The sequence below is a fragment of the Halocatena marina genome, from assembly GCF_023276375.1.
Lineage (GTDB): Archaea > Halobacteriota > Halobacteria > Halobacteriales > Haloarculaceae > Halocatena > Halocatena marina.
Map to the genome: position 1 here is coordinate 3,500,516 of NZ_JALLPK010000001.1, position 226,568 is coordinate 3,727,083.

Annotated in this window: 236 protein-coding genes, 1 tRNA gene and 2 pseudogenes (2 of these 239 running past the window's edge); 125 read left to right on the forward strand and 114 right to left on the reverse strand. The window is 55.5% G+C overall.

Features of this window, described 5'->3' with window-relative positions; all coding sequences use genetic code 11:
* A protein-coding gene (locus MW898_RS16555) for a hypothetical protein (RefSeq protein ID WP_248908863.1) crosses the window boundary here: on the forward strand, positions 1 to 39 show its final stretch. 141 nt of this gene lie to the left of the window's left edge; 39 of the gene's 180 nt are visible here — the last part of the coding sequence; its start codon lies beyond the left edge, outside the window; the stop codon is at positions 37 to 39.
* A gap of 149 nt (positions 40 to 188) precedes the next feature.
* Positions 189 to 1,244 carry a pyridoxal-phosphate-dependent aminotransferase family protein gene (locus MW898_RS16560; RefSeq protein ID WP_368409109.1) on the forward strand — a complete coding sequence of 352 codons (1,056 nt, stop codon included), beginning with the start codon at positions 189 to 191 and terminating at the stop codon, positions 1,242 to 1,244.
* Positions 1,245 to 1,302: 58 nt separating this feature from the next.
* Here MW898_RS16560 and MW898_RS16565 read toward each other — a convergent pair whose 3' ends face one another.
* From MW898_RS16565 to MW898_RS16580, 4 genes are all read right to left on the reverse strand, one after another.
* Positions 1,303 to 2,109, reverse strand: a complete 807-nt coding sequence (locus MW898_RS16565) for a class I SAM-dependent methyltransferase (RefSeq protein WP_248908868.1) — start codon at positions 2,107 to 2,109, stop codon at positions 1,303 to 1,305.
* Positions 2,110 to 2,266: 157 nt separating this feature from the next.
* Entirely contained in the window at positions 2,267 to 2,452 is a 186-nt protein-coding gene (locus MW898_RS16570; protein ID WP_248908870.1) for a DUF7333 family protein, read from the reverse strand.
* 56 nt (positions 2,453 to 2,508) lie between these two features.
* Positions 2,509 to 3,342 (reverse strand): aldo/keto reductase, encoded by an 834-nt coding sequence (locus tag MW898_RS16575; RefSeq protein WP_368409110.1) that lies wholly within the window; start codon positions 3,340 to 3,342, stop codon positions 2,509 to 2,511.
* Positions 3,343 to 3,530: 188 nt separating this feature from the next.
* Positions 3,531 to 4,904: a geranylgeranyl reductase family protein gene (locus MW898_RS16580; RefSeq protein WP_248908872.1), complete on the reverse strand. Its 1,374-nt coding sequence runs from the start codon at positions 4,902 to 4,904 to the stop codon at positions 3,531 to 3,533.
* A gap of 405 nt (positions 4,905 to 5,309) precedes the next feature.
* Here MW898_RS16580 and MW898_RS16585 point away from each other — a divergent pair, with 405 nt between their 5' ends.
* Entirely contained in the window at positions 5,310 to 5,597 is a 288-nt protein-coding gene (locus tag MW898_RS16585) for a hypothetical protein (protein WP_248908875.1), read from the forward strand.
* Between the two features lie 31 nt (positions 5,598 to 5,628).
* Here MW898_RS16585 and MW898_RS26215 read toward each other — a convergent pair.
* Together MW898_RS26215 and MW898_RS16590 are read right to left on the reverse strand one after the other, a co-directional pair.
* Positions 5,629 to 5,889 (reverse strand): annotated as a pseudogene (locus MW898_RS26215) (ketopantoate reductase family protein); the annotation flags it as partial.
* Between the two features lie 12 nt (positions 5,890 to 5,901).
* The gene (locus MW898_RS16590; RefSeq protein WP_248908877.1) at positions 5,902 to 6,057 is read right to left on the reverse strand and encodes a hypothetical protein; all 156 of its coding nucleotides are present in this window, start codon (positions 6,055 to 6,057) and stop codon (positions 5,902 to 5,904) included.
* A gap of 127 nt (positions 6,058 to 6,184) precedes the next feature.
* Between MW898_RS16590 and MW898_RS16595 the strand changes: the two genes are divergently transcribed.
* From MW898_RS16595 to MW898_RS16610, 4 genes are all read left to right on the forward strand, one after another.
* Positions 6,185 to 7,291: an NAD(P)-dependent alcohol dehydrogenase gene (locus MW898_RS16595; protein WP_248908879.1), complete on the forward strand. Its 1,107-nt coding sequence runs from the start codon at positions 6,185 to 6,187 to the stop codon at positions 7,289 to 7,291.
* 139 nt (positions 7,292 to 7,430) lie between these two features.
* Complete coding sequence (locus MW898_RS16600) at positions 7,431 to 8,030, forward strand: DJ-1/PfpI family protein (protein WP_248908882.1); 600 nt, start codon at positions 7,431 to 7,433, stop codon at positions 8,028 to 8,030.
* 15 nt (positions 8,031 to 8,045) lie between these two features.
* Positions 8,046 to 8,954 (forward strand): winged helix-turn-helix domain-containing protein, encoded by a 909-nt coding sequence (locus tag MW898_RS16605; protein WP_248908884.1) that lies wholly within the window; start codon positions 8,046 to 8,048, stop codon positions 8,952 to 8,954.
* Between the two features lie 64 nt (positions 8,955 to 9,018).
* A complete protein-coding gene (locus tag MW898_RS16610) occupies positions 9,019 to 9,717 on the forward strand; it encodes a class I SAM-dependent methyltransferase (protein WP_248908886.1) in 699 nt (232 codons plus the stop codon).
* A gap of 136 nt (positions 9,718 to 9,853) precedes the next feature.
* Here MW898_RS16610 and MW898_RS16615 read toward each other — a convergent pair whose 3' ends face one another.
* Positions 9,854 to 10,552: an archaeal proteasome endopeptidase complex subunit alpha gene (locus tag MW898_RS16615; protein WP_248908888.1), complete on the reverse strand. Its 699-nt coding sequence runs from the start codon at positions 10,550 to 10,552 to the stop codon at positions 9,854 to 9,856.
* A complete protein-coding gene (locus MW898_RS16620; RefSeq protein WP_248908890.1) occupies positions 10,552 to 11,166 on the reverse strand; it encodes an Ntn hydrolase family protein in 615 nt (204 codons plus the stop codon). Before MW898_RS16620 ends, MW898_RS16615 begins: the two co-directional genes overlap by 1 nt.
* Positions 11,167 to 11,266: 100 nt before the next feature.
* On the opposite strand from MW898_RS16620, the gene MW898_RS16625 reads away from it, so the two are divergent.
* The 5 genes from MW898_RS16625 (at position 11,267) to MW898_RS16645 (ending at position 16,539) form a co-directional block, all read left to right on the forward strand.
* On the forward strand, positions 11,267 to 12,079 hold the full coding sequence (locus tag MW898_RS16625) for a lipoate--protein ligase family protein (protein ID WP_373689865.1): 813 nt from the start codon (positions 11,267 to 11,269) through the stop codon (positions 12,077 to 12,079).
* 162 nt (positions 12,080 to 12,241) lie between these two features.
* Positions 12,242 to 13,072, forward strand: coding sequence for a deoxyribonuclease IV (locus MW898_RS16630; protein WP_248908893.1), 831 nt, complete (start codon positions 12,242 to 12,244; stop codon positions 13,070 to 13,072).
* A gap of 4 nt (positions 13,073 to 13,076) precedes the next feature.
* Positions 13,077 to 13,868 carry a class I SAM-dependent methyltransferase gene (locus MW898_RS16635; RefSeq protein WP_248908896.1) on the forward strand — a complete coding sequence of 264 codons (792 nt, stop codon included), beginning with the start codon at positions 13,077 to 13,079 and terminating at the stop codon, positions 13,866 to 13,868.
* A gap of 270 nt (positions 13,869 to 14,138) precedes the next feature.
* Positions 14,139 to 15,341 carry an ATP-binding protein gene (locus tag MW898_RS16640; protein ID WP_248908898.1) on the forward strand — a complete coding sequence of 401 codons (1,203 nt, stop codon included), beginning with the start codon at positions 14,139 to 14,141 and terminating at the stop codon, positions 15,339 to 15,341.
* Between the two features lie 106 nt (positions 15,342 to 15,447).
* A complete protein-coding gene (locus tag MW898_RS16645; protein ID WP_248908900.1) occupies positions 15,448 to 16,539 on the forward strand; it encodes an aminopeptidase in 1,092 nt (363 codons plus the stop codon).
* A 5-nt stretch (positions 16,540 to 16,544) separates the two neighbouring features.
* On the opposite strand, the gene MW898_RS16650 is transcribed toward MW898_RS16645, so the two are convergent.
* Positions 16,545 to 17,195, reverse strand: a complete 651-nt coding sequence (locus tag MW898_RS16650; protein WP_248909795.1) for a DUF7095 family protein — start codon at positions 17,193 to 17,195, stop codon at positions 16,545 to 16,547.
* Between the two features lie 134 nt (positions 17,196 to 17,329).
* On the opposite strand from MW898_RS16650, the gene msrA reads away from it, so the two are divergent.
* Positions 17,330 to 17,881: a peptide-methionine (S)-S-oxide reductase MsrA gene (gene msrA, locus MW898_RS16655; RefSeq protein WP_248908901.1), complete on the forward strand. Its 552-nt coding sequence runs from the start codon at positions 17,330 to 17,332 to the stop codon at positions 17,879 to 17,881.
* A 5-nt stretch (positions 17,882 to 17,886) separates the two neighbouring features.
* Here msrA and MW898_RS16660 read toward each other — a convergent pair whose 3' ends face one another.
* Positions 17,887 to 18,735 carry an aldo/keto reductase gene (locus tag MW898_RS16660; RefSeq protein WP_248908903.1) on the reverse strand — a complete coding sequence of 283 codons (849 nt, stop codon included), beginning with the start codon at positions 18,733 to 18,735 and terminating at the stop codon, positions 17,887 to 17,889.
* Between the two features lie 99 nt (positions 18,736 to 18,834).
* The gene (locus MW898_RS16665) at positions 18,835 to 19,632 is read right to left on the reverse strand and encodes a hypothetical protein (protein ID WP_248908906.1); all 798 of its coding nucleotides are present in this window, start codon (positions 19,630 to 19,632) and stop codon (positions 18,835 to 18,837) included.
* Positions 19,633 to 19,879: 247 nt separating this feature from the next.
* Here MW898_RS16665 and MW898_RS16670 point away from each other — a divergent pair, with 247 nt between their 5' ends.
* Both MW898_RS16670 and MW898_RS16675 read left to right on the forward strand, forming a co-directional pair.
* A complete protein-coding gene (locus MW898_RS16670; protein WP_248908908.1) occupies positions 19,880 to 20,059 on the forward strand; it encodes a hypothetical protein in 180 nt (59 codons plus the stop codon).
* A gap of 99 nt (positions 20,060 to 20,158) precedes the next feature.
* Positions 20,159 to 20,320, forward strand: a complete 162-nt coding sequence (locus MW898_RS16675) for a 60S ribosomal export protein NMD3 (RefSeq protein ID WP_248908910.1) — start codon at positions 20,159 to 20,161, stop codon at positions 20,318 to 20,320.
* Between the two features lie 258 nt (positions 20,321 to 20,578).
* Here MW898_RS16675 and MW898_RS16680 read toward each other — a convergent pair whose 3' ends face one another.
* The 4 genes from MW898_RS16680 to MW898_RS16695 form a co-directional block, all read right to left on the reverse strand.
* Positions 20,579 to 21,322, reverse strand: coding sequence for a DNA polymerase sliding clamp (locus MW898_RS16680; RefSeq protein ID WP_248908912.1), 744 nt, complete (start codon positions 21,320 to 21,322; stop codon positions 20,579 to 20,581).
* A 171-nt stretch (positions 21,323 to 21,493) separates the two neighbouring features.
* A complete protein-coding gene (locus MW898_RS16685) occupies positions 21,494 to 22,474 on the reverse strand; it encodes an NAD-dependent epimerase/dehydratase family protein (RefSeq protein ID WP_248908914.1) in 981 nt (326 codons plus the stop codon).
* A gap of 131 nt (positions 22,475 to 22,605) precedes the next feature.
* Positions 22,606 to 22,971 (reverse strand): HalOD1 output domain-containing protein, encoded by a 366-nt coding sequence (locus MW898_RS16690; protein WP_248908916.1) that lies wholly within the window; start codon positions 22,969 to 22,971, stop codon positions 22,606 to 22,608.
* A 403-nt stretch (positions 22,972 to 23,374) separates the two neighbouring features.
* The gene (locus MW898_RS16695) at positions 23,375 to 24,133 is read right to left on the reverse strand and encodes a TrmB family transcriptional regulator (RefSeq protein WP_248908917.1); all 759 of its coding nucleotides are present in this window, start codon (positions 24,131 to 24,133) and stop codon (positions 23,375 to 23,377) included.
* A 591-nt stretch (positions 24,134 to 24,724) separates the two neighbouring features.
* On the opposite strand from MW898_RS16695, the gene MW898_RS16700 reads away from it, so the two are divergent.
* From MW898_RS16700 to MW898_RS16710, 3 genes are all read left to right on the forward strand, one after another.
* Positions 24,725 to 24,994 (forward strand): hypothetical protein, encoded by a 270-nt coding sequence (locus MW898_RS16700; RefSeq protein ID WP_248908918.1) that lies wholly within the window; start codon positions 24,725 to 24,727, stop codon positions 24,992 to 24,994.
* A gap of 106 nt (positions 24,995 to 25,100) precedes the next feature.
* Positions 25,101 to 25,673, forward strand: a complete 573-nt coding sequence (locus tag MW898_RS16705) for a hypothetical protein (protein WP_248908919.1) — start codon at positions 25,101 to 25,103, stop codon at positions 25,671 to 25,673.
* A 376-nt stretch (positions 25,674 to 26,049) separates the two neighbouring features.
* Positions 26,050 to 27,582 carry a cobyric acid synthase gene (locus MW898_RS16710; RefSeq protein ID WP_248909796.1) on the forward strand — a complete coding sequence of 511 codons (1,533 nt, stop codon included), beginning with the start codon at positions 26,050 to 26,052 and terminating at the stop codon, positions 27,580 to 27,582.
* 71 nt (positions 27,583 to 27,653) lie between these two features.
* On the opposite strand, the gene MW898_RS16715 is transcribed toward MW898_RS16710, so the two are convergent.
* The 3 genes from MW898_RS16715 to MW898_RS16725 form a co-directional block, all read right to left on the reverse strand.
* The gene (locus MW898_RS16715; protein WP_248908921.1) at positions 27,654 to 28,394 is read right to left on the reverse strand and encodes a GNAT family N-acetyltransferase; all 741 of its coding nucleotides are present in this window, start codon (positions 28,392 to 28,394) and stop codon (positions 27,654 to 27,656) included.
* A 51-nt stretch (positions 28,395 to 28,445) separates the two neighbouring features.
* On the reverse strand, positions 28,446 to 29,273 hold the full coding sequence (locus tag MW898_RS16720; protein WP_248908923.1) for a phosphosulfolactate synthase: 828 nt from the start codon (positions 29,271 to 29,273) through the stop codon (positions 28,446 to 28,448).
* 493 nt (positions 29,274 to 29,766) lie between these two features.
* On the reverse strand, positions 29,767 to 31,116 hold the full coding sequence (locus MW898_RS16725) for an MmgE/PrpD family protein (protein ID WP_248908925.1): 1,350 nt from the start codon (positions 31,114 to 31,116) through the stop codon (positions 29,767 to 29,769).
* Between the two features lie 139 nt (positions 31,117 to 31,255).
* Between MW898_RS16725 and MW898_RS16730 the strand changes: the two genes are divergently transcribed.
* Positions 31,256 to 32,023: a nucleotide-binding protein gene (locus MW898_RS16730; RefSeq protein WP_248908927.1), complete on the forward strand. Its 768-nt coding sequence runs from the start codon at positions 31,256 to 31,258 to the stop codon at positions 32,021 to 32,023.
* On the forward strand, positions 32,020 to 32,571 hold the full coding sequence (locus MW898_RS16735; protein ID WP_248908929.1) for a DUF8054 family protein: 552 nt from the start codon (positions 32,020 to 32,022) through the stop codon (positions 32,569 to 32,571). Before MW898_RS16730 ends, MW898_RS16735 begins: the two co-directional genes overlap by 4 nt.
* A gap of 45 nt (positions 32,572 to 32,616) precedes the next feature.
* Here MW898_RS16735 and MW898_RS16740 read toward each other — a convergent pair whose 3' ends face one another.
* Positions 32,617 to 33,294 (reverse strand): helix-turn-helix domain-containing protein, encoded by a 678-nt coding sequence (locus MW898_RS16740; RefSeq protein WP_248908932.1) that lies wholly within the window; start codon positions 33,292 to 33,294, stop codon positions 32,617 to 32,619.
* Positions 33,295 to 33,549: 255 nt separating this feature from the next.
* On the opposite strand from MW898_RS16740, the gene MW898_RS16745 reads away from it, so the two are divergent.
* The 5 genes from MW898_RS16745 (at position 33,550) to MW898_RS16765 (ending at position 39,360) form a co-directional block, all read left to right on the forward strand.
* A complete protein-coding gene (locus tag MW898_RS16745) occupies positions 33,550 to 34,980 on the forward strand; it encodes an aldehyde dehydrogenase family protein (protein ID WP_264383071.1) in 1,431 nt (476 codons plus the stop codon).
* Between the two features lie 5 nt (positions 34,981 to 34,985).
* Positions 34,986 to 36,764, forward strand: a complete 1,779-nt coding sequence (gene pyk, locus MW898_RS16750; RefSeq protein WP_248908935.1) for a pyruvate kinase — start codon at positions 34,986 to 34,988, stop codon at positions 36,762 to 36,764.
* Between the two features lie 161 nt (positions 36,765 to 36,925).
* Positions 36,926 to 37,384 carry a PH domain-containing protein gene (locus MW898_RS16755; protein WP_248908938.1) on the forward strand — a complete coding sequence of 153 codons (459 nt, stop codon included), beginning with the start codon at positions 36,926 to 36,928 and terminating at the stop codon, positions 37,382 to 37,384.
* The gene (locus tag MW898_RS16760) at positions 37,381 to 38,904 is read left to right on the forward strand and encodes a PH domain-containing protein (protein WP_248908940.1); all 1,524 of its coding nucleotides are present in this window, start codon (positions 37,381 to 37,383) and stop codon (positions 38,902 to 38,904) included. Before MW898_RS16755 ends, MW898_RS16760 begins: the two co-directional genes overlap by 4 nt.
* A 204-nt stretch (positions 38,905 to 39,108) precedes the next feature.
* Positions 39,109 to 39,360: a BolA family protein gene (locus MW898_RS16765; RefSeq protein WP_248909797.1), complete on the forward strand. Its 252-nt coding sequence runs from the start codon at positions 39,109 to 39,111 to the stop codon at positions 39,358 to 39,360.
* Between the two features lie 55 nt (positions 39,361 to 39,415).
* Here the strand turns inward: MW898_RS16765 and MW898_RS16770 are convergent, their stop codons facing one another.
* The 4 genes from MW898_RS16770 to MW898_RS16785 form a co-directional block, all read right to left on the reverse strand.
* A complete protein-coding gene (locus MW898_RS16770; protein ID WP_248908942.1) occupies positions 39,416 to 40,570 on the reverse strand; it encodes an ABC transporter ATP-binding protein in 1,155 nt (384 codons plus the stop codon).
* Positions 40,571 to 40,667: 97 nt separating this feature from the next.
* A complete protein-coding gene (locus tag MW898_RS16775; RefSeq protein ID WP_373689866.1) occupies positions 40,668 to 41,651 on the reverse strand; it encodes a carbohydrate ABC transporter permease in 984 nt (327 codons plus the stop codon).
* Complete coding sequence (locus tag MW898_RS16780) at positions 41,648 to 42,688, reverse strand: carbohydrate ABC transporter permease (protein ID WP_248908945.1); 1,041 nt, start codon at positions 42,686 to 42,688, stop codon at positions 41,648 to 41,650. The genes MW898_RS16775 and MW898_RS16780 overlap by 4 nt, the downstream gene beginning before the upstream one ends.
* A gap of 21 nt (positions 42,689 to 42,709) precedes the next feature.
* Positions 42,710 to 44,014: an ABC transporter substrate-binding protein gene (locus MW898_RS16785; protein ID WP_248908947.1), complete on the reverse strand. Its 1,305-nt coding sequence runs from the start codon at positions 44,012 to 44,014 to the stop codon at positions 42,710 to 42,712.
* A 226-nt stretch (positions 44,015 to 44,240) separates the two neighbouring features.
* On the opposite strand from MW898_RS16785, the gene MW898_RS16790 reads away from it, so the two are divergent.
* Complete coding sequence (locus tag MW898_RS16790) at positions 44,241 to 45,311, forward strand: ROK family protein (RefSeq protein ID WP_248908949.1); 1,071 nt, start codon at positions 44,241 to 44,243, stop codon at positions 45,309 to 45,311.
* 8 nt (positions 45,312 to 45,319) lie between these two features.
* Here the strand turns inward: MW898_RS16790 and MW898_RS16795 are convergent, their stop codons facing one another.
* The gene (locus MW898_RS16795) at positions 45,320 to 46,351 is read right to left on the reverse strand and encodes an enolase-like domain-containing protein (protein WP_248908952.1); all 1,032 of its coding nucleotides are present in this window, start codon (positions 46,349 to 46,351) and stop codon (positions 45,320 to 45,322) included.
* Positions 46,352 to 46,467: 116 nt separating this feature from the next.
* Here MW898_RS16795 and MW898_RS16800 point away from each other — a divergent pair, with 116 nt between their 5' ends.
* The 4 genes from MW898_RS16800 (at position 46,468) to MW898_RS16815 (ending at position 50,567) form a co-directional block, all read left to right on the forward strand.
* Positions 46,468 to 46,662 carry a hypothetical protein gene (locus tag MW898_RS16800; RefSeq protein WP_248908954.1) on the forward strand — a complete coding sequence of 65 codons (195 nt, stop codon included), beginning with the start codon at positions 46,468 to 46,470 and terminating at the stop codon, positions 46,660 to 46,662.
* A gap of 162 nt (positions 46,663 to 46,824) precedes the next feature.
* Entirely contained in the window at positions 46,825 to 47,745 is a 921-nt protein-coding gene (locus MW898_RS16805) for a dihydrodipicolinate synthase family protein (RefSeq protein WP_248908957.1), read from the forward strand.
* A 32-nt stretch (positions 47,746 to 47,777) separates the two neighbouring features.
* The gene (locus MW898_RS16810) at positions 47,778 to 49,013 is read left to right on the forward strand and encodes a mandelate racemase/muconate lactonizing enzyme family protein (RefSeq protein ID WP_248908959.1); all 1,236 of its coding nucleotides are present in this window, start codon (positions 47,778 to 47,780) and stop codon (positions 49,011 to 49,013) included.
* A gap of 204 nt (positions 49,014 to 49,217) precedes the next feature.
* Complete coding sequence (locus tag MW898_RS16815) at positions 49,218 to 50,567, forward strand: AI-2E family transporter (RefSeq protein ID WP_248908962.1); 1,350 nt, start codon at positions 49,218 to 49,220, stop codon at positions 50,565 to 50,567.
* Between the two features lie 82 nt (positions 50,568 to 50,649).
* Here the strand turns inward: MW898_RS16815 and hisA are convergent, their stop codons facing one another.
* A complete protein-coding gene (gene hisA, locus MW898_RS16820) occupies positions 50,650 to 51,375 on the reverse strand; it encodes a 1-(5-phosphoribosyl)-5-[(5-phosphoribosylamino)methylideneamino]imidazole-4-carboxamide isomerase (RefSeq protein WP_248908965.1) in 726 nt (241 codons plus the stop codon).
* A 210-nt stretch (positions 51,376 to 51,585) separates the two neighbouring features.
* Here hisA and fer point away from each other — a divergent pair, with 210 nt between their 5' ends.
* Both fer and MW898_RS16830 read left to right on the forward strand, forming a co-directional pair.
* Positions 51,586 to 51,975, forward strand: coding sequence for a ferredoxin Fer (gene fer / locus MW898_RS16825; protein ID WP_248908967.1), 390 nt, complete (start codon positions 51,586 to 51,588; stop codon positions 51,973 to 51,975).
* A gap of 165 nt (positions 51,976 to 52,140) precedes the next feature.
* Positions 52,141 to 52,812, forward strand: a complete 672-nt coding sequence (locus MW898_RS16830; protein WP_248908969.1) for an HD domain-containing protein — start codon at positions 52,141 to 52,143, stop codon at positions 52,810 to 52,812.
* 125 nt (positions 52,813 to 52,937) lie between these two features.
* On the opposite strand, the gene prf1 is transcribed toward MW898_RS16830, so the two are convergent.
* A complete protein-coding gene (gene prf1, locus MW898_RS16835; RefSeq protein ID WP_248908971.1) occupies positions 52,938 to 54,182 on the reverse strand; it encodes a peptide chain release factor aRF-1 in 1,245 nt (414 codons plus the stop codon).
* 83 nt (positions 54,183 to 54,265) lie between these two features.
* Between prf1 and MW898_RS16840 the strand changes: the two genes are divergently transcribed.
* The 3 genes from MW898_RS16840 (at position 54,266) to MW898_RS16850 (ending at position 56,248) form a co-directional block, all read left to right on the forward strand.
* A complete protein-coding gene (locus MW898_RS16840; protein ID WP_248908972.1) occupies positions 54,266 to 55,210 on the forward strand; it encodes a MinD/ParA family ATP-binding protein in 945 nt (314 codons plus the stop codon).
* Positions 55,211 to 55,415: 205 nt separating this feature from the next.
* Positions 55,416 to 55,985, forward strand: coding sequence for a DUF8130 domain-containing protein (locus MW898_RS16845; RefSeq protein ID WP_248908973.1), 570 nt, complete (start codon positions 55,416 to 55,418; stop codon positions 55,983 to 55,985).
* Between the two features lie 101 nt (positions 55,986 to 56,086).
* A complete protein-coding gene (locus tag MW898_RS16850; protein ID WP_248908975.1) occupies positions 56,087 to 56,248 on the forward strand; it encodes a hypothetical protein in 162 nt (53 codons plus the stop codon).
* 60 nt (positions 56,249 to 56,308) lie between these two features.
* Here the strand turns inward: MW898_RS16850 and argS are convergent, their stop codons facing one another.
* Complete coding sequence (gene argS, locus MW898_RS16855) at positions 56,309 to 58,072, reverse strand: arginine--tRNA ligase (RefSeq protein WP_248908978.1); 1,764 nt, start codon at positions 58,070 to 58,072, stop codon at positions 56,309 to 56,311.
* Positions 58,073 to 58,321: 249 nt separating this feature from the next.
* Here argS and MW898_RS16860 point away from each other — a divergent pair, with 249 nt between their 5' ends.
* Positions 58,322 to 59,020, forward strand: coding sequence for a DUF120 domain-containing protein (locus tag MW898_RS16860; protein WP_248908980.1), 699 nt, complete (start codon positions 58,322 to 58,324; stop codon positions 59,018 to 59,020).
* Positions 59,007 to 59,675, forward strand: a complete 669-nt coding sequence (gene ribB, locus MW898_RS16865; protein ID WP_248908982.1) for a 3,4-dihydroxy-2-butanone-4-phosphate synthase — start codon at positions 59,007 to 59,009, stop codon at positions 59,673 to 59,675. Before MW898_RS16860 ends, ribB begins: the two co-directional genes overlap by 14 nt.
* A gap of 93 nt (positions 59,676 to 59,768) precedes the next feature.
* Here ribB and aroA read toward each other — a convergent pair whose 3' ends face one another.
* The gene (gene aroA / locus MW898_RS16870) at positions 59,769 to 61,052 is read right to left on the reverse strand and encodes a 3-phosphoshikimate 1-carboxyvinyltransferase (RefSeq protein ID WP_248908984.1); all 1,284 of its coding nucleotides are present in this window, start codon (positions 61,050 to 61,052) and stop codon (positions 59,769 to 59,771) included.
* Positions 61,053 to 61,244: 192 nt separating this feature from the next.
* Here aroA and MW898_RS16875 point away from each other — a divergent pair, with 192 nt between their 5' ends.
* The 5 genes from MW898_RS16875 (at position 61,245) to dinB (ending at position 64,244) form a co-directional block, all read left to right on the forward strand.
* On the forward strand, positions 61,245 to 61,451 hold the full coding sequence (locus MW898_RS16875; RefSeq protein WP_248908987.1) for a hypothetical protein: 207 nt from the start codon (positions 61,245 to 61,247) through the stop codon (positions 61,449 to 61,451).
* 3 nt (positions 61,452 to 61,454) lie between these two features.
* Positions 61,455 to 62,408, forward strand: a complete 954-nt coding sequence (locus MW898_RS16880) for a DUF5794 domain-containing protein (protein WP_248908989.1) — start codon at positions 61,455 to 61,457, stop codon at positions 62,406 to 62,408.
* Between the two features lie 37 nt (positions 62,409 to 62,445).
* Positions 62,446 to 62,679, forward strand: coding sequence for a DUF5795 family protein (locus tag MW898_RS16885; protein WP_248908991.1), 234 nt, complete (start codon positions 62,446 to 62,448; stop codon positions 62,677 to 62,679).
* A 58-nt stretch (positions 62,680 to 62,737) separates the two neighbouring features.
* Positions 62,738 to 62,920: transfer RNA gene (locus MW898_RS16890), tRNA-Trp, on the forward strand.
* Between the two features lie 88 nt (positions 62,921 to 63,008).
* On the forward strand, positions 63,009 to 64,244 hold the full coding sequence (gene dinB / locus MW898_RS16895; RefSeq protein WP_248908993.1) for a DNA polymerase IV: 1,236 nt from the start codon (positions 63,009 to 63,011) through the stop codon (positions 64,242 to 64,244).
* A gap of 82 nt (positions 64,245 to 64,326) precedes the next feature.
* Here dinB and MW898_RS16900 read toward each other — a convergent pair whose 3' ends face one another.
* Both MW898_RS16900 and MW898_RS16905 read right to left on the reverse strand, forming a co-directional pair.
* Positions 64,327 to 64,641 (reverse strand): hypothetical protein, encoded by a 315-nt coding sequence (locus MW898_RS16900; RefSeq protein WP_248908995.1) that lies wholly within the window; start codon positions 64,639 to 64,641, stop codon positions 64,327 to 64,329.
* A 236-nt stretch (positions 64,642 to 64,877) separates the two neighbouring features.
* Complete coding sequence (locus MW898_RS16905; protein ID WP_248909799.1) at positions 64,878 to 66,524, reverse strand: acetate--CoA ligase; 1,647 nt, start codon at positions 66,522 to 66,524, stop codon at positions 64,878 to 64,880.
* A gap of 132 nt (positions 66,525 to 66,656) precedes the next feature.
* On the opposite strand from MW898_RS16905, the gene MW898_RS16910 reads away from it, so the two are divergent.
* Entirely contained in the window at positions 66,657 to 68,438 is a 1,782-nt protein-coding gene (locus tag MW898_RS16910; RefSeq protein WP_248908996.1) for an ATP-binding protein, read from the forward strand.
* Between the two features lie 98 nt (positions 68,439 to 68,536).
* The gene (locus MW898_RS16915; RefSeq protein ID WP_248908998.1) at positions 68,537 to 69,385 is read left to right on the forward strand and encodes a formate/nitrite transporter family protein; all 849 of its coding nucleotides are present in this window, start codon (positions 68,537 to 68,539) and stop codon (positions 69,383 to 69,385) included.
* A gap of 72 nt (positions 69,386 to 69,457) precedes the next feature.
* Here MW898_RS16915 and MW898_RS16920 read toward each other — a convergent pair.
* The 3 genes and pseudogenes from MW898_RS16920 to ilvA form a co-directional block, all read right to left on the reverse strand.
* Positions 69,458 to 70,728 (reverse strand): annotated as a pseudogene (locus MW898_RS16920) (RNA-guided endonuclease InsQ/TnpB family protein).
* 3 nt (positions 70,729 to 70,731) lie between these two features.
* Positions 70,732 to 70,890, reverse strand: coding sequence for a DUF2080 family transposase-associated protein (locus MW898_RS16925; RefSeq protein ID WP_248909000.1), 159 nt, complete (start codon positions 70,888 to 70,890; stop codon positions 70,732 to 70,734).
* 389 nt (positions 70,891 to 71,279) lie between these two features.
* Positions 71,280 to 72,494, reverse strand: coding sequence for a threonine ammonia-lyase (gene ilvA, locus MW898_RS16930; protein WP_248909002.1), 1,215 nt, complete (start codon positions 72,492 to 72,494; stop codon positions 71,280 to 71,282).
* A 241-nt stretch (positions 72,495 to 72,735) separates the two neighbouring features.
* Here ilvA and MW898_RS16935 point away from each other — a divergent pair, with 241 nt between their 5' ends.
* The 8 genes from MW898_RS16935 to MW898_RS16970 all read left to right on the forward strand — a co-directional run bounded on the left by MW898_RS16935 (position 72,736) and on the right by MW898_RS16970 (position 80,415).
* Entirely contained in the window at positions 72,736 to 73,413 is a 678-nt protein-coding gene (locus tag MW898_RS16935) for a GNAT family N-acetyltransferase (protein WP_248909004.1), read from the forward strand.
* Between the two features lie 148 nt (positions 73,414 to 73,561).
* Positions 73,562 to 74,368, forward strand: coding sequence for a hypothetical protein (locus MW898_RS16940; protein ID WP_248909006.1), 807 nt, complete (start codon positions 73,562 to 73,564; stop codon positions 74,366 to 74,368).
* A gap of 239 nt (positions 74,369 to 74,607) precedes the next feature.
* On the forward strand, positions 74,608 to 75,303 hold the full coding sequence (locus tag MW898_RS16945; RefSeq protein WP_248909008.1) for a CDP-alcohol phosphatidyltransferase family protein: 696 nt from the start codon (positions 74,608 to 74,610) through the stop codon (positions 75,301 to 75,303).
* An 804-nt stretch (positions 75,304 to 76,107) separates the two neighbouring features.
* Positions 76,108 to 76,491, forward strand: coding sequence for a DUF2267 domain-containing protein (locus MW898_RS16950; RefSeq protein WP_248909011.1), 384 nt, complete (start codon positions 76,108 to 76,110; stop codon positions 76,489 to 76,491).
* Between the two features lie 161 nt (positions 76,492 to 76,652).
* Positions 76,653 to 77,981 (forward strand): inorganic phosphate transporter, encoded by a 1,329-nt coding sequence (locus MW898_RS16955; RefSeq protein ID WP_248909013.1) that lies wholly within the window; start codon positions 76,653 to 76,655, stop codon positions 77,979 to 77,981.
* A 57-nt stretch (positions 77,982 to 78,038) separates the two neighbouring features.
* Positions 78,039 to 78,506: a universal stress protein gene (locus MW898_RS16960; protein ID WP_248909015.1), complete on the forward strand. Its 468-nt coding sequence runs from the start codon at positions 78,039 to 78,041 to the stop codon at positions 78,504 to 78,506.
* A 91-nt stretch (positions 78,507 to 78,597) separates the two neighbouring features.
* On the forward strand, positions 78,598 to 79,386 hold the full coding sequence (locus tag MW898_RS16965) for a ZIP family metal transporter (RefSeq protein WP_248909017.1): 789 nt from the start codon (positions 78,598 to 78,600) through the stop codon (positions 79,384 to 79,386).
* A 135-nt stretch (positions 79,387 to 79,521) separates the two neighbouring features.
* On the forward strand, positions 79,522 to 80,415 hold the full coding sequence (locus MW898_RS16970) for a universal stress protein (RefSeq protein WP_248909020.1): 894 nt from the start codon (positions 79,522 to 79,524) through the stop codon (positions 80,413 to 80,415).
* Positions 80,416 to 80,448: 33 nt separating this feature from the next.
* On the opposite strand, the gene MW898_RS16975 is transcribed toward MW898_RS16970, so the two are convergent.
* Complete coding sequence (locus tag MW898_RS16975) at positions 80,449 to 81,384, reverse strand: universal stress protein (protein ID WP_248909022.1); 936 nt, start codon at positions 81,382 to 81,384, stop codon at positions 80,449 to 80,451.
* Positions 81,385 to 81,526: 142 nt separating this feature from the next.
* Here MW898_RS16975 and MW898_RS16980 point away from each other — a divergent pair, with 142 nt between their 5' ends.
* The gene (locus MW898_RS16980) at positions 81,527 to 82,432 is read left to right on the forward strand and encodes a universal stress protein (protein WP_248909023.1); all 906 of its coding nucleotides are present in this window, start codon (positions 81,527 to 81,529) and stop codon (positions 82,430 to 82,432) included.
* Positions 82,433 to 83,155: 723 nt separating this feature from the next.
* Here the strand turns inward: MW898_RS16980 and MW898_RS16985 are convergent.
* Positions 83,156 to 83,362 (reverse strand): dodecin family protein, encoded by a 207-nt coding sequence (locus MW898_RS16985; protein ID WP_248909024.1) that lies wholly within the window; start codon positions 83,360 to 83,362, stop codon positions 83,156 to 83,158.
* Positions 83,363 to 83,480: 118 nt separating this feature from the next.
* On the opposite strand from MW898_RS16985, the gene MW898_RS16990 reads away from it, so the two are divergent.
* The 6 genes from MW898_RS16990 (at position 83,481) to MW898_RS17015 (ending at position 89,420) form a co-directional block, all read left to right on the forward strand.
* On the forward strand, positions 83,481 to 83,648 hold the full coding sequence (locus tag MW898_RS16990; protein ID WP_248909026.1) for a hypothetical protein: 168 nt from the start codon (positions 83,481 to 83,483) through the stop codon (positions 83,646 to 83,648).
* Between the two features lie 705 nt (positions 83,649 to 84,353).
* A complete protein-coding gene (locus tag MW898_RS16995) occupies positions 84,354 to 85,643 on the forward strand; it encodes an ABC transporter substrate-binding protein (RefSeq protein ID WP_248909028.1) in 1,290 nt (429 codons plus the stop codon).
* Positions 85,644 to 85,688: 45 nt separating this feature from the next.
* Positions 85,689 to 86,702 carry a branched-chain amino acid ABC transporter permease gene (locus MW898_RS17000; RefSeq protein ID WP_248909030.1) on the forward strand — a complete coding sequence of 338 codons (1,014 nt, stop codon included), beginning with the start codon at positions 85,689 to 85,691 and terminating at the stop codon, positions 86,700 to 86,702.
* Entirely contained in the window at positions 86,699 to 87,847 is a 1,149-nt protein-coding gene (locus MW898_RS17005) for a branched-chain amino acid ABC transporter permease (protein WP_248909033.1), read from the forward strand. The genes MW898_RS17000 and MW898_RS17005 overlap by 4 nt, the downstream gene beginning before the upstream one ends.
* Positions 87,844 to 88,668: an ABC transporter ATP-binding protein gene (locus tag MW898_RS26025; RefSeq protein WP_248909035.1), complete on the forward strand. Its 825-nt coding sequence runs from the start codon at positions 87,844 to 87,846 to the stop codon at positions 88,666 to 88,668. Before MW898_RS17005 ends, MW898_RS26025 begins: the two co-directional genes overlap by 4 nt.
* Positions 88,665 to 89,420, forward strand: coding sequence for an ABC transporter ATP-binding protein (locus MW898_RS17015; RefSeq protein WP_248909037.1), 756 nt, complete (start codon positions 88,665 to 88,667; stop codon positions 89,418 to 89,420). The genes MW898_RS26025 and MW898_RS17015 overlap by 4 nt, the downstream gene beginning before the upstream one ends.
* A 100-nt stretch (positions 89,421 to 89,520) precedes the next feature.
* On the opposite strand, the gene MW898_RS17020 is transcribed toward MW898_RS17015, so the two are convergent.
* From MW898_RS17020 to MW898_RS17030, 3 genes are all read right to left on the reverse strand, one after another.
* Positions 89,521 to 90,813, reverse strand: coding sequence for an aminoacyl--tRNA ligase-related protein (locus MW898_RS17020; protein WP_248909039.1), 1,293 nt, complete (start codon positions 90,811 to 90,813; stop codon positions 89,521 to 89,523).
* A 447-nt stretch (positions 90,814 to 91,260) separates the two neighbouring features.
* Positions 91,261 to 91,683 (reverse strand): methylated-DNA--[protein]-cysteine S-methyltransferase, encoded by a 423-nt coding sequence (locus MW898_RS17025; RefSeq protein ID WP_248909043.1) that lies wholly within the window; start codon positions 91,681 to 91,683, stop codon positions 91,261 to 91,263.
* A 764-nt stretch (positions 91,684 to 92,447) separates the two neighbouring features.
* A complete protein-coding gene (locus tag MW898_RS17030; protein ID WP_248909800.1) occupies positions 92,448 to 92,723 on the reverse strand; it encodes a winged helix-turn-helix domain-containing protein in 276 nt (91 codons plus the stop codon).
* Positions 92,724 to 92,993: 270 nt separating this feature from the next.
* Here MW898_RS17030 and MW898_RS17035 point away from each other — a divergent pair, with 270 nt between their 5' ends.
* Complete coding sequence (locus MW898_RS17035) at positions 92,994 to 93,278, forward strand: hypothetical protein (RefSeq protein ID WP_248909045.1); 285 nt, start codon at positions 92,994 to 92,996, stop codon at positions 93,276 to 93,278.
* Between the two features lie 205 nt (positions 93,279 to 93,483).
* On the opposite strand, the gene MW898_RS17040 is transcribed toward MW898_RS17035, so the two are convergent.
* Complete coding sequence (locus MW898_RS17040) at positions 93,484 to 93,786, reverse strand: DUF7513 family protein (RefSeq protein WP_248909047.1); 303 nt, start codon at positions 93,784 to 93,786, stop codon at positions 93,484 to 93,486.
* Positions 93,783 to 95,345, reverse strand: coding sequence for a Na+/H+ antiporter NhaC family protein (locus tag MW898_RS17045; RefSeq protein ID WP_248909049.1), 1,563 nt, complete (start codon positions 95,343 to 95,345; stop codon positions 93,783 to 93,785). The genes MW898_RS17040 and MW898_RS17045 overlap by 4 nt, the downstream gene beginning before the upstream one ends.
* A gap of 279 nt (positions 95,346 to 95,624) precedes the next feature.
* Between MW898_RS17045 and MW898_RS17050 the strand changes: the two genes are divergently transcribed.
* Positions 95,625 to 96,155: a 50S ribosomal protein L16 gene (locus tag MW898_RS17050; protein WP_248909051.1), complete on the forward strand. Its 531-nt coding sequence runs from the start codon at positions 95,625 to 95,627 to the stop codon at positions 96,153 to 96,155.
* 255 nt (positions 96,156 to 96,410) lie between these two features.
* Here MW898_RS17050 and MW898_RS17055 read toward each other — a convergent pair whose 3' ends face one another.
* Positions 96,411 to 96,680: a WNWW family protein gene (locus MW898_RS17055; RefSeq protein ID WP_248909052.1), complete on the reverse strand. Its 270-nt coding sequence runs from the start codon at positions 96,678 to 96,680 to the stop codon at positions 96,411 to 96,413.
* Between the two features lie 594 nt (positions 96,681 to 97,274).
* Complete coding sequence (locus tag MW898_RS17060; RefSeq protein WP_248909054.1) at positions 97,275 to 98,288, reverse strand: type II glyceraldehyde-3-phosphate dehydrogenase; 1,014 nt, start codon at positions 98,286 to 98,288, stop codon at positions 97,275 to 97,277.
* A 167-nt stretch (positions 98,289 to 98,455) separates the two neighbouring features.
* Here MW898_RS17060 and MW898_RS17065 point away from each other — a divergent pair, with 167 nt between their 5' ends.
* The 5 genes from MW898_RS17065 (at position 98,456) to MW898_RS17085 (ending at position 104,698) form a co-directional block, all read left to right on the forward strand.
* Positions 98,456 to 99,427 carry an aminopeptidase gene (locus MW898_RS17065; protein ID WP_248909056.1) on the forward strand — a complete coding sequence of 324 codons (972 nt, stop codon included), beginning with the start codon at positions 98,456 to 98,458 and terminating at the stop codon, positions 99,425 to 99,427.
* Between the two features lie 87 nt (positions 99,428 to 99,514).
* Entirely contained in the window at positions 99,515 to 100,162 is a 648-nt protein-coding gene (locus tag MW898_RS17070; RefSeq protein WP_248909058.1) for an HVO_0476 family zinc finger protein, read from the forward strand.
* Positions 100,163 to 100,164: 2 nt separating this feature from the next.
* A complete protein-coding gene (locus tag MW898_RS17075; RefSeq protein ID WP_248909060.1) occupies positions 100,165 to 100,794 on the forward strand; it encodes a protein-L-isoaspartate(D-aspartate) O-methyltransferase in 630 nt (209 codons plus the stop codon).
* Between the two features lie 427 nt (positions 100,795 to 101,221).
* Positions 101,222 to 102,751: an aldehyde dehydrogenase family protein gene (locus tag MW898_RS17080; protein ID WP_248909063.1), complete on the forward strand. Its 1,530-nt coding sequence runs from the start codon at positions 101,222 to 101,224 to the stop codon at positions 102,749 to 102,751.
* A 426-nt stretch (positions 102,752 to 103,177) separates the two neighbouring features.
* Complete coding sequence (locus MW898_RS17085; protein WP_277999796.1) at positions 103,178 to 104,698, forward strand: MATE family efflux transporter; 1,521 nt, start codon at positions 103,178 to 103,180, stop codon at positions 104,696 to 104,698.
* Positions 104,699 to 104,720: 22 nt separating this feature from the next.
* Here the strand turns inward: MW898_RS17085 and MW898_RS17090 are convergent, their stop codons facing one another.
* On the reverse strand, positions 104,721 to 105,005 hold the full coding sequence (locus tag MW898_RS17090) for a winged helix-turn-helix transcriptional regulator (protein WP_248909065.1): 285 nt from the start codon (positions 105,003 to 105,005) through the stop codon (positions 104,721 to 104,723).
* A 150-nt stretch (positions 105,006 to 105,155) separates the two neighbouring features.
* Between MW898_RS17090 and merB the strand changes: the two genes are divergently transcribed.
* Positions 105,156 to 105,854, forward strand: a complete 699-nt coding sequence (gene merB, locus MW898_RS17095; RefSeq protein WP_248909066.1) for an organomercurial lyase — start codon at positions 105,156 to 105,158, stop codon at positions 105,852 to 105,854.
* A gap of 63 nt (positions 105,855 to 105,917) precedes the next feature.
* Here merB and MW898_RS17100 read toward each other — a convergent pair whose 3' ends face one another.
* The 4 genes from MW898_RS17100 to MW898_RS17115 are packed head-to-tail and all read right to left on the reverse strand — an operon-like array spanning position 105,918 to position 107,691.
* Complete coding sequence (locus tag MW898_RS17100; protein ID WP_248909069.1) at positions 105,918 to 106,715, reverse strand: carbon-nitrogen family hydrolase; 798 nt, start codon at positions 106,713 to 106,715, stop codon at positions 105,918 to 105,920.
* A gap of 55 nt (positions 106,716 to 106,770) precedes the next feature.
* The gene (locus MW898_RS17105; protein ID WP_248909071.1) at positions 106,771 to 107,199 is read right to left on the reverse strand and encodes an SRPBCC family protein; all 429 of its coding nucleotides are present in this window, start codon (positions 107,197 to 107,199) and stop codon (positions 106,771 to 106,773) included.
* Between the two features lie 33 nt (positions 107,200 to 107,232).
* On the reverse strand, positions 107,233 to 107,457 hold the full coding sequence (locus MW898_RS17110) for a DUF7123 family protein (RefSeq protein WP_248909074.1): 225 nt from the start codon (positions 107,455 to 107,457) through the stop codon (positions 107,233 to 107,235).
* 39 nt (positions 107,458 to 107,496) lie between these two features.
* The gene (locus tag MW898_RS17115) at positions 107,497 to 107,691 is read right to left on the reverse strand and encodes a DUF7525 family protein (protein ID WP_248909076.1); all 195 of its coding nucleotides are present in this window, start codon (positions 107,689 to 107,691) and stop codon (positions 107,497 to 107,499) included.
* A 166-nt stretch (positions 107,692 to 107,857) separates the two neighbouring features.
* Here MW898_RS17115 and MW898_RS17120 point away from each other — a divergent pair, with 166 nt between their 5' ends.
* Positions 107,858 to 108,325, forward strand: coding sequence for a hypothetical protein (locus MW898_RS17120; RefSeq protein WP_248909078.1), 468 nt, complete (start codon positions 107,858 to 107,860; stop codon positions 108,323 to 108,325).
* 59 nt (positions 108,326 to 108,384) lie between these two features.
* Here the strand turns inward: MW898_RS17120 and MW898_RS17125 are convergent, their stop codons facing one another.
* The gene (locus MW898_RS17125) at positions 108,385 to 109,125 is read right to left on the reverse strand and encodes a DUF2797 domain-containing protein (protein WP_248909081.1); all 741 of its coding nucleotides are present in this window, start codon (positions 109,123 to 109,125) and stop codon (positions 108,385 to 108,387) included.
* Positions 109,126 to 109,347: 222 nt separating this feature from the next.
* Here MW898_RS17125 and MW898_RS17130 point away from each other — a divergent pair, with 222 nt between their 5' ends.
* The 4 genes from MW898_RS17130 to MW898_RS17145 all read left to right on the forward strand — a co-directional run bounded on the left by MW898_RS17130 (position 109,348) and on the right by MW898_RS17145 (position 115,055).
* Positions 109,348 to 109,806 carry a hypothetical protein gene (locus MW898_RS17130; RefSeq protein ID WP_248909083.1) on the forward strand — a complete coding sequence of 153 codons (459 nt, stop codon included), beginning with the start codon at positions 109,348 to 109,350 and terminating at the stop codon, positions 109,804 to 109,806.
* Between the two features lie 1,124 nt (positions 109,807 to 110,930).
* The gene (locus tag MW898_RS17135; RefSeq protein ID WP_248909085.1) at positions 110,931 to 112,484 is read left to right on the forward strand and encodes an alpha,alpha-trehalose-phosphate synthase (UDP-forming); all 1,554 of its coding nucleotides are present in this window, start codon (positions 110,931 to 110,933) and stop codon (positions 112,482 to 112,484) included.
* The gene (gene otsB / locus MW898_RS17140) at positions 112,484 to 113,419 is read left to right on the forward strand and encodes a trehalose-phosphatase (RefSeq protein ID WP_248909086.1); all 936 of its coding nucleotides are present in this window, start codon (positions 112,484 to 112,486) and stop codon (positions 113,417 to 113,419) included. Before MW898_RS17135 ends, otsB begins: the two co-directional genes overlap by 1 nt.
* A 175-nt stretch (positions 113,420 to 113,594) precedes the next feature.
* A complete protein-coding gene (locus MW898_RS17145; RefSeq protein ID WP_248909088.1) occupies positions 113,595 to 115,055 on the forward strand; it encodes an RtcB family protein in 1,461 nt (486 codons plus the stop codon).
* Positions 115,056 to 115,094: 39 nt separating this feature from the next.
* Here MW898_RS17145 and MW898_RS17150 read toward each other — a convergent pair whose 3' ends face one another.
* Both MW898_RS17150 and MW898_RS17155 read right to left on the reverse strand, forming a co-directional pair.
* The gene (locus MW898_RS17150) at positions 115,095 to 116,777 is read right to left on the reverse strand and encodes an NADH-quinone oxidoreductase subunit D (protein ID WP_248909090.1); all 1,683 of its coding nucleotides are present in this window, start codon (positions 116,775 to 116,777) and stop codon (positions 115,095 to 115,097) included.
* A gap of 13 nt (positions 116,778 to 116,790) precedes the next feature.
* The gene (locus MW898_RS17155; RefSeq protein ID WP_248909092.1) at positions 116,791 to 117,180 is read right to left on the reverse strand and encodes a DUF6684 family protein; all 390 of its coding nucleotides are present in this window, start codon (positions 117,178 to 117,180) and stop codon (positions 116,791 to 116,793) included.
* A 78-nt stretch (positions 117,181 to 117,258) separates the two neighbouring features.
* Between MW898_RS17155 and MW898_RS17160 the strand changes: the two genes are divergently transcribed.
* On the forward strand, positions 117,259 to 117,399 hold the full coding sequence (locus MW898_RS17160) for a YHS domain-containing protein (protein WP_248909094.1): 141 nt from the start codon (positions 117,259 to 117,261) through the stop codon (positions 117,397 to 117,399).
* Between the two features lie 41 nt (positions 117,400 to 117,440).
* On the opposite strand, the gene MW898_RS17165 is transcribed toward MW898_RS17160, so the two are convergent.
* Together MW898_RS17165 and MW898_RS17170 are read right to left on the reverse strand one after the other, a co-directional pair.
* Entirely contained in the window at positions 117,441 to 118,070 is a 630-nt protein-coding gene (locus MW898_RS17165) for a phosphoribosyltransferase (protein WP_248909096.1), read from the reverse strand.
* Between the two features lie 144 nt (positions 118,071 to 118,214).
* Complete coding sequence (locus MW898_RS17170; RefSeq protein WP_248909097.1) at positions 118,215 to 119,378, reverse strand: WD40/YVTN/BNR-like repeat-containing protein; 1,164 nt, start codon at positions 119,376 to 119,378, stop codon at positions 118,215 to 118,217.
* 173 nt (positions 119,379 to 119,551) lie between these two features.
* On the opposite strand from MW898_RS17170, the gene MW898_RS17175 reads away from it, so the two are divergent.
* The gene (locus MW898_RS17175) at positions 119,552 to 120,271 is read left to right on the forward strand and encodes a CPBP family intramembrane glutamic endopeptidase (RefSeq protein ID WP_248909098.1); all 720 of its coding nucleotides are present in this window, start codon (positions 119,552 to 119,554) and stop codon (positions 120,269 to 120,271) included.
* Positions 120,272 to 120,361: 90 nt separating this feature from the next.
* On the opposite strand, the gene MW898_RS17180 is transcribed toward MW898_RS17175, so the two are convergent.
* Positions 120,362 to 121,261 (reverse strand): ABC transporter permease, encoded by a 900-nt coding sequence (locus tag MW898_RS17180; RefSeq protein WP_248909100.1) that lies wholly within the window; start codon positions 121,259 to 121,261, stop codon positions 120,362 to 120,364.
* Complete coding sequence (locus MW898_RS17185; RefSeq protein ID WP_248909102.1) at positions 121,258 to 122,310, reverse strand: ABC transporter ATP-binding protein; 1,053 nt, start codon at positions 122,308 to 122,310, stop codon at positions 121,258 to 121,260. Before MW898_RS17185 ends, MW898_RS17180 begins: the two co-directional genes overlap by 4 nt.
* Positions 122,311 to 122,364: 54 nt before the next feature.
* Between MW898_RS17185 and MW898_RS17190 the strand changes: the two genes are divergently transcribed.
* The 6 genes from MW898_RS17190 (at position 122,365) to MW898_RS17215 (ending at position 126,197) form a co-directional block, all read left to right on the forward strand.
* Entirely contained in the window at positions 122,365 to 122,976 is a 612-nt protein-coding gene (locus MW898_RS17190; protein ID WP_248909104.1) for a TetR/AcrR family transcriptional regulator, read from the forward strand.
* A 158-nt stretch (positions 122,977 to 123,134) separates the two neighbouring features.
* Positions 123,135 to 123,320, forward strand: a complete 186-nt coding sequence (locus tag MW898_RS17195) for a hypothetical protein (RefSeq protein WP_248909106.1) — start codon at positions 123,135 to 123,137, stop codon at positions 123,318 to 123,320.
* A 135-nt stretch (positions 123,321 to 123,455) separates the two neighbouring features.
* Positions 123,456 to 124,274, forward strand: coding sequence for an SDR family oxidoreductase (locus MW898_RS17200; protein WP_248909108.1), 819 nt, complete (start codon positions 123,456 to 123,458; stop codon positions 124,272 to 124,274).
* A 74-nt stretch (positions 124,275 to 124,348) separates the two neighbouring features.
* A complete protein-coding gene (locus MW898_RS17205) occupies positions 124,349 to 125,191 on the forward strand; it encodes a DUF5694 domain-containing protein (protein ID WP_248909109.1) in 843 nt (280 codons plus the stop codon).
* 59 nt (positions 125,192 to 125,250) lie between these two features.
* The gene (locus MW898_RS17210) at positions 125,251 to 125,886 is read left to right on the forward strand and encodes an energy-coupling factor ABC transporter permease (protein ID WP_248909111.1); all 636 of its coding nucleotides are present in this window, start codon (positions 125,251 to 125,253) and stop codon (positions 125,884 to 125,886) included.
* Positions 125,883 to 126,197, forward strand: a complete 315-nt coding sequence (locus tag MW898_RS17215) for a PDGLE domain-containing protein (protein WP_248909113.1) — start codon at positions 125,883 to 125,885, stop codon at positions 126,195 to 126,197. The genes MW898_RS17210 and MW898_RS17215 overlap by 4 nt, the downstream gene beginning before the upstream one ends.
* Positions 126,198 to 126,315: 118 nt before the next feature.
* Here the strand turns inward: MW898_RS17215 and MW898_RS17220 are convergent, their stop codons facing one another.
* The 3 genes from MW898_RS17220 to MW898_RS17230 all read right to left on the reverse strand — a co-directional run bounded on the left by MW898_RS17220 (position 126,316) and on the right by MW898_RS17230 (position 129,137).
* Positions 126,316 to 127,089: a PHP domain-containing protein gene (locus MW898_RS17220; RefSeq protein ID WP_248909115.1), complete on the reverse strand. Its 774-nt coding sequence runs from the start codon at positions 127,087 to 127,089 to the stop codon at positions 126,316 to 126,318.
* A gap of 74 nt (positions 127,090 to 127,163) precedes the next feature.
* A complete protein-coding gene (locus MW898_RS17225) occupies positions 127,164 to 127,763 on the reverse strand; it encodes a cupin domain-containing protein (protein ID WP_248909116.1) in 600 nt (199 codons plus the stop codon).
* Positions 127,764 to 127,910: 147 nt separating this feature from the next.
* Positions 127,911 to 129,137: a trans-sulfuration enzyme family protein gene (locus MW898_RS17230; RefSeq protein WP_248909117.1), complete on the reverse strand. Its 1,227-nt coding sequence runs from the start codon at positions 129,135 to 129,137 to the stop codon at positions 127,911 to 127,913.
* Between the two features lie 249 nt (positions 129,138 to 129,386).
* On the opposite strand from MW898_RS17230, the gene MW898_RS17235 reads away from it, so the two are divergent.
* A complete protein-coding gene (locus MW898_RS17235; RefSeq protein ID WP_248909118.1) occupies positions 129,387 to 130,049 on the forward strand; it encodes an O-methyltransferase in 663 nt (220 codons plus the stop codon).
* Positions 130,050 to 130,128: 79 nt separating this feature from the next.
* On the opposite strand, the gene MW898_RS26030 is transcribed toward MW898_RS17235, so the two are convergent.
* The 3 genes from MW898_RS26030 to MW898_RS17245 form a co-directional block, all read right to left on the reverse strand.
* Positions 130,129 to 130,434: a helix-turn-helix domain-containing protein gene (locus MW898_RS26030; protein WP_248909120.1), complete on the reverse strand. Its 306-nt coding sequence runs from the start codon at positions 130,432 to 130,434 to the stop codon at positions 130,129 to 130,131.
* Between the two features lie 3 nt (positions 130,435 to 130,437).
* Positions 130,438 to 130,560 (reverse strand): hypothetical protein, encoded by a 123-nt coding sequence (locus tag MW898_RS25690; protein ID WP_264383074.1) that lies wholly within the window; start codon positions 130,558 to 130,560, stop codon positions 130,438 to 130,440.
* 1,076 nt (positions 130,561 to 131,636) lie between these two features.
* Entirely contained in the window at positions 131,637 to 131,870 is a 234-nt protein-coding gene (locus tag MW898_RS17245) for a hypothetical protein (RefSeq protein ID WP_248909121.1), read from the reverse strand.
* Positions 131,871 to 132,087: 217 nt separating this feature from the next.
* Here MW898_RS17245 and MW898_RS17250 point away from each other — a divergent pair, with 217 nt between their 5' ends.
* Positions 132,088 to 132,888 carry an IclR family transcriptional regulator gene (locus MW898_RS17250; protein ID WP_248909123.1) on the forward strand — a complete coding sequence of 267 codons (801 nt, stop codon included), beginning with the start codon at positions 132,088 to 132,090 and terminating at the stop codon, positions 132,886 to 132,888.
* Between the two features lie 345 nt (positions 132,889 to 133,233).
* Here the strand turns inward: MW898_RS17250 and MW898_RS17255 are convergent, their stop codons facing one another.
* Positions 133,234 to 133,410, reverse strand: coding sequence for a hypothetical protein (locus MW898_RS17255; protein WP_248909125.1), 177 nt, complete (start codon positions 133,408 to 133,410; stop codon positions 133,234 to 133,236).
* Between the two features lie 434 nt (positions 133,411 to 133,844).
* On the opposite strand from MW898_RS17255, the gene MW898_RS17260 reads away from it, so the two are divergent.
* Positions 133,845 to 135,272 carry an amidohydrolase gene (locus MW898_RS17260; protein WP_248909127.1) on the forward strand — a complete coding sequence of 476 codons (1,428 nt, stop codon included), beginning with the start codon at positions 133,845 to 133,847 and terminating at the stop codon, positions 135,270 to 135,272.
* 507 nt (positions 135,273 to 135,779) lie between these two features.
* Here MW898_RS17260 and MW898_RS17265 read toward each other — a convergent pair.
* Positions 135,780 to 136,811, reverse strand: a complete 1,032-nt coding sequence (locus MW898_RS17265) for a zinc-dependent alcohol dehydrogenase (RefSeq protein ID WP_248909128.1) — start codon at positions 136,809 to 136,811, stop codon at positions 135,780 to 135,782.
* Between the two features lie 788 nt (positions 136,812 to 137,599).
* Complete coding sequence (locus tag MW898_RS17270) at positions 137,600 to 138,625, reverse strand: NAD(P)-dependent oxidoreductase (protein ID WP_309242236.1); 1,026 nt, start codon at positions 138,623 to 138,625, stop codon at positions 137,600 to 137,602.
* Positions 138,626 to 139,481: 856 nt separating this feature from the next.
* On the opposite strand from MW898_RS17270, the gene MW898_RS17275 reads away from it, so the two are divergent.
* A complete protein-coding gene (locus MW898_RS17275) occupies positions 139,482 to 140,426 on the forward strand; it encodes a beta-keto acid cleavage family enzyme (RefSeq protein ID WP_248909132.1) in 945 nt (314 codons plus the stop codon).
* On the opposite strand, the gene MW898_RS17280 is transcribed toward MW898_RS17275, so the two are convergent.
* Positions 140,427 to 141,209: an SDR family NAD(P)-dependent oxidoreductase gene (locus tag MW898_RS17280; protein WP_248909134.1), complete on the reverse strand. Its 783-nt coding sequence runs from the start codon at positions 141,207 to 141,209 to the stop codon at positions 140,427 to 140,429. It lies immediately after the preceding gene.
* Positions 141,210 to 141,565: 356 nt separating this feature from the next.
* On the opposite strand from MW898_RS17280, the gene MW898_RS17285 reads away from it, so the two are divergent.
* Entirely contained in the window at positions 141,566 to 141,979 is a 414-nt protein-coding gene (locus MW898_RS17285; RefSeq protein ID WP_248909136.1) for a VOC family protein, read from the forward strand.
* 214 nt (positions 141,980 to 142,193) lie between these two features.
* Positions 142,194 to 143,402 carry an FAD-dependent monooxygenase gene (locus tag MW898_RS17290; RefSeq protein ID WP_248909139.1) on the forward strand — a complete coding sequence of 403 codons (1,209 nt, stop codon included), beginning with the start codon at positions 142,194 to 142,196 and terminating at the stop codon, positions 143,400 to 143,402.
* A 21-nt stretch (positions 143,403 to 143,423) separates the two neighbouring features.
* Here MW898_RS17290 and MW898_RS17295 read toward each other — a convergent pair whose 3' ends face one another.
* The 3 genes from MW898_RS17295 to MW898_RS17305 all read right to left on the reverse strand — a co-directional run bounded on the left by MW898_RS17295 (position 143,424) and on the right by MW898_RS17305 (position 146,150).
* Positions 143,424 to 143,825 (reverse strand): hypothetical protein, encoded by a 402-nt coding sequence (locus MW898_RS17295; RefSeq protein WP_248909141.1) that lies wholly within the window; start codon positions 143,823 to 143,825, stop codon positions 143,424 to 143,426.
* Positions 143,818 to 144,999 (reverse strand): outer membrane protein assembly factor BamB family protein, encoded by a 1,182-nt coding sequence (locus MW898_RS17300; RefSeq protein ID WP_248909142.1) that lies wholly within the window; start codon positions 144,997 to 144,999, stop codon positions 143,818 to 143,820. The genes MW898_RS17295 and MW898_RS17300 overlap by 8 nt, the downstream gene beginning before the upstream one ends.
* Positions 145,000 to 145,133: 134 nt before the next feature.
* Complete coding sequence (locus MW898_RS17305) at positions 145,134 to 146,150, reverse strand: M48 family metallopeptidase (RefSeq protein WP_248909143.1); 1,017 nt, start codon at positions 146,148 to 146,150, stop codon at positions 145,134 to 145,136.
* Between the two features lie 584 nt (positions 146,151 to 146,734).
* Here MW898_RS17305 and MW898_RS17310 point away from each other — a divergent pair.
* The 4 genes from MW898_RS17310 (at position 146,735) to MW898_RS17325 (ending at position 153,690) form a co-directional block, all read left to right on the forward strand.
* Positions 146,735 to 148,024 carry an MFS transporter gene (locus tag MW898_RS17310; RefSeq protein ID WP_248909145.1) on the forward strand — a complete coding sequence of 430 codons (1,290 nt, stop codon included), beginning with the start codon at positions 146,735 to 146,737 and terminating at the stop codon, positions 148,022 to 148,024.
* Between the two features lie 413 nt (positions 148,025 to 148,437).
* Entirely contained in the window at positions 148,438 to 149,739 is a 1,302-nt protein-coding gene (locus tag MW898_RS17315) for a metallophosphoesterase family protein (protein ID WP_248909148.1), read from the forward strand.
* Entirely contained in the window at positions 149,736 to 153,209 is a 3,474-nt protein-coding gene (locus tag MW898_RS17320) for an ATP-binding protein (protein WP_248909150.1), read from the forward strand. The genes MW898_RS17315 and MW898_RS17320 overlap by 4 nt, the downstream gene beginning before the upstream one ends.
* Positions 153,210 to 153,360: 151 nt before the next feature.
* On the forward strand, positions 153,361 to 153,690 hold the full coding sequence (locus MW898_RS17325) for a BsuPI-related putative proteinase inhibitor (RefSeq protein WP_248909152.1): 330 nt from the start codon (positions 153,361 to 153,363) through the stop codon (positions 153,688 to 153,690).
* Between the two features lie 79 nt (positions 153,691 to 153,769).
* Here MW898_RS17325 and MW898_RS17330 read toward each other — a convergent pair whose 3' ends face one another.
* Complete coding sequence (locus MW898_RS17330; RefSeq protein ID WP_248909153.1) at positions 153,770 to 154,702, reverse strand: NAD-dependent epimerase/dehydratase family protein; 933 nt, start codon at positions 154,700 to 154,702, stop codon at positions 153,770 to 153,772.
* Between the two features lie 106 nt (positions 154,703 to 154,808).
* On the opposite strand from MW898_RS17330, the gene MW898_RS17335 reads away from it, so the two are divergent.
* Positions 154,809 to 155,357, forward strand: a complete 549-nt coding sequence (locus MW898_RS17335) for a tRNA (cytidine(56)-2'-O)-methyltransferase (protein WP_248909154.1) — start codon at positions 154,809 to 154,811, stop codon at positions 155,355 to 155,357.
* Positions 155,358 to 155,620: 263 nt separating this feature from the next.
* Here MW898_RS17335 and MW898_RS17340 read toward each other — a convergent pair whose 3' ends face one another.
* A complete protein-coding gene (locus MW898_RS17340) occupies positions 155,621 to 155,989 on the reverse strand; it encodes a VOC family protein (protein ID WP_248909157.1) in 369 nt (122 codons plus the stop codon).
* 74 nt (positions 155,990 to 156,063) lie between these two features.
* On the opposite strand from MW898_RS17340, the gene MW898_RS17345 reads away from it, so the two are divergent.
* The 4 genes from MW898_RS17345 to MW898_RS17360 all read left to right on the forward strand — a co-directional run bounded on the left by MW898_RS17345 (position 156,064) and on the right by MW898_RS17360 (position 159,201).
* The gene (locus MW898_RS17345; RefSeq protein ID WP_248909160.1) at positions 156,064 to 156,666 is read left to right on the forward strand and encodes an NUDIX hydrolase N-terminal domain-containing protein; all 603 of its coding nucleotides are present in this window, start codon (positions 156,064 to 156,066) and stop codon (positions 156,664 to 156,666) included.
* Positions 156,667 to 156,897: 231 nt separating this feature from the next.
* Positions 156,898 to 157,911, forward strand: a complete 1,014-nt coding sequence (locus MW898_RS17350; RefSeq protein WP_368409153.1) for a thiamine pyrophosphate-dependent dehydrogenase E1 component subunit alpha — start codon at positions 156,898 to 156,900, stop codon at positions 157,909 to 157,911.
* Complete coding sequence (locus MW898_RS17355; protein WP_248909164.1) at positions 157,911 to 158,930, forward strand: alpha-ketoacid dehydrogenase subunit beta; 1,020 nt, start codon at positions 157,911 to 157,913, stop codon at positions 158,928 to 158,930. The genes MW898_RS17350 and MW898_RS17355 overlap by 1 nt, the downstream gene beginning before the upstream one ends.
* Positions 158,931 to 158,940: 10 nt before the next feature.
* The gene (locus tag MW898_RS17360; RefSeq protein ID WP_248909167.1) at positions 158,941 to 159,201 is read left to right on the forward strand and encodes a lipoyl domain-containing protein; all 261 of its coding nucleotides are present in this window, start codon (positions 158,941 to 158,943) and stop codon (positions 159,199 to 159,201) included.
* 10 nt (positions 159,202 to 159,211) lie between these two features.
* Here MW898_RS17360 and MW898_RS17365 read toward each other — a convergent pair whose 3' ends face one another.
* Entirely contained in the window at positions 159,212 to 159,634 is a 423-nt protein-coding gene (locus tag MW898_RS17365) for a DUF371 domain-containing protein (protein WP_248909169.1), read from the reverse strand.
* A 385-nt stretch (positions 159,635 to 160,019) separates the two neighbouring features.
* On the opposite strand from MW898_RS17365, the gene MW898_RS17370 reads away from it, so the two are divergent.
* Entirely contained in the window at positions 160,020 to 160,910 is an 891-nt protein-coding gene (locus MW898_RS17370; RefSeq protein ID WP_248909171.1) for a coiled-coil protein, read from the forward strand.
* Positions 160,911 to 160,971: 61 nt separating this feature from the next.
* Here MW898_RS17370 and ygfZ read toward each other — a convergent pair whose 3' ends face one another.
* Positions 160,972 to 162,057 (reverse strand): CAF17-like 4Fe-4S cluster assembly/insertion protein YgfZ, encoded by a 1,086-nt coding sequence (gene ygfZ, locus MW898_RS17375; protein ID WP_248909174.1) that lies wholly within the window; start codon positions 162,055 to 162,057, stop codon positions 160,972 to 160,974.
* Positions 162,058 to 162,111: 54 nt separating this feature from the next.
* On the reverse strand, positions 162,112 to 162,408 hold the full coding sequence (locus MW898_RS17380; protein ID WP_248909176.1) for a DUF6432 family protein: 297 nt from the start codon (positions 162,406 to 162,408) through the stop codon (positions 162,112 to 162,114).
* Positions 162,409 to 162,489: 81 nt separating this feature from the next.
* Between MW898_RS17380 and MW898_RS17385 the strand changes: the two genes are divergently transcribed.
* A complete protein-coding gene (locus tag MW898_RS17385) occupies positions 162,490 to 163,263 on the forward strand; it encodes a DUF7093 family protein (protein WP_248909178.1) in 774 nt (257 codons plus the stop codon).
* A gap of 61 nt (positions 163,264 to 163,324) precedes the next feature.
* Positions 163,325 to 163,714, forward strand: coding sequence for a DUF5611 family protein (locus MW898_RS17390; RefSeq protein WP_248909180.1), 390 nt, complete (start codon positions 163,325 to 163,327; stop codon positions 163,712 to 163,714).
* Between the two features lie 114 nt (positions 163,715 to 163,828).
* Here MW898_RS17390 and MW898_RS17395 read toward each other — a convergent pair whose 3' ends face one another.
* The 3 genes from MW898_RS17395 to MW898_RS17405 all read right to left on the reverse strand — a co-directional run bounded on the left by MW898_RS17395 (position 163,829) and on the right by MW898_RS17405 (position 165,305).
* Positions 163,829 to 164,194 carry a cell division protein SepF gene (locus MW898_RS17395; RefSeq protein ID WP_248909182.1) on the reverse strand — a complete coding sequence of 122 codons (366 nt, stop codon included), beginning with the start codon at positions 164,192 to 164,194 and terminating at the stop codon, positions 163,829 to 163,831.
* 126 nt (positions 164,195 to 164,320) lie between these two features.
* Entirely contained in the window at positions 164,321 to 164,896 is a 576-nt protein-coding gene (locus MW898_RS17400) for a DUF6663 family protein (protein WP_248909184.1), read from the reverse strand.
* 64 nt (positions 164,897 to 164,960) lie between these two features.
* The gene (locus tag MW898_RS17405) at positions 164,961 to 165,305 is read right to left on the reverse strand and encodes a YkvA family protein (RefSeq protein ID WP_248909186.1); all 345 of its coding nucleotides are present in this window, start codon (positions 165,303 to 165,305) and stop codon (positions 164,961 to 164,963) included.
* A 159-nt stretch (positions 165,306 to 165,464) separates the two neighbouring features.
* On the opposite strand from MW898_RS17405, the gene MW898_RS17410 reads away from it, so the two are divergent.
* Positions 165,465 to 166,370, forward strand: a complete 906-nt coding sequence (locus tag MW898_RS17410) for a cobalamin-binding protein (RefSeq protein WP_248909188.1) — start codon at positions 165,465 to 165,467, stop codon at positions 166,368 to 166,370.
* 57 nt (positions 166,371 to 166,427) lie between these two features.
* On the opposite strand, the gene MW898_RS17415 is transcribed toward MW898_RS17410, so the two are convergent.
* The 5 genes from MW898_RS17415 to MW898_RS17435 all read right to left on the reverse strand — a co-directional run bounded on the left by MW898_RS17415 (position 166,428) and on the right by MW898_RS17435 (position 169,148).
* Complete coding sequence (locus MW898_RS17415; RefSeq protein ID WP_248909191.1) at positions 166,428 to 166,820, reverse strand: HEPN domain-containing protein; 393 nt, start codon at positions 166,818 to 166,820, stop codon at positions 166,428 to 166,430.
* Positions 166,810 to 167,349: a nucleotidyltransferase domain-containing protein gene (locus tag MW898_RS17420; protein WP_248909194.1), complete on the reverse strand. Its 540-nt coding sequence runs from the start codon at positions 167,347 to 167,349 to the stop codon at positions 166,810 to 166,812. The genes MW898_RS17415 and MW898_RS17420 overlap by 11 nt, the downstream gene beginning before the upstream one ends.
* Before the next feature lie 194 nt (positions 167,350 to 167,543).
* Positions 167,544 to 168,365: an SAMP-activating enzyme E1 gene (gene ubaA, locus MW898_RS17425; protein ID WP_248909196.1), complete on the reverse strand. Its 822-nt coding sequence runs from the start codon at positions 168,363 to 168,365 to the stop codon at positions 167,544 to 167,546.
* 103 nt (positions 168,366 to 168,468) lie between these two features.
* On the reverse strand, positions 168,469 to 168,801 hold the full coding sequence (locus MW898_RS17430) for a DUF7521 family protein (RefSeq protein WP_248909199.1): 333 nt from the start codon (positions 168,799 to 168,801) through the stop codon (positions 168,469 to 168,471).
* Entirely contained in the window at positions 168,801 to 169,148 is a 348-nt protein-coding gene (locus tag MW898_RS17435; protein WP_248909201.1) for a winged helix-turn-helix domain-containing protein, read from the reverse strand. Before MW898_RS17435 ends, MW898_RS17430 begins: the two co-directional genes overlap by 1 nt.
* Positions 169,149 to 169,559: 411 nt before the next feature.
* Between MW898_RS17435 and MW898_RS17440 the strand changes: the two genes are divergently transcribed.
* On the forward strand, positions 169,560 to 170,366 hold the full coding sequence (locus MW898_RS17440) for a winged helix-turn-helix transcriptional regulator (RefSeq protein ID WP_248909203.1): 807 nt from the start codon (positions 169,560 to 169,562) through the stop codon (positions 170,364 to 170,366).
* Positions 170,367 to 170,454: 88 nt separating this feature from the next.
* On the opposite strand, the gene MW898_RS17445 is transcribed toward MW898_RS17440, so the two are convergent.
* Positions 170,455 to 170,784: a DUF7573 domain-containing protein gene (locus MW898_RS17445; protein WP_248909205.1), complete on the reverse strand. Its 330-nt coding sequence runs from the start codon at positions 170,782 to 170,784 to the stop codon at positions 170,455 to 170,457.
* Between the two features lie 31 nt (positions 170,785 to 170,815).
* Between MW898_RS17445 and MW898_RS17450 the strand changes: the two genes are divergently transcribed.
* Entirely contained in the window at positions 170,816 to 171,097 is a 282-nt protein-coding gene (locus MW898_RS17450; protein ID WP_248909207.1) for a DUF8024 family protein, read from the forward strand.
* A gap of 9 nt (positions 171,098 to 171,106) precedes the next feature.
* On the opposite strand, the gene MW898_RS17455 is transcribed toward MW898_RS17450, so the two are convergent.
* From MW898_RS17455 to MW898_RS17465, 3 genes are all read right to left on the reverse strand, one after another.
* Positions 171,107 to 172,087, reverse strand: a complete 981-nt coding sequence (locus MW898_RS17455; protein WP_248909210.1) for a 5,10-methylenetetrahydromethanopterin reductase — start codon at positions 172,085 to 172,087, stop codon at positions 171,107 to 171,109.
* Positions 172,084 to 172,836, reverse strand: coding sequence for a coenzyme F420-0:L-glutamate ligase (locus MW898_RS17460; RefSeq protein ID WP_248909212.1), 753 nt, complete (start codon positions 172,834 to 172,836; stop codon positions 172,084 to 172,086). The genes MW898_RS17455 and MW898_RS17460 overlap by 4 nt, the downstream gene beginning before the upstream one ends.
* Positions 172,837 to 172,969: 133 nt before the next feature.
* A complete protein-coding gene (locus tag MW898_RS17465) occupies positions 172,970 to 173,461 on the reverse strand; it encodes a metallophosphoesterase family protein (protein WP_248909215.1) in 492 nt (163 codons plus the stop codon).
* A gap of 106 nt (positions 173,462 to 173,567) precedes the next feature.
* Here MW898_RS17465 and MW898_RS17470 point away from each other — a divergent pair, with 106 nt between their 5' ends.
* The 4 genes from MW898_RS17470 to MW898_RS17485 all read left to right on the forward strand — a co-directional run bounded on the left by MW898_RS17470 (position 173,568) and on the right by MW898_RS17485 (position 178,170).
* Positions 173,568 to 174,830, forward strand: coding sequence for an eIF2B alpha/beta/delta subunit family protein (locus tag MW898_RS17470; protein ID WP_248909216.1), 1,263 nt, complete (start codon positions 173,568 to 173,570; stop codon positions 174,828 to 174,830).
* Positions 174,831 to 175,249: 419 nt separating this feature from the next.
* Positions 175,250 to 176,176: a phosphotransferase family protein gene (locus tag MW898_RS17475; protein WP_248909218.1), complete on the forward strand. Its 927-nt coding sequence runs from the start codon at positions 175,250 to 175,252 to the stop codon at positions 176,174 to 176,176.
* A 158-nt stretch (positions 176,177 to 176,334) separates the two neighbouring features.
* Positions 176,335 to 177,252: a D-2-hydroxyacid dehydrogenase gene (ddh, locus tag MW898_RS17480; protein ID WP_248909220.1), complete on the forward strand. Its 918-nt coding sequence runs from the start codon at positions 176,335 to 176,337 to the stop codon at positions 177,250 to 177,252.
* 117 nt (positions 177,253 to 177,369) lie between these two features.
* Positions 177,370 to 178,170: an endonuclease III domain-containing protein gene (locus MW898_RS17485; protein ID WP_248909222.1), complete on the forward strand. Its 801-nt coding sequence runs from the start codon at positions 177,370 to 177,372 to the stop codon at positions 178,168 to 178,170.
* A 68-nt stretch (positions 178,171 to 178,238) separates the two neighbouring features.
* On the opposite strand, the gene MW898_RS17490 is transcribed toward MW898_RS17485, so the two are convergent.
* Complete coding sequence (locus MW898_RS17490; protein ID WP_248909223.1) at positions 178,239 to 179,417, reverse strand: 3-dehydroquinate synthase II; 1,179 nt, start codon at positions 179,415 to 179,417, stop codon at positions 178,239 to 178,241.
* A gap of 111 nt (positions 179,418 to 179,528) precedes the next feature.
* Between MW898_RS17490 and MW898_RS17495 the strand changes: the two genes are divergently transcribed.
* Positions 179,529 to 180,206 carry an HAD family hydrolase gene (locus MW898_RS17495; protein WP_248909225.1) on the forward strand — a complete coding sequence of 226 codons (678 nt, stop codon included), beginning with the start codon at positions 179,529 to 179,531 and terminating at the stop codon, positions 180,204 to 180,206.
* A 345-nt stretch (positions 180,207 to 180,551) separates the two neighbouring features.
* Here MW898_RS17495 and MW898_RS17500 read toward each other — a convergent pair whose 3' ends face one another.
* The 4 genes from MW898_RS17500 to trpC are packed head-to-tail and all read right to left on the reverse strand — an operon-like array spanning position 180,552 to position 184,234.
* Positions 180,552 to 181,346 carry a 2-amino-3,7-dideoxy-D-threo-hept-6-ulosonate synthase gene (locus MW898_RS17500; RefSeq protein ID WP_248909802.1) on the reverse strand — a complete coding sequence of 265 codons (795 nt, stop codon included), beginning with the start codon at positions 181,344 to 181,346 and terminating at the stop codon, positions 180,552 to 180,554.
* Between the two features lie 28 nt (positions 181,347 to 181,374).
* Positions 181,375 to 182,220, reverse strand: coding sequence for a tryptophan synthase subunit alpha (trpA, locus tag MW898_RS17505; protein ID WP_248909227.1), 846 nt, complete (start codon positions 182,218 to 182,220; stop codon positions 181,375 to 181,377).
* Positions 182,217 to 183,464 (reverse strand): tryptophan synthase subunit beta, encoded by a 1,248-nt coding sequence (trpB, locus tag MW898_RS17510; protein WP_248909230.1) that lies wholly within the window; start codon positions 183,462 to 183,464, stop codon positions 182,217 to 182,219. Before trpB ends, trpA begins: the two co-directional genes overlap by 4 nt.
* Positions 183,461 to 184,234: an indole-3-glycerol phosphate synthase gene (trpC, locus tag MW898_RS17515; protein WP_248909231.1), complete on the reverse strand. Its 774-nt coding sequence runs from the start codon at positions 184,232 to 184,234 to the stop codon at positions 183,461 to 183,463. The genes trpB and trpC overlap by 4 nt, the downstream gene beginning before the upstream one ends.
* Positions 184,235 to 184,353: 119 nt before the next feature.
* Here trpC and MW898_RS17520 point away from each other — a divergent pair, with 119 nt between their 5' ends.
* The 6 genes from MW898_RS17520 to MW898_RS17545 all read left to right on the forward strand — a co-directional run bounded on the left by MW898_RS17520 (position 184,354) and on the right by MW898_RS17545 (position 191,524).
* A complete protein-coding gene (locus MW898_RS17520; protein ID WP_248909233.1) occupies positions 184,354 to 184,824 on the forward strand; it encodes an MGMT family protein in 471 nt (156 codons plus the stop codon).
* A 323-nt stretch (positions 184,825 to 185,147) separates the two neighbouring features.
* Positions 185,148 to 187,580, forward strand: coding sequence for an MEDS domain-containing protein (locus MW898_RS17525; RefSeq protein WP_248909235.1), 2,433 nt, complete (start codon positions 185,148 to 185,150; stop codon positions 187,578 to 187,580).
* Between the two features lie 138 nt (positions 187,581 to 187,718).
* Positions 187,719 to 188,612 carry a rhomboid family intramembrane serine protease gene (locus MW898_RS17530; RefSeq protein ID WP_248909238.1) on the forward strand — a complete coding sequence of 298 codons (894 nt, stop codon included), beginning with the start codon at positions 187,719 to 187,721 and terminating at the stop codon, positions 188,610 to 188,612.
* A 64-nt stretch (positions 188,613 to 188,676) separates the two neighbouring features.
* A complete protein-coding gene (locus MW898_RS17535) occupies positions 188,677 to 189,390 on the forward strand; it encodes an endonuclease V (protein WP_248909803.1) in 714 nt (237 codons plus the stop codon).
* Positions 189,391 to 189,413: 23 nt separating this feature from the next.
* A complete protein-coding gene (locus MW898_RS17540; RefSeq protein WP_248909240.1) occupies positions 189,414 to 190,235 on the forward strand; it encodes an SDR family oxidoreductase in 822 nt (273 codons plus the stop codon).
* Positions 190,232 to 191,524, forward strand: coding sequence for a glycerate kinase type-2 family protein (locus MW898_RS17545; protein WP_248909242.1), 1,293 nt, complete (start codon positions 190,232 to 190,234; stop codon positions 191,522 to 191,524). The genes MW898_RS17540 and MW898_RS17545 overlap by 4 nt, the downstream gene beginning before the upstream one ends.
* On the opposite strand, the gene MW898_RS17550 is transcribed toward MW898_RS17545, so the two are convergent.
* From MW898_RS17550 to MW898_RS17560, 3 genes are all read right to left on the reverse strand, one after another.
* Entirely contained in the window at positions 191,521 to 192,657 is a 1,137-nt protein-coding gene (locus tag MW898_RS17550; protein ID WP_248909245.1) for an ArsA family ATPase, read from the reverse strand. The genes MW898_RS17545 and MW898_RS17550 overlap by 4 nt on opposite strands.
* 165 nt (positions 192,658 to 192,822) lie before the next feature.
* Positions 192,823 to 193,128: an aldo/keto reductase gene (locus MW898_RS17555; RefSeq protein WP_248909247.1), complete on the reverse strand. Its 306-nt coding sequence runs from the start codon at positions 193,126 to 193,128 to the stop codon at positions 192,823 to 192,825.
* Positions 193,088 to 194,185 (reverse strand): pyridoxal phosphate-dependent aminotransferase, encoded by a 1,098-nt coding sequence (locus MW898_RS17560; RefSeq protein ID WP_248909249.1) that lies wholly within the window; start codon positions 194,183 to 194,185, stop codon positions 193,088 to 193,090. The genes MW898_RS17555 and MW898_RS17560 overlap by 41 nt, the downstream gene beginning before the upstream one ends.
* Before the next feature lie 81 nt (positions 194,186 to 194,266).
* Between MW898_RS17560 and MW898_RS17565 the strand changes: the two genes are divergently transcribed.
* Both MW898_RS17565 and MW898_RS17570 read left to right on the forward strand, forming a co-directional pair.
* A complete protein-coding gene (locus tag MW898_RS17565; protein WP_248909251.1) occupies positions 194,267 to 194,806 on the forward strand; it encodes a CinA family protein in 540 nt (179 codons plus the stop codon).
* A gap of 43 nt (positions 194,807 to 194,849) precedes the next feature.
* Complete coding sequence (locus MW898_RS17570; protein ID WP_248909253.1) at positions 194,850 to 195,320, forward strand: metal-dependent hydrolase; 471 nt, start codon at positions 194,850 to 194,852, stop codon at positions 195,318 to 195,320.
* Between the two features lie 95 nt (positions 195,321 to 195,415).
* Here the strand turns inward: MW898_RS17570 and MW898_RS17575 are convergent, their stop codons facing one another.
* The 5 genes from MW898_RS17575 to MW898_RS17595 all read right to left on the reverse strand — a co-directional run bounded on the left by MW898_RS17575 (position 195,416) and on the right by MW898_RS17595 (position 199,681).
* Positions 195,416 to 196,144 carry a PHP-associated domain-containing protein gene (locus MW898_RS17575; protein ID WP_248909255.1) on the reverse strand — a complete coding sequence of 243 codons (729 nt, stop codon included), beginning with the start codon at positions 196,142 to 196,144 and terminating at the stop codon, positions 195,416 to 195,418.
* Between the two features lie 203 nt (positions 196,145 to 196,347).
* On the reverse strand, positions 196,348 to 196,785 hold the full coding sequence (locus MW898_RS17580) for a transcription elongation factor Spt5 (protein WP_248909257.1): 438 nt from the start codon (positions 196,783 to 196,785) through the stop codon (positions 196,348 to 196,350).
* On the reverse strand, positions 196,785 to 196,958 hold the full coding sequence (locus MW898_RS17585) for a protein translocase SEC61 complex subunit gamma (RefSeq protein ID WP_248909260.1): 174 nt from the start codon (positions 196,956 to 196,958) through the stop codon (positions 196,785 to 196,787). Before MW898_RS17585 ends, MW898_RS17580 begins: the two co-directional genes overlap by 1 nt.
* Before the next feature lie 142 nt (positions 196,959 to 197,100).
* The gene (ftsZ, locus tag MW898_RS17590) at positions 197,101 to 198,258 is read right to left on the reverse strand and encodes a cell division protein FtsZ (protein WP_248909262.1); all 1,158 of its coding nucleotides are present in this window, start codon (positions 198,256 to 198,258) and stop codon (positions 197,101 to 197,103) included.
* A 67-nt stretch (positions 198,259 to 198,325) separates the two neighbouring features.
* Positions 198,326 to 199,681: a D-aminoacyl-tRNA deacylase gene (locus MW898_RS17595; protein ID WP_248909264.1), complete on the reverse strand. Its 1,356-nt coding sequence runs from the start codon at positions 199,679 to 199,681 to the stop codon at positions 198,326 to 198,328.
* 102 nt (positions 199,682 to 199,783) lie between these two features.
* Here MW898_RS17595 and MW898_RS17600 point away from each other — a divergent pair, with 102 nt between their 5' ends.
* The 4 genes from MW898_RS17600 (at position 199,784) to MW898_RS17615 (ending at position 203,339) form a co-directional block, all read left to right on the forward strand.
* Positions 199,784 to 200,353, forward strand: a complete 570-nt coding sequence (locus tag MW898_RS17600; RefSeq protein WP_248909266.1) for a hypothetical protein — start codon at positions 199,784 to 199,786, stop codon at positions 200,351 to 200,353.
* A 21-nt stretch (positions 200,354 to 200,374) separates the two neighbouring features.
* A complete protein-coding gene (locus MW898_RS17605; RefSeq protein WP_248909269.1) occupies positions 200,375 to 201,166 on the forward strand; it encodes a shikimate dehydrogenase in 792 nt (263 codons plus the stop codon).
* Between the two features lie 109 nt (positions 201,167 to 201,275).
* Positions 201,276 to 202,163 carry a helix-hairpin-helix domain-containing protein gene (locus tag MW898_RS17610; protein WP_248909271.1) on the forward strand — a complete coding sequence of 296 codons (888 nt, stop codon included), beginning with the start codon at positions 201,276 to 201,278 and terminating at the stop codon, positions 202,161 to 202,163.
* A gap of 303 nt (positions 202,164 to 202,466) precedes the next feature.
* Positions 202,467 to 203,339, forward strand: coding sequence for an aminotransferase class IV (locus MW898_RS17615; protein ID WP_248909273.1), 873 nt, complete (start codon positions 202,467 to 202,469; stop codon positions 203,337 to 203,339).
* On the opposite strand, the gene MW898_RS17620 is transcribed toward MW898_RS17615, so the two are convergent.
* Positions 203,327 to 204,394: a saccharopine dehydrogenase family protein gene (locus tag MW898_RS17620; RefSeq protein ID WP_248909275.1), complete on the reverse strand. Its 1,068-nt coding sequence runs from the start codon at positions 204,392 to 204,394 to the stop codon at positions 203,327 to 203,329. The genes MW898_RS17615 and MW898_RS17620 overlap by 13 nt on opposite strands.
* Before the next feature lie 203 nt (positions 204,395 to 204,597).
* Here MW898_RS17620 and MW898_RS17625 point away from each other — a divergent pair, with 203 nt between their 5' ends.
* Together MW898_RS17625 and MW898_RS17630 are read left to right on the forward strand one after the other, a co-directional pair.
* Positions 204,598 to 204,753 (forward strand): DUF7559 family protein, encoded by a 156-nt coding sequence (locus MW898_RS17625; RefSeq protein WP_248909277.1) that lies wholly within the window; start codon positions 204,598 to 204,600, stop codon positions 204,751 to 204,753.
* A 59-nt stretch (positions 204,754 to 204,812) separates the two neighbouring features.
* Positions 204,813 to 205,340, forward strand: a complete 528-nt coding sequence (locus tag MW898_RS17630; RefSeq protein WP_248909279.1) for an Hsp20/alpha crystallin family protein — start codon at positions 204,813 to 204,815, stop codon at positions 205,338 to 205,340.
* Between the two features lies 1 nt (position 205,341).
* Here the strand turns inward: MW898_RS17630 and MW898_RS17635 are convergent, their stop codons facing one another.
* On the reverse strand, positions 205,342 to 206,202 hold the full coding sequence (locus MW898_RS17635; RefSeq protein ID WP_248909281.1) for a DUF7388 family protein: 861 nt from the start codon (positions 206,200 to 206,202) through the stop codon (positions 205,342 to 205,344).
* A 358-nt stretch (positions 206,203 to 206,560) separates the two neighbouring features.
* Between MW898_RS17635 and MW898_RS17640 the strand changes: the two genes are divergently transcribed.
* Entirely contained in the window at positions 206,561 to 206,752 is a 192-nt protein-coding gene (locus MW898_RS17640) for a hypothetical protein (RefSeq protein WP_248909282.1), read from the forward strand.
* Between the two features lie 78 nt (positions 206,753 to 206,830).
* Here MW898_RS17640 and MW898_RS17645 read toward each other — a convergent pair whose 3' ends face one another.
* The 9 genes from MW898_RS17645 to MW898_RS17685 all read right to left on the reverse strand — a co-directional run bounded on the left by MW898_RS17645 (position 206,831) and on the right by MW898_RS17685 (position 215,457).
* Positions 206,831 to 207,469, reverse strand: a complete 639-nt coding sequence (locus MW898_RS17645; RefSeq protein WP_248909284.1) for an NUDIX hydrolase — start codon at positions 207,467 to 207,469, stop codon at positions 206,831 to 206,833.
* Between the two features lie 875 nt (positions 207,470 to 208,344).
* Positions 208,345 to 208,779 (reverse strand): DUF7109 family protein, encoded by a 435-nt coding sequence (locus MW898_RS17650; protein ID WP_248909804.1) that lies wholly within the window; start codon positions 208,777 to 208,779, stop codon positions 208,345 to 208,347.
* A gap of 2 nt (positions 208,780 to 208,781) precedes the next feature.
* Positions 208,782 to 209,873 (reverse strand): glycosyltransferase family protein, encoded by a 1,092-nt coding sequence (locus tag MW898_RS17655; protein WP_248909286.1) that lies wholly within the window; start codon positions 209,871 to 209,873, stop codon positions 208,782 to 208,784.
* Positions 209,874 to 209,926: 53 nt separating this feature from the next.
* Positions 209,927 to 211,066: an MFS transporter gene (locus MW898_RS17660; RefSeq protein WP_309242241.1), complete on the reverse strand. Its 1,140-nt coding sequence runs from the start codon at positions 211,064 to 211,066 to the stop codon at positions 209,927 to 209,929.
* A gap of 169 nt (positions 211,067 to 211,235) precedes the next feature.
* Complete coding sequence (locus MW898_RS17665; RefSeq protein WP_248909291.1) at positions 211,236 to 212,321, reverse strand: aldo/keto reductase; 1,086 nt, start codon at positions 212,319 to 212,321, stop codon at positions 211,236 to 211,238.
* Positions 212,322 to 212,344: 23 nt separating this feature from the next.
* The gene (locus MW898_RS17670; protein ID WP_248909293.1) at positions 212,345 to 213,250 is read right to left on the reverse strand and encodes an SDR family oxidoreductase; all 906 of its coding nucleotides are present in this window, start codon (positions 213,248 to 213,250) and stop codon (positions 212,345 to 212,347) included.
* A gap of 1 nt (position 213,251) precedes the next feature.
* Entirely contained in the window at positions 213,252 to 213,689 is a 438-nt protein-coding gene (locus MW898_RS17675; RefSeq protein ID WP_248909296.1) for a DUF5791 family protein, read from the reverse strand.
* Between the two features lie 155 nt (positions 213,690 to 213,844).
* Entirely contained in the window at positions 213,845 to 214,252 is a 408-nt protein-coding gene (locus tag MW898_RS17680) for a luciferase domain-containing protein (RefSeq protein ID WP_248909298.1), read from the reverse strand.
* A 119-nt stretch (positions 214,253 to 214,371) separates the two neighbouring features.
* Entirely contained in the window at positions 214,372 to 215,457 is a 1,086-nt protein-coding gene (locus MW898_RS17685; protein WP_248909300.1) for an NAD-dependent epimerase/dehydratase family protein, read from the reverse strand.
* A gap of 62 nt (positions 215,458 to 215,519) precedes the next feature.
* Between MW898_RS17685 and MW898_RS17690 the strand changes: the two genes are divergently transcribed.
* From MW898_RS17690 to MW898_RS17700, 3 genes are read left to right on the forward strand one after another with little or no spacing between them, the layout of a single operon-like run.
* The gene (locus MW898_RS17690) at positions 215,520 to 216,437 is read left to right on the forward strand and encodes a UbiA prenyltransferase family protein (RefSeq protein WP_248909302.1); all 918 of its coding nucleotides are present in this window, start codon (positions 215,520 to 215,522) and stop codon (positions 216,435 to 216,437) included.
* 54 nt (positions 216,438 to 216,491) lie between these two features.
* Positions 216,492 to 217,187: a PHP domain-containing protein gene (locus MW898_RS17695; RefSeq protein WP_248909805.1), complete on the forward strand. Its 696-nt coding sequence runs from the start codon at positions 216,492 to 216,494 to the stop codon at positions 217,185 to 217,187.
* Positions 217,184 to 218,188 carry a lysylphosphatidylglycerol synthase transmembrane domain-containing protein gene (locus tag MW898_RS17700; RefSeq protein ID WP_248909304.1) on the forward strand — a complete coding sequence of 335 codons (1,005 nt, stop codon included), beginning with the start codon at positions 217,184 to 217,186 and terminating at the stop codon, positions 218,186 to 218,188. The genes MW898_RS17695 and MW898_RS17700 overlap by 4 nt, the downstream gene beginning before the upstream one ends.
* A 67-nt stretch (positions 218,189 to 218,255) precedes the next feature.
* On the opposite strand, the gene MW898_RS17705 is transcribed toward MW898_RS17700, so the two are convergent.
* From MW898_RS17705 to MW898_RS17725, 5 genes are all read right to left on the reverse strand, one after another.
* A complete protein-coding gene (locus MW898_RS17705; protein ID WP_248909306.1) occupies positions 218,256 to 220,145 on the reverse strand; it encodes a hypothetical protein in 1,890 nt (629 codons plus the stop codon).
* Between the two features lie 252 nt (positions 220,146 to 220,397).
* Positions 220,398 to 221,741 (reverse strand): alkaline phosphatase family protein, encoded by a 1,344-nt coding sequence (locus MW898_RS17710; RefSeq protein ID WP_248909308.1) that lies wholly within the window; start codon positions 221,739 to 221,741, stop codon positions 220,398 to 220,400.
* Between the two features lie 327 nt (positions 221,742 to 222,068).
* Complete coding sequence (locus MW898_RS17715; RefSeq protein ID WP_248909309.1) at positions 222,069 to 223,277, reverse strand: glycosyltransferase family 4 protein; 1,209 nt, start codon at positions 223,275 to 223,277, stop codon at positions 222,069 to 222,071.
* Between the two features lie 4 nt (positions 223,278 to 223,281).
* Positions 223,282 to 224,478 carry a glycosyltransferase family 4 protein gene (locus MW898_RS17720; protein WP_248909312.1) on the reverse strand — a complete coding sequence of 399 codons (1,197 nt, stop codon included), beginning with the start codon at positions 224,476 to 224,478 and terminating at the stop codon, positions 223,282 to 223,284.
* Positions 224,479 to 225,057: 579 nt separating this feature from the next.
* Positions 225,058 to 225,591, reverse strand: a complete 534-nt coding sequence (locus MW898_RS17725) for an inorganic diphosphatase (RefSeq protein WP_248909315.1) — start codon at positions 225,589 to 225,591, stop codon at positions 225,058 to 225,060.
* A 224-nt stretch (positions 225,592 to 225,815) separates the two neighbouring features.
* Between MW898_RS17725 and MW898_RS17730 the strand changes: the two genes are divergently transcribed.
* A complete protein-coding gene (locus MW898_RS17730; RefSeq protein ID WP_248909317.1) occupies positions 225,816 to 226,178 on the forward strand; it encodes a PadR family transcriptional regulator in 363 nt (120 codons plus the stop codon).
* Positions 226,179 to 226,199: 21 nt separating this feature from the next.
* On the opposite strand, the gene MW898_RS17735 is transcribed toward MW898_RS17730, so the two are convergent.
* Positions 226,200 to 226,568, reverse strand: the 3' portion of a protein-coding gene (locus MW898_RS17735) for a DUF7108 family protein (RefSeq protein ID WP_248909319.1). 156 nt of this gene lie beyond the right edge of the window; 369 of the gene's 525 nt are visible here — the last part of the coding sequence; its start codon lies off the right edge, out of view; its stop codon occupies positions 226,200 to 226,202.

Genomic DNA, 226,568 nt, shown 5'->3' on the forward strand with positions numbered 1-226,568 from the left:
GCGCTCATCGTCGGTCTGTACGACGGGACAGGCGTTTAAGCGAGGTAAAACGGTCTTTGCGACTCGGATACCTATTTTTATCACTGTTGCTACAATGGAGTGCGCATGCACGCTCACAGAGAACAACCGACTGACTCTAGAATTGCGAGCCGTGCGACGATGAGCATCGATCACGCTCGGGTGATGCTATGTTGATGACGCCCGGACCGACAGCGGTTCCAGAGCGGGTTCGTGCGGCGATGAGCCAGCCAATTCACAATCCGGACGTTCAGTCGGAGTTTGCCACGTTCTACCGTTCACTGACGGAGGAGCTCGGCGAAGTGTTCGGAACCGATGATGACATCGTGATTCTCGGTGGCGAGGGAATTCTCGGACTTGAGGCGAGTCTGGCGTCGATTCTCGATGGGGGCGAAGACGTGTTGTGTCTCGCTAACGGGCTGTTCGGGGAGTGGTTCGAGGAGTTCGTCGAGTTGCATGGCGGTGTGCCGATATCCTGTTCGACCACTGGGACAGAACCACTCGACGTCGAGACTGCCAAATCGCTGCTCGCCTCCCACGACATCGAGGTTGCCACGATGGTCCACTGCGAGACGCCCACCGGAACGCTCAACGACCTTTCTACTATTTTATCACTCTGTGCCGAGGAGGGCGTCACCACGATCGTCGATGCCGTCTCATCGCTTGGCGGGACGCCAGTTCCGACCGAAGACATCGACATCTGTATCGGTGCTTCCCAGAAGTGTCTGAGCAGCCCCCCGGGACTCACGATGCTATCGGTGAGCGACAATGCGTGGGATGCGATCGGTGAGACCGAACAGACCTCGTTCTACACGAGTCTCGCGCCGTGGAACGATTTCGGAGAGCAGTTCCCGTACACTCACCTCGTCTCGAATCTCTATGCGCTCGATGAGAGCGTCGCACTGGTGCGCGAGGAGGGGCTCGAACACGTATACGAGCGCCACGACAACGCTGGCGAACTCTGTCGAGAGCTGGGCAGGGAGCTAGGACTGTCTACGTACGCACCAACTGAACGGTGCTCACCGACTGTGACGGCATTCGAGATTGAGGATGGAAACGCCCGCACAGTGCAGCGCAAACTCCAAAACGAGCACGACATTATTCTTGCAACGAGTCTCGGCGATCTTGAAGACAACATTCTCCGCGTCGGTCACATGGGCACGAACGCAGATCAGGACAACGTCGAACGAACGATGTCGGCACTCGATGACGTACTCTCTCAATAGTGAGTGCCCCACGACCGGTGAACTGTGTGGCAACCGCCACATCACGCACGGACAATGATCACACGGTCGTCTTTCGGGCGGTGATCATCTCTACCGTCACGTCTTGCGTGAATGTCTCTTCTTCCCGTTCATTCAGGTGGGTGCGCAGGTCAGCCTCGAATGCGTCTTTATCGTCTCCGAATATGTCTGGAGAGCAGTATGACAATGAAAAGACGTAGCCAACGATGCTGCCGATCTCCCACTCGCGCTCGCTTTCGATGGACGTGACTTCGATGTCGGTGAATTCGAATTCATCGACCATCTCATCCCACGGATCGTCGTACTCTCCGTCAGTCGGACCAGTTCGCTCTGGCAGCGCTTCGAGATACTCATCCGCGAGTGTGTACACAGCTTCGTGCCATGGCTGTCCGCCCCGAACCAACCATTCTTCGTCTGTGATGATTGCAATACCGCCGCCCGGTTCGATCATAGAGCACAGTTGATCGAGTGTTCTCCGCTGATCCATCCAGTGAAACGACCGTCCCATCGTTACCAACTGAAACGTTCCCAACTCGTTGCTCAAATCCGAATCTGACCCGATCACCCATTCGGTATTTTCTGCCTCGTGCTCGCTCGCATCTGCCTTGCGGCGAGCCTCACGAAGCATCCGTTCATTCGGGTCCATCCCGATGACTTCGTTCACATGCTCTGCGAGCGGAATGGCGATTTGCCCAGCTCCACATCCCAGATCGAGAACACGGGCAGACCCATCCAACGCGAACTGCTCTCGAAGAGACGTTATGGCCGCATCGGGATAGCTAGGTCGGTAGTGAGCATACCATTCCTCTGTACTTTCGAATAGCTCCGAATCGTCTGCTGTGGACATCGATCTGATGATTTATTACAGGTTGGCGATCGAAGTTCTATCGAACGTTCAAGACACCCTTCTGAGACAATCGGGTTCTCACTCGACGCCTTCAGACGTTCGTAAAAATGTCGTCTCTTTGCGAGAAGTGACCAGCTCTGATATCCATCACCAATGCTCAGTGTGTTGCGCGGAATTCGCCGTGCTTGATACCAATGTAGAACGTGACGATTCCAAACACGAGCAATCCGCCGCTGACCATTGACTTGGTCGTGGCCGACATTGGGCTACTCAGTGTGCCGCCGAGAATAATGACGAGCAATACGACGAACAGGCCGATCGATGTTGTTTGATCGAAGTCCATATCGACGGTTCGAATGACGACGGAATAAGGCTTCAGGTCACCGATGTGAACAGTGGTTACCAGCTGTCCGGTGCGAATGACGGATTGATCTGTCGGTCTTCTCGGTCGATGTTGTCGATGGTCGAGATGTCTCCATCGTCGAGCGAGAGAGTGACTGACTCCGCGTTATCGCGGAGGTGATCTTCGCCGGTTGCTTTCGGAATCGCGGTGATTCCCTTTTCTCGCAGCCACGCGAGGCTCACCTGTGCCTCGCTGACTCCATGCTCCTCGGCGATTTCCTGTAGTTCTGGAACATCGAACACCGCCCCTCGTGCCAGCGGCGAGTACGCGACGAGCCGGATGTCGTTGCTGGCGCAGTAGTCACGCAGCCTTTTCTGCTGGAGCAGTGGGTGACACTCGACCTGATTGGCAAAGATTGGTGCCTCAGAGACTGACTGTGCCGTCTCGAGAAGCTCTGGTGTGAAGTTACTCATACCGACGTGCTCGATGAGACCAGCATCGGCCAGCTCATCAAACGCACTGAGTGTCTCTTCAGCATCGTACGGATCGGCTGGCCAGTGGGCGTACAACAGATCAACGGAATCGACACCGAGCCTGTCGAGACTCTCGCGGGTAGTCTCGATGACATCGTCGTAGCCGAGTTGCTCGTACCACACTTTCGTCGCAAGAAAGACCTGCTCGCGGTCGACATTGGCCGTTCGAATTCCCTCCCCGACACTCGCTTCGTTGCCGTACACTTGCGCTGTGTCGATGTGACGATACCCCATCGAAAGCGCCGTACGGACGCTCTCTGCACACTGCTCGGGATCGGAGTTCTGCCACGTTCCCAATCCGAGCATCGGCATCCCACGTGCAGTCGGCACACGCTCTGCGAGTTGTTTCTGGTCCATACACAGCGTTCGTTCGAGAGCGCAAAAGGGGTTGTGAACGAATATGTTGTGCCATACCCCATCGTATCAGATCGGACCAACACCAGAGGATGCTGCAGCTACCGAATGGTGAAATGGTAGTAAGAATGTACAGTAGGGCTGTACCGTGTCGTGTCGTACAGTGCTGTATTGTATTGTATTTGGTTCTCTCAGTACTTGGAATCGGCGTCGGCGATCTCGTATACGTCATCGAGGACGTCGTCGCGCATTTCTTTCCAGTGTTCGAATCCGTCACTGCTCGTGGGGTACTCATCGTAAATACGTTTGAGCTCACTTCCTTTCCTGTTGATCCGCCAGAGATCATACAGCATATCCCAGTGACCGATCGTCTTCGCAGCGGTTTTCACTTTTGTGAGCATTCCCATCGAGGTCGACCCGCTTTTCGCGACGGTTTCAGCGATGTGCTGAGCGGGGAGTTTCGTGATGACATCGAGAATTTCATCGAGACCGGTTGCACTACCCCAGATGTTGTAGAGGTCCATCGTGGCGAACGTCTTGCCAAAGTCGGTCATCACTTGATGATTGTACCTCCATAGCGCGTCTTCATCGTCCGTCCGACCGTCCTCGATCGCATCGACGGCGACCTGAGCGGCCCAATGACCGGCTTTCGCTGCGCCCGGAATGCCGCCCCCTGTGATTGGATTGACGTGACCGGCGGCGTCACCGACAGCGAGGAAACCGGGTGCGACCGCCGAATCGTACGGTCGTCGGGTGGGTAATGCCGCCCCGAGTTTGTCTTTGACCCGTGCACCAGCGAACTCAGCCCGATCTCGAAGATCCTCTTTGAGTACCTCGACGAGCTTCATCGGTGGTTTGTTCATCTGGAAGCCGAGACCGACGTTGATCTCGGTCGCCGTCCGTGGGAAATACCACAGATATCCCAGCTCTTCAGTCGGTTTGAACACAAGTGCGTCGTCCCAATCGACGGGGTTGTCGACTTCAAGGACTTCACGGTAGGCCGAACAGAACTGCGAGTAATTGACGTTCGTATCGAACGTTGCATCCGAGAGATCGGCTTTATCTTGTAACAGTGAGAGTGCTCCCGCGGCATCGATGACGATCTCAGCCTCGTAGTTGGTCACCGATCCCTTTTGTGTCGCCTTTACACCCTCAACGGCTCCATTCTGTATAACGTCGTGGACGACCGTATTGTAGTGAATCTCTGTACCGATGCGCTCTGCTTCTTCGAGAAGGACCTCACCGTAGCGCTTGCGATCGACGACAGCCCCAGTCACACCACCGAACGGAATGTCCATCGATTCGCCACTCTGAGGATTCTCAAAGCGTGCGTGCGTAATGTTATTGTTAGTGAATGATTCTTGTCGGAGGTAGTCGAGATCAATCGTATCGGGGAACGTACTCTTTCCTTTGATGGCGTCGCCACAGGCGATGTGCCCCGCTTCGTCGGCACTCTTTCGTTCCAGAAGAGCAACGTCAAGCCCCTCGCTGGCAACCGACGCAGCAGCAAACGCCCCGGATGTCCCGCCACCGACGACGAGTACATCATAGGTTTCCGCAGGCATATGTCCGCGTTACGTGTCTCATCATAAAAATCGGTCGTATACCCTTCTTCCTGCCGGAATGTCGTATCCGATCACGACACATGATCACCACTTTGACGGTAAATCCACCGGACGCCATCCGCTTTCCGCCGAATAATTCTAATCTTTCCAACGCAAATTCACCACAATCTGTTCTATGATACCATTTACCGTAACATTTTATTACATCAAATTTCTAAGTACATTCTATATGGTGTCAAAGTACACAATAGAGGTGTCAATGGATGCTACACGGATCGAACGGCTACAATTAGATCGAGCGATTTCCTCCGGTTCAATTCTTCCGGAACCAACACTGAATCGAAGTACTATTTCGGCACTGAGTAAATTATTTCACCTAGGAGCACTGAGGTGGTACACATGTGTGTGAGGGTCAAGCTAACTGGTGTATTGACGCTGCGAGCGGGCGTCGAAGAATCGAGCGTCTTCGTTCCCGAACAGGCAACCATCACTGACGTGGTTGATGAACTCTCTCGGGAGTGTGGATCACAGGTACGCCCGGCCTTGCTGAAGGGCAATCGGCTCCGCTCGGACACTATCGCTGTTCGTGAATCGTCCGGATCGTCCCAGCGACTGTCGAGCACTAGCTCGGTTGATCCCGGTGACACCGTCCGATTCCAGTTTGAAGATCCCGACCAGCGACTCTACGCGTAATCACATCACACACCACGACAGCCCTCCGCTGTTACGATCCACTCACCCACGTTTGTTTTCTGGATCCAGATAGCTCTGTTCTAGCCCTCGAACGAGTTCGGTCACCGCACGGTTCATTGAAACGTCGACAATCAACCTCGGCAGCGAGATCGACGATTGCCCCATTGAGTTCGTCGATCTCGGTGTTCCGTTCGACATTGTGGTGCATACTGATCTTGTGCGACGGATACGTGCCAATCATCTCCCGAAACGATGCCAATACGTCATCGGTCAGCAGATAGATATTGTGGGCCGCAGCGACGGCTCACGCTTCGTCGATGAGTCGTTTCATGAGCCATTTGAGTCCAGCATCAGTCATCAGTTTGTCAACGGTCAACCGGGTGAGTGCGGCCTCCGGGAGTGTCGCAAGCCCGCGCAACTGCTTATCCCAGATATGTGGTGTTGGATCGTCAACGACCATTGTCTCGAAACTAGCGATGCTATTCGTGCGATTCGAGTGGTGTTACCCCCGGTCGCACAGGGTAGAACTGACGAAAGAACGGCGAAGATGTCGCTTATGACTGCTGGCAAGAAATCCATACGCCATCATGGATATCGAGGCAGCTGTCGTAGCGAAAGCGTCCGGGGATTTTCACATCGAAGAACTCACGCTCGATGAGCCCCGGGCGGACGAAGTGCTCGTTCGAATCGTTGCAACCGGCGTCTGCCCTGCTGATACTGCCGCACGTGATCAGCACTTTCCGATACCGCTTCCTGCGGTGCTCGGACATGAGGGGGCGGGCGTCGTCGAAGCGGTCGGCGACACCGTGACGAACGTCGAACCAGGTGATCACGTCGTACTGAGCTTCGACCACGATCAGACTTGTCGAAACTGCAGGGAGGGAAACGCCGCGTACTGTTCGAACATCGGTGCGTACAATTTCAGTGGTGTTCGGGGAACCGACATGTCTTCTCCGCTGCACAGAGACGGTGAACAAGTCAGTCTCTTCTTCGGCCAGTCATCGTTTGCCACACATTCAATTGCGAGCGAGCGTCAGGTTATCCCGGTTCCAGCGGACGTCCCCTTGGAGATTCTCGGTCCGTTGGGCTGTTCGATTCAGACAGGAAGTGGGACGGTTATCAACACGTTCGATGCCAATGCTGGGTCGTCGATCGCCGTTTTCGGCGTTGGGGCCGTCGGATTGAGCGCCGTGCTGGGGGCAGTCATAGCGGGGTGTACGACCATTATTGCCGTCGATCTGCTCGAAGATCGATTGGACGTGGCTGCGGATTTCGGTGCAACTCACGCTCTTGACTCGCGTGAGGAGGACGATATCACCGAGACGATTCGGGATATCACCAACGGTGGCGTCGATTATTCCGTAGAGACAACCGCTGTTCCACGCGTGGCTCGTCAGGCAGTTGCTTCGACACGAATTCCGGGAATCTGTGGACTTCTCGGAGGCGCATCATCAGAGCCAGATCCGACTCTCGATATGAACGACATCCTCAACGGTCGCATAGTTCGTGGCGTTTCACAGGGTGATTCGGTTCCTGAGATTTTCATCCCACAGCTCATCGATCTCTATCGGCAGGACCGCTTTCCCTTCGATGAACTCATCACGTTCTACGAGTTGGACGAAATCAACCAAGCATTCGCAGACTCAGAAAACGGTCGTGCCATCAAACCTGTGCTGTGCGTTGATGAAGTGTAGACAGAGACGGCTCGTTGATCGGGCGGTCCATCGTCCGATAGCTGCGTTGTGCCGTTTCTCGGGTGAGGGATTGTCGCGGGTGTGACACAGCACCTCTTCCGACCGGAATGTAGTAGTTCACTCTCTGAGAACTGTGGCTATGACAGTGACTGACGTACAAATAGCCCTCTACGAGGGATTCGACGAACTCGACGCCATCGGTCCATACGAGGTACTCGATAACGCGGCCACGTTCGGTGCTGACATCGACGTTCGGCTCGTCACGCTCGATTCGACGTCTGTTGTGACCGCGAGCCACGGGCTGCGGGTCGAACCAGACGGTACGCTCTCGGAACCGGACGTGCTGATCGTCCCCGGTGGAGGGTGGAACGATTCCTCTGAAAAGGGCGCGCGCACTGAAGCTGAGCGCGGCGATCTCCCGGACGCAGTTGCCAATCTGTACAGTGAGGGAGGGATGATTGCCTCCGTTTGCACCGGTGGTATGATCCTCGCACACGCAGGGGTGCTCGATGATCGGCCCGCGACCACACACGCCAGTGCGATCGATGATCTTCGTGAGTTTACAACCGACGTTCGAAACGAACGCGTCGTCGACAGCGGGCGGGTGCTCACAGCAGGCGGTGTGACCTCGGGACTCGATCTCTCGCTCCACCTCGTCGAACAGATCGCCGATAAGACAACAGCAGACCGGGTTGCAGCAGAGATGGAGTACGAGCGCCGGGCGGCTTATCGGCCATGACGGCGTATCGGTGGTATGACCGATGCCGACACGGCCGCACCGAGTGAGGCGTTCCAACCGCTCGGCAACGAAATCCGGACGCGGATTCTCACGGCGCTCCTCGATGACGAACGCGGTCCGCGCAGTCGAACGTTCTCTGAACTCGCCGAAACGAGCGGAGCGGACACCACGGCGGGATTCGCTTATCACCTCCGACAGCTCACCGATCACTACCTTCGCGAGACGAACGACGGCTACACTCTCACTGATGCAGGTGTACGGATCGCACGGGCCATCGTGTCCGGTGCGTACACCGACAGCGTCGACCGCGATCCAGTCTCGATCGACGATCCCTGTCCGTTCTGCGATGAGGATGCGCTCGTCGCCGCCGCGACGGACAACACCGTCACGATCGACTGCCAGCTGTGCGAACGGACGCTCCTCCGATTACCGTTTCCACCGGGAGGCCACCGAACGCACACTGATGAGATGTTTCCTGCTGCGCTCGACCGTCTCTACCGCCACCGTGTCGCGCTCATGACCGACGGGAGCTGTCCTGAGTGCGGTGGCGCATCGACCGCGACTGTCGGATACGCACGCGCAGATTCGAGCTCTGACTCCGGTGACGCTGTTTCTCACTCCGACTCTCGTTCTGACTCCACGGACAAGCCAGCGCAGTTACAGCTCGACTGTCTCGGGTGTGGGTATACGCTTAACTGTCCAGTAACGCTTGCTGTGCTCGATCATCCGGCTGTTATCTCCTTTTACCACGAGCAAGACGTTGACATCCGCGAACGCCCGATCTGGAACGTGGGTCGAGAATGGCGCGAGACGATCCTCTCGGACGATCCGTGGTGTGTTCGCGTCTCGACGGAAATGGTAGATGAGGGATTGGAACTGCTTGTCGGACAGGACGCAACGGTGGTTTCTGTCTCTCGGTTCTGAAATGGCAATCGGTACCGACGCTCATTACTGATTTATTACAATTGATCTTGTATAGCACACCACAATGACCACCGATCCGTTTGGTCGTGCCATACGCGATCACTACCTCGGTAACCGGGATGAACCACTCATCGACCGAGACGGTGACGAGACGCGTGAACACTCCATCGAACAGTGGTATTTCGGAGAACACGACGAAGACGCGTGGCGCGACTCGTGGATGGAAGGGCCGTTACTCGATATGGGTGCTGGTGCAGGGAGAGACGCCCTCTACTATCAAGAACAGTTCGAGACGGTCGCCATCGAAGTGAGCGAACAACTCATCGAGATACTGCGCGATCGGGGCGTCCGCGACGCTCGACTGGCGAATATGTTCGAACTCCGCGGTCAGTTCAACCGTGACCGGTTCCGGTCGGCTCACGCGGTTGGGACGCAGGTTGGGCTGGCCGGATCGATGGCTGGCGTTCGCCAGTTTCTCGCGGATCTCGCATTCGTGACGACGCCCGATGCGGCCGTCGTTTTGGATAACTATGCCCCGGAGAAGGACGCCACGAAGGACGTGTTCGCCTTCCGTGAGGATCCCGCGCCCGGACTCGCGTACCGCGTCTACCACGAGGCGTACAAAGGAGGTGTCGGGAAAACGCTGTTGTTCCGCTTGTTTAGCGTCGATCGGCTTCGAGAAGCGACAATCGGGTCACCGTGGGAAGTCACAGCAGTCACGTACGGGGATGTCCAGTGGAGGGCAATACTGGAAAAAGTATAATGTTCCACTGAACCGTTCTATTACGTCAGGAGGCTACCGAGACATTCACGGGCAGTACGACTGCCGTTTCCAATAACGGGAGTTGATGAAGACAGTTCACGAACGCTTCGTGCTCGTGCTGGTAGCTTCTCGATTTTTATAGTACGCTCTCGATTTCGTCCTGTTCGAGCGTTCGGTAGCCGTCTTCGTCGATGATGGCGACAGCGACGTTTTCGGGGTCTGGGTCTTCCTCATCGGTGAGGACCGAAACAGCGAGCGAGTAGGCTGCATCGATGCCCATCTCCGGATCGTATTCGGCCTCAAGCGTCGTTTCCATCTCGTCACTGCTGCCGCCGATGGCGGTCGCCTGCCACTCGTATGGTGTTCCGGACGGATCTGTCTCGAACAGCTGTGGTTTGCCGTCGACGTAGCCGCCCACGAGGAGCGCCGCTCCGAACGGGCGCGTGTGACCTGCCTGCGTGTACTCTTGGATGTGTTCGCTCACTTCGACCGTGAGCTGCTCGGGTGTGATCGGCTCTTCGTAGCGTAGTTGCTCAACTTGGGCCGTTTGGCGGGCTTCCTCGACGAGCTGGCGCGCGTCGGCGACGTGTCCCGCGCTTGCAACACCGTTGTGATCGTCGATCTTGTGGAGCTTCTCGATACTCCGTGGTTCGAGCAGCGACGAGCGAATTCGTCGTTCGGCCGCGAGCACGACGCCATCGACCGCTCTGACCCCAACGCTCGCTCCGCCGCGCTTGACTGCTTCTCGTGCGTATTCGACTTGATACAGACGCCCATCGGGCGAGAAGAGGCTCGTTCCCCGGTCGTACGCCTGTCGATCGTCTTGTCCTCGCATCAGTGTACCTCCGTAAGACTATCGTATGATTCCATGGTCACGTCCTCGGCAGTAATGCGCGCGACGGTGATACCATTACCGCTTGCGGTGTCGCGCTCCATCGCGCTGTCGACTGCACTCGCCGCAACCGAAACACCCTCCGAAAGCGTGAGATCCTCGTGATAGAGCCGTTCGAGCGCACCGGTCGCCAACGAAGTACCGCTCCCACTTGCCGCGTACGTGTCTTCGAGGACGCCTCCTGCGCCGTCAATTTCGAACACGCGCGGGCCTTCTTCGTCGACTCCCCCGAGCAGTGGCATGGACGCTGTCCCTCGGATGAGATGTCCAGCAGTCCGAGCGAGCGCTTCCATGCTCATCGGTTCGCCACGCCGAACTTCGTACAGATCCGCCTCTGAACGAAGCCGCCGGATGAACGCCTGCCCGCCACCGACGGAGCCAGACATCGTCACTGCTGCCGATGGGTGAACGTGTTCGATTTTCTGAGACTGTTTGTTCGAGACGAAGCGTCCACCCAAGCTCGCCCTGCGGTCGGCGGCGAGCACAACACCTCCTGTCGTGACGAGACCGACCGTCGTCGTTCCCGTCTTATGAACGGTCATATCTTCCGTTTCCATATCTATGCTTCCGCTCCGGTATCGAATAAATTCTCGCTAAAATATCTTTTAGTCACGCCCGTACACAATCGCTTTTACCCGGTAGCGACCACACACAGGCGTGACTGCTCTCAGCGAGAACGATTGGCGATTGGTGCGCGAGGAATCGCTGACAGGGCCGATGTGCATGGCACTTGATGCGGTGGCGGCAGAAACCGCTGTCGCGGGCGGCCCTCGTACTGTTCGCGTCTACCAGTGGGAGCCCGCAACGCTTTCACTTGGTTACCATCAGAACCCTGAAGATATTGATTGGGACTTTTGCGAACGTGAGGGTATCACCGTTACCCGGCGTCCGACCGGCGGTGGAGCCATCTACCACGATACGTATGGTGATATCTCGTATTCGATCATCGCGCCTGCGGATGAACTTCCCTCCGACCTGATGGAAACCTACGAGCTACTCTGTCAACCGCTCCTTGATGCTTGTTCGGTCATGGGCGTTCCCGCCGACTTCGCCAGCGAGACGGCTCCTGCGCTCCACGAACCTGCGTGCTATCTCCGAGATATCCACCCGGCGCACGACGTGATCTGTAATGGGGATAAACTGAGCGGCAACGCCCAGTACCGACGACGAGACAGCATCATCCAGCACGGCTCGCTCACCTACCACGCTACCCCCGAACGGACTCTCAACTGTTTCGTCGATCCGGGCGTCTCCACCGAACGGGTTCACGAGCGCATTACTGGAATCGACGAACACAGCGACGTTTCGCGCACTGATGCAGTCCAAACGCTCGAAAGCACCCTGAAAACGTGGGCCAACGCCACTGAGGACGGATGGACAGACGAGGAACGAGCGCGTGCACGAGAGATTGCCGATGAAAAATTCGAGCGCAGCGCGTGGAATCGAGACGGTGACGATCCGATGACGTAAACGACAGTCGTTCGTTCCAGACGCTGTGAGAGCGTGTCGGAGCATCGAGACAACCTTCACTCTCGTCTTTCATTATTCATTAACTAGTGGTGATATGTCTAGAAAGGTTACAGACGCACTGTACTCCGAAGCCACTATCCTTTCCGGTCCAGTAGCGCGGGTATGTTACGAGTTGGAGCGCACGTCTCCGTTGCTGGCGGCGTCGAAAACGCGATAGGGAATCAACTCGATGTCGGTGGCAACTGCGGACAGATCTTCACCCATTCTCCACAAGTGTGGCAGGAGCCGAACATCGATAACGGACAGGCCGAGGCATTTCGTGAGGGTACCGCTGCGAATCTCGACGGTCCGTGGGTCATTCATTCCTCGTATCTGGTCAATCTTTGTACGCCGAAGGACGATCTCCGTGCGAAATCTATCGAGAGCATGCAATCGGAGGTTGATGCGGCCCACGCGCTCGATATCGGGTACGTGAACGTCCATCTCGGCGCGCATACTGGGGCTGGCGTCGAACAAGGACTCGACAATGCAGCGAGCGCCCTCGATGAGATCGATATTCCATCGGACGTGACCGTCCTCGTCGAGAGCGACGCGGGGAGCGGGACGAAACTCGGTGGCGAGTTCGAGCACCTTGCAACCGTTCTCGAAGACTCAGCCCACGACCTCGGCGTCTGTCTCGATACGGCCCACATGTTCGCTGCGGGCTACGATCTCTCTACGGAGGATGCTGTTCACGAGACGATAGAGGAGTTCGATGCCGTCGTCGGAGTAGACACGCTGCAGTGTATCCATCTCAACGATTCGAAACACGAGTGTGGGACGAACAAGGACGAACACGCTCACATCGGGAAGGGATACATCGGTGATGAGGGTATGGACGCGATCATCAACCACCCGGCTCTCGAAGACGTCCCTCTCGTTCTCGAAACGCCGACGGAGAACGGCAAGAGTTTCGAGTGGAACATCGACCGCGTCAGAGAACTCAGAGAGTAACATCGTGCGGCGTTTTTCCACCTCCTATCTCGACGAGACGAGACGCGGGATGTGGGAGTCACGAGCGGCGCTGTCTCCACTTTCGCTCGCGGATCGGGATCTCGTTCTGGATGTCGGCTGTGGGACGGGTGAGCTATCGTCGGTGCTGTGCGAGGAATCTTCTGGAAGCGTCGTCGGTCTCGACCGTGATCGGTCTCTGCTCCGAGAGGTGTCCGTTCCGACGATCCAAGCCGACGCGGTCGAACTCCCTGTTCGAGACGATGCGGCCGACTTGGTGGTGTGTCAGGCGCTGCTCGTCAATCTTTCCGACGCCGACATCGACCGTGCGCTCGCGGAGTTCGTTCGCTGCTCGTCCGATCTCGTGGCCGTCATCGAACCGGACAACAGCGCTGTCAACGTCGAGTCAACCGTTTCCGAGGAGAGTGACCTCGCAGCTCGTGCACGGGAACACTACATCAGTGGCGTCGGAACAGACGTTACCCTCGGAGCGATTCCCGATCGACTGCGCGAGCACGGACTCACTGATGTGAAAACGCGACGATACGACCACGTGCGGACGATCGAATCGCCCTACGGCGAACGGGCAGTCGAGGCAGCCAAACGGAAAGTGACCGGATCACGGATCGCACAGCAACGAGATACGCTCCTCGCTGGCGGCATGAGCGACAAAGCGTACGAGTCGTTCCGCAGCGAGTGGCGAGAAATGGGTCGAGCAATCGTCGAGGCGATGCACGCGGGCACGTACCACCGGAAGGAAGTGATTCCCTTTTTCGTGACCGTTGGTCGAATCGTATAGCATCGAACGACAGCGTTCTGAATCGAGGCCGTATTTCGACAGAAGAATCAATGTGTTTTGTTGGTGTAAAAAGTATCAAAAGATGGGAAACGGCTAAGCCATTATCGTAATAATAATTATCGAGATAATTTCAGCCTGATTATTATTTATGGCCGAAGGCGGGTCGGAAAGACGGAACTCATCAAGGAGTTCTGTAAAAGAACCTCTCACATGTATCACCTCGTCTCGCAGGAGTCAGCCATGACTCAGTAAGAGAAGTTTATCGAGGAGTTGGCAGCTCACAGCGGGGATCGCGTTCCCCGCATTGAGGATTGGCACGACGCAATCGATTATCTCGGTGAGGTACTATCCGATGGGAAAGAGTTCGTCGCTATCGACGAGTTTCCGTATCTCGTTGAGTCAAGCGATACCATCCTCTCCGCACTCCAACACTTCATCGACACGATGAGCGACGATGTGACTTCAACACTCGTTCTTTGTGGATCGAGCATCAGTGTCATGGAATCGGAGGTACTCGGGCACGAGAGTCCTCTCTACGGACGACGTACAGCACAGATTGATCTACAACCGTTCAGCTTCGCTGATACACTCGATGTTATTGACTATCCATTCGAGGAGAGCGTTCGTTCGTTCGCAGTTACCGGTGGAATGCCGATGTATCTCATGTTGTTCGACTACGATCAGCCCCTCGAAACGAACGTATTGAACAACCATCTCTCGAAGACCTCCATTCTTTATAACGAGCCTGAGTTTCTTCTCAGAACTGAACTTCGTTCACCATCTCGGTACATGAGCATACTCGAAGCAATCGCGAACGGCTACACGACTCCGAATGAGATCTCCGGTCAGACAGCGATCGATTCTGGCCCGCTTTCTGGCTATCTAACACGTCTCCGTCGGCTCCGTCTGATCGAGCGCGAGGTCCCAGTAACAGCACGAGAGAAGAAATCGAAACGTTCTGTCTATCGTATTGCTGATGATTTCCTCCGATTCTGGTTTCGGTTTGTCGAACCGAATCGGTCCGGAATCGAACAGGCACCCCAGTTCGTTCTCGAAGAACGGATCGTTCCAGAGCTCAATCGATTCGTTTCGAAGACGTTCGAGGATATCTGTCAGGAACTGCTCTGGCGTCTTGTGACTACAGACCAATTGAAGTGCTCGTGCGACGCGATCGGGCGGTGGTGGCACGGTGAACACGAGATCGACATCGTTGGACTCGACGACCGAACGCCAGCAGCCGTCTTCGGTGAGTGCAAATGGACGAACACACCCGTCGGAATGAGCCTCGTCGAGAAACTCCGAGAGAAATCTGACGAAGTCCGGTGGAAGCGCAATGACCGCGATGAGGAGTACATCCTCTTCTCGAAATCGGGATTCGACAAAACGCTCGACGAAACGCTCGACGACCGATGGCACCTCTACGATCTTGAGCGGATAGCGCGTGTCTTTGATAGCAGTAAACCGACTGTATAGGAATTACCTGCGCGTCGATTCGAACTATCATTCGTATTCTGATCTCCATTTTCGTTCTTCGTTTTTCTCCTGAAAAGCTTATGAGACCGCGTCTGCACCGACGGATATGGATCCTCGCATCCGAGAACACGCAGAGGTCGTCATCGAGCACTCCACAAAGATCGAGTCGGGAGATAACGTCATCATTTCTGGCTCTCAACTCGCGGATGATCTTGTCGTTGCACTGTATGAGTTGTGTGGCGAGCGCGGCGCGAATCCGATGCGGATGGGTGCCGGTGATCGTGCCATGCGGGCATATCTCAACGCTGCTGATCCCGAATCGTTCGATCTTCCGGATCACGCGATGGCAGCGACGGAAGCGACAGACGTCTTCATCGGTATCATCGGTACGGCGAACGCGAGCGAACGAAGTGACGTCGATCCACAGACGACGAGCGCGTACAAGCAAGCAACAAAACCGATTGCAGACGAGCGGATAGGAAAACGCTGGGTTGCAACCCAATTCCCAACTCCGGGGAACGCCCAGAAGGCCGAGATGAGCACCGAAGCCTACGAGGATTTCGTGTGGGACGCGATCAACAAGGACTGGGACGCCCAACGCGAACATCAAGCGCAGTTGGTCGAGATTCTCGATCCAGCAAGTGAGGTTCACATCAAAAGCGGCGACACGACCGATCTCACGATGTCCATCGACGGAATGAAAACGGTGAACGACTACGCTGAGAAGAACCTCCCGGGTGGCGAAGTGTTCACCGCTCCGATTCCCGATTCCGTCGAAGGAGAGGTTCTATTCGATATGCCACTCAACGTGCAAGGCCGCGAGATTCGAAACGCCCGCCTCGTCTTCGAGGACGGTGACGTGAGCGAACACAGCGCCGAAACGAACGAAGACGTGTTGACATCCCTGCTCGACACCGACGATGGTGCTCGACGGCTCGGGGAGTTGGGCATCGGAATGAACCGCGATATCGATCAGTTCACCCACAACATGCTCTTTGACGAGAAGATGGGCGACACTGTCCACATGGCGATCGGACGGGCAATAGAGGAATGCGTTCCCGATGGACAACCACTCAACGAAAGCGCAGTCCACACGGACATGATCGTCGATATGAGTGAGGAATCGTTCATCGCGGTCGATGGTGAGGTCGTTCAGCGCGACGGAACGTTCGTCTTCGAGGACGAATTCGAGAACTAGAGATACTACACGACATCGCCGCGGACTGTCGCACCGGTTTGACGCTCGCGGTAGTGTTTGATTGCGTTGGCGGCTTCGGTTGTTTCGTCTGCGTCCATCCCGAGCATCTCCAGCGCGTCGGGGAGCGTCGGAAAGACGAGCTCTCCCGAACGAAGCTTCTCGAACGCATCCTCACTTTGGGTGCCGTCAACCCAGAGACAGACGCCGCGTGGATCAAGGATCTGTTCGTAGTCCTGTCGAGCCATCGCTCCTTTCAGGCGCTGTGTAACGTTGTTCTCGAACCCAGTGTTACACACTTCGAGGTGGATCGGCTCATCGTCGATGAGGTGGGCAGCGAGGCACTTCTCAGGGGCCGCATGGCCGTTCGTGTTCGCACAGAGCGCCTCTGGGTGTGCGTCGGCCCATTCAGCGCTGACGGTCTTGCCGACTCCTTCGATTCCGTGTGACTCAATGAATGCTTCTTCCTTCGATGCGTCTCCGTGGAATAACAGATCTTTGGTGAGGTAGACATCGAGGCGGTCGATGGGGTCGATTCCGAGCGCGAGATCGCCGTAGACCCACACCTCCCGCACGGGAACGGGCATCGAGTCCTGTTCGACTGTCTCGATGAGACGCGCGAGGCGGTCGACAGCGTCCGCCCGAGAGAACTGGGACATTATCAGCCCGTACTCTTCGGAGGTGGAAAACACACTCGCTCCACTGGCGATAATGTCCGTATCAGCGCCTACGCTCCTGTCGAGTCCCCTATCGACAGTCGCAAGAGCGTGTGCACGTATCTCTACGTAGAACCATGTCCGACAGTGAAGACAGCGAACGGAGCGCGTACGCAACGCTTGCGGGCGGTTGTTTTTGGTGTATCGAAGCCCCATTGGAAGAACTCGGTGGTGTGCGTTCTGTGACGTCTGGGTACGCGGGTGGAACGACCGAAAATCCCACGTACGAAGAAGTATGTTCTGGTACAACGGGTCACGCGGAAGTTGTTCACGTCGAATACAATCCAGATACAATCGTGTTTGGAGAGCTTCTCGCTGTATTTTTCACCATTCACGACCCCACGACTCTCAATCGACAAGGACCTGACGTTGGGACCCAGTACCGATCTGCTATCTTCTATCACGACGAGGACCAACGAGAGACGACAGAGGCGTTCATCGAGGAGCTCGAATCGTCAGGCGAGTACGACGAAATCGTTACCGAGGTGGCACCACTCGAAACGTTCTACGAAGCCGAAGCGCACCATCAAGATTACTACGAAAAGAATCCGAACAACCCCTACTGTACTGTCAACATCGACCCCAAGCTTGAGAAGATGCGCAAACAGTTCGGAGAAAAGCTCGAATAGAGCGTTCAATCCCGTAGCTGTCGGTATTCGTCTTCGGACAGTTCGATATCCGCGGCGGCAGCGTTCTCTTCCAGATGCTCGATGCTCGACGTTCCCGGAATCGGGAGCATCACTGGCGAGTGCTGGAGCAACCACGCGAGCGCAATCTGGTGGTGTGTCGCCTCGTGTGCCTCGGCAACCGATTCGAGTGCTGGCACTCGCTTTTCGATGGAGCCTGCGCCGATCGGTGACCACGGCATGAATCCGATGTTTGCGTTCTCACAGGCTTCGAGGACACTTTCAGAATCCCGCACGGCAACGTTGTACTCGTTTTGGACTGTTGCGATCTCGACGATCTCTCGCGCTTGATCGAGTTGTGTCACGTCGACGTTGCTCAATCCGATATGATTGATCACGCCGTCGTCTTTGAGCTCGGCAAGCGCCGTAATCGAGTCCGCAAACGGGACGTCTGGGTCTGGACGATGGTACTGATAGAGATCGATCTTATCGACACCAAGACGATCGAGGCTGCACAAGAGCGCGTTACGGAGGTAGTCGGGATCTCCTCGCGGTATCCAGTCGCCGCTTCGATTGCGGAGGAGCCCGCCTTTCGTGGCAATCACCAGTTCATCTGGGTACGGATGCAAACTCTCGCGGAGCAACCGCTCACTCACTCCCGGCCCGTACGAGTCAGCAGTATCGAAAAAGTTGATACCGAGATCGACTGCACGACTGAGCACGTCTGTCGCAGCGTCCGGATCATCTGGACGTCCGATGATGTTTTCACCGGTAAGCCGCATCGCGCCGAACCCGAGTCGGTGGACGGTTACCTCGCCGCCGATGTCGAACGTATCGCTCCGGGGTTCTGTGGCCATCCCCGAAAAACACCCGAATCGCAGTAATCTCTTTTGGCGCTGAATCCCAAAACAGTCGGATAATATATTAATTTCGTGTGTATCAACTGTGGAAGATGGTCACGTGCGCCACTGACTGATACGCGAACGGATCTCGTATCCCGTGACCGAGCCGTCAGTACCGTTTGCGATCCGACGCAATCGATCCCTTCGTCTATCAGATATATTGATGTCGTTCGGTGTGAGCCGCCGTCCACGATGCTGATTGTAGCTGCCGACCCACGCGGGTTCATCGGGGACACTCTCGTCAGTGACATGCTCGTAATCGAGTGCAACGACGTTCCCTGTCCGTGAGACGCCAATTTGTCCTTCTCCGTCGAGACCCAATCCCAGGCCCGCATCAGCGAGTCGGTTTTCGAACGACGCCACGCGCCGTTCGTACTCTTGTTGTTGTTGGGCTGTCTCCTCGTTCTGTGGCGTCGCTATTCTGTTCGGGTAGTCGTATCCGATGGTTTCGACTTCTTCCATTACGAGCCACCGATAATTCGAGGCGTGGTCGATGACTGGTGCGAAGAGGTCCGTAACGCCCCGTTCGGCTGCTTGTTTCCAAATCACCGTCTCAATCCAGTTACTGAGTTCTGTGTGACTGGCTTCGTCTGATACGTCGAACTCGATCTTGAGAACGTAGTTGTGGGATCCTTGAACGATTGGCTCACCGTCCATTCGGTGTGGAAGCCTTCCGGCAACTCGATTGCCAGAGCCAACGCTCCAGCCAAAGTCATGGATCGCTGTGAGCTGCTTCCATCCGCTGTATGGGTCGGTATCGTACTCTTCATACAGTTCTTCCGTGAGTTGGTCACAGAGCGCTCGTCCGCGATCTGTGAGTGTCACGCTTGATTCAGTCGATGGCGCTTTCATCGCTGGTTGGTCGGTCCTCGTACGTGACTTGTATCGTATCTATCGTATCAATCAATCGGTTTTCATAGCAAACATATGTATGAGTAAATGTATGGATCCTCACGAAGAGAGGTAGTTAACGGATATATGACCTAACTGATATCCCTACAGAAAGCTTATACCGCTTCCTTACCTACTTCATAGTAAGATCATTGAGATAGCATTATCATTTGATATACTATTGGATGATCAAATTGGGCGAGATACAATGAGTGTAATCGAGAAGCTCAGCGATGCTTTCTTCCAGGAGGAGCAACAGTCTGAACCATATGCGTGCCAGCACTGTGGCTGTCGGTTTTCACTCCAACACCAGGTCTGTCCCAAGTGTGGTGGCTACGCAATTGAACGCGTCGATTGGTCAGAAATCATCGGCTCTGAGTCTGAATGATTGCTTGAACGGCTCAGTGCTTGTTCTATACACTTTCCCTTTCTCCTCGTCGTGTGTCCCGTGGAAACGATTATGACGTTTGCTCTGGTACATATACCCATGGCAGATAAGATCACAGTAACAGGTTTGCCCCGATGTCTGAACTGTGGGTTCGAAGCACCGCTCGACGGAGGCGAATGGAACTCTGCCGAAGTCCCGCCGCTTGGTGATCTTACGCGGTGTCCTGAGTGTGGGAGTACGAATATCCGGGGTCAGTGGTAGGATGAGCCGATATTTCACTGCCGGCTCTGAGTTCTCTTGACGCTCGTCTTGTGAGTAGACTGTGGCTGTTTCAGTGTGGCTCGTGGCCGACTCTCTGTGAGTTCATGAGTGAGAGGTGGAAATACTCGCGTAGAGCCGTGTATCCGGCACAATCTCTGAACTACGGCACGAGTACCTCCGGCAACCAACCATCGGAAACTATTCGGGAGGTCACAAACGCGCTCTGCTATGCAGTTTGGATCGAGCAGACTGTGTAGCCTACTCGCCCTGGATGCGTGGGGCGAGCACGAACGTCACTGTCCCCTGTCCTTCTGCGATGTCGAATTGGATATTGACGGGGAATTCCTCACCAAGTTCGACGCTCACCTCAGCATCATTTGGAATGGCCTTGTTCATTTCCTTGAGGTAGTCGAGGCTAAACAGCGAGTGAGCATCACCGGCGGTGAGAGTAATGAGCTCGTCGCGGTCGAGTTCGAAATGGACATCGTCAGTGTCGCCCTCTGCATCGACGTAAAAGTACTCCGAACTGGCATCGACGCCGAGAGCGATGTGATCGGATACCATGTCTGCGGCCTTCACAGCACGGTCGATATCTCTCCCTTCGATGACGGCTGTCGCGGGGAGATCGATGTCGGGTAGGTCCGGTTCCTGCCTGATGGAATCTGGATCGATGAGCGCGAGCGTGTATTCGAGACCATCAATCTGGATGTTGAGCTTCCGTGTCTCTTCATCGAGTTCGAGATGAATCAGGTCATCTGCGTTGGCCATTCCGGCAATATCTTCGAGGCGAGCGAGGTTGACACCGATCGTCTCATCGTCGGTCTCGTAGGACTCGAACGCGCCTGCATCGAGTCGAAGGTCAACCATCCCTGCGTTGGCCGGATCAACAGCGCGGATCGTAAAGCCTTCATCATCGAGCCGGATTTTGCACTCGTCTACTAACACGCTGACCGAGTCGAGCGCCGACAAAAGCGTCCCCGAACTCACGATAGCCTTGAACATGGATGGCGGTTCTCTTCGACGGGTTAAAAAACGATTCATTACGTGCGTGGTGGCAATTCTCACGACAAATGACTTCCTTGAAATATTGCTAATCGTGAAATAGATGTTTGCTGTTTTGCATGTGTTATTCTAGGTACTTCGATGTGCGAGACGAATGTCCCGTTCGGGTGACTAGATCGTTTCGAGCACGTCGAGTACACGTTCTTCGGAGTCACGATCGGGCCCGCGTTTTTCAGAACTGTCGGCGCTGTTGATGTGCTCGACTGTTTCTGAGACTGCCTCTGAGAGTGGCGTCGAGCTCCATCCCATCGACTCGAGCTTGTGTGTATCGAGGACGTGCGGATAGTCACGGTACAACGGGAAATCGGACGATTCGAGATCGGCAATAGCGAGTTCGCGCTCACTCACTTCGATGAGGTCTACGCTCGTTCCGACGCTGTCAGCGAGAAGATTGATCCATTCCGAGAGCACCGGCAACGAGTGATCACCAACGTTGTACGCTTCACCGGGATCACCCTGTTCGGCAATCGTCCGAAGGCCCCGTGCCACATCATCCACGTACACAAGGTGTCGGAGTGCTGTGTGTGGAACGAGCAGACGATCGTAGGTGCTCACTCGATCGACCCAGTACTCGAAGCGTCCTGTGTAATCGTATGGACCGTAGACGACGGGTGGACGGATACTCATCGCGCGAACGCCGCGTTCTCCAGCCTCGAAGACAGCCCGATCCCCAGCAGCCTTTCGGGGTCCGTAGGTATCCCACGAATCATCGACTGCCTGCTCGGACGTACACTCACACAGTGGCGTCTCATCCTCGCGCTTGGGAACGACCTCAGTGCCGTAAGCTGCACCGCTTGAGACGTACACGTACGCATCAGCATCGGCAAAAATCTCCGTCGCTGTGCGTACGTCGCGGGGGTAATACGCCACGCAGTCGATGATGAAGTCCGGGTCGATGCGATCGCGCGCGCGTACGAGCGCATCATCATCCGTTCGGTCGCCCTTGTGATGGACGATATCTTCGTCGTCGGTGAACGGGTTCTCGTGTTTTCCTCGATTGAAGATGGCAACCTCATACCCGTGTGCGCGAAATTCTTCGACAGCGTGACGACCGACGAACCGTGTTCCTCCGATAACGAGTACGGTTTCCATGCACAACCGACGAACGGTGTCGGGAAAAATGTGAGTGCTCGGTCGGTGTGTTCATTTTGAGAGGCTATGTGTCCGACCCGTGGATCTGTAGCGTATCTCTTCGATCGTCCAAAATTCCCTCTCTTTCCTCTTCACTTGAGAGTATCAGCAAAAACAGGTTCGGAAACGATAACTTGACCATCGCTCGTTACTGTTACACAAAATCCTCGATACCGAAAGTGTACTTTTCCGCTACAGTGGCGTTGCTGACCCAGAAGTGTTTGTTCGAAGAATACGGCTTCGATAGCCGTGACGTTGACTGCTTCGAATAGTGATGATCCGAGAGTTGTGATTTCGGTGTTTTCTGCGTCTGCAACAGCTGAAACGATCTCCTTTACGAGATCAATGTCGCCATCACACTTAAACGAGCGGCGCACGATCGGACGCCACTCCAAATCATCGTCACTGTTGGGTAATAGGTGATCTCTGTCGGCTTCATCAGTGGAATCTGTCGGCATTATCTGACTTTGAAAATCTCCTCCGGTCGATGGTTTGAATGGTGTCTAGTACACCGACCGTCAATACTGGGGCCGGCCGTCGCTGTGTGCTCGTTCGTTTCCATGTTCCGGCTGTCTACTGTCTTGTCCATTACCATCTACTTGCTTTCTATACTATAACATTTCAGCACCCGATTCATGTGCTATACAACTGACTGTGCCGTTGAAAATGTGTTGTGAGTATCTGAGTTACGAACTGATTATGCATCGTGAATCTCGATGAATGACGCCATCATTCGATACCTAAGACTTCTCATATGGTATGAAATTTGTCCTTTGATCTGTGTTTCACATACCATCTGGATCTAGAAAATTCCTGGTTATGAGGAAATGAGCTCTTGTTCTGCAGCATTTCTCTGATCGTCTAACCCAGCCACCACTCGACAATAGTTGTAAGGACGGCAACAAGACTGTTCTGCGTACCAGTTCCCCAAATCGCTGTTTCCGTCGATCCATCGTTCTCCGCCAGTGTGCTCATGAGTACGGTTTTGTGATCAGTGACGAGTAAGCGGCCGGTCGGTGGGCCGTCCCACGCCCACGGTGGCTCGATCAGTTCGGCCGCTGGAACTGCAGTTTGGAGCCGTTTGTGTCCTGTCTCCGTGCTGTTGGCGAGCCGAACAGCCACTCCACGCTCGCTTGCGGCGCGCAACTCGGTTAAGATCTCCTCACTCAACACTCGGTCAATCGTTAGATAGACGATCTCGTCAGTTGCAGACGACAGATAGTTGCTGACACGATCATCGACTGCAGCGCTCCCAGTAGTGGTCCAGACGCCGCGCTGTTCCTGCTGGCGTTCTGCAGGTTCGAGGTCGGCTAGCTGGCTAGCAAGCTCTGTAACGGTGTCGTCGTACTTGTGTCGGAAGTGACGCAACGTTGTCTCGCGCCCAACGGGTTGGAACTGCTTCGGTGAGTTATTTTGGACATCAACCAGTCCTCTGTCCTGAAGGCGCTCGACCGCATCGTAAATTCGCGTCCGGGGAACACTGGTCGTCTCACTCACTTCGCGGGCGGTTCCACCCCTGAGCCGCAGGAGTGCGACGTAGATAGAGGCTTCATATTGACTCATCCCGAGATCTTGTAGGAGCTCGACAGCCATGGGCTGGACAGGTGGCGACTCGGTCACGAGGATTCCTCCGGTACCACGCCAGCAGTATCTCCACTATCGCCCGCGAACTGACCGTCTACACGACGCTTGCATTTCGGGTGAGCCGGTGGATGACAGCAATATTGCATACGAAAGCGTAAGTGGTCGATCTATTTGATCTCTTTGTGATTATCTGAGTAAATCACATTCTGCAGCACGGCTCAGAGACGAGACAATGTGCACTCTCCTCTGACACTCGGTTGACAGCTGGCGATCGATCGTGATCAGCTCACCGCTGACGTCGTGAATTTTCAGAATTTCTTCTCTGCAACAACTGATCTGGTGACGAAATAATACAATTGGTATTAATCGATGAATTCGAACCGACACTGCTTCTTGTTGAATATAGAGAAAATGATATAATCTGTCGGTGGTCGTCTGACGAAGTTCTACGGACGATGTGGAAATAAGTATATGATTGGGTCGCAGGCGTGGTTCGGGTTACTTTGAGATGATCTGTGTTTTAGGCGACAACGGATACGGTGAGATTTGTTCGTTGATTCGCATCAACGGGGAGATCTATCAGTAGAAAACACAACTACTATCCCATATCCTAGTCCTCGCCCAGCCATGGAGCCGATCACTGTCCTTCTTTTCGTTTGCAGTGGTTGTATTGTGATCTTGGTCGGTCTATACAGCACCATTGCACTCTCTCATTACGTTCGGGGCGACTCACACTCAGAACGCCAACGCACGCCGTGGGCAGCCAACCGGAACGGAACTGACAGCAATACTAACGAGACTAAACAACGACAGCGTCCGGGTCAGCGTTCCATCGACGCGAACGAGACTGAGGATGAGACTAACCTATCAGAATGGCAATGGCAGTCTCAACGCTGATTGACCTAGTATTGACAAACTGTCTTCTCTAATCATGATGATCTATTGTAGGAATAGTCCAAACACAGTAAAAAATAATACAAAAGGCTGCATGAATATTTATGATATGAAATCTGATGATGATATGGACCCTATCAAACAAGCATTAATCGAGGTGGATCAGCGACAACGTGGCCATTTGTCTCAGACAAAGTACGAGAATCTCCGCGATGATCACCATCCCTCTGTTTCTGATATTCTATACAAGTGTGGGTGGAACGACATCAAAGAGGAAGCAGGACTTCATATCGATCCGCGCTCGACACGTGACAAAGTCACGAAACGTAACGCGATTACAGCCGTCAAAACTGTCTCTCAGCGTATGGATTGTGAAATGACGCTTGCGAAATACGACGAACACCGCGATGACAATCACCCGTGCGGTGGGAGGATCGCCAAAAAATTCGGGTGGAGTAGGACAAAAGAAGAAGCAGATCTCGAGCGTCGTGAGTATCAATCTGAGATTTCACGGGAAACAGCGATCAGGGCAATTCAGACAGTGAGTCAACGCGTTGAGGGAAATCTTACGATCGCATCGTACAACGAACATCGAGACGAACACCATCCCAGCGGGCACGGAATATCGAGTAAACTCGGGTGGAATTCGATGAAGGAGGCTGCTGGGTTGACCCCTCGCTAGCAAAGCGTTTCGGGAATCTTTTTTGTCTGATCGGATTGTTGGTGGGAAGCAGGCCGTGTTGCTGAGGCTAAACTTACATTTGAACACTAACATCGCTATACTTTGGTCTCAACTCTTCTATGCGACCGATCTTACGGAGTCTATTGGAAGGAAACCAGTAGACTGACGAATGACGTAGCGGCAAAAAGCCAAATATTGATAAATAAATACCAGAAATAGCTGGAATTTAATATGTAGGTTGAACTAACTCCGCAAGAAAACGAAACATTCATTATGGCAGCGTTAGGGAATTGCGGTGGAGGACGCAGGGCGGCGCACGCTCCCCTTGTTCCTCTCGCGCCCGGCCGATGACTCGGAGCGACACACGCTCAACCCCATGACTCACACGCTCCTCGTCGCGGGCACGGCGAGCCACGTCGGCAAATCAACCGTCGTTGCTGGGCTTTGTCGCCTGCTTGCCACCCGTGACTCCCCTGTCGCTCCGTATAAGGCGCAGAATATGTCGAATAACGCTCGTGCAGTTGCAACGCCGGATGGAGAGGCTGGCGAGGTCGGTATTTCGCAGTACACGCAAGCCCGCGCGGCCCGTATTCGTCCAACTACAGACGTGAATCCCGTTCTTTTGAAACCGCGCGGGAACGGCGAATCGCAGCTCATCATTCACGGGTGTGCTGTCGGCCACTACGGTGCAGGCGAGTATTACGCCGAGCACTGGAACCGTGCTCATCTTGCTGCCCGCGAGTCGTGGAAACGCCTCGCTGACGAGTACGACCACATTATTGCCGAAGGCGCGGGCTCAATCGCGGAGATCAACCTCCACCACCGCGATCTTGCGAACGTCGAAACGGCCCGCTTTACTGACGCTGATATTCTCCTCGTTGGGGATATCGAACGCGGTGGTGTTTTTGCAAGCCTCGTTGGGACGCTGTCGCTCATGCCGTCGGATCTCCGCAAACGGGTCATCGGTTGTCTCATCACGAAGTTCCGCGGCGATCGTTCATTACTTACCCCCGGTATCGAGGCGTTCGAAGAGCGGACTGACGTTCCCATTCTCGGCGTGCTTCCGTACAACGATCCAGGTCTTCCCGAGGAAGACAGCGTCTCGCTTCCTCCACGTGGAGAACGAGCTACGTTCGGTGCGAACGATGGGGTTTCAGACGAACGAGCGGTCACAATCGCCGTCCCGCGTCTCCCGCGCATTTCGAACTTTACTGACCTCGAACCGCTGGCGCGCGAACCGGGCGTTCGCATCGCGTACCTCCCGCTTACCAACCAGATTCAAAATGCCGACGCGGTTGTCATTCCCGGTACGAAAAATACGGTCGATGACTGTCTTGCGCTCTGCTCGGCAGATTTCGATGACCGTCTTCGGGCGTTCGATGGTCCGATCGTCGGTCTCTGTGGCGGCTATCAGTTGCTCGGAAGGCGGATCACGAACGCCGCGGTTGAGGGGACGCGTTCTGTCGAGGAAATCGAGGGGATCGGTCTCCTTCCCGTCGAGACACGATTTACCGAGGAGAAGCACGTCGAACCGGTTTCCCGACCAATTCACGGCTGTGGTCCCCTCACGGGAGCGTCCGGAGTCGTTGACGGCTACGAGATTCATATGGGCGAAACCGTGGCGCTCACGGCGGTCGATCGACCGTTTGATGGAATGGGTGCGGCGACTGACCGCGTGCTTGGAACGTACGTCCATGGTCTATTCGAGAATGAGACTGTACGTGATGCATTTCTCGACAGCGTCTTCGAACACGCGGGTATCGAACGCTCCCCGACACTGACTAAGAGACAAACGATAGAGGCAGAGCGTGAGTCCGAGACTGAGACGGAAATAGAATCACCACACGACCGCGCAGCTGCTCTCGTTCGCAAGCACGTCGATCTCTCTGCGCTTGGACTCGCTGAGTGAGAGACAGTAGTGATGTGATATATTGAGAAAACACTGGACGGGAGGATCAGACGACTCGAATGGGCCTGTCGCTATAAATACGCCCCATCCCACTCGTCGGGTCTGTGAACGTTTCCACACGTCGTGCATTTGATTCGGTCTAATTCATCGACCGTTTCGACTGCCGACCCGCAGCTCGAACAGTAGTATCCGTACTGCTCTTCGTAGTCGGCGTCTGTGTACAGTCGGTGGAGCGGAGCTTCGTCACCAGGTATCTCCTCGCTGCCGACGAACCGTTCTTGACCCTCTACTTCGATCGTCGATGGAACGTCTTGAGATTCGGTGTTGTCATCAGCCGTGTTCTCAGACGATCCGTAGATGTGTTCATCCCACGTCTCGCCACCGAACTCGGTGTCGCGTTGGTCGATTCGTTCGTATCCGAATTGTTCGATGAATGCCGAACCCTCCGAGTTGCTGGCGAGGATTCGGGCGCGGATATCGGTCGTGCCTCGATCGGAGAGTCTCTCTCTCGTCCATTTGAACAGCTCCGTTCCCGCGCTCTGGCCTCGTTCTTCCGGATGAACGTGGAGCCAGAGCAATTGCCCCTCGCTGTCTGTGATCTTTGCCTCCGAAAACCCAACAACAGTATCGTCGATTTCAGCGACACCGATAACGCTATCAGCGAGCCGATCCGCCATCGTCCGCGCGTCGAACCACTCCTCCACAATAACATCAATACCGGTGGGGCTGATTGCATACGACGCCTGTATCGATTGTCGTGCGATGTCGTGGATCGCCGTGACATCCGCCTCGGTTGCTTTGCGGACGTTCATACGTGTAGTTTTGTCCGTCGAGCGGATGAAACTGGTGATGACGGAGACACTTCACTCACCATACGATGTGATCCGTCCCCACGTCGATTTTTTGCCCCACAGTCCCGAACGCATGCACTCACATTCGACGATCTGGGAGTTGTCGATGAACAAATTCACGTTTGGTCCGAAGTTCTTGATGTACCACTCGAACATCTCTGGACCGGGGGCCTCGAAGACGCAGTTTTCGATGCCCAACTCTGTGGCGATCTGATAGGCAACGTCGGTTCGCCAGTCGGTCACGCTCTCGGTGATGCCCTCTGCCTCGACCATGAGTTTGTACGCGCCCGCATCGAGGTGCCGACGGCCTTCGTCGATTGCCAGCGCCGGGTCCTGCTGAGTCTCCTCTAACAGCTCCTCCTCACTCGATGCTCCACCAGCACCGAACTGAACGTTAATTTCGGGTTTGGCTTTCAAACCGTGATCGACGACGAGTTCGGTGAGTGAAACGATGTCATCCACGTCAATCGCGAGAAATCCCGACGAGATTTCGACGATGTCGAAGCCTAACTCACCTGCCTCGACAACGTAGTCCTCAACGTGCTCATTGTCCGCGACGAGAACGTGCTCGATGAATCCACCAGTCGAAACAGCGACGTCGAACTCGTGACACGTGTCGATCAGCTCACGAACCGCGTCCTCGGGCATCAGCGCGAACGACCCACCGGAGAACTTGTAGATATCCACGTAGTGACCCATCGTCTCCAAGAGATCGCGCAGCTCTCGCGGTCCCATCGGATCGTAGTACGGGCCCCGTATCTCGGTGATGCCCTTCTCCCGTGGCTTGTCCGGACGATCGTTCACCCGAAGAAAGTCAAAGGCACGGTTGTCTACTGGCATGATTCTAGCCTAAGAGCGTCAGTCACTTATCGATTGACGGGGATTGTGCAAGCACCGACACAGTTCGAGATATCGACCTCCTCTAACGATTAGTGATGTGGTAAGAATTGATTGAGCGGTACATATTCATCACTTCGATACATATACGATTGAAGATGGTCCTACAATCATTTCCCTCCAGCATCGTTTCGATATCTGTCTTCTTTGGAGTTTCATGGGCATTAATTACATATTTGTCATCGAGAATAGTGGATGAAATAGTAACAAATAATTGGATCAATATCATTGTCACTGCGGGGATGTCAGGTACCGCAGTGTATCTTTTGCGACTCGCAGGTATGTCTGGTATCTCGCCGTTGCTCTGGTGCGTCGTTACTATAATCGTACTTGGCGTCCTCAAGTGGCTGTTCTCACAGAGCACACCCCGGTTCACTGTCGTGTGATCGACGACGGTCCCTCCAAAAAAATTATTTAACGTTCGAAACTGCAAGCGTTACTCCAACAGTTCGACGAGATCAACCACGTCGCACGTGTCCAGTGATTTCACCGTTTCGATGATTTCGTTCTGACGCTCCCGAGCGTAGCGATCGTCAGTCATCGTCGTGAATTTCTCCTCGATCTGTGCCCACGACATTGGGTTGTTCGGGTGGCCACTGAAGTCGTCTTTTTCGATCTGGTACGTGCTATCGTCGAGTTCGATCTCGATATTCGCCGGCATCTCGCCGTTTTCGAAGCGTTCGGTGAGCACTTCGTCTTCTTCGACCGTCACCTTCCGGAGAAGTGTCTGCACGTCATCGCGCTGGATCCGCTCAGGATCGTAGGCGTCGTTCGTCATCTGGCGGTCGATGAGCGCAGCGGCGAGCATGTACGGCAGCGAGTGGTCGGCTTGGGCTTTCGTTTCGACCTCATAGCGCGATCCCTCGCCACCGCCGATGATGAGCTTTGCACCCTCGAACGTGTCGAGGTGGATGGATTCAACCCTCGAAGCGTCGATATCGTGCTCTTCGGCGAGTTCAATAATCCCCTCGACTGCGGATTGGGCGTACGTCTCCGCGACGTATCGCTTCGTCATGGTGTCAAACACCCGTTCGCATCCAGTGTCGAGGTCGATCTCGAACTCGCCGCTGACGATCTGTTTCCACCCTTTTTGCCCCTCGAACAAGTTCGTTGGGCCTTCCATACCGTGATCCGCCAGCGCGACCGAGTAGACGGCGTTACGGGCTGCGTTCGCGCTTGCGATGCCCTTCCACTCGTTGATGCCACCAGTCCGCGTTACCCGGAGCGCGTTGTGTGCTGTCCCAGCGATACCGATCGCATTCCGAAGTTCCTCGCGGTCGAGTTCACTGACCAGACCGGCTCCTGTTGCGGCCGAGAGGACGGTGTGAGTGACGTGATCCCAGCCCCGGTCACGGACAGGTGCGTTCCACGCCAACTCACCCTGCACCTCGTACGCGACCCCGATCCCTGCGAGCAGGTCGGCACCAGTGAGTCCTTGTTGCTCTGCGCACGCGATCACACTCGCAATGTTGTCGCTCGGGTGTGGCGTCTCTCCCGGCGCGAGAAACGAGTCCATATAATCGAGATACCGTGTGAGAGTGGTGTTATACAGTGCGGCGGTCGGTGGTGCCGCCGTATCGTCGCTTCCCCACAATCGACACGGACCCGCTGTGTCCATCTCGACGCTCGTTTCGTGGACGATTTCCACTGCGTCGGCTCCGAGCGCGCCGACAGCAATACCGATTGAATCGAGTACACGCTTTTTGAGCTCTTCTTGAACGTCGTCTGATAGCTCGTCGTATGCGACCGACAACGCGAAGTCGGCGAGTTCGGCTGTCGTCGTCATAGATGGTGCATCTCCGGGAACTCCGATAAGCCTGTGGCCGGCACAGCAAACCTCCGTGTGATGGCTCCCACTCGGACGAGGAGCGGGCAGAGTGTCCCATGACGAGCGCTTATATACGATGGCGAATCGATTCACGACAATGGTTGAGGCGTTCGCAGTTGCGAGCGGAAAGGGTGGGACTGGAAAGACGACGAGCACGCTCGCACTCGGAATGGCGCTCACCGAGGAGTACGACGTGACCGTTGTCGACGCAGACACTGGGATGGCGAACCTTCTCTTTCATACGGGACTCGCGGACGCGGATACGACACTGCACGATGTGCTCCGGAACGACGCTCCGGTTTCTGAGGCAACCTACGACCGGTTTGGGATGCGTGTCGTTCCCTGTGGGACGAGTCTCGCGGGATTTCGGGACGCTGATCCGACACGGTTGCGCAACGCTGTCGCCACTCTTGCGAGTGAAACTGACGTCCTCTTGCTCGATTCCGCCGCCGCACTCGGGAGCAAAAGCGCTGTTTTGCCAATCGTGCTTGCAGACCGGGTCGTCATCATTCTCCAGCCGACGATCCCGTCGCTCTCGGATGCGCTGAAAGTACAGGAGTACGCCACATCGTACGGAACGGGCGTTGCGGGCATCTTATTCAACCGGGTGCAAGACGACGATGCTATCGACACCATAGAATCGAAGGCCAAACGGTACTTCGATGGACCGACGATCGGCACTGTTCCCGAGAGCGATTCGGCACGGGCTGCCCGACGAGCGAGCGAACCACTACTAGCTCACGCGCCCGACTCGGTTCCAGCAAGCGCGTATCGTGACGCTGCACAGACGCTCGACGTACAGGCTGGTGACTCCGATGCCGTCGCTGACCGCTTCCGGAGTGCAGTCATTCCGGAAACACCATGACTGATCTCGTTATTCCGCAAGGTCAGCTTCTCCGCTCGCGTATCGTTCCCGACATTCGGACCGTTCTCACCGAGGCGCTCGATCGCAGTCTGACCGGGTACGCGGTCCTCGAACCGCAGGACGCATCCCGATTCAACAGCAATGAGAAAGGAATTCTTACGTTCGAAGTGGGCATCCCGGTTCTTGCCTATCATACTGGCACCGATACGGGTGGAACGAACGCACTTTCAGAGTTCGTCACTGGTGGATCATTCCGATTTGATCTCTATGGGCTCTCGTCAGATCAGTTAGAAACCATCCACGATACACCGGAACTGCGTGTGCCACCGGAAATGCCCGCAAACCATCTCGCTGGTGATCCGGTGCTCGCAGCCCGAACACGACGCGTGGCTGCCCAGCCGAAACAGCGTTCATCACGGTCCGAGGAGCTGAACGCTGTGGAGTCGTTCCTCGAAGACACCGAGCGAATCGAGGCACTCCGCGAACAAGCGCGCGCCGAGGCAAAACGCCATGCGCACGACTGGGGGCTACATGATCAACTCGAATGACGAAGCCGTCGACTCTCGACCAATGCTCCCGATCGAAATGAAAAACTACGGTTCTAATCGGATTCTGAACTGCGAGCGTGAACCAATGAGGAGCGTCTCCTTGATCAGAACTTCGTGACCACGCCGAAGGCGTTCTGAGAGTGCTTGGTGAGAAATGCCAATCTCGTTGGCAAGATCTCCGAGGTCTGCTTTTCGTGGGACGTCGAAGTAGCCCTCTTCGCATGCGACCGTCAACGCATCGAACTGTTCGTCAGTGAGACCGTATCGTCCTGCTGTCTCACTCGATAGTTCGCGGACACGCTCGACTTCGAAGGAGAGTTCGTACTGATCACAGAACTCACTCGTCTCAGAGAGCTCATCACGGTACGGATACATGATCCGAAGCGTCCAGTACTCATTATCACCAGAGACGTCCAGCACGGTTGCACTCGTGTTCGTGAGAATCTGGAGCACAAGTCGAACCTGATCAATCCACTCCATCCGATAGAGAAATTCGTGATCGAATGCAGCGAGGCATTCGAATCGATCGACGCTCTGATCTCGTTCGAGTCCGCTTTCTAGCGTTTCACGCTCGGTCCCGCGTGCCCAAATGAGTGGCATGACGGTCTGTCCGCCGTTCTCGACGATTCGCTCGCATTCGAAGACAGCTCCGGGCGCTGCACTCAGCGTCTCGCTGAGTGCGAATTCCGCTACAGGGATGGTTGCCCGTACGATAGTCGCCATTGATGACAGTTAAACGGAAGGTGTACTAAACCTTTCTCAATGAATTTTGAGGATTCATCTAATAAATAGTATCAAGATATTAATTTCCCTGCTAGCATCAGGTGCTCTTTTACTCGTACTGTTATTTTTGCTATATCGGAGGTATAGGCGATCTGTCGGCCGATTCGTCGATAAAATCAGTGTTGGTAATGGAAAATAGAGCTATTTAGTACAATGTGAGTAAATCTTTTGTAGATGGGAATGAGAGTATACAACATGGACCCACAGTCAGTACTGTACGACCAGCACCTCTACGTCGATGGGACGTGGCAGGCCACGGAGGAGCACATCGATGTTCCAGACCGCGCAGACGGCGGGACGTTTGCACGGATCGCCGCTGCGGACGGTGATAACGCTCGGACGGCCTTGAGTGCAGCCGACCGGGCAAAGCGGCCGATGCGCGAGACGACAGTTCCCGAGCGTGCCACGTGGTGTGAGGAGATTGCCGATGGGTTACGAGAACGCCACGACGAACTCGCTCGCGTTATCGTCCGCGAAGCCGGAAAACCGATCGCAAGCGCTCGGGGTGAGGTCGAGAGTGCCGCCGAGCGTTTCGACCGGGCAGCCGAAGAAATACGGCATCTGAAAGGGGAGTTCCGCGAGGGAACGACCGACGGCCACGAAGGATGGCGGGCAATCGTCCGTCACGAGCCAGTCGGGACGGTGCTGTGTATCACGCCGTACAACTATCCACTCGGTACGACTGCTTTGCAGGTGGCACCGGCGCTTGCGGCCGGAAACAGCGTCGTGCTCACTCCATCGAGCAAAACACCAATCAGTGCTGCAATTCTCGCAGAGGTCATCTGCGACGTGGACCTTCCAACCGGTGCGTTCAATTTCCTCCCCGGACACGGGAGTGAGATCGGCGATATCTTGGCTGGCGATAAACGCATCAACACGGTTGCAATGACCGGTTCCTCCCCGGCAGGCGAACACGTTGCCAGCGTGAGTGGTATGGTCACGCTCCATATGGAACTCGGTGGAAACGCTCCTGCCATCGTTTTCCCGGATGCCGATCTCAATAGCGCTGCAACAGCGTGCGCGAAAGGGTCGTTGAAGTACGCTGGTCAGCGCTGCTCGGCGGTCAGTCGTGTCCTCGCTCACGAGACCGTTCACGATGAGTTGGTCGAACGAATCGACACCAAAATGGACACGTGGGTCGACGGGGATCTCTTCGACGAAGAGACGGATTTCGGACCGCTCATCACTGAAGCACAAGCGAAGTGGGTCGACGAACTCGTCACTGACGCGATCGACCGTGGTGCACAACTCGTCCGTGGCGGCGAGCGAGACGGCCGATACTACGAACCGACGCTCCTCGCGGATGTTCCCCACGACGCTCGTATTATCCACGAAGAGCAGTTTGGGCCGGTTGCCGCAGTCACAACTATTACAGATGAAGAGGATGCGCTCGCGCTCGCCAACGAGAGCGATCTCGGATTGGATGCATGCGTCTTCACCAGTGATTACGATCGCGCGCTGTCGGTCGCCGATCGGATAGAGGCGGGTGCAGTCCGTATCAACGGTGCGCCGAGCCACGGACTCGGTGACATCCCCTTTGGCGGCATTAAGGAGTCGGGGATCGGTCGAGAGGGCATTGATGCATCGATTCATTCAATGCTCCGCGAAAAGAGTGTTATTCTGTGAAACGGATGCGCGCCACTACGCTCGTCTGCACGCTTGGACCCGCCTCGAACACGCAGGCGGATATTCGGAACCTCGCTGACGCTGGAATGGCGATTGCGCGCGTTAACACGAGCCACGGCACGCCCGAGGAGCAGGCAGCACTCATACGACGAGTTCGGGCCGTCGAGGAGACACTCGACCGACCGCTCGCTGTGTTGGTGGATCTGCAGGGCCCGGAGGTACGAACCGCTCCGCTTGATGAACCAATCACGCTCACAGAAGATTCGACGGTTCGATTCAGTGCGGGCGAGACAGCCACACCCGACGCGGTCGGGATTTCGACAGCGATCACCGACGCTGCCCCTGGTGATGAGATTTTCCTCGACGATGGACGCATCGAAGCCGTCGTCGAACACGTTGAATCCGCTGCGGACGGAGACCAAACCAAAGACAAGACAGTCGCAGCGAAAGTTACGAGCGGCGGCGTTCTTGGCGGTCGCAAGAGCGTGGTCGCGCCGGAACTCAGATTCGACGTGAACGTAGTCACCGAGACCGACCACACTGCGATCGACATCGCGGTCGAGCACGATGCGGATTTCATCGCTGCGAGCTTCGTCCGCAATGCAGACGATGTGATGGCCGTTGCAGAAGAAATCGAGACACGGGGAGCAGACATCCCGATCATCGCAAAGATAGAGCGCACAGAGGCCGTCGAGAGCATCGATGCGATTATCGACGTCTCAGCGGGTGTGATGGTCGCTCGCGGCGATCTCGGTGTCGAATGTCCAATCGAGGAAGTGCCGATGATCCAAAAACGCATTGCTCGCCGGTGTCAGGCCGAGGGCGTCCCCGTGATCATCGCCACAGAGATGCTCGATTCAATGGTGACGGCATCTCGACCGACGCGAGCAGAGGCGTCCGACGTAGCGAACGCCGTCCTCGATGGGGCCGACGCGGTCATGCTCTCGGGTGAGACGGCCGTCGGCGATCATCCTGTGAGAGTCGTCGAGACGATGGGTCAGATCGTGTGCACGACTGAGGAAAGTGAGGAGGCTGCCGACCGCCGCGAACAACGAATTCCGGCGGCTAACGGGGCAAGCACGGATGCGCTTGCACGCTCAGCGCGGTATCTTGCGCGAGACGCCAGCGCGAGTGCCATCGTCGTTGCGAGTGAGTCCGGATACACGGCCCGGAAAGTGGCGAAATATCGTCCTGAGGTCCCCATCGTGGCGGCTGCCCCAGATGAACGCGTCCGTCGTCAACTCGTTCTCTCGCACGGTATTCTCCCACGTGCAACGACCTACACGGCAAACGGTGCACAAGCCGTCATCGAAGGTGCGGTTGACGCCGCACTCGATACCTCTGTCGTAGAGAGTGGTGATACGGTCGTCGTGCTCTCCGGTATGATGACTGGTCTGCCCGGAACGGATACGACGAACCTCCTCAAACTCCACGTCGCGAGCGAAGTGCTCGCCACCGGTCAGTGCGTCGTCGATGGCACCGTCGTCGGACCGGTGGTCCACACGATGGATGGCGATCTGAGCGATATTCAGGACGGTGCGATCATTGCGACATCCGGAGACTTCGACACTGAATTCACTGGCAACCTCTCGAACATCGGTGGTATCATCGCCGAACAACGGGGAATGACTGGCTATCCCGCGATTGTCGCCCGCGAACTGGGTGTTCCAATGGTGAGTGGTGCATCGATCGATGATCTCCCGGTCGGGACGACGGTCACACTCGACGGTGAACGAGGCGTCGTCTACAGCGGCGATGTCAAACAGTCCAACGACCGGGAGTAGTGCTCGCTTGGACTGTCCTCTTTTGACTACGTCGAATTAATCTGACAGCAGCCTCTCATCGTTAGCAGAGTGAGCGGACGACACGTCTCGCACACAGAGCTCATATTTACAGACAATCACGAGGCACCAGCGTTATGATGTCTGTTTGATTAGTATACGGTATGGAATCCCTCCATCCGGACGTTCGCATCGTCTGGGGCGTTGGTGCGATCCTCAGCGCGCTTTTTGTTGGCAGCGTCGTCGCTGTCGTTGACTGGTATCTCTTAGACGTGGGAATCTGGCTCGCCGTTGTGGTGGGCGTCTCTGTCGCCGCTTTTTCTGTCCTGTTCGTCTTTCTGCGCTATCGAGTGTGGCGATTCGAGATACAAGCAGACTCACTCTATCTCAAACGCGGTGTTGTCACCCGCATCGAGACTGCTGTTCCGTACGTCCGCGTTCAGCACGTCGATACGCAGCGTGGACCGGTGGAGCGATTCGTCGGGTTAGCAAGCGTCGTCGTGTACACCGCTGGCTCGCGTGGTGCGGACGTGACCATCCCGGGGCTTCGCACAGAACGTGCAGACGAGATTCAAGACCAACTCCGGAAGCTCGCAATCGAGAGCGAGGAAGACGCGGTATGAAACTGCATCCATTGAGCGCGGTCTGGAACGCATTCCGACGTGGTATTGGAGGGGCGCTGTTCCCTTTTTTCCTCTTGATGATCGGACAGTCGTTTGATTTCGTCTCATTCTCGCTGCTCTTTGTCCTCCTTCCCGTTGGATTCATCCTCGGTGCCGGATACGGAATCGCGTACTACCTCCAGTTCGAATACGAACTCACGGAGGATACGTTCGATGTCACGTCTGGAGTACTCAACCGCCAGCACCGAGAGATTCCATTTCGAAGGATTCAGAACATTGATGTCACGCAGTCATTCATCCAGCGCCTCCTCGGATTCGCTGTTGTTCGACTGGAAACAGCGGGTGGTGGCGAGACCGAAGCGGAGCTAAATTTCATCGACCGGGCAGAAGCGGCCCGTCTGCAGTCGACTATTCGAGACCGAAAGCGTGCGGTAACTAAGCCCACCGACAGCGCCGACCGCCCGCTGGAGGAATCAAGCTTGGAGTCGGACGACGCTGGCAGTGTCTCTACGATTCTGTTCGAACTTCGCCTTACTGAGCTGGCTTTCCTCGCAATCGCATTCCTTCGGCCGGGAGCGCTGTTGATCGTGCCGCTCGGGCTTCCGTTCGGGGAAGATCTCGCCATTTCTCTTTTGCTGACGCTTTCGCGGCCGTTTGGTGGACCGGCGGAACTTTCTCCAACAACACTCACGCCCGATGCGATCGTCGTTCTCTTCCTTGTTGGCCTGCCGCTTGCAATCCTCGGTGCGTGGATCGCAAGCGCGCTGTTCACGTTCATCGAATACTTTGGCTTCGAACTGCGTCGCATCGACAACGATCTCGTCTACGAGCGCGGATTGCTGCGCCGCTATAGCGGAACAATACCCGTAGAAAAGATTCAGACGCTCACGATCTCCGAGCCAGTCCTCGCTCGTCCACTTGGTTACGCTGGGCTCACAGTAGAGACGGCAGGATACGCGCCCGGTCAATCCCAATCCGGGGAAACTGAGTCTGCGATCCCGCTCACTCACCGAGAACACATGCTCAAACTCGCACGCGCTATCGAACCGTTCGAAGAGCTGACGTTCACCCGATCGCCGAAACTGGCACGGCGCCGTTACACAGTCCGCTATCTTCTTCTGATTGCTGCACTCGTCGGCCTCGGATATCTTGGCTTTCGCTTTGTTGGATTCTCGTACTGGTATGCACCGGCGGTGCTCCTCCCGCTTGCCCCCATCGCAGCTCATTACAAGTGGAAACACCGCGGTTACTGTGTTGGCGAGAACCACATCGTGCTCCGAGACGGGTTCTGGCGGCGAACGACGAGGGTCGTTCCCTACTACCGACTCCAAACAGTGTTGACCCGAAGCAACATCTTCCAGCGACGACTCGGTCTCGCAACCGTGACGGCAGACACCGCTAGCTCGGCCACACTGCTCGGTGGAGGAGCAACGGCCTACGACATCGACAGCAGCGATGCACAACGGCTTCACACGCTCCTCCGTGAACGACTCCAACAGAGACTGCTGGCACGCAGCTGATCGCTGTGCTCTAATACAGGAGTGTTCCCCGCTCGCTATTACGACGGTACACAGCACAGATCTACGATTGAGCTCGGGCTGGTGCCGATCGATGTGTCTCTTCGAGAGCTTCGATGTGGATTCACAGAGCTCTCCGGTTCAGTGATTCCGGTGAACCCTGTGGTGATGGAAGAACCTATTCCGTGGCGGCTCTTCGGGGGACGTGTGACTCCGGAAGACGTCAAACGTCTCATCGAGGAGGAAATCGAAGACGCCGAGGCGACGGTCACCCATCCGCGCGGTGAGCACGACGACGATCACCTTGCTGCGGTCGTGGTCTCGCCAGCTTTCGAGGGCGAGTCGCTCGTACAACAACACCAACTCGTGTACGACGCCCTCGGAGAGCACATGACGCGAGACATCCACGCGCTCGAACTGAAGACCTACACGCCCGATGAGTACGAAGATAAGAACTAGTCTATCGAATCGCTACGAATCGCCGCGACAATAGCAACAGCAATCAGAGAACGAGCTACAACTGTGGCTCGGTCACTTCGGATGCTTCCAACCGACGGTTTCGCACTGCCCGACCAGTCTCCTGGTCGAACAGGTGGATACTGGATTCGGGAATGCGCGCAACGATCGATTGATCGTTGTCGATCGTTCGCAATCCGTGAACACTCGCCACGAATGGTTCTCTCTCTGTGAAATCAGCGAAGGTAAGATAGATGCTGTTTTCGTCGCCTCTTGGTTCGACGACATCGACGACTGCCTCGAAATCGTGTGCGGTTTCGGGCGCATCGACGAGATCGATGTCTTCAGGACGGATCCCGAGCGTAAGCTTCGTCGTATCAGTCTCACTCGATTCCAGTTCAGCAATCGTCTCCTCAGAGAGGGGATACTCGAACTGATCGTTCACAAGGGTCGAATCCTGTCGTTCTACTTCGAAGAAATTCATCGACGGTTCACCGATGAAATCAGCAACAAAGCGGTTCGCGGGCTCGTGATAACATTCGAGGGGTGTTCCAACCTGCTGAAGATGCCCATCGTCGAGGATAGCGATTCGATCGCCCATCGTCATCGCTTCTGTCTGATCGTGTGTCACATAGACCGTCGTGACACCGAGGTCGTCTTGGAGACGTTGGAGCTCTGTGCGCATCTGAGAGCGCAGCTTTGCATCGAGATTCGAAAGCGGCTCGTCGAGTAAAAAGACAGACGGATCGCGGACGATGGCTCGTCCGAGCGCAATCCGTTGCTGTTGTCCGCCGGACAGCTCCGAAGGTTTTCGATCCAGCAGCTCTCCGATTCCCATTGTTGCCGCGGCTTCCTCGACGCGCTCTTTGATCTCTGCGTCGGCCAGATCTGTCGACTCCTCTAACCCGAAGCTCATGTTCTCCTGAGCTGTCATGTGAGGGTATAGCGCGTACGACTGGAACACCATTGCAATGTCCCGGTCTTTCGGTTGCTCGGTGTTGATTACGCGTCCATCGAGAACAATCTCGCCCTCGGTGATCGTTTCTAACCCAGCGATCATCCGGAGCGTCGTCGACTTTCCACATCCCGATGGCCCAACGAGTACCAAAAACTCCCCGTCGTCGATGTCGATCGAAGTGTCATCGACAGCGACGATACTACCATCACCGTCACCGAATCGTTTCGTAACGCCATCGAGTGTCAGTTCAGCCATCTATCTGTCCTCCACTGTGTGAATGTTTGAATTCAGTCATGTTCTTCGATCATGTCGTGTTAATATGCTATGATATGTTGAATTAGGTGTTTCTCTGTCACGATCTCCCGGCGATTCCTCGGGCGAACTGGTCTCCGAACAGGATGAACACGAGTAACGTTGGCAGCGCGGTGATGAACGCACCAGCCATTCGTAGTCCATAGTCAGTCCCAGAGAGTGTTTCCCCAAGACCGACCAGTGAGAGCGTCACCGGTGCCGCTTGCGAACTTGCCCCCGGAACGAGGATCAGTGGGAACAGCAGGTCGTTCCAAATCTGGGTGAACTGGAAGATGAACGTCACAGCGAACATCGGCCCCGACAACGGCAGGACGATTCGACGGTAGATCGTTGCGACGCTTGCGCCGTCGAGCTTGGCCGCCTCGATCATCTCTCCGGAAAGGCCCATGTAGTATCCTCGAAACAGCACTGTACAGATCGGAATTCCGTACGCCGTGTCCGTGATTATCAGTTCGAGGAGCGTCGCGTGATGTTGCGCCAAGATCGGAAATAGTTCTTGTAGCGGAACGTACACGGTCCAGAACTTCGAGAGAGGTACCAACACCGCCTGATACGGGATGAAGACGGCAGCGACGAACAACAGAAGTACCGGCAGTTGGCCGCGCCAGCTCACCTGTGTCAATCCGTAGGCCGCAAGACTCCCCAATGTCGCCGACAGAATCGTCCCAGGGATAGCGAGCAGCAGGCTGTTGACCAGTCCGTTCGAAAGCGCATCGAACGCCGCAACCCAGTTCTGGAGCGTGAATCCACCCGGCCCCGGTGGCAGATACGGCGCGGTTCGTGTGACTGCTTCGGTCGTTTTGAACGAGGTAACGAGCCCCGCCTCGATTGGAATGAGGAAGAATCCGACCAACAATGCGAGCACCGCGTAGAGCGTGATGCGCCAGTATCCGATCGAACCACGAAGATCTTGCATAGTCGATTCTCCCGGTTCGCTCTCTGTTACGCCAGCCGTTTGCGGCGATTCGCTTACGGTCGATTCCGATCGTTCGCTTTCGTTGCTATCGTGTTCGCTGTCGGTCATAACTCACCTCGTCGATACTGTGAATACAAGTACGGGCCGATCACGCCCAATGCCATCACGAAAAGAAGGATCGAAATTGCCGACCCGTAGGCCAAATTATTATTGCTGAATGCTTCTCTGACCATGAGCGTAGCGAGAATATCGGATCCTTTCTTCGGTTGATACTGGCCGAACAATGCATACAGGAAATCGAACGTTTTCAGCGCGACGATCATCAACACCACGAGCGCGCTGATCATCGACCCACGGAGTTGTGGGATGATGACTCGCCAGTACATTCGAACGGTGCTCGCACCGTCGATCCGCGCAGCTTCGAAGTGTTCGTCCGGAATCGTCTGCAGTCCTGCGAGAAAGACCACCATCGCATAGCCACTGAACTGCCAGACGAGCGCGAAGATCACCGCTCCGAGGACGAATTGCGGATTCCCGATCCAATCCGGCGGGCTGATGCCGCCCGAACGGAAGACCATGTTCACGATTCCGTTGTTGTAATCGTACATCCACAGCCAGAGTTGAGCAGTCACCACGAACGAGAGGCTGAACGGTAGCAGGTATATCGTCCGAAAGCCGTCTTCGAAGCGGATCTGGCGGTCAATGAGGATTGCAAGCGCCAATCCGACGGCAACACTCGTGAGTGTGAACGCAACCAGCAACGCCACAGTGTTCTGAGCGGCACTGAGGAACTCTGGACTGCTAAACGCACGCGTGTACTGCTCGAAATCGAGCGTCGAGTAGTCTGGAAGCGCGTAGCCACTGAGATCGGTGAGTGAAATGAGGAGATTCCAACCGATGGCACCGTATACGAAAAACCCCATCAGCAGGAACGGCGGAAGCCAAAACGGCAGCGACTGAACGAACTCGCTGTCGAACGACGAGCCAAATCCGCCAGAGGACTGCGTTTCCTGTGGATCAGTATCTGAATCTGAACCGGGACTCGGTTCTGCATCTGCTGGAACGGTCGTTCCGCCGTCTGTTCGTGTTTCGTTTTCGCTACTGGTGAACAGTCGTCGTTTCACGTTCTGTATTGATAATTTCATTACGTAGGGAGTGCAGTGCGGCTAGCCTTGCTTTGAAACCGCATCGAGCATTCCCTGAGTGGCTGTTTTGATGTTCCCCGAGCCGAGGAATTCATCGTTGATGACCGTCTCTAAGTCACTCAGCACGTTCGAGGTGACGGCGAGTCCGTGAGCGATCGTCGGTGGCTTTTGTTTGGCATTCGTGTAGTCCTCGATCGTTTTCGTGAGGTACGGGCCAAACTCCTTCGTTGGCACGTCAGTGCGCGGTGGGATCGATCCCTTGAACTTGTTAAAGCGCACCTGTGCGTCTTTCGTCCCGACGTATTCGAGGAACTTCTTGGCCGCATCTGGAGCCGGTCCGTCGGCCGGGAAGGGGAACGAGTCGAAATGCAGCGTATAGATGCCTTCGGTACCGGGGAAGCTGACTGCTCCCCAGTCTTTGTCGTACTCGAAGTTCTCCTGATTGCGGTACGCACCAGCGACCCAGTTCCCTTGATGGATGAACGCCGCCTCACCGTTCATAATTTTCTGGTTCGCGGTCGTGAAGTCAGCGGTCGAGGCATTCTTGTTGAAATGATTGGAGTACTGCTTGACCGTCTCGAACGCCGACCGAACGTCTTTGGCTTTGCCCTTCCCGTCGATGAAGTTCATGTACGCGTCGTATCCCGACTGGCCGAGCAGAACGACGGCCCACAGTTGGAGGGTCGTCCACGGTGCTTTCTGGCCCTGTGCCATGCCGACCGCGTCCGTCTTGTTCTCGACTTGCTTCATCGCGTTCAGCAGGTCTGCGGGCTTCGAGAGTGATGTGGGATCGACGCCAGCCTTCTCTAACACCTTGACGTTGTAGAAGAGGTCGTTGAGACGGTGTGAGCCGATCGGCACCGCCGCATAAGAGCCCTCCCCAACGGTCGATCCTTTGAGCCGTGAGAGCCGTTTTGCCTCCTTCGAATAGGCTGACTCCATCCCATTCTTCTTCCAAACGTCCCCAATATCACCGAGAAGATCGGATTCGGAAAACTGAACGAGATTCGCACCCGGCCAGTCGGCCCACGAACTCGGCAAGTTCCGATTCTGGGCGCGCTTGGAGATGGTGGTGTCAAGGTTGGTGTTCCCACCACCACCAATAGCGTTGAAGTTAGCGTCAACGTCTGGATACTGCTTCTTGAACCCGTCAATGAGGTTGTTGACTGCGTCCTGCCCGTCTCCACCTGTCCATCCGTGAAGCACTTCTGCTTTCTCGCTGGACCCGTTCCCACCCATGCCGAGACAACCTGAGAGGCTAACGACACTGGCAGTTCCGACTCCCTTCAATACACTTCTTCGAGTAATTCGAGTGTTACGTGCCATGATATACCACTTTACCAACGGATACTGTAATGTATCTTTGTGAGGTAATACTTAATCCTTTCTTCTAATTAACTATAGTCCGAGTTAATGTTTTACAATAACTATGGGTGGAAAAACGCACTGAAATCGTATTACTAGGTAATCAGCATTTCGTTCGATGCGTCACAGGGACTCACATTCGAGTAAATCTATGCAATTAAGTGACGCCAGTTCGCCTAATAGACCAATGGACTACTACGCGGGCGTCGATCTAGGGGCGACAAATATCAGGGCTGCGGTGGCAGGCGCAGATGCAAAGGTCATCGGCAGCGCGACCTGTGCGACCCCTCGTGGTCCGACCGGAATCGCAGTCACAGAGGCCGTTCTGTCAGCGGTGCGCGACTCCTGTGACGATGCAGGGATCGAACCGCAGTCGATTCAGGTTGCGGGAATTGGGTCTATTGGCCCACTTGATCTCGCGGAGGGTGTGATCGAAGGTCCCGCAAACCTTCCCGATACCATCGATCGCATCCCATTGACCGGTCCGCTCAAATCACTCATCGGTGGTAGTGAGGTGGTCCTCCACAACGACGCGGACGCGGGATTAGTTGGCGAGCGATTTTACGGCGAGTACTCGCCCGACGACATGATCTACGTGACCATTTCCAGTGGTATCGGTGCTGGTGTGGCTGTCGACGGCAGTCTCCTCTCGGGTTGGGACGGGAATGCTGGCGAGATTGGGCATATGATTGTCGATCCAAGCGGGACGATGACCTGTGGCTGTGGCCGTGACGGCCACTGGGAGGCGTACTGTTCAGGGAACAATATTCCGAAATACGCACAACAGCTCCACAAACAAGATCCAGTCGAGACCGATCTCCCGCTCCCTGCGGATTCCAGTCGTGACTCTGATGCACAGTCACCAGACGCATTCTCTTCTTCTAGTAGTGCTACTGACGCTGATGCTGATTCAAATCCTCCGTTTGATGCACCAGTAGTGTTCGAACACGCCGGGAGCGATGACTTTGCTGACTACGTCATTGAGCGCATCGCCCAGTGGAACGCGGTTGGCATGGCTAACCTCGCCCACGCGTACGCTCCCATTGTGATCAACGTCGGTGGGGCAGTCGCGCTCAACAATCCGGAGCTCATCATCGATCCGATCAACGAACTGCTTCCCGAACTCGTCCTCACGAACGTTCCCGATGTACAGCTGACAACCCTTTCGGGCGATGTTGTTGTCCACGGTGCGCTCGCGAGTGCGCTGTTGGCTGACGGTCACAGTCGACCCGATAATCCGTCAAAGTTCAGAAAATAAGATCTATGTTACCACTGGAATCCGTTCGGATCGTTCGGTGGGTCGAGCGGACTCCGTTCGAGATTCTCGGGTAAGTCTGGATTGTTGTAGTCCTTCGGAGCGACGTCGTTGGGTCCATACGGATAGAACAGCGACGCAATCGCGTGAATATGCTCTCGACCAACATCGAGTTCAAACTGACCCCCACCGTACAGTGTGACGTCTCGTTCGAGGCAGTAATCGATGCTGTCGAGCAGCGACTCGACAGAGCCGAATCGTGACGGCTTGATGTTCAGCACGGACGGCTCGAACGGTAGCTGTTTGATGTCATCGATGCCGTGGATCGGTGCGTCCCACGAGAGATGCTCTTCGTGGCCGTCGAACAGGGGTTGTGTTTCGTCGGTGAGTGCTGGATCTTCGATAATCGCGTCCGGAAACTGCTCGACGATCGTCTGATACAGATCGAAATCGACGGGCTGATCGACGCTCGTGCCCTCGTATTGGCTCTTCAGATCGAGGATGCGTACCCGTCCAGTTTCGGCGAGTCGTTCGATGAGCTCTGCGGTCCAGTCGGAGGTCGGATCGAGTTTGAACTCCACGTCTGGGTTGCGTTCGAGGAGTGTTTCGATCCGATCGAACGTCGGGGGATCACCGAGCCGAGTGCTGGCGACGAACCGAACCGGCTCGTACTCACGCTCTAACACTGCTGCGAGGTTCGTCCCCGCTTGTTTCAGTGCGAGATCGAGGGCGGCACTCTCGAAGCCCCACCGACGGTACGCTCGGTTCGACCAACCTTCACCGAATCCCGGCTCACCGACCATTTCAGAGAACTCACGATGGGTGAACTCCCCAGTTTGCGGGAACGTCGGATTCTCGAAGAATGCGTGCTGGTCATCACCCTCGTACGTGACATCCTCGCCGTATCCGATTTCTCCTTTTCCACGCAACACGATGACCGTCGACGTTCGCGTGAAATCACTCGACGTCTCACGCTCTTTGAGTTCGAGATCGTACTCCTCGATCGTCACTGGCAGATCCGCTAAACGACTGTATGATCCCATAGTATGATTGTATCTGGGATCAACAAAAATTGTTTCATTCTAATTATTATGATGTATGTATGGCACCCCAAGAATAAATCGAAAGAGGCTAACAAAGAGCGATCTCACAGCCATCGATGAGATCTGATTCGGTCCCCGATTCGTGGAGTGATCCCGACTACGTCACCACCGTCGTTGGTGTGCTCGCCGCCGGTGCGATCTGTCTCTACAGCACGACAACTGACAGCCTATCAACTGAGACGACGCTGTTCGTCCTGCTCGCCGTGTTCCTCCCGATGACGCTCGCCGGTAAAATTGCTCGGCGCTGGTGAAGGAAGTCGGAACTCAGCAATTTGTGTCGCCGGTTGACTCACCCTCCGTCCACGGCCAGATCAGATGACATTCTCTGCATCTGAAAACATTTATTCCATTCTGAATTAACTCATCCAGTGTTAGAAGGGGGGTTTACGTGCCTCCTGAAGAAAGAGCATACAATGACAGAATACGCACCAGCGCCAGGAGCTGACGACCCACTTGATCTCCATGGCGTCGTCCCACCGACGATAACAGCGTTCAACGAAGATGAATCGATCGACGCGGCGACGACTGCAGCACACGCTCGGTTCGTCGTTGATCGTGGCGCACACGGCGTTTTCCCGCTCGGAACAAACGGCGAGTTCGCCCTACTGACTCCCGATGAGCGCACACAAGTGATCGAGGCGGTCGCCACAGAGATCAACGGCGAAGTGCCAGTTATCGCGGGAGTGGGCGCGCCGGGTACTCGTGAAACCATCGAGAACGCCGAGCAGGCCGCTGCTGCCGGAGCGGACGGTCTCGTCGTCGTCACCCCCTACTATTTCCCGATCGATCGGACAGGCGCAGTTGAGCACTACCAACAGATTGTCAACAATATCTCACTTCCGGTGTACGTCTATCACATCCCGAGCCGGACCGGCAACTCCCTCGCACGCGAAACGATGTCCGAAATTGCTGCTCTCGATGGGATCGCTGGTGTCAAAGACTCGAGCAAAGACATTCCGTGGCTCGGACAAGTCATCGCTGCTTCCCCTGATGTGAGCTTCTTTGCCGGATCGGATTCGCTGCTCGTCCCCGGTCTCGACCTCGGTTGTACCGGTCTTGTCAGCGCCATTGCGAACGCGTTTCCCGAAATCGTCGTTGAACTATACGAGGCGTACGACGAAGGAGACAGAGAACGCGCACAGTCACTCCAGCAGACGCTCTATGCAGTCCGGCGCGCATTCAAGCAAGGGTCGTATCTTGCCGGTGTGAAAAGCGCACTCTCGTTGCGTGGATTCGAGGCTGGAGAGCTCCGTCGCCCGCTCCGGCGGATGAACGAATCCGATGAAGCCGCCCTCGCAGACGAGCTCGAACGGCTTGGTGTCTTGAAACGCTAAGTATTTACTACGACGTGAGTAAATGTAAAACCATGGCACGGGACTACTCCACACTCCACGATCCAAACGCGGAGTATACGATGCGGGATCTTTCAGCAGAGACGATGGGCGTTACGCGCGAGCGAGGTGGACCGCGAGACGCTGTGATAACCGACGTTCAGACTGCAATGGTCGATGGGAACTTCCCGTGGACCCTCGTGCGTGTGTACACAGACGCTGGGATTGTCGGTACTGGTGAGGCGTACTGGGGTGCTGGTGTTCCAGAACTCATCGCTCGAATGAAGCCGTTTCTCATCGGGGAGAATCCGCTCGATATCGACCGACTGTTCGAGCACCTCATCCAGAAGATGTCCGGTGAGGGATCGGTTGCGGGTGTGACTGTTACCGCAATCGCTGGTATCGAAATCGCATTGCACGACCTCGCGGGAAAGATACTCGATGTGCCCGCATACCAACTCCTCGGCGGGAAATACCGCGATGAGGTTCGTGTCTACTGTGATTGTCATGCTGGCGACGAGTCAGAGCCGGAGTCCTGTGCTCGGGAAGCCGAACGCGTGGTCAACGAACTTGGGTACGACGCGTTGAAGTTCGATTTGGACGTGCCAAGCGGCCACGAGAAAGACCGCGCGAACCGCCATCTCCGTAAGGCCGAAATTGAGCACAAGGCCGATATCATCCGTACTGTCACCGAACGCGTCGGTGAGCAGGCCGATGTCGCGTTCGACTGCCACTGGTCGTTCTCTCCTGGGAGCGCAAAGCAACTTGCTCGCGCTGTTGAGGATTGTGGGATCTGGTGGCTCGAAGATCCCGTTCCACCAGAAAACATCGACGTGCAGCGAGAAGTCACACACAGCACGACGACGCCCATCACCGCCGGTGAAAACGTCTACCGAAAGCACGGTCAGCGCCGTCTCATCGACGAACAGGCGGTCGATATTCTCGCGCCTGATCTTCCCAAAGTGGGTGGAATGCGCGAGACGCGGAAGATCGCCGATTTGGCTGATACGTACTACATCCCTGTCGCAATGCACAACGTCTCCTCACCCATCGCAACGATGGCCAGCGCACACGTCGGAGCGGCTATCCCGAATGCGCTCGCTGTCGAGTACCACTCATATGAACTCCCATGGTGGTCTGATATGGTCGAAGAACCCGTAATCGAAGACGGGTATATCGAAATCCCCGAGCAACCTGGACTCGGTCTGACTCTCGATCTCGATGTCGTCAGTGATCACCTTGTCGCTGGGGAAACGTTGTTCGACGAATAAACATCGGTCAAGCGATGTAATCTCAGTGAATCATCCCTCATCACTGACTGTTAAGATGTGTTGATAATTGAACTGTGGAGTTATTCCTGTGTTCACATTACCACATGTGCGTAGTATGGATCGTTCTCTTATTGATCATAGTATCTGAAACTAGTTGTCGGAACTCACAGAAAAGGTATGTATGATTCTGATCCAATAGGACATATGGATCGCATTCCGCTCTTCGGGGGGCGTTCGCGAATCGCGTGGTGGCTCATCACCGTCCTATTGGGCGCGATTCTCGCCTACGTTATCCTCTCGTATCTCGGAGCGTTCGTGCTTGGCGTATTCATCTACTACGCAACTCGTCCGATCTACGAGCAATTTGCCTGTCGGATTCAGCCACCAAGTGTTGGTGTTATGGTTGCGTTATTGACGATCTCACTTCCAGTCCTCCTTCTGGTAGCGTATACCATTTCCATTGCTGTTGGACAACTCGGTTTTGTGACCGATCCCGGTTTCAGTACGTACCGCCCTCTGTTGGACCCGTATTTTGATTTGACTGGAATTCACTCGTTTCAGGAATTCATTAGCTCCATCGCGAACGATCCGCAGCAGCTCGAAGGTTTGGTTTCTGAACAAACAGTCCAGCGTTTTCTTGAATCGGCTGGCACGTATCTCGGTGTAGTTGCTTCTGGCTTACTTCAGGCGTTCATTGCTCTCGCTGTCGCGTTCTATCTCCTCCGAGATGATCACAAACTAGCCGGCTGGGCGCGGACAGCGCTCGCACGAGACGACGAAACGCTGATCGCCTATGGATACGCTGTTGATCAGGATCTGAAAACGGTGTTCTTTGGAAACATTTTGAACGCCTTTGTGGTTGCAGTCACGTCCTTAACGATGTATCATGCACTCAACCTGTGGGCCCCTCAGAGTGTTTCGATCCCCGCACCGACGCTGCTCGGACTGTTGACCGGTGCGGCAAGTCTCATACCTGTCGTCGGAATGAAGGTTGTTTACGTCCCTGTAACGGTGTATCTCGGTGCGGTCGCGGGTCTGAACAACCCGAGTCTATTGCTGTTTCCGCTCGCGTTTCTAATTGTCTCCGCTGTCGTCATCGATGGACTGACCGAGTTGATCCTTCGGCCGTACATTTCAGGTCGAAATCTCCACGTCGGTCTCGTGCTGTTCGCTTACATCCTCGGGCCGCTCATCTTCGGCTGGTACGGCCTCTTCCTCGGACCACTCCTCCTCGTGTTGACCATCCACCTTGCTCGGATCGTGCTCCCAGAACTCATCCACGGGGAACCACTCAACCCAGACGCCATCGGAGCCGATCCGATCCCAGACGCCGACGGACCACCACCGGCGAAATCCGATGACACAGACACCGATTCTGATTCTGATTCCAACTCAGGCTCCAACACCAATATTGACACCGGGACAGGCACTGCTCCCGCTGAGAGTGAGGATACTTCCGAATCAGACGCTGTGACTGACACGACGGGGGATCGCTCGACCTCGCACTCGGCTGCTGATGAATCGACGCCCGATTCGTCTTCGGATGGAGCGTGATGAGGAGTAAGTTCTCTTTTGCGGCGGCGCTCGACAGTGCAACGGTTAGCTATCGAGTGTCGAATGCGTCGAACGCGTGCGTTCACTCACGGACAGCGTTCATCGCATTTTCGAGCGTAAAGGCTCCTTCGTAGAGCGCTGTACCGACAACAACAGCTGCGACGCCTGCTTTTTTGAGTGCGCGAACGTCATCGATTGAGGCGACACCGCCGCTGGCGACGACAGGAATATCGACGCTGTCGACGATCTGTTCGACGGGACCGGCACGGATTCCTTCGAGTCGTCCCTCGACATCCACGTCGGTAAAAAGGATTGCTCCCGCACCCAGCGCTTCAAAGCGTGCGGCTGCTGTCGCGGGATCGAGTCCCGTGCCTTCGGTCCAGCCCGAGACGACGACTTCGCCTGCTTTCGCATCGAGACTCACCATCACCGTCTCTGGGTGTTCATTGCTAATCGTGGCGACAATGTCGGGGTTTTCGACCGCTGCTGTTCCGAGGATCACGCGGTCGATCCCACGGTCGAGCAGTTCGATCGCGTCCTCAGCGGTGCGAATCCCGCCACCGAGCTGGACATCGACGCCGACACTCGAAACGATCGACTCGATCGCGTCCGCATTCTGTCGGTTCCCCTCGAACGCCCCGTCGAGATCGACGAGATGGAGTGTGGATGCACCTGCGTCGACCCAGCGCTCGGCTGCTACAGTTGGATCACCGTACGTGCGCTCGGTGCCGCGCTCGCCACCAACGAGTTGGACGACCTGTCCGTCCTGTACGTCAACTGCGGGAATAACTTCGAACTCCGAGAACATACCTCTCTGTCAGTGGGCCACAGGTTAAACGGGTCGATCGTGATGGGCGTGTTTAATCCATCAGTACGTGACAGATCACGATTGAGTAATCCCCACGTCTGCGTGGTCCCTCATTGCGCTGGCCATACACTTTCTTCATATTTGTCCGTTAGCTATGCTGACGCTGCTCAACAGCAAGGCCTAACATTGTGGCCGTCAAATCGCCGGATGATGCCCACTGTCGAATACCTAAACTATGAAGTGCTCGATGACCACGGCTGGGCGATGGACGACGACGATCTCTTCGGTAAAGCCGCGGATGAGGATTTCAACGAAGAGGACTACGGTACCATCGAGGTAAACCCAGGCGAGTACATCCTTGAGGCCGCTGAGGCACAGGGATACGATTGGCCGTTTTCGTGCCGAGCAGGCGCGTGTGCGAACTGCGCTGCCATCCTCAAAGAGGGTGAGATCGAGATGGACATGCAGCAGATCCTCTCCGATGAGGAAGTCGAAGACCGCAACGTCCGCCTGACCTGCATCGGGTCGCCGGGCGATGACGACGTCAAGATCGTCTACAACGCAAAACACCTCGATTACCTCCAGAATCGAGTCATATAAACGACACTGTCGAACAAGCACTTTGCGCAACGCGATTTTCCTGCTTTGGTCAGACGCATCGACCGTCGTTTCTGTTTCCTCCTCGTGATCTCGCTGACGGTGACCGTGTTTGTGTTGACCGAAGAGTGATATTCTATCACCGACATCTGATTTTTAAACAATATCATGCCGAATCAATCGTCGATTCTGACTGATGATGTTGCAGAGATCGTGACCGATCTACAGCTCTTTCAGACGATTGCGGACGAAATGGAACGATGGCTCGGCAGCGATTCGTCAGGGCACGACATGGCTCACGCGTGGCGTGTCTTTGATGTTGGCGTACGACTGGCTGATATCGAGAACGCCAACTGTGACGTGGTCGGTGCTGCTGCGTTGACCCACGACGTCCATCGTTCACTAGGTGCGGATGATGAGTACGTTCATCCCGAAGACACCCTTTCTGAAGTGCGTGCTATCTTAGCGACGACAGAATTTCCTGCAGAGCACATTGCGGATGTGCTTCACTGTGTCGAGGTTCACGACGAGTACGATTTCCGAGGGATTGAGCGTCCTGCTGAAACGATTGAGGCGGAAATCCTCCGTGATGCTGACAACCTCGACGCCATCGGTGCAGTCGGTATTGCACGAAACTTCGCGTTTACGGGCGTCGTCGGGAACCCGCTGTGGGCTCCCGATGGGCAGGAGTATTCCGGGCTCGGACACTTTCACGATAAGCTGTATCACCTCAAAGATGAGATGAGCACGAACACTGCCCGGTCGGTCGCCGAGAAACGCCACGAATTCTTGGAACTGTTCGAAGAACAGTTCAAAAAAGAATGGGGCGAAGAGCTATAGAATGGAGTGAAGAGCTGTGACTCGCGGCGAAGTGTACGACCAATTCATCGTACAGCGAATAGGTCAGTGAGTTATTGTACGGGTACTGTGTGTCCCACAGTTTGAAAATACGACAGACACCGTGTTTAGATTCCCGTGGAGTAACGAAGGATTCCACCAACGCCCCCGAACGCGTTCATCAGTTGTTCGCCTTCCTCGAAGTCCGTAGAGATGAACTTCGTTTCGGTTCCTCGTTGCTCTGCGATGGAGATCAGGTGCTCGATGATGTCCTCACGCTCCCCGTCTTCGGAGGAGACGACCGCATCGCACTCCGAACAGTCGTGATCAGGTGTGTTCTTGCGCTGGTCGATGATCTCACGCTCTTCGTGTTCGTTCGGACAGATGTAGGTCACCACGTCCTCGCGGAGATCTTCACTCACCAGTAGACGGTCGACGGCACCCATCACGAGATTCTGACGGGTCGGCTCGAAGCCGTAGGTGGCGAGATCTCCCTGATGGAGTTCCTTGAAGAACTCGTTCATTTGGGATTTGTCCTTCATTACCTCCGTTTCTGCGAGTGCCTCGCCTGCCGCATCGACGAGGTCGGACAGACCTGACTCGTCGGTGTAGGAGACATCGAACTTCCCGAGAACTAAGTCCTGAAGCTCGTGGTGGAGATATTCACCATCGAGGAACTCGTCTTTGGTAGGCGATGGACCTCCGACGAGTACGCCGTCCATATCGTGGCGATCGGGAACGAACAGGTCGTTTGCCATCTCTGCGACCTCTTGATAGAAGTTGTCGATGGCCTCTAGACGGAGTCGGTGGAATCGTTGGGCTGACTGTCCACCTTTTCGCTGCTTGCCCGGCACGAGTGAAGAGGCGCTTTTGACGGGTTCGACTCGCTTTCCTTTCAGCCATCCGACGTTCGCCTCGCGCCGGTCGAGAACGATGAGCCCGTAGAGTCCTTTCTCACCCAACATCTCTGCAAGCGGTTCGGTGAGGAACGCAGAATCACAGTGGTAGATGAACGACTGGATCGGTTCGGGTGGTTTCTCAAGCACTCGTGTGACCATGTCGGTCTGGCCACCGCCGGTGTTAATCGCGCCCGAGAAGAGCACCATCCCGTTTTCCGGTGGGTTATCGTAGTAGCGCAGCCTGTCTTTGATGCTTGTGAGAGCGTCCTGAACGGCTGTTCTGGTCTGTTTCGATTTGATGTTCGACGCTTCGCTGTGCTCTTGGGTGACGTGAGCGACGATGTCGCTAATCTGACGGTCTGGGGGAACATAGATCGAGACGAGCTGCGTTCCCGAGCCCGTATATTCGGTTAGTTCCTCGATTACTTTCTTGAATTCATATTTTCGACGGTCCGACTGGTCGTCTTCATTCATTGATGGGAGTAGATGGATGAGCCGTAAGTACCCTTTGCACCGAGGGAAGGGTTTAGTGTCTCTCACGTTGAGATAGGATACATATGAGTGGGTGGGCCTACGCCATTGCAGGTGGAAAAGGAGGTGTCGGGAAGACGACCACCGTTGCTAACCTCGCAACCGCGCTCTCGGCCGCCGGATATGAGGTAGTTGGTGTTGATGTCGATCTCGGCATGGCAAATCTCGGACCGGTCGTTGGCGTCGAACCTGATGACGCCGAAACAATTCATGATGTGCTCTCTGGTGAGACCGGTATCAGTGCAGCAACGTACGAAACCGATCGCGGATTCTCGGTTATTCCTGGGACCCAAGGTCTCGATAAGTATGCAGAAGCTGATCCATCACGGTTGAAATACGCTGTCGGACCGCTGAAAGAGGAGTACGACGTTGTCTTGCTTGATACGAGTGCTGGTCTCTCTCACGAGGTGATGGTACCGCTTGGTCTCGCTGATAAGACCGTGCTCGTCACCACACCGGACGTCGTGGCGATTAGGGATGCGGCAAAAACCGGCGAACTCACGACTCGTGTTGGCGGAACTGTCGAGGGCGTCATGGTCAACCGGGCGCGTGAAGATGAGGAAACACAGCAACTCATTGACGAACTCGGAGATGAGGTCCTCGCTTCGATCCCGGAAGATTCCGCGATCACCATGAAACACGTCGTTGCACGCACCGGCAGCCCGGCAGCGAAGGCGTTTTCTGATCTCGCAGCGACCATCGTTGGCGTCGATGAGCTCCAAGAGACCGAAAGCGAGTACGCTTCAGCCACTGCCTCAAGCGAAAGTAGCGAGGGCGGTGAAGACGTCGATGACGCTGTCATTGAAGCTGAAGACGCTGATGAGGATACGACTGACGCAGCAGGAAGCGGTCCAGTAACGACAGCCGCTTACGACGAAGCGCGAGCTGGCAGTGATTCGTTCTTCACAGAGGAGCGAGAAGAAGAAAAGCGAGCCAGTGCGCTCGGTCGGCTTCGACGCATCTTCGACTGATCTTCAGATAATCAAAATACACTACTATGGTTAACGAGAGTAGTCGGGTTCCACTGTGGTGGGTTGTGTTGTTCCTCCTCCTAGCACTCGGTGTTGGGGCAGCAGTCGTACTCTCCCTCAGTGGTGGGACGCTCTGAGTGCTTATTCTGCGACTAAGTGCTCGCGGTCACAGAAGATATTTATCTGATTAGTTACCATTGTGGGTATGCGTCGTCGCGTTCTTCTCGTTTCTCTCGGGAGTCTGGTGACTGGCTGTCTTGCCTCGTCCGCTGACCGAGAGTACCACATCGCTGATCTTTCGGTGACGTCGACTCCCGGCCGTTCCTCGGCAATCGCGTTCACGGCGTCTGTGAGTAACCAGCGAGTGTCTCCAGACAGTCGAGGCGCACTCTCACTCTCGCTCACGAACAATAGTCGAGAGACACAGGAAGTGGTTGCTGGAACGGTTCCACCGTTCGGCGTAGTGACTGCCACACGCGTGGATGATAGCGGTCAGTTCCTGCTCTGGCGCAACTACGAGGATGAAGGATGCGTCAATATCACTGACGGTGCCGTCTGTAGTATCGGTAGTATCACCGAACTTTCCCCCGGTGAGCGGCTCTCTCGGCGGTACGAGATCCTCCCTCCAACAACTGAAATTCATCCCAAGAAAACGGTTCCCCCCGGAGCCGGTCGCTACCGCATCTCTGATACGCTCTCTTACAGTACGGGAGCCGGCTCGCAAAGAACAGAACTCTCCTTTGACGTCGAGTTCACGCTGAAAGCGGTTGCGTGAGTACACCATTTTTTACGTATGAGTGACAAAGAACTGCCATGACTATCCGTGAAAAATTATTCTCGTTCAGTTGGGATGCCTGGAATCATCCGTGGAGAGCAATGGCCTTGACACCAGTGTTTAGTTTTGTTGGTGTAACGATTGGCTACTTGGGAGGTGTCCACCTCGTTGACTCATCACTGTGGGTGAAGGTCGCACCGACACTTTTCACGATCGGGACGTTGTATGTTGGCTACGCTCTTCTGGCAGTGATTGATGAGTGACTTGTCTTCATGAAACTGTTCACCGTCGCAATCGGAGTTCTCGTGTCGATGACTCGTTTTTCACATCGACGTCGGTGCAGCGATTCCGAGGACTGAGAGCGCGTTCGCGATCGTGTGACGCGACGCCTCGACGAGCGCCACTCGTTCGTCTCGAACGCTCTCTTCGGCCGTGAGCACCGGGCATTCGCGGTAGAAGACGTTGAACGTCTCGGCGAACGTCCGTGTGTAGGTCGCCACACGATGCGGTTCGAGTTCGTTGGCTGCTCGTTCGATGACAGCAGGGAATCGTGCAATGACGCGCAGTAGGTCGCGCTCTTCCGGAGTCGTGAGCACAGATCCATCGAGGACAACACTGTCTGTGCCTTCTTCTGTGTTTGCGCGCGCTTCATCGAGAATGCCACACGTCCGCGCGTGAACGTACTGGACGTAGGGTGCCGATTGCGCTTCGAAGTCCAACGCACGATCCCACTCGAACGTAATCGCTTTCGTGGGCTGTTTCGAGACGATATCGTAGCGGACAGCACCAATTCCGACCTGCCGGGCGATGCGATCGATATCGTCGTCGTCCAACTCGTCGTCGCGGATCCGGGTGTCGAGTCGCTGTTCGACCTCCTCACGAGCGCGAGCAATTGCCTCATCGAGCAGATCATCGAGATCGATTCCAGTTCCCTGTCGGGTGCTCATTTTCCCGTCCGGGAGGTTCACATAGGAGTAGAGCACTTGCTCCAGCTGGTCGGTCTCGTTTCCGAGAAGCGAGAGCGTCGTTCGGAGCTGGGCGGCCTGTAGTTCGTGGTCTTCGCCGAGCACCGTCACCGATCGATCGAAGTTCTCGAACTTCCATTCGTGGTGAGCGAGATCGCGCGTCGGGTAGAGACTGGTTCCATCGGAGCGGAGAAAGACGAGATTCTTATCAATGCCGTGTGCATCGAGTTCGAGCTGCCATGCCTCATTCTCGTAGACCGCCCCATCGAGCTCCTGCAGCCGATCGATTACATCGTCAGTCGACCCATCGCGCATGAACTTCGTTTCGTGGACGAACGCATCGAACATCACTGGGAGCCGAGCGAGACACTCGCGCATCCCGCCGAGCACTTGCTCGACGACTGTCTGAACCCGTTCGTAGGTCTTCTCATCATTCGCCTCGAGACCTTGCATGATCGCTTCGATTTCAGCTTCGGCTTCCGAGACGTCGGATTCGTCTGCCGTCTCCAAGAATTCGTTTCCTTTTCGATAGTAGCGTACGAGCTCGTAGTCCGCACGATCCTGAGCTGGCTCGGGAAGATCGCTCTCATCGAACGTTTCGTAAGCCCACGTGAACACGGCCATCTGCCGACCAGCGTCGTTGACGTAGTAGTGACGTTCGACATCAGACCCTGCAAAATCGAGCACGTTTGCGAGTGCATCACCGATGATTGGATTACGAGCGCGACCGACGTGAACAGGTCCCGTCGGATTGGCACTCGTGTGCTCGACAACGACATTCGTTCCGGTCCGATCGAGACGCCCGTAGGACTCGTTCTGTGCTGCAGTCAGGGTTCCATCGAAGTAGCTCTCGCTCGGCAGGAAGTTGATGTACGGTCCTGCTGTCTCGACGTGACCGACGTATTCGGAGTCAGTTGTGTCGATCTCTGCGGCGATCTCTGCGGCGACCTTGGGCGGTGCCGCGCCAGCCTCGCTTGCCAGCCGGAAGGCGACGCTCGTCGCGAGCACCGCCGCAACATCGTCTGGTGGTTCCTCGATAGCAAGATCGTCGACTTCGTACCCAACCGCCGAAAGTGCATCAGCGAGGACCGCTTCCACCTCCTCGCGGAACGATAGGAACATACACGCGCTATTCCGCCAGTGCGGATAGGGATACTGAATCTAATTAGTGATCGGTCTGTACCACCTACTACATACTAGTGGTTCACTTACTGCCTCATCACACCACATTGGTTCGCTTTGTACGGTTCGGAAATGCTATTCTGACGCTCTGCTTCGATGACAAACACGGTACAACTCCCTCACTGTTCCAAATTTGAGAAGCGTTTCACATTCGGTACGCTTATCAGCGATGACTACGGACGATGAAATATGGCAGAATCGACTGGCGTCACAGTTGGTGCCGACGAGCGCGAGGTGCTGAAGGTGCTTGCGCTCGACGGCGCGTTGGAAGGACAGGCGCAGGTGTCGTGTTCCAGTCTTGGAGGTCGTCTTGACGTCTCGACGCAGACGGTCTCGCGTCGATTCCAACGGCTCGATGAGGCGGGACTCATCGACCGACAGATCGTTTCCGACGGACAGCTCGTATCGACGACCGACGCGGGAAAGCGTGTGCTTCGGCGCGAGTACGCCGACTACCAGCGTCTCTTCGAGCGTGAACAGGGTATCGAACTCACTGGGATGGTGACCGGCGGCATGGGTGAGGGCAAACACTACATCTCACTCTCTGGCTACATGCGTCAGTTCACGTCGAAATTGGGCTACGAGCCGTTCGCGGGCACACTGAACATCGACCTCGACGAAGCGAGCGTTCACGCCCGTGCTGGTCTCGAATCGATCGATCCGATCCGAATCGATGGGTGGGAGAACGACAACCGAACGTACGGACCTGCATTCTGTTGGTCTGCTCATGTTGAGGGCAACGGTCGGACGTACGATTCTGCTCACGTCATCGCACCAGAGCGGACACACCACGCTGACGATCAACTCGAACTCATCGCACCCGATCGGCTGCGTGATGAACTGTCGGTAGAAGACGGCGACGAACTCACAATCCATGTCGAGAAGTGAACCACAGCACGCGAGCACTGTCGAGGACGTAATCGGTGCGTTCGGTCGTAACGAACCCGTCCTCGTTCACGACGCTGCCGACCGTGAGGGTGAAACAGATCTGATCTATCCGGCCGGAGCTGTCACACCCGACGCAGTTGCACAAATGCGCAACGACGCTGGCGGACTGATTTGTGTCGCTCTCTCGGATTCAGTCTGTGAGACGTTCGACCTTCCGTTTGCACAGGATATCATCGATCATCCCGTGAGTTCGAATCTCGATCTCGCGTACGACGACCGATCATCGTTTTCGCTCACCGTCAACCACCGCGATACGTACACCGGTATCACTGACGACGACCGGTCGCTCACGATCAGAAAGCTCGCGGACGCGGCCACAGTCGGTGAAGAGTTCGATTTCGCTACGGAATTTCACGCGCCGGGACACGTCCACCTCCTTCGGGCCGCGCCGAATCTTCTCTCGGACCGACAGGGACACACCGAGTTCGGACTCGCGTTGGCCGACGCTGCGGGACAGCCACCTGCTGTCGTCGTCTGTGAAATGCTCGATGACGAAACCGGAGCGGCTCGCTCGCCAACCAGTGCTCGCGCCTATGCACAACACCACGATCTCGCTTTCATCGAGGGAAGAGATCTTATCGACCGACTCGGTTGAAAGCGAGCTCAACGCTGCGAGATCCGTATGCAGCGTACGCACTGGCTCGTCCTCCAACCAGATGCCGACGAATAGATGTTTCAGTGAAAAGAGCTATCGACTGATATCCGCGCCGATCTCATCGAGCGTGGCGAAGAAGTTAGGGAACGATACGTCCACGTGTTCTGCGTTCTCGACCGTCGTCGTTCCTTTTGCGGAGAGGCCCGCGATTGAGAGCGCCATGATAATCCGATGGTCGTCGTATCCAGCGACGCGTGCGCCCTGAAGCGTTGATTCCTCACCGTGGATTGTGAGCGTATCGTGCGCTTCTGTGACCGCTCCACCGAGCTTGTCGAGTTCGTTCGCCATAGCTGCCACGCGATCGGTCTCCTTGTATCGGACGTGTTCGCAGTTCACGATGTGTGTCTCCCCGTCTGCGGCTGCCCCGAGCACCGCGATCGTTGGGAGGAGATCGGGCGTATCACCCACGTCCACTTCGATGCCAGTGAGGGTCGAGCGCTCGACGGTGATAACGCCCGCATCACGGTCCCAGTCAATGTCTGCGCCCATGCGTTCGAGGATATCCACAATGGCAATATCACCCTGTGCGCTCGGATAGACGCCTTCGACGACGAGCGTGCTGTCGGCTGCCAGTGCACCGGCTGTGAGAAGGTACGAGGCCGATGAGAAATCCCCAGGAACCGTGTATTCTCCCGATTCGGGACGGTAGTCCTGCCCACCTTCGACGGCGAATCCGCTCTCAGTCCGCTCGGTTTCGACGTCGAACGCATCGAGCACTTCACGCGTGATGTCGACATAGGGTGCAGACTTGAGCTCGGTTTCGAGTTCGATGGTGATGCCGTCGGTCGTAACGCCACCGGCCATCAACAGCGCCGTGACGTATTGGGACGAGACATCGCCCGGAATCGAGACAGATCCGCTTTCGATTGGTCCGCCGAGGACGAGCGGTGCCTGTCCGTTCTCACGAGTGCTCTCTGCCCGTCCACCGAGTTGTTCGATGGCGTCGAGTAGTGGTCCCTGTGGTCGTGAACGGAGTGAGTCGTCACCGGTGAGTACCGTCAGTCCATCGGCCAATGCGGCTGTCGCCGTGATCAGTCGCATCGTCGTTCCACTGTTCGTACAATCGATGACGTTGTCGGGAACGTTCGGGCGGCCATCGAAGCCGGTGATCGACAGTGGTGCGTCTCGATCGTCTACGGAGCCACCGTACGCCTCAACGGCTCGCATCGTCGCGCGCGTGTCAGCACTCACGAGCGGGTTGTGGATGGTCGCACCGTCGGCGTATCCCGCCGCGAGGATCGCTCGATGCGTGTAACTCTTCGACGGCGGCACACGAACACGACCCGTGACCGCAGAGCGCGAAATCGCTACGTCCATGCTTGTGGCTTGTGTCCGCTGGTTATACGATTTGCGAGTCGTGCGAAGTGGTGGTGCAATGCACCGTTCTGGTTCTGGGCCAGTGCAGCAATTTCGTTGCTGCTCTGTGACCGCTTTTCGGCGATTGATGTCACGACGGATGAGGCCACGTCTCACGCAATGTTTATGATTTAAACGGCAATTATTACGAGTATGGACTACAGATGTCCCATCGCAGCGAGCACCGGAAGCAACAACATCAACACCGGGATGCTTCGATTTGCGACAGGGATGTTTGTGGGGAAACCCGTTACACAGCGAGGCTCGACGTTCGATACGTTCGGGAACGCGACGGCTCGCTTGCGCCCACGGTATCGTAACGGACACTCCCCGGCCGATGGTCACGGTCATCGATCCTGATCGATGAGTACGTCACACCACCCAGTTGCGCTTCGCTTGGAACGTCACGTCGGTCCTGGGACGAGATTGCTTACGACCGTCATGGCGTTGCCGCTCGTGGACGGTATCTTTCCTGCGCTTATTATCGCCGGAGCGGTTGACTCCGTGCTCGGGATTCTCGAAGTTGGGCTGCTCGTATTCGGTGGTAGCGCGACCCTCTCGGTCGTGCTCGCCGAAATGAGTGGCTCCCGTCGTGAGCAGGTTGTCTCGATACTTGCCGTCGGTTCGATCATCGTCAGCCTTGCGGCCGTTGAAGCTGCGCTTGCGCCGACGATCGAGTCGCTGCTCGTCCTCGAGACGTTCGAGCGTTTCGCTGCACTGGTCATTCTTGCGATTGCCGCGAAAACCGTGAGTGCGACCGTCGGCGAGTATCTTCCGAGTCCCGGCGTCATCATTGGATTCGGGTTGCTCGCAAGCATCGATCCGTCGAACATGGAACTCGTGTTCACGACTGATCTGTCTCTGATCATCCGTAGTACGGCGGCAGCCGGTGTGGGCGTTGCGTTCGCGCTCGGGGCTGCACTTGCGGGACCGACCCTCCGAAAACTGGTCGGACTCGACTACTTCCGGTTCGGAAGTGCGGTTGCCCTCGGTGTCCTCTCACTATCGATTCTCGGATTCATCTCCGACCAGATCCCCCTTGCGCTCGCGGTGCTCGCAGTGACTGCGCTGCTCTCGATCGATCTCAGTGGAACCCACGAAAACGAAACCGAGCGTGACGACGGCCCGGACACGTCACCCAATGACTGTGACTGTGGCCACACTCATACTGGTAGCACCGACACAGACACTGATCGTGTGCCAGATGAACCTGAGACCGAATCTGGTTCCGGCGCGATTACTGATGGTGGTCGGCCATCCGAACTTGAATCCGCAGCTGAACCAGCTACCGAATCCGAACGCGTTCCGTGGCTCTAAGGGGCAACGTTTAGGCGATTCACACGCTGGCTTACGTATGGCCGAAAAGGGAAACCGTGTCGTTCAGGGTCGAATGGTCACGCCAGGATCACTCGCTGAACTCATTGAGGGCGACTCGGTAATGGACGCCGAACCGATCGAGGATGCCAACCGCGAGTGTCCGGACTGTGGTGGCTCTGTTCTCTCTGTCGGGTATATGCCGTCCGTTATGGAGTTCGTTACTGGCTATAAATGTCAAGATTGCGATTGGAAAACGACAGATCGGGAGTGACTCTTGGGTTCGGGTGAACCGAAACCGATTTACGGAAGATTACCGTTTCCAGTGATGCGGGGACGTGGCCAAGCCAGGCATGGCGACTGACTCCAGAGGTCACGCGCCCGGTGACGAAACTCCAGACAGAGCTGATATGCCGAGCGGGTGGCTGATCACCGCTCGCGATGACGACCCTCTGGAGTACCGAGGCGAGATCGGAGATATCAGTCGATCGGGGGTTCAAATCCCTCCGTCCCCATTCTTATCGAAATCGTTTATCCCCGAGTGTTCACTTTCACTGCGGACTGGACAAGTACAAACCGACCCCGATGCTATCGGCGTATAGCATGAGTGGCGCGCGCCTTCCAGGAGCGCCGACGCGCGAGGATCGGATCGTCCTTCACGTCGACATGGATTGTTTTTATGCCGCCTGCGAACGCCGCCGTGACCCAGATCTCGAAGGCGAGCCTGTCGTCGTCGGAATGGGCTATGAGTCGGGGGAATCTCACGGCGCAGTTGCAACTGCGAGCTACGAGGCGCGTGAATACGGCGTCGAAAGCGCACAAGCAATCTCACAAGCACTCGATCTCCTCCCTCGCACAAGAGACGACGACGGTCCTGTCGGCCACTACCGGCAAGTGGATATGGCACATTACGAGACTGTGAGTCAGGAGGTGAAAGCGGTGCTCTGCGAGGTTGCAGACACCGTTCGTGCGGTCAGCATCGACGAAGCGTATCTCGACGTGACTGATCGACTTGGGTGGACGGGCGCAGCGGTGTTCGCCAGAAATCTGAAAGCGCAGATTCGAGAAGAGGCGGGCGTTCCGGCGAGCATCGGTGTCGCTCCGAATATGAGCACCGCAAAGGTAGCGAGCGATTACGACAAACCCGACGGCGTTGTCGTCGTTCCTCCCGACGACGTGCGCTCGTTTTTGGCACCGCTTTCACTCGAAGAACTCCACGGCATCGGTCCCGTCACTGCGCGTGCGCTGCGATCGATGGGAATCGAGACGATCGGTGATCTGGCGAGCGCCGACCGGGGACGACTCGTCGATCAGTTCGGAGAGCGGGGACGTGAGATTCACGACCACGCACGGGGACACGACGATCGGGAAGTCGAGCCTGTCGGACAGCCAAAGAGCCTCTCGAACGAGTCGGCGTTCACCGAACCGACAGACGACGCCGACCGGATCGCTGATCGACTGGTGACGCTCGCTGAGGAGGTCACGACTCGCGCGTCGACCCGTGAGATACTCTATAAAACGATCGGAATCAAAGTTGTGACTCCACCATTCGATGTCCATACGCGAGCGCGCTCGTTGTCTGGTCCCGTAGACGACGCTGCCCTCGTCGAAACGATCGCACTCGACCTCATCGAGGAGTTCGAGGAACAAGCTATTCGAAAACTCGGTGTCCGTGTTTCGAATCTTGCGTTCGTCGAAGAAGACCAATCTAGTCTGGACGAATGGAATCGCAATTGTTCGAACGACCAACAAACCAACGAACCCGAAGCAAATGCTCGCTCTGATGTCGCTTCGAACGACGAACGAGAGCGCCAGACTTCTGTGTTCGAATTCACCTGATCGTACTCAGAGAACTCGTGGCAGGACGGGTACTAACGACTGTTCGGCTTATTTCGATCCAATAGAGAGGAAAGCTGCAGAACTATTCGGCACTTTGTGTCACCGCAGCCTTGAGCTTGGTGACCGTGTTTTCAGTGTACTCCAAACCTGACGTCGTGAATGTATCGTCCGGTGCTTTGTAATAGGCGATGAGCCCCCAGACGAGAATACCGGCTCCCGCCCCGGCCGCTGAGCCGAGTAATCCGAGCGAATAGAACGCGACTCCCTGTCCGGAGAGCACGATGAGCGTCGGAATGCTCGTCGTGTGTGGGACGAGCGCATCCTCGTTCAACAGCGTGGGAATGAGGCTGCCGATCGCGACGATGCTACCAGCTAAAATAACAATGTCTTGCCACATGGTTCTAATTAGGGTTGAATTACCCGGACGCTCCAAAGGAAGCGAGCGTCCAGGACAGCTACATCACAAACTGAGAGCTTTGTTTGTAGTAAGTGTTTTCGTTCATAGCCTCCTCGAGATGCTGTGTCATATCTCGATCATTTCCTCATGAACAATCACAATAATGGATGAATTACCAATCGTAGTTTCCACAATGGATTTCAACCAGCGCCGGTCGATAAGCGCAACTTACTCGCTCACTCCTCGTCGCGTAGTTCGGTCCGTCGTATCTTTCCCGTCACTGTCTTTGGAAGTTCGTCTCGGAACTCGATCTCTCGTGGATATTCGTGGGCAGCGAGTTCCTCTCGGACGTGCTGTTTGATGTCTTCTTTCAGGTCCGTCGACGGATCGTGCCCGTCGCTGAGGACGACGTATGCTTTGACGATATTCCCTCGCTGTTCGTCGGGTTTCGGGACGACTGCGCCTTCGGCCACAGCGGGGTGTTCGCCGAGCGAGCTTTCGACTTCGAACGGACCGATGCGATAGCCTGCGCTGAGAATCACGTCGTCAGCGCGTCCTTCGAACCAGAAGTAGCCGTCCTCGTCGAGATGTCCGAGATCACCGGAGAGATACCATCGATCGTCTTCGCCCACGAAACAGTCCTCGGTTTTTTCGGGCTGCTCCCAGTAGCCAGCGAAGAAACACGGATAGTCCCCTTTCTGAGCGATCACGCCCGTTTCGCCAGGAGCGAGTTCCTCGCCCGTTTCGGGGTCGACCACGGTAGCCGTTATGTCGGGAAGTGGTTTGCCCATGCTCCCGGGACGAACCTCCATCGTCGGGTAGTTGTTGATGATCATGTTTCCTGTTTCGGTCTGACCATATGTATCGAGAATAGTGACGCCGAGCACCTCCTCACCCCACTCGACGACGCCAGCGCTGAGCGGCTCCCCGATGCTCAGTGCGTGACGGAGATCGGAATCGATGTCTTCGAGCATCTCTTCCCGTTCTCGGAGCATTCGGTAGGCCGTCGGGACCGAAAAGAGGACGCTAATGGGAAACTCATCGATGAGAGCAGTCCACATCTCGGGGTCGAACTCCCCCTCGTACGTGAACAGTCGACTCCCCCAGAACCAGGCGCCAAGCGTGTTGATGGGACCAGTCAGCCATCCGAGGTCGGCAGTGCTCCAGTAGAGATCGTCGTCCTGTAAGTCCACTGCAAACCGCTGTGTGGCCGCGACTCCCGCAACCCACCGATGCTTGTGTAGGACGCCTTTGGCCGGTCCCGTGGTCCCACTCGTATAATACAACAGTGCGTTGTCGTCGCCGCTTGTCCGAACCGTTTCGAACGTCTCATCCGCAGCCGCAACTGCCTCGTGATAGTCGATGTCGTCCTCGTGACCTCCACCGATAACGATGACTTGCTCGACGCTTGGGACGTCTTTGAGTGCGCTCGCAATTGTTGCTCGGTTGTCGTCGGTCGTCACGACCACGCTTGCATCACAATCGGATAATCGGTACGCGATCCCGTCTGGGCCGAACCGTTCGTTGACACTGCCCCAGACGGCTCCTGCTTTGAGAGTCCCGATCATCGCAACGTAGTGCTCGGGAACGCGTGGCATGTACGAAAACACGCGATCACCCGGATCGGTGTGTGCTGTAAGGACGTTCGCAAAGCGATTTGACTGCTCAGCAAGCTCTTCGAAGGTTAGTTCCTCGCGTTCGCCATCGACTCCCGCGTAGTGAAGCGCCACTCGATCCGGGGTCGCGCCAGCGTGTCGATCACAGACTTCGTGTGCGATGTTCAACGAATCGGGAGCGTCCCAGTCTGCCTCAGCATAAATATCGCCCCATGTGATATCTTTACACGCTGTGTCGTAGTCCTGAAGATTGTGGTCTGTTAGCATCGACACATCGAACCCCGACGGCGATCGTAATATGATTTCTCCCTAATTTCATACTATATTGTAAGAGGAAATATCGCGGCGTGTCTGACGGACAATTATGGTTGTAGAGGATGACCGGTTGGATGAGAGCGTATGGCAAACGAAGAGATCACCGTCGGGACCGTTAGTGATGGCCCGGATGAGGGTGATACTGTCTCGCTTCCGGTCGTTGATCTGCTAACTGGTCGCGGATTTGTCACGGGGAAGTCGGGATCGGGGAAATCAAACTCCGCGAGCGTCATCGCAGAGAAGCTCCTTGATCGAGGGTACGCGCTTCTCGTAGTTGACATCGACGGTGAGTACTACGGTCTCAAGGAGAAGTACGAGGTGCTACACGTCGGTGCTGACGAGGAATGCGACATTCAGGTCAGTCCCGAACACGCCGAGAAAATCGCCTCACTTGCACTTGAGAACAACATTCCAATCATTCTCGATGTCTCCTCGTATCTCGATGAGGACGAAGCAGCAGAACTTCTGACAGCGGTCGCCCGCCAGCTGTTCGCAAAGGAGAAAAAACTCAAAAAGCCGTTCTTACTGATTGTCGAGGAGGTACACGAGTACATTCCCGAGGGAGGTGGTCTCGGCGAGTGCGGTCGAATGCTCATCAAAATCGGTAAACGAGGACGGAAACACGGTCTCGGGATCACTGGCATCAGTCAGCGTCCGGCAGATGTCAAAAAAGATTTCATTACCCAATGCGATTGGCTCTGCTGGCACCGACTCACGTGGAAAAACGATACGCAGGTCGTTCGACGAGTTCTCAGCGGAGAGTACGCAGAAGCAGTCGAATCGCTTGACGACGGCGAGGCGTTCGTTCGCTCGGACTGGTCCGAGAAAATCCGTCCCGTACAGTTCGACCGAAAGCAGACGTTCGACGCCGGGGCAACACCGGGACTCGATGATTTCGAGCGACCCGATCTCAAACCCGTAAGCACCGACCTCGTCTCGGAACTCGAACAAATATCAGAGAATAAACGACAGCGCGAGGCCGAGATCGAGCGGCTTGAGCGAAAATTAGCAGACAAGGAGGCCCGCATCGAGAAACTCGAACGCGACCTCGCCGACGCGCGCGACCTGAGCCGGATGGCTGATCAGTTCGCATCAGCACTGTTCGATCGGTCGGGACGCTCTCGTGTCCAACTCGAATCAGAACAACAAACGCTCGATGCGTATCCCATGACGCTCCGCGATGTGCGTGGAAGGTCAATCGGCAAAGGTACACCGAGGAACGGGAATGGCTACCTGAACAGAGACGAAATAGAAATACTACCGTCACTGTCCGAATCGGAGCCTGAGGCAGCTCCCAACTCCAAACCCCAGTCTGAGACAGAGTCTGATCCCGAATCTGAGGCAGCATCTGACTCCAATCCCGAATCTGAGGCAGCATCCGAATCCGAAATCGATGCTAACCCTGACGCTGAGAATGAGTCAGTTGACGAAACGTCCGATACGACCAACTCAGACGGATGTGACGGCGATCTTGATCCTGAAACCGACGGTGTCTGTGACGACGAGAAAGATCGGAGAGCGGATGAAGAAGACGACGAACGGTTGGTCGTTCAGCGCATCCGGCGATCGATTGCGGATCTCGATCCGGTGGCGCGTGAGATGTTGGCGCGGTATCGGAGCGATGGACCGATTTCTCCGGTTGATGCCCACGTCGCGGCGGGTGGGTCGGGAGAGCGGATGATGTCGTACTGGCGAAACAGTGCGCTTCGCCGAGCAGATCTCATCACGCACGTCGGTCGTGGGCAGTACGCGTACGCGCTCCCCGAGCGTATCGCTGCCGATCACGACGGTCGACTTCCGCCCGAGGAAGTCGAGAACTGTGTCGCCCGAATCGAGAACGAACTGCTTCCTGATGTGGACGGTTGATAGTCGCTACAGCTCGATATCGGCTCTGACAGATTGTGCGTTGATCGGTCTGTTTCCGGCCGGGAGGTTTAACAGCAAATGACGAAACTGCTTGCACGATGAGTTCTGAATCAGACAACGAGCCGAGCGGAGCGACCCTCGACTATCGGAATATTCTCGAACGGGAGATGGAAAGCGCGCTCAAGGAGATTGACCGACCAGCGAAGGGATTGTTTCTCTCGGGATTCTCGGCCGGACTCAACCTGAGCTTCGGGGCGTTGTTCATGGCGATGGTTCTGACGTTTTCGGGGGGATTTGGCTCTGATCTCACGAAACAAGTTGCGCTGGCCGGCATCTCCGCGATTGCGTTTCTCTTCGTGGTGATCGGCCAAACAGAACTGTTCACCGCTCACACGACGATGGCCATTCTTCCACTGCTCGATGGTCGCGCCTCAATCGGCGAGGTCGGTCGTCTCTGGAGCGTAGTGTACATTGCCAATCTGTTCGGATGTGTTGCATTCGTCGGACTGATCGCAGCCGTCGGTCAGCCGATGGGAATCGCCGAGCCGTCGTCGTTTCAATCGCTCGCAAGCGCGTTACTCGGTCTTTCGTGGTGGGTGACATTCTTATCGGGCGTCATCGCGGGCTGGCTGATGGGGATGGCGACGTGGCTGTCTGCTGCGAGCCGTGACACGATAGGTCGAATTGTCGTTGTACTGCTTGTCACGGCGACGATCGGATTTGGTCCCTTTCACCACTCGATTCTCGGAACGACTGAAGTGCTCTCTGGTGTGATATTCGCTGACGGAATCACGATCGATCTGTTCGGTTGGTTTCTCCTTTGGACGACGCTCGGCAATGTCGTCGGCGGTGGGGTGTTCGTTGGGTTGCTCAACTACGGACACATCGAATTAGCAGGTGAACGACAAGACATTGAGTTCGTCTCTGAATCCAGACCCGACGAGTGAACTACCCCACCCTACCGCTCGCCTGATGGCTCGCAGTTGAGGGTGTCACCAGAAATCTCCGATTTCTGGTTGCTAACCAGAACCGTTGATTCTGGTGATGGGGCTTCCTGCTTCCAAGACGCGCTTTGCAGGAACCGAATGGATTCCCGTAGGGAGCGCAGTCTCCACAGGCGTTGATTCGGAGCATCCCGCTCCTACCTGCTTGATACCGCGAGAAAGAATATTCCATGCCGCGTTCCAGTCCCTGTCGGCGGTGAAGCCACACGATGGACAGGAGTGTTCGCGGACCCACAGCGGTTTGTCGGTTGAAACGCCACAAGCTGCACACTCTTTGGTCGTCCCGGCTGGATCGACGGCCACAAAGTGCGTCCCTTCGCGTTCGCACTTATATTCGAGCAGCCGAAGGAACGTTCCCCACGCTGCTCCGGCACGGTTCCGCGAGTTACCATCGAGTTCGACCAGACCTTTCGCGTCGAGATCTTCGACCGCGACGAGATCGTACTCCCGAGCGTAGTAGTTCGAGAGTTTATGCAAGAAGTCCCGGCGCTTTCGCTTGAGATCGGCGTGACACTCGGCAACGCGACGGCGTTGCTTCTCGCAGTTGTTCGACCCGTGCTCTTTCCGGGCGAGCTTGCGTTGCTCGTCTTCCAACCGGTCACGTTCGTCTGAAAGGTCAAGCGACCCGACTGCCATCCCATCCGTATCGTGAACGTACGTGAGAATTCCCACGTCGATACCAACGCAGTTTGTCGGATTCTCCGGTTTCTCCGGGAGGTCGTCGGGTGTCTCGATTCCAAACGAAGCGAACCACTCGCCGGTCGGCTCCTTCTTCACCGTCACCTGTTTGATCGCGGCGTCGTCGGGCAGCTCGCGGTGTCGCCAGAACCTGCGGTTCTGGCTGCTAACCAGAATCTTCGATTCTGGTGATGAAGCCGAAGGGGTATGTCTCCGATTTTCGAGAGTCGCAGGACGGTCCGGCCACTCGTATTCTTGAGTTCGAAGCCGGACTGTCGGTATGTGAACGATCGGTACTCGTTCGGCGCTTTCCACTTGAGCAGGCCAACCGCACGACCATTGTCCTTCGCGTTTTTGAGCCGTGAGAGGTTGTCGTACAATCGCTCAACGACGTTCTGGAGTGTCCGCGAATACAGGCTGGCGAGATCAGTCCACCACTCTTTGATCGACGGGAGTCGGTTGATCTCGCCGTGCTTTGTCGTCCCCTCGGCGCGGTTGAGACGGTAGAGGAAGTGGTTGTACACTTGCCGATACAGATCTCGATGCCGGTCCATCGTCTCACGGAGAGCGTCGGATGGATCGAGCTTGTACCGGTAGTTGTAGTGCATGGACTACTCGCCGTCGGATGGGTCGGATTCGGAAACACGGACGACTTTGACTTCAGCCCCGATCCATCGCTTCGGGACGGTGATATGAGCACCGCCACTCCCAAACGGTTTCACGGAGCGGTCGATGACTTCTTCGGCGTCGTCTGTTTCGTACCGATCCATTATCCATCTATATAGTAGCCATATAGTTAAACCAACCGATAGTGTGGGCCTGTAGGTCGAGCGTCAAACGTGTCTGAGAACTGTGCGACGGCTGTATCCCCTCCCTGCTCGCGTCTCCGGCGCTCGCTGAGGAAGGGGTCTTAGCGCCTCAATTCAGATAAACGAGCGAATGTGTGTACCCTGCACGGATAACGGTAATCGCAACCAAACGTGGTACGACGGACCGTTTTTAGACTCTGCACCGAAGGGGCACGGCGGTGTATACGAGGTTGATCCGTTGGCGTTTGGTGCCGACATCGATGATCATGAGACACATCGTGTCGCGTGCAGGGTGACTGGGAGTCGCTCAGCCAACGTGTTAATTGTCGTGGCCAAAATATCAAAGTCGATTACTCTACCTGTTCGACAGCGTACCCGCGGTCCTCGATGGCAGCGATAATGTTGGATGCATGACCTGATCCACTGGTGACGATCTGGAAGACGAGATACGCCTCGCCAACGTGAAGATCTTCAACCGACCGGTCGTGACGAACCGTCCGTATATTCGCACCGAGATCGCCAATGACGGAGGCCAGCTCGCCCATAATTCCCGGTTGGTCGTCGATGCGAACCCGAAGCCGAAGCAGTTGGCATCGATCGGTTAGTGCGTGTGTCATCACTATCTGTAGCATTGACATATCGATATTTCCACCACCGAGCAGGGGGACGACGGATTCATCTGTCACGTCGAGATCATCAGAAAGGAGCGCGCTCACGGATGCTGCGGCCGCGCCTTCGACGAGCTGCTTTGCCCGTTCGAGGAGGATGAGTGTGGCGTTGGCAATTTGTTCATCGCTGACGAGTACGATGTCGTCGACGTATTCCTCGATGAGAGAGAGCGTCAGATCGGAGATACCGCCGGTTGCGATACCGTCCGCGATCGTTTGCGGGTGATCAACCTCGACCGGAATTCCCTTATCGAGGCTGTCGGGAACGGTGGCAGCCTCCTCAGCTTGCACACCGACAACGCGGATGCTTGGGTCGAGTGATTTCAGCGCAGTGCTAACACCGCCGATCAGACCACCGCCACCGATGGGGACGATGACCGTATCGACCGATGGCATCGCGTCGTAGATTTCTAGCCCTAAGGTACCCTGTCCGGCGACAATATCCGGATCGTCGTACGCGTGGACGAAGGCTACATTGGTTGCCTCCGTCAGCGTTTGCGCGTGCGCCATCGCTGCCTGAAAATCGCTTCCTCGGAGTTCTACATCAGCCCCGTACCCGCGTGTTGCGTCGACTTTCGCTTGCGGAGCGTTTTCTGGCATAACGATCGTCGAATCGAGTCCGACTTTCGTCGCCGCGAGCGCGACGCCCTGCGCGTGGTTACCGGCACTCGCTGCCACTACTCGATCAAACGTGCTGGGGAGTTGTGTGAGCTTGTTGTACGCCCCTCGCGTCTTGAACGAGCCTGTCCGTTGAAGGTGCTCCATTTTCAGGTGAACGTTCGCCCCTGACGCCTCGCTCAGCGACCGACTGCGTTCGAGCGGTGTCTCCCGGACCACCGATTCGTCGTCAAAACGCTCTCGCGCGCTACGAATGTCCTCCAGTGTCACTCTTGGCATAGATGCCCAAGATATCGACGGGGAGTATTTACAAATATTGCTCGAATAGAAATGTTGTTGTATGATTGAATTACTAATTTTCAATCATTTATTGAAAATCAAGAATAGTGCATGCGAACTGTTCTATCGCCCTCGTTGGCTGTGAGGACGACCCTGAATATCGGCTTTCTAACGAGTTTTGTGTCCATCTCTAACGCTTTCTGAACTGGCTAGCCCGAAAAACAGTCGTGGGTGGCAATATTTGCTTCTTTCAGTCGCGTTTACGAATCGATGCCTGCTTGGCATCGATATGGGCTTCGGGAGACTGTGGCAACTCACACGAAACGAGTACGGACGCACGATCTACGAAGCACTTGCGAAGCTCGGGGTGAAGGTCTCGTTGATGTACGTGTATGCGCGCTCGGTCGACGATGTAAGCGACAGTGCTGTTCGTGATGGAGACAAATCGCTCACCTTCGAAACACGGCGGGGCAGTGACATCGACCGATCGGATGAAGCGTTTGAGGAACTTGACGCCACTGACATCGCTGTGCTCGCCCGGTCCGGTGAGACCATCGTCGGTCAGGTCTTCTTGAGTGTCTCCCGTCCAGTGTACGCCGACCCGGTCGAAATGGACGTGGGTACCGAAGCCGCGTACATCTGGCGGTTACACGTCGATCAGGAGCACCGACAACGCGGAATCGGAACGACACTCGTCGATCGCGCTTGTCAGGCGGCAGCAACAGAAGACACCGCGTCATCAGTGACTGCACTGGTCGCTCTCGACAACGTCCCTTCACGACGCCTCTTCGAAACCAACGGTTTCGAACCCCGCTCGCTCATAACGTACGGGCGCTTCTTCGGTGTCAGCTACAGATCACAACGAGCGGTGTCGGACAGTAGCAATCGTAATCACTGGATATCTAACGTATACAAGTGAGAAAACAAGGGTAATCTGAATCCTCTCGTTCTCCTCGTCTCGTGATGGGTGTGCCATTTGACCCGCATACTGCCACAAATCACGCGCTCCGCGCCGGATCATTCAGACAGATCGAAATTATTATTGTTAGATTGAATGATTGGAATTTATGGGTCTCTCAGCTGTTTCGTATACTCTCGTGTTTGGTGACCGTCCGCAGACGAGCGTGCAGGCTCTGGTTGCGGGGCTCGTGGTCGTTGGATGTGCGGTGGTGATGCGATTCGTCGCTCCGTCATTGTTGCTCGGTATTGAGCCTGCGTTGCTCACAGCAGCCATTGGATTTCTTCTTGCAGTCGCTGTCGGTCGCTATGAGGGTGGCGTACTCGTTGCTATTCTTGCAGCAGTCATCCCCGTGTTTTCAGTTGCTGTTGCATCGACAGCCATTCTCGCGCCAGTAACTCCCGAACTAGCAGCTCGCGCTATGCGTGGCGCTCTCTGGTATTCGATGGGTGTGGCCGTGTTCGTTACTGGACTACCGGGATATGCTGTTGGCAGAATTTCACAGTCTGACCACGCGTTCTCCTCCCTCCCTCTCAACGAACACCTTCGTGTCGATCACAGACACTCCATCCCACTGCTCGTTTATGGTCTTCTCGTGGTTGGCATCGTCGTGGCTTGGTCGGTACTCCCTGTGTCTATGCTGCCCCCGTCGGCTGCTGTTGCACCAGTGTCCGCTGGTGCTGGGCTCATCACGGCTGTCTTCCTCGGCTATCGGGCGCAAGGCGCACCTCCATCAGTTGGTGCGGGCACCATCGGCGTCAGCGCTGGCCTCCGATTGTTCACACAGGATGCGTTTCTTGCTGCGAGCGGTGGTTCCCCCTTCGTGTTTGCTGGCGTGATTCTCGCTGTCGGTTTCGTTGCTGGTGGCCTCTTCGGTTTAATCGGGTATGGTATCGGGCGGATGCTTGCCGACTAAGACCGATCATCATCCAATATAGGGCGGAAAATCACGTTGAGGACGACAAATCAGCACCACTCGCACATCCGAGTAACGTATATGAGAACTACTCAGACAGGATTTACATAGCTCTCGATACAATACTACACGACAGAGGAACAACGAACACGTAGCTCTGATCTATATATTCAAACGTCTATTTAGATATTGTAGACAAATATTATATTCTACCAATTCGATACTGTAGACGAGCGTCCATGACTGATGAGAGCATGGCGGCGAGGATCGTGCGTTTGAGCGAACGCGTAGGTGGTCGGGAGATACTCTCCGCGCGCACAGAGCGTCATATCTTGTTGCGATTGAGTCTTGCTGATTACTGCAGTTTCGTTGCACTATTATTCGCGTGGGGGGCGACCGTATTGTTGCTCTCTCGTGAGCCTAACTGGGCTATCGTCGCCATGTTTTGTGGATTTGCGTTCGATAAACTCGACGGCTACATTGCGCGTCAGTACGACCGTCAGTCCGCTTTCGGTCGGCATATCGATTCGTTCATCGACGTGTTCGTCTACCTGGTGACGGCAGCGGTACTCTATCAGGTTGTTATGTCTCCGCATCTTGCGATGAGCGTCATTGTTGGCTTCCTCCTCATCGCGTTTGGGGGCTTGCGACTCATCCGGTTCACCGACGAAGGATTTGTGACCGATGGCGGAACCAGCTACTACCGAGGAATCACCGTCGTTCACACGAATCTCCTTGTGCTCGTGAACTATTTCCTCATCCAGTTCATCCCACAATGGAACGGCTGGCTCGCCGCAGCGAGTATCGCCATCGCCTGTCCGATCATGGTTTCGGATTATCCGAGCAAGAAAACGGTGAAAAGTCAGTCAATCGTGGCTGTCCTCGGTCTTGTGGCAATTGGTCTGTGTCTCGCTCTCGAATTCGGCTACGTATGAATTGCCGGACGTAGTACATCGTTTTGTCTGAGTGAGCCAGAACAGAGACCGAATCTGCAGCAGTAGCGAAGAGCATCCAGTTGCACACTATAGACACAGTTCGTAACTAATGAGCTGAACTCGGCTCGTTCATCGGAACCATTCTCGTAGACGTCAGTTCATGCGACATACACCGAACACTTGTTGGACGGTGTGACGTGCTTACTCAGAGCTATACCGGCTCTCTTTTGGTTGGTGATCGACGGACTGGAGTAGAAATGCGATTGCATGCGTGCTCTCTGGCGACTCAAGTTCGCTGGCCCACGTCTGAAATATTAGTATACAAATACTATCTAAAATTGTAAAAATAGTATAGTAGAACTCTTTACTCACTTCTGCTATCGAAGAATGATGGTGGCTGGTTGGGGTCTTCTGATTGGTCATTCTATAACGACATGCTCTCTGTAAGTTTATCGGAAATCACCGTCGCCTCCGTTAAAACATTATTATATAGCGTTAACTTATCTATGAATTCGTTCTACTGAATTGAGTGAATAAAAAATACATTCGGGAAACCATGGAATATACATAATTCACGACTTTTACTTACTAACTCTCCTCTGGACGATGAATCGCTACACTCGCCACGGCTATACGCCTATTCTGATCGTACGCTTTCGAATATCTAAAACAGTATACGAGGCATTAGTTTTGATGGATATTGAGTAGTATCGATAATTAGATATTCAATAGCGCGACAATCGTCGTTTGTCGACACTAGATGTATATTGATTGTCCTCGATTAATTGCGTGTGAGGGGTTCCAATGCATTACGATCAGTTCATGGGTCAGGTACAGAACAGACTACAACTCAGCGACGGGGGGAAAGCCGTCCGAGCGACGCGCGCCGTTTTGACGACGCTCGGCGAACGCCTCCAATCCGGTGAAGCGAAGGATCTCGCTGGACCATTACCGATGGAAGTCGACCGGTATCTTCTGCAGGCTGACTCCGGACAACGATTCTCGATCAACGAGTTTTTCGATCGAGTGTGTGAACGAGAGACCGTCGACCGATCCGATGGGGTGTATCACACAAAAGCAATCGTCGCACTACTCGATGAAGTCGTCCCCGCGGGTGAAATGCAGCAAGTCAGAGGGCAACTACCAGCAGAGTACGACCAGCTGTTCGAACTATCTGGCCAAGATTGATCCACAGCCACGAATCCAACGATTTCCGACGATCGTAGCGGTGAATGAAGCGCTCAGGTATCTCAGACAATTTTGCGTGCAAAGCGAAAGACGATACGGATCGCATCGCTTGGGAGCGGAAAATTTGAAGCGTATCGCTTTCGTTACTCTATTAGTGGTCTATGATCGCCATACCAGCATTACTCGCTGTTGGGCTGTTAGTCGCCATCTTCGTCGGATACAATATCGGTGGCTCTTCGACAGGTGTTGCATTCGGCCCTGCTGTTGGCAGTCGAATCGTCGGGAAAGCGGCTGCTGCCGGGATTTTCACGGCGTTTGCGCTGGTGGGCGGGTGGACCATCGGTAGGAACGTAATCGAGACGATGAGCGAAGGCATTGTTCCACAAAGCCAGTTCACACTCGCGGTGAGTATCGTCGTGCTCTTTTTCGCTGGGGGTGGACTGCTCGTCTCGAACGTTTTCGGTGTGCCTGCTTCAACATCAATGACGGCCGTTGGTGCGATTGCTGGTCTCGGAATTGCGACGAATACACTCGACGAACAGGTGATGTTCGCGATCCTCGCGGCGTGGATCATCGCTCCGGCCGTCGCTTTCTCTGTCGGTCTCGTGATCGGCCGGTACGTCTATCCGCATCTGGATGCACGAATCTCGTTCACTCGGTTTCAGGGTGGATTGGTCCGCCTCGATCGGTCTGGGTCTGGACACCTCCCGACACCGACGCTCAACGAAAACGCAGCGCCACGCGACGTACTCGGTGCCCTGATCGTGGTCATTATCGCGTGTTACAACGCGTTCTCGGCCGGGGCATCGAACGCGGCAAACGCGATCGCACCGCTCGTCGGAAACGGGTCGATCACAGCCAGCCAAGGAATCGTGCTAGCAATTGCTGCCATTGGTGTCGGGAGTTTCACAATTGCCCGACGAACCCTCGATACCATTGGCGAGGGGATCACCGACCTCCCGATTCTCGCCGCGATGATTGTTTCTCTTGTTGGTGCGACGATCATTACGGTTCTGTCTGGGCTCGGCATTCCGGCGAGTCTCGCTGTGAGTATGACTTCGTGTATCATCGGGTTGGGGTGGGGACGATCGAGCCGTGTCGTTACTCTCGCAGAAGCAACGAGTGTCGCTCTGGAAAAAGGAGGTGCAGAAGCAACCGATGTCGTGTTGAAAAAAGAGGACCGACCCGAGTTCTCTGCAGATGCGATCCTTGCAGAAAGCGGGAAGTCCAACTCGGATTCTAATCCAGCCCGCGGACCGACCGTCGGTGAGCTTGCAACAGGTGAAGATGAAGACCAAACCGAACAGCAAGACACAGAGAGAGAGCCGATCGAAGTGCCCGGAATTGGTGAAGAAGAGCCCGAGGAAGTGCTCGAAGAGACTCCAGTTCTCTTCGATCGTGTTGCTACTGGCCGGGTTGTTTTTCTCTGGCTGCTCACACCGACGATCTCGACGATCGGCTCGTATACGATCTTCGTTCTCTTCTTTTAGCGACGAGACCACCGAATCACAAAAACGGCTTTGATCATCGGTACCGAATGACGGTCCATGAGCGAACGCGTTTTCGACAACGAGCGAATTCTCGTTCCCATCGACGGCTCTGATGCCAGCGAGCGTGCGTTCGAATACGCGCTCAACTTCCCTGCTGAGAGCATCACACTCCTGACCGTTATCGATCCGTTCGATATCGATCCGCTTGCCCCCGGTTTACAATCGCCCAGTGGGAGGCCGGGGATGCCCGGCTACTCACCAGGATGGTACGAGAAAGTGGAACAGAAGGCAGAGGCGTTACACGACCGAAAACGAGAGCGTGCTGATGATCGTGATATTACCGTCAAAAGTGAGGTTACGTATGGGTCTCCTGCCCGTCAGATAGTGAAATACACCCACGAACACGAGATTGAACATATCGTGCTCGGACGGAAAGGGCACGATTCGATCACACGCGCACTTCTCGGCAGCGTATCCGAGCTGGTGGTCCGTCGATCTTCGGCAATCGTCACCGTCATCTCTTGATAGAATACGCTCTGGCCGGACAACTGAGACAAGCTGGAAGAGTCCGGCGGTGGCAGTAACTATTAACCCTCAGGATCCATCGTATCCAACGATGCCGACGACGGAGGCGCTCGCGTTTGTTGTTATTGCTGCCCTCATCACGGATTTGGCTACCGGACTCGGTGCAGTTCCATTCTTTTTCGTCGACGAGGTTAGTGATCGGGCGTACGTGCTGTTGTGGGGATTCGCGTCTGGGATTATGCTCTCGACGTCTGTTTTCGGTTTGCTTCCGGAAGGCGCTGCCCAAGGCCCGATCATCGAGGTAGCTGGCGGCACGCTTGTCGGGATTCTACTCATCTTTGTCGTAAGTCAATTGCTCAACGAGTACGACATCCACCCACAAACGATCTCAGCAGCAGATTTCCGTCGATTGTTACTCATCGTTGGGACGCTCACCATCCATAGCTTTCCGGAGGGCGTCGCGGTTGGTGTCTCGTTCGCCGATCTGAACATCGCTGGCGATGGGGTCACTGTCCCGCTTCTTGCTCTTTTTGTCACAATTGCGATTGCCATTCAGAACATCCCAGAAGGGTTGGCGGTTGCGATTCCCTTGAAGACACAGGGAATCGCAAACAGGCGACTCGTCTTCTGGGCCGTCTTTTCGAGTGCGCCACAACCACTCGCTGCAGTAATCGCATTCTACTTCGTTCGGATCGCTCGCAACGTGCTCTCGTTCGGGTTCGGGTTCGCAGCCGGTGCGATGCTGTTTCTCGTTGCCCACGAATTGCTGCCCGAAGCGTACGATCGCGGCCGTGAACTACCAAAACACGGTCGCGATGAAATTATAACCGGCGTGGCTCTTGGATTTTTGCTCATGGCACCGCTGCTCGTCTTCAGGTGACTGTGTCTGCGGAATGCTCCACAATCGCTTACCACCGTCAGACGGCGTCACATGGAGTGAGGACGATCGTCAAAGGGAACACGGAACGCTACTTTAAGAGCAGGGGACCCGAATGTAAGCGTGGGTTGACGCTCAATGTACGATACCATCCTGATTCCGACTGACGGGAGTGCGGGAGCGAACGCTGCAGCGCGCCACGGTGTGAGTCTTGCGAGGGCATTCGATAGTCAGGTCCATTTTTTGAGCGTTGTCGACGAACGGTCGTACAGCCATCGCCTCGCTGATCTTGACCCAGATATCGACGCTCGCCGAGAGATGCTCGAACAACAAGCCAATGATGCAGTTCAGTCGCTTGAGATGACCGCAACGGACGCATCCGTCACGTTCCACACAGCGGTCGAACACGGTATTCCACACGAGACGATTCTCGATTACGCCGAACAACACGATATCGATCTCCTATCGATGGGCACACACGGACGGACTGGTCTCGATAGAGTGCTACTCGGGAGTGTAACAGAACGTGTGATTCGAACGAGCGACCATCCCGTCCTTACGTCTCGGACCGAACCGGACGATCGGTTGAAGTACGATCGGATACTGATTCCGACGGACGGTAGTGAGGCTGCGTCCGCTGCAATCAACCATGGAATCGCTATCGCAGAACGATACGACGCCACCATTCATATTCTCTCAGTCGTTGATCTCGGTGCAATAACGGGTACCTACGAGATGGGTCCAAGTATTTCAGATCTCCTCGACACGTTAGGCGAAGAGTGTGAACACGCTGTGGCTGAGGTCGCCGCCAAATGCCGGGACAGAGATGTCGATGTTGTCACAAGCGTCGATCAGGGGACTCCCTCAAAAGCAATCCAAGAGTACATTAGTGATGCTGGGATCGACCTCGTGGCGATGGGAACACACGGTCGAACCGGTCTCGAACGATATCTTATCGGCAGCGTGACTGCGCGCGTCGTCCGGACGAGCAGTGCCCCGGTTCTCACCGTGCGTGAGCCACGAGAGGTATAAGACAGTCTGCTGTGTGGAAGCGACTGTGAGGGGTTAGCTGACGGTCAGCACGGGCGTCTCAGAGCGCCGGATCATTCGTATTGTGGTACTCCCCAGTAACCGATCGTCTCCTGCATCTTTTCCGCGCGTCCCCATCACAGTGAGGTCAGCAGCGACTCCCTGCATATAGCGGAGGAGCTCTTCTTCGGGCACACCCTGTCGTATCTCCGTTGTCACGGAGATCTCCCGGTCGCGGGCTTTGGCTGCAATACTATCAACGGCAGTTGTCCCACCCTTCTTGAGCAGCCCGACGATGCTTCGAGGAGCGTCTTCGAGGCCGTACGTTCTCGTGTCGATGACGTAGACCACGTGGGCCTCAGCACCGTAGCGCTCTGCGAGAGCAAAACCCTGTTCGGCGGCACGCTCTGCAATATCGCTGCCATCAGTTGGAATTACGATCTGTTCGTACAGTCCGTCGTCCACGGAAGTAGCTGTCTCAACAGCAGCTAGATTAGAGTCCACAGCTCTGTCTCTGTCGCTATCGCTGTCGTTCTCTTCGGTGGGCCGCGTCGTCAGCACGGGCACGCCTGCGAGTGTCACTACTCGCTCTGTTGTGCTGCCCACGCGTGACTGTTGTGTTCCTGCTTGATCGTGGGCTCTCGTTCCCATCACGATCACATCGATCGCATTCTCCTCGGCATACGCGAGGACCGACTGGTAGGGAACCCCTTCGCGGACTTCGCGTTTTGTCTTCAATCCGAGTTCTGCGGCCAGCTCTTGCACCCGAACGGTTGCCGATCGGCCACGCTTTTCTGAATGACGTCGTAACGCGTCTCGTTCGTCTGAATCCAATGCGTCTGGTTCGGGGCTCGTGTCGATGACATGGAGGACGTGGACGGTCCCGTCGCACATCCGTGCGAGATCAAACGCGCGAGCGATGGGACCCGCTGTTCCCCTGCTATCGATTGGGATGAGGATCTCGTGATACATACTGCTCGGAAATACGGGATCGAACACCAAGTAGACTACCTGTGTCTCTGTTTGAAAGCGAACGGGCTACTGTCTGCTACGGCTCAATCACGGTCGCCCATTCGTCTGACCAACCATACGGTTTAGGGCATATCGCTCGTATATGGCACGAGATGGGATCATGTACGACGACATTCTTATTCCAACGGACGGAAGCGATGGATCTCAGGCAGCTGTCGAACACGGTGTCACGCTTGCTGGGCGATTCGACGCGACCGTTCACGCTCTCTCTGTCGTCGATGAAGCATTTTCGAAAGCTGACGTTGCAGCTGACACGGTCTGGATGTCGATCTACGAGGAGCGCGAACGGGAAGGCGAGCGTGCAACAGAACTCATCGCTGCGACCGCGGCTGATGCTCACGATGTGTCGGTCGTTCAAACGATCTGTGACGGCGATCCCGCTGAAACCATTCTTGCGTACATCGATGAACACGCGATCGATCTCGTCGTGATGGGGACGCACGGACGGACGGGAATCGGTCGCCATCTACTGGGAAGCGTCACCGCGACTGTCGTACGGGCAGCGTCCATCCCAGTGCTGACCGTCCGTTTGACCAAGCGGCTCCAGACGACCGACTACGCTGATGTTCTTATTGCAACCGACGGGACCCCAAGTTCCGAGGCAGCGGCTAAACACGCGGTGGCACTCACAGATCGATACGATGCGACACTGCACGCAATCTACGTCGTCGACTCGAAGTACGGCACCAGCGATGTGGTCCGAAATTCACTTCGACAGCTGGGGACCGAAGCAATTGAGAACGTTACGAGACAAGCTGCAGCCCTCGATCATCCGCCGATCGAGACGATCGCTGCTGGCGTCCCGTATGAGGAGATTCTCGCCTACAGTGAGAACCAAGGAATCGATCTGATCGTGCTCGGAACTCACGATCGGACCGGAATTGATCACCTCCTAATGGGAAGTGTTGCCGAGCGAATCATTCGGACGGCACACACCCCCGTCCTGACGGTGTCGACCGAAACAGAGCACGATCGACGTCGGGAATAAGCGCCAGTACACCATCAAATCGCAACCGATCTCGTCTGGAGAATGCTGATACGAGTGCCAACGACACACTCTTGCCAGCAGAGTCACGTGGTCGGACCTCTTTGTACCGATCGCTGGTAAATACCATACGTGCTGTACCGAGCGCATCTGATGGGTCGTCTGTAATCACCGGTATCGTGGGTATGTGAGTTCGATGCGCTGATTCGGCGACGATGCGGTCGATTCAACACGATCACACCAACGTCGTTACACGAGTACGGCTGTAAATGCAGGTAGCACGGCAAAGTACGTCGAGACTATCTCCGTAGCTGTCCTGTTCGCTCATTAGCTGTGTGTCCTCTTTCAGCCCGATTTCCAAAGCGACCATGCTCATTTCGTGCCTACCATTATGATGATTGATGTATATGACACAGGGCGTGTCTATTCCGGTGTGTCTGATAGCCTGCTATAGAAAGTCTCGAGACTACGGCCTACCGGGATCGTGTTCGAAATGATCGAAAAAGCAGATCAGTATCTTTGCGCTCAAGTCCTCGAAACATCGCTTTGTGACCTCTGATACGGTGTCTCTGCAATAAGACGCTGTAGATGGTACGTTGATACGGGTGTCATCTGTAGCAACCCATATCAGAAAAAGCGTCTCGATTGGTTTTCTATCGCTCTCATACGTGTGTGAGTAGTAGAGCAAAAAGTGATCGCCACGCATCGGAGGACAGAGACGGCTGTTTAGTGTTCCTGTACAGGAAACGCGATCTCGACAGTGGTCTTATACTCGACGATCGTGTTGTCTTCGATGGTCGCAGACCAGTCCTTTATTTTCATTCCACTAATGTTTTGGACTGTCGACGTGGCTTGCACGAGTGCCTGTTCTGCTGCGTCTTCCCACGATTCCTCAGAGGTACCGAGAACTTTTATGACTTTTACTGCTCCCATAGCTGGAGTGTCGGTCAGTAATTCATTAACAGTTGAGGTTGGATATTCAAGCCAGCAACGGTGATGAGCCCCGTGTGACCGGTTTCTTGAAAGCCAGCATCCACAGTGGTGACAGACTGTGAGTACTGCTGGTACGCCACTCGATACGTCCCTATACGATCAGTTTGATGGTGCTCGTTGGTTCGTCGATGGTTTAGCGTTCCCCGACAACGACAACGAAAATCCGTTCACAAGGTTCTTTCCACCGAAACCAGACGCGATTGATTCGTTTCTTACTATTAGTTAATTACCATTTTCCATACAAAATATCAGAACAATATATTATTTGGGGTAGAGTAGATTATTTGATATACATTTCAATTGTATAATTCAACTATTCATCGATCAATTTTTGGCTCAGAATGAACATAGAACAGGCAGTGTCGTCAGAACCACTGGAATTGTTCATCTGTGTCTTAGAGGTGTAAACGCATCCACACACTGTCTAACTATCTTTTGATATTTTCTTGGTTTGATTCATCTCATACCTGTGCTACTTACGCATCAGCTGAAGAATCTCGAAGGATGTAATAGACCATTTTCTATAGGAAAAATTCATATTCTGTATTATTGTGTTCTATCGATCTCAATTACCAATGTTCAACATCTGTATGATGAAACTGTCCTCCTCGACAACTGCTACTATCTCAGAAACTACATCTATCCCTCCTATTCGTCTCTTTGGCTATTGTCTCTGCGTTGAATCGAAACAGTGCGCGTCGTACTATTTCACTCCACCAGACCTAGTGTATCATCACCTTCGTTATCGGTTTGATTCGTGGTCGGCTGCCCTCTCCCGATGTAATCGCCGAATTCATTGGTTTCGTAGATCTCAGTCAGTTCATATCGATCGATGAATACTTAGGGCAACAAGGGTCTACCCTGCGCCGTACCGACTTTGTGAAGCATTACACTTATATCACATGTCTCTCTAACACAAGAAGAGCCAACCATGACACGTTCTGACAAGAATATGTGGGCACGACGAGATATACTGCGACTCTCCGGAGGCGTGGGGACCGGACTCTTACTCGCCGGTTGCCTCGAATCTGGAGACGATGATGGCAGTGGCGACAGCAATAACAGTAGTGACAGCGGTAGTGGTGGTGGAAACAACGCTATCAGTATTGGGTTAGTGACACCGCTGACCGGAACGCTTGCGCCGTACGGTCAGCGCAATCAGCGTGGCAAGAAACTCGCGCTCAACGCGATCAACGACGTCGGAATCGGATCTAACGGTCGCACGTTGGACGTCCTCGTTGAGGATTCTGAGAGCAAAAACCAAAGTGGTGTTAATGCTGCTCGGAAACTCGTCAACCAGAATCAGGTACCACTGCTCGTTGGGGCAGTGGGATCGGGTGTCTCGCTCGCTATCTATAACTCCGTCACAAGCGGAGCGGACGTGGTACAGATCAGTCAGAACTCCACCAGTCCAGAGCTATCGAAGAAATCAGACCTGTTCCGGATGAGTCCCTCGGGAGCGGCCAAGTGGAAGGCACTTGCGAAGCTCCTCAAGCGGGATGGCAAGTCCAAGGTCGCAGCAACGTGGATCAATAACGACTACGGACAGGGATTTGCCGATACGTTCCCGAACGTGTTCGACGGCGAGGTAGTGTACATCAACCCGCACGATCAGGACCAATCGTCGTACCGGGGCGTGTTATCCGAGATGGCGAACACGGACGCGAACGCGTGGCTGTTCATCACCTACGCCAACGAGTACACCATCATGGTCAACGAGGCGTTCGATCAGGGATACAACGAGCAGGCGGACTACTACGGAGCCGAATCGACGGTCGCAGATTCGATCATCAAAAACACCTCCGACGGAAGCCAGACCGGTATGCAAGGAATTACCGAGTCTGCACCAACTGATCAGCAGAGTTACAAGCAGTTCAAGACGGAGTTTCAAAAGCAGTTTGACAAGACGCCCACCGTGTGGTCGGCGTACGCGTACGACGCCGTGACAGTCGCGGCCATCGCGGCTGAGGCTGCCGATGAGATGACTGGCTCTGCTCTTCAGAAGGTTATCAGGGATGTTACTCGGCCGAAGGGAACGAAAGTCTTCAATTTCGAGGAAGCAAAGAATATTCTCGCTGACGGCGGCTCGGCGACGGATATCAACTACGAAGGCGTCTCCGGTCCGGTTGATCTCGACAAAAACGGTGATCCGCCCGGATTCTACCAGATCTACCGGGTGAAGAACCACAGCTATGAGTACGGCGACTTCATCACCGGCTGAAATGATCGGTCGATTTCGACTCGACAGGTTCGACGGAGGTGTGGTATGAGTGCTTTCCACGAGCACGCGCTGTTGCAGCCAGCGCAGGTCGGCGTGCTTGACCAGCTTCCGCAGTTGCTTGCCAACGGACTGGTGTTCAGTTGCATCATCATTTTGGGAGCGATCGGGCTGTCGCTCATCTACTCGATTGCCGATTTTGCTAACTTCGCTCACGGCGACACCATGACAGTTGGTGCGTTCGGTGCGTTCGTTGGCGCGGCGGTGTTTGGCTCGGGTTTCACTATTGTGGTCCCGTTCACGGCTGCTGTCGTCGATTTGCGCGTGCCTGCTCCCGATATCGTGCTCTTCGAACTACCGTTGTCACTGTATCTCGGATTACTCGTTGGGATGGCAATTGCGGCATGCGTTGTGGTGGTGACCGAGCGACTCGTCTACAAGCCGCTCAATGCGGGATCTATCGAACTGCTCATCACGAGCATCGGTGTCGCGCTCGCCTATCGCGCGCTGATGCAGATGGCCTTCGGAGCCGAGCAGCGCACTTACCAGATCTCTCGACAGGGACGCATCGCACTGTTCGATGCTGCGCTCGGCATTGCCGTTACGCCACGCGATCTCGTTGTCGTCGTTCTCACGGGAGTGCTCGTGGTTGGACTGCACGCGCTGTTACAGTATACGACGCTTGGCCGAAAGATGCGCGCAACCGCTGACAATCCAAATCTTGCGCGCGTCTCTGGCATCCGGACCAACGAAGTCATCCTCGCAATGTGGGTCATCGGTGGAGCGCTCGCTGCCGCTGGTGGGGTATTTCTGGGCATCGACACGCTTGTTCGTCCACGAATGGGGTTTGATATCCTCCTCGTGGTGTTCGCTGCCGTCATCCTCGGTGGCATCGGGAGTGTCTACGGTGCGATGATCGGTGGTCTCGTTATCGGGATGGCACACGAACTCACGCCCGTCATTCCATTCGTTCCCGTCGAGTACGCTCCCGCGGTGGCGTTCGCGTTGATGGTCCTCATCTTGCTGGTCCGCCCGCAGGGAATCAGAGGTGAAAGCGTATGAGCGGAAAACGACTTCGACGAGTACGCCAGTGGATCGGCGGATTCTACGACAGTCTCGACGCGGTCGATCAGCGCGTTCTCTGGGGTGTCATCGGATTTGCTCTGTTACTCGTCGTGGCAACCGTCACCGGCGTGATGCAGTTGGGGTTCGTACTGCCGACGCTCGCGCTCACGGGAATGTGGGTGTTGCTCGCGCTCGGACTCAACGTTCAGTGGGGATACGCTGGGCTGATCAACTTCTCTGTCGCAGCGTTCTGGGGAATCGGGATGTACAGTGTCGCGCTGCTCGCAACGCCCGAATCACCAATTGGGCTCTCGTTGGGACCAGGCGTCGCGTTCATCGTCGCCATCGTTTCGAGCGCGCTCGTCGCCGTCATCATCGGGATTCCGACGCTGCGCCTGCGCGCTGACTACCTCGCTATCGCTTCGTTGGGTCTCGCTGAAATCATCCGATTGCTCATCAAGAATCAGGAAGGCATCACAGCGGGTACACAAGGCGTGAGTATCCAGCCACTCTTGCCCGAGGCTGTTGCTGTAATCGAGGGAGCGGTCGGGGCGTTCGATTCCGTCTTCGCGTGGGATGCTGTTGCCTTCCCGTACCGTGGTCTGACTGATCTTCTCTTGGTGAGTGTTGCGGTTCTTGTGGTCTATCTACTCCTCAGGCGGATGCATCGATCTCCGTGGGGACGGGTGCTTCGAACGGTGCGCGCTGATGAGGAACTCGCCGAGGCGCTCGGGAAGAACGCCTACGCGCTCAAGATGCAGGCGTTCGTCCTCGGAAGCGTACTGATGGGCATCGCGGGCTTTTTTTATGCCTACCAGTTTCTGTACGTCTCTCCGAGTGAACTCGAACCCATCAACACCTTCTACGTATGGGTTGCGGTTATCCTCGGCGGCACTGGATCGAATCGTGGCGCGGTTCTCGGTGGTCTCACTATCGTTCTCGTCCGTGAGGGTCCACGATTCATCAACGATGCCGGGCTGCTTCCGGTGGACCCGGCGGCGTTCCGACTGCTGTTGGTCGGTCTTCTCATCGTGCTCATCGTTCGCTTTCGCTCAGAGGGAATTCTCCCACCGCGGGCCGAACTCATCTGGCCTGCGGCGCGTGAGACGAACTCCGACGGTGCTGGGGGTGATGTGTCGTGAGTGACGGTACTCCTTCAACAGCGGACTCGCGCTATGATGGAGCAGACCTTGATAAAGATGACTCAGTGTTACGCACTGCGGGACTCGAAAAATCGTTTGGCAGCCTCGTTGCTGTCGACGACGTCTCTCTCGCCGTCGAGCGTGGCTCTATCACAGGGATGATCGGACCCAACGGCGCAGGAAAATCGACGCTGTTCAACCTCATCTCTGGCTTCTACGACCGCGACGCCGGTCAGGTAACGGTAAACGCAGTCGACGTCAGTGGCAACCCACCGCACGAGGTCGCACGTGCGGGATTAGTACGAACGTTCCAAATCCCTCGCCGAGTGGACGGAATGACCGTCCGCGAGGCGATGCTCGTCGGTCCGCGGCCACAGACCGGCGAGTCCATCCTGCCGCTGTTTCTCACACCAGAAACGGTCGTCACCGAGGAACGTGAGAATCTCGCACGCGCCAACGCGCTCCTCGAACGGTTCGAGATTGCTCACCTCATCGATCAGCCAGCGACGGATCTCTCGGGTGGACAGTTGAAGCTCGTCGAACTCGCGCGTGGTATCACGACCGACCCCGATATCCTCTTGCTCGACGAACCTGTCGCTGGAGTGAACCCGACGCTCGCTGCTGAAATCAAGCGCTTCATCCGCGAGCTGAACGAGGAAGGGCAGACGTTTCTCATCATCGAGCACGACATGCCCTTTATTATGGATCTCGCTGATCCCATCGTCGTTCTCGATCAAGGACGCGTTCTCATGGAAGGCACACCGGAGGAGGTCAGAAGCGACGAGCGCGTCATCGACGCGTATCTCGGAGGTGTGGAATGAGCGATCCAACTGGCAACACGGACAGCGCACATGCCACCGGTGAAGAAAGAAGTGCGCTCACTGTCGAGGGTGTCGACAGCGGTTACGGTGAGATGCAGGTGCTTCGGGACTGTTCGCTGCATCTCGACGCTGACGAAATCGTCTGTCTCATCGGGCCAAACGGCGCGGGAAAATCCACCGTGTTGAAGACTGTCTTCGGATTGCTCTCTCCGTGGAGTGGACGGATTCGTCTCGCTGGGCGCGACATCACGGACACGCCCCCCGAGGATCTCGTCCGTGAGGGCGTTGGCTACGTCCCCCAGACCGAGAACGTCTTCGGGTCCCTCTCCGTTGCGGAGAATCTTCGGATGGGCGGTGTTGCTCGCTCTTCCGGGCTGGATGAGGTCATTGGGAACCTGTACGATCGGTTTCCGATTCTCGAAGAGAAACGGGATGCGAAGGCCCGTACGCTCTCGGGCGGCCAGCGACAGGTGCTTGCGTTCGCCCGCGCGCTCGTGATGGAACCCGACGTGTTGCTCATCGACGAACCGTCTGCTGGTCTCGCACCGAACATCGTCGAGGACGTTTTTGAAGACGTACAGACGGTGAACGAACTCGGAACGGCTATTCTGATGGTCGAACAGAACGCCCGCGAGGGGCTTGGCATCTCGGATCGTGGATACGTCCTCGATCAGGGAACCGTGCGATTCGAAGACGAAGCAAGCGTGCTACTCGACAATCCCGAGGTGTCTCGGCTGTACTTGGGTGGGTGAGCTCTCACTCGAACCACGAATCTCTTCAATCCGAACGCTTGGCCCCACGTTCTGCTTGAACGCCGTGTTTCGTTGGTGAGAACGAGTGAGTGTTAGCTCCTCATCCACCTTCGAGCTGTATTGTCGATACCGCATCGGGAGCCACGCGCTGTGTCTGTCCCTCTCGTGTCTCCATCTCGACATCGCCCGTTTCACGGTACGTGTTGCCCAAGATGATCTTCTGGGGAATTCCGAGCAGATCACTTTCGGCGAACCGTTCACCGATCGTCTGCGCTGGGTCATCGAAGAGGAGCGTGTTCTGAGGACCGCAGTCCTCGTGGAGCCGATCGGCGGTGTCTCGTATTTCACCGTCGCTCTCGTATTCGAGGGGAATGATTGCCACCTCGAATGGAGCGACAGTTCCTGCGTCAGTGACGGGCCAGCGACAACCATCTTCGTCGGCGTGCTGTTCGATGAGCGTCTGGATGAGACGGGTAACGCCGATCCCGTAGCTTCCCATTATGACGGACTGCGAACCAGTGGCGGTGTCGATGGTGAGACCCATCGCCTCTGAGTAGCGTGCTCCGAGTTTGAACACGTGTCCGATCTCGATTCCGTCACTCCGCACGAGCCGACTCTGACACTCGGGACACTCGCACTTGAGAGACGAATCACGATTCCAAACGTCCCAGTCGGGATGTTCGTCGGTGACGCCGAATCGACACGCCTCACTCGCACACGAGAGCAGTTCACCAGTTCCCGTCTCGACGGGAGCGACGAACTCCTCCGAAGTAGCGCCACCCATAACGCTGTTTTCGGCCTCAACAACGACGAACTCGATCCCGAGTGAGTCGAAGAGACGGCCGTAGGCAGCACGGACCCGTTCGTAACACTCATCGAGTGAGTCGGCGTCTGCATGGAGGCTGTACGCGTCCTTCATCGTGAACTCCTTCGTTCGTAGGAGCCCGTTACGAGCGTGATCGTCTCGGTGCTTCGTGTTGATCTGATAGAGCAAGAGCGGGAGATCCTCGTACGAGCGGACGACGCCGTCGACGAGCGAGACGATTCCCTCTTCGTGAGATGGCGCAAGGCACATCTCTTGCCCATCGCGGTTCGTGAGCGTAAACATCTCTCCTTCGAAGCGTCCCCACCGTCCGCTCTGCTCCCAGATGGATCTGTACTGGAGCTGGGGAAGACTGATCGCTTGTGCCCCGATCGACTCCATTTCGCTCGTGATACGATGGATGATCTTCTGACGAACGCGTTCACCTGTCGGGGTAAATCCGTACAGACCACTCCCGAACCGATGGATGAGCCCAGCACGGACTGCCAACTGCGCTGCTGTCTGTTTATTCGTCGCTCGACTGGTCGCAAGGAGCACGTTATTTCGTCTCATCGCTCCCTCTTCTGTCATGCGTTCCAGTCCCTCCTCGGACAGGAGTCTGCCAGTAAAACCAGTCGCTGCGCGCGTCGTTACCTCGATCGCGGAACCCAGCCGGGAGCCACACCGGACCCCCGGCTTGAGACATGATTAGTTCGATTACGACACATGCACTTTCCCGGTTGTGGGGGGCACTTATACGCTTTTTGGTCCACTTTCGGATCTGTTCGGAGTGGTGGTGACATTTGTTTGGGTGATCACGAACGGGTATCACAACCAGACCATCATCTGCGAACAGCGTGGAATCGACGGCGTTCTTACGTTCGATTCAGATTTTGATGGACTCATCACTCGATACGACCCGCTTGATTACGCCTGCACTGCTCTCAGTGCTTTCGTTCGAGTAACGATATCCAATAACGACACTCTGTCACAACCCTCGCTGGTGTGCGGGACACGAAGCCGTTCTGGGGACCAGGTCTATTCTTGTATCGGCAACTGCGTCTGCTTTGTTCCCCGTCCCTGTTCGAGAGCAAGCAGTCGCCGTTTCGTAGCGACGCCGTTGGCCGCCGAGTAGCCCTTGAGTTCGCCATCGCTCCCCATGACACGATGGCACGGAACGATCAGTGGGACAGGATTGTGCGCGCACGCCTGTCCGACGGCAACGGGTGTAGTATCGAGATCTGCCGCAAGTTCGCCGTACGTTCGCGTCTCTCCGTAGGGAATCTTACTCATCGCGGTCATCACCTCGCCGGTCAATCCTCCCGGCGTTGTGACTGTTAGATCGAATTCCTGACGATCTCCACACTCGTATTCGTACACCTGCTCTCGGATGGCTGCTGGCGACTCATCGATTCGTGATTCGTCAATCTCGACGGTGGTTTCGAAAATATCTACGTTCATGAGTGGATTGTGTTGAATCGTCTCGGTGTCTCTCTAGTGGCTGCTGAAACGGATAACTATTCGCCGCAGAGCGAAAGTAGTTCGTCATCACGTGCATCGACGGATCTACGACCTGTTGTGGGCTTCGTGATACCAGAATGACTTCGAGAAACCGACGGCGGGCTGGTCCATCAGAAATCAATGTTTCAATTGATAGCTGCACTATTTGTCATCTGCTGTGTGATACTACAGCATGAATCGGAAACGGTGTGAGTAAGCACTTATATATGAGTAGAAATGGACTATTCGAATCACAACCAGGCTCAGTGACCATTTTCTTGTTTCGCTCCGAACTCTGTCGGCCGAAATCGTACTGAATAGAAACTCGTTCGCTTATCATCGTCAAGCATCAGCGACGATACGTTTCTCTGTCTGTGGATCGGAGTGAGGTGTCGATTCGATAATCTCCATTGACAGTTCGGAGTCGTGCCTCTGTGCATACGACGAAACAGAAAAAATCGCTCGGTGTAGTTGAGAGCGAACAACCTGTCGAAGCTCACTTTCCATGCGTTGTTTCAAAAATGTTGTTCACTGGTAGCGATTACCATCAGTCACGGGTCGCGCTGGGCTTGACTGCGTTCGGTAACGGAAGGACGAGTAGCTCTTCGAGCCTCTTATGCGGTGGACATCACGGTGTTCGACGCAAGGGACAGCGTTGTCACTGATTATCCGATGGTGACCGCCCGTCCCTGTGAGCCCGTCCCTCAAGAGCGCGTCCAGCTGATTCAGGCGAGGTTCTCTGCCTCAATCGTCTGCCAGATCTCGCTCCCGTGGTCGGTAATACCGTAGACACGTCCCTTTCGCCGGTCGTCTGAGACGAGCAGCTCGACGAGAGACTGCTCTCGAAGTCGTCCGAGCGCCCGCGAGACGTGAGAGATGGGTATCTCTCTGTCTTCGGCAATCTGCGACGGTGTTGCAGGACCGATTGCCAGACGTTCGAGAACAGCAACCCGGTAGGTGGAACTAACAACGTCGCTCACAGCGTCCCAATCTGGTGCCATAGGTCTATCCTGCCACATTATACTCCCTCCCGCACCAATACACTTCCCCTTTCCAGTAACTATGATGACAGTAAACGCACCAGTAGGTTTAACCATTACTGCCCCAGTCGTGCTCGACATCAACCGATTGGAACACTGCTAGTAAGTAATTTTCAGTAAGTTGGCAATGACAACACGCCGCAGTCTTGCGATATCTCTGTCTCGCAACGACGGATTGTCCGAACGTGTTAAACCACAATACCTATCCCTTGCTCTGCTGCTAGCCCAGATATGGACCCGATCATCATCCTCTCCCTCATCACTGTGGTAGGGATTATCCTGCTACTGGGGTTGTTCGGTGTCTGTCTTCACTTTGTGTATCGCACAGTGAACTCGCAAACGACAAGGACGACACGAGGGACGACTGGAGATGGAGCAACCGACGAGCCCGACGAGACCATCGTTCGTGGATCTATTGATGATGACAGCGTCGGAGCGGCGGGAGACACCGGTGACTTCGTCTTCGGAGACAGCGATGAGAGCCTTGGGAGTGGCGATCCTAAGCAACAACTCTAAGCCGAATACGTCGTTCGAAGAGACGCAGATGTAGGTACGCTGAGTGACTTCTCAGTCGTAGCCATCGGCTTCTCCACCGCACCAAGCGTTCCAAGCTCGCTCGATTGCCATCGACTGTTACAGCCAGCTCTCTCTTTGCATCGATGCAATCAGATCCGGACGGATCGAACCGCTTGCAGAAACTGATGGAACCGTTTGTCGATCGTTACTCTACGGATTCGGTCACTTCGTCCTGCGGTTCTGCTTCCGGTTCCTCTTGTGCTGGTTCGATGAGAGTTGCCTCTCCGATGAACGTGCTCGTATCGAAGGTCTCGACGCGGACAGTAACCTGCGAGCCGACGAGATCTTCCGGTGTATCGAGGAGGGTCAGGTGGCTGTCTCCGACGCGGGCAACAGCGGTACCGTCCTCGAAACCTGTGACGAAGACCGGGATCTCTTCACCAGGATCGAACGTTGGTTGATTTGTTCGGAATCCCCATCCCTTCAAGTACTGTTTGAGGAAGCTCATAGACGTGTCACCTCCATCGATTGGCGGTCAGAAACGTATTCGAGGCCAAACCCGGAGAGCGCAGCAACGATGAACACGCCGAACAGGAACCAGCCGTGGAAAACGAACGGCCACACCTCAATCGGATTAGCGACCATCGATTGTGTGAACCAGCCGAACTGCGACGGGAGGTCCCGTATCTCAGCGTATCCGACGAGCACACCGCCGGCCCACGGGAAGATGTAACCGAGTGCTGTCGTATTCGCATCGAGGATGTTCGCCCGGCGATACCCGTTAATATTGAATTTCTCACCGATTCGAGCGATGTACGGTGCGATAGCGATTTCTGCTGCCGTGTTGATTGTGATCATCGCGTTGGCGATGGCCGTCCCGAGTACCATGACTAATTCAGCTCGCCGGACGCTCGTAGCTACACTATTGAGCAACCAGTTCTGTAGTGCTTCGAATCCGCCACCACGTATCATGATCTGTGAACCGGCGACGATCAACAGTACAAGGATCGCAAGCGGGAAGAATCCTTCTGCACCCGTGTAGATGCTCCCGCCAACTCCTGTGTTGCCGGGTTCGACGAGTTCGATGAAGGGGAGTACAGAGAGCGACTGTGCAGCCCCGAGATTCTGGGAAGCCTTGAACACGATCATATCGCTCACGGAAGCCAATCCGAGGAGGAGATTGAGCACGACGGCGACTATAAGGCCCCACGAGATCGCTTCGACGATGTGTCGTCCACGTACAGCGGTCGCAATGACGACGAACATCGAGAAGAGGTGAATCAATCCCATCGGATTGCTGTTCGAGACGAACAGTTGCTGTGCGTTCTGTGAGATGTCAAAGCCGGTCATGTACGACCCTGCGATGATATACCCCACAAAGGCGAGTACAGCGGCGACGATCGCGTATTTGAACCGGGAGGAAACGACGCCACCAATGTCAGATTTCTGTGTAACCGCGCTGACGATGGTTGTGTCGCTGACAGGCGCGAGATTGTCACCAAAGGCCGCTCCGGAGAGAATTGCTCCGAACAACAACACGTGATCCGCACCGAGAACAACTCCTGCTGGGAAAACGAGCGTGGTGAACGCGACCGTCGTTCCGTAGCCGGTTCCAATACCAGTTGCGAGCAGTGCTGCGAGGATGAACGTTATCGCCGGGAAAATCGATGCGCCGACGTTGAGCGCATCGGCCGCCCAGACTAATCCACCGACGAATCCACCCTCTTGAATTGTCTGTGCGAACATCCCGGCCCACAGCCATGCGACGATGGCTGTCGCCGCAACGCGTTGGGTCATCCCCGCAAAAATCGTGTTTGCGTACGCTTTCCAACTGCCTTTCACGAACAGCATCCCGAGAATGAGACTGATGAGCATCCCGGCAACGAGCCCAGTTGTGTCACTGACCCGAAGAACGCCGCTTTGGACGATCGCCCAGATGACGAACAGCGCAATTGGAAGTGCGCTCATCAACGTCCCGCCGTAGAAATTTATTCGTGATTGATCTCGTGCTTCGGCAGCTTGTGCCAATTCAGTGCTTACGTCTTCGTTATTCGTATTGTCGCTCATTAGTAATCAATGAATGTTGATGAGAATGGAGAGGGGTTACTTCAATCTTGGGAAAGGTGGGAGAATCATCGTGATTTCATCAGTTCTGCGGATACATCCCGGCTTTGATTGTCCGATCGTGGAGTAACAGACGTGAGCGTGACGCTCCCGGTGATGTGTGGATAGATTACTCCTCGTTTCGCCCAACGCATTGGCGTTTGCTATCATGTGGCAATCAAGGTTCATACAGACAGTCGCTTCGAAGGGTTTATCCACGATCTGAGCTTCATTTCACGTACTATGGCCGATAAGCCCGCAACCATGTACCGGGATATCGATAAACCGTCGTATACTCGACGGGAGTATATCACCGGTATTCCTGGCTCGAAGATCGCACAGTTCAAGATGGGAGAGGTCGACGTCGATCCTGACGAGTATCCTATCCAGATCAGTCTTCAGGTTGAGGAGGCCGTTCAGATCCGTCACGGTTCCCTCGAAGCCGCTCGGCTGTCTGCCAATCGCCACCTCATCAAGGAGCTCGGCGAGAAGAACTACAAGATGATTCTCCGAAAGTTCCCCCACCAAGTGCTTCGGGAGAACAAACAGGCAACCGGTGCTGGTGCAGACCGTGTTTCTGACGGAATGCGACAAGCGTTCGGAAAGATCGTCGGAACGGCTGCACGCATCCAAAACGGCGAGCGCGTATTCACCATCTGGTGTCACCCTGACCAAGCCGAAACCGCCAAGGATGCGCTCCGTCGCGCATACAATAAGATGTCACCGCCGTGCCGAGTTGTGGTCGAGCGGGGTCAGGAACAGCTCGTTGCATAACTCTCGAAATATCGACACTCGATCGTCATTGGGCGATCGTCTGTCGTGGACACGAGTTTCTGTCGCGCTCACTGCTAGTCATGGTTTAAAATCAGCGACACGAACGTCCCGCGGGTAATTCTGTTCGAGCGTGGCGTATGGGACAATCATCGAAGAAAGAGAGATCGTTGTAATGAGTTCTCTCTGTTGAGACGTCGGCAACATCAGATATGGAACGACAACTGATTCCGACAAACGAAACGCGTCGATCTCTTACTATCGACTTACGGTCCGTACTTGGAACCGTTCGTACCCCCCATACGCCATCGCAAGAGAGCCAAGCCACCAGTTCCAGCGCTCGGGTAATCGTTTGTCGGGAGCATCACGGAGATTGCGAACGATCTCCTCTCTCGTGAGGGCATTTCCCGTGTCCGCTTCGAATCTACCGGAATCAGAAAGGTCCAGCGCCTGCCGGACGACGACGCGGCGTTCACCCGGCGTCGGGTCGAACTCTTCGAGGGCGTCTCCAAGCCGATCGCGGTCCATACGCTAGTGTCGGTCGCGGTTGGCTTTATTCTGCCGTCAATATTGACAGCACACTTCATACCTACTGAATCAGTCAATATTTGTCTCGTGAAAAGAGAGCGTATAATTCCACCGCCAGCTACTTACACGCATTTTGTCGTTCTATATCCAACCATTAACAGATGTATTCTACGTAGATTCTCTTCTGGTAGGACGAGTCGAAAATTTCGAAATCTATCTATCGAACACCGGTTCGAGTGGGAAATTGTACGTCCTACACCGCTCGACCTACGTCTCGATCACTTCGTGGCTGTCCCAAAGTTCGAACAGAAATGATCGCATGCACTTCCCATCAGCCGACGATCTCACTGAAACCGGATCAAGTGAGGTCCTTCCGCCGTGTCGTGCCATCTGTGCTGGATCAAGATGACCTTTACCAGCGTGCTGGTGTTCATCGATCGTCCAATCAGATATCTTTCCGACTAGTGTGAATCCTATCCGACAGTGAAACTATCTGGGAGCGCGTGATAGATCGACACGCTCGGAAGCATCAATAAATACGAAAGATATATAATCAATTATTTGTCAGTGCTCGGTGCACACGGTAGAGCGGGATTATAGTCCGATGCCGAGCGATTCGTTCGTCGTCGATATGCTCTCTCTGGCGTCTGCCTGTTCGGTCACGGCGCGAATGGCGTCGATGTTTTCGGGAACAACATCGCTCTCCTGATGAATCGCTTGGAAGAGATAGAGGTCGTTGCCCTCCATGCTGATCGATTCCTCCCAGAGGCAGTTCTCCCAGATATCTCCGCGCGGGCGGCCTGCGTCGTGGGCGAACTCCTTTAGCTTGCCTGCTCCGTCGATCGCCAAGCGTTCGGGGATGAGAAAGAGCCGCGACTCCTCAGCGAAGCGGTCACGTACTTCTTCGGCCGTTGGTGTCGATTCGAGCGTGACGTTGACGCTGTGTGTGTGCATGAGCGTCGCGGGGACTTTCATCCCGAGCGTGTCGATAGCGAGATCTGGGAAGATGGTGTTTACGTCCGGACCGTGGTGTGACGGAAGCGTAACGGGATTCGGGAGGATGTCGTTGATGGGGCCACGGGACGTTTGGCCGGGATCGCCGCCGCGGCGAACGAGCGTAATTCGTGCCTTCTCGACACCGTACTGTTCTTGGAGCGGTGCAAGCAGCCGCGAGAGGCCTGTCGTATTACAAGAGACAACGCGGACGTGAGATGCTCCGGCGGCCGCACTATAGTTCCCGCGGGCATTGAAACTCACATCGACGAGGTCGGCGTCCTCACCGCCCTGATAGAGCGCCGGTGTGTCGTATTCCTCGTACATCGATTTGTTCTGTGCGGCGACGCCGGACGGACACGCATCGACGACGACATCACTCTTCTCGACGAGCTCTGTAACCGAGCCAGCGAGGTCGATTCCTGCTTCCTCGAACAGCGGCATGCGATCCTCGATGGCGGCAAAGAGCGGATATCCGTTTCGAACCGCGGCTTCTGCCTCGAAGTTGGGGCGGGTCTTGGCGACCCCCGCAAGCTCCATATCTGGTTGCTGTGCGACCGCGTCTGCAACGCGCTTGCCGATTGTTCCGTACCCGTTGATCCCAACCGTGATCATACTTGGTATGCTCCACGGATGACGGTAAACGTTTCGAGGTTATTGGCGCTCTATTGACGATTTACTCGTGTCTGAGTAATGTTTCAATTCTGTAAGTCAGTATTCTGATAGATATATTGGGCCGAACGAAAGACAAACCCTAACCCTACTTCGATCGAGGGCTACCCATGAGCGACCGACAGAGCACTGACGGAGCGTCCCTTCATACTGCTGCAACGACGGCCATCGATCAGTGTCTGCGTCTCAGTTCTGGTGAGACCTGTGTCATCGTGACGGACGACAAGCGCGAACCGATTGCTGAGGCACTGTACCGCGTTGCCAAGGAGCGGACAACGGACGTGACGATCGTTCGATATCCGCCTGGCGACCAGCATGGAGAAGAGCCACCGGAGCCAGTCGCGGCTGCCATGCGGGCGGGTGATGTCGTACTCGCTCCGACCACGAAGAGCTTGAGTCACACGCGGGCGCGGACAGACGCGAACGAAGCAGGCGCTCGGGTGGCCACCCTTCCCGGAATCACCGAAGCGGTGTTCACGACCGGACTCGACACCGATTACGAGGCGATCGAACGCCACTGCCAAGCAGTGTACGAGCAGGTTGCCGACGCAGACGAAATCCGCGTTACGACGCCCAATGGGACCGACATCACGTTCGAACCGGGTACTCGTGAGTGGTTACAGGATACAGGGATCGTCCGCGCGGGCGCGATGTCGAACCTGCCAGCGGGAGAGACGTTTATCAGCCCCGAAACGGCTTCCGGAACGTACGTTGTCGATGGCACGATGATGCCCTACGGACTGCTTGAGGATGGACAGACGCTCGAATTCGAGGTCGAGGAAGGGTTCGTGACGTCGATCAGTGACGAAGAGATCCGCCAGCAGGTCGAAACTGCGTCCGAAGCAGTCGGCCGCGCAGCGTACAATCTCGCCGAACTCGGTATCGGGACAAACGTCGCTGTCTCTAAACTCGTCGGTTCAGTCCTCCTCGATGAGAAAGCAGCCGGTACTGTTCACATCGCTATCGGTGACGACGCCGGTATCGGTGGAGACACTGAGGCACCGCTGCACCTCGATGGTATCATTCGGGAGCCGACCGTCACTGCCGACGGCGAGGAAGTGACACTACCTGTCACACAGTAGAACGAAACAGCCGGCCAAACCGCTCATCTTCGCACGCTCATCGAGCACGGACGAACGGCCTTTTACTTGTCGACGTGTAACGCCTGTATGAACGAACCAACTGGACACGTTCCGGTGTCATGTCCTGCCTGCTCACCGGATACGCCAACAGTACACGAAGTACTCTCGCCGGGTGGGCAGACGACTGTGCGGTGTACTGAATGCAATCACGTCCATAAAACGCGCATCGAGGAAGAACGCACCGTCGAACGGGATGTCATCGTTTCACAGGATGGCGAATCATTTCACACTCACGTCGACGCGCCTGCATCGGAGACGATCGCGGTCGGCGAGGAGTTCATTGTCGACACTGACGAAGTGCTCATGACCGTTCGTATCACGGATCTCGAACTCGGCGAGGAGCGTAAAAATCGTGCTCCTGCCGAGGACGTAGATACCATTTGGACGCGAGCAGTCGACAATGTGAGCGTTTCGATCACGATCAACCCACTCGATGGACGACACGACGATTCGCGGAGCATCGATGCGCTCGTCCCTGGCGATTATGAATTCACCGTCGGCGCAACCGAAGAACTCGGCGACGAGGAGTTCACGGTCAAATCGATCAAACTGCGCGAAGACGCGGTTGGCTACGACTTCGATCAACTCGATCTCGGCGGCGATTCGGCGGTGGCAAAGGACATCCAGCGCGTGTACGCGGACGATGAATCGAGTTCGGCGTGGTCTGCCTGGTAACAATGAACAACGAGACAGCACGGGAACGGCTTGTCAACGGGCTCGAACGGAGCAAACGCCTCCAGCGCGAGTCGGTTCTCGATTCACTTCGTGCTGTTCCTCGACACGAATTCGTCCCCGAGCGCTACCGAGAATGGGCCTACGAAGATCGGCCGCTTCCGATCGGTCACGACCAGACGATCAGCGCGCCGCACATGGTCGCTATCATGACCGATCGACTGGCGCTCTCTCAGGGAGACCGCGTGCTCGAAATAGGGACTGGGTGTGGCTATCACGCTGCCGTTGTCGCCGAGACCATCGATGCGGGTACCGTCTACAGCGTCGAGTACGTCCCCGAACTCGCACAGAGCGCACGGGAACGACTCGACCGGCTGGGATACGACGTACACATCAAAGCCGGCGATGGACACAACGGATGGCCCGAACACGCTCCCTATGACGGCGTGTATCTCACGTGTGCCATCCCAGAACTGCCCGAGGCACTCATCGAACAGGTCGTTCCCGGCGGTCGGATCGTCGCACCCATCGGAGAACAAACCCAGAAGCTACTCGTCGCTGAAAAGAGAGCGGATGGGTCGCTGTCGCGGAGAATCGACGGCCGCGTTCAATTTGTCCCAATGCGCGGTGGATAGTAGACGGGAACACGGTTCTCACTGCTCTCGTGCTGAGATACTCCTGTCGTGAAGATTCCTGATACGAGCAGTGTTCTTGGTCTCACCGAACAGTGTTCCACCGGTGCGAAGCCGCTTCGTTTGTGAGAATTCCTGTGAAATCGAGCAGTGATCGCTCGCCTGTAAGGCGCTCGACAGTGTCGGAGAACGATTCTCCCTGTTTCCGATTCTGAGCTGATGGTATACATCCTGCGTACCCCCGGCTGTTCCGGTACTCCGGTTCTCCCGAGCACACATTGCAACAACGGCTTGAACAGTGTGGCCTCCGAGGAATCAGGGGACGAATTCGTTTGTGCCGGTGGAGCTGTTTCACGCACAATGAGACGTTGATGTATTGTTGAAATTGTATCCGGATGGTTTTTCACGCGGCTAGTGCAAGTATTGCCATATGAGCCAGCAGGCAACCGAAGCACACGGTCATTACATCGGCGGTGAGTTTGTCGACGGTGAGGGAGAATCGACGTTCGAATCCCGCAATCCGGCGACGGACGAGACGCTCGGGACGTTTCGACGGGGGACAGAAACGGACGTCGAACGAGCGATTTCGGCCGCCGAGGGTGCGTTCGATGAGTGGCGTGATCTCTCGCACATCAACCGTGCGGAGTATCTGTGGGAAATTTACCACGAGCTCAAAGAACGGACGGATGAACTCGGCGAGATCGTAACAAAAGAGTGTGGCAAGGAAATCTCCGAAGGGAAAGCCGACGTGGTCGAGGCGGCTCACATGGTCGAGTGGGCAGCTGGCGATGCGCGCCACCCACGCGGTGACGTCGTACCGAGCGAAATTCCCAGCAAGGATGCATACATGCGGCGCAAGCCAGCCGGTGTCGTCGGCTGTATCACGCCGTGGAACTTCCCGGTCGCCATCCCGTTCTGGCACATGGCGGTTGCGCTTGTCGAAGGCAACACGGTCGTCTGGAAGCCCGCAGAACAGACGCCGCTTTGCGGTCAGACCATCGCAGAGATGTTCGAGTCAGCGGGTCTCCCCGACGGTGTGTTCAACATGGTTCAGGGATACGGTGACGCTGGCGCAGCGATCGTCGACAGCGATGTCGATACGGTGCTGTTCACTGGAAGCGCGGAAGTTGGCCACGAAATCGCCGGAACTGTCGCCGCTCGTCCTGGCATCACCTGTGCGTGCGAAATGGGTGGGAAAAACGCGGTGCTCATCACGGAAGAGGCTGATCTCGACGTCGCAGTTCACAGTGCGGTCATGTCCTCGTTCAAGACGACTGGCCAGCGGTGTGTCTCTTCAGAGCGACTCATCATCCACGAAGATGTGTATGATGAGTTCAAATCGCGCTTTGTCGAACTCGCAGAAGATGTGACTGTCGGTGACCCGCTCGACGAGGCGACGTTCATGGGCCCACTCATCGAATCCCGGCAGGTCGATCGGTTCCACAAATACAACGAACTCGCGCGTGAAGAGGGTGCAAACGTCCTCGTCGACCGCGCCGAACTCGCTCCCGAAGAACGTCCCCACGAGAGTGGCAACTGGGTTGGCCCGTTCGTCTACGAAATCGATTACGACGACGCAGGCGAGACGCGTTGCATCCGCGAAGAAGTGTTCGCGCCTCACGTTGCACTCATGAAATATTCGGGTGACATCGAACTCGGTGTCGAAATCCAAAATGATACTCCCTACGGATTGGCCGGAGCGATCATCTCGGAGAACTACCGACAGATCAACTACTACCGCGACCACGCTGAAGTCGGTCTAGCCTACGGGAATCTTCCCTGTATTGGAGCTGAAGTCCAGCTCCCATTCGGTGGCGTGAAGAAATCGGGCAACGGCTACCCAAGTGCCCGCGAAGTCATCGAAGCCGTCACCGAACGAACCGCGTGGACGCTCAACAATTCGAAAGACATTCAGATGGCACAAGGTCTCTCGGCTGATATCAAAACCAGCGACGATTGAACTCGCTGCGCATACTATACGAAGAGCGTGACTGCTCGATGTAGGTAACGCACACGAAGAATCGTCGGGACCGGGCCACCCGACGATTTGTGGTGATGGGGGGTGGGTCGTCTACTGCCGGGCTGACGAGAAAAGCGTCGTCCCGGCGTCGAAACATCTTCTCTGAAGGATAATAAATATTCTCACTGTAGTCACACTACGCCTCTCCTACATTTTCACCCGATTCAAAAATATACTAGAAACAACAACAATGACACATTTGACATGGATTGACACTCTCACAGAACCTATTTATCTAACCGAGTGGTCAGTTGGTATAGCAACCGACTAGCTGCTGGTTAGTTCGGAGCGATCAATTATGAGTATGTCTATGAATTCGGCGACTGCGACGGATGTAGATTCACGTTGGAAGAGCACATGGAACCGATGGAAACGGCGAAGCGGGGGCATACGGGAGTGAGCGTCCGAGCAACACTTGACCGACTCTTCTCACCGTCGGACGAACTCGATTTGACATCGGGACCAATTGCGAAGCCACTGCTCTATCTTTCCTTTCCGATCGTCATCACGAATCTCTTCCAGACGGCGTACAATCTCGCAGATACGTTTTGGCTCGGTCAGTACAACACGACTGCGCTCGCCGCCATCAGTTTCGCGTTTCCGATGGTGTTCTTGCTCATTTCGTTCGCTATCGGCTTATCAGTCGCTGGGAGCGTTCTGGTAGCCCAGCATATCGGTGCAGAGCGAGAACGTGAGGCAGAGTACGCGGCTTCGCAAACAGTCACGTTCTCGATACTGGTGTCGATCCTCCTCGGCATGCTCGGACTGCTGTTCGTTGATCAGTATCTCGTTCTGCTGGGAGCTTCAGAGAGTGTTATCCCGCCTGTAACGGCGTACATGAAGGTCATCTCGGTAGGTCTTTTCGCCATGTTCGGATTCGCCGTGTTCATCGCTCTGATGCGTGGCTACGGCGACACCGTGACACCGATGCTCGTCATGTTCGGCTCTGTTGTCTTGAATATCGTTCTCGATCCGATTCTCATCTTCGGATTCGAGAACAACCCGTTGTTCGACTATCTCGGGATGGGCGGGCTGGAACTGTGGCTTCTCGGACAGACCGGATACCCCGGCTCTGGGATCGAGGGCGCGGCAATCGCAACCGTGTTCTCGCGGCTACTCGCGCTGGCCGTCGGTCTCGTGATCATGTTTCGGGGTCACCGCGGTGTCCAGATTCACCTCGATCAGATGGTGCCAGATCTCGGCTATGCCCGACGACTCATCGATATTGGTATTCCAGCGTCGGTTGAGGCGACGGGGATCGCGATTTCGGCGAACGTCTTGTTGTTCATCATTGCAGCGTTCACTGAGCCAGTTGTCGCTGCCTACGGAATCGCCATCCGTGTGTTCTCGGTGATCTTCCTCCCTGCACTCGCGTTCTCACAGGGCGTCGAAACGATGACCGGTCAGAATATCGGGGCCGGGAAGGAAGACCGCGCTGCACGCGCGAACAACTACAGCGCGAAGCTGTTGTTTGTCACACTCTCTGTACTCGGTGGTATCGTCTTCTTCACGGCCCACTCGATTGCAGCCGTGTTCAGTACAGATCCCGCTGTCGTCGAGATTGCCGCGACGTTCATGCAGTTTGCGGCGCTCACGTTCGGCGGAATCGGCGTGAGACACGCGTACACCGGTGGCTTTCGTGGAGCTGGCAAAACCGTCACTGCTGCGGTAATCGCAGTGTCTGTCCTTGGAGCTGTTCGGCTGCCGGTAGCGTGGATCGGCTCTACCCTGTTCGGTCCGCCCGGTGTCTGGACTGCGTTCGCTGTCTCGAACGTCACTGGCGGTGTCGTCGCGTATCTCTGGTTCCGGCGTGGAACGTGGCGTGGTAACGATCTCAGCGATCGATACGCCTCATCAGCGCTTTCAGAGTCAACGAGCGACGACTGACTGACGGCTGTCTGCGAACGCGCTATGTCTTATTTTGATTTCGTTTCTCGACCCATTGCAGCAGCGGCAACAGCAGTTCACAGAGTTCTATCCCTTCGGCCGTGAGATCGTATTCGACACGCGGCGGAATCTCGGCGTACTGTTCGCGTGTGAGTAACTCGGCTTCGGTCAGCTCGTCGAGACGCACTGAGAGAGTAGAACTGCTCACATCGCCAAACGCAGCCTCAATCTCGTTGTATCTGCTCGGCCCGCGCGTACCAATGACACAGATCACCTGTATTGCGTATTTTCGACTGAGCAGATCCATCACACCACCGAGTGGGCAGTAACATTGACCGTTCTCAGGTAATTCGTCGATTCTTGATTCGGAATTCTCGGACATAACTTCGATCGGATGGTGTTGCTTCGTTACTTTGGAGTTGACAGTATAAGCACTTTGATTTCAAAAGTAAGGTGTATGTCGGATCAGACGTGCGATTGCTGTGACTCTGCAGTAGAACAGTTGAACGAAACGAATGTCTCGTCCGATCACTGGCTCGCAGAACGGATACGAGAAACACCCCTCCCACAGGAGGTTGCGACAGAAATGGGTCGGGCTCTCGGCACAGAATCGGTCGAAACCCTCGATGAGTTCGTCTCGATTGCCCGCGATGCGACTGGCGGTGGCGCCCTTGCTGTTGACGATCTCTGCCACGTTTCAGAAACGACACCTCACCGTGCAACGACGAAGCAAAAGACGTACCACTTCCGGTGTTTCTTCGATGCAGTGGTGCTCGCACATCTCGTCGACGAGCGGGTTGAGATTCGAACCGAAAGCCCCGCTGGTAAGCAGATCGAAGCACGAGCGACGCCTGATGGCGGTATCGACACCACACCACCGAACGCGGTGATGTCCTTTGGTGTGGCCGTCGATACAACGGCTGATGACAGCGCCAATGGCAGTGAAACAGATTGGGAGCGGAATAATAAGGGTGGCTGTGACAGTGGCTGTAGTGGTGATGATGGTCCGACTCGAGTGGAGGCGACGATGTGCCCCTACGTGAATGCGTTTGCCACTCGAGAAGCCTACGAACGCTGGGACAGAAAGACGAATGCAGCGACAGTCGGACTGTCGCTTGCGGCTGGCGTTTCAATTGCAACTGCCCTCGCGGACTAGTCCTGCACTGAAATTGGACGAATATACTGCATATGATATGGTAGTTCTATGATTTCTGTGCAGTTACCATCGACGATCGTCAAGCGCAGGGAACTCCTCTCGGATGGTTGTGACCTCGTCCGGATCGATAGTCGCAGTCACGAGCGCGGGAGCGTCTCCTGAGCTTGCGAGCACATTTCCCCACGGATCGTAGACGGTTGAGCGTCCAAGAAGCGTTGCGTCCTCGAACGCTCCGGAGCCGTTGGTGGTTGCGACATAACAGAGGTTCTCGATTGCGCGCGCTCGTGCGAGCGTCTGCCAGTGTTCGAGTCGTGGATACGGCCACGCGCTCGGCACGAGCACGAGAGTCGCTCCGTTGTCCGCGAGCTCACGATAGAGTTCGGGAAATCGGAGATCGTAGCACGTCGTGATGCTCACTTCGAATCCGTCGAAGGAAACCGTCGGGAGTCGCTCGCCGGGAACGAGCAGTTCGGCTTCGCGCGAGCCGTATCCAAACAGGTGGTGTTTGCGATACACCGCGCTCTGAGTACCGTCACGGTCGAAAAAGACGGCCGTATTCGCCAGACCCTCCTCGGCCGGTCCACCATCAGTCTCAGAAAGATCTTCGATGATCGTCCCTGCCAATACAGCGATCTCGTGCTCTTTCGCGAGGTCAGAGAACCGTGAGAGTGTCGGTCCGTTGAGGCCCTCCGCGCGGCGAGCGTACGACGCAAAGGAGAAATAACCGACCGTGAACACCTCTGGTAAACAGACGAGATCGACGCCCCGATCAGCGGCTTCGACGATCGCTGTTTCGGCGCGGGCGACGTTACCCGCCACGTCGTTCGCTTCGATGTGTAATTGCGCGAGTGCGAGCTGCATCGTCTATCTAACGATCACGGCATCACATCGATGTTCCGCTTATTTTACGATCGGTTCAGGCGTGTAGCCCGAGATTATCGCGGAGGGCCTGTTCGAGATTGTCGAGTTCGGCATCGAGATTGCGCTCGAAGAACCGCTCGACACCGGGAAGCTTTCCTTCGACGGTAAAGCGATTGGTGAGACGCGCTCCATCCTCGGTTGGCTCAACCTCGTGCGTACCGATGACGCGCAGTGCTGATGATCGACCGACGAACTGGACGAAGTGTGGAGGATCGAAATCCGTTTCTTTGGTTTCGATTGTAACGGTTCGATCGACGAGCGGCAGCGGGAGCCGAACGTGCCACACCTCGGTGTGTTCACCCGTTCTCTCGAACTCGGTGATAACGCTGATGGCGCTCGCGCGTTGTTCCGGGTCGGCGATGAAATCCCACACGTCTTCGGGTGACGCACTCAACTCGATCGTTCGCTCTACCCGGACTGTCATACCCACCTTACGACGGCCCGAACAAAAAGTCCATTACTCCGGCGTCACTCGCCACGTCGTCGAGCGCGCGCGTCCCCACTTCTCGATTTCGACGTCCTCGGCCGTGTCGGCAAGTCGAGGAAGCCGCGCGCCGACTTGTTTCGAGGACAGCCCAAGCTGATCTGCAATACGCTTTGCGCGGAAATACCGCTTGCCCGACGAAACACTCTCGTGTAGATAATCGAGAATGCGTTGGTCTTCCTCGTTCATCGTACCCATATGAAGAGACTATGTGCTCTAAGAATTAATGATTTCGGACTATCCATACAAGTGGATCACTGCGATAAGAATCGAGCCAGCGAGGACGCTTCCGGCGAATCCCCAGCCGGATAGCACCTGCTGATGAGTGATACCCGTGCCGAGCATCGCAAGCGTGGCAACGAGACTGATAGCGCCAAACAACATCGCAAGTCCGACCTGCATATCGGTGCCGGTGTTCATTGAGTCCGTCATATCCGTCGGAGAGTTCCGCATGAATAAAAACCTCCCGCAATCCCCGTCCAGCCGTCGATTGGACCTGAAGATGTCCCAGATGGATCGGGCTGGCATAATATTTCCTCCACAGAGGCTCCGAGCTATGAGACACCATGCTTTTGTGAACCCGGACAAAAGCGGAACCATGGCCGATAACGAAGAAACTCCCGACGAACCAGAAGCGACCGACGACCCAGCCGAACCGACGGAGACCGAGCCAGCGGAACCGACAGAGACCGAAGGCGGTGCGGACGATGACGGAGAAAAATCCTTCCGCGAACGCGTTGAGGAGATCCGACAACGCCGTGAGGAAGAAGGAGAAGGAGAACGCCCCGACGACATGGAAGAGGCCTTCGGTGGCGGTCCCGGCGGTCCCGGCGGTATGGGCGGTGGCAACCCATTCGCACAGATGATGGGCGGAATGATGGGCGGCGGTCCAGGTGGCATGGGTGGCGGTCCCGGCGGTATGGGCGGCGGTCCCAGTCCCGGAAGAGGCCAAGACGCCGAAGCGGGCAACGAGGAACTCGTTCGTGAGGTCCGTAAGGTCCGTGACGAACTCCACGATATTCGCCGAGAGCTCGAACGCATCGGAGACACGCTCGAAAATCGATAAGAAACTCGATCCGTTGTCTTGCGTTGTTCCACTTCGCTCTGGTCGTATCGGTAGCGGTGCTAAAACGCCGAGAGATCGCTCTGTACGCTCCGTTCGCTCGCGCGTTCGATGAGCTCGTATCCGACGAGATCACGGAGATCGACGGCGTATCTCCCTTCGCTCCGGTCAAGCACGAGAATTCGTCCTTTTACTCCCTGCACGGTTCCTGTTGCAAGCGTTTCGGGTATTGGCTGTGATCGAAGATCGAGTCCGTACTCAAATGTGAATGTATCGAGCGGGTCGTGTTCTGCGAGAAGTTCGTTCCACGCCGATTCGTCTACTGTCCGGTGTAGTCCGGAGATCTTTGTCGGTATTCGGACTCGGTCGGTGATTTCGTCGGCGATGTCGGCTTCTATTTCACGTGCAATGCGTCCGTTCGAGACGGTATGAATGTGAGCCGCGCGATCGGCTCCCTGCTCTTGGAGTCTGGTCGAAAGTCGATCAAGCCGCGTCACACCGACTTTGAACGTCGCTGGCGCGAATGCAGCGAGGTAGACCGCGTGCGCTTCATAGCAGTCCATTTCGTCTTTCAAGCACGTCCCTGTACAGCGTGCACAGACCCACGTCTGTGTGTGGGCGTCACAGTATGGGCTGCCGTCGTTTTTGCAGGCAATGTGTCCATCGGAGGTTAGGTGTCCGGCGCAGTGGCGCTCACCGAGCGTGTATTCGAGTTTCGTTCCCGGAGCGAGAGACACTGCTTCGACCGCATCGCTCGCGATCAAGAGCGTTTGCGAAGCCAATCGATATCCGACGACCTGCACACATCTCGTACGAATCGAGCGCGTAAAACACTGTTTGGATTTCAAATCCTGTCTCGATCTTCTATTCATCGTCTCATCTGATCACCACCCATCGTTTGTCGCTTTGGGGCTCACGAACGACGATTTCATACAAATATATTTGCACATTTTGTCACTGGAACAACGGATCGACAGGCACACGCAGGCAGGGGTTCTATTAGCTTTGAATAACTTTGATATGATATGTGGCCCTCACCGAACTGGGAGTCGGACACTTATCTTCACGACCGAGTGAGCGAGGTGAACGCTTCGATTCCCTGTGAGAACGGCCGGGTCTCGTTACAAGCGGGAAAAACCGATTCACCGCCAACGCTGCAGATCGACGTCTTCCCACAGTGGGAGATAGCGTACACGCTGAGTATAGAGAATATTACTCGAACGGAAACGATGGGCTACGTTTCGACCTACGAAGATGCGGTTTCACTTATCCAGTCGTACGTCGATACCATCGTGTCCGAACGGAGCGAGGGAGAGACGCTCGATGCACTTGATGTTAAGCTCCAACTCGACAACCTCTCACCATCGGAGTCAGAACCGATGATTGTCGGGACCGACGATTATCGAAGCAAGGGTGAAGACGAACGTAAACGCGAACGCGAAGGCGAAGAGAATCGTTCCAAGTCGTCTCGAACGCCGCTTTGATATCGAACACGTGGCTGGTACTGACGTCAATTGAATGAGTCTTGCCGCTGATTCATATGTATCTAACTGGTTGCTTTTATAGACTTTCTCGTAATGTCTGTCTATGAAATGTGCAAGTAGTTATCTCTGTTAGCTCGATCGAGTCTCACTCGTTCTGCTAGGGACGTGTTCGTCTCACCGATGCATTGTTCTCACAACGATGTCTGCTCTCTGCATCAATTGAGCGTGCAAGCTGAGTGCTCTTCACGAAACTGTCCCGTCAGCGATTGCTTCCGTACTCTCATCACCCTACGACTGATACACTCTTGCGGTCGATGTGTCGGCTGTGAGAAAAATAACGTATGAGGTACTGGTATAAACCTGTTCCCGGAAATCACCTGCCGAGTCATCAACCGACTCTATCTGAAGGGCGACGACGATCCAGGGTGATTCACAACAGATTCGCCACAGTGTGAACCACTCCATTCGAAATCAAGGTGTTTTACCGACTCTAGAAAACAATTTATTAATAAGGATTTGACTTGCAATTACAGGCATACCATTGTAATTGTCAATCAATACTTCTCTCCCGATTTTCGTCTTCCACCCTCAGCCAGCGTCGTTGTAGCGTCCGTCTCACTACGACGGTGTGGCTGGAAATGCCGAATTGCCCCGTCTGACTGGGAATACCATCGCAAGGGTTTCCCACCACGTCCACACAATCGGAATACTCGGTGAGATGGTTCTCTGTGTTCATGACGATGAATCACGCTGTTGTTAACTTTAGAATAGCTTCAGATACATCTTCAGATCGCTTATTACTGGTTGACTGTCAGTTCGTTTCATGAATTATGTCTTTTCTATTCGCCATCGAATCCGATCACCTCTAATATATGAATTCTGCCATGATGGTTGTGAATTATCTGGTATCTATTGTGGTATGAATACATTACTTTCCGAATTTTAAATCAATAAATTCAATAATGGAATCTCTATTGCTGGTAATCGATGGAACCGGCACTTGCTTGCCGTACTTTGGGGAATGAACCGACCGTGGAAATACTCATAGCACATCGCAGCTCTTCATTCGCATACGCAGGCGAAGAGCATACCTACACACATATTGTATAAGCAATAGCACAATCATGTCCAACGACTGGCAGTCGGCGACAGGCATATCACCAAAGCAGAATTCCGAGACCGAGAGCCTCGCCCCACTCTCAATCGACAATGTTGTTGTTGTTTCGAACCGGCAACCATATCGGCATCGGTATGAGCAGAATGGGGATGGAGATGGTAGCAGGGCTGAGCGGTCGATCGCCGTCGATCGACCAACAGGAGGACTCACCGCTGGTCTCGATCCAGTCATGCAGAAGCTAAACGGTACCTGGATTGCGTGGGGTGATGGAGAGGCAGACCGCGACGCGACAAGCGAGGACGGACAGGTTTCAGTCCCACCGGAGGAACCTGAATACACGCTTCAGCGGTTGTGGCTCACGGATAAGGAGATCGATGGCTACTACTACGGATACAGCAACCGAGCACTGTGGCCGTTGTGTCACCTCGCAATGGGGCGCACCGTATTCGATGGCGAGCAGTGGCGCACGTATCGGAGGGTAAACCAGAAATTCGCTGAGAAGGTCGTTGATAACGTCGACGACGACACTGTCGTCTGGTTTCAGGACTATCATCTCGCGTGTGCACCTCGTACCGTTCGTTTACAGAGTTCCTCTTCTCCATTCTTGCTCCACTTCTGGCATATCCCGTGGCCCTCGATCGATGCGTTTCGGGCCTGCCCACAGCATCAGGAGATCCTCAAAGGACTTCTTGGAAATGACCTCATCGGCTTTCACGTCACCCAGTACTGCAGAAATTTCCTCGAATGTGCCGCGCGTCTCGTAGAGGAGACAGAGGTCGATTACGACCGCGGACTAATCCGACACGATGGACACGAGACGGCCGTTTCTGCGTTTCCAATGGGTGTCGAAGCGGATAGTATCGAACAACTGAGTGAGGCGGCTGATGAATCGGCCTGGCAGTCGTTCAAGCACAGACACGCGATCGGTCCTAATACGCGGGTTGTACTCGGCGTGGATCGACTGGACTATACGAAGGGCATTCCGGAACGGCTTGAAGCGCTCGAACATCTCTGGAACACACAACCCGAGTGGCAGGGTCAGTTCACTTACGTTCAGAAAGGAACTGAAAGTCGATCGGAGATTCCCGCGTATCAGCGACTCCAAAATCGAGTCGACGAAATCATTGACCGAGTCAACAGCCGGTTTGGAACTGATGAGTGGCAGCCAATCGTATTGGTCGATGAAAATCTTCCTCGGAAAACGCTCTGTGGGCTGTACCGATACAGCGACGCTGCGATCGTGAGTCCGCTCCGGGATGGGATGAATCTTGTCGCACAGGAGTATATCGCTTCACAGGTTGACGATGACGGTGTCCTCATACTAAGCGAACTTGCAGGATCCCACGAGGCATTGGGAGACGCTGTGCTCTCTGTCAATCCCTACGACACCGAAGCTCACGCCAAGGCGATCGATCAAGCACTCACAATGCCCGCCGCTGAGCGACGAAATCGAACACGGCGGCTTCGAAGAAGAGTCCACAACAACGACCTCTCTTCGTGGCTGAATGATGTGTTCGAGGGCGCACAACAGTTACGTGAGGAACAAGAAGCAAAATCGTAATGACAGACGGAGATCGCGAAGACAAACCGAACCGAGACGAATCGGAACACAAACGAAATCCAAATTTGAATTCACGTTCACGCTCAGATTCGAATTCGAACTCAAACTCAAACTCAACTTCGGTTCCATCGGTGTTCGATCGTCTTCCTCGTCTTGAACGGCGACTAACGAGTGCTGACACAGAGCAAATGCTCCTCTGTCTTGATTTCGATGGAACGCTCGCGCCCCATGTCGACGATCCCGATTCGGCTGAACTCACGACAGCAAATCGACGCGTGCTCGAAACGCTCGCATCTCAGCCGGCGGTCGATATCGCCGTCATCAGCGGCCGTGCGTTGGACGACGTACGAACTCGTGTTGGGATGGACGGTCTCACCTACGCCGGCAATCACGGGCTGGAGTACGAAACGGGATCGTCATCGGTTCATACTCCCGCAGAGCGCTATCGTTCGACGATCCAAACGATTTGTGAGGAACTCGAAGCACGACTCGATGAGACCGATTGTACAGTCGAAAATAAGGGAATAACGGCGACTGTCCACTACCGGAACGCCGACGACACGGCGGAGGAAATCGAGAACTGGCTCACGTCGCTTATCGAGGACACCATCGAGGAGACGACCGACGAACACCTTCGGATCACATCCGGAACGGATATCGTCGAGATCCGTCCAGCAATCGACTGGAACAAGGGACACGCCGTTCAGCAGTTCGAAGAACAGTGTCCAGACGATTGCATTTCGGTGTATCTCGGTGACGATACGACGGACGAAGACGCGTTCCGAGCCATCGCGCCCGACGGAATCGGTATTCACGTCGGGACGAACAGCGATACAGCAGCTGACTATCGCGTTTCCAGTGTCGATGAGGTCACGTCGTTTCTCGATTGGATCGCTGAAACCGGCACCGACGCACTGAAAGACGACAGCCAGTAGCGAGCGTGAGAATCGGGTGTAGCGCAACCGACGCGCTATTTGACCGAGTCTCTCTGGGAAGTACTCGGTTAGAGTCCCAACGCGTCCGAATAACGGATTTGGAGTGGGGATTTCAACGTCTCTGTTCGATCAACTCAGCGTAACCTATTCTGCTCCGGCGTTCCTAAAATAGCGTATGCGCACCTACGAAGCCAATGGCATCACGCTCGAACGGGTGCGAGAGAACGTTTGGGAGATCCCCAAAGAAGGTGCAATGCGGGTACCCGCTCGTGTACTCGCCAGCGAGTCGCTGCTCGATGAGATTAGCGACGACAGGACTCTCCAGCAACTACAAAACGTGACACAGCTGCCCGGTATCGTCAAGCACGCTGTCTGCATGCCGGATGGCCATCAGGGATACGGCGTTCCCGTCGGTGGGGTTGCTGGCATCGACGCCGAAACTGGTTGTCTCTCTCCCGGAGCCGTGGGGTACGACATCAACTGCGGCGTTCGGATGATGACGACCAACGTGACGTACAACGACCTCCGGGGCAACGAGGAGGAACTCGTCGAAGCTCTGTTCGCTGCGATCCCCTGCGGTCTCGGAAGCGGTGGCGTCGTCGAACGCGATCAGGCGACTGTCGATGCGATTCTCGCATCAGGCATCGAGTGGGCAATCGACGCGGGCTATGCAGTCGAAGGTGATCGTACTCACTGCGAAGACGAGGGAAAACGTCCTGATGCCGATCCTGATGCAGTCTCACAGCGTGCGAAAAACCGGGGCAAAACGCAGATCGGGAGCCTCGGGAGTGGGAATCACTTTCTCGAAGTCCAGCGCGTGACCGACATCTTCGATTCGGCGACAGCCGACGCCTACGGACTCGAGGAAGGACAGATCGTCGTGCTCATCCACACTGGAAGCCGTGGACTCGGCCATCAGATCTGTTCGGATTATCTCGACGAGATCGAACGACGACATTCTGATCTCCTCGGGCGACTTCCCGACAAGGCGTTGGCAGCCGCACCGGCCAGAAGCGACCTCGCAGCGTCGTACTACGGAGCAATGTGTGCAGCGATCAATTTCGCGTGGGTCAACCGACAGGTCGTGATGCACCAAACACGAACTGTGTTCGAACAGGTGTTCGATCGATCGTGGGAAGCGATGGAAATGGAGCTTCTCTACGACGTTGCTCACAACAGTGCGAAAGCTGAAGTTCACGAAATCGACAGCGAAGAGCGCGAACTGTACGTTCATCGAAAGGGGGCAACGCGGGCGTTCCCTGCGGGTCGGGACGAGGTGCCCGATACCTACCGTGCTGTGGGCCAACCGGTCATCATCCCCGGTAGTATGGGTTCTGGAAGCTACGTTCTCCGAGGGGGTGCAGCCTCGATGACCGAAACGTTCGGCTCAACTGCTCACGGCGCAGGACGGCTGATGAGTCGGACACAGGCCAAACAGACGTTCTGGGGTGGTGATGTGAAAAAAGAGTTACAAAACCAACAGCATATCTACGTGAAAGCAAACAGCGGTGCGACGATCGCAGAAGAGGCCCCCGGCGTGTACAAGGATATAGACAGCGTGGTTGCGGTTTCAGACGCGCTCGATATCGGTGATCCCGTCGCACGAACGTTCCCTGTCTGTAACGTTAAGGGCTAACTGATGATCGGATATCGATACTCAGTCAGCGGATACTGATTATCGATCGACGCTGCCAAGCACGAGATCGAGACTCCCGAGTGTCGCAATCAGATCTGGGACGTACTCTCCTTCTGACATCGCTGAGAGGGCAGAAAGATTGTGGAAACAGGGACTCCGGATTTTGAATCGGGCGGGTGAATCCGTCCCGTCGCTCCGAATGTACACTCCCAGTTCGCCTTTCGCTGACTCGACTGCTTGGTATATTTCCCGATCGATCTCTGGTTTCAGCGTTCGAGGAACGTTGCTCTGTAGCTCTCGGTCGTCCTCGGGCCACTCCTCAAGCAGGTCGATGCACTGTTCGATAATTCGTGCACTTTCTTCGACCTCGCGCAGGCGCACCAGCACGCGTGCGTAGTTATCACAGCCGTCTTCGGTGACGACGTCCCAATCGAGCTGGTCGTAGTAGCCGTAGGGATCGTCTCGTCGGAGATCGTAGTCGATCCCCGATCCACGCGCAACTGGACCCGTACAGCCGTAGTCCTTTGCGTCCTCTGGTTCGAGGATGCCCGTGTCGAGACAGCGCATCTGGAAGATCTCGTTTCGCGTCATGAGATCGTGGTACTCTTCTAGTGTTCCGGGCAGTCCATCGAGGAAGTCTCGCGTCTTCTCGAAGAACTCGTCTCGGGGTTCGGGGAGGTCCCACGCAACGCCCCCGAGCCGGAAGTAGTAAAACATCATTCGCTGGCCCGTCAGGTCTTCGAGAATGTTCTGGACGAGCTCGCGGTCACGGAACGCGTACTGGAATATGGCAGTGAAATCTCCGTAAACATCGAGCGCAAACGTTCCGACCGCGAGGAAATGCCCCAGCATCCGACCGAGTTCGGTCGCCATCGTTCGAAGTATCTGTGCGTACTCGGGAACCGAGATGTCGGCCATCGTCTCGATCGGTCGTGCGACAGCCCACTCGTTCGGGAGATTCGCCGTGTAGTCCCACCGGTTCGAATACGGAATGATTTGGTGACGATACGTTCCTTGTTGGGCCATTTGCTCTTCACAGCGATGCAAATAGCCGATGTCGGGTTCGACATCCATCACTTGCTCGCCCTCAAGTGTCGTTTCGAGATGGAGCACACCGTGTGTTGCTGGATGATGCGGTCCGATGTTGAGGAACATCGTCTGCGTGCTCGCCGCCTCGTCTGCAGTCTCTTCGATGCGGCGATCCGCTTCGAGTGGATTCGCGTGCTCGCGGAGGGTGACAACCTGCGGTTGCTCTTGATCGTAGTCCAATCCGAGTGGATGGCCCTGCCACGTTTCCGGGAGAAGAATTCGGCGCAGGTTAGGATGCCCCTCGTACTCGATTCCGACGAGATCGTACGCCTCGCGCTCGTGCCAGTCGGCTGTTCGGTAGATCGGCACGGCTGTCTGGCTCACTGGAGCGTGTTTCGGTGCCGGAACGATAATGCTCAACTCACGGGTCGGATCGTCGAACTCCTTCAGATGATAGATCGTCTCGAACCGATCGTCGTACTCCTGTGCGGTCACACATGAACAGTGGTCGAATCCGGCATCACGAAGTGTGAACAGAACGTCCTGTACGTCATCGGGCCGGATGACGAACCCTTCGGTGTGAACGTGCTCCTCGCGGGCGATGAGACGATCTCCCAACAGCTCTGCAAGCTCATCATAATCGGTCGATCTTGCGGGTTCTACGATCGATTCTGTCGTGCTATCGGAACTCATGCGGATGCATTGGTTACTGTTGTTGGGTTTCTTCTTGCTCGATCGTCCGACCGGCGATGTAGGTGACGAGTGCAAGGAGTACGAACGGGATGATGAGTAGAATGAGTGAAACACCGATGATGAGCGGTTCCCAGCGGTACGGATCGTATACGATGAACAGAACGAGGTAGAAGAGAATGATGAACAGCGGGATGATGTTCACAGTCACGTCGAGAAGCGTCTCCCGATTGAGTGCGTACCTGCCCATGGGCGGCCCTTTGTGTGGCGGGGTGAAATCGTTGTGGGTGGTATATTCAAGCACACCGTCTGTCATGCCAGTCACGCGAACCGAATCACCGCTGTCTTCGAGTTCTGAAAAAACAAAAAGCGTGTCCGAGTGCGGCTGTTCGATCGCCGTAACCACTGACCTCCCAACACGATTCTTGTTATACAGGGGCAATCTTTATTCGCGTTCTGGCTCACCTCTTAGTAGGGAAATCGTATGATCGAGTGTGCAATCTGTGGCTCGCACGTCAGAGACGATGTTCCGACCGCAAACATAGAACACGAGGGGGAGACGTATTACTTCGAATCAACGAAATGCAGAGAGATGTTCGAGAACGACCCGAACAACTACACGTGATCGACCGCTGGTTGCAGAGCTGACGGCTGTCTGACTGTCGTTCACGAGCGGTTCAGATACGCCATCGCTTTCTCGTCTTCGACCTGTTCGAATCGATCGTAGAACTGTCCGACCGCCCGGAAATTCGACGGTGCTTTGAGACACACGATCTCGTCAACGGTAGCCCGGAGCTCATCGACCGTCCGCGGTGACCCAACGGGAATAGCGAGCACGATCCGGGCAGCACCTGCGTTCTGCACTCGTTCGATGCAGGCCCGTGCGGTGGCCCCCGTTGCGATTCCATCATCAACGATGATAACCGTCTTCTCGGAGAGTTCTGGTGGTCCTCGTTCACTCCGGTATCGAGTCGCTTTCTCGCGTGCGGCGACTGCCGTTGCCACTTGTTGTTCCTCAATATAGCCCGCGTTGACGTCGAGACGATCGATTGCGCTCTCGTTGAACCACACACTGCCGTCGCTTGCGACGGCACCGATTGCGTATTCGGGGTTGTGTGGCGCGCCCATTTTCTTCGCCACGGCAATATCCAACGGGAGATCGAGTGTATCGGCTACTGCGCGGCCGATCGGCAATCCTCCTCGTGGAATCGAGAGGACGATATCGCCGTCGATGCCCAGCTCTGCCAACTCCGTACCGAGTTGCTGACCTGCGTCAGTTCTGTCAACAAAGGGCATACCGTATCTTAGATCTCGGCTGGTAAGTATACTACTAAATGTAGTGTCTATTATGTTTTTGAATCAGTGATGGTTGCTGAACACGAACGCGTAGTGAGTGACGAGAAAAAGCGAAGACCGTCTCGATTTGTGCATCGCTACAAATCACCGCTGTTCGATGATCGTTCCATCACGACCGACCGCGACGTCCTGACCGTTATTTCCAAAGGTAATCCCGTGTAGCGTTGCGTCCGTTAGAATCGGCCCGGAGACGGATTCCCAGCCATCAGCTGTGTATTCGTAGATCGTTCCATGCTCTCCGCTGGCTAACGCATTGTGGTTCTGGCTGTCGATTGCCGTGATTGCGTGTTCATCGACGGAGCGCTTTGTCCAGTTGTTTCCGTCTCTGTCGTATCGGAACACTGTGCCATCATCACCGGCGACCATGACTGGCCCTGACTCTACGGCTGTTATGTCTAAAAATTCACAATTCGCGTCCTCAATTCCGATCCTCTCGTAGCTCTCACCGCCGTCGGTGGTCTCGTATACCGCTGTGTTCGTATCACAGAGGTAACCGTTCTCTTCGTCAACGAACTCCACACTCGTCATGCTGGATCCACTCCCTGGTTTGACGGTGGTTCCCCAACGCACGTTGTTTTCGATGGTTGCTCCTCGAAGAAGCTCACCACTTCCTGTCACGAGAAATATTTTCTCATCACCAGCCTGTCCTGACACGGCAATATCTTCCCACGTGCTCGTATTGTCCTTCGGAGCGGAATAGTCGGTCAGCTTGTCCGCTTCAGTATCGTATTTGGCGACAACGCCGCTATCACCAGCGAGCCAAACGTGACGGCCATCGGACGTCACGTCTACGCCTCTGAGGGTGTTTGACTGAACCGTCGGTCCCTGTTCGAGTACGTGCTCCCAGCCATCGGCACGACGAGTGAGAACGGTGCCCTCAGCTCCGACTGCATACGGACCGTTACTGGACACAACGACATCGAACAGTGAGTTGTCGGTTGGTGTGTCGACCTCGATCCACTCAGTCTTCGACTCAGTGCTGGAAGTCTGTTCTCCGATTTGGGCCGCTCCGCTCGTTGTCCCACTGTCGGAGTCTGCTCGCCGTCCGGAATTGATATAGAGATACACTGGCGGCAGCACGTACGCCACGATCGCTATCACGGCAAAGCCGGGATGTACGGTTGTTAGGAGTCCGAGTCCAGTCAGAATAGCCGCGCTTGCGGCATGCGTGCCTGTCTTGGCGTACTCACGGTAGAACCGACCGAAGTCACGGACAGTAGCTCGGGCAGCTACGCTGGCTATTGCCATCCTTGCTAAAAACGCGATTCAGCTTGATCAGGCTTTTCTCTCATCCATACTGCTCTCCTGACTATCATCGACGAGCGTCTTCAACTTACTCACAATTGATACGTGTCGTTTTATATCACACAGCTCAGCAATCGGAGGACGTATTCAACCGGCCATCGAAACGGAGTTGGAGAATGCTCTCGGGCGACTTCCGTCAGTATCAGTTCCAGTCCGTCGTGATTGCTCTGTTGCTCGTTTTGAGCGCATTGGTTGTGTCGGATCTCGCGTCGATACCGGTCGCATTCGTGCTGTCCGCGTTCGGAATCACCGCAGACAGCGTCGTCGGATACGTTGTCCTGATTATTGAGCAGGAAATCGTGTTCGGTCTCGTTACCATCGTGTATGTGGCGAACTCTAAGACGGTAGATTTTGCTGTCGAACGGCCGACGATCCGAACCGTTGGTTGGATCATCGTGGGGACCCTCGCTTTGCTCGGCATCTCACAAGTGGTCGGATTCATGTTCCAGCAGCTGGGCGTCACTGAGGGAGTCAACAGAATCGAGCGCATCGGCCGGGAACAGCCACGACTGCTCCTCTATCTGATCCCGATTGCAGTTTTCGTGATCGGTCCCGGCGAAGAACTACTGTTTCGTGGTGGCGTTCAAGGTCTCCTCCGACGGTCATTTTCACCAGTCCCGGCGATCATCGGGGCAAGCGCGCTGTTCGGCGTGATTCATATTCCGGCAGTGATCGGAACCGGCGTCGGCGTTGGAAGTTACGTCGTAACGACGTTCGTTCTCGGCCTCATTCTCGGTGCGCTCTATGAACACACGAATCGTCTTCTTGTCCCATCACTGGCACATGGCATCTACAATGCGATCCTGTTCGCCGTACTGTACACGTTCTCTGTTTGATAGCTGTCGTCTCTCGTGCTCAGATCCCGCGCCATCCGAAGCGTCGGATCGCGTGTCCATACGTTGGAGGAGTGAGCCCCACGACGTTCATCAGCGGACCTCTGAACTCGATGCACGGTTGAGCAGGGAGACGGCAATCGCACCGAGCACGAGATCGAGCACAGCGAGGATGACGAGTGCAGGAATGATCGTGTTCCACATCCCTGCAAAGACGTTCACATCGAGCACGCCGAGCACGTCCTTACCGAGCATCAGCGCGCGGGCAGCGTCCACTCCGTAGGTGATTGGGTTGACCGTCGCAACCACCTGAATCCATTCCGGAAGCACAGAAACCGGGAGGAAGGCGCTCGAAACGAACAGCAGTGGCAACTGGAGAAGGTTTGCGCCGATGATGGTTGACTCCTGATCGCGGGTCACGAGAGCCACAATGTTCGAAAATGCTGTAAACCAGATCGCAAAGACAATGCTGACACCCATGATTCCGAGTGCTCCGGGAATCCCCGTCGCGATGTACGTTCCGACTGCTCCGCCGGTGTCGAACCACAGCAACACGTACCCCAAGACGAGAATAAGGGCGACTTGAATGATGATCCGTACCACCTCAGAGAGGGCCTTTCCGAGGAACACTGCTGTGCGACTCATCGGCGAAACCAGCACCTTCTCGAACATCCCGTTCTCGATGTCATCAACCAACCCAATTCCCGAAGACGAGGCCGCGATGAGTGCCGTCTGGATGACGATCGCTGGGACGAGATAGGTGATGTAACTGACGTTCGCTCCGAGAGCATCGGTGAGCGCGCCGCCGGTGACCTGCCCGAACACTTCGGTAAAGAGAAAGAGGAAGATGATCGGATTCAGGAGCGATGACACAACGATGAACGGGTTACGAACGGTCTTTCGGAGCCACCGTTTCAAGTTGATCCACACGTCCGTGAGAAAGTCGTTTCCGGTTGCTTTCCGACCAATTTCTCGACTGCTCTTGGTGCTCATCGTTCTGCCTCGACAGTTGAATCGTCTGGATCACCAGCGTTTGTTTCCGATTGTGGATCGCTTTCGGTCTCGGTTTCGGCTGTTGTTTCCGTTGTGCGCGTCCCGTCGTCATCAGTAATAGCGAGAAAGACATCGTCGAGCGTTGGAGAGCGGGTATCGAAGCCAGTAACATCAAAATTGTGCTCCCGAAGCGCGACAATCAGATCCGGCCCGATCTGACGGGCCCGTGCGGACGTGACACTGATTCCTTCCTCAGTCGTTTCCAGTGTTGTGTCGTCTTCGAGCAATCCAGATTCCTGTATAACCGTCCGAGCACGGGCTCTTGTCTCGCTTGTCGGGTCGTCGAGAGCAATCTCCAGGACGTCTCCACCGACTGTCGATTTCAGATCCGCAGGTGACCCTTCTGCGACGATCTCTCCATCGAGAATGACTGCGATCCGATCACAGAGCTGATCGGCCTCTTCGAGGTACTGTGTCGTGAGAAACACCGTTGTTCCCTGCTCGTTGATTGTTCGGAAATACTCCCAGAGGCGGTTACGGGCCTTGGGGTCGAGTCCTGTCGTCGGCTCGTCTAAAAAGACGATCGGTGGTTGATGAACGAGCGCAGTCGCCACATCGAGGCGCTTTTTCATCCCTCCCGAAAACTCCTTTGCCACTTTCCCCGCCACGTCAGCGAGATCCACCAGATCGAGCAGCGTGTCAATGCGTTCTTCGCGCTTTGCTTTCGGAATTCCGTAGGCTTCGCACGCGAATCGAATGTTCTCGCGTGCGGTGAGTTCGCCGTCGATGCTGGTCTCTTGGGCCATGTAGCCAATGGATTCGCGTACCGACCGTGATTCTGTCTCGACATCGAACCCGTTGACCGTGATCTCACCGGCTGTCGGTTTCAACAGCGTCACGAGCGTTTTGATCGTCGTCGTCTTACCGGCACCGTTGGCTCCGAGAAATCCGAAAAACTCACCCTCCGGAATTTCGAGCGACACGTCCTTGACGGCCGCTGTCCCATCCGCATACACCAACTCGATGTGGTCGGCGTCGATCGCAGTCATGCCGTAGTCGAAGAAGTGAAAATGCATATATTTTGTGAATGAATATTCATTCATATGCCCGTCTCTGATCCGTCCCACGAGATGAACGAAACCCAAGCAGCGCTTATGCGAGCGACGTATGAAGCGCTGTGTAAGCACGGCTACGCCAACATCACCATTCAGCGAATCGGTGACGAGTTTCCAAAGAGCAAATCACTCATCTATCAGCATCATGCTGGGAAAGACGAGCTTCTCGTCGCATTTTTAGAGACGATGATCGAGCACTTCGAGACCGAGATTCCGGTTGAGGATTCCATCGATGCGCGTGAGCAGCTACAGTCCCTTCTCGATCATCTGCTCGCGCCAACGCTCGATGAGGAGCGCTACGAGTTCATGAGCGCGATGACAGAACTGCGGGCACAGGCACCGCACAACGAGGCGTATCGCAACCACTTCACGAAGAGCGATCGCATCTTCCACGAGCACATCGCGGATATTCTTCGTACGGGCATCGAACAAGGGATATTTCGATCGGTCGACCCCGATCGAACAGCCGAACTGCTGCTCACTACGATCGACGGATCGATGCTTCGACGGACGACCACTGAGGGAAGTGTTGATATTTCTGCCGTGCGCCACGAACTCGATGCGTTCATCCAGTGTCGACTACTCGTTGATGAAAACTGATGGGGACATGCTGTTCTGCTGATTTGATCGTTTGTGTAATTTCTTCCCGGGCCCACCGCTTCCGACGGGTCGATCGAAACGTTCACTGCCCTGAGAAGTATCGGACTGTCGAACAAGTCAGGACAAAGACTATACTCCTTGGTACGAAATCTCGGGACATGGTCCGGAAACTCGGTCGCCGCTCTGAACTCGCTGTGAACTTCCTCGTATCGTTGATCGTCGGATACTGGATATGGGGGCGTGAGGAGGGAGACGAACACCTCAGAAAGTCTATACTTAGCAACTTCGTCGGGACAATCGGGATGCTCATCGGTTATAAACTCGCCGACCGCACCAGCGGATAGGTGCGATGATTTGATGTCATAGTCCACATACGCGCTGAATACTCACTCGGCTCGGATGCTGATTCTCCTGCTCTGTAAGCTCGTAACGCCACAGTGACCCCAAACGATATGTCAATTCACGGTTCAAAAATCGACATGCGAACACTCGTGATCGGGGGGAGTGGCTTTCTCGGAAGCGCGCTCACGCAGGAACTGTCCTGTCTTGGAACCCACTATCGAAACGAACAGCCGTACGCTCCCATCGAATTCGATTTCTGGAAGGATGATCCTGCTTCTCTCATCGATCGCTACCAGCCTGCTGTCGTCGTATGCGCGGCTGCAGTCGAGTATTACGATCACGACATCCCGCGTGAGAGCTTCACTGCTGCCGCAGAACGCCTCGTGACTGCCTGTCGTGACCGTCGATTCATCTACGTTTCGAGCGATGCGGTTTTCGATGGAACGATGGGACAGTATCCGGAAACAGCACGTCCAACTCCTGTATCGGAGTACGGGCATCGTCTCGCTGTTTTCGAGAAACTCGTTCGATCGAACTGCGAAGAGTACTGCATCGTTCGACCGAGCTATCTGTACGGCTTCGCTCGGGGCGAACTGGACCATCGTCTCGCCCGGACACGGGACAAAGTACAGGCAGGCGAAACCGTCGAATATTTCACGGACATGTTCAAGAGTCCGATTGTTGTGACCGAGGCCGCGGCCGCGATCAGCGCGTTGATCGAGGAGTCAGTGACTGGTATCGTCCATTGTGGTGGGCCACGAACGAGCGTCTACGAGTTTCATTGCGAGGCACTGGCCGGTCTCGGATTCTCGACCGACACCATCGTTCCGACTCGCATTCCCGATGGTATGGACGTACCACGCGATAGTTCGCTCAAAACGACCCGCCTTCTCCAGACAACGGGGATTCGACCGACAACGGTCAGGGAGGCACTCAAACAAAATTTGAGCGAGTGATATTCGATCTGAAAAACGTGAGTAACTAGGCACTTTATACCAATGGTAAGTCATGTCGTCTGTAGTGATAATAAATGACTGACGATCAAGACGTGGAGACACCAACATCTCGCTATGAGTCTGATCCGGTACAGGTGATGCTCTGTGGCACGTATCACATGGACAATCCTGGATTGGACGAGATTAATGTGGCCGCAGACGACGTGCTCGCGCCGGAGCGGCAGGCGGAACTACAGACACTCACAACGCAGCTCGCCCGCTGGCAACCCGACCGTATCGCCGTCGAACGTCCGTACAATCGCGCTGAGGCCGTCAATAAGCTGTACGAGGAGTACCGTACTGGTGAGCGATCGTACGAGCGTGAGGAAGCGATCGACCCACCTCATCCTGCTCGTAACGAGTTGACCACCGAGTGTCGGAGCGAGGTCGTTCAAATCGGATTCCGACTGGCGGATGAATTGGATCACGATCGAATCTATCCGATCGACTGTCCGATGGACATCAGCAACGACGAATTCGAGGAATTGGAAGCCCGCGGATTTCGGCCTGCTGATAAAGTGCCGTTTTCTATCCCTGAACCGGAAACGAGCGAACGAGATATGAACGACCGACTGGCCAGTTCCACGATTCCCGAATTCCTCCGCTGGAAAAACCAGGAAGAGCAGCTGCGATACAATCACAAAGCGATGTTCGGCCGCTACCTTCGTTGGGGAGAGGGAGACAACTACGGCGGCCCACGCACGCTTTCACGCTGGTACGACCGAAACCTGCGGATGGTGCACAATCTCTGGCGAGCGATAGAGCGTGGCGACGAACGACTGCTTCTCGTCGTCGGTGCAGGACACGTCCGCGTGTTACGACAGCTTCTCACGGAGGCACCGATGTTCCGTCCGGTTAGCCCACTTCCATTTCTGTAACGGCAACATGCGCACACATAGAAGCGATTTACTACACGGGGGGAGAGATACCAATTACAATGCATACACCAGATGGGCTTTTACATCCGTGGATGGTTGCTGTATTCCTCGCGGTGTCGGCTGGCGTAGTTGGGTACTGTTTCGTTCACCTTCGTGGGACGCTGAGCACACACCGCGTCCAGTTGTTCGGCGTTGTGACTGCCGGTGTATTTGCGGCACAGATGCTGAACTGGCCGCTTCCAGGCGGAACGAGCGCGCACTTTGTCGGCGGTGCGTTTGCCGCGATCGTGCTCGGTCCACAGCTCGGAGTCCTCTCTATTGCGATCGTCCTCACGATTCAGGCGATCGTCTTCGGTGATGGGGGAATTCTCGCTCTCGGCGCGAACGTCTGGAACATGGCTATTGTCGAGGTCTGTGGCGGATACGCTGTCTATCGAGCACTCGCTTCGCGGAACGAATCGCTGGCGATCATTGCCGCTGGTTGGGTCGGAATTACGCTCGCGGCACTCTCTGCGGGTGTCCAACTGGGACTATCCCCGGCGTTCAACTACGAACTCATCACGGTTGTGGCCATCATGGGTGGTAGCCACGCAGTGCTGGGACTCGGTGAGGGGCTCCTAACGCTTCTCAGCATCCGGCTCCTCTCAGAAACCGGTATCGAACGCGAATCCATCCTGCCAACGGTGAGCGCATGAGCAGCGAGCGAACGGTTGGGTTCGTTCAGCAGCAGTGGGCCCGTCGGTCCGTCGTTGCTCTCACGATCTTGGCCGCTTGTGCTCCCGTTTTTGCGTGGGCCACTGAACAGACCGGCTACACCGAACCTCTCGATATCGCAGCAGAGCTCACTGGCGCATCCGCATACGCATCGCCACTGTTCGATGGTGTCGTGCCGGGATATTCGATTCCCGGTCTCGACGCCTACACTGGAACACTCATCGTTGCCCTTCTCGGTACTGGGCTGACGCTCATAGTAACAGTCGGAATCGGGTCGATCTTAGAAGAATAACGCGACCCAACATTCTGCTCCAGTTCGAGAACCGTTCGACTTCTCGAACGCTCTTTCCGTGCTATCCGTCTCTTGTTGATTCAGAATCGAGACGCTTCCCGCCCAGCAATACGGAGAGTCAGTCGAGCGGCGTGACCGGTTCAATCCCAGTCTCTTGCAGAAAATTATCCAGAAACACAGCGCGCTCGCCGACCTCGTCGGGATGGTGAGCGTCGGTGCCGATTGTCACGCGAGTTCCGTGTTCGCGGAGAATATCGAGGAACGGGGACGATGGGTGAACGATCCCCTCCTCGCGGAGCGCTCGGCCAGCGTTGATCTCGGGGACTGTCCGCGAGTCGGCGAACGCCCGTGCAGCCCGACGGTAGTGGGTCTCGGTTGCCCGACCGCGAAGCACGGGCGTTCGTTCTATCAGATCCGGGTGCGCAGCGACATCGAATAGCTCCGATTCAATGAGCGAAACGAGGTTCTCGAAGTAGCGATCGACGAATCGATCCAATTCATTCGATGACATTTCCTCGAAGTCAGAGGGGTACTGGACGTTCAGTCCGTCAACACTGTGGACGCTGCCGAGTGCGTAATCGAACGCTGCTTCGGTGAGAAAATCACTAATCTCGCTTTCGTCCCGGGGATCGTAGTCCATCTCGACCGCGTCGTAGATTTCGATCCCGCTGACCTCGCGCCGCAGCCGCTCGATACTGTCTCTACGGCGTTCGTACGTGATGTCGAGGTTGAACCCCATCGAAGCACGAGCGTGTTGCATGGCTTCTCGAGAGGAAACGCTGCAGTGGTCCGTGAACCCGAAGGCCTCGAGACCTGCCTCTTGAGCGGCGCGCACCATCCGGGAAAGAAACCGACCATCGGAGTAGTTTGAGTGAGCGTGGAAGTCGCGCACTCGATTGAAAAGACGCCGGTACTGCTTATCGATTTCGACTATTAGAAAATTGACATATTGTGGGAGGCCGTTCATCAGGTTTGGAGCGGAGGACTCTCGAATTCAGCACGACAGTTTGAGCAGACGACGATCGGCTGTGCGCACTCACTGAGCGCGGCGCGGAGATCATCGTGACCACAGTCGGGACACGCTCTGGGAACGTGTTCGTCACCGCAGTCCGGACAGACGAGCGTTACGTTCTCACTCGGGTCGATGCGTAGCCCATCGTGGTCGCACGTGGGACACGCGAACGGGATTCGTACGTCCTCACTATCACGTGGTGCTCCCAACGCAATCACCACGAGGTCGTTGGTAGCTTCGTTCTTCCCCGACTGGAAGTCACCGGGCGCGAATCTCACTGCCTCTCCTGCTTTGACGGTGATCTCGCCGCCCGTGTTCGCGTGCTCTGGGCTAGAGGACACGAGCGTCTCGAATGTCGCTTCCCCTTCGAGCACGAAGAACACCTCCTCTTGGTCCATGTGGGTGTGGAGTCCACTAGCGAACTCGCTGCCGGGACCGATCCGGTACTGATTGATTGCGATCTCGTTTGTATCCAAGCGATCGGACAGCCGACGGCGCTCGACATCGTCGCCACTGGCGTCGCGTTCGACATCGTCAATCGCGGCTCGTTCCATGGCCGAAGATCCACCGGGTCCGCTTACTGCGTTTCGGATCCGATACACGGCTCATCTTCCGGTCAATGTATTGAACGAGAGGATAGTGCAGTTGTCTGCGATGATCGAATGAGACTTCGACCGATCGTGACGAGAATGTTCTCTTGGCTACGTTTCTGACAGCGGTGTCTCGCTCATCGCTGCAAATCCCTTGTCGAGATCCGAGATAAGATCGTCGACGTGTTCGATGCCGACTGACATCCGGACGAGCGTATCGGTGATTCCGAGTGCAGCCCGTGCTTTTTCTCCCAACGGTTCGTGCGTCATCGCCGCAGGCAGTTGGATGAGTGATTCCACGCCCCCCACAGAGACTGCCAACGAAAACTCAGAAAGCGCTTCGAGAAACGCAATCGCATCGGACTGATCGCCAGCCAAATCGAACGAGAGAATACCCCCATAGCCCGACTGCTGACGGTCGGCTAACTCGTGTTGTGGGTGCGATTCCAGCCCGGGATAGAAGACGTCCGAAACTGCCGGATGGGTTTCGAGATACTCTGCGATGACCATGGCGTTTGCCTCGTGGTCGCGCATCCGAGACGGGAGTGTTTTCATCCCACGGAGGAAGAGGTACGCATCAAACGGGGGCATCTGATTGCCGAGGGCGATCTGCTGGAGAAAGCCCATCTCTTCAGCCAAGGGATCGTGATCGGTGACGACAGCACCACCGATCGAGTCGGAGTGACCGTTAAGATACTTCGTGGTCGAGTGGGCCACGACATCAGCACCGAGCGAAAGCGGTTGTTGGAAGTACGGAGAGAGGAACGTATTATCGACACCAAGCAAGGAGTTATTCGCGTGTGCGACAGCAGCGATCGCTGCTATATCACAGAGGCGCATCGATGGGTTCGTTGGTGACTCTACCCAGACCAGCTTCGTTTCTGGTTGCATGGCCGCTTCGACGTTCCCCACGTCGGTCGCATCGACAGCGGTTACCTCGACATTCAGCCGTTGTTCAAAGAAGTCTGTCAACATCCGCGTCGTGCCCGCATAGAGGTCGTCGAACGCGACGATATGGTCGCCTGGTTCGACGATTGAGAGAAATGTGGTTGCAATTGCAGCGGATCCGGAGGAAAAACAGAGTCCGTGATTCGCCTGTTCGAGGCTGGCGATCCGTGTTTCGGCAGCGTGTCGTGTGGGGTTTGACAGCCGGCCATATAGGAACTCTCCTCGATCTGGATCGACTTCCTCTAACGAGAGATCTGGGTCGACGTTCGAAAGCGTGTAGGTGGACGCCAAGTGAATGGGGACGGTAACGTCGCCTGCTTTCGTGTTTGCGGGGTCTTCACCGGTGGAGACACTTCGTGTCTCGAAGTGAGAGTGATGTTCGGATGCCATAGTCAGTAACAGACCCTCCATACTGTATAAACATGCTTATTTCTCGGTAATAGAGTGAAAAGAAACCATTATTTGCGGTTATGATTTGGTGATTATTCCATTTTTCCTGTTGGAATCACTGGATCTCACTCAACGTGAATATATGGTGGTTCAGATGATTTTTCAGATGCATTGGAAGATGGGTCGAGTTTGACGCTCGATCAGTCGTCCGTTGAATGTTTTATACTGAAACTGGCTGTAGGGCGAGTAATGCCACCACTTCATTCGGATGCGGTCGGTCGGCTACTTGAGTGGACGAGTCCGTCAATCGATGACGTGCTTTCGAGGATGGAAGCTCGTGCAGAACAAGAGGGATTCCCGACAGTCGGTCCGGAGGTCGGTCAGACGCTCGCGCTGTGTACCCGGTTAGGAAATACCCAGTCGGTGTTCGAACTCGGGTCCGGTTTTGGCTACTCGGCGTATTGGATAGCCCGCGCGCTGCCGGACGATGGATCGATCGTGCTGACCGAACGGAACGCCGACCGACTCGACGACGCCCGGTCGTACTTCGAGCAGGGTGGACTCGAAGACCGCGCGGTCTTCGAACACGGCGAGGCACTCGACATCGTCGCACAGTACGACGGTCCGTTCGATCTCATCGTGCTCGATCACGACACCGTCGACTATACGCAGGGATTCGATGCTGTTCGAGCGCTAGTTGCTCCCGGTGGTGCCATCATTGCTGACAACGTTGCCTGCGTGGATGCCCTCACACCAGACAGTCTCCTCGCTACACTCGGTGGGGAATCTGCACCGAACGACAGAACGCGGGCCGTCGCCGATTTCTTCGAGCACGTCAAAGCTGCCCCTGATTTCGAAACGTACGTTCTCCCTGTCGGTGAAGGACTCGCCGTCTCTTACCGAAGCCGGTAGTCTGCCTACGCACAACAGGGCCAGCGCAAAACAGTGCCTCGCTTTGCGTATCCAGAGAGGCGAAGGTTCTCGACCGGTTTTACTCGACCGACTCTGTGAAAAATTCCTTGATGACTGTCTCCTCAGCGTTGTGGAGTACGACGCTGGCGGTCGATTTGCTGACCGCTAGCGCGTCTGCGAGAGTAATGAGTGAACACTCACGGGGAGTGCCGTAGTACCCCTGTTCGAGTGCTCCAGTCATGACTTGCCGTTGGCGGTCGGTCAAGAGCCCGGTCGAATCGGTCGTTTGTGTAACGGAGACGATGTCGTAGGTGAAACCAGCAGTATCAAACTCGTCTTTGAGTTGAGAGAGCCGTTCGTGTGTGGTAGTTATCTCCGAGATCACCCATCAATCCCGGATGATGGGGGGAAAACGAGGGAGATCTTCTGAGGCGATAACAGCGCGGTAGAGAAGGGGAACGAACGGGATCGAGTACTGAATGAGAAGCGCTTCCTCATCAGTATGTAACATCTCATACGAGGATAGCACATAGACTCTTCGAGTCCACGGACGAGCGCCATCGCGTCTGATGTCCGAATTTCGAGGATCACTAGCATCCCGTCATCTGTTGGGAGTCCAGACAGAATTCAGAACTTATCATCCGGAAATTCGGTCGAGAGAGCAGCCGGCCCGCCAGGGAGTTTGGCTTTCAGCTGTGCTCTGGGCATATTCTGTCTAGTTGCTCGCCGGTGATATCCATGTAGCCACGAACATGTGCAATACGTTGTCTCGATACTGTTATTTGGAACGATCGAACTGGTTTGGTTTGTGTAGTGGAACGATGGACGTGTACAGCGTGATTTCCAATCCGACGCTGCTGCGCTCCTGTCGATGCCATCGGTTACTCGTCGTGTTTAGGCAAATTGCTGTGGTGGAATCGCACTCTCACAGCGCTGCTTGCTCCCCTGGTAATTGATATAAATTTAAAAGTATTTACTCGATATACCTGATGGAATGTGTCCGATCGTCGGCAGTGAGTTATGTCTCAATATCAAACCGTGGCACAGAGCTATCACGGGAAGTCACCGTACACACGGGCTGTCATCACGCTTGTTGATGTGTATGCACGTGTGTGAAAATTATACTCCTGACTTTACAAATTCTTCATCGAACATCGAATGGCTTCTCTGAGTAATTTACAGAACTGATGGTCTCTGTCTATGAGTGATCTCAAATCGAGTGTCTGTAATCATGGCTGCCGCATACTAGTGTGAATGCCCAATTCACGACTGGTGGCTCCTTCGAAATGTGTGATTAATTTTGCATTATTTCCCTTCGATCTGTACTGTAAATTTTCAACATAGTTGGAGTCAGGCTCAGTATCAACACGGGAAATAGGATCTTAGTTGGTTAGATCTGGACGGACAGTCGTCGTTTCTGACTGATGGTTTCGGTGGCTCTCTCGACGTGGCTCATCTAAAACGAATGTGATCATATTGAAAGAAGCTGATCTATTGCTCGACCCAGCACTTCTCTGAGACGAACGAAGCGGTAGCATTGATCGATACTATGCGAATGATATCAACTACTCAACAGAGGAATTCAACTTATAATTCTGCTCGGCGCTTCGCGGAGTACCAGTACATTCCGAGAACGATCACGCCCAGTCCGATTGTAAGGAGGAGATTAATGTACGAAAGTGTGTGCGAAGCGGTGCTCTGTCGACTGAGAACAAACGAGAGAGTACTTAGACACAGCATGAACACGAGAAACATAAAGAGTAGCCAGAGGTACGGTCGATAATCGTAGACCAACGACCAGAAATCGTCGTACCACGTCATACATCCCGTTTCTGTCGCCGGTTTCAAGAACCTTCGCACCCGAGATGATCCGGCTCTCACGAATGATTGAGATTTGGTCTCTCGTTGTCGGTCAAATCGATGTTCTCGAATGGTCCGGTCGCTTTAGTACTGTGTTGAGAACGAACACACAGAAGCCGTATTTGTACCAGTCAAACAACAAAGACGGATATTTATGTTGGTACTTCCAGTTCGTGGCATGGACCGAGACGGAACGGAAAGCAAAACGATACAATCGGTCGAAAACGCATTCCGTATCCTGAATGAACTTCTGCGTCGGGAGCAAGCAACCGTTACGGAACTCAGCGACGTTGTCGGGCTCTCGAAGGGAACAGTCCATCATTACCTAGCAACACTGCGAAACGAGAACGTTGTCGAACAAGTCGACGGGAAATACCAGCTCGGGCTTCGATCACTCTCGTTTGGTGGCGCGGCACGCGAGCGAGAGACAGTCTTTCAAATCGGCAAAGATGGTGTAGATCGGCTCGCTGAGACGACCGGTGAGACGGCACGATTAGTCGTCGAACGCGACGGCTACGGTATTACCCTTCATCAGGCGACGTCAGCAGATCGCAACGAAGTTCAAACGTATCTAGGAACGCGGGAAAATCTACACAGCACTGCTGCAGGAAAGGCGATGCTTTCTGTGATGGACAACGAACACAAAGACATCGTTTCACAGGTGCAGCTGTCTCAACACACTGAACACACGATCGTCGATCCGGCGGAGTTGCGCGAGGAACTCGCGGATATCCGCTCAAGCGGGATCGCTTTTGACAATGAAGAACAGTTCGATGGCGTCCGCTGTGTTGCGACCGCAATTACTACTGATACTGACGATCTTCTCGGTGCAATCAGTGTGAATGGCCCTGCCGAGCGGATTGACGATGCGATGTTCTACAAAGAGATCCCACAAGCGCTTCAAAACGTAGCAGGCGTTATCGAAATCAACACCGCCTATCTCGGATGGATGGAACAAACGACTGAAAATTTAACGTGAGGTGTATGATATCCGGAACAAATCTGACGGAGCATTACGTTCGTAATATTGTAAGGTATCGAGAACACGAAACGACAGCAGTAGCCTGCTACAGTAGGCTAACTGTAAACTGGACCGGTTTGGTTACAGTATAATCATCTTCGGACCGATAGATTGCTGTTGGATTCACACCCCACGACGTTCTGGATTGAGGACTTTGCTTGTCTCGCTGTCAAATGACACGAATCCTTCGGGAACGACAGTGGCTCCTTACCATTTAATCGTCAGATGTGATTACCCGACACACCATCGTTAGCGAGATCACACGTAGCAATCACACTGTCTCCCGTGCTCAGAGTTGCTGTTTCACTCTTTGTGTCGTGACCGGTCCGATCGCTCAGGATAGCTCTCGCCAACTGTGCTGGGGCTTCCAGCCGAGGAGTTCGGACGCTTTCGATCGGTCGGCAAGGCTCTCGACAGTGCCACGTACGTCTCGCCAGCGTCGAGGAGATCAGTCGTAATATATGTATCAGAGACGTCCACACAGCGCTTTCCTCGAGAGATGTTTGCCGCCTCGTAACCGTGTTCGCCGAGATGTGCAAGGACTTTCGACCCGATTCACCCATTACCACCGGTCACGGCGACGATTGAGCATCCCATTGTACTTTCATATCCATCTTATTTGGATTAAACATTTTCGTATTCTATCTTTTTGTGGAATCAACCGTGAGCTGTGAGTGAATAGCGATCATTCATTGTGTAGCTACTTTTGTTGCATGGGTGAATTAGTCGCACCGTCAGAATCCTTTGCCAGAAAGAACGCAGCGCCGACGCTCACTGTGGTTTTTCTCGAGCACAGGCTACAAGCTCAATCACAGCCAAGAGCTGCTCGACAATCATTCAAACTCTATGAACGAGTGCGAATCGGTCTGTTCTGAAGACCTAGTTTTATCACCAATTTAGACGCGCTAGATATCATGAGTAAACAGGATTTATTCGAGTGGATTGACGGGAATGAATCGCGCTTGAAGCGCATCGCACAATCGATCTGGGAGACACCCGAACTCGGTCTCCATGAGGAGGAATCTGCGTCAGTACTCATCGAAGCGCTCGAAAACGAAGGATTCGAAGTCGAAACAGGCGTTGGGGGGATGCCAACAGCGTTTGTTGCCTCGTACGGCGAAGACGAGCCACATATCGGCATCCTCGGTGAGTACGATGCACTCCCCGGACTCTCTCAGAAGAGCACAGCAGAGCGTGATCCCATAGAACAGGGCGCGCCCGGCCACGGGTGCGGGCACAACCTCTTCGGGACGGCAGGTGTCGGTGCAGCCATCGCAGTGAAAAACGCACTCGATGCAGGTGCTGTCGATGGGACCGTCATCTTCTACGGCTGTCCCGCTGAAGAGACGCTCATCGGTAAGACCTATATGGCGCGAGCTGGCGTCTTCGATGATCTTGCGGCGGCGCTGACGTGGCATCCTGGTGATCTCAGTACTCCTCGAATGGGATCTTCGAACGCGATGAACTCGCTCATGTACACGTTTGAAGGCGTTTCCTCTCACGCAGCGGGCTCTCCGGAGTCGGGCCGGAGTGCACTCGACGGCGTCCAGTTGCTGAACACTGGTGTTGAGTATATGCGCGAACACATCTCTGCCGATGCTCGGATGCACTACACGATCACTGACGGTGGGCAGGCACCGAACGTCGTTCCGGCCGAATCGACTGTCTGGTACTTCGTCCGTGCTCCCGAGCGCAGTGAGGTCGAGCGGAACACCGAGTGGCTCCGTGACATTGCGGACGCTGCCGCAAAGATGAGCCAAACAGACGTCACTGAGCGGTTTCTCACTGGATGTTATGACTACCGTCCCAACGAAATTATCTCAGATGTCATTTGGGAGAATATGCGTCAGATCGGTCCGATCGATTACGATGAGGCGGACTATGAGTTCGCCGCGGATCTGAAAGCGACCGTCCCCGACGACCGGATCGAAGCGAATCTCTCGAACGTTCCCGACGAACTCTCTGCGGAGATCTGTGACGAATCACTCCATCCCGAACCCGTTGCGCCATACGATTACGACCGACAGATGGCGGGCTCGACCGACGTCGGTGACGTGAGCTGGATCGTTCCGATGGGACAGTTCAGCGCCGCAACGTGGCCAGTGGGGACGCCCGGCCATTCGTGGCAGGTCGTTGCGGCGAATGGCGATTTTGGACAGAAAGGCGTCACCTTCGCTGCGAAAGTGCTCGCAGGAGCGATTTACGACTTGCTGGCCGATCGAGAAACACTCGATGCAGCACGTGAAGCATTCGAAGCAGACATCGGCACGGATGCCTACGAGACACCACTGCCAGCCGAGTCGGAACCACCGTTCGATGTGACTGCCATGCGAGATACCTGATCGAATTAGCTTCTACTCAACAGGAGGGAGACAGCTCTTGGGATGTACATGCGTATACGAATGCTACTGGTTGGTCTTTCCAGCGAAGCGTTTGACAGGTGATGTTCGATATCCAAGTCCAGTGTAGAAGTATCTACACGTTTATTGATCGGTCTGACGTGTAGCGAGCACGCGTCGGGAACGTTCTGGTGTATCCAACGATTATGAGACGAAACAGCCGATATTGGCACTGATCGACGACCATGGTACGATCGACTGTAGCCATAATTTATGAATTTAGCATAATTTCTCTCATTGCTGGAGTATTCTGACAGAGAGAGCGATACTGTATCGTTTTATCAGTCCGCGAGTATCGTTTTCGTTGACTGCTCGCTTTACGTGCTCGATGTTAGCGCTTCAATATACTAAATGGGTTGTTATTTTTGGCTTTATATTTATTCAAAATCTTCCTCTCACTCTGTCAGTACGATGGTCTCTGTGACGGTAGCTCATGAGTCAATCGTCTGCTCAACTATCGAACTGAAATATTGGCTTGCAGGTTTCAGAATCGAGAAATGCCTCGAAGGCGCTCGACGGATTGTCGACGCTGTAGGATGGATCGAGTATCTGATCGACGGCGATCGCCCCATTCTCCATCAGCCGTAGCGCTTGTTCGAAGTTTGTCCACGTTGATCCATAGGAGGTGTTTATCTCTATCTCTCCTCTGACGACGGGTGTAAGGCTAACTTCACTCGTTTCGTTCGGAATACCGACGACGACGACCTGTCCGCCCTTGCGGACGTGTTGGATTGTCGTTTCAATACCAGCGTGATGTCCGGTCGCATCGAAGACGACATCGAATCCGGTGCCATCAGTCACTGATTCGGTATACGCATCGAGATCGTCCGACTGAACGTTGATTGTCTCGATGCCAAGGTCCTCAATCAGTGGGAGTCGATACGTGGCGTCGTGATCGAGTCCGGAAACGACGACGTTTGCACCGAGTGAGTCTGCCACTGCTGCGATTAAGACACCGATTGGTCCGGGGCCTTCGACGAGAATCGTATCACCAGGCGTTGCGACTGATTGGTCGAAGACAGCGCGCGTGGCAATACTCGTCGGTTCTGTAATCGCAGCGTGACGCAGCGGGACAGTCTCAGGAACCGCGTGAACGTGTTCTGGAGCCACAGTGACGTATTCCGCGTACGCGCCGTCCCGATGCATTCCAGTAATCGAAAAGTTCTGGCAGACGTTTGACTGACCGTTCTTGCACTGAAAACAGTCCCCACAGTCGTGAATCGGCTCCTCTACGATTTTGTCTCCCTCAGCAAAGCCTTCGATATTCCCACCGACTTCGACGATCTCACCGGAGTATTCGTGTCCCATGACTCGTGGTATCGGGATCCACTCGTACCCGCCGTCGTACTTGTATGCGTGCGCATCACTACCACATAATCCTGCAGTGTGGACCTTTACGAGCAGCTCGTCGGAGTTGGGGGACGGGATCTCGCGTGTCTGTGTTTCCACAGTACGAGTCCCTGTTTGAACGATGGATTTCATGATTGCTGGTGATCTCGGTCTGATTGATACACTCTACTCATGCGATCACCTAGGTTAATAATGTTGGGTGTTCAGGGATTACCGCTCCGAAAAATCCGTGAATCGTTGGACGAACGGCACCGAGATGAGCTCACTGGACGCCACGATCGCTGATACTGGATCCGATTGTCGAGATATTCCGACGTGGTTTGATAATATCGGTGATTTCAAGCTGATCGACGGCTGACTCCAGTGCTGAGGGAAGTATCAATCGGATATGAACTAATGCTGACCAGCCAACCGTTCGTTGATCCAACTCGTCGGCCGATCGGTGCCGTTTGTGTCGGCGCGAATCAGTTCGTGTCCGGTACTATCGGATCGGTAGCTGACCGACGATCCGTCTGGTGGTGATTAGTGAGCAACTGTCTCGCGGCTACTATCCATTCCGAGCATGCTTTTCACTGATGAATTCCGTTGTACGTGCTCCATCTCGGTGGAGAAAACGGAACGCCAACTACATCATCAGCCACTGCCTCCGATATTGTCGGATTACCGTTTCCGATGCGACTGCTCGATTGTTCATGAACGGATCTTCTGTACGATATCCGTTCGAGATAACGCCTATCTGAAGGACCCATTCCAGAGACGTGTTTGTTCGCTCATTGGAATTCGCGGCTCGACTGACTCTCATTTTTACGAACGACAGTTATCAGCGGGAGAGGGGAGCACTTGGTACGATGGTCTCACACGACCGTCCGTCATTATCGGATAGAAATACAGCTGCGGTGGTAGTGATATTCCCTGGACGGCTATTCGGCTCCGTTGTGGCGCCGCCAGTGGCGGATTGTCGCTGCAGCGTGTCCCTCGTCTTCGTCGGCCATTTCGATTGCTGATTTGTACGCCTCGTGGACGGTGCTCGTGAGCGGTGTCGCGGTATTTGACTCTCGGGCGAGTGCCAGCGCGTAGCCGAGATCCTTGTGCCAGATTGCGAGACCACCCAACCCCTCGATAGCAGGAGCGAAATCGAGCGTGAAGTACTGCTCCCACACGTCCATCCCGAGGAATTCGTTCATGCGTTCGGGATCGATACCGTTGTTCCGGCCGAATTCGACGATCTCAGCGTCGATCGCCTGCTGGCCCGCATACCGCATCTGAATCATCAGCTTGAACGTCTGTGCGTCGTGAGCGTCACCGATGCGGGTGTGTGCCTCACTGATCGTATCGAGCACCGGCCGTACCTCGTCGTAGTCCGACGGTGACCCACCGACCATCATATGGATCCCGTCACCGCTCGGTGCGTTTCGAGTGAGCGGGGCTGTAACGAAGCCAGCACCACGCTCGGCACACTTCTGCTCGTACTCGGTCGCAGCCTCCGGGCCAGTCGTACTCGTATCGATGACACACTGGTCTGAATCGAGTGTTTCCACCACTCCCCGTGGCTCACCTTCCATGACCGACTGCACCTCGGAATGACCGGGGAGGGCCAATACGACGACGTCGGCACCAGCAGCCACCGCAGCGGGTGAATCAGCGGCCTCAGCACCACGTTCGAGAGCGTATTCGAGTTGCGACTCGTCGATGTCGTATGCGGTCACGGGATACTCAGCTGACCGAAGATCGTCGACGAACAGTTTCCCGATAAATCCGACGCCAATGAGTCCAATCCGTCTCATAGAAGAATTCGCCGCTGCGAACTGTATAAATCCATGTGTTTGTTGTGAAATTCCCCCGGAATAGCACTCTCGGTCAGCGTTGTGCTCCTTACAGACGATTCTCCAATGGACCGGTGTCAACCACTGATTGTACGACGGTGTTCGCTTATCGTGAATGTACACGTGCCGTCGCTCACGGTGCGTTCTTTCGATATTTCACAGAGCACAGTCATCTACTCCACCGAATGCGGTCATATTTCCAGAGTAGACTCGAAGAAAGCGGTTGTCTCATTCTATCGTTCCTGTTTGTTCCTGCGGTGTCATTTCTGTCTATTTCGGGTCTCTCACTTCGTCAGTCGACCGAACTGGTCATTTTGCGCTATGCTATACGATACATCGATCCACAGAAAAATAGTGACCAACGTATCGTTACGAAAGTAATGATGTAATGAGTGGTGAGGGAAGACAGCGGCAGGGAACTCCCGAGTGGATCGATTATCTCGCGGAGGAACGTACCAATCGCTTTGTGTTTGGATTCGTTATAAATTTCCACCCAGAAGGGTTGATAGGATATCTGGTGATTTTATTGGCTTCTCGGCGACAACTGAAGCAGGTCCGTCGTGATTGCGTCCTCAAACAGCATTATTCGACTCACCGGTGTAACGTACGACGGTAGATAGCGAACGATCACTAACCGGTCTGACTCTAGGTCGTGGTTGAGGGTAAATGGATTGGGAACAGTAAATACTGGCACGTGTATCGATTTTGCTGGTGAGATGGTTCGTGTCTTTGATAAGTATCTGTGTTACCGCACCCCACACTGTCTGTAGTGTGTATCGGTTTCGAAATAAAAAATACATAGATATCGGATGTTCAATGTTCGCATTGGTCTTAGGGGATAACCGGTGGGGCTAGTGATGTTTCTTGGTTCAATATTTGGGAATTCACTTCTACAGGGTAATCGCACCAGTGATCCACAGCGCTACCTAACGCTGGACCGAACGCTTTTGACTGTCCTAAGCATGGGACACGGTAACTCATGCGTACAATACCGAGCGGCAACGTGATCATCACCTGTGCAGTGACAGGAGCGATACACACACCAACGATGTCGTCTGCGCTCCCTGTTACGCCCGACGAAATCGCAAATGCGTGTATCGAGGCCAGTGAGGCTGGTGCGGCTGTCGTCCACGTCCATGTCCGAGACCCCGAGACCGGTGAACCGAACCACGATCTCGATCTGTTCGATGAAATTGCTGGTAGAGTACAGGCAGAAACCGATGTGATCATCCAGCCGACGACCGGTGGCGCACCGACGATGTCGCCCGAAGAACGTATTCAGGTCGTGAATCGTCTCGAACCGGAGATGTGTTCGTGCAACATGGGATCAATCAACTTCGGGCTGTATCCCATGCTCGACGCACACGACGAGTGGGAGTACGACTGGGAGCCGGAGTATCTCGACGGAACGACGGATCTCATCTTCCAGAACACGTTCGAGGATCTTTCGGTGATGCTGCAGACGATGAACGAGTACGGAACGGTGCCGAGTCTCGAGTGCTACGATGTCGGTCATCTCTACAACCTGAAACACTGTGTTGAGCAAGGATGGATCGAACCACCGCTTCACATAGAATTCGTGTTGGGCATTCACGGTGGAATTGGTGCGGATTCGAAGAATCTTACGCATATGAAACGGGTGGCAGACGACCTCTTTGGCGACGACTACTCCTTTTCGACCATTGGCGCTGGTAGCATGGAGTATCCACTCACGACGCAGGCCGTCTCGATGGGTGGTCACGCCCGCGTTGGGTTAGAGGACAGCCTCTATCTAGCGCGTGGAGAATGGGCACCGTCAAACGCTGCGCTCGTCGAGAAGATGGTCTCGCTCGCGTGGGAGATCGCTGGCCGAACCCCGGCGACGACTGAAGAGGTGCGTGAGTTCCTCGATCTGAAAGGGACCGACAAGGTTGCGTTTGCCTAATTAGTACATCACAATACCGGCAGTCACATTCAGATCTTGCCCGGTCATCCGATCGGCACGTTCTGAGCAGAGAAATAGGACCGCGTCTGCCACATCTTGGGCGGTGACAAACTCGTCCATTGGCGAAACCTCACGGAACGCTCGTTCGACCTCCTCGTACGGACGACTCTGGCTCTCAGCCTGTCCCTTCATTACGTTCTCTAAGCGTGGACCGCTCACACTCCCTGGACAGACGGCGTTCACCGTTACATCGCGCTCGGCGAGCTCGACGGCGAGCGTTCGTGTGAATCCGAGTACGCCCATCTTCGATGTGACGTAGGGTGTGCGGTCCCGAAGCGGGCGCTTTCCGCTCATCGAAGAGAGATTGATGATCCGACCGCCGCCTCCGAGATGGGGGATTGCGGCCTTACTCGCTGAATGCATCGCTCCGAGGTTGACTTCGAGTGTTTGCATGAATGCTTCGTGGGAGATCTCTTCACAGGGTTTCGTCGGGCCTGCCCGGCCGACGTTGTTCACGAGGATGTCGAGACCGCCAAACTCCCTGATCGCGCGATCAACGAGTGCGCTGGTCACACTGGGATCGCTTGCGTCACCCTGCAACGTCACAACATTCCCGTCGTTGTTCATGGTCCGGACCGAATCGAGCGCGTCGGCGTCCACGTCGTTGACGGCTACGTTTACGCCAGCTCGCGTGAGATGATCGGTGATCTGTCGTCCGATGCCTGTACCAGCGCCCGTGATGGCCGCTGATTCGCCCGGAATCGTGAGGTCTGCGTGTGGCACGTCCTGCTACCTTCTCTCGAGCAATAAAATACTATTGACGGTAAATGAATAGAAACAGTAACGCACGGGAGCGACCGCGCTACCAATTACTGTTCAATCTAATAGAATCAATTTATCGAGAGTGGAGATTCGGGAACTTGGCGCGAATCCACGAGTCAAGCGAGTCGATTTTGCATACTACTGTGTGCCGCCGATCTGCAGAATCAGGAGAAGGTATGATCCGGTGTACAACCCCACAGTAGCAGCAGAACGCTCATCACAGGTCGGACACGATTCATATTCACTTTCGTGACGGTAGGGTAACGTAGTTATCAAAAATGCACGTTAGTACGCTTGGAGAGAACCCGGCTCACATCATGAAAACAAAACAAATTTGGGCAAACTTATCGGTGCAAGATGTTGAACGAACCAGGGAGTTCTACAGCGCACTCGGCTTTCGATTCAATGACGGTGGTGACAAGGGTGATGAATTGGCCAGCTTTGTAGTTGGTGACAATGATTTCGTGGTTCATTTCTTCGCTGAAGAAATATTCAAAAGTGAGAGAGGTATTGATAGTGACATCGCAGATTTAAACAACGGCAATGAAGTGATGTTCACGGTATCAGCAGACAGTCAAGAGGATGTGGACGAATGGGCAAGAGAGGTAGAGAACGCAGGCGGCACGCTATTTAGCGAACCTCAGACAGTCATGGAAACGGAACCGTGGTACGGTTGTGGCTTTGCGGACCCAGACGGCCACAAGTGGAACGTGTTTTATAATGGAGGGTAATATCAATCGAAATTCCTCGACGACTACAGATGGGTCAACGTAGAGGTTCCGTAGACTCACAGCGCTCTAGTTGTGCGAACAATCCACCGGTCGCTGCACGCTGAACACTTACTACAGATCAATCTCTGATTGTTCGTCAGAACATTCTGTCCCGCTGGTAGTTCACATCAGAAGACTAATACATCGCTGACGATATATTCATTATATAGTGAATATGGGAAATGGTGCTACAGAAGAGACACAGCAAACAGAGGGAAGTGTGATCATCTGTGGTGCTGGAATTGCGGGTCTCACACTGGCGTGGTGGATGGATCGAATAGGGTGGGACGTTCTCGTTCTCGAAATCGCGTCTGGACTGCGCGATGAGGGTTACATGATCGACTTCCTCAGCTCCGGTTATGATGTGGCAGAACGAATGGATCTCATACATCGGCTGGAGGAGGTTCAGCAGCCAGTTTCAGAAGTTGTAAACGTGAACGAGAACGGCGAGCGAGTGTCAGAGATGGATTATGAGTTGTTCCGACAGCTGCAAAATGGGCGTCTGTTGGCACTGATGCGAGGTGATCTCGAGCGAGAACTACACGCTGCTCTCTCTGATGATGTCGAGATTCGCTACGGGCTCACGGTCGATGAGGTGCAACAGGATGAGCAAGCGGTGGACGTGACACTCTCCGATGGAACCCGTGAGAGCGTCGAGTTGCTCGTCGGAGCCGATGGCATTCATTCCCGTGTGCGCGAACTGGTGTTCGGTGATGAGAGCCAGTACCTCCGATATTTGAAGTATCACACTGGCGCATTCATCTTCGAAGACGAGTCTATTCGACGGAAACTCGATGGACAGTTTCAGAACTTGACCGTTCCCAACCGCACTATTGGGTGTTATCCCCTACAAGACGGCACGCTGGCTACGTTTTTCGTCCATCGAACACCGAATGCAGAACGACCGCCGTCGCCGTATGAGACACTGAAACAGCGATACGGAGATCTCGATTGGATCGTTCCCGAGCTACTCGAACACTGTACAGACGTTGATAGCATCTACTACGATCAGGTCGCACAAATTGAGCTCCCTCGTTGGAGCAAGGGCCGTGTGACGCTTGTGGGGGATGCCTGTCAGGCCGTTTCCCTGTTAGCGGGACAGGGTGCGTCTTTGGCGATGGGTGGTGCCTACGTACTGGCCCAAAAACTTCGTGACGATGGACCGATCGAGGAACGTCTCAATCGATACGAATCGCACATGAAGCCAGAGATTCAGGAAAAGCAAGCCGCTGGCCGACGAGCAGCGAAATGGCTCTTTCCCCCGAGTCAGTGGCATATTACGGTCCGTGATACCGCTCTCAAAGTGGCTCGATACCCCGGCGGATCTCACCTCCTCAAACCAGTCCTTAAGATGGGAACCGAGAGCGTTGTCAACGGGATCTGAGTTGCCCTCGGGGTGTGACCGTCATCGATCGTCGGGCCACGCGACGCTTAGACCGAGCATGAGCGCCGCGATCCACGTCCCAATAGCAGTGACAATGTAGTAGAGTGACCCGCTCGTTCGTGCGTGTAACGTACTGTTGATCGTTCCAATCACGACAAATGAGAGAAACACCGTGATACCAAACCGCCAGACTGTCTCTGTTCGGATATTCGGAAACGTATAATCGACATAGCAAGCGACACACACTGCAACGAGGCTTCCCAGTTGCATCGTCGATCCAAATGGTTCGTTAATCAGAGAAACATCGAGGATAGTCCCGAGTCCAGCATGTATTGCAAGCCCGAACGCACACCAGAGTGAAACTAATCGAGCAGTGTTCGAAAAACCATTCCTGATGTTCTCAAACGCGCTTTCGTCACTCATCGGTCAGGGCAAAGAGTGTTCCATCGAGCATCACGTACAACGTATCGCCAACGACGATCGGCGAGTTCTGAATGCTTGCTGCTTCGGATTTTCTCACGAGAAATCGCTCTGCTCCGGTTGCTGTGTCGAACGCAACGACGCCGTGTTTGAGACCAACGTAGAGCGTCTCTTCAGTGAGCGCTGGTGCGCTTCCTGTGGTGATCGCTTCTTGTTTCCTGCTCCACCGGATATCTCCAGTGCTCGCGTCGAGGGCGAGTACACGGTTCGTCTCGCCAACTGCGAGGTAGACTGTTGTTCCATCTGAAACTGGTTTGAGTTCCGCTCCAGCTGTCGCCAGTGAGTGCGTCCAGAGTGTCGATCCGTCGGTGAGATCCAGCGCGTACAACGGTCCTGTCCCGTAATACACCGTCTCGTTCGTGACGCACGGCCCAATCCGATACGCGTCGTTGCGCTTTATTTCTCGTGTCCATTCTACGGACCCTGATGCTGCGTCAACAGCACCGAAGACGCCGTCGTAGCCAATCGAGCCAACCAGCTGTCCCTGTGCGTACGCTTTCGGGTGCAGCCTTGTCTCTGCTTTCCAGCGTTCGAGTCCCGAGCTGGCGTCGACGGCAGCGAGTACGTCGCCATACGAGATATACACTGTATTACCCACACGAAGCATCTCGTCGAGACTGGTGGTTTCGTACTCCCACTGCGCATTCCCGTTGGCTGGATTGACCGCGTAGAGATCGTTCGCTCCGACGAACAGCTGGCCGTTACCAAGGACTGGAGACACTCCGGTCGACAGTTGTTCGCCACCCCACGGAAGCGTTCCGAGTCGGGTAAGCTGCCACTGTCTCTCTCCCTCTATCGCGTCGACTGCGGTGAGCGAATGGTGTGACGTGACGTAAATCTGTTCGCCTGAGCTGATGAGCTTTCGCCGCGTTAATTGCTCCTCGCCGAGTTCGGTTTGCCATGCGACCGCTGGCTCTCGTGTCGGGCCAGTTTCACTCCCAGCGTATCCGGTTCGTGCTGGATCGTGTTGTTCCATCGGCCACGCATCTCGTTCGACCGTCACAGCATGAGGGTGACTTTTGAACCAGCGTTGCGGAAGAACGCTGCTTCCGATTGCGAGGCCGATGCCGACCGCAAAAGTCTGGCGACGGGTAAGCGGGGACCGATCTTGAAGCACAAGTGGTAGTTCTCGTCACACTATATCATTTCACTGATTCGTGACTAGATTAATTTAGGGCGGGTTGTTTGCGATGAAGACGAGGAATACGTCCAGCGTGAGCGATCTATACTGATGTCACCGATCGATATCGCTCACCGCCGGGAAGTGGTGCGAGTCTGGTCACGTTCGACCGTCCTGAGATGGTCGATGCGCTCGTCGGTTGCTGGATGGGTTGCCAGTGCAGAGCGGAGGTATCGCTCGTACAGCCGGTGATGGACCCGTCGAATCCGGAGTCGAGGACCCCAGAGGATCGGTCGGCGTCCCTCGTAGGTGAGTTTCGGTCCCCGTTCCTCGTTCGAATCGGGAACGATCGATAACGAGGCAAGCGCAGCCTCACGAGCGTCCCGGTCGGGCGCTGAGGGAACGTCATCGTCGAGCGTCTTGAGGGCGCTCGCTAGCGCTGCAGAATCGCCGAGCAACGCGCTTGCGCCGCGGTCGGCGGCGATTTCTCGTGAACGAGACAGCGAGGCGACCAGTAGGCGGCCGACTCCCCAGAAGGCGTAGGAGCAGATCGCAACCACCAGCAGGGCGAAATGTCCCATACTACGGAGCGTCCGTCCGAGGTTCCGAGCACTCGCTAGTGGGAGTTCGACGAGCGTCATCACGGTCGCATCGCGGTTCTTGATGTGTGCGACCTCGTGGGCGACGACGGCATCCAGTTCGTCGGCGTCAAGCGCGTCGAGCAACCCTGTTGAGACGACGAGTTTCGTGTCGTCGACCGAGATGCCGGTCGTCATCGCCAGCGGGCGCTCACGGTCAGTAATATACACAGACGGGGTCGGAATATCGGCGATCTGTGCGATCCGTGTGACCGTTGCGTGGAGGTCAGGGTACGCCGCTGGACCAACGGGAAAAGCGTCGAACGTCTCGGCGGCGTCCTTTCGCAATGCTCGCCAAAGAATGATGATGCCTACAATGAGCGTCATCACGCCACCGAGAGCGAGCCGGTGTTCGAAGGGCAATTGAAGACCGAATAGTCCACTAAACCATTCGACCCCCCACGCTAAGAAGACGGTGATGCTGGTGGCGAACGCAGTTGTGAGCGCTGCCAGCGCGAGCAGTGTTAGTGCCATCCGTCGTTGGAGGTGTCTGTCAAGAGACCAATCCATGCGTCTATTTCGTGACAACACAGTATAAATCTTCTCGTCGTCATCGTGTGCAGAGATGTCGGAACCAGACGGCTATGAGAGCACGCAGGCTCTTCGAAACAGAATACACCAAATAAGTGAGTACAATCTACGAACTGCGGCCGTTGAACCACCATAACGAAGCTCCATTGATGGTTCGTTCATCGATACTCGTCATTTTCATCAAAATTCTGTTCTCGATGTTTACTTGTCTATTGGGAACAATCTGGTCGGTGTGTTGAGGAACCATCAGATTTATACCTAGTGTCATCCACATTCTGCGTGAAACGTTCTATGGCCGACCGGCATGCGTGTCGTCCGGTGTTTGATCCGCTCGCGCCTCCCGCCGCGAAACGAGCCCGATAGCTGCAGCACTCGGGATCGTTTCGCTACGTTCTGTAGTTGAAATTCACTGACAGAACAAACACGCATATGCCAATCTTCGCTGAGATGCCGGTGTCCCACCGGGATTCTCTCGACCACGTATCGACTTTCACAGCACAGATATATCGCTTGCGGTCACACCGACCGCTTGGAGGGGAGCCGAGAATCACGGGTGATGGCCGATGACCACCAGCACGGCCGATGAGCCGTCGTTGTGGCGAAATCAAAACTTCTGGCGATTCTTCGCTGGGCAGTTCGTGACGAACGCCGGCGACAGCCTCTACACCGTCGCTATTCTGTGGCTCGTCTTTGAGCTCAGCGGTTCAACTATCCTCTCTGGGATTGCGAATGCGCTGTTGTTGCTCCCGTGGCTCTTGCAGATACTCGCCGGGCCGATCGTAGATCGACTGCCACTCAGACCCATCCTCGTCGGATCACAAGCTCTGCAGGGAATCGTCGTGCTCGTGCTCCCGCTCGCCGCCGTGACAGGCAGGCTGAGCGTCGGTGTGCTGCTCGCGGTCGCCTCGGTGCTAACGCTGACAACGGTGCTGATGGCACCGATGCAGGCGACGCTCGTCCCACGAATTGTCGCCGACGCGCGGCTGTCGCGGGCCAACTCTGCGCTCTCGACTGTCACGCTCGGACTGGACATGGTGTTCGACGCCCTCGGCGGCGTGTTTATCGCTGTCTTCGGCGCAACGACGCTGTTCCTGTTCGATTCAATCACGTTTGCCGTCGCGGGTCTACTGTTCGCCGGAATCACAGTGCCGGTGTCCTCCACGGACGGAGAGCCTGAAGCCACTAACGAGTCGGTGTTCGGATCGTACGTCGCCGACCTGCAGGCGGGGGTTGACGTACTCCGTGGGAGCGTGTTCGTCGATCTGGTGCTTATGACGGCCGTTTTCAACCTCGCTACCGGAGTAACGCTTGCAATCCTACCAGCGTTCGGTGATGCGCGCGGTGGACCCGCTGTCTATGGGTTGTTGCTCGGCGCGCTCGGTATCGGCCGACTCGTCGGATCACTCGTCGCACCCTTCTTCGAGCGTGTTGCGTACGGCCGGCTGAAGCTTGTCGGTGAATCACTGGCCGCCTGCTGCTGGTTTGCCGCGGCGCACGCACCGTCACCCTCGCTCACCGTCGTCCTGTTCGGACTCGCGTGGGTTCCTGCAGGCATCAGCGGTGTACTTACGGCGACGCTGAATCAGACCATGTTTCCGAGCGATCTCCTCGGACGTGTGTCTTCTATCAAGGGAACCGCCTCCGGAGCTACGCTGCCGCTCGGCTCACTCGTCGGCGGCCTCGTTGCCGAGGTGCTGGGCACGACGACCACGATGGGGCTGGCCGCGGCTGGGTTCGGGTTCACGGGACTGTACTTTCTTGTTCATCCGCAACTCCGGCGTCTCCCACCGGTCGCTGACGCCTCTCCTGAGACATTCGACGTGACAGTATCATCTTCTCACGATCAGGGGTAGGATGACGTACCTGTCCATATTTTTGTAGAGAGTGGGAGAGCTGCGTGATACGGTGTGTTGCCCTCTGTTTACCGATGGCAACTGGACCCATCATGACTCACTGAAAGACACACAATCGCTGTCTTCCGCAACTCTCGACATTTCACAAGTGTGATAGAATAGTAGATCTGATGCACGGATCAGTAGACGGATTTCCTTTCCAGATCCCGACTCTCTTGTGACACGAGACTGTGGAGAAGTCCGAAAGCAAGGCGGCGGCTCCCCCGACTGATCAATAGCATTGAATTGTTGACTTGTTTGTTAAATATCTTATCAGAAGTGGATTAGAGATGCACGTCTGTTCAAATATGCCTGAATGGGTGGAATTTATCTATTAGTGACTTGTGCTTCTATCTTACAGTTTAGTCGTACTCATGAAGGACGCCCTAAAACTACTCTGTACAGGAGATTTCCACCTCGGCCGCCACCCGAGTCGAATTCCGGACAGTTTGGATGGTCCCAAACTGTCTCCCACATCCGTTTGGTTGTCGATTGTCCAGAACGCCATCGACAGTGATGTCGATGCTGTCGTGATCGCTGGCGATGTCGTAGATCAGGAAAATCGGTACTTCGAGGCGTATGGAGCGTTTGAGGACGGGATTTCCCGACTCCACGAAGAGGAAATTCCAGTCGTCGTGGTAGCTGGGAATCACGACGCTGATGTTCTCCCAGAGATGATCGACAATCTCGACTTTGGTACCCTCCAGTTTCTCGGGAGGGACGGTGAGTGGGAACGCTGGACTCTCGAACGGGACGGCGAGCCGCTTGCGCATTTCGATGGGTGGTCGTTCCCGTCCGAACACGTCTACGAGTCACCGCTCGACGAGTACGATCTCCCAAAGGTTGATGGCGTACCTCACATTGGCGTACTTCACGCTGACCTCAACTCGCGTAAAAGTCAGTACGCGCCAGTCCAGTCTCGTGCACTCCGCGACACGTCGGCAGATGCCTGGTTACTCGGTCATATTCACAGTCCGGCGATCCAAATCGACTCACAGCCGCTGGCCCTCTACTCAGGATCACCACAACCTCTCGATCCAGGAGAACAGCAGACCCACGGCCCGTGGACAATCACAATTTCTCAGGCAGGGAAAGTGCGTGCTGAGCAGGTTCCTTTAGCCTCAGTTCGCTATGATCACATTTCAGTCGACGTGTCCGGTGCGGGCGACGCAGAAGAAGTGGCTTCCATACTTTCGGAGGAGATTACAGAGCGCGTTCGCTCCGAACTCGATACCAGCGCCTTGGAGGTCAGCCTCATCAGAGTTCGTCTCACAGGCCGGACGGATGCACACTCGGCGCTTGTTGATCAGCATCGATCGATGGAGCGTGAACTCAAGTTCAACGAGGATTCAGTTTCGATCCGGGTCGAATCGATCGAGGTCGACACCCGTCCAGCAATTGACCTCGAAGCCCTCTCAGAAGGAGACAACGCGGTCGCATATCTCGCTGGTCTCTTGTTAGAAATCGAGAACGGTGATCCTCACGAGAACTATCCGGACCTGATTGACGGTTCGTTGGCTGCGATGCATAAGGCTCACAATGCGAACGCATACACACCTCTCCGACGCGAAACCGAACTCGATGAGCCAGACGAAGCTGACGCAATCGAATGTCTCGAACAGCAGGCACGAGTGCTGCTTGACACCTTGCTCAGACAGAAGGAGGGTACTGCATGACTCGAGATCCGATCTGCTTCGAGGAGATTCATGTCACTCATGCTCCTGGCTTCGAGACCGGTGGCTTCGTTGTCGACAACCTGTGTTCTGGAATTAATGTTGTTCATGGACCGAACGCGGCAGGAAAAACCACGCTCGCCGAGGCTGTCGAATGGCTATGCTGGCCGGAGGCAGCCGACGAACGTGCCTCTCTCGTTGGGAGGTTCTCGATGAACAGTGATACGTGGCGGGTTGAGGTTGAGAATGGGCGCTCGACCTACCAGCGTGATGGTCAGGAGACAAATGGTCCGCGTCTTCCCCCGTCCGACCAATGCGATCGCTACCGTCTCTCGCTCTACGATCTACTTCAGCGGGACAACACCAACGAATCGTTTGCAGAGATCATTGAACGGGAATCGGCGGGTGGCTACGATCTCTCGACAGCACACGACACCCTCAGTTATTCGGACTCTCCGAGTAGAGCCAATAGGAACGTCGTTCAGGACGCAAAGGGAGCGATTCAGGAGTTGCATGAAGCGCGAAACGAGGTTGCTCAGCTTCACAAAGAGCAAGACAAACTCTCTCGGCTGCGTACTGAACTGGAAGCCGCGCGTCAAGCCCAAGAGCAGACAGAACTGCTAAAGCAGGCAATAGATCACGCGCAGGTTAGAAATGAGCTTAAACAGGCCGAATCGAGGCTCGACGAGTTTCCCGAGGCAGTAGAACGGGTCGACGGAGACGAGATCGACCACGTTCGTACTCTCGAAGACCAGATCGACGAGTGGACTACAAAGAAGACTGAGGCTGAGGAAACGAAATCGGATGCTCAGGAACGGCTTGCTGCGTCTGATCTTCCTGAGCAGGGTCTTCCGACCGGCCGTATTGACCATCTGAAGCGACTTCGTGATGATCTTGCATCCGCGGAGGACCGAAAGCGAGATCTCAAAGAGGATCTGGTAGACGCGAAACGACAGCGAGAAACTGCCCGAGAAGATATCCCCTTAGAGGTTGACAATAAAGATCTCGTCGACTTTGAACCAGTCACCTGGAAAACCATCTCGAAGTTCGCACGAGAGGCTGAGGAACTTCAGGCTGAACGGAACGAGAGGAACGCCATACAGCAACTACTCGCGGATGGAACGCACTCTGGTCCCGATCTATCGACCCTCCTGCGGGCGAGCCAATCGTTGGAAGACTGGCTGGCTACATCCGTCACCACCGATTCGAACGGCGGTTCCAAGGCAGTCCGAATCGCGGTGTTTTCGTCGGCTTCACTCGCGGCAGCGGGCATCGTGTTAGGGTTGTTGGTCCATCCGCTTCTGTTCTCTATTCTGCTTGTCGCTGTTGGTATCTTATGGTACGGTCTTCGTGATCGATCTCAGCTCTCGGACGGGAGCGACTCCCGAGAGCTACACCGTGAGTCGTTTCAAAAAACCGGCTTGAGACCGCCAGAGGGATGGAGTGATGACGAGGTCCGTACCCGTCTAATTAACCTTTACGACGAAATAGCGAAGCGTCAGCTTTCCGAACGGCGTACTGAGTGGCGCAATAGCCTTGCCACGGATGCTGAAACACTCGAACAGAAAGAACAAGCGCTAGCGCAAACTCGCACCAAGCTTCAGGAACAGTTGGGAGCAGCTCCAGACGCTTCTGATGTCGAACTCGTCGTGCTCTCTAAGCGAGTGCTTGACTGGCAGGATACCAATGACGAGGTTGAGGGCATTCTGGAGCGTATCGAGACCGTCAACGGGCAGATCGAGATGGCGCACGCGGAACTCCGAGTGAAACTCGAGCCCTACAGTTACGACGATATTGAGAGCTCTGGTAAGGCGACCGAGACGATCCGTCAGCTCGAAACCCGCGAGCAGCAACACGAAACTGCACAGAGAGACTTAGATCAGGCGACTCAGACGGTTCGAGAAGCGACCGGGAAAATAGACGATCTGGTCGACGAGCGCGACGAAATCTATGCAGATCTCGGTCTCGAGACTGATGATCACGACACGCTAGAGACACTCTGTGATCGAGTCGATGCATACAACTCGGTAAAATCGGACGTACGAAACGCCGAAATTCGGACGAAGACGGAGTTCGAGAAACTCAAAAGCTATCCGGAATTCGAACCGGAGCTTAAGACACGAGAGATTACTGATCTTCGAGGTGATCTTCGTGAGGCTGAACAATCGGCCGGAGAGTACGACGAACTACAGTCTCAAATAGCCAATATTAAAGCAGAAATCGGGCAAGCAAAGTCAGACAATCAAGTGGAAACCGCACTCACAAAGCGGAATCGGACGCTTGATGCGTTACAAGATCAACGTGCGGACGACTGTTCTGCGATGGTCGGCGATGCACTGGTCGATCACGTTCAAGAGGCAACGATGGAAACCAATCGTCCGGAGGTCTTCGAGCGTGCCCGAAACATCTTGACGACAATCACGAAGGGCCGATATCGGTTGGACTTCGACGAGAATGAAGCCACGTTCCGTGCATTCGACAAAAGCGAACAAACGGGGCTCGCGCTTGATGAACTTTCGAGTGGGACCCGTGTACAGGTCTTGTTGGCTGTTCGGATTGCATTCGTTGAACAACAAGAACAGGGAGCTCAGATTCCACTCCTCCTCGATGAGACACTTGCCAACACAGACGATCGCAGGGCGGAGATGATCATCGAATCAGTGATTGCTCTCGCGCAAAATGGGCGTCAGATCTTCTACTTCACCGCACAGGGCCACGAAGTCGCAAAATGGCTCGACGCTCTGACGGACACAAACGACCTCAATCACCAGATCATCGACCTTGTGACTGCCAGTAATATCGATAACGCTGTGCAGATCCCTGATCTGAAATCCACCGAGTCGTTCACTGCAGCGCCTCCCAGCCCAGACGGTCACGACCACGCTTCGTTTGGGGAAGCACTTGATGTGGAGTCGTTCGATCTTCACCGTGGCGTCGGCACAGCACACCTGTGGTACGTCGTTGATGACGTTGAGGCGCTCTATCAACTCTTAGACTCTGGAATCAAACGGTGGGGACAACTGGACAACCTGCTCAAGCGGGGTAACGGAAATCTTCTCTGGGACTCTGATCAGTTGGTGACCGCTCGAGAGAACGCGGCAGCGTTGAATGAGTTCGTCGCCGCTTGGAGGATCGGCCGCGGCAAGCCCGTAGACCGGGAGGTTCTCAACTCATCTGGCGCCGTGAGCGAAACTTTCATCGACGAAGTCTCCGAACTTGCAAAGGAACTGGAAAGAGATGGCAGTCAGATCGTCGAAGCCTTGCACGGCGGCGAAGTGAACTTATTCCGGAGCGGAAAAGCAGACGATCTAAAGATCTATCTCGAAGAAAACGAGTATATTGTACCACAAGACACGCTGGATCTGGTGCAGATTCGTGCCCGGGTTGTCGAGCGATTCATTGATGAAGGTGTCCCCCGCGAAGAGGCCAAAGACAGGACCGACGAACTGCTATTACGACTAAGCGAGAACTGACTCTCTCTTACTGACCTCTGCGACAATCACGGTACTCAGACGCCGATATCGATGGGGATTCGTGTGTCTCACAGACCAAGTCTGTATAGCGAAATGGAGTTCATCATAAGAGACACCAGAGAATTATATACTGAGAGACAGTAGATCTATTATGGTCGAAGGAACGTTAACTGTTAATCCAGGTCAACCGGTAGTATTCACGTTTACTGTCACAAACACCACAGATCAGCCGGTTTCGCTTCGGTTTCAGGACGCCTGCAAGGCCGACTTCGTGGCACGCGTGGAGGATACAGAGCGCTGGCGATGGAGTGTGGGACAGATGTTCGCACAAATCCTTGAGGAAGTTTCCCTCGCGCCGAACGAGCAAACGACGTTCGAAGCAGCGTGGGACGATCCAGATCCTGGTTCGTACACCGCGCACGCGGAGCTTATGGCGAACAATACCACTTGCGAAGCTGAAACAACGTTCTCCGTCGAATAATACGATCAGCAAGCGACCATACGGTACACGAATCGGCTCTTTTGAATCTTGCCAATGGAGAATACTATCCTATCCGATCTCAATCGAGCAGGTCGATGATCTCTCGGGCGACTTGCCGGACGGATTCGTCGCTCGATAACTCATTTTCCCAGCCGAGATCGAGGAGCTTGTCGATCGGGAGCAAAACGGTCGAGACGTCACCGGTCCACCCACGCTCACCACCAGTGTACTCGTAGTCGGGATCGAGTCCCATCTCCTCGCTTACGATTTCGGCAACACGATCGACCGACGTTGTCGACTGTGTTGCGAGGTTGTAGATGTTGACGGGTTCATCAGCATGCTCGACGATATGACACATCGCGTCGACGCACTCCTCAACGTGCATGTAGGACTTTTCCTGTTTCCCGTTTCCGAGGATTGTGAGTGTTTCAGGATTCGCATCGAGTTTTTCGACGAAATCGGGAACGACGCCTGCTCCGAATCGTGGCCCGACGATGTTCGCAAATCGGAACGTCCAGACGGTGAAGTCGTGGGTGTGTCCATACACTGAAAGCAGCGATTCGTCGGCGAGTTTGGTCGCACCGTAGATACTGATCGGTTCGAGTGGGCCGTACGTCTCTGGGGTTGGCTCTCCTGCCTCACCGTAGACTGTACACGACGACGTGAACGCGATGTTCGAGACGCCGACTTCGTCCATCCGTTCGAGAATGTTGTACGTCATCTCTCCGTTGGCTTCGAACTGCGCTCGGGGTTCGTCGGTGTCGACGTACTTATCGGCCGCTGCGAGATGGAACACGCCATCGACATCTTCTGTTATAACATCGGCGACGAGGGACCGATCGGTGAGGTCTCCCTCGACGAACGTCACACCGTCGGGAACCGATTTACGGATACCGTTCGAAAGATCGTCAACGACGAGCACGTCGTTGTCGACAGCGAGTCGGTTGGACAGTACTGATCCGATGAGTCCTGCTCCACCAGTGACAACGAGGCGTTTCCCGGTGAGTTCCATAGCGAGAGTGGTGCGGGTTTCCGTAAGTGTATTCCGATCACCGAGCGGTCACACGTCCACATCAACGGGTCGAAACCCCCTAATCACGCCCGCTGCTAGGCGTGCTATGAGAGAACACGAAATAATCGTCCTCCGACTCGGACATCGACCCGGACGGGATAACCGGATGACAACCCACGTTGGACTCACCGCGCGCGCACTCGGAGCCGACCGCGTGGTTTTGACTAATGGTGCTTCTGGCTCCCGCGATACCATCGATGACATTACCGAACGCTTTGGAGGTCCATTCACTGTTGACCTGACTGAGGAACCGAACCGGCTCCTCCAGACGTTCGAGGGTACGATTGTTCATCTGACAATGTACGGACTTCCAGTACAAACAGTCGAAGAAGAGATCCGAACAGTGACGCAGAACGAACCGCTGCTCGTGGTCGTTGGAGCCGAAAAGGTCCCATTCGATGTCTACGCGTGCGCTGACTTCAACGTCGCAGTCACGAATCAACCCCATTCCGAAGTCGCAGGACTTGCTGTCTTTCTCGATCGGCTGTTCGACGGCAGTGAGCTCGAACGCGAGTGGACTGGCGCTGATCGGCGAGTCGTGCCGAAAGAGACTGGCAAAAAGGTCGTCCCGACCGATCCCGCTGGCGAGGAATAACAATCAAAACCGCGTATCAGCTGGACTGAGAGCAGATAAACCAATAACGAATATACGAAAGCGGTACTTCCAAAGGATAGATCGTTGCTCTCAATGCAAGGGTTCGTGGTCGATCGATTGACCCGACGTTGAGACTGTGCGGTAGATTTCAAGAGTAACCACACATTAGCGATCGCACTCCCCAATTTCCGGAGGATCGGTCCTTGTTCGATTGTAGCAACACGACCAATTTCAGGAAGCCCAGAGGGTCGGTCGGTATGAAATTACGCCTGCAATTCGACGATTTCGATACGATGTTCGAAGGGATCACGGAACGAAAACCGTTCTCGGCCTGGAATCGGCGTTTCATCCGTGATCTCGACACCATTTTCTTCGAGATGCGCTCGTGTCGCATCGAGGTTGCTGACTTCGAATGCGGGATGACGTTTTGACCGTCTTGAATCGTTCTTTTCGATACCGAGATGGAGTTCGATACTGTTCGCTCGGAACCACAGTCCACCGTTGGAGCGGAGTGCTTCTGGCTTGGAAATCTCCTCAAAACCGAGTAGCGTTTCATAAAACTCGCGTGCCTCCGGTTCAGTCCCCACTGGAATGCACAACTGCACGTGGTCGATCTGTTTCCAGTCAATCATTGTTCGCAGTCCTACTACTGGATGGGTATAGTTTTTAACCCGCTACAATTCTCGAATCTATTCGAGAAATCACCATGGATCCGAACGTGCTCTCACTCCTCGATGAGCTTCGAATTCTCGGACAGAACGGGCTTCGGTACGCCGACAATCACTATGACGAACAGCGGTACAGACGACTTTTGGAACTCGTTGCGGAGTACTACGGTGAGACGCTCGCGCTGCCTCCCGAGGAGGTACACGAACAGCTCGCGGCGGAAATCGGTCACGTTACACCAAAAGTGGGAGTCGGAGCTGCTCTCTTCGATGACGACGGAAAGATATTACTCATGAAACGACCCGATCGGGGCGAATGGAATGTGCCCGGTGGCTTCGTTGATCCCGGAGAGGGCCCCCAGCAGGCTGTTCGTCGTGAAACACGGGAAGAGACCGGACTCGCTGTCCGAATCAATGAATTGGTTGGTGTATATCACCTACCAGCGACCGAACAGTACGTCAACGAAGTCGTTGGCATTGCCTATCTGTGTGAACGCACTGGCGGCGAACTTCAGGGATCTGTAGAGAGTACTGCGCTCCAGTATTGGCATATCGAGAATGTTCCCGAGTGGCATCGAGACGCCCACGCTCTCGCAGCCAATGCACACGACGTATGGCACAGGAAACACGCAACGTCTCCGTGACAATCTTTTTCTAACCGGTCAAATCTTGTCCGGCAATCCCCTCCCATTCACTCAATTTTGTTATCACATCCAAAATCATTTGGCACATATCGATACAGAAGCTCTGGTGCTTGTACTTTCACAAAAATAAGAATAGTAAAGTGAATCATCATTTAACATGTATTTTTATACAGGTGTAGATTCATCTGTGCGGTGGGATGTATCGTGATAAGTGATACCGAACTACAGAACATGTACGAGTGGATGGTAACGGCTCGTCACTACGAAGAACGCCTTCAGGAGGAGTATTTGGAGGGAAAGCAGCCAGCGTTCGACATCTCGGCCGGACCGATCCCGGGTGAACTCCATTTGGCTGCCGGTCAAGAGGCCGCCGCCGCTGGGGTGTGTGCTCATCTCCGCGATAGCGACACCGTTACTGCACCTCATCGCCCACACCACGTCGCCATCGCCAAGGGCGTCGATCTCAAGCGGATGACTGCCGAGATCTTCGGTCGCCGTACCGGACTGTCGAAGGGGAAAGGCGGTCACATGCATTTGTTCGATCCGGCGGTGAACTTTGCAGCAAGTGGTATCATCGCCGAGGGCTGTCCGCCGGCTGTCGGCGCCGCGCTCGCATCGAAAAAACGCGGCGAGGACAGCGTTGCTGTCGCCTATCTCGGCGATGGCGCAATCAGTCAAGGAGGGTTTCTGGAATCGCTCAATCTTGCGAGCGTCCACGAGTTACCAGTACTCTTCGTGATCGAAGACAACGACTGGGCGATCAGCATGCCCAAAGAGCGGGTTTCAGATGTCAAAAACGGTGCCCAGCGCGCCGATGGCTTTGGTCTTCCGGGGGTCCGTGTCGACCACGACGACGCGTGTGCAGTCTACGAAGCCGCAGCGAAAGCAGTCGGGCGTGCACGTGACGGTAACGGCCCAACCCTCCTCGAAGTGCAGGTCCACCGCCGGATGGGTCATTTCATGGGGGACGCCGAAGCCTACCGACCCGACGCCGACACGGAGCGGGCGAAACAGCGCGATTCGATCGAACGGATGGAAAGAACCCTCCAAAACGCGGGTATCGACGCGATCGACGAGATTCGAGAGCGCAGTCATGCACGGGTCGAGGAAGCGATCGAGTGGGCGAAAGAGCAGCCAGAACCCGAACCAGAGGAGGCCTACGAGGACGTTTTCACGAATCCACCTCCAGGATGGCATCCAGATCCCGAGCCGACCCCAGCCGAATCAGCAGGAGGTGATGACTAATGTCGGATTCGGAGACGGCTCCAGAGCGCGAACTCACGATGAGTCGGGCGATCGTTGACGCCATTGCGTCCGAAATGCGTGCAAACGACGACGTGTTCGTGATGGGCGAGGATGTTGCCGACTATGGCGGCATCTTCGACAGCACTGAAGGCTTGCTTGAGGAGTTCGGGCGAGAGAAAATCATGGACGTACCGATCAGCGAGACTGGGTTCATTGGTGCTGCTGTCGGAGCTGCACAAGTCGGAATGCGTCCCATCGCGGAGCTGATGTTTGCCGATTTCTTCGGTGTCGGGATGGATCAGATCTACAATCAGATGGCGAAGAACACCTACATGAGCGGCAGCGGGGTACGTGTGCCGATGGTGCTCATGACAGCTGTTGGTGGCACCTACAACGACGCCGCCCAGCATTCCCAGACGTTGTACGGTACGTTCGCACATCTGCCGGGGATGAAGGTGGTCGTGCCGAGCACCGCAGCCGATGCGAAGGGATTGATGCACGCGGCGATACGGGACGATGACCCTGTGGTGTATATGTTCCACAAGCGGCTGATGGGTATCGGGTGGATGCCAGCGCCTGATGGACCAAAGACACCGGTCTCCGATGAGGACTACACGATCGAGTTCGGCAACGCGGACATCAAGCGTCGTGGCGACGACGTGACCGTGGTTACACTGGGTCTCCACGTCCATCGCGCGCTGGAGGCGGCCAACGATTTGGACGGCGAGATCGACACCGAAGTCATCGATCTCCGGACACTGGTCCCGCTCGATACGGAGACGGTGCTCGAATCCGTCCGAAAGACTGGTCGGCTCGTGGTCGTTGATGAAGACTATCACTCCTTTGGCGTCTCTGGCGAAATTGTCGCCCGTGCTGCAGAGGGTGGACTTGATGACCTTTCAGCTGTTCGTCGGGTAACGATGCCGGATACACCCATTCCATACGCGCGACCACTCGAACAGGAAGTCAATCCCGGAGCAGACGACATCGCAGACGCGATCCGAGGCGTTACCGAATGATTCCCCCCAAATGAGCGGAGATACTATCCCAGTTGATTCGGAGGCAGTATGGCCCGCTGATGCCGAAGACGTCGAGGAAGCAGTCGTGTCGAACTGGTTCGTCCGTGAGGGCGCAGCAGTAACCCAAGGAGATGCAATCGCCGAGATTCAGATCGAGAAGGTGAGTATCGATGTGCCTGCACCGACAACAGGCACACTCACTGACATCGTGATCAGTGAACACGACGAATTTCGACGAGGTAGCGTGCTGGCGCGAATTACTCCGGACTGACTGAGCCACGCTATTCGACGCGGAGTTTCACAACAAGTTCGGACCCGCCCGCCAGCGCTTCGATGAGATCGCGGTCCAGTTCAGCAGCGGCGGTGTCTGCACCAACCATCACAGTGCGATCATCCACGTACTCACTCGTTCGAACGACCATCCCTCGGTCGTTTTCGAACGTGAGATCGGGATGTCCACGACCCGTAACGGTCTGCTCGTATTCGTCGGTAGCGAGATGGGCGGTGATCGTCGAATCGTGATCGCGGCACGCATTAACGAATGTGTCCGCGAAGTCACTCGGGACGCGATCAGCTTCGATCGCAACGATACAGTCACCAGCGGGAGTGAGCCAATCGTCACTCGTCACTTCCAGCGTGCTCGTGTGCTGGCAGCTCACATGTTCGTGACCACGCGCGCGGATCGTCTCTGTGTATGTACTCATTGAGTACCACGCTCGTACCGTCGCCGGTCAGATAGTCCTGACTAGTTCGTTCTTACCTCAGACAGAGGGCCAGTTTTAGGTTCTGATTTATGCAGATAATGCAGACCTACCACTACGATCAATCGAATGGTTTATATACTATCCGAAAATCGTGTTAATCGTTGACGAGGCTTGTACCCTGCGTGTACGGGGCTCTCATCGATTTCGGTTGGAGAAAGGTTTAAGTAATTCCTATCAGTATGTGTTACTACCAGAACGCCTCCAGCGTCTCGAGGGTATCGTTCGGCGACCAGCATGAACAAACGAACTACTTATCCGAAGGTTGCCACACGTCGTCAGCCCTTGCTATCGCCGGAGGCGGTAATGGATAGCGATCAAACCAACCATGGCACAGTCAATCGATAAATCGAAGAACGTAGATCTTACAGACGAGGACCTCGAAAACAAATCCAAAGGAGAGTTGATCAAGCGCGCAGGTCAACTCCGTGATCGACGCAACGAACTCAATCAGAAAGCGTCCGAGCGAGCCTCGAAGCGAGACGAGTTGAACGCGAAGACGCGAGAGAAAGTCGATGAAGCCCAGCATCACCGCGAGCAGCGAGATGAGCTGAACTCGCAGGTGCAAGAGCACAAACAACAGCGCAACGAGCTGAACGCGGAAGCAAACGAGCTCTTTTCGAAGGTCGATAAGACCAAATCAGAACTCGATCTCGACAACGGTGAGAGTTTAGACCAGCTCGAAGAAGAGATCGAACAGCTCGAATTCCGTCAGCAGACCGAGGTGCTCTCGTCCGAAGACGAGCGTGAACTCATCGATAAGATTGAGTCGAAACGCGATCAGTATCAGGACCGCAAGGAGAAATTGGAGCAGGGCGGTGACATCGAGGAACTCCGCGAAGAAGCCCAAGAGATCCGTTCTGAGGCGAGTACGCATCACCAGAAGGTCACTGAACTCGCCGATGAGGCCCAAGAACACCACAATCAGATGATCGCGGCCTACCGGGAGGCCGACGACATCCGTGATGAGGCCGATGCAGCTCACGAGCGATTCGTCGAGGCGCAAGAGTCAGCCGATCGTCACCACGAGGACTTCGTCCGCGTCCAAAAGCGACTCCGCGAGCTCGATAAGGAAGAAGAGCAGGAACGGCGCGACGAGCGCGCACAGAAACGCGAGGAAGCACGCGCCGAAGCCGAGGACATCTATCAAAAGTTCAAGGAAGGCGAAACTCTCGACACCGAAGACCTGATGAAACTTCAGAAATCGGGTCTCCTATAAAAAAGCGAAAAAAGCGAGTTTTCGGTCAGTACGCTGGCGCGTAGCGACATCACTGATAGTTCTATTCATACGTTGGAAGCCGCAGCGAGCGCATGCTCCCTTCGATGAACGGGAGATCGACGATTGATCCATCACACGCCTCGCCGTCAACTCTGACCGTCACAGAGGTCGTATCGACAGCGAAGTCGACGTACGCAAGAGCAATCGGAGTTTCTTTCAACGGGCTGATTGCGGCGCGTGTTATCGAACCGATGCTGGCATCACCATCAAAGACGGCTGCGCCGGCGGACGGAACCGTATCGAGCGTGATCCCAACGAGTCGCTGCGAGGGGCGACCCCGGTTTTCGACACGGGAGACGACTTCTTGTCCGACGTAGCATCCTTTCTCGAAATCAAGCGCGTTACGTATCCCCGCGACGTTCGGGATTTTTCCGCGTAGTTCGCTCTCGAACAGCGGCGTGCCGGCCTCAAGCGTGAGCGTATTCCACACCGTATCCCCGAAGGGGACAGCGTTCATGCCGTGGTTGATGAGCGCATCGAACACCTCGTGTGCCTCGGCAGCCGTACAGATGATCTCGTAGCTCTCCTCACCGGTGAGCGCGTCGCCAGCGATGGCGGTGACACCGGCATCGCCGATCGATCCCCGGACAAACGAAAGCGGCGGTTCGGGCGCACTGGCCCCAGTCAGCACAGAGGCAACCTTTTCGGTCGCTTTCGCTCCGTGGACTCCAAAGACAGCGAACTCATCGGTGACGACGCGAATCTCGACATCATCGATGAAGATCTTCTCTCGCCACTCTTCAGCAATGGGCTCGGCGCAAGCGGGCGGGAACAACAGAAGCAGCCGTTCAGCAGCGTTGTACACGTAGAGGTCGGTCTCGATGTTCCCTTGTGGGCCGAGAAAGAGAGCATAACAGCCATGTCCATCTTCACGCGGTACGTTGTTCGAGACGACGTTATCAACGTAGCTCACGCGATCAGAGCCGGTGACTTCGACAATCCCGTACCCGAGCTCGATGGCACCAACGACGTTCCGAACGGCCTGATGAGTACGCTCAGGTCGACCGTAGTCCGCAACGACCCGATTGCCGCTACGTTCGGTGAACGTGGCCCCATGGTCCGCGTGGATCTCTTCGATAACAGTCATTAGCGAGGATTCGTCGTGGACGAAAATGAACGGTCCGATCGAAGGAGTCGTATCTTAAAACGGGAGATGGTCGCGGATTCGTTCTAAAATCGACTTCGTGTACTCCACTTCTTGTTCGTCGGGAAGTACACAGTCAGCAGGTGTAATAACAAGCTGACTGCCGGATCGCTCGGTGTTGATGAGACCTTCGTCCTTCAGTGACGAAAGCACCGATTCGAGAGCATCAATCTCGACATCGACACGGGTACGGAGTTCGAATATGGTCATACCCTCGCCGGAGCGCTCGACGAGAGCATCGAGAACCGCGACCTCCGTTTCCTCGCGGTTCCGAAACTCCCGCTTCGTTCGCATACATCTATGTATTACTCGCCTGCTATTAACCTGTCCCCTTTGAGGGGAGCATTTATGAATGGAGGGTGATAAATGTACTCAATGGGGTTCAAGTGTTCGATTCTCGGCCATCGGTTCGAGGAGCCCGGAATCGTCCATGAGCGTGAACAACGCGGCGACGAAGTCATTACCACCAAACGAAAGGTCAGAATCTGTACACTCTGTGGGAAACAGCGTGTGCTCGCAGAGAGCAAAGAGATAACAAAACAGATGGATAATGGTGCTGATGATACGACGGACGATAGCAACACCACTCCTGCAACCACGTACGACACTGACTCCGCGCGCGGTGAGAATGAGTCATCTCCCGCTCACGCGACATCCGAGTCAGCATCAACGAATACAGAGACAGAAACGGGAGCAGGAACTGGGTTCAAAGCTGTTGATAGGGTACGCGACGAGACCGATTTTGCCGACGATCATGGATCGAAGATGGTTGATTTGCAAGGATCAGACGACGACGGGGTTATTCTGTCGGAAGAGGACGACAGAGGACGAGAGTACGGGGAATGGCCCGACGAAGCGGGCGGGGCGGGAGTCGACACGTCGTGGGACCCGGATACGAGAGAGACGCCGTCTCAGTCGGGCAACGGTGGATCCTCTTCTGTTGTTGGCGCTTCGTCTGCCCTCTCTGTCGACGCCGCAAACGATGCAGTAATAATGGATGAATCGGATGAACCAGACGAAACTTCGACCGAGAAAAAATCAATATCGTGTCGAAACTGCGAATTCTCCGTTATCGCGTCCGATTCACCGTTTCGATCAGGAGATATTTGCCCTCGGTGTCACGAATCGTACCTCTCTGATAAGGGGTAAAATGTTGCGTAAGCCGACGATTGAACGGAACGCCTAAATCCGCGCTCGTCAACGTCAATTCATGCGCGAGTACAAGATGCGCCGGGGAGAGCATCTCGAAGATCGCATTCCGAACATGCAAGAAACCGTCGAGGAGTATTTCGGCCCAATTACGGGCACGGAAGCGTACAAGGGAAGTGATCTGTACGTCATCGACGAGCCATCGAACCCCGTGTTCGAACGCATCGTCGCCGGGACGCTCAGCTACAACAGCAAAAAGGACAAGCTCGTCGTCGAGTTTGAGGAGCGACCTGCCGAAGAACTCATCGAAGCAGGAGATCTTGACGCCGCCGAGGCGGCTGTCAACGCAAAAAACGATTTCCTGTTAGAAGCGACTGGCCGAGACGCAAAGAGTCGCCGCGACTCGATGAAGCGATCCGTCGAGGACAGCGACGAACCAGACATCTCGTAATCGGCGAGTAACACTACTTACTGCTACTATCAAGAGTACGGACGACCAGCTATCAAAGCAGGTCTGTCCCGATTTAATTGATTCACCTACTCGGTGATTACTTGAGTGAATGGATCAGTACCCGAGCTTCTTCCGACTGATACCCACACCACTCGGAGTAATGATGAGCTGATCGTCGTCCTTCTGGACGATGTCACCACCAACCTCGTTTACAACTTGCTTTAGTTCGTCTGTGATGTGTTCCATCGTTCGATCGGTTGTGGAGTGACGAGTGATGTCGGCAATGACGATATCACCGTCGTAGATGGCGTCTTTGATGATAATAACGTCCTGCTTGCTGCCGAGCTGGGCGACGTGAACGCTCGTTCCTGATTCGGGAACGTCCGTCTCGAAATCGTCGATATCGAGTTCGACGTAATCATCAGCAGTGTGTTGGTTTCGACTCCCTCCTTCGCTCAACAGCCTGTCCATGAAACCCATAGGACGTGAAGCGACCGGTGAGTGTATAGTTCTTGCGTCGGACGGAGGAGAACGTTCGATACGACGTCTCTGCGAGGGTATTGACATTTCTACACAGGAGACAACCGTCCTGTACGGGTCAATGATTCATTCCCAGTCGTACGTTTCTCGCACTGTTTGTGCAAGGAGTTCTCCCGGTTTGAGGACAATGTAAATGATGATGAATGGCTCCTCGCGGGGTTCGATCACGAACACTTCGTAGGGCGGCGTGCTTCCGTCGATGGGAGCAAGGAGTGGATCGATCGGCTTGATGCCATCACGAAACTCCGAATACAGGTCACGTTCACCCGCTTGTTTTGCGAAGACGTAGAGGACGCCGTTCACGTCTCTGTCTGTGTCTCGAGTAATCCGTGAGTTCATTGCGGCCGCCCCGGCGTTGTGCCAGCACTCGATTGCTGCCTCGAAAATATTCGTCGCGTCGGGAGCGAACGCGATCGTTGTTTCACTCACAATTTCGACTGCTGTGAACCGCGGGCGATCGCCCGACCAGTCGAACGCTGCACGGACTTTGTTCCCCGGCTCGATCGCTGTGATCGCTCGTGCTACTTCGTCTTCGTACCCCGTTGTGACGACGTACACCGGGTCGGCGGTCTCAGTGTCGAGCAAAAGGAACTCATCGTCGTCGCGCGAACTCTGGAGCACGCGATACGTCCGTTCGGTCATCAGTTGTGGCTACAATGTCATGGTTCGTGTGCCTATCGACACAGTGTAGTGAAATTTACGAGCGTCACAGAACTCCGAGCGAACGGGCTATGATGAGCGCAACGAGCACACCGACAGCGAGCGTCACGACAACCGCCACGACCAGCTGTGATCGGGCGACCGTCCGGTGATCTTCGACGACCGATTCTGGGACGAGACGATAGACTGCGTGCCGGCCAAGCAGCGCAAGCAGGAGATCATCACTCCAGCCGATGATTGGGATGACATCAGACAGCACATCGACCGGCAGTAGCACGTACACCGCTGACAGGACGACGATGGCAGTCACACGGAGCGGTGTTCGTCGGTCGAACGCAATACGGACGAGCGTATACACCTCCGTGAGTGCTTTCACTGTCGGTCGCTTCATCCACTGATCGCTGTCGAATAGGGCTTCTACTGGCTTATAGTCGGGGTTGGACTCGGTCTCTCCGAGCAATCCGAATAGTGGGTGAACTGACGTCTCTGAGAGTAAGCAATCCAGAGTTGCTGGTGTGGTCGTTTTAAGCGCTGCCGAGCAAGGACTGGTATGCGCGTCGTGACACTGCTTCCGTCAGCGACCGAGATCGTCTACGCGCTCGGAATCGATCCGGTTGCGGTTTCGCACGAGTGTGATTGTCCTCCGGCCGCGAACGCAAAACCGGCAGTAAATCGCTCACGTGTCGACGAGACGGCCACGAGCAGAGAGATTGATCGGCAGGTACTCGCCCAAGAACGCAACGGTGGTGTCTACGAGATCGATCTCACGGTGCTCGAAGCAGCGGAGCCGGATCTCATCATTACGCAGGGGCTGTGTGATGTCTGTGCTGTCGACAGCGTGCTTGTCGAAGACGCTGTCGAGACGTTGGGACTATCGTGTGACGTTCTCACCACCGACCCACACAGCCTCGATGACATCCTCGACGATATTCGACGGATTGGGACGAGGACAGGAACGGAGCAGCGCGCCGAGGAGCTGATTGAGGACTGTACGGATCGAATCGAATCCGTCCGAGAGACTGCGCCTGCACCGACTGATGAACCACGGGTCGTGGTTATCGACTGGATGGATCCAGTGATGACCGCGGGTCATTGGGTCCCGGAGATGATCTCGATAGCAGGGGCCACCGCTCCCTTCGACGCCACTGCGTCGATCCCGCGGGAGTGGGACGAAATCGTCGCCGTCGATCCCGAGATGCTTGTGGTATCTCCCTGTGGATTCGATCTCGATCAGACGACAGCAAACCTCACTGACCTCACTGCACGCGACGGCTGGGACGATCTCACCGCCGTCACGACCGGCCGCGCGTACGCCCTCGACGGTAATCGGTACATGAATCGTCCGGGCGTCAGCGTCGTTGACTCGCTCGAATATCTTGCAAGCCTGATTCATCCCGAGACGTTTGGATTACCACCTTCTGACGCTGCTCAGCCGCTCGATCGACTCATCGTGTAGTACGGTTGTACTGCAATAACTACAGCGAGGGCGATGCGAGCACTGCTCAGCGCCGCCTCACGCGCTGTCTGTCTCATCTGCGCCCTCAATCAAATCAGACATGTCGTTGACAAAAATCTCTGAGCGGGAGTAAAGCGCATCGACGTTTACCGTGGGGGGTGACTGCTCGCAATCGGCCTCTCGACGCGTATCATACATCTCATTCAAAAATTCGCCGTCGGATCGGGATGCATCCCCAGCCAAGACGACTTCACGGCCAAAGAGTCGACTCACGGCACCGTGCTTTTTCGGATAGAAGCCTTTGTCGTACAATACAGCTTGCGCTGCGTGAAAACATGCGTAGTACAATCGGCTGATGGCTCCTCGCTTTGTCCCCTGTTGACGTAACGTATTTGCATCAGCAAGTGCTCCGTATGCCAATTCTAATTCGACATCCGGATCATCCGGCATACGCACGTCCCTCTCTCTTCACCGTTGTGAGATACGAACTACTCTTCTGATTTTCAAACTCATCTTTTGTCTTGATATTTTTTGAAATGAGAATATCGTACTCCACCATAACATCAAATACTATTGTCTTGGCGGCGTCACGAACCCGCTTCCGGGATAGCTCGTCCTCGATAACGAGTAGAACATCTACGTCTGAGAACTCCCGTTCCTCTCCACGCGCCACGCTTCCGTATAGGATGATTTCGTGGATATCGTTTCCACACTCTTCTGTGAGCCGGACGGAGAACTCTTCGAAGGCCTGTTCGTGCGACGAGTCCGAATCGTTCTCGACGAGGCTCCACGCGAGTGAATTGCCTATCTTCTTACCCGTGACGATTCCTTCTGATTCGAGTTGTCTGAGTCGATAATCCGCACTCTGTCGGGCAACTCCGACAGCTTCAGCTATTTCGCTCGTGCCAGCAGGCTCGTGCTCACGAACTGCTTCGATATACTCGTTCGCTGGATACCGCTTCCTACCTGATTCGGTCATATGATACATTGGATTCCGTTATACAAGTATGCTATGCAGCAGAATAGGATAACTACGTGCCGGCAGAACGTCGGGGAAAGCTCTATCCGCAGCGTGCGATTCACCGGGAAGATTGTACTGAGTGCAACTCGTGCTTCTCGGTTGTCTCGGTTTGGTTTTCGAGCGCTTCGATCACGACCCACTCAGGTTTCGGTTCAGTCTGCACCCACTGAACAGGTCGTTCGGTACTCCACGTCCGCGATCGAGTCGATTCCATCTTCGCCACAGACGGGACACGCGGGATTCTTCTCGATCGTCACTTCGTCGAACGTCATTTCGGCCGCGTTGTAGAGGAGGAGCCGCCCGGCGAGCGATTCACCGTGTCCGAGCGCGAGTTTGATGGCCTCCGTCGCTTGGATACAACCGATCGTTCCGGGGAGGACCCCGAGAACGCCTGCAGTTGCACAGTTGGGCACCGTTCCTTCTGGCGGGGCTTCGGGGAAAATACACCGGTAGCAGGGTGTATCTTCTGTCGCTGGGAACGTCGCTACTTGTCCTTCGAACCGGAGAATCGCACCGTGAGAGACGGGCGTTCCGGTGAGTGTACAGATATCGTTCAGGAGAAAGCGCGTCTGGAAGTTGTCCGAGCCATCGACGACGATGTCGTATTCGGAGACCAGATCCTCGACGTTTGCCTTCGTGACACGCGTTTCGTGCGTCTCGACGCGAATATCTGGATTCTGATGAGCGATGAAGTCGGCAGCACTCTCGACTTTCGGTCGTCCGATATCACTCTCTCCGTGGATGACCTGCCGCTGGAGGTTCGAGCGTTCGACGACATCGTCATCCGCGATGCCGAGCGTTCCGACACCAGCGGCAGCGAGATACTGAATTACCGGCGATCCCAGCCCGCCCGCTCCCAGACACAGCACACGACTTTCGAGAAGTTTCCCTTGGCCCGCTGGACCGACCTCGTCCATGATGATGTGCCGTGAGTAGCGATCGAGCTGCGTCGAATCGAGATTGAGGTCAGCCATACAGTACTGTTAGCACGACAAGCGATAAGCACCTGGGGATAACCAGAAGCAGGATACAGAAATCGTGCGATCGGGATGCAGATACGGATACGGATACGCAGGATCAATTACGAGTATACAGCGAGTAGAGGATGGCGCTCAGTCCGCAGATTTCGAGTCCGCGGTTCACGATTGGGAGATACGATGTGTATACGCGTGATTCGAACCCGAATCGCTGTCCGACTCCAGCAACAACGAGCGATAACACAAACGGGACGATCGTGAGCAATGCGAGGCCAATAGCGAGAAACAGCATTCGCCGGCTGTCGTTTCGGCGGTAGCCACGATAAGCCTGAAATACAATGTACAGTCCCATGACGATTGCCACACACGTCAACGTTAGTAGGACGAGGTAGTCGATGGCCCCTTGCCCGGACGCATATTGCGCGAATATCATCATAGTTCTCCCCACATGTCTGTGAAACGATCGGCGATGTCCTCGGAGCGGCGTTCTTCGACGGCAATCTGTAGATCACCATCCGAGAGATCGACCGTGAGTCGTTGCAAGCGAGCCTCGTAGACGCCGTAGTGATGGCCGTCCTCGGCGATCTGGGTGTGTTCGGTGAGGAGATCACAATCGACGAGGCGTTCGATGCGGCGGTATATCGTCGGAAGGGACGCGCCGCATTCCTCACTCAGCATTTTTGCGGACATTGGTCGTTTGCTCGTTGCAATGAGAATCGCCCGGGCGTACTCATCGTCGAGGAGCGAAAACAACTCTCCCGGCGAACGATCCCCATTCACGTGCCCGATTTGGGGGAAGTCATAGTAAAATATGTCCCGATATTCTCGTTCGGAAAATCATAGATAGTACTCATACCATCGGATACACTCTCCTACGATGATAGTATTTGTCTCCGGCCTTCGACCATCCATCGAGTCTCTATCGACTGTACCGTCTTCGGGCGTCTTTCGGTCCCATCGATCTTGAATTCAACGTGACCTCGTCACCGAGAACCAGTCTCCGCAAGTTAGAACACAAGTTGCTCTCAGCGAGTCGCTTCCCGGTTCACACCGGCTCGTAATCGAGACCGATAAGACTACAACAATGGGCGTGGTTGACACCTCACGAAGCAAGTAGTGGCCAGTAGATATACAAGGGTGTCTACTGAGCACTCAGGAAGAACCGTTATCAACCAGTATTGGAGCCAACTCATGCACGGAGAGAAAATGATTGTCGTTTCCCGAATTACGGTCGTAGCACTCGCAGCCTTGCTCGTGTTCAGTTCGTGTGGGCTTGCGTTCGCGTCGGTAGAACCCGTTCAGCAGGGTGACACGACGGAGTATGATCCAGCGGACTGCCCACTCCCCTTACTTGGTTTCGATTCGGGTAATGCTCTGTCCACTGATACCGGGAACGACCTCTCCAAATACTCTCAATCGCTCGACCGAGGACACAGCAATCTCGTCGAGAAGCTTTCGGGTAGTAGCAATGGTCTCGCTATTCCGGTCTGGGCCGTTCTCTTCCGATACAGTCGGTACGACGATTCAGACCCACTCGAAAACGACGTCCGCCAACAGATTTACGACGTGATTGAGCGCTCGCCGGGGACGTACATCTCGGAAGTGAGTGAGGAGGTCGATGCCTCTCGCTCGACAGTCCGGTATCACGTCCGCATTCTTGAGGAGGAGAAACTCATCGTCGGCGAAGATGTTCGAGGGAAACATCGCTTCTATCTCGTCGGAAGCGACGATCCGCAGTTAGCCGCAGCTCTCAATGACGACGCGACTGCGCGCGTGCTCAACGCTATCGCCCGGCTAGAATCGGCGACAGTATCGATGCTCGCAGACGAACTTGATCGTTCGCCTGGAACCGTCTCGTATCATCTCAACCGGCTCACAGACGATGGACTCCTCGAACAAGAGAGAAAGGGCAACGCCGTCGTTACGCGACTCGCGAGCGAAATCAAGGCACAGATGCTGCGCGGAAGCAGCTCCATCTCCCCTGCGAAAGCCGACTGATTCGATTCCCCGCTCGAATCTCTACCTGCGGCCGTCTCTTGCTTGGACAACGCTAACACGAAAACATCCTCTCACAGTCCTTTTAAAATTACCACTCTTTACATTCATCACACACTAACTGCTCACCATCACGCCACCGCCGCTGGACGGTCTCGTGACAGCACTCACACGCCACACCGTCTCCCGTCCAAACCATCGTCGAGCGAGCGGGCGATAGATCAGATGAAGACGGAGACGAGGATGTGGATGCGGACGCGGACGAAGACGTATAATTCGATGATTGATCGGGCGTATCGTCCGTCTCCTCGTTCGATGTCTTTGATGTGGCGTCAGAGTCCCGAGATTCCTGACCCGTTTCCGTCTCTTCATCGGTGGATGTGTCGCTCTGATCCAAAAATTCGTCGAGCGAGCGGTCCATAGTATAGGTGTATGCTCGCCGGTACATAGCGATGGCGGACGGACACGCACAAGTAGTCGCGGGCGAACACACCAGTATGGCAAGCACAAATATCCTCTCAGAGCTGCTGGGGAGCATTCCGCAACTCATTCAGGAATTCGCGGGCATCCTGCAGGCGAGTTCTCCGCAAGCCGTATTGTTGATCGTCGGTGGCCTTTTTGTGACGTTCTCGGTTGTCATCATGGGATACCTCACAGCGGGAGCACTTCTCCGTCCCATTGGCGGCCTTCCCTCACAGGGACGTAGTTATGGTCGTCAGGGTCGGGGCCGGTAAGAGAGGCCACTAACTGTGTGCTCGATCGAGCGCGCTTGCTGCTAGCTCGATCGCTGTATCGATATTTGGTCCGATCGGAGCCGAAACGACGATGCTATCGGCGTATTCAAGCACCGCACGCATCCGCTGTTCGACTGTTTCTGGCGTGCCGGTGATGCTGAACGCATCTATCATTTCGTCGGTGACGGTGCCGAATGCCTTTGAGAACTCGCCTGCACTGATTGCCTCGCCGATCGTCTCCGCACGCTCTCTATCGATCGCGTGGCGATCGAGTACCGGTTCAGCAGCACCCGCGGTGATGAACGCGACCGGTGGACGAGCAGCCTCTCGCGCTGCCGAGGCGTCGTCTGCGATTGAGACACTCGCGTACGCGACGAGATCGAACGGACCGCGCTCTTCGGTGTCACGCTCTTTGAGTCCGCGATCAACTTGTTCCCGTGCCCACGCGATGCTATCGGGGTGTGATCCGTTGAACAACAGTCCGTCGGCGTGTTTTGCACTCATTCGGCACATGTGTGGTCCTTCTCCGCCGACGTACACCGGACTGGCCGCTGCATCGTAGTTCAGTCCCGCGTTCGTCGCCTGAAACGAGCCGTCGTGGTCGATGCGTTCGCCCGACCAGAGTTGCCGCGCCGTCGTGAACGCCTCCAACACCGATCTGAGTCCTCGCTGGTCGGCCAGTCCGAGATTCTGGAGTGTCGATGGGTCACCCGGCCCGATCCCGTAAATAGTCCGTCCACCGCTCGCTTCGGACAGCGTCGCCATTGTGGAAGCGAGCCTGACCGGATGGATCTCGTATGGGTTGATCACGCCCGGACCGAGTCGAATCTTCGTTGTTTCGCGGGCGAGTTGTGAGAGCACGACGAACGGATCACGGTTGTTGTAGTGACAACTCGTGAACAGCGTGTCGAATCCAGCGCGCTCGGCGGCCACACCGAGTTCGACGGCGCGATCGACAGGATGCTCGGGTGTCAGTTCAATGCCCTTCATCGTTCGAACTCCCATTCCTGGAGTGCCTGTCTGATGAAATCGCTTTCGTACTCCCGAAAGAGGTTGTCGCTCCCTTCGTGTTCGCCGAATTCGAAGTCTCGGATCACGATAACTGGCGTTCCACCGTCACCTTCTCCGCTCACGAGATTCGCTGTGGCAGCGAGTTCGTCGACGACCGACTCGACTGTTACTTCGAGTTCGTGGCCGTTGCGGTCGTACTCGCCGCGCCAGTCACGGCTTGCTGGCATTCCTGCCCACCCGATCGCAACGCCACGCTGACCGAACCGGAACGGTCGTCCACACGTGTCTGTGACGATGACTGGAGCACCGAGTGATTCGTGAAGACTGACTGCGCTCGTGTTCGGATCGGACGGGAGCAACAAGAGATCAGCGTCAGGGACGTTCGATCGGTCGATTCCCGCGTTGACAGTGATGTGGCCGAACTGTGTCTCCGTGAGTAAGAATGGCGCGTCCATCACGAGATCAACCGATTCGTCGAGAACGACCTGCGCGAACCGTGGATCTTTCTCGTCATCGGTGAGTCGAGCGAGCCGTGTCGCTATCTCGACAGCCCGATCACCCGCAACCACGCTGTCGAGATCCATCGTCCGACCTTCAGCCTTCGAGACAATAGTGCTCGCAATGCATACAACATCGTTCGGCTGAACGTCTACTCGCTCTCGAATCAGTGCCCCAATATCGTCTCCCGGACGAATTTCCGGTAGATCGGGTACCGCGAACACGTTCATACTGATTGGACGAAAGGAAGCGTCATAAACGGACGCGATACCGGAGAATACACGCAGTACGTCATTCTCGATACGATGAACAGAAACCGACCAACAACTGCTATCGATGCCGTATTCGGATTCGGTCTTTCGATTACGTGTTGTCTTTTGTTGTGACATCGATATCGCCGTCTTCGACATCGGCCACCAACATCGACGCTGTTGACGCCGGGGCTGCTCCTGTCGCGCTCCCCGGATTCAGCAGACGGATTCCGTCAACCGTCGTATCCATGAGTTGGTGGGTATGCCCACACACGCCGACCGTCGAATCCGCTGCGTGTTCTGTCACGATGTTGGCGATTCGTCTCTCGTAGTCGTCCAGTGACCCGGTGCCGTGAGTGACGACGAATCGGACGCCACCGAGATCGACGGTTTCGACCTCCCGAAGACCAATCTGCGGATCCATGTTCCCACGAACGACGGTCACATTGTCCGCCAGTTCGCGGACGGATTCGAACGTCTCCTGTGAGTCAAAGTCGCCAGCGTGGATCGTATGATCCGCTCTTCGTATCTCCTCACACACCCAGTCTGGGATCTCACTTGCCCGGGAAGGGATGTGGGTGTCGCTGATGATTGCAACGCGCATACGGTCGAGAATTCTGCTGCGGACGAAAATAAAAGGGATGGCACATCCGACCATCGGAAAATCGTAGAGGCCCTGTGTTGATGTCTCTCCGAAACGAACCACGGATATGGACGAAACACACGTCGTGACGTGTTTCCTCCGCAACCGTGCATCGGTGCTGCTCCTCCGTCGCAGCGAGGCCGTCGGTACCTATACTGGACTGTGGGGTGGTGTCGCCGGATACGCAGAAGGCGCGCCGGACGAACTCGCTCGTCAGGAAATCGCAGAAGAGACCGGGCTTGAAGAGAACGTGACCCTTGTTCGTGCTGGCGATCCTCTCTCGGTCGTTGATGCGGATCTCAGTACGGAGTGGATCGTCCACCCGTCTCTGTTCGATTGTGATTCGCGTGTGGTCGAGACGAACGAGGAAACAACCGAGTACGAATGGGTGTCGCCAACTGAAATTCTCCATCGCGAGACGGTCCCCGGTCTCTGGATGGCTTACGAGCGAATCGCGCCCTCTGTCGAAACCATTGCGGATGATCGAAACCACGGCTCGGACTATCTCTCGATCCGTGCATTGGAAGTCCTACGCGATCGGGCAGCGAGTCGAGAGCACGAACACGGGAACAAGGATCGAGAGTCGCTCACAGCACTCGCCCGCCGTTTGCGCGATACCCGTCCGAGTATGACAGTTATCGAAAACCGCATCAATCGGCTCGTGTCCGAGGCGGACGAAACGGTTTCGTCCACGACTGCAACACGCGCGATAGACCGAGCGCTCACCCGCGGCGACGCTGCCGCAGCGGCGGCCGCCGACCGACTCACAGATGCGTCTGTGCTCACGCTCTCGCGTTCAGGAACCGTCAGAAAAACGCTCGAACGGCTCGATGGAGAGGTCTTCATCGCCGAATCCCGACCCGGAGGAGAGGGCATTCCGGTCGCGGAATCGCTCGCAGAGACGACCGACGTAACCCTTCTTCCGGATTCGACGATCACACACGCGCTCTCGACCGCGAGTGTGGATGCAGTGCTCGTCGGTGCAGACACCGTCCTCGCGGACGGCAGCGTCGTGAACAAAGTCGGCACGCGAGGAACAGCACTCGCGGCCACATACGAAGACGTGCCAGTGTACGTAGTGACAGCAGCCGATTCGATCGCTAATGATACTGGCATCAATGGTGTGGATCGTACTCGTATTGATCTCGAACCGAACGAGCCATCAGCTGTCTACGATGGAAACGCCGATATCGACGTGCTCGCGCCCACATTCGACGTGACACCCGCCGATTGCGTGACCGTCATCACCGAAGATGGTCCGCAGTCAGCGACTGATATCGAACGGATTGCCGATCGGCACCGCGAGTACGCCGAATGGAGTGAGGAGTAATCTCTCGCAGTTTTGCACAGCTCTCGATCGTATTTCGGAGCGAACTTCGACGAAGAGGAGTGGATTCTTCACGCTCCGGATCCGACTGGCGATCGGTGGCAGTGAAGACAGTTACCCCCTCTGAGCCCCTTGTGATGAGGATTTTTCCAGAGCCACCATCTTACTATCACCAAACCACGGCAGTCACATCGCTGTAACCGCTCTCTTCGACCGTACTTTTCGCCACAACTGTCGCTTTCCGCAGCTCTCGAACATACTGAAACAGATCGCATTTGCGTGGACGAACAGCGGTTCACCGTCGGTTGAGTGGGTGGAGAAATATTTTTGTACGATCCGACATAGCTTTCAGTATCTTCTCTCGGCCGTAGCCGTGCTGCTGTGCTACGGCCGACTGCCATCCGTCACGTGGCGAGCCAATAATGAAACGAGACGTGTACAACGAACTCGGAGCACAGTTTTCTACTCACCGAATCGTGCGTCAACTGCACGCTGTACCGCCACACGAGGTTTACGAAATTGTTGTGGATGGCCGGCACGCTGTCTACAAAGGCGACACTGGACCGACGGGAAATGCTGCCATCGAGGGGCGCGTGATCGCGTTTGTCGATGAGCACACGTCCGTTCCGGTCCCCGAAATCCTGTTACTCGAAGACGATTATTTCATCGCCGCGTGGCACTCAGACGCACCAACGCCCGAACGAGACGTCGATGAGACGTGGGCAGACGCCGCTGGCCGACTGCTCGCAACGCTGCACGACGAAACCACTTCACTCATCGACGAGTATGGCCGCTTTCGATCAGACAATGACGCTATTTCGGTCGTCGGCTATGAGAACTGGCAGACGGCCGCAATTGCGTATCTCCGTCGTCGTCGAGAGATCATCGCACAGTACGGACACGCCGATGTTGCGGATGCTGTTATCAATTTCTTGAACGACCATCCCGACGCGTTTTCCGGCGTAGACGATCCTGTCTGCTGTCACGGGTGGGCAACACCGGAACACGTTTCGGTCGCTGATGGTCGGGCCGTCTGTGTCATAGACTTCGAGCACGCAATCGCGGCGCCGAGCGAGTTCGACTACTGGCGGACCGTTCTCCCGACGTTTGCTCAGGCCAGTTCCCCATCGAACGGGCACTGTCCACAGACGGCGTTTCGATCGGGATATGAGTCTGTCCGATCGTTTCCCGATGGATTCGAGCGCCGAGCTCCACTTTTCGTCGTTCTCCACGAAATCTATTTCTTCGAATCCCTTTACGTACAGAACCAGCACAGTCCGGAGAAAACTGACGAACGTGCAGAGTGGCTCCGAAAGCGTGTCTTCGAAGCATTAGAAACGCTCTCGTAGAGTCTCTCATCGTTGCTGAACTTGAGAATCCGTCTCTATATTTTGAACTGATGGTACAAATCGGCACACGCGGTAATTCCTCACAAATTTTGGTTCGGGAAAGCCCGACTAATTTGTCGAGTCGTCTTCTTCTTGTAGTTGCACATCGAGTAATCGGTATGCACGCTGCCGTTCACGACTCCATCGCGTTCAGCTTTGATCCACAGCAGGTCGCTGACTACCTCGAAGCAAACGGACTCGAAAGCACGATTGTCGAAAGTGGATCGTCTGTCGCGGAGTACGACGTGGTCGTCACGTTCGGGCACGAAGAGACGCTCTTCGAAGCGCCGTGGGTTCACTGCATCCGCGCCGGTATCGACGAATTTCCAACCGATCGCTACGCCGAGACGGACACAAAACTCACACACAGCCCTGGTATTCACGCCACGACGATCGGTGAAACTGTCGCTGGGATGATGCTCTCGTTTGCTCGCCGGTTGCACCGCTACCGCGACAACCAACACGAGAATGCGTGGCGCGTCGAATCGTACGACGCTGCCTTTACACTCGCAGACGAGACGGTCTGTGTCGTCGGTCTCGGGACGCTCGGCGAGGGCGTAGCGCTTCGAGCAAACGCACTCGGAATGGACGTCGTCGGTGTCCGCCGTCGACCCAAACCCGTCTCGGGCGTCGACAGTGTGTTCCTTCCCGACGATCTCTCGGATGCCATTGCTGATGCCAGGTTCGTTGTTCTCTGTGTCCCGCTGACCGAAGACACCGAAGCAATGATTGGCGCAAACGAGTTCCAAGCGATGCGCGACGACGCCTACCTCATCAACGTCGCTCGCGGACCGGTTGTCGACGAAAATGCCCTCCTCAACGCGCTCGAATCGGGAGATATCGCTGGTGCAGGACTCGATGCACACACCGAGGAACCGCTTCCGGCTGACTCTCCATTGTGGGATAAAGAGGAAGTCATCCTCACACCGCACGTCGGGGCACTCACAGACTCGTATCACGAAGACGTGGGCGCGCTCGTCGTGGCGAACGCAGAACGGATCCAGCGAGGGGAAACAATGTTCGATCGAGTCGCTTGAGTTCCCGGGTGATGCGGAACGACTGTTCGTATCTGCTTCGATACTACCTAATTCAAGTGAGACGTCCCACCGTGAACAGCGAGATAGTTAACATGGCAGCAGAGTGTAGTTCCACTGATGACCGCCGAGGCGATCGTGGATCGGCTGGCCGGAATCTACACTACTGCGGATTTTCCCGTAGAAAACATCGGACAGACTAACTCACAGGAATCTGCGTCTTCGAGTGCGGGCTCGGATACGGCCGCACAGCACAACCGAGACGCCTTCGAGTGTCTCGTCCGCACAATCCTCAGCCAGAACACGAGCGATACGGCGAGCCAACCCGCACACGACGCGCTGATGGATCGATACGCAGAAGACGAGATCAATTCTGATCTCGCGGGCGCATTGGCCGAAGCAGCACAATCGACGCTGGCAGCAACGATCTCGTCTGCGGGACTGTATAATCAAAAATCGAAGACGATTATCCGTATTGCAACGCGAGTGATCGATGCGTACGGGAGCACCCAAGCGTTTGATGAGTTCGTGAAAGAAGAGCCGTACCACGATGTTCGGGAGACGCTCCTCGATATGAACGGAGTCGGACCGAAAACGGCCGACTGTGTCCTCCTGTTCGCTGGCGGCCGCACTGGAGTTTTTCCGGTCGATACGCACGTCCACCGCATCTACCGTCGTCTCGGTATTGCACCCCCCGATGCCGACCACGAGGACGTTCGTCAGGTGCTCGAACGAGACGTTCCAGACGAGAAGTGTGGATTCGGTCACACCGCGAGCATCCAGTTCGGGCGCGACTACTGCACCGCCAGATCACCAGCGTGTACTGGCGATACTGATTGTCCATTAGAAGATCGCTGCGAGCAGGTTGGTATCCGTGAAACGGAAATTGTCGATCCAGCAGACACACTCGAGTCGTTCTAAGAATGATTTTCGACGGTGATCTTCGAGGACAATTCTGGAGCGGTGGTTTTTTTCGGCCAACGACTTGATTATTTCTCGATGATGCTTTCCTCGACGGTTTCACCGAAGTGGCGGGCGGTATCCTCGTAGTAGACGAGCACTTCATCATCGACCGCGAGATCGGTGACCGATTTTCGGCCGTCGGCGGTGGCGACTTTGATGGTTTCTGCGTTCTGGAGCAGCGTTTCGATCATATCGCCGTTGACTTCAGCTTGCACGCGAAACATCGGTCGTCGTTCGATCTTCGCCCGCCCAACGACGGTTTCGCGGGTGTTGCCCTCTGTATCGACGACCTGTACCTCATCGCCACTCTTGAGCTCAGAGAGATACTTGGTGCTTCCATCGGGGGTGCGGACGTACGCGTGGACCGCGCCCGCATTGACCCGGAACGGACGTGATGCAACGTATGGGGACTCGGCAGTCTCTGCGTGAACGAAAAACAGTCCACGGCTCATGCTTCCGACGAGCATTCCCTCATCGTGTTCGAAGAGATTCCCGGTATCAACACAGACCCGGTCGGCTGAACTGGTCTGTTCGATCGCGGTCACTGTCGCCCACACAAGATCGAGCGTCTCGCGCTCGGCCGCATCGCGGGTTTGGACTGTTTTTCGAATCTCGTCGGGATCGTCCGTGTCGAGGAGGACGGCATCTGCTCCGTGTTCGAGCGTCTCGAATGCCGTTCGTGCTTCGTCTGCGGTCTGTACTCCAGCAATGAGCGTTGTCTCGTCACCGATGCGTGCGATCAGGTTTTCGAGCGGGATGATCTTCCAGTCCTCACCGACGACGATCGTGTACTCGGCGTCGGCTGCGGCTGTCTCTGCGAAGGATTCGTAGGCCTGCTCGCGGATGCGGACGAAGACGCCGCTCGTGTGTCCATTGGCGCGTTGTAGCCTCGAAATATCCGCTGATCCGGAGTGTTCGCCCGGGAGATCAAGTGTTCCATCACCCTCACTATCTTTTCCAACGATGGTCGCATCCGGTTTTGCACGGTCGGATTCATCAGCTTCGTCGTCGGATTCAGAAATCCGCCGATCGTTCGTTCCAAAGGCGGCGACATTCACCTGTCCGAGTTCCCGAACCTGTTCTACGTCTTCGCGGTCGACGAGCACCCAGTCGACGCCAGCTTCCAGACCGGTGGTGATGCGTCTCCGTCGCGCATCCCAATCACCGACCTCGTCGTCTGCTTTGAGCCAGACGGCGCGTGTCATGATCGGACGCTAGATGTGAACACTATTGAGTATGGTGAATCGCGCCTAGTACGTGAATACTGCCAAAGAGAGCCGTGAAATTTTTATCGAGAGCGGTTGATACACGGAAAGATGCCGATTACCACAGTCCTGTTCGATCTCGACGAGACAATCTGTGAACACCCGAGATCGGGTGAGGACCGTCTGAATGCGGCGTTCGAGCGCGCCGATATCGAACCATTTTTCGATACCGCCGACATCCGACGATGGCTCCCAAAGATCAACGAGGATAACGATCTCGAATTCCGACGTGCACTCTTTCGAGCCATCGCTCGTGAGAAACAGCGAGATCTGCATATCGCGTCGGATCTCGTGGACGCGTACAGAGAGCCTGACCCGACGCGTGTTCAGTTTCTCCCTGGAGCCAAGCAAGTGCTCGAAACGTTCGCGTCAGACTACCGACTCGGTTTGGTGACGAACGGCCCCCGAGAAACACAACAGTTGAAGCTCGACGCCCTCGATATTACAGACGCATTCGACACGACGATTTTCTCGGAACCGGGACGTCCCGTGAAACCGGACACCGAACCGTTCGAGCGCGCACTCACACTGCTGGATGCTTCCCCACAAACGTCGGTCCACGTCGGCAATTCGATCAGATCCGACGTGGCCGGAGCGAACGCAGCCGGTCTCCACTCGGTGTGGGTACCACGACCGGCATCGATCGTGGATCGAGAGCAGACGAGCGTGATTCCAGACGAAACGATCGAAACGCTCTCGCAACTTCCCGCAGTAGTAAGTGAATCATAATTGATACTCTGCCATAGCCTTTATTCGTGATTTTTCAATCTGAGTTATGTCTAGTGTATTTTCTAACCCAAGCGTTTACCGCTGTCGTCGATAACGATCGTCTCAACCATTCATTCCCACGATTCTGATCGGTCGATTTGCTGACTCTACTCGTCTCACGACCTGCTTTTTGTCATGTTGGAGGTAGCGCCTGACGCGTTCTCAGATAAGCGAACAGACGTGAAAATGTGTGATCACATCTGCTACTGACGAGTCTCATCGATCTAGAATGGCCGACAATGGGTACAGTAGAAGAACGCGCAAAAGCGAGTTCGAGCGACTGTATGTAGAATGAGTTGAGCTTTGTTACGCTTCGATCATCAGCTCGGCCTGTTGTAGTGCTTCCTCGGCCGAGAGATCTTCGTGGACGACGCCAGCAACCGCCCGAGTAATAGCTTCCGGGTCGTCGTGCTGGAAGATGGTTCGGCCCATTGAGACGCCTGCCGCCCCGGCGTCCATTGCGCCACGAACCGCCTCAAGCGATGCGCGGTCAGAGTCGGGCTTTCCACCAGCGATGACGACAGGTAGAGCGGTGGATGCGACGACGCGTTCGAAGCTCTCTGTGTCTCCGCTGTAGGCTGTTTTAACGATATCAGCACCGAGTTCCTCTCCGAGACGGACAGCGTGTCCGAGCGCTTCGGCATCGTGTTCGTCGACATCCGGTCCGCGTGCGTAGGTCATCGCCAGAACGGGAAGACCGTACTCCGTGGCGTTCTCAGTGATACGGGCGAGATCCTCGATCTGTTTGGGTTCGTGGACGCTTCCGACGTTGATGTGCATCGAGACCGCATCCGCACCGAGCTGGATGGCTTCCTTTACCGTTCCGGTAATGCGTTTATCATTTGTGTCCGGTCCAGAGACGGTCGAACCGTTCAGGTGAACGACGTAGCCCGCTCCGTTCGTGTTTCCGTGGACGCGTGGTGCGATTCCTTTCTGTGTGAGGACGCAGTCCGCTCCACCCCGAGTGACGGCATCGATGGTTCGCTCGATGCGTTCGAGGCCGTCGACGGCCCCGAGTGTGATACCATGATCCATGGGGACCATAACGTATCGTCCCTCTGTTCCAATTCGATTGAGACGTGCTCGTACTCCGGTAGTCATTATCATGTTAATCTGTGGCAGGCGTTGTTCAAGTCCGTTCCGATCGTGGCGGAGATTGCATGCTCACAGCAGTTCCCTCTGCGAGTTCGCGCGCTTTTTCTTCGAGACGCGCCGCAATCTCCGCTGTCGATTCTGTTGATTCTGTTTCGGCTCCGTCCGCGACGATATCGACCAGCGCACTTCCTACGATGATACCGTCAGCGCCCGCAGCAACGATCTCGCTCGCCTGTTCGCCCGTCGAGATACCGAACCCGACGGCCGCTGGCAGATCGTACGCTTCGAGCCGTTCGAGACCACTACTTGTTTGTTCACTGACGTCACTGCGTGCGCCCGTGACGCCGAGGCGTGCTTGCACGTAGACGTATCCCGACGTCCGTTCGAGGAGCTCCGCGAGTCGATCTTCGGGTGTTGTAGGTGCGACGATAAAGATCAGATCGCGGTCGAACGCATCACACGCCGCGCGAAGCGGATCTGCTTCTTCTGCCGGGAGATCGGGAACCACAAACCCATCGATACCAGCCGCAGCAGCCCGCTCGACGAACGGTTCGGGTCCTTCCCGTTGCCCGTACTGGTAGATGAGATTGTAGTACGTCATGCACACCAGCGGGACATCGACATCGAGACGCTCAGCGAACTCGAAAAAGCGCGCTGGCGTCATTCCGCCCGAAAGCGAACGGGCAATTGCGTGTTGAATGGTCGGGCCCTCGGCGATCGGCTCGCTGAACGGCAATCCGAGCTCGATGATGTCTGCCCCGCCCCGTGCGAGTGCTTCAACGTATTCGATTGACTCCTCGAAGGTGGGGTCACCCGCCGTGAGATACGGAATAAACGCCGGTCCGTCGTCGAATACCTCGGTGATGCGACTCGGGATCATTCGTTTATCCCTCCGTTTCTGGAGAAGACATCCATGTCTGGTCCGTCGGGAATATCGCGCGCTGCGGTCTCTTCGAGGACGGTTTCGAGATCTTTATCGCCGCGCCCAGAGACCGTGAGAACGACCCGATCCCCGAGCTGTTCAGCGGTTGCGTCCTCCAACCACGCGATGGCGTGTGCGGTCTCCAGTGCGGGGATGATCCCCTCCGTCTGTGAGAGTCGGTGGAACGCGGATAACGCGTCATCGTCCTCGACAGTCGCGGGCGTGATGCGACCCGTTTCGACGAGATGTGCGAGTTCGGGCCCAACACCTGCATAATCGAGGCCCGCGCTCACGCTGTGACTCTCCATAATCTGGCCGTCCATATCCTGAAGGATCTTCGTCCGTGCGCCGTGGAGAACGCCTTCTGTGCCGGTTGTGAGCGACGCAGAATTGGGAGCAACACCGCGTTCCTCATCGACAGCCAGTGACGAACCACCTGCCTCGACAGCGAACAGGGAGACGTCGTCGTCAACGAACTTGTGGAACGATCCCATCGTGTTGGAACCACCACCCGCGCACGCGATTACACTTGATGGGAGCTGCCCGGTCTGCTCGCGCAGTTGCTGACGGGTTTCTTCTGAGATGACCGATTGGAAATCACGCACCATTTTCGGGAATGGGTGCGGCCCGACGACCGATCCGATGACATAATGCGTCGTCTCGACAGTCTTCGCCCAATCACGCATCGTCTGACTGATCGCCTCTTTGAGCGTGCCACGTCCCACGTCCACCGGCGTCACCTCCGCACCGTTGAGGCGCATCCGAAAGACATTGGGACGCTGTCGATTCGTATCAGTCCGTCCCATGTAGATCTCACAGGGCATATCGAGATGGGCCGCGGCCATCGCTGTCGCGGTGCCGTGCTGTCCAGCGCCCGTCTCGGCGATGATCCGTTCTTTTCCCATGTATTTCGCGAGTAACACCTGCCCAAGCGCGTTGTTCAGCTTGTGCGCGCCGCCGTGGACCAGATCCTCGCGCTTGAGATAGACGTTCGTCTCGTAGCGCTCGGAGAGCTGCTCTGCGTGTTGGAGCGGCGTCGGGCGACCGCCGAACTCGCGCAGTCGCTCACGAAACTCGTCCATGAAACCATCTTCGTTGTCCAGCACATACCGTTCGTAGGCGTCGGTCAACTCCTCGATGGCTGGCATCAATGCCTCGGGAACGTACTGCCCTCCGTATTCGCCGAATTTCGCCGTGCTCATACTGTCGATCTTGTCAGCTTCCGTGTGTTTTTCTCGACGTCACCGTCCATGATCGCCGTGCCGATCAGCAGACCGTCTGCCCCGGCTCTGCGCATCCGTGCGGCGTCTTCGGGGGATGAAATTCCACTTTCTGCAATCAGCGTGACATCGTCTGGCGCTGGCGCGAGGCGCTCGAACGTTCCCAAATCGACGTCGAGCTGTGCGAGATCGCGGTTGTTGATGCCGATGATAGCTGCATCCGCCTTGACCGCACGCGTCAGTTCGGTTCCTGTATGGACCTCGACGAGGACCTGAAATCCACGTTCGCGAGCGGCCGCGAGCAGTCCCGGTAAATCATCGACGAACCGTGCAATGAGGAGAATCACGTCTGCTTTCACGGCATCGAGCTGGGATTCGCGGAGAATGAAATCCTTGCGGAGAACCGGAACGTCGACTGCTGCCCGAACCCGTTCGAGCGTGTCCGTCGATCCTCCAAAATGCTCAGGCTCGGTCAGTACGGAGAGCGCCGCTGCCCCACCAGAAACCATCTGGGTGGCAAGCGCAACGGGGTCATCGGTTCGCGTTCCGTCCGTCGTTGGACTTGTCGGTTTTACTTCGGCGATTACCGGTATCTGCCCGTCGGCGTCGGCTCTCGCGAGTGCCTCCGACAGATCGCGCGGCGTAACGGAAACCTGCCCGTCGGTCTCGACCGACCGCTCGCGCGCAGCAGTGAGAATCGATTGCACTGCTGGTGCGAGATCGCTGGTCAGTGCGTCACTATTCACATCCATTATTGTACACTGATGGACTCTTTTGTACATAAGGCTTGCGTCCGGAAGGGGTGCTGGCCGAAATCGCTACGGGAGCGTCGGACCGAATCTTTCAAGCCACTGTCTGGTGTATGATAACTATGGACGATTTGACGGATGAAGCGGCGGGTATCTACACCCGTGAGTCGCCCTATCTCGACCGGTATGTCCAGATGGGGATTGCGAGTGACCGCATCATTTCAATGTCATTTCCTCGAACACCGGAAGACAATGCGGCTTCGGAGCACCCGTTACTGTCGCGCGTTTTCGCCTATCTTGAAGGCAAGCGCGACGATTTCGCTGATATCGACGTTGGATTGACCGTGCCAACCCCCGATCGTGCGGTACTCAAAGCGACGCGGGGGATTCCGTATGGCACACAAGTCAGTGTCGAACAGCTTGCGAGAACAGTTCCCGATCTCGCGTCCGACGACGAATCACACGAAACCGTTCGAACCGCGCTCGCTAACAATCCCATCCCGCTGGTGATTCCAGACCATCGTGTGCGCGATGCTCCGAGTGCTGCTCCTCCTGAAATCGAGCAGCGACTGCGAAGCTTGGAAGGATTGTAACGAGCCGGTTACTGTGACATCGAGGGAGTACTAATAGCTGGGATCGGGATCGGAACAGACGCTTTTGGTGATTAACGCAGTCTCGATGACAGCAACTCGGAGATCATAAGGTCGTCTCAATTGCTAATCGAAAGCTCCCGGCGAAACGTTCGAGGATTGTTTCTACTGCAACAATGTGATAACTCTGTTACGAACAGAGAACTGAGATCTTCTACGATCTTCAGATAGAATCAAATGGAATCAGTGTTGCATTCTGTTGGAGAGCATCGGTTGGTGTAACCAGCGGTAGACTATTACGTCCACGAATATTCTGCTATTATATTGTGAGTCGTGACAACCAATCTCACAAAACAGATTCGTCCCCCTCGTTGGGCGACGAATCACGTAGCACTGAACAGCCTGCTCTGAGTCCTGAGCAGTCGTTCGACGCTGACGAGGATTTCGATCTCCACCATCACACCGCGTTACTCTATGAGGGCCCAACTGACCAGTTTGCGGCCATCCTCCCGTTCATCCGCGACGGTCTCGAGCACGGTGATCGGTGTCTCTACATCTACGACGACAATTCGAAAGCGGATGTGGTGGCAGCGATGCACGATGCGGGGATCGATGTCGAAGCGGCCGTCGCTGCTGGCGACCTATCCTTCCACTCGAAGGAGGAACCATTCCTCCAAAACGGATCGTTCGTTCCGGATGCAACCATCGATTTTGCTAGCGAGACGATCAGAGCAACGACCGAGGATGACGCGTACGATACGGTTCTCGTCACCGGCGAGATGTCGTGGATACTTGATGGTGAGCACAATCTTGATAGATTGATCGAGTACGAGCAATCACTCAACACTGTGTTTGGCACCCGGCCTGTTCATGGAATTTGTCAGTACAATGTTGAGAAGTTCGATCCCGAACTCCTCAATCAGATTATCCGTACACACCCCAACCTCGTCTATGGTGGGTCGGTCGGACAGGATTTTTACTACATGCCATTCGAAGGAGCTCTTGGCACCGACAATTCAGACGCCAACAGCGAGTTGCGACAGACGCTGCTCGAACGAGTAACTGCTTACGAGCGTCTCGAAAGCCGCGAGCGGGCATTGAGCGCTCTCAACGACGCTACTCGGGAGTTGATGCAGCTCGAAGCCGATGCTCTTCCAGATCGTGCTGTCGATCTCGCACGGGTCCTTGGTGTCGCATTTGCCTCTGTCTGGTCGTACGACGAGACCTCCGGCGAGCTAGAACAACAGAGTCACAGCACCGACTATGGACACACCTCTGCGCTCGCTGATCTCTATCAGGACCACGCGTGGGACGCCTTCGTTACCAATCAGACCAAAGTGTACGAGGATCTGTCTGGTGATCGTTCCGAATCGTCACCTACGGAGCTCCAGAGCGGGATGATCGTTCCACTCGGGCGACACGGCGTCTTCTGTGCCGGTTCGATTCATCCGGATGCATTTGATGACTCCACGATCGAGCTTGCAAAAACAATCGGGGCGAACATCGAAGCCGCCTTCGACCGGGCTGAGCGCGAACAGATGGTGGAAGAAAAGAACAGGCAACTAGAGCGGCTCAATCGCATCAATCGCGTCATTCGCCAAATTAGTGAAACCCTCGTTGAGGCCGACACACGCGAAGACATCGAGCGGATCGTCTGCGAGCAACTCGCGGCGTCTGATCCCTACCAGTTCGCTTGGATTGGGAGCGAGGATGTCGAGACGGAGACGATCACGCCACAAGCGTGGGCCGGCGTCTCGAACGAGTACTTCGAGAACCATACGATTTCTACCAAGGAGGACGAACCAAGCGGTCAAGGACCGGTCAGCACGGCGCTACGAACACGAACTGTGCAAATCGTTCAGGATACCGTAATTGACCAATCGCTTGAGCCATGGCGAGAGACGATCCACCAACACGGGTTCGCAGCCTGTATCAGCATTCCACTCACCCACGCCGAACTGTCCTATGGCGTGTTGACGTTGTATGCCGACACGCCAAACGTCTTCGACGAGATGGAAGCAGAGGTGCTGGCCGAACTCGGCGAGATGATCGCTCACTCTATCGATGCAGCGGAAACAAAAGAGCTGTTGCGCGCCCCCAGCGTTGTCGAACTCACGTTCACTGTCTCGGACACCACCGATATCCTCGCACGGCTCGCTCGCGCAATTGGTGATGAGATCCACTTCGATGGGCTCGTTGATCACTCGGAGGATGGTGCAGAGCTGTATTTCACCGTTCAGGACAGCACCGCCGATGACGTTGTTTCGGCGACTGATGGTTTCTGTGGGATCTCTGAGATCCAAGTCATCAGCGACAAGGACGAAGAGCGTGTGTTCACGGTGACGGTCACTGAACCGACGCTCGCGTCCCGTATTATCGACAACCAGGCTATCATCCGTTCGCTCACTACCACCGAACAAGAGATGACCGTCGTCGTCGATCTTCCCTCAACCACTGCTGTCCGTGAATTTCTCGATGCGCTCAAATCGACCTATCCAAACCTCGGACTCGTGGCTCGACAGAACAACGATCGCCCAATCAAGCGAGGACAGGGGTTACAGGAGGTCGTCACCGAACAACTGACTGACCGGCAGCGTGAGGTTCTGAAAACCGCCTATCTAAGCGGCTTCTTCCAGTCCCCTCGTGGACGAACGGGGGCAGAACTGGCTGAAGCACTGGATATTTCTCAGTCGACGTTTACTCATCACCTCCGTGGAGCCGAACGCCGGTTCTTCGAGATGGTGTTCGACAACGACTGAGCTGACCACCTTCTGTAACCAATCGCTCCAATTATTGTATTAATAATTATATGTTCTTCAGCAATTCATCCGATCTCGGTGCCAACAGCGGTTCGTTTCACCCCAAACCCCTTTGTTGACTGTCCCGTACCCACGGCAATGGCTGTGTGTGACACGTGTGGAGAGCAAGAGAACATGCCCTACCGATGTCGGCATTGTAATGGGACATACTGCGGAGAGCATCGGCTTCCGGAGAGTCACGACTGTCCGGGGCTCCAGAACTGGAGTGACCCGAGCGGTGTCTTCGATAGTGGATTTGACGACAGCGTGAATCAACCGAAATCGACCCTCCAAACGCGGATTGGGGGTAGTGGGCCGTTAAGCTACTTCCGGGGGAACATGACGTACCTCTTTCTCGCGTTGATGTGTCTGACGTTCTTCGCTCAGATCCTCATCGCGCCGCTGATTGGCATCGGGCGGGGGACGCAACTTTGGTACGCGCTGTTCACCTTGAATCCTAACCATCCGCTCTACGTCTGGACGTGGATCACGTCCATATTCGCTCACGGGGGTCTCACGCACCTCTTTTTCAATGGCATCGTGCTCTTCTTCTTCGGCCCGATCGTCGAGCGCAGCATCGGCTCGAAGAAGTTTGCGGCGCTCTTTATTGTGAGTGGCGTGCTCGCTGGCTTTGCACAGATCGGTCTCGGATTTCTCGTTGGGAGTGCGGTCCCACTCCTCGGTGCGAGCGGTGCCATCATGGCTGTCATGGGACTCCTCACCGTTCTCGACCCTGACCTTACCGTATATCTGTGGTTCTTTCTCCCCGTCCCTATCTGGCTACTCACGATCGGATATGCCGTGTTCTCTGTGTTCGGATTTGTAGTCGGCTTCGGTGGGAACGTCGCCCACATGGCCCACCTCGCTGGTCTCATCACCGGTCTCATCTACGGTCAGCACGTGAAATCACAGGGCGTGAGCACCCCCGGACGGATGCAACTTGGTCCCGGACAGGGTCCGGGGGGACCGGGTCGTGGTCGTGGTCCGTTCTGATGATCGGTCAAAATTGTGGTGCTCACCAGTGATCGTCAATGACCGCTTTCGTCCCGATCCGTCGATGGGTCGGTCGGAGATGGAGGCGCTCCAACAGGACATCGCTACCGAGGCTGTCTTCGAGGATGCCATCGACTTCGATCCGACTGCTATCACGGTCGATCATCCCGCTCCGACTGCGCCCCTCGTCGCCGGTGTCGATCAGGCATTTCTCGACGATCGGATCGTGAGCGCCATCGTTCTCACACGGGGGAGCGAAGTCGTAGAACGCACGTACACCGTTACGCCGATGGAATTCCCGTATATCCCCGGTTTGCTCTCTTTTCGTGAGGGTGGTCCCATCCTCGATGCGTTCGAGACGCTCGAAACCGAGCCACACGTGATCGTCTTCGATGGCAGTGGACGCATCCATTTCCGACAGGCTGGCTTGGCCACTCACATTGGGAGTGCCCTCGATCTCCCGGCGATCGGCGTGGCGAAAAATCTCCTCTGTGGTCGCCCTGTCGACCCGACCGACGCACTCGATGCGGGAGAACGGGTCGAGATCGTTGCTGATGAATCCGTGAACACTGCCGATGGAACTGTCATCGGCCACGCACTCCAAACGCGTCAGTACCCGAGCTACCGTATCAACCCGGTGTATGTCAGCCCCGGCCATCGCCTGAGTGCTGAAACCGCCACAGACATCGTCGATCGGTGTCGTGGTGAGTACAAACTCCCAGAGCCGACACGACTGGCAGACGCCTACGCGGACGAAGCGAAAGCGGAGGTTAAGTAGGAGTCCCTCCGAATGCATCTCGTATGGCAAAGACGGTGCTCATCACCGGCTGTTCGTCCGGTGTCGGCAACGAGACCGCTCGTGCATTCTTAGATGAAGGTTGGACAGTCTATGCGACCGCGCGGAATACTGATGATATCGCTTCGCTCGAAGAAGCGGGCTGTGAGATCGCATCACTCGATGTGACCGACGAGGAGGAAATCTCGGCGGTTGTCGACCGCGTTATCGACGAGCACGGTCGTATCGATTGTCTCGTCAACAATGCGGGCTACGGACAGTTTGGTCCAGTCGAGGACGTTTCGACCGATCTCATCGAAGCGCAGTTCGATGTGAACGTTTATGGACCGCATCGTCTCACTCGTGCGGTTCTTCCACACATGCGCGAACGCGGAGAAGGAACGATTATTAACGTATCGAGTGCCGCCGGACGGGTCTCTGTGCCGGGGATGGGTACCTACTGCGGTTCGAAGCACGCACTTGAGGCGATGAGTGATGCGCTCCGCTCGGAAGTCGACGCTCACGGTGTCGATGTCGCGCTCGTAGAACCAGGACCGGTGTCTACGTCGTTCGCTGACCGAGCCAACGACGAACTCAAGAAGCTCGATCAGTCCGACGCCTACGATACCGTCTATCGGTTCTACGAGGACAGCGAAGTGTTCGGCGGACAGACGCCCGTTGCCGTTTCACCGGCGAAGGTTGCAGAAACCATTCTCGAAGCTGGCGTCTCACCTGCTCCTTCCGCGCGCTACCCTGTCGGATCAGTGAGTATTCTTGCGGATAAGACCCGGTACCTTCCCGACAGCATCCGTGATGCGGTCTATCGACAACTACTCCGATTGCTGTGAGCCGAACCGTCGCACTCGACTGTATCGAGTCCGGCATCGCAGCGGCCGATCCCGAGCGAGCACTACGCCGCCTGCAACTGGAGACAGAGACCGATCGACTGCTCGTTGATGCGGACAGCTCGATCGATCTCTCTCGCTTCGATCGCATTGTCGTCGCAGGCGGCGGGAAAGCGTCTGTCGCGGTCGCTCGTGGACTCGAAACTCTTCTCGGCAGTCGAATCGACGAGGGAGTCGTTGTTTCGGATACTCCGCCCAACGCGGCGCTCGATCACATCGAGGTCTCCGTTGGTGATCATCCTGTTCCGAGCGAACACGGTATCGATGGCACGAATCGCGTTCGCTCGTTGCTCGAAGACGCCACTGAACAGACGCTCGTGCTCGCCCCCATCACCGGTGGAGCAAGCGCGCTGCTCGTTGGTCCTGTCGATGGTGTCTCGCTCGATGATCTTCAGGCGACGACGACCGCGCTCCTCGAAAGCGGTGCATCGATCGACGAGATCAACGCCGTCAGAAAGCGGCTCTCGGACGTGAAAGGTGGAGGGCTGGCACAACTGGCTGCACCCGCGACTGTGCTTGCGCTGCTCGTCAGCGACGTTGTCGGTGACGATCTGGCGACGATCGCAAGCGGCCCGTTCACGCCTGATCCGACGACAAACGCGGACGCACGCTCCGTAATCGACCGCCACAGCATCGACGCACCAGATTCTGTCCGGACGCACCTCGAACAAGACTCTGAACAAAAAAGAGTGACGACTGCTACGAGCACAGCATTCGAACACGTCCAAACCACGATGCTCGTGACGAATCGGACGGCGGTCGATGCGGCGGCTGAGACAGCGCGTGAACACGGGTACCGCCCGCTCGTTCTCTCAACATCAATGCGCGGCGAGGCGAGCGAAATCGCGCTCTCTCACATCGCTTGCGTCGAGGAATCGCTTTCGAGCGGCGATCCGGTTGAGCCTCCTGCCGTCATTCTGTCGGGTGGCGAAGCGACGGTCACCGTAACCGGCGACGGGCAGGGTGGCCCGAACATCGAATTCGCCCTTGCTGCTGCAATCGATCTTCCCGATGGTGTGTGTCTCGCGAGCGTCGACACCGACGGCCGTGACGGGAGCACAGACGCCGCAGGAGCGGTCGTCGATGCAGACACGATCGACGACCAAGCACTGGCTCGAAACGCACTCGCGGACAACGACGCCTACTCGTATCTTCAGTCGCGGGAGGCACTCGTCTCTCTCGAGAGCACGACGAATGTAAACGATTTACGAGCGTTCGTCATCGACGCCTAATCGAGACAGGCTGCGACCACCCGAAGCATCGACGGCCCACGGATTTCTGCTGCGAACAGCGGGACGCGTTTGATATCTCGGCCACGGAACACTTCTTGAGCACGCTGGATCGCTTTCTGTTGACTCTGCCACCGACTCTGACAGAAATCACAATCGTCGACGTTCGGCGTCACGAACCAATCGACTCCCTCTCCTGTTATCTGTTCGAGATCTTCTGTGATCCGGTTGACAACGACTGTTCCCGTCGGAATACCGAAATCATCCAGACGATCGAGGAGCCGTTCTGATTCGATGACGCTCATCTCTTCAGGAACCATCACGACCCGAAACTCCGTGCGTTCGGGATCACGGAGCACCGACCGCAGGCGCTCAATTCGGTCGCTGAGCTCGTCAAGCTGGTCCATCCCGTGTGTGTCCTGATTACCGAACGGACCGGGCATGTTCCCGAGTGCATTCTGAATCTGATCACGAAAGGAGAGAAATCGCCCCATCATGGAATCCATGAGTTCCGGAAGCGAGAGTAATCGAAGCGTGTGTCCGGTCGGTGCTGTGTCGACCACAACGCGGTCGAATCGTGGATCGTCGAGGTATTCGAGAAGCAACTGCATCGCAGCCGTCTCGTCTGCCCCCGGCATCGCAGCTGGATTCATCGGATACGGAGACGCACCCATCCCCATTCCCATTCCAGATTCTGTTCCCGGTCCTGTCCCTGCTCCTGCTCCCCCTTCGGGTCCCATCCCCATTCCGCTCTCGTCCATCGCTTCGAAGATGTCGCCGATGTTTCCGTGTCCGAAGTCGAACGGCGAGTCGGCTGCTTCGGGATCGATTTCGACACCGTATAGCGGGTGTTCGTCGCTGATTCGAGTCGGTTCGCTCGGAACTGGCAGCTGAAGAATATCCGAAAGCGAGTGTGCTGGGTCAGTCGAGATGATGAGTGTTGCAGTGCCGCCATTTGCGCTTGCCAGCGCAGTCGCTGCTGCGCACGTTGTCTTTCCGACACCACCTTTTCCGCCGTAGAGGACGTATTCCGGCGCGTCGATCCCAGACGGGACGGTGGCTTCGGCCACCATTTCCTCCTTGCTCGCATCGATCGATTCGATGGAATCGACCGCCTCGACCTCGATGTCGCTCATGCTCGAACTACCCAGTCACGACTTGTGTACCCGTCGATCTATGGACCGACAGCCGATCGATAGCCCGGTTCGAGAGTCTGTACTGACATCGATTCTGGTGCCGACCGTGGCAACGAATGCTGATTGTGGTGCTCTCGATCCTGAGGTTGGTGTGCGAGTGCGGACTTAGTTTTTCCCTTTGACCGGCCACTGCGGGAAGATCGGCTCTTCTAAGCGTGCTATTTCATCGTCTGTCAGTGTGATCGTGATTGCATCCATGTTCTCCGCTAAGTGATCGAGGCTGCGGGGCCCAATGATTGGGGCGTCGACTACGTCTTTGTGCAGCAGCCACGCGAGACTGATCTGTGCTGGTGTCGCGTTTCTTTCGTCAGCGACTTCGTAGACCTGCATCGAGGACGTTCCTGTCTCAACGATCGAGAATCCGACCGGCTTAGAAATACGCCGCGAGTCTCGATGCGGCTTGCTCGACACGGGGTGTGACGAGCGCGAATCGGAGCCAGTCCTCGCGTGTCTGTCCGAACGCCTCGCCGGGCATGCAGGCGACGCCAGCTTCGTCGATCAGTCGCTTTGCGTTTTCGAGCGATCCGGGATATCCTTCGAAACGCGCGAGGACATAGAAGCCTCCGTCGGGACGAGTGTACTCGGCTCCTGCGTCATCGAGCGCGTCGGTGAACGTTTCAATTCGTTCGGCAAGTCGGTCCCTGTTTTGGTTGTAGTACGACCGATCGGTTTCACGGAGCGCCCGGTAGACGGCGTACTGGGCCGGTCGGCTCCCAGTGACGTTAGTGAGCATATGCCGGGTACGCGCCGCATCGACCAGCCGTTCGGGGAGAACAGCATAGCCGACGCGAAAGCCAGTAATCGCCATCGACTTCGAGAAAGAGTTGGTCACCACCCGGTGAGTGGATTCGATCGAGAGCGCGCTCTCGAAATTCCCGGTAAAATCGAAGTGGTCGTACACCTCATCGCTCACAAGCAGCGCGTCATTCGCCTCGGCAATAGCAACGAGTTCGGCCATCGTTTCTGGATCGTAGACCGCTCCCGTCGGATTGTTCGGTGAGTTCACGACGATGAGTGCCGTCTCCTCGCTCGCTTGCTCGCGGACGAGTTCTGGATCGAGGCTCCCGTCCGCAGCGACTGGAACCAGCGATTCCGTCCCGCCGAGCAGCGTCGTTCGACCCGAATAATACGGATAGACGGGATCTGTGAGAATAACCTCTTGTCCACTGTGAGTGGCAAATCCGCACGCCATCGAGAGATGATTCGCTTCACCGGCTCCGTTCGTGATGATGACTCGCTCAGTCTCGACGCCACGGCGTGCGGCGATCTCTTCACGAAGTGGAGTGAGACCTTCACTCGGTGGATACTGGAACTCGGAAACGTCGTGCTCTGCGTACTCAGTAAGCGCTTCACGGAGGGAAGCGGGCGGCTCCCAGTCGGGATTACCACTCACCATATCGACAATATCACGCTCGGCCGACTCCGCATACGCCATCACGTGATAAAACAGTGGCCGCTCGTATTCCATGCTCCTACTGATTGTGCCCCGATCCTGTCTCTTTCGCTCTCCGGCGGTGCATACATGGCCTTTCATCTGCTTTCTTCTGATATGACCGAGGAATTCGAACGGAAGCAAGAACGACGTGATCCAATTGAGGTGCGCGTCGGTGCTACACTCCGTGAGCGTGACGTGACCGTTGCCGTTGCCGAGTCTTGCACCGGTGGTCTCATCGGCTCGCTGCTCACGGATGTAGCAGGTTCGAGTGATTACTTCGATCGGTCGGTCGTGACGTACTCCTACGATTCAAAGCGTGAACTGCTCGCTGTTTCGAGAGAAACGCTCGATGCACACGGCGCAGTGAGCGAACCGGTAGCTCGTGAGATGGCACGCGCGGTCTGTGATACGGCTGGCACGACGTGGGGCGTCGCCACCACTGGCGTCGCCGGACCGGACGGAGGGACTGACGAGACGCCCGTTGGTACCGTATACGTCGGCATCTCGAACGCGGCTCCGTGGGGAACGAAAGCGTCGAAAACGACGGCCGAACGCTACGTCTTCGAGAAGCCGGAAACGCGAACCGAGTTCAAAGATCGATTTGCACGACAGGCGCTGTCTGACCTCCTCGCACGCCTCCAGAACGAGCAGTAGGAAATTCGAAAGCTTTCTACCCCTATCGAGCATCACCCCGGTCGTGAATAAACACGGACACGTCCTCAACGGTCTTCTCCTCGGCATTGGACTGGGGTTCATTCTCGCACCCGATGGCAGCGTCGAGACACTCCGGATGATCGTTGCAGTAACAGTCCCTGTCTCTCTCGGTGCGCTCTTTCCCGATATCGACACCGAGTTCGGGAGACACCGGAAAACGTTGCACAACCTCCCAGTCCTCGGGATGTTCATCGCGTTCCCGTTCGTATTCGATAATCTACATTATGTGTGGATCGGTGTGCTTACCCACTACGTCCTCGATGTCGTCGGAAGCAAACGCGGAATCGCCCTATTTTATCCATTCGAACAAGAATACGGCTTTCCAACGGGAGTAGCAACGAAGAGCCAATACACCAGCGTCGTCACGCTCGTCATCACAGCTACTGAACTGATCATTGTGTTCACCGTTGTGTACGGAGCAGGACGGTACGGCTGGACGGTCCCGGCAGTATAATCAGATTTATCACACCGACGACACTGGGAAAATTTCCGCTCTCTGTGAATCGGCGACAGCGGCAGGGTAATGGTTCGTGTTCGTTTGTGTCCGTGTCAATAGACGCGCACGTCGTCGAATCGCCCTTCGTACGCGATGTGTCCCGGGTGGGTTGGTTCGGTCCCTGAGAGGAGGATTCGATCGATCTTTCCCCACGTATTCTCATAGCCCAGATGAGCGAACTCCGTCGCACAGCGGACGTGATGTTCGAATCCCGACCGATGGAAGATTCGTCGCGGTGCTCGGTTTTTGAGTACTCTCACAAGGTCTTCGATGTCGTCGATCGGCGCTTCGAACGTCGTCCACGCCTCTCCAATCGTTCCTCGAAGGTGGGCGTACGAGGCTGTGAATCCTGGTAGACCGGTATCGCGTGCAATTTCCTGTGCACGCACGTTATGGCGCTCTCTGTGCTTTGGATTGTACGTCTCGACTGCGTGGACAGTGTATTCGCGGATATCGCTTTCGTCGAGACTGACTGTGAGAAACTCGGGATGGGGGGCGAGAACAGCAGCTCCCTGCCGTTGGAGTTCTGTCATTGCCCCCGACAGTGTGATGAAGTCGGGAATCGGATCCGTGAGTCCGATCGCGAGAACGTGCTTTCGCGTCCGCCAGTCGCCCGTAAATATCTCACGAGCGGGATAGACATCGAGGTCGTCGTCTGAGAATGCCTCAGCCTTTGCTCGAATGTTAGGAAACCGAGTAAAATGTGGCGCGTAGACAATGGCGTCGAGTCCCCGCGCTTTCGACCGCTCGACGATCGACTCGTCGAGAATCTTCACGTGCATATCAATTCGAACCTCGCCCCCTGTCACGGTACTGGATACTCACAGTCGAATGATAACGATGCCGTTCCAGAGACGCAATTGAACCAACTGTAGTTCAACGCATTATATACTGTTCGCCTGTGATAGCAGGTGGGCACCGAAGCTTGCTTTCGTCGAGAAATCGAACGCGAGCAGCGTGCGCCAAAGCTTCTCGGAGCGCTACGTTATCGATCTTCGCTGTCGAGCACGCGGATCTGGTCGCCCCGCACGGTCACCGGAATCGGGACCGTCGCTTCGTACAGTTCGACAGTCACCTGATCTTTGCTCTCATCGATGCGCTGTACTTGCGCTTTTTCGCCTTTGAACGGACCAGCGATGAGTTCGACGATATCGCCTTCGGCGATCCCCTCGACATCTGGTTTCGGTGAGAGGAAGTGTTCGACCTCGACAATCGAGGATTCACCTTGAACGAGACCGCGTGCGTGCGGTATCTCGTCGAGGATGCGGTCGAACACACTCGAATCGTCGGCTTCGACCATCACGTAGCTCGTGAGGGAGTCGGGCGCAAGCGCCGCGTGAACTGACGATTCCTCGCGGTTCATGATCATATCTGCGACTGTCCGCTCCTGACTTGCGGTCGTTTTGACTGCGTAAATCGACATTAGGCACCACCTGGTAGGATCGTCATGAAGACGAAGATGATGAACCCGAGGAGCCCGACAAGCACGATTCCCGCACCTGCGACGAGCGACACCTGAGAGAACTCCTCTGTTGATGGTGTGCTGGCGAGTTTGAGCACACGAATGTACGAGGAGAGGTTCTTCGGGATGTTCATACAGACTCTTGCAGATGGTCGTTTTTCTATCTTTCTACCGCGTTATCCGAGATGGTGAATAAAATATAAATACATTGTCAAATATAATTTCTGCGACAGAGGACATCGAACGAGGCTTCTCTCACTGCAACTGAAAGGAGTGTCATTCGATGTAGTCGATCGAGTCTTCAGCGGACGATCGTGTGCGTGCTTCACGGTCTGCTTCGCTGCGTCCGTAGATTTGGGGCGACTCGACACCAGTGACGACGACCATTGTTTCCATCCGTTGCTCGAACTCTGAATCAACGGACGCTCCCCAAATGATTCGGGCGTCGCTATCGATGCGCTCGTAGATTTCTTCGACGACTCCTTCTGCTTCCTCGATACTCATACTGGGGCCGCCAACCACGTTGATAAGCGCGCTACTGGCGTTCGAAAATTCGACATCAAGCAGCGGCGAACGAAGCGCAGACCGGATAGAGTCCCGTGCTTTGTTCTCAGATTCGGACTCGCCGAGACCGATCATCGCAACCCCCCCGTTCTCCATGATCGTTTTCACGTCGGCGAAGTCGACGTTCACGAGACCGGGTTTGGTGATGAGTTCTGTCATTCCCTTCACCGAGCGCATCAACACACGATCGCAGATTTTGAATGCGTCCTGCAGCGGAAGATTCGGCGCGTAATCGAGCAATCGATCGTTCGGGATGACGATTACCGTATCTGCGACCGATCGTAGTCGTTCTAACCCTGCGTCGGCGTTCGACCGTCGTCGTTTCCCTTCAGCAGTAAATGGGATGGTGACGACAGCGATGGTGAGTGCACCGACATCTTGGGCCGCCTGCGCGACGACCGGTGCAGAGCCAGTTCCCGTCCCGCCACCGAGACCGGCTGTAATAAACACCATATCAGAGTCGTCCATCGCGGCTGTGATGTCGTCTTTGTTCTCTAAGGCAGCTTCTTCGCCGATTTGGGGGACAGAACCTGCACCCCGACCGCCAGTGTGTTTACGACCGATGAGAATCTTAGAATCAGCGGATACCTGTTCTGCAAGATGTTGAGCGTCGGTGTTGGTTGCAATAAGCGTCGCTCCGTGGATACCCTCTTCTGCCATCCGTGTAACCGTGTTGCTCCCAGCGCCGCCACATCCAAAGACCGTAATTTTAGTTTGCAGATCGCTGACAATACCCGCAAGCTCGTCATCGGTCATCGTTCCGGACGTGCTGATGTCGGCCTCGGTGTCAGTGTCGGCCCCGTTCCCGCGTGGGAGATCCTCCTCCTCCCCCTCGGCCTCGTTGATCGCGTCCTCGATGATCGAGTCCATGCCTGCGTGGGATAACAGCAACGTCGGATAACTATCTTTCGCCAGCAGTCCGACGTGTGTCAGACATTCATATGGATGAAAACATGTATGTCTGTCGTTCTCGAACGTCGCCCGGTGTCACGGTCGTGTTATCGATTTCGACAGTCTGGCCATCTGAGAGCCGACCGAACGCCGGCCCTTCAGGAACGCCTTGTTCTCGGGCTAGTGTGGGTGAAAACGCCGTCCTGTGTGCGACAATCTGATCACCGTCACGTTCGACATCGTCGTACTTCGTATCGAGAACTGTAATAAACTCTTCCATAAGATCGTTTCGGTCTACCGATTCCGGGAGAACGACCGTTTTGCCGAGCTTCGTCCCACCTTCGACGGTCGTGACAGCTATTGAATACGAGCGGATGGTCGATAGTATCCGTTCGTGGTCGATGCCGTTCACCTCTGCGAGAAGACCCGACGGAAGATCGAGCTGTGAGTATGATGTGTGTGGATCTTGGTCGTCGTTTTCAGTCCACAACTGTCGTGCGCTGTCGCCGAACCGGAGTCCGTTTTCGATCGCCATCACGTCTCGTTCGAGTTGTTTTACGAGTTCGAGCGGAACGCCTGTCGTTTCTTTCATCCACGTTTCGCTGACGATCGGGTAGCCAAGCGATTCGACGGTTCGTTCGAGAGCAGGAGCAGTGCCGTCGATGAGCGCGTATTCGGCGCTACTCTGTTCGAACGCCTGCTCGAGAACAGCTCGGTTTGCGTTCTCGGTCGGATCACCCATCGCATCGAGCGCCCAGTCAACAGCGACGTGGCCGACCGCCCAGTCGGTGTCACGAACGACGCGTTCGAATCGCGGGACGTAGTGCCCGCCACCGAACCCGACGACCGTCCGTTCGCGCTCGGGGTCGACGCCGCGTAGATCGAGAATAGCTTGTGCGACCGCGCGTGCGCCATCTGGATCATTCCACTGTGATTCGTCGCTCCCCAATTCGACGAACAGAGACGGCGTATCGAGTGTTGTTGGACCGTGGTGGGTTCCTTCTAATCCGACGTCGTACCCGGCTGGGGCGTGTTCTGTGAGCGCCGTGAGTGCTTTTGCTTGCGCGTTTGGCGCGGCCCGGGCCAGATCGTGGTCGTGGCCGCCGAACTCTGCCGGACCAAAATTCCCCGTTGGATGGGCCGTCAGTAGCGCTCCCGTTTCACCAGCGTGGCGCGAAGCGAACACGATCAACGAGGGATCGCAGAACACCTCATCGACAGCATCCAGATGAAGATGAAGCTCATCGAAGATCCGGAGTTCGACGTCTTCGAGCCGGTAGACGGTACTGTCTCCGTCGACGTCGGACTGTGTCTCGTGCTCTTCCCAGTCTGCGAGGGCAAGAAGCTGCTCGCAGATGTGGAGCGAAGCGCTGTCAGCGCGGCTAACGACGATGCCGATCACATCCGCACTCGATCGCCGTCAGGGTAAAGCTCATCGGGTTTCTGTGCTTCTCACCGAGTCAGAAATGGAACTGCTTAATGGATCCCCTCCGGTACGCTCGATATGGTTTTGTCATCTTCGATTCCTGTCGTTCCGTTATTCTCCGGCTCGACAGCCATGAGCACCGTCCTGTTGCTTGGTGTTTTTGCATTGTTCTTGCTCGGTGCCGAAATATTCACTAACGGCGTTGAGTGGCTCGGTCACCGCCCTAGGGTAGGCAGCCCAACAGGGAGCCCCCCCGGTGCAGTACTCTCACGGTTGCGCACACCGCTTTCGACCGAACGTCCTGAGAAGTTCAACAGCGATCTCTGGGTTTCGCGGGATACGGATCCGCTTGCTCTTGATAAGAGCACCGGCGCAATAGCGTTTCACAGGTCGATTTTGATCACACTCGGCATTCTGTTTACGTCGTGGCTCTCGTTCCACTGGGATATAGCGAGCTTTCTAAATGCCGTCTCGGCTATCCTCGCGATTGTGTGTGGTGTGATCTTCTCCTACCGTCTCCACTCTCTCGACACAAAGCGAATGCAACCAGCACCGTTTCTCGTCGGTGGTCAGTTCTATCTGCTGCCCATCGGCGGTGTATTGTACCACGTCTTCGCTCTCGGACTGACCAACGTAGCAGGACACTAACACCTCAACATCAGCATTCACATGAACGTATTTGGACTACTCGGCAATCCTGTCGGCCATTCGCTATCGCCACCGATGCACGAGAGTGCGTACGACGCGCTCGGTATGGATGCCCGTTACGTCACGTTCGAACCCCACCCCGACGATCTCGAACGGGCGCTGACCGGTGCTCGGGCGCTCGGAATCGTCGGTCTCAACGTAACGATTCCGTTCAAACAAGACGTGCTCTCGTTCGTTGATCCGGATCCGCTCGCTGGGCGCATCGGTGCGGTCAACACCATCGACATAGCGGAGGGAATCGGATACAACACCGACGCAGAGGGTGCTGTGAGAGCGTTGCGCTCGCATGATGTGGCGCTATCGGGGACAGCCGTCGTCGTTGGTGCCGGTGGTGCTGGTCGGGCCGTCGCGTTCGGTCTTGCGGACGAAGGGATGACCGTCCGTATCGCCAACCGAACCGTCGAGCGAGCGAACGAACTCGCACAAGACGTCCCAAACGCATCGAGTCACGGACTTGATTCCCTTTCGGAGATCGTTGCGGAGGCAGACGTACTCGTCAATGCAACGAGCGTGGGAATGGATGAGGATATATCCCCAGTACCCGCAACAGCCCTCCATGCGGATTGTGCTGTCCTTGATGCTGTGTATACACCGATCGAAACACGCCTGCTGAGAGACGCACAACGAGCGGGCGCAACGACTGTCGATGGCGGGTGGATGCTCCTCTATCAGGGTGCAGTCGCGTTCGAACACTGGACTGGCCGCGACGCCCCGATCGATTCCATGAACAACGCGCTCCGTGATCGACTGTAGCTGTTCGATTCGGTCCAACTCGATACCCCGAAACGCGCCCGTTCGATGTGCATTTGAACTGTGAGCGATCGGGTACGTATTTAAGTAGTGCGCCTCACTATCACCGCCCATGAACCTACTCGATAAGATCAAGTCAGTTCTTGGAATGGGGAAGCCGGAGTCAGAATCGACAGAGGGTACCATCAAGACGTCAGATGAACACGATGTTACTCCATCACACGAAGCTGACACCAACGGTGCTGCAGACGTCACTGCCGAATCCAGTGGCGGTCGTGAGACAACTGCTGAAACCGATGTCAGTACAGAGGCGGATGCCGATCCGAGCGGAAACACCGAACCCGACTCCGGTGACGATGATGGTGATGACGATGACGATGGTGACAGTGACGGTGATGATGGAGCTGATTCGACAAGCTCCGATTTGGACAGTGGTGAGGAGGCGGGAACGCTGGTCGATACGGATGCCGGTGTCGAACCTGCCGAAGCGACGGGGAACGCCGACACGGAGACAGGTCCGGCGGCAGAACCCGCGGAAGCAGCGGGTCCCGTCTCCGATTCCGGCACTGGTGATGGGTCGGGAACCGGGCCAGCCACCGGGATAGAACAGACAGAAGACGAATCAGAACCGGAGACGGAGACGGAGTCTGTGTCTGGGAGTGAACCGGATAACGCATCTGACGAAAACGAACCAACGGAAACAGCTGTGGAGGAAGCAAATGCAGAAGGAGCGGATGATTCCGAAGGAGCGGATACCGGAGCTGCGTCGGCTGACGATGTGGATGCGGATTCAGATACCGAATCGACCGAGGATGTCGGGACGCAGGAGTCAGTGAACGTCATCAAAGGAGTCGGACCGACGTACGCCGAGACGCTTGCAGAAGCGGGCATCGAAACGGTCGCTGATCTTGCTGTTGCTGATTCTGAGGATCTTGCGGCGGAGACCGATATCTCTTCGAAGCGTATCGATCGTTGGGTCGGACGTGCACAGCACCGGTGAACACTCGATTATACACAATTCTACGCGAATTTGGTCTGTCTTCAGTGGTTGTCAGGCGTGTGATTACGGCGTTCGATTCGACGAGTTCGACCGAGTCCGCCGTGTAGTAGCTCTCGATGCTGCGGATTAGTAGCCGTCTCTTCTGAATACGATGTCTCGTACCACTAGAATACTACTCTTCTCTCGTGTACAACGGGAGACTGGCTCGACCACAGTTTGCTTACATCGAAACATCAACACGACGACACGCGAGGGAAAGGATAACCGAAACGTTCTGCCGACGCTGTCTCCGAACAGAGACTAATGCAGTATCACGTAAATGGTCGGCTCGTCTCCGCCGAAGATGCGTCGGTAAGCGTGCTCGATCGAGGCTTTCGCTACGGTGACGCGGCGTTTGAGACGCTGCGAGCGTACGGTGGTGCGGTGTTCGCGTGGAGTGCTCACCGGGATCGACTCGAACGCACCTGTGAAACGCTCGGGATGGCTGATGCGGTTCCCGACGATCTCGCGCTCCGAATCGCAGAGACCCTCGATGCAAACGATCTCGAAGATGCCTACGTCCGCGTTTCTATCACCCGCGGTATCCAGCCGGGGAAACTGACGCCACGAACGACTGTCGATCCGACGGTCGTTGTTGTCGTCGACAGCCTCCCGCGCGGCGGACGAAACGGCCAGTCCGTCTGGGACGATCACGCAACCGTTCAGACCGTTACAACCCGTCGGATTCCCGACAGTGCAATCCCTGTCTCGGCGAAGACGCATAACTACCTGAACGGTATTCTCGCTCGACTCGAACTCCGGCGCGCGACGACAGAGTCCTACCATCCTGACGAAGCTCTGCTTCGAGACACGGACGGCTATATCGCAGAAGGCGCAACGAGCAATCTCTGTTTCGTCGACAACGGCACGCTCAAAACGCCACAGCGAGGAACGATCCTTCCCGGTATCACACGCGAGATCGTCCTCGATCTCGCTGCCGACGAATCGTTTCCTGTCGAGACCGGTCGGTACACTCTCGATGACATCCGCTCTGCTGATGAAGCGTTTCTCACTAATACGACGTGGGAACTCCGGCCGGTCGAAACCGTCGACGGACTCGATATTGGTGGGGGACCGATTACGACGCTTCTCTCGCGACTGTTCGATGACCTCGTCGAACAGTACTACTCGGAGTGAGTTGGTTCTCTGGCGTCTTGTCTGACTACGCCATCGAATTCGAGGACGTAATCGGTTCCGAACGCCGTTGATGGCGTCTGATACCCGTTCGGCGTCTCGCCATCGAGTGCTCGTCGAGCGCTCTCGACGGCTGTTTCGGCGGTGAGTGTGTACCCGTTCGGTGTCGTGAGCCGCGCGATGAGCCGCTCTTCACCATTTGAGACTTCACCCCACAGACGGCTCTCTCCCTGCTGACGTTCCTCAGCGTCCGGTCCATCGATCGCTCTCTCGATGAACGATCGAAGACCATCCTTGACGAGTGAGTTCGTGAGAAGCGGTCCGAGGTGCTGAGAGAGTCGAAGCGCACGGATGGCCTGTGGAGGAAGTGCCATGTAGAATTCGATATTTGGGATGCCCGTCGTCCGGTCGGCAGTCGAAACGTCGCCCCACGGGATTGTCACTGCGGTTCGTTCTCGATGACCGAAGTCGATTGAGCGGCTTTTCCACCCCGGCGGTGTTCGTCGTATCTTGCCGTCTTCACGGACGGCACCGCCCGCTTCGAGTCCCTCGACCATCGTCAGGGCGGTTCCAGGTGACGGAGCGCCGAGGCTATCGAAACCAAGTGCGAGGTGGGTTGCTTCAGGAAGTGCATTCCCAAGGTGCGATGCGAGACAATCTGACGGCACCACATCGAAGCCGACACCCGGAAGGAGCGTCACTCCTGCCTCCTCTGCCCGTTCACTGCGAGACGCAATGGCTTCGAACACCTCGATCTCCCCAGTGATGTCGAGATAGTGTGTGCCTCGTGAGAGACACGCCTCGACGATTGGTTCGTGTGTGTGGACGAACGGACCAGCACAGTTGAGTACAACATCGAATTCCGCTATGTGTTGCGCTACGATGTCGGAATGTTCGAGACCGAACACCCTGCAATCGAGTCCCCATTCCGTCGCCTGCGCTTCGAGCTTGGCCGTATCTCGTCCAGCGAGGACGGGCTCAATCCCCTGTTCGATCGCTCTTTCGACAACGAGGCGACCGGTGTACCCGTATGAACCGTAAACGAGCAATGTATCCATACCTGCGAATTCTTGCTTCTTCGATATAACCCATCCGCAAATCGATATCTGAGAGCTCACGTGATGATACGGCCAAACCGCTGTTCTCGAACGAGCGTGATCTGGCTGGTCTATTTCCGTCTCTATCGATTTCCAGTTGTCACAACCGGCGATTTACCTCGATTTCCACGCCATTAATTACTATCCCTCCTCTATCCGTGACTATGCCCAAGACAGTCGAAGCAAAATGTACGAACGGAGAGTGTGAGTTGGACATGATGGAACTGCACTACACGTATGACATGAGTGATGACACAACCACCGACGACTTCGTCTGTCCGTACTGTCGCTCGGATGCACTCGAAGAAATCGTTCTATAATATTCGCGGTATTTTGTCTCCGCACAAGCGATAAGCACGTTCGAATCGTAGATCGGCGTATGCTACGGGAATTCGGTGAACGGGTCGAGAGCGTCGTACTGGACGGTTTGGGGCGATCAGTGAGTCGCATCCAAGAACAAAAACCACTCTCTGTCGATCTCTTGGAGGATGATGAGTCCTATATCATCGTGTTCGATGCGCCCGGAGCGACGAGCAACGATGTTGACGTTCGATTCGATGATCGAACCGTTCACGTCCGTGTCGATCGCTTCCGTGACACCTACGAGGGGTTCGATATGAAGCTTCGTGGCCGCGGGTTGTCACTTTCCGGGTCCGTTTCCCTTCCGGAGCATGCGTCTGTCGACCCAGAATCGGCGACAGCAACGCTCACCGATTCAGGAACCTTACAAGTGACGTTGCCAAAAACCGGTTCCGACTCCGCTGACGACCCGATTCGCATCGAAACCGACCGGACACAGAGCAAACCCGATCACGATTCAGATTCGGATTCAGACGCTGATTCTGACTCTGACTCTGACTCCGTCGATTCAGACGACTCTGGTGGGGCTTCGGATTCGAGCGAATAAGTCACTCGAACGCAGTGAGTCCTGTGGCTGGATAACTGACGACCGTATCGACGCCCGCGTCGTGGAGGGTTCTGATCCGTTCACGGACTGTCTCTCTGTTACCGACAAGCGCGAAATCCTGTGCAGCAGTGAGGAGGATATCACGAGCTTGCCCGGTTGCCCGACGATCAGTGACTGGCGCTGTAGTAGAACCGGATTTGGATGTTGATTCAGTGGCTGCGTCAGTAGTGGTGTCTGATGATGCCTTGGCTATTGCTCGTCGTACGATTTTCCGTCGTGCGACGTATCCACCGACGGCGTCGAGGATCACGTCGTCATCGTCGGAGAGAACGGTCGGTGCATAGACTGCGATTTCGCCGTCGTATCCCACAGAACGGAGCGCACGAACTTCGCTGAGTGTGTGTCGGGAGAGGAGATCGTACTGAACGCCACCAGCCGCAAGCGCGAGTCGTTCGATGCCTTCGGTACCGACCCACGGACAGGGTGCTGGTCCTGCTGTCGATCTGGACGACGCAAGCGCTGCTTCAAGTCGTGGTGCGACTGCCCGGCTCCGTTCTTCATCGCTCAGGTACGCCGCATTTCCGGCGACGAACACGCGTCCGATCTCGTCTGGCATCCAATCAGCCAGCGCGCTATCACCCAGCGGATCGAATCCGTTCGCACGAACGGGTGTCGTGAGATACACGGTTGCGTGCTCTGTGAGCGTATCAAGTGTGTCTCGGCTCGGGAGGTGTTCGCGTCCTTCGTAGTCGATAGTGATTGTATCGATTTCGAATCCAGCAGCGCGAGAGACGTCACACTCTGTCGGTTTCAGCGCGATAGCATCGAACCCAACGCTGGAGAATGATTGTGCAGTCAACATTCGTCTCCTCCGGTCGAAAATACGCTATACGCGGCGCGGAACGCGATCTGCCGTGAAAACGACCATACGACACAGTTGGGTGGTCTGCGCAAAAACGTGTCGTTCGAGGCGAGCGTTACAACACACCGACTGTTACCAGACCCGTATATTCAACCACTAACTGAATATACTGTAATCTCATTATTTATCATTCTTCGTGTCAGCGCTACTGATTCGGTGTGCGGATCGCACGGCAGTGCCCACGATGGGCGTTGTACTGTCGTATTTGTCCACGGCTGAATTTAGAATGCGTCGTATTGATCCATCGTGTTTTGCAAGGTACAGAATTACCTCAAAAGCAGCCCAACATTGAGTCGTCATGTCCGATGCAATGCCAGAGGAATCGGGAGCGTCGTATTTGGTCTTCGGAGCAATTGGTTCTGTCATGCTCGCGCTGTACGAGTATTACGCTCGTGACAATCGACAACGAGGTGTCTTCATTGGATTGTGGCCACCGACAATGATCGGATTTGCAATCTACCTCCGCCTGCACGAATCGGATTCCGAGTAAACCGTGGCTTTTCTGTTGGCAGTCGTACGTTATTTCGAAAACACACCTACGGAGTTGTGAGTACTGCGTGGATAGTGATCACGTCGGTAGATCCGCATCCGGATCGACCCGGCGGTCGGCGTCCGGGGGCAGGTCCCAATCGGTCACGAGTTCGAGAAACTGGACGAGAATACGAGCTGTTGCGCCCCAGACGGTGTATCCATCGACATGGAAGAAGTGGAGTCGGATATCACCGTAGTGAGGGTGATCGCGCTGTTCCGATTCGTAGTTCGAGCGATCAGTCAGTGCATCGACTGAGAGGACTGCAATCTCGGCCACCTCACGTTGGTCGGGAAGATACTCACGATCGGGGATCTGAGCGACGAACGGACACACTGAGTAGCTCGTAACGGTCCGAATATCATCGAGACGGCCGACGACACGCGACTCACCCTTCCGCAGTCCGATCTCTTCGTGGGATTCACGGAGTGCAGTCTCACAGAGATCTGAGTCGTGTGGCTCGCGTCCACCACCGGGAAAGCTCATCTGGCCAGGATGCTCTCCGAGATGGTCGGCGCGCTTTGTAAACAGGAGGTACTCTCCGGCCTCACGCGCGATGACAGGTACGAGAACTGCAGCTTCCCGTTCCTCATCGCACACAGCAACCGGCTCGTGCGTACTCACCCGCGAAAGATCGACAGTCGGCGTGAGCTGTCCGTCCCGTGTTGAACGGTCCATGTAGTGTATGCTACCTCCTCAATTGCAATAACAGTATTTGTGATCACACGAATACGTATTTCAAATGTATCAGGAAATGCTATAAATGAATCTTCTTTTACTCGTTTAGTGGATGACTGTCTTGCTGTTCTCTGTTCCCAACCACGACTGATCTCTATAGAAACACGAGTAATCTATGTATGCTATCATTAGAATTCAGATGAATTTGTAGTCGAATATACGAATCAACATATATATTGAGATTATCAGTTCCAGTTGAAACAAAGGGGTACGAGTTCCGATACCTGATCGTAGAATACGTCATAAAATGGTGGGGAATTCATCACTGTTGAGTGAGGGTATCAATCAGGGAGAACCCATCGATGGCTGTACGAACGTACGAAGGATTGTGAGATGTCCTAACAAGATCTTGATAGCCGTGGGAATCAGAAACTAAGGTCGGAAATGAGCATTTCAGGTGTACTCGTATAACTTACCGAATGGCCGTTCCAGCAAGAATTTAATGTAGGAAAGTTAAGTATTATACACCAAATTTATGTGCGATTATGTCGGAATATCCAACTGGTCCTCATCATGGATAAGTTGGGAGACCGCTACCGTGTGCCAGAACACACGGTTCCAATGTGTTCGAACCAATGTCTTTTTTGACAGCTGCGTGCGGCCTCCGCCCACATCTATTATACAATGGTATTTAATATTCGTGTATAGTTCCATATTGACCATTTACGAATGATAGTATACTTGTTGTTGATTGATAGATGGGATACTACTGCCCAATTGTCCAATGGCTTCCAATTTTGGCCAGCCACGGGCTTTGGAAGCATACATCAGACCCCGGGAATTCAGAGATATTGTTTTGTGGATGGCCTTTTACTTCAATCAGCGAGCAATTCTCGTGCATTCGCCAATTCGACCGGTCCCCACGTTTCTAAATCGTAGCTCACGTCTATCAATCGGTTGATTGCTTCTTCATCCTCGGTAGCGACAGCTCGGGCTGCCTCCGTTCGAAAGCGCTCCTCAACTGCTCTGCCGAGCCGATCACGGTCGACCTTCCGAGATTCGATATCCATGATGTGTGGAAGATCCGTTCCACCGTCGGGGATCACCGGGAAAGCGGTTGGTCCGACAGTGAGTGCATCCTCGCTCTTGACAAGATGATACGATTCGATGGCTGTGTCGATCAGCGACTCGTCGGGTGGGTCTTCGCTTTGCTTGAATGCGAGTTCGACGAGTGCGGTCTTGAGTTCGGGTCGGGTGAGTGCACCGAAGAGATCGACGACCCCTGCGAGTTCGTCGGGTGAGAGATCGATTGTCATATTTGCTCATTCATGTCCAATCGTGCGGCATTGCTCACTGCATGTGGGTCGATGGGTGCGTTCTCCCACGCAGGCAGGCGCGTGTCCTTCTTAGGAGGTTGCACGGCCTTTGCGTACTCCTTGATCTGTCCATGCTCGGCTGTGCTGTCGTAGTCCAACCCATTAAACGCCGCGTCCTCGGCATACTGGTTGATGAGCGTTGTTGCTGTCTTGTGATATCGTTCGCGTAATAATTCATAATCCGGGTGAACGCCGTTGTCCGCGAGCGCGTGAAACAGCGCAGCACCGACTTCGACGCTCATCCCTCCGAGGCCTTGCGGTCCGCCGACCGCTCGGTGATCGTGTTCGTGAACGCCGAGATCAGTCTGTGCCGACCCCGCGAATCCCGCGTGTTCGAATGCGTTTCCAAGCACGCCGACTTCGAGACCCCACCCACGAGGCAAGCGCAACTGTCGAGCGAGCGCAGTTGTCATCGCCATCTCGCCCGCAAGAGCGTATCGGAACGCAGCGAGATACTCGACGACCGGAGCTGACTGGCGTTCTGCGAGCGCACGCACGATCGGAACGTAGAAGAGCCGAAAGAGTCGGCCATAGAGCTGATTTTCCTCGATGCGGGCATAATAGCCCTTCACGAACGAGTAATCTCGTGCGAGGGGAAAGAGCAGTCGGTTGATGTGGCGCTCTGAGTACGTCTCGGTGTCGGCGTCGTGGAATACGATGTACTCATTGTCGCTTGCAACACCGATTGCGAGCCAGACGTCCCGTCCCTTTCCGTGCGGACCGTCGAGCCCTGCTTTTCTGAGTCGTTCCTGTACCCGAGGGCCACCGCACCAGACCGTCTCACACGCGAACTCATAGCTTGAGAGCCATTCGTGTATCTTGCTCACATTCTGCTCATCCGCGCGCAGTGCGACGACGACGCGAGCTGGATCGACCCGTTCGAGCGTCGTCAGGATGCGCTCGGTCGTGTGACTAGCGTGAGCGTGTTCGGTCATCGGCACAACGACGCTCGTTCGATCGGTCGGTGCGTCGGGAACGGTATCAGCAAAGTCGTGCAGCGTCGTTACCCGCTCCTGAACGTATTCCATTACATATGAGTGGTGCCCTGCGGGGCAAAGTCTCATCTATCCGCGGAACTGTCCTATTCGATTGGAAATCGTCCTGTGAGATACACGAAGACGAACACAGCGAGAACCGCGACGATGAGTCCAGAGAACGCATAAAAGACATCGTTAAACGGATGACCTGTGCTGATGAGGTAGCCGAGAACTGAACTTCCTGAGGCCTGCACGATCATCATGCTGCCACTGTAGATCGCGTATGCGCTTGCCCGATTTTCATCTGGGAATGACGAGAGGAGAAACGTATCGATGGCCGGAAACATGCCGTGGATAACGTAACCGAGAACTGCGCTTATGATGAGCAATGAGAGATAGCCCGTGGTAGCGGTGAGCGCGAGGAGACAGCACACAAACAGGCCACAGATGACGAATACGAGCGGAATGTTTGGTATTCGGTCGGCGAGGTTCCCTGTGACGAAGAACGCTGGGACGCCGGCTGCGAACAGCACCGTCAACAGCCCTTGTGCGGCCGGTTGTGAAACGGACTTAGACGTGATCATATACGTGATGTAGAAATTGAATACACCGTTCCAGACGAACCCTGTTATCCCGATAATTGTGACGCCGACGAGAATAATCCGCCACTGCTCGCGTGCTGCATTGACGAAGTCACGATCACCTGCACCGGCCGCCGGCAGCTCTGTCCGATACGCGATTACGAAGAAAATGACCGTCGCGAGTGCGCCGACGCTGGCAAGTACTCCAAACGCGAGTCGCCACGATCCGAGAAACAAGACGGCACCGACAACCGGAGCCGCGCTGACAGCCGCGAGCTGACTCGACATTCCGTGGGTACCGAGTGCCTTTCCGACGCGCTCTGGAAACAGTTCGCTTACGAGTGGATTTGCAGCGATGAAATACGCGCCACTCGACACTCCAAGAGCGAATGCACCTCCCATCAGGACCTCAATGTTCTGTGCGACTGCTGAGAACGCCGCTGAGACCGTGAGAATTCCTCCTGAAACGAGGACAACGTGATGGCGCGGTACTTTCGTGAGCGCGTATCCAACAGGAATTCGAGGGAGCGCACTCCCTAACCACACGAGAGTAGCGAGTAGTCCGATGGTAGCATCTGTCACACCAAACGAAATCTTGAGTGGCTCCAGCAATGGCGAGAAAACGACTCTCGCCAAATTGACGAGGAACACCATCGAACACATCGAACCAAACAAACGAGAACGCGACACATTCGATGCTCGGACACTCTCAACATCAACACTTCCGAAAGCGGTCGAAACTGATGGTTCCTTAATCTATTTATTTTTTGATGTGTATACAGATGACTATTCGTAGCGTTCAACGCATTTTTGCTTTCGCTGACGCGCTTTCTCATTCGAACGTGGCGTCGAACGCTCGTGCGCCCATCGGTTCGAACGTTCCGGCAGCGACGTTCTCATCGACGTGTGCGGTCGTGCTCGTTCCGACAAGCGAGGTGGTGACGCCGGGTGCGCTCCGTGCGAAGTTGATGGCTCGCTGAGCGCTGGTGTCACCACTCAGTTTCGCGGCGATTGCCTCGGGAATTTCTCTTGCGAGTTCTCCTTGTCCGATGCTGGCGCTCGTGAAAACGTTCAGCCCGGAATCGTGAGCGAATTCGAGTGCGCTTTTCATTCCCTCGCTCGACTCGTGTGCATCGACGGTGAACGCGTCCGCCATGTGGACGTTGAACGGGAGTTGTATCGCGCGAAAGTGTGTCGCATTCGTTCCGGCCGTATCGGAGGCCGCACGAGCGCGCTCGATGATCTCTGAAAGCGAGAGGTAGCTGTCGTGGTCCGGTGAGACACGAAAGCACTCCCACGTCGCAAGGCCGTAATGGCGGATGTCACCCGCCATGGCGCGCTCTTCGAGTCGAGCGAACGTCGCCTCCAGTTCGTCGTACACCTCTTCTCGAGACGTGGTTTGAAGCTGCGTTTCGGGGTTGTGGACGTAGTAGAGATCAAGCACGTCGAGTCCGAGGTTTGCGAGCGAACGGTCGAGTTGATCGTCGATGAAGTCTGGGTCGATGCTGTGGATCCCGCGAGCGAGCCGATCGGGTTCGATAATACCAGAATCGACGTACTCCGCTTCGATGTACGCTCTGGGATCATCCGGCCGCTCGGTATCGAACGGGACAAATCCACCTTTCGTTGCGACGAAGACGCTCTCCCGATCGGCGTCTGCGTCTCGGATCGCTTGCCCGACGACGCGCTCGCTGCGCTGGTGGCGATAGTTGATCGCCGTGTCGACGACGTTGATCCCGTGATCGAGTGCCCGGATGATTGCGGCGTGGTATTGCTCATCGACCGCGTCGGTCGGATCACCGAGATACGTGCCAAGACCGATGCTCGAGATGATACAGTCAGAATATCGGCGAAAATAGGTTCGAGCGAACGAGGGAAACGAATCTCGGTAGGCCCACGTTGCGGATTTGGTTGCCATTATCGCGCGTTAGCACAGCAAAACTAATCAGTGTCGTCCTTGTGAGTAGTCGTTCCTTGATAACGATCGATTGCCTCTCGGTAGCCCTCGCGGTAGGTTGGATAGGTGAATTCGTAGCCCAACTCCCGAATGCGTTCGTTCGAACAGCGTTTGCCCGTCAGGAGACGTCGTTTTGCCACCTGTGAGAGGTCGCTCTCAGCCAACCGCTCGTCTTTCGTCTGCTTCGGTGGGTGTTCGAGATCACAGCGGTCCGCGAGCCAATCGGCGAACTCCCATTTCGAGACTGGTTCGTCATCGACCGCAAGCAGCGTTGGTTCATTCACTGGCTCGGTGAGCGCAAACCGAATAACACCAGCCGCGTCGGTCCGATGAATCATGTTGAGATAACCTTCCGTAACTGGTCCTTCGAGATATCGTTCTAGTCTGTATCTGTCCGGGCCGTACAGGCCGGCAAACCTGACCACAGTCCCATCGAAGCCGTATTCGCTCGGGCGTTCCCGAGCGATTCGCTCTGCTTCTGCGAGCACGCGTGTTTTCTCTGTTGTCGGTTCAATCGATGTTTTCTCGTCCACCCAGCTGCCACCGTGATCGCCGTAGACGCCGGTGCTCGACGTATAAATCAGTGTTTCTGGACAGTGATCGCGGTTGCCGAACTGGTCAATGACCGTTTTCAATCCTGAGACGTACACCTCACGGGCAGCTTCAGCGTCGCGTCCTCCCGAACTCGCAATGAACACGACCGCATCCACGTCCGGCACGTCGGCGAGTGATGTGCTGTCGGTCACGTCGGCCTGTACTGCGTTTGCACCCGTCGCTTCGATTGCCGTGAGACCGCTGTCGGAGCGACGAACTCCCGTCACGTCGTGGCTGTCGAGTAGCCGACACAGTTCGAGGCCGACGTACCCACAGCCCAGAATAGCGACGTTCATACTACAGCATCCGCTCCTCGATCGTCTGTTGGAGTAGCACGAACTCTCCGAGCGTCATCGGAGAGCGCCCCTCGATCTTCTGTTGAATCGCGCGTGCCTCGATCTGTCCGTCGACCTCGCCTTCGAGCGTATCGACGTCGAGAACCGCGCTCGTCATTCCCAGCAAAAGTACGTCACGCGCTTCTGCCTCGACCGTCTCAGCGTCGGGTGCTCCATCGCGCAGCGCGAAGACGGCAGCCGCGTCCATCAGTGACAGCTCGTCCGCTAATGTCGAGGATTCCGACAGAATCGCCTCGGTTTGTTTCTGGTCGAGATCTGTCCGCTCTGTGACGGTCTCTGCACCGACTTCCTCGACGGTTTCCCGTAGCTCCGTTTCGTACCGCTGCTGGAGCGCTGTCGGCGTCATTGAACCAGGGTCGTCGACGATGGTGTGGATCATGGAGTGAAATACATCGTCTCGCTACAAGTGTGTTTACGCTCGCGCTCTTGGTGTCGTGATTTGTTTACTTAGTCGAGTGCTTGTTCGGCCGCTTGCTGTTCGTCGGCTGCGTCCATCTCATCTCGGTCGGTGGTGACGAGAAAGCGCCGTTCTGCTCATCCACTTGCCTCCTCGAACACGTCGTGTAACTCGCTGCTCACGTCCAACTCGGCCAACTCCGCATCGATGTCAACCGGATCTACGGCGTGTTCGTCGCGCTGTTGCATCCCAATCAGACAGTACAGATACGAGACGCGCAGGAGCCAAAGCGCACCGCCGATGGCTTCGTCTCCGTCGACAAGGTAGGAGACCCACCCCGATTCTGGGTAAATGTGATGTTTTTCAGCCTGTCCCTCCTCAATGAGGATATCTCGGATGCGCTTTGGAAAAGGAATGTCGAGCAATCGACCGTTGTGGAGATGGCCAATTTCGGTGCCATCCAGCGTGAATTCCCGAGCACTGAATCGGTGCGGTTCGACTTCGATACCAGACCAGCCACTGACGGTCGATTCGATTGCGTTCATGTGAGTCCCTCCAGTAGCCGCTGACAGGGGGTGCCCTGATCGTCAGCGTACTTTTCTAAAGAGGGGCAGACAGAGCTTGGACGTTCGTATGAACATCTTCACCGCTCCCACAGTGTCGCTCAGAACGCCTGAAACGCTTGCTTGACGACACCTAAGGCTCCTTGGTCCCACGCGACGCGGTGGTCAAGGCCTGTGTTCGAACGCTCGCGTGGCTCGTAATGTTCGAGATACCACTCGTAGGTGTCGATCAGTGCCGCTGTGTTCGAGTACTCTGGTTCCCAGCCCAGCTCCCGAAGCTTATCGACCGACACGTACGAATCGTGGTGTGCAGTCTCGTATATCCACGGGTAGAGTGGCGACAGATTCAGCCGATTCAGTAGCCTGAGAACGGCTACGGTCAGTGATGACGGTGTTCCAACGACGCGCTTTCCAGATCCTGCGTGATCCAGCAGTGCCTGGAAGTCTTCTTTCATCGTTGCGTACTCCGTTGCGCCGACGTTGAACGTGTCGTTGACCGCATCGGGATCGTGCGTTGTTACGAGTTCGATCGCACGAACCAGATCGTGAACGTGCATGAGTTGGTATTTGTTGTTTCCCCATCCGACGAGCGGAATGTTTGCGCCAGTCTCGACCCAGTCGAACAGCACTTGAAAGACACCGAGACGCTGTGGTCCGATGAACGTTTTTGGACGGAGAATTGGGACACACATGCCCATCCGACGGAAGTCCTTGCACACCTTCTCGGCCTCGATTTTCGCGTTCCCGTACGGCCCGACGCCGTCGAGAGGTGACGCTTCCGTGATCGGATGCTCCTCGTGCAGCCCATAGACTGCCGTTGAGGAGATATACACAACACGCTCGATGCCGTGGTCTTTGGCTGCCCACAGTACCGATCGCGTCCCATCGATGGTGACCTCGCGGATCGTATCGGCGTCCCAGAGCGGGAGCGCCGCCGCGGTATGAACGACCGCATCTGGGTCGAACGTGGCCATCGCCTCCCGAACAGCCTCTTCGTCCCGGACGTCACCTTTGACGTAGTCGATTCCACGAACATCGTCTTCTTCGTTGAACGGAACCCGATCGAACGCCACGACGTTCCATCCCTCGTCTCGGAAATACTCACACACGTGAAGTCCAAGGAAACCAGTCCCTCCTGTGACGAAAACCGTGTTCGATGACGAGTTTTCTTCTTCGTGTTCGCTCATTAGATGTACTCTTTCGGCCATTGCCCTTTTTTATTATGGCCCACGTAGTCCTGAGCCATCCAATGTCAGGGCAACCGTTCACATCGCGGTCGACGAACACCTTACGAGGGCTGCTTCGTGAACTCCGGCCACAGCAGTGGTACAAACAGGGTGTCCTTCTGTTGGGTATCCTTTTCTCACAAAGTCTCCTCTCCGTCACTGCGTGGGGACGCGTTATTGGCGCGATTGGTGCATTCACCGCAGTCGCCGGTGCTGTGTACATCGTCAATGACATTTGTGACCGTGAGGAGGATCGCAAACATCCCGAAAAACAACACAGGCCGATCGCCAGCGGGCAACTATCAGTTTCGGTCGCTACTGTGGCTGCGGTCGTACTGTTGTGTGGTGGACTCGCCCTGGCATTATTTATCAACGAGCTCGTCTTGGTGGTCTTGGTTGCCTATCTCGGGCAAAATATTGTCTACTCGCTATTTCTCAAAGATATCGTGCTGGTTGACGTACTCGTCGTCGGGACTGGATTCGTCCTCCGAGCAATCGCGGGTGTCGTTGCTATTGGTGTGTATCTCAGCCCGTGGCTCATTCTCTGTACGTTCTTGCTTGCCCTCGTCCTCGCGGTTGGAAAGCGACGAAATGAACTCGAAACTGTCACGAATCCCGTTGACACCCGCGAATCACTCGGACTATACACCGACGAGGAGCTGGACCAACTGCTCGTCGTGACGATCGCAATGCTACTGATGACCTACGCGCTGTACACGTTTTTCCACTCCCAGACCCCGATGATGCTGACGCTTCCACTCGCCTTCTACGGCGTATTTCGGTACCATCACCTCGTTCATACGACAGCCGTAGCCGGTCGACCGGCGTATCTCCTCACAGACCGAGCGATGTTTGTCACCCTCATTCTGTGGTTTCTTGTCACAGTTGCTGTCATCTATCGTATCCCAACAACCCTCGCAGAGGGGTTCATGGGGGTGTGAACGTGTGCGCGAGTACGAATATGACCGGTAGCGAGATCACGCATCTGTGTGAGTATGGACGTGAATGCGGATCCGTATACGGGGGGAGAGATGGCGTACACGTATGATTTACAAGTTCACACGGACGCGTCACCGTGTTCGAACGCAGCTCCTGCTGATGTCGTCGCCGCTGCGGTTTCCCGTGATCTCGATGGGATCGCCGTCACGAATCACGATACGCTTGCAGGTGTGGCTGCTGTCCGAACAACTGCGCCCGACGAACTGACAGTGATCTCTGGAGTCGAAGTGTCGACCACACAAGGACATCTTCTCGCGCTGAACGTCGAGGAGCCACCGCCGCAGGGTGATCCACTCTCGGTCATTGAGCACGTTCACGATCTCGGCGGGGTGGCGATTCTTTCACACCCATTCGATCGGCTCCGAGAGCACTACGCCAGCAACCTCGATGCGATCGCTGCTGCCGTCGATGCGATCGAAGTCCGCAATTCCCGCTGTCTCCGAACGCGATACAACGAGCGCGCCCGGGCGTTCGCCCGTGAACACGATCTCCCAGTCACGGGTGCAAGCGACGCTCACTTTCCGATGGAGATCGGCCGCGCGTACACCACGTGTGAGAGGCCCCTTCTCGAAGCACTCCAGCGCGGCGAAACCAGCAGTGGCGGACGTGACCGATACCTTTCGGGTCACGCGGCGACGAAGCTTCACCAACTGAATGAATCGCTCGGTCTCAATTTCACTCTCAGCCGATGAAAGGATCTACGTACGTTCGTCACTGCATAAGTCTGCTGCGCGAGCACGGGCTGTGGCTGACAGCTCTCGGTACGCTCCTCGTGTTTTTCGGACTCTTCCTGTTCGGTGATGCGAACGCCGTCGTCAAAGCACTCTCCAATGTGGACGCAGGAGCCGTCGTAGCGATGTTCTGTCTGGTGCTCGTCGGATACGGTATCCGATTCCTGAAGTGGGCGTACTACCTGCGCGTTCTCGAAATCACGATTCCCGTTCGTCAGAGTGCGCTCGTGTTTTTCAGCGGACTGATGCTCGTCGTCACGCCTGGGAAAGTTGGAGAAGTGTGGAAAGCGTGGTTTCTCCGGGATCTCCACGACGTTCCGGTGAGTCGAACCGTGCCGGTCGTCGGTGCCGAGCGGGTCACCGATCTGCTCGCACTGAGTAGCTTTGCGTTCCTCGCTGTCCTGCTCTATCAGCGTTCAATCGTCGTGCTGATCGGGATTGTTGCGCTCCTCATCGGGGGACTCGGTGTTCTTCAGTGGCGTTCGCTCTCGCTCCGAATTCTCTCGTGGTTGCATACGATCCCCGTTCTTGGTCCCTACGCATCGGATCTGAGGGACTTCTACGAGCGCACGTACGAGCTGTTTCGTCCGCGCCCACTCGCCGTCGCAATGGTGTTGAGTCTGCTGGCGTGGGGATTAGAGGGAATCGCCCTTTGGGTTATTCTCCGTGGCTTCGATGCTCCTGCCGATCCACTGCTCGGACTCTCAGTTCTCGGACTCGGTTCGGTGGTCGGGGCAGTGAGCTTTCTTCCCGGTGGGTTGGGTGCTGCGGAGGCAAGCATGGTCGGTACCCTGCTCGCTGTCGGCTACTCTCGCACTGTCGCTGTCAGTGCGACGCTCCTCATCCGCGTCGGTACGCTGTGGTACGGCGCGATCATCGGCGCATTCGTCTTCGGACTCTATCGTCTCATGGATACGTCCTCAGAGCGACAGACATCGTTCGAACGCGAAAGCAACGACTGATCTCTTCATCCAGATCGCTTGGTTTCTCTGACCATCGCTTTCGGAAATATCAAAGAATTACTACTTATCAGTACTTTCCAGCTGTGAGTTGGCGACCGCACTGCGATCGGTATTCGCTTTGCAACTGCATCGCTGACGCGGCTGACTTGTTCTCGTATCGGAAGCGAACGACCACCGTTTCCTGTTCTCTCGTCGTCTCGAACAAAATCCGGTCGGGAATGCGTTGCAGTTCGGTCGAATTGTTCGTAGCGACTGTGGTTTCGGTCGATGCGCTCTGCTCTGTGCGCTGCAACATGAGCCACGATTGAACTGCCTTTTGATCCATGTACACGACCGATTTGACTCGCGGGAACGATCGTTCTGAGTCCACGAGTCCGCTGGGAGCACCGATCAGCTGAACGGTCGTCGATTCGCCGAGTTCACCATCGAGCTCGTTGTCGAGTCCAACGAACGTTTGGCGATTTAGCTCTCCTGCTGTTTCCCAGCTATCGTACGGGTGAAAGAGGGGCGAGGTTGCGACGATCGGAACAATCAACAACAGAACAATCCCGACAAGCGCAATGTTCTGATCGAGCGGCGTACTCCACTGTCGGGACCGATCAGAATCTTGCGTCTGGTCGCTGTTCCAGATCTCGCGGCCCGCGCTGACGAGCACGAGTGCAAGAATCGCCATCGCCGGGATCACCGAGAGATAACCGGTACGGATCGTGTACAGACCGTTCCGGAAAAACAGTGCGAGGGGAGCGAGTAGCCAGATGACGAAGAACGCGAGCGCTGGTTGGATCTCTGTGAATGCCGATGCACGGGTCGTCATCGCCCACAAGAGACCGGCACAACAGCTGCCAAGAAGAATCAAACCGACGGCGGCGTGCGCCATACTTGGATACAGATACGAATGGCGAGGCGCTGGCTGACGATACACGAGATAGCCGAGAATCTCCCATTCAGGTGAGAAGGCGATCAACAACGCAATTGTTGTACAGCCACCGATGAAGCCAGCGAGCAGCGGTGTACTAGTGGCACTCGATCGCTCTCGGTGAAGCGACGAAACACCACAGAGCGAGACGAGCACGATCAGCATCGCCAGTATGAGCAGCACACCCATCCAGAGTCCGCCAGCGGCGAGTCCGTTTCCGATAACGTCTGCCGGATACGCGAGCGAGATCACGTACTCTACCACAACGCGTATTTCATCCACGAGCGTCACTGGTCCGCTCCGAATGTGGTGATAGCCACCGAGTCCTCCCAACACCGCAACGCGCACAGCGAGATACACGACCGTAACAACACCGAACGGGATCACAGCACGAACTGCTGTTCGGAGCGCGTTGTACGGACCAGTGTCGTACTGCTGTATTGCCGTCCACACGAACAGCAGTCCGGGCACGAGAAGAGCCGGTTCTTTTGCACCGAGCGCGAGCGCATACAGCACGAGCGCCCCCACGAGATTCGCCCTTCCATCACTCGCTGTCTTATTTTTGCTCCGAATGTACAGTGTCAACGATCCGAGCACGAATATCGCCATAACGATGTCGTGACGACGTGGCGCTGCTGGCACGACCTCGGCCATCAGCGGATGCAATGCGACCAAAACGGCGCTGAGCTGCCCGACGATGCTGTCATTGGTTATCTCGGTGACAACGATTGCGACGAGCACGACCACGACGCCGTGCAAGACGAGGTTGGTGAGATGGTATCCAGTTGGATCGAGTCCCCACACTGCGTAGTCGATCGCGTACGAGAGGCTAGCGATCGGCCGATAGAACAGCGCAATGTCAGTGAAATCAGCCTCGTACATCATCGGCTGGGTGAACAGCTCCACAGCGTCTCCGACGTTCAGCACCCGACTCGAAACGATCAGCTTCGTTGTGTCTGTTGCCACAAACCAGTACGTTAGTGATTCGATGTGTGCGACGATTGCCAAAAGAAAGAGAGCGAGCTGACGCGAGCGGTTCATGATTGTCATCCGTGATCACTGCCCCAACGGATTAAATTCTATGTGTTGACGAGAGTACAATAGTGAGATCAGTGCGTGCTCTGCTGATACAGCTCGTATTTACTGCTCGGAGAGGGTGCTGTCACGGACACAATCTCGCGGTTCCAAGCGATGGAGGATTTCTGCAGACATCTCTGTTGAGTGGTTGCTGACCGTATGAATGTCGTATCAGATGAATATCAGAGATGGTCGTTTTGTGTTCTCCAGAGTCGCTTACACCAAGCTAGAACCGTCGAACGAGGTTCGATCGTACTCGATCTCCATCAGATCGAGGATCGTAGGTGCGATGTCGAATAGATCGACATCGCCGATACGCGCGTTGGCATCGTCGATGAACAGACAGGCGTTTTCGAAGCTGTGCATTCCGTTTCTGGGGCCAACTTCGAACACATCTTTCCCGCCTTTGAAGCCAGCTTTGAGATCGAAGCCGTGATTCGGGATGACGACGAGATCGGGTGCGATGTCGTCGTGCTCGCCACGGAATGCGTCTCCTTTCGTGACGACTCGGTCTGCAACTGGTTTTCCGTCTGGTCCTTCGAGTCCGTTAATCAGCTCGGTGAGCTCGTCCAGCGTGCTCTCGTACTCGTCCTGACTCACGCAGCCGCGCGGCTCACGTCCTTCGAGGTTGACGTAGAACCGACCTGGAATGAGCGAGTACGCGCGCGTGTCGTCGGAGATATCGTCTAGCTCGCTGTGATCATCGGTCCGGTAATCGAGCCAGCCCTGCTCTTGCAGCCACCTATTGCAGTGAACCTCGTAGTCTTCGCTCGTGAAGCCGTGGTCACTCGCGACGACGAGTGTCGTGTTGTCATCGAGCTGGTCACGGAGTTGACCGATGTAGTCATCGACCTTGCGATAGAACTCCATGAACGCCTCTCGGTTCTCTCCGTCGCGTTCGTAGTCTTTGAACAGGAAGTGATTAACCCGGTCAGTGGTCATGAAGACGCCGAAGAAGAGGTCCCAATCGTCCTGTTCGATGTAATGTTTGAACGCCTCGAAGCGGGCATCGATTGTCTCGTGAGCGTCCTCCATGAACTCGCTCTTGTCCTCCTCGTGACCAAGTTTGGCATTCACATCGATGCGGTAATCCATGCTTTCGAGTGTTTCACGGATCTCGTCGGGATACGCGCCCTTTTCGACACCAGGCGAGAGGAAGCCCGACACCATCCGCTGGACATTTCGCTGGGGTGGGAACGTGACTGGAACGTTCATGACCGTGGCATCACGGTCGGCGTCGGTGACGCGGTCCCAGAGTCGGGTCGCTTGCACATCTCTTCCCATCGGAACGTATGTGTCGTACGACCCAATTTCACGATCCTGAAATCCATAGACGCCGGTCTCACCGGGGTTGACACCTGTCGTGAGCGACGGCCAGCATGCGCTCGATTCCGGCGGGACGATGCTATCGATCGCACCCGCCGATCCATCGTTAGCGATAGCAGTCAAATTCGGAAATTCATTAGGGTTGTCATCAATGAGGCTATACGGAACGCCGTCGATACCGAGAAATACGACGCGCGAACCGGAGTCACCACGAAGTCGATCGAACAGTCCCATATCGCCGATTGCGCGAGGGAAACACAAGAACCTTCTTTTCTTTTTCCCTGACGTTCTCTGCCAGACTTACTCGCCTTCTCCGCCCACGTCGTGCTCGCTGTCGCGCTCTGCGTTCTCCGGAACGACGGTCACGTGGTTGATCCCAACCGGCACTCGTTGCTTCATTTCATTTCTATGTATTGCCTCCATGACTAAATAATTACTCATGCTCATAACTCATGGGAGTGTGCGTCGGTATGACTCCGGGGTATCTCTGAAGGACGGGTGACTCTACATTGTGGAACTGCAGAAAAAACGGTGTTCTCGAATCGAGCGTGTTCGGCTGTGTTATTGTTGGTTGAGGACAGCGTCGATCGGGTCAAGTAGCAGTGGTTCGATCTCCGACCACGAGTACGTCTCTTCGATGCGTTGGCGCGCTTGTGTTCCCAGTCGCTCTCGCAGTCCATCACGAACCAAGAGAGTCCGGATGACCTCAGCGAACGACTCTGGCGTGTCGGCAATCTTCAGGTGTTCGTCTTCTTCAATGTCGATCCCTTCGGCTCCGAGCGATGTCGTCACGACGGCCTTTCCGAGTCCCATCGATTCGAGAACCTTGTTTTGGAGACCGGCACTGAACCGCATTGGTGCGACTACGACACGCGCTTTCGTGAGATATTCGAACGGATCTTCGACGAATCCAGTGACCTGAACCCCCGGGCGCTCGGCGAGCTGGCGCACTTTTTTCGTCGGCTGCGTTCCGACGATGACGAACTCTGCTTCGGGGTGGTGACGCCGTACCAACGGGAAGATTTCATTCACAAAATACGTGACAGCGTCCTCATTCGGAAAGTAATCCATCTTCCCGAGAAAGACGAGAAGTTCCCTGTTGTCGGGATTGTTGTCCTGTTCGCCTGTTTCGCTCGGTGTTTGTTCGAGTATCTCGTTTCGGACTCCATTCGGGACAACAGAAAACGACGGTAGTCCAGCGTTGTCGCCTTCGATATACTGCTTGTCGGCTTCGGTGATGATAAATGAGTGATCGAAATCACGAACAACTTCTCGCTCATAGCGGAGAAGGCGGCTGCTCTCGATCGGATAGATAACTCGCCAGAGACCAGATGCACCCGTGCTCGATTCGGCGTAGTTTCGGGAGATGGCATCGACGAAGTCAACGATTTTTGGCGTCTCGTATCTGCGGGCGTATTCGGTTGTCCGAACGTGGTTACAGTATAAGAGATCGTATCGACCGACGTGGTTGTCGAGCCATTCATCAATCGCATTGAACGAGTAGTAGAACGTCTGAAGGGGCTTTCGAGAGACGAGTCCCAACACCGTATTTAGGTGGAACCGATGCGACGGATAGGAAAAGATGGTAACGTCGTTGAATACTCGAGAAAGAGTGTCTATCCGATACTGTTTGATGGGAGACTCATCGACGATCAGCAGGTCTACTGTGTGTTCAGTTGCAAGAATTTTCGCAGTGTTGAATAGCCGCAGCTTCGCACCACCTGTCAGAGGATAAGGCGTTCGAGAACACAAAACGAGTATCCGTGCCATTGTGTTATCGTTCCTCTCGACGTGTCGTATCACCGATCTCGCACATCTGTCTCTTCGATAACGAATTGAGTACGTTTGATATCCTCGTTGCGGTTCTGTCCCACGAAAATCGCTTTGCTCGTTGCCGGCCTTTCGCTTCAAACTCCGAACGAGCCGCTGCGTCGGACCAGAGTCGCGCCACTGCCTCAGAGAGTGCGATCGTATCGGCTGGATCGACTGTGAGACCGGCTTCACCGACGACTTCGGGGAGTGACGCTCGATCGGAGACGATAACGGGCGTTCCCGACTGCATCGCTTCTACGGGTGGTAAACCGAACCCTTCGTACAGTGAAGGATAGACGAACAGCGATGCCATGTTGTATAACAGCGGTAGTTCGTCGGCTGGAACGTGCCCCGTGAAATGGACGTGTTCACGGAACGGACACCGCTGTAATGCTTTCTCGAGGGCTTCGTCGACGAGGTGATCCTGCCCGACGATGACGAGTGGCGGGCGCGCGTCTGCATCCAGTACTGCAAGCGCATCGAGGACCGAAGCAAGATTCTTTCGAGGTTCAATATTTCCTACATAGAGCGCGAATTGCTCCGGAATGTCGAACGCACGACAGAGCCGATCGCGGGTTTCACTCGGTACGGTTCGAGGCTGATATACGTCATCAGCAGCACCGTATGCGATGGTCACGTCATCGTCTGATAGCTGATGATACCGCAGAAGATCGTGTTTTGTGTTTTCTGAAACCGTGATGACCTGATCTGCCCGTTCAAGCGAAGCGGCGAGAAACACGCGGAGGTACAGCCGGTACGCCGCCGTATGGACCTCTGGGAGCGTCCGGTGGACCATGTCGTGAACAACGACAGCGCTCGGACCATCGAATGCAACCGGTTGGACGAAGTTTGGGCCGAAAAAACAATCAATATTATCGCGTTCGAGCAAGCGAGCGAGCGTCACGTTAACCCACCAGATCGGCTGTATCGGACCGAACAGCCGATCAACGAACGACGGACAGCGGCACGGCCGCCATCGAAACCGCGTCTCGTCGGGAACCACGATATCAGAGCGGTTCCCATCGGTCGGATCGTAGTACGCGTACACTGTGTAGCCGTCGAATGCACCGCTTTCGATGATGTTAGCAAGATAGTTCCCGACACCGGACCGCTTTCCGGTGAGCGTTCGTGCATCGACGCCAACGTTCGTGGTTGTCATCTGATCATACGAACGGCTCTCGCCGACAGTTCAACTGGATCGAACGTCCTCCTCATCTCGACTCGGCTTTTCGGCTGTCGTTTCGTTCCGTTCACGAATACAGGTAACTTACTCTCATATTATGAATCTCATATACTTGTCGTAAGCCGAGCCGTCGTCGAGTCTCTATCATTCACGCTTGCTGTTGTGTTGCTCCATTGTAGGTTGGAGAGCGATCGTAGTATATCGGTTTCGTGTTCCAAGCCTTTTTATTATCACTATCGGTCCACTAATCACCCTTCAAAATTCCAGCTACTGTCTCGATTTAGTCTGACACGAATAGAACGCTGCTGCTCTCTTCGACTCTGTTGAGTGTCTGTTGGTGTACGTCTCTATTCGTGGACAACACTCGTTGGAGGTTTGAGCAAGTGACGCCGCTGTGGTTGAAATGAATTGGCCAATGTGTAGCTCGTCGCACGTCTGTCGGAGTGCGCAATTGACTGATGTGGGGTGACAAGATCACGATTTACACGCCTATGTGTTGCATCAGTCGAGAATCAGCGACCGCGAATGATGCGGTCGATTTACTGCAGGCCGTAGTTACGAGAAATGCTCCTCGTAGAGCTCCTGTGCGTGGACGATCGCATCCTGTGCAGCTTGCTTGTCCTCCCACCCGAGCGTCTCCACTTCCTTCCCCTCTTCGAGGTTCTTATACGTTGAAAAGAACTCGTCAATCTCGTCGCGGGTTTGCTGTGGAATGTCGTCGAGATCCTGGATATGGTCGTATCGTGGGTCCTCGGTTGGGACAGCGATGACCTTATCGTCCTGTTCGCCGTCGTCATCCATCCTCATGAGTGCGACCGGGCGCGATTCGATCACACAGCCTGGGAATGTCGCGTCTTCGACGAGCACGAGCACATCGAACGGATCCTCGTCGTCGTAGTACGAGCGAGGGATGAACCCGTAGTCCGATGGGTAGTGGACGTTGCTGTGGAGGACTCGATCGAGCATCACACCGGGGATGTCTTTGTCGTACTCGTACTTGTTGCGCTCACCTTTTAGGCACTCTACGACGGCGTTGATTGTCTCAGGCGGGTTCGGTCCGGTTTCGAGATCTTCCCAGAGGTTCGTCATCGGCCGAACTGCGGGAGGTGGCCAAAAATCACTTTCGACACAGCCGTGTCGGTCAATGGGCGGAAACCACCATACTGGTCGCCATTCCTCTGTTCATACTGTTTACCAATAGCGAGTATGATTGGTCACTTATGATACTAATTCGGCAGCAGTTAGTGACTTTTTGTAAATATTCACTTGATAGTTGAATAGTTTTAAATAGAGTCGTGACATTTGTTTAGGTCATGTCAGAGGCAAAGTCAGTCTCCGGCGTATCGGGCATTGAACGCGACCTGACCGCATTTCAGCAGAACATTCTCGTTATCCTCTCGGAAGAGGCGCGCTATGGACTTGCGATCAAGCGCGAGCTTGAGCAGTACTACGACTCCGAGGTCAATCACGGACGGCTGTATCCGAATCTGGACGATCTCGTCGAGATGGATCTTGTTGAAAAAAGCGAGCTGGATAAGCGGACGAATCAGTACGCGCTGACCCAATCCGGATACGACGCTGTCATCGATCATTTGTCATGGGTCTTCTCACGATTCGTAACCAATAATGGTCGCGGCGACGAGGTTCGGGCCCTCGTCGACGACGCTCAGACATAGACTAGCAGGAGACTCTGACGCTCACTCACGGGCAATGTCGAGCGTCAGTTCGACCGACTGTTCGACGATCGTGCGTTGTTTTTTTGAGGGCCACACGTTGCGCGGGTAGTACTCTCTGAGGAATTCTTTACACATCGTCTCTGTCGCCTCTTCGATCGGTTTCAGGTAATGGTTTCCCATGAAATCGGCGAACGCAGCGGCGTTTTTTCCGTGGATGTCTCCGTGCTGCTCTGTGACGCGTTCGACAATCGTCCGGTTGTGCGCTTCGACCATTTCCCAATCCGCGTTTCCGGGAGCCTCAAGCGGCCGTTCGATTGCGCTGTCTGTGGTTTCGATCTGTTCGATACGAACGCGTCCGTCTGTGACCCACTCGCTCGGATAGAGCACGAG

Bases quoted from the DNA above. Each gene is read 5' to 3' on its own strand.
- MW898_RS16665 (WP_248908906.1), bottom strand. From the start codon at position 19,632: ATGAAAGCGCCATCGACTGAATCAAGCGTGACACTCACAGATCGCGGA.
- MW898_RS16970 (WP_248909020.1), top strand. From the start codon at position 79,522: ATGTACGATACCATCCTGATTCCGACTGACGGGAGTGCGGGAGCGAAC.
- MW898_RS17055 (WP_248909052.1), bottom strand. From the start codon at position 96,680: ATGGACCGCGATCGGCTTGGAGACGCCCTCGAAGAGTTCGACCCGACG.
- MW898_RS17145 (WP_248909088.1), top strand. From the start codon at position 113,595: ATGCGCACCTACGAAGCCAATGGCATCACGCTCGAACGGGTGCGAGAG.
- MW898_RS16775 (WP_373689866.1), bottom strand. From the start codon at position 41,651: ATGACCGACAGCGAACACGATAGCAACGAAAGCGAACGATCGGAATCG.
- MW898_RS16590 (WP_248908877.1), bottom strand. From the start codon at position 6,057: ATGGTCGTTGACGATCCAACACCACATATCTGGGATAAGCAGTTGCGC.
- MW898_RS17175 (WP_248909098.1), top strand. From the start codon at position 119,552: ATGCTCTCGGGCGACTTCCGTCAGTATCAGTTCCAGTCCGTCGTGATT.
- MW898_RS17675 (WP_248909296.1), bottom strand. From the start codon at position 213,689: ATGATCCACACCATCGTCGACGACCCTGGTTCAATGACGCCGACAGCG.
- MW898_RS16980 (WP_248909023.1), top strand. From the start codon at position 81,527: ATGGCACGAGATGGGATCATGTACGACGACATTCTTATTCCAACGGAC.
- MW898_RS16945 (WP_248909008.1), top strand. From the start codon at position 74,608: ATGACTGATGAGAGCATGGCGGCGAGGATCGTGCGTTTGAGCGAACGC.
- MW898_RS17390 (WP_248909180.1), top strand. From the start codon at position 163,325: ATGCGCGAGTACAAGATGCGCCGGGGAGAGCATCTCGAAGATCGCATT.
- MW898_RS17065 (WP_248909056.1), top strand. From the start codon at position 98,456: ATGAGCGACCGACAGAGCACTGACGGAGCGTCCCTTCATACTGCTGCA.
- MW898_RS16705 (WP_248908919.1), top strand. From the start codon at position 25,101: ATGAAATCTGATGATGATATGGACCCTATCAAACAAGCATTAATCGAG.
- MW898_RS17635 (WP_248909281.1), bottom strand. From the start codon at position 206,202: ATGTTGACTGCACAATCATTCTCCAGCGTTGGGTTCGATGCTATCGCG.
- MW898_RS16975 (WP_248909022.1), bottom strand. From the start codon at position 81,384: ATGTATCACGAGATCCTCATCCCAATCGATAGCAGGGGAACAGCGGGT.
- ubaA (WP_248909196.1), bottom strand. From the start codon at position 168,365: ATGGCTGACCTCAATCTCGATTCGACGCAGCTCGATCGCTACTCACGG.
- MW898_RS17160 (WP_248909094.1), top strand. From the start codon at position 117,259: ATGATCGAGTGTGCAATCTGTGGCTCGCACGTCAGAGACGATGTTCCG.
- MW898_RS16720 (WP_248908923.1), bottom strand. From the start codon at position 29,273: ATGCCAGTAGACAACCGTGCCTTTGACTTTCTTCGGGTGAACGATCGT.
- MW898_RS17365 (WP_248909169.1), bottom strand. From the start codon at position 159,634: ATGAGTACATACACAGAGACGATCCGCGCGCGTGGTCACGAACATGTG.
- MW898_RS17520 (WP_248909233.1), top strand. From the start codon at position 184,354: ATGGACGATTTGACGGATGAAGCGGCGGGTATCTACACCCGTGAGTCG.
- MW898_RS16690 (WP_248908916.1), bottom strand. From the start codon at position 22,971: ATGCCGACAGATTCCACTGATGAAGCCGACAGAGATCACCTATTACCC.
- MW898_RS17620 (WP_248909275.1), bottom strand. From the start codon at position 204,394: ATGGATACATTGCTCGTTTACGGTTCATACGGGTACACCGGTCGCCTC.
- MW898_RS17600 (WP_248909266.1), top strand. From the start codon at position 199,784: ATGGTTTTGTCATCTTCGATTCCTGTCGTTCCGTTATTCTCCGGCTCG.
- MW898_RS17195 (WP_248909106.1), top strand. From the start codon at position 123,135: ATGGTCCGGAAACTCGGTCGCCGCTCTGAACTCGCTGTGAACTTCCTC.
- MW898_RS17355 (WP_248909164.1), top strand. From the start codon at position 157,911: ATGTCGGATTCGGAGACGGCTCCAGAGCGCGAACTCACGATGAGTCGG.
- MW898_RS16650 (WP_248909795.1), bottom strand. From the start codon at position 17,195: ATGTCCCAGTTCTCTCGGGCGGACGCTGTCGACCGCCTCGCGCGTCTC.
- MW898_RS16715 (WP_248908921.1), bottom strand. From the start codon at position 28,394: ATGAACGTCCGCAAAGCAACCGAGGCGGATGTCACGGCGATCCACGAC.
- MW898_RS17655 (WP_248909286.1), bottom strand. From the start codon at position 209,873: ATGGAATACGTTCAGGAGCGGGTAACGACGCTGCACGACTTTGCTGAT.
- MW898_RS16660 (WP_248908903.1), bottom strand. From the start codon at position 18,735: ATGGCCACAGAACCCCGGAGCGATACGTTCGACATCGGCGGCGAGGTA.
- MW898_RS17705 (WP_248909306.1), bottom strand. From the start codon at position 220,145: ATGAACCGCTCGCGTCAGCTCGCTCTCTTTCTTTTGGCAATCGTCGCA.
- MW898_RS17465 (WP_248909215.1), bottom strand. From the start codon at position 173,461: ATGCGCGTTGCAATCATCAGCGACACCCACATCCCTTCCCGGGCAAGT.
- MW898_RS16785 (WP_248908947.1), bottom strand. From the start codon at position 44,014: ATGGCACGTAACACTCGAATTACTCGAAGAAGTGTATTGAAGGGAGTC.
- MW898_RS17710 (WP_248909308.1), bottom strand. From the start codon at position 221,741: ATGGGACTGTTCGATCGACTTCGTGGTGACTCCGGTTCGCGCGTCGTA.
- MW898_RS17040 (WP_248909047.1), bottom strand. From the start codon at position 93,786: ATGAGCTTCCTCAAACAGTACTTGAAGGGATGGGGATTCCGAACAAAT.
- MW898_RS17290 (WP_248909139.1), top strand. From the start codon at position 142,194: ATGGGAAATGGTGCTACAGAAGAGACACAGCAAACAGAGGGAAGTGTG.
- MW898_RS16735 (WP_248908929.1), top strand. From the start codon at position 32,020: ATGACTGATCTCGTTATTCCGCAAGGTCAGCTTCTCCGCTCGCGTATC.
- MW898_RS17070 (WP_248909058.1), top strand. From the start codon at position 99,515: ATGAACGAACCAACTGGACACGTTCCGGTGTCATGTCCTGCCTGCTCA.
- MW898_RS16680 (WP_248908912.1), bottom strand. From the start codon at position 21,322: ATGTTCAAGGCTATCGTGAGTTCGGGGACGCTTTTGTCGGCGCTCGAC.
- ribB (WP_248908982.1), top strand. From the start codon at position 59,007: ATGTCGAGAAGTGAACCACAGCACGCGAGCACTGTCGAGGACGTAATC.
- MW898_RS17685 (WP_248909300.1), bottom strand. From the start codon at position 215,457: ATGAGCGAACACGAAGAAGAAAACTCGTCATCGAACACGGTTTTCGTC.
- MW898_RS17170 (WP_248909097.1), bottom strand. From the start codon at position 119,378: ATGGCAATAGCCAGCGTAGCTGCCCGAGCTACTGTCCGTGACTTCGGT.
- MW898_RS17565 (WP_248909251.1), top strand. From the start codon at position 194,267: ATGACCGAGGAATTCGAACGGAAGCAAGAACGACGTGATCCAATTGAG.
- MW898_RS17325 (WP_248909152.1), top strand. From the start codon at position 153,361: ATGGTCGAAGGAACGTTAACTGTTAATCCAGGTCAACCGGTAGTATTC.
- MW898_RS16595 (WP_248908879.1), top strand. From the start codon at position 6,185: ATGGATATCGAGGCAGCTGTCGTAGCGAAAGCGTCCGGGGATTTTCAC.
- MW898_RS17535 (WP_248909803.1), top strand. From the start codon at position 188,677: ATGGGTCGGTCGGAGATGGAGGCGCTCCAACAGGACATCGCTACCGAG.
- MW898_RS16700 (WP_248908918.1), top strand. From the start codon at position 24,725: ATGGAGCCGATCACTGTCCTTCTTTTCGTTTGCAGTGGTTGTATTGTG.
- trpA (WP_248909227.1), bottom strand. From the start codon at position 182,220: ATGATCCCGAGTCGCATCACCGAGGTATTCGACGACGGACCGGCGTTT.
- otsB (WP_248909086.1), top strand. From the start codon at position 112,484: ATGACAGACGGAGATCGCGAAGACAAACCGAACCGAGACGAATCGGAA.
- MW898_RS17100 (WP_248909069.1), bottom strand. From the start codon at position 106,715: ATGCAGCTCGCACTCGCGCAATTACACATCGAAGCGAACGACGTGGCG.
- MW898_RS17035 (WP_248909045.1), top strand. From the start codon at position 92,994: ATGGACCCGATCATCATCCTCTCCCTCATCACTGTGGTAGGGATTATC.
- MW898_RS17610 (WP_248909271.1), top strand. From the start codon at position 201,276: ATGAACCTACTCGATAAGATCAAGTCAGTTCTTGGAATGGGGAAGCCG.
- MW898_RS17605 (WP_248909269.1), top strand. From the start codon at position 200,375: ATGAACGTATTTGGACTACTCGGCAATCCTGTCGGCCATTCGCTATCG.
- MW898_RS17460 (WP_248909212.1), bottom strand. From the start codon at position 172,836: ATGAACGTGTTCGCGGTACCCGATCTACCGGAAATTCGTCCGGGAGAC.
- MW898_RS17420 (WP_248909194.1), bottom strand. From the start codon at position 167,349: ATGACCGAATCAGGTAGGAAGCGGTATCCAGCGAACGAGTATATCGAA.
- MW898_RS17690 (WP_248909302.1), top strand. From the start codon at position 215,520: ATGTCAGGGCAACCGTTCACATCGCGGTCGACGAACACCTTACGAGGG.
- MW898_RS17350 (WP_368409153.1), top strand. From the start codon at position 156,898: ATGTACGAGTGGATGGTAACGGCTCGTCACTACGAAGAACGCCTTCAG.
- MW898_RS17105 (WP_248909071.1), bottom strand. From the start codon at position 107,199: ATGACAGTCCGGGTAGAGCGAACGATCGAGTTGAGTGCGTCACCCGAA.
- MW898_RS16965 (WP_248909017.1), top strand. From the start codon at position 78,598: ATGCCGACGACGGAGGCGCTCGCGTTTGTTGTTATTGCTGCCCTCATC.
- MW898_RS16710 (WP_248909796.1), top strand. From the start codon at position 26,050: ATGACTCACACGCTCCTCGTCGCGGGCACGGCGAGCCACGTCGGCAAA.
- MW898_RS16770 (WP_248908942.1), bottom strand. From the start codon at position 40,570: ATGGCTGAACTGACACTCGATGGCGTTACGAAACGATTCGGTGACGGT.
- MW898_RS17005 (WP_248909033.1), top strand. From the start codon at position 86,699: ATGAGCGGAAAACGACTTCGACGAGTACGCCAGTGGATCGGCGGATTC.
- MW898_RS17695 (WP_248909805.1), top strand. From the start codon at position 216,492: ATGGACGTGAATGCGGATCCGTATACGGGGGGAGAGATGGCGTACACG.
- MW898_RS16620 (WP_248908890.1), bottom strand. From the start codon at position 11,166: ATGGAAACGGAAGATATGACCGTTCATAAGACGGGAACGACGACGGTC.
- MW898_RS16950 (WP_248909011.1), top strand. From the start codon at position 76,108: ATGCATTACGATCAGTTCATGGGTCAGGTACAGAACAGACTACAACTC.
- MW898_RS17630 (WP_248909279.1), top strand. From the start codon at position 204,813: ATGCTACGGGAATTCGGTGAACGGGTCGAGAGCGTCGTACTGGACGGT.
- MW898_RS16600 (WP_248908882.1), top strand. From the start codon at position 7,431: ATGACAGTGACTGACGTACAAATAGCCCTCTACGAGGGATTCGACGAA.
- MW898_RS17405 (WP_248909186.1), bottom strand. From the start codon at position 165,305: ATGAAGCGACCGACAGTGAAAGCACTCACGGAGGTGTATACGCTCGTC.
- MW898_RS16790 (WP_248908949.1), top strand. From the start codon at position 44,241: ATGGACTACTACGCGGGCGTCGATCTAGGGGCGACAAATATCAGGGCT.
- MW898_RS17320 (WP_248909150.1), top strand. From the start codon at position 149,736: ATGACTCGAGATCCGATCTGCTTCGAGGAGATTCATGTCACTCATGCT.
- MW898_RS16955 (WP_248909013.1), top strand. From the start codon at position 76,653: ATGATCGCCATACCAGCATTACTCGCTGTTGGGCTGTTAGTCGCCATC.
- MW898_RS16805 (WP_248908957.1), top strand. From the start codon at position 46,825: ATGACAGAATACGCACCAGCGCCAGGAGCTGACGACCCACTTGATCTC.
- MW898_RS16675 (WP_248908910.1), top strand. From the start codon at position 20,159: ATGGCAGATAAGATCACAGTAACAGGTTTGCCCCGATGTCTGAACTGT.
- MW898_RS17285 (WP_248909136.1), top strand. From the start codon at position 141,566: ATGAAAACAAAACAAATTTGGGCAAACTTATCGGTGCAAGATGTTGAA.
- ilvA (WP_248909002.1), bottom strand. From the start codon at position 72,494: ATGCCAAGAGTGACACTGGAGGACATTCGTAGCGCGCGAGAGCGTTTT.
- MW898_RS17245 (WP_248909121.1), bottom strand. From the start codon at position 131,870: ATGACGTGGTACGACGATTTCTGGTCGTTGGTCTACGATTATCGACCG.
- MW898_RS17530 (WP_248909238.1), top strand. From the start codon at position 187,719: ATGGCTGTGTGTGACACGTGTGGAGAGCAAGAGAACATGCCCTACCGA.
- MW898_RS16850 (WP_248908975.1), top strand. From the start codon at position 56,087: ATGGCCTTGACACCAGTGTTTAGTTTTGTTGGTGTAACGATTGGCTAC.
- MW898_RS17485 (WP_248909222.1), top strand. From the start codon at position 177,370: ATGACCGCCGAGGCGATCGTGGATCGGCTGGCCGGAATCTACACTACT.
- MW898_RS17345 (WP_248909160.1), top strand. From the start codon at position 156,064: ATGGATCCGAACGTGCTCTCACTCCTCGATGAGCTTCGAATTCTCGGA.
- fer (WP_248908967.1), top strand. From the start codon at position 51,586: ATGCCCACTGTCGAATACCTAAACTATGAAGTGCTCGATGACCACGGC.
- MW898_RS17180 (WP_248909100.1), bottom strand. From the start codon at position 121,261: ATGAGCACCAAGAGCAGTCGAGAAATTGGTCGGAAAGCAACCGGAAAC.
- MW898_RS16940 (WP_248909006.1), top strand. From the start codon at position 73,562: ATGGGTCTCTCAGCTGTTTCGTATACTCTCGTGTTTGGTGACCGTCCG.
- prf1 (WP_248908971.1), bottom strand. From the start codon at position 54,182: ATGAATGAAGACGACCAGTCGGACCGTCGAAAATATGAATTCAAGAAA.
- trpC (WP_248909231.1), bottom strand. From the start codon at position 184,234: ATGGATGTGAATAGTGACGCACTGACCAGCGATCTCGCACCAGCAGTG.
- MW898_RS17030 (WP_248909800.1), bottom strand. From the start codon at position 92,723: ATGGCACCAGATTGGGACGCTGTGAGCGACGTTGTTAGTTCCACCTAC.
- MW898_RS16565 (WP_248908868.1), bottom strand. From the start codon at position 2,109: ATGTCCACAGCAGACGATTCGGAGCTATTCGAAAGTACAGAGGAATGG.
- MW898_RS16900 (WP_248908995.1), bottom strand. From the start codon at position 64,641: ATGTGGCAAGACATTGTTATTTTAGCTGGTAGCATCGTCGCGATCGGC.
- MW898_RS16745 (WP_264383071.1), top strand. From the start codon at position 33,550: ATGGACCCACAGTCAGTACTGTACGACCAGCACCTCTACGTCGATGGG.
- MW898_RS16740 (WP_248908932.1), bottom strand. From the start codon at position 33,294: ATGGCGACTATCGTACGGGCAACCATCCCTGTAGCGGAATTCGCACTC.
- MW898_RS17540 (WP_248909240.1), top strand. From the start codon at position 189,414: ATGGCAAAGACGGTGCTCATCACCGGCTGTTCGTCCGGTGTCGGCAAC.
- MW898_RS17200 (WP_248909108.1), top strand. From the start codon at position 123,456: ATGCGAACACTCGTGATCGGGGGGAGTGGCTTTCTCGGAAGCGCGCTC.
- trpB (WP_248909230.1), bottom strand. From the start codon at position 183,464: ATGAGCACGGCGAAATTCGGCGAATACGGAGGGCAGTACGTTCCCGAG.
- MW898_RS17130 (WP_248909083.1), top strand. From the start codon at position 109,348: ATGTGGCCCTCACCGAACTGGGAGTCGGACACTTATCTTCACGACCGA.
- MW898_RS17075 (WP_248909060.1), top strand. From the start codon at position 100,165: ATGAACAACGAGACAGCACGGGAACGGCTTGTCAACGGGCTCGAACGG.
- MW898_RS17660 (WP_309242241.1), bottom strand. From the start codon at position 211,066: ATGTGTTCGATGGTGTTCCTCGTCAATTTGGCGAGAGTCGTTTTCTCG.
- MW898_RS17305 (WP_248909143.1), bottom strand. From the start codon at position 146,150: ATGGATTGGTCTCTTGACAGACACCTCCAACGACGGATGGCACTAACA.
- MW898_RS16925 (WP_248909000.1), bottom strand. From the start codon at position 70,890: ATGGATCGGTACGAAACAGACGACGCCGAAGAAGTCATCGACCGCTCC.
- MW898_RS16610 (WP_248908886.1), top strand. From the start codon at position 9,019: ATGACCACCGATCCGTTTGGTCGTGCCATACGCGATCACTACCTCGGT.
- MW898_RS17205 (WP_248909109.1), top strand. From the start codon at position 124,349: ATGACTGACGATCAAGACGTGGAGACACCAACATCTCGCTATGAGTCT.
- MW898_RS16800 (WP_248908954.1), top strand. From the start codon at position 46,468: ATGAGATCTGATTCGGTCCCCGATTCGTGGAGTGATCCCGACTACGTC.
- MW898_RS16845 (WP_248908973.1), top strand. From the start codon at position 55,416: ATGCGTCGTCGCGTTCTTCTCGTTTCTCTCGGGAGTCTGGTGACTGGC.
- MW898_RS17050 (WP_248909051.1), top strand. From the start codon at position 95,625: ATGGCCGATAAGCCCGCAACCATGTACCGGGATATCGATAAACCGTCG.
- MW898_RS16730 (WP_248908927.1), top strand. From the start codon at position 31,256: ATGGTTGAGGCGTTCGCAGTTGCGAGCGGAAAGGGTGGGACTGGAAAG.
- MW898_RS17295 (WP_248909141.1), bottom strand. From the start codon at position 143,825: ATGAGTGACGAAAGCGCGTTTGAGAACATCAGGAATGGTTTTTCGAAC.
- pyk (WP_248908935.1), top strand. From the start codon at position 34,986: ATGCGCGCCACTACGCTCGTCTGCACGCTTGGACCCGCCTCGAACACG.
- MW898_RS16915 (WP_248908998.1), top strand. From the start codon at position 68,537: ATGAGTTCTGAATCAGACAACGAGCCGAGCGGAGCGACCCTCGACTAT.
- MW898_RS16840 (WP_248908972.1), top strand. From the start codon at position 54,266: ATGAGTGGGTGGGCCTACGCCATTGCAGGTGGAAAAGGAGGTGTCGGG.
- MW898_RS17470 (WP_248909216.1), top strand. From the start codon at position 173,568: ATGGACGAAACACACGTCGTGACGTGTTTCCTCCGCAACCGTGCATCG.
- MW898_RS17715 (WP_248909309.1), bottom strand. From the start codon at position 223,277: ATGGCACGGATACTCGTTTTGTGTTCTCGAACGCCTTATCCTCTGACA.
- MW898_RS17640 (WP_248909282.1), top strand. From the start codon at position 206,561: ATGTCCGATGCAATGCCAGAGGAATCGGGAGCGTCGTATTTGGTCTTC.
- MW898_RS16905 (WP_248909799.1), bottom strand. From the start codon at position 66,524: ATGCTAACAGACCACAATCTTCAGGACTACGACACAGCGTGTAAAGAT.
- MW898_RS16725 (WP_248908925.1), bottom strand. From the start codon at position 31,116: ATGACGACGACAGCCGAACTCGCCGACTTCGCGTTGTCGGTCGCATAC.
- MW898_RS17680 (WP_248909298.1), bottom strand. From the start codon at position 214,252: ATGAACGCAATCGAATCGACCGTCAGTGGCTGGTCTGGTATCGAAGTC.
- MW898_RS17645 (WP_248909284.1), bottom strand. From the start codon at position 207,469: ATGGACCGTTCAACACGGGACGGACAGCTCACGCCGACTGTCGATCTT.
- dinB (WP_248908993.1), top strand. From the start codon at position 63,009: ATGAGTGGCGCGCGCCTTCCAGGAGCGCCGACGCGCGAGGATCGGATC.
- MW898_RS16580 (WP_248908872.1), bottom strand. From the start codon at position 4,904: ATGCCTGCGGAAACCTATGATGTACTCGTCGTCGGTGGCGGGACATCC.
- MW898_RS17580 (WP_248909257.1), bottom strand. From the start codon at position 196,785: ATGTCGATTTACGCAGTCAAAACGACCGCAAGTCAGGAGCGGACAGTC.
- MW898_RS16780 (WP_248908945.1), bottom strand. From the start codon at position 42,688: ATGAAATTATCAATACAGAACGTGAAACGACGACTGTTCACCAGTAGC.
- MW898_RS17060 (WP_248909054.1), bottom strand. From the start codon at position 98,288: ATGATCACGGTTGGGATCAACGGGTACGGAACAATCGGCAAGCGCGTT.
- MW898_RS16605 (WP_248908884.1), top strand. From the start codon at position 8,046: ATGACCGATGCCGACACGGCCGCACCGAGTGAGGCGTTCCAACCGCTC.
- merB (WP_248909066.1), top strand. From the start codon at position 105,156: ATGTCGGATCAGACGTGCGATTGCTGTGACTCTGCAGTAGAACAGTTG.
- MW898_RS17110 (WP_248909074.1), bottom strand. From the start codon at position 107,457: ATGGGTACGATGAACGAGGAAGACCAACGCATTCTCGATTATCTACAC.
- ddh (WP_248909220.1), top strand. From the start codon at position 176,335: ATGCACGCTGCCGTTCACGACTCCATCGCGTTCAGCTTTGATCCACAG.
- MW898_RS17000 (WP_248909030.1), top strand. From the start codon at position 85,689: ATGAGTGCTTTCCACGAGCACGCGCTGTTGCAGCCAGCGCAGGTCGGC.
- MW898_RS17450 (WP_248909207.1), top strand. From the start codon at position 170,816: ATGGCGGACGGACACGCACAAGTAGTCGCGGGCGAACACACCAGTATG.
- MW898_RS16880 (WP_248908989.1), top strand. From the start codon at position 61,455: ATGAGTACGTCACACCACCCAGTTGCGCTTCGCTTGGAACGTCACGTC.
- MW898_RS16575 (WP_368409110.1), bottom strand. From the start codon at position 3,342: ATGGACCAGAAACAACTCGCAGAGCGTGTGCCGACTGCACGTGGGATG.
- MW898_RS17260 (WP_248909127.1), top strand. From the start codon at position 133,845: ATGAGTAAACAGGATTTATTCGAGTGGATTGACGGGAATGAATCGCGC.
- MW898_RS17670 (WP_248909293.1), bottom strand. From the start codon at position 213,250: ATGAACGTCGCTATTCTGGGCTGTGGGTACGTCGGCCTCGAACTGTGT.
- MW898_RS17340 (WP_248909157.1), bottom strand. From the start codon at position 155,989: ATGATTGACTGGAAACAGATCGACCACGTGCAGTTGTGCATTCCAGTG.
- MW898_RS17080 (WP_248909063.1), top strand. From the start codon at position 101,222: ATGAGCCAGCAGGCAACCGAAGCACACGGTCATTACATCGGCGGTGAG.
- MW898_RS17235 (WP_248909118.1), top strand. From the start codon at position 129,387: ATGCCACCACTTCATTCGGATGCGGTCGGTCGGCTACTTGAGTGGACG.
- MW898_RS17560 (WP_248909249.1), bottom strand. From the start codon at position 194,185: ATGGAATACGAGCGGCCACTGTTTTATCACGTGATGGCGTATGCGGAG.
- msrA (WP_248908901.1), top strand. From the start codon at position 17,330: ATGTCCGACAGTGAAGACAGCGAACGGAGCGCGTACGCAACGCTTGCG.
- MW898_RS17045 (WP_248909049.1), bottom strand. From the start codon at position 95,345: ATGAGCGACAATACGAATAACGAAGACGTAAGCACTGAATTGGCACAA.
- MW898_RS17090 (WP_248909065.1), bottom strand. From the start codon at position 105,005: ATGGATCTGCTCAGTCGAAAATACGCAATACAGGTGATCTGTGTCATT.
- MW898_RS17575 (WP_248909255.1), bottom strand. From the start codon at position 196,144: ATGCACGTGAAGATTCTCGACGAGTCGATCGTCGAGCGGTCGAAAGCG.
- MW898_RS17455 (WP_248909210.1), bottom strand. From the start codon at position 172,087: ATGAAGGGCATTGAACTGACACCCGAGCATCCTGTCGATCGCGCCGTC.
- MW898_RS17150 (WP_248909090.1), bottom strand. From the start codon at position 116,777: ATGAGTTCCGATAGCACGACAGAATCGATCGTAGAACCCGCAAGATCG.
- MW898_RS17665 (WP_248909291.1), bottom strand. From the start codon at position 212,321: ATGGCAACCAAATCCGCAACGTGGGCCTACCGAGATTCGTTTCCCTCG.
- MW898_RS17190 (WP_248909104.1), top strand. From the start codon at position 122,365: ATGCCCGTCTCTGATCCGTCCCACGAGATGAACGAAACCCAAGCAGCG.
- MW898_RS17210 (WP_248909111.1), top strand. From the start codon at position 125,251: ATGCATACACCAGATGGGCTTTTACATCCGTGGATGGTTGCTGTATTC.
- MW898_RS17500 (WP_248909802.1), bottom strand. From the start codon at position 181,346: ATGACTACCGGAGTACGAGCACGTCTCAATCGAATTGGAACAGAGGGA.
- MW898_RS17475 (WP_248909218.1), top strand. From the start codon at position 175,250: ATGAAACGAGACGTGTACAACGAACTCGGAGCACAGTTTTCTACTCAC.
- MW898_RS17725 (WP_248909315.1), bottom strand. From the start codon at position 225,591: ATGACGAACCTCTGGGAAGATCTCGAAACCGGACCGAACCCGCCTGAG.
- MW898_RS17250 (WP_248909123.1), top strand. From the start codon at position 132,088: ATGGACCGAGACGGAACGGAAAGCAAAACGATACAATCGGTCGAAAAC.
- MW898_RS17385 (WP_248909178.1), top strand. From the start codon at position 162,490: ATGGGGTTCAAGTGTTCGATTCTCGGCCATCGGTTCGAGGAGCCCGGA.
- MW898_RS17410 (WP_248909188.1), top strand. From the start codon at position 165,465: ATGCGCGTCGTGACACTGCTTCCGTCAGCGACCGAGATCGTCTACGCG.
- MW898_RS17215 (WP_248909113.1), top strand. From the start codon at position 125,883: ATGAGCAGCGAGCGAACGGTTGGGTTCGTTCAGCAGCAGTGGGCCCGT.
- MW898_RS17085 (WP_277999796.1), top strand. From the start codon at position 103,178: ATGGAAACGGCGAAGCGGGGGCATACGGGAGTGAGCGTCCGAGCAACA.
- MW898_RS17165 (WP_248909096.1), bottom strand. From the start codon at position 118,070: ATGCCCTTTGTTGACAGAACTGACGCAGGTCAGCAACTCGGTACGGAG.
- MW898_RS16560 (WP_368409109.1), top strand. From the start codon at position 189: ATGTTGATGACGCCCGGACCGACAGCGGTTCCAGAGCGGGTTCGTGCG.
- MW898_RS16995 (WP_248909028.1), top strand. From the start codon at position 84,354: ATGACACGTTCTGACAAGAATATGTGGGCACGACGAGATATACTGCGA.
- MW898_RS17395 (WP_248909182.1), bottom strand. From the start codon at position 164,194: ATGGGTTTCATGGACAGGCTGTTGAGCGAAGGAGGGAGTCGAAACCAA.
- MW898_RS16910 (WP_248908996.1), top strand. From the start codon at position 66,657: ATGGCAAACGAAGAGATCACCGTCGGGACCGTTAGTGATGGCCCGGAT.
- MW898_RS16760 (WP_248908940.1), top strand. From the start codon at position 37,381: ATGAAACTGCATCCATTGAGCGCGGTCTGGAACGCATTCCGACGTGGT.
- MW898_RS17020 (WP_248909039.1), bottom strand. From the start codon at position 90,813: ATGACAGAAGAGGGAGCGATGAGACGAAATAACGTGCTCCTTGCGACC.
- MW898_RS17225 (WP_248909116.1), bottom strand. From the start codon at position 127,763: ATGGAACGAGCCGCGATTGACGATGTCGAACGCGACGCCAGTGGCGAC.
- MW898_RS17490 (WP_248909223.1), bottom strand. From the start codon at position 179,417: ATGACACGCGCCGTCTGGCTCAAAGCAGACGACGAGGTCGGTGATTGG.
- hisA (WP_248908965.1), bottom strand. From the start codon at position 51,375: ATGTTCTCGGAGTTCGAAGTTATTCCCGCAGTTGACGTACAGGACGGA.
- MW898_RS17330 (WP_248909153.1), bottom strand. From the start codon at position 154,702: ATGGAACTCACCGGGAAACGCCTCGTTGTCACTGGTGGAGCAGGACTC.
- MW898_RS17415 (WP_248909191.1), bottom strand. From the start codon at position 166,820: ATGCCGGATGATCCGGATGTCGAATTAGAATTGGCATACGGAGCACTT.
- argS (WP_248908978.1), bottom strand. From the start codon at position 58,072: ATGTTCCTATCGTTCCGCGAGGAGGTGGAAGCGGTCCTCGCTGATGCA.
- MW898_RS17275 (WP_248909132.1), top strand. From the start codon at position 139,482: ATGCGTACAATACCGAGCGGCAACGTGATCATCACCTGTGCAGTGACA.
- MW898_RS17445 (WP_248909205.1), bottom strand. From the start codon at position 170,784: ATGGACCGCTCGCTCGACGAATTTTTGGATCAGAGCGACACATCCACC.
- MW898_RS16985 (WP_248909024.1), bottom strand. From the start codon at position 83,362: ATGGGAGCAGTAAAAGTCATAAAAGTTCTCGGTACCTCTGAGGAATCG.
- MW898_RS17700 (WP_248909304.1), top strand. From the start codon at position 217,184: ATGAAAGGATCTACGTACGTTCGTCACTGCATAAGTCTGCTGCGCGAG.
- MW898_RS17440 (WP_248909203.1), top strand. From the start codon at position 169,560: ATGCACGGAGAGAAAATGATTGTCGTTTCCCGAATTACGGTCGTAGCA.
- MW898_RS17720 (WP_248909312.1), bottom strand. From the start codon at position 224,478: ATGACAACCACGAACGTTGGCGTCGATGCACGAACGCTCACCGGAAAG.
- MW898_RS16815 (WP_248908962.1), top strand. From the start codon at position 49,218: ATGGATCGCATTCCGCTCTTCGGGGGGCGTTCGCGAATCGCGTGGTGG.
- MW898_RS16570 (WP_248908870.1), bottom strand. From the start codon at position 2,452: ATGGACTTCGATCAAACAACATCGATCGGCCTGTTCGTCGTATTGCTC.
- MW898_RS17730 (WP_248909317.1), top strand. From the start codon at position 225,816: ATGTCAGAGGCAAAGTCAGTCTCCGGCGTATCGGGCATTGAACGCGAC.
- MW898_RS25690 (WP_264383074.1), bottom strand. From the start codon at position 130,560: ATGTTACATACTGATGAGGAAGCGCTTCTCATTCAGTACTCGATCCCG.
- aroA (WP_248908984.1), bottom strand. From the start codon at position 61,052: ATGGACGTAGCGATTTCGCGCTCTGCGGTCACGGGTCGTGTTCGTGTG.
- MW898_RS17360 (WP_248909167.1), top strand. From the start codon at position 158,941: ATGAGCGGAGATACTATCCCAGTTGATTCGGAGGCAGTATGGCCCGCT.
- MW898_RS16885 (WP_248908991.1), top strand. From the start codon at position 62,446: ATGGCCGAAAAGGGAAACCGTGTCGTTCAGGGTCGAATGGTCACGCCA.
- MW898_RS16960 (WP_248909015.1), top strand. From the start codon at position 78,039: ATGAGCGAACGCGTTTTCGACAACGAGCGAATTCTCGTTCCCATCGAC.
- MW898_RS17315 (WP_248909148.1), top strand. From the start codon at position 148,438: ATGAAGGACGCCCTAAAACTACTCTGTACAGGAGATTTCCACCTCGGC.
- MW898_RS16615 (WP_248908888.1), bottom strand. From the start codon at position 10,552: ATGCGAGGACAAGACGATCGACAGGCGTACGACCGGGGAACGAGCCTC.
- MW898_RS17550 (WP_248909245.1), bottom strand. From the start codon at position 192,657: ATGAGCGACATCGAGGTCGAGGCGGTCGATTCCATCGAATCGATCGAT.
- MW898_RS17585 (WP_248909260.1), bottom strand. From the start codon at position 196,958: ATGAACATCCCGAAGAACCTCTCCTCGTACATTCGTGTGCTCAAACTC.
- MW898_RS16795 (WP_248908952.1), bottom strand. From the start codon at position 46,351: ATGGGATCATACAGTCGTTTAGCGGATCTGCCAGTGACGATCGAGGAG.
- MW898_RS17625 (WP_248909277.1), top strand. From the start codon at position 204,598: ATGCCCAAGACAGTCGAAGCAAAATGTACGAACGGAGAGTGTGAGTTG.
- MW898_RS16875 (WP_248908987.1), top strand. From the start codon at position 61,245: ATGGACTACAGATGTCCCATCGCAGCGAGCACCGGAAGCAACAACATC.
- MW898_RS17265 (WP_248909128.1), bottom strand. From the start codon at position 136,811: ATGAAATCCATCGTTCAAACAGGGACTCGTACTGTGGAAACACAGACA.
- MW898_RS17115 (WP_248909076.1), bottom strand. From the start codon at position 107,691: ATGACGGACTCAATGAACACCGGCACCGATATGCAGGTCGGACTTGCG.
- MW898_RS16755 (WP_248908938.1), top strand. From the start codon at position 36,926: ATGGAATCCCTCCATCCGGACGTTCGCATCGTCTGGGGCGTTGGTGCG.
- MW898_RS16670 (WP_248908908.1), top strand. From the start codon at position 19,880: ATGAGTGTAATCGAGAAGCTCAGCGATGCTTTCTTCCAGGAGGAGCAA.
- ygfZ (WP_248909174.1), bottom strand. From the start codon at position 162,057: ATGACTGTTATCGAAGAGATCCACGCGGACCATGGGGCCACGTTCACC.
- MW898_RS17120 (WP_248909078.1), top strand. From the start codon at position 107,858: ATGGCCGATAACGAAGAAACTCCCGACGAACCAGAAGCGACCGACGAC.
- MW898_RS16630 (WP_248908893.1), top strand. From the start codon at position 12,242: ATGTTACGAGTTGGAGCGCACGTCTCCGTTGCTGGCGGCGTCGAAAAC.
- MW898_RS17370 (WP_248909171.1), top strand. From the start codon at position 160,020: ATGGCACAGTCAATCGATAAATCGAAGAACGTAGATCTTACAGACGAG.
- ftsZ (WP_248909262.1), bottom strand. From the start codon at position 198,258: ATGGACTCGATCATCGAGGACGCGATCAACGAGGCCGAGGGGGAGGAG.
- MW898_RS17380 (WP_248909176.1), bottom strand. From the start codon at position 162,408: ATGCGAACGAAGCGGGAGTTTCGGAACCGCGAGGAAACGGAGGTCGCG.
- MW898_RS17025 (WP_248909043.1), bottom strand. From the start codon at position 91,683: ATGAACGTAGATATTTTCGAAACCACCGTCGAGATTGACGAATCACGA.
- MW898_RS16860 (WP_248908980.1), top strand. From the start codon at position 58,322: ATGGCAGAATCGACTGGCGTCACAGTTGGTGCCGACGAGCGCGAGGTG.
- MW898_RS17430 (WP_248909199.1), bottom strand. From the start codon at position 168,801: ATGATATTCGCGCAATATGCGTCCGGGCAAGGGGCCATCGACTACCTC.
- MW898_RS17230 (WP_248909117.1), bottom strand. From the start codon at position 129,137: ATGGCATCCGAACATCACTCTCACTTCGAGACACGAAGTGTCTCCACC.
- MW898_RS16645 (WP_248908900.1), top strand. From the start codon at position 15,448: ATGGATCCTCGCATCCGAGAACACGCAGAGGTCGTCATCGAGCACTCC.
- MW898_RS17015 (WP_248909037.1), top strand. From the start codon at position 88,665: ATGAGCGATCCAACTGGCAACACGGACAGCGCACATGCCACCGGTGAA.
- MW898_RS17615 (WP_248909273.1), top strand. From the start codon at position 202,467: ATGCAGTATCACGTAAATGGTCGGCTCGTCTCCGCCGAAGATGCGTCG.
- MW898_RS17495 (WP_248909225.1), top strand. From the start codon at position 179,529: ATGCCGATTACCACAGTCCTGTTCGATCTCGACGAGACAATCTGTGAA.
- MW898_RS17400 (WP_248909184.1), bottom strand. From the start codon at position 164,896: ATGACCGAACGGACGTATCGCGTGCTCCAGAGTTCGCGCGACGACGAT.
- MW898_RS17335 (WP_248909154.1), top strand. From the start codon at position 154,809: ATGAGAGAACACGAAATAATCGTCCTCCGACTCGGACATCGACCCGGA.
- MW898_RS16830 (WP_248908969.1), top strand. From the start codon at position 52,141: ATGCCGAATCAATCGTCGATTCTGACTGATGATGTTGCAGAGATCGTG.
- MW898_RS16810 (WP_248908959.1), top strand. From the start codon at position 47,778: ATGGCACGGGACTACTCCACACTCCACGATCCAAACGCGGAGTATACG.
- MW898_RS17135 (WP_248909085.1), top strand. From the start codon at position 110,931: ATGTCCAACGACTGGCAGTCGGCGACAGGCATATCACCAAAGCAGAAT.
- MW898_RS17310 (WP_248909145.1), top strand. From the start codon at position 146,735: ATGACCACCAGCACGGCCGATGAGCCGTCGTTGTGGCGAAATCAAAAC.
- MW898_RS17185 (WP_248909102.1), bottom strand. From the start codon at position 122,310: ATGACTGCGATCGACGCCGACCACATCGAGTTGGTGTATGCGGATGGG.
- MW898_RS16685 (WP_248908914.1), bottom strand. From the start codon at position 22,474: ATGGAAACCGTACTCGTTATCGGAGGAACACGGTTCGTCGGTCGTCAC.